General features: G+C 68.8%; 201 protein-coding genes, 1 tRNA gene, 1 other RNA gene, 5 pseudogenes and 1 riboswitch (1 of these 209 only partly in view). Of the genes and pseudogenes, 89 read left to right on the top strand and 119 right to left on the bottom strand.

The window, feature by feature from the left end:
- Nucleotides 1–587: 587 nt before the first annotated feature.
- Together rnpB and rsmI are read right to left on the bottom strand one after the other, a co-directional pair.
- An RNA gene (gene rnpB, locus QE438_RS18350) (RNase P RNA component class A) lies at nt 588–952 on the bottom strand.
- Nucleotides 953–1,066: 114 nt separating this feature from the next.
- The gene (gene rsmI, locus QE438_RS18345) at nt 1,067–1,885 is read right to left on the bottom strand and encodes a 16S rRNA (cytidine(1402)-2'-O)-methyltransferase (protein WP_130561221.1); all 819 of its coding nucleotides are present in this window, start codon (nt 1,883–1,885) and stop codon (nt 1,067–1,069) included.
- Nucleotides 1,886–2,115: 230 nt separating this feature from the next.
- Between rsmI and QE438_RS18340 the strand changes: the two are divergent.
- Both QE438_RS18340 and QE438_RS18335 read left to right on the top strand, forming a co-directional pair.
- Nucleotides 2,116–3,339: pseudogene (locus tag QE438_RS18340) on the top strand (penicillin-binding protein activator); the annotation flags it as partial.
- Nucleotides 3,340–3,349: 10 nt separating this feature from the next.
- Nucleotides 3,350–3,736: a YraN family protein gene (locus QE438_RS18335; RefSeq protein ID WP_306993534.1), complete on the top strand. Its 387-nt coding sequence runs from the start codon at nt 3,350–3,352 to the stop codon at nt 3,734–3,736.
- Between the two features lie 4 nt (nt 3,737–3,740).
- Here the strand turns inward: QE438_RS18335 and QE438_RS18330 are convergent, their stop codons facing one another.
- The 7 genes from QE438_RS18330 to QE438_RS18300 form a co-directional block, all read right to left on the bottom strand.
- Entirely contained in the window at nt 3,741–5,321 is a 1,581-nt protein-coding gene (locus tag QE438_RS18330) for a CocE/NonD family hydrolase (protein WP_306993536.1), read from the bottom strand.
- 396 nt (nt 5,322–5,717) lie between these two features.
- Nucleotides 5,718–6,680: a thiamine-phosphate kinase gene (gene thiL / locus QE438_RS18325; RefSeq protein WP_306993538.1), complete on the bottom strand. Its 963-nt coding sequence runs from the start codon at nt 6,678–6,680 to the stop codon at nt 5,718–5,720.
- Nucleotides 6,677–7,090 (bottom strand): DUF2251 domain-containing protein, encoded by a 414-nt coding sequence (locus tag QE438_RS18320; protein WP_306993540.1) that lies wholly within the window; start codon nt 7,088–7,090, stop codon nt 6,677–6,679. Before QE438_RS18320 ends, thiL begins: the two co-directional genes overlap by 4 nt.
- A gap of 14 nt (nt 7,091–7,104) precedes the next feature.
- A complete protein-coding gene (gene nusB, locus QE438_RS18315; RefSeq protein ID WP_130523177.1) occupies nt 7,105–7,578 on the bottom strand; it encodes a transcription antitermination factor NusB in 474 nt (157 codons plus the stop codon).
- Entirely contained in the window at nt 7,575–8,042 is a 468-nt protein-coding gene (gene ribH, locus QE438_RS18310; RefSeq protein ID WP_130515439.1) for a 6,7-dimethyl-8-ribityllumazine synthase, read from the bottom strand. The genes nusB and ribH overlap by 4 nt, the downstream gene beginning before the upstream one ends.
- A 54-nt stretch (nt 8,043–8,096) precedes the next feature.
- Entirely contained in the window at nt 8,097–9,215 is a 1,119-nt protein-coding gene (gene ribB / locus QE438_RS18305; RefSeq protein WP_130515438.1) for a 3,4-dihydroxy-2-butanone-4-phosphate synthase, read from the bottom strand.
- Nucleotides 9,212–9,817 (bottom strand): riboflavin synthase, encoded by a 606-nt coding sequence (locus QE438_RS18300; protein ID WP_306993543.1) that lies wholly within the window; start codon nt 9,815–9,817, stop codon nt 9,212–9,214. Before QE438_RS18300 ends, ribB begins: the two co-directional genes overlap by 4 nt.
- A 132-nt stretch (nt 9,818–9,949) precedes the next feature.
- Nucleotides 9,950–10,166: riboswitch (FMN riboswitch) on the bottom strand.
- Between the two features lie 149 nt (nt 10,167–10,315).
- Between QE438_RS18300 and QE438_RS18295 the strand changes: the two genes are divergently transcribed.
- Both QE438_RS18295 and QE438_RS18290 read left to right on the top strand, forming a co-directional pair.
- A complete protein-coding gene (locus QE438_RS18295) occupies nt 10,316–11,083 on the top strand; it encodes an AraC family transcriptional regulator (RefSeq protein ID WP_306993545.1) in 768 nt (255 codons plus the stop codon).
- An 84-nt stretch (nt 11,084–11,167) separates the two neighbouring features.
- Nucleotides 11,168–12,649, top strand: coding sequence for a S41 family peptidase (locus QE438_RS18290; RefSeq protein ID WP_306993547.1), 1,482 nt, complete (start codon nt 11,168–11,170; stop codon nt 12,647–12,649).
- A gap of 102 nt (nt 12,650–12,751) precedes the next feature.
- Here QE438_RS18290 and QE438_RS18285 read toward each other — a convergent pair whose 3' ends face one another.
- Nucleotides 12,752–13,660 carry a LysR family transcriptional regulator gene (locus tag QE438_RS18285; RefSeq protein WP_306993549.1) on the bottom strand — a complete coding sequence of 303 codons (909 nt, stop codon included), beginning with the start codon at nt 13,658–13,660 and terminating at the stop codon, nt 12,752–12,754.
- Nucleotides 13,661–13,753: 93 nt separating this feature from the next.
- Between QE438_RS18285 and QE438_RS18280 the strand changes: the two genes are divergently transcribed.
- A complete protein-coding gene (locus tag QE438_RS18280; protein ID WP_306993551.1) occupies nt 13,754–14,770 on the top strand; it encodes an NAD(P)-dependent alcohol dehydrogenase in 1,017 nt (338 codons plus the stop codon).
- A gap of 5 nt (nt 14,771–14,775) precedes the next feature.
- Here the strand turns inward: QE438_RS18280 and ribD are convergent, their stop codons facing one another.
- From ribD to QE438_RS18255, 5 genes are all read right to left on the bottom strand, one after another.
- Nucleotides 14,776–15,870, bottom strand: coding sequence for a bifunctional diaminohydroxyphosphoribosylaminopyrimidine deaminase/5-amino-6-(5-phosphoribosylamino)uracil reductase RibD (ribD, locus tag QE438_RS18275; protein ID WP_306993553.1), 1,095 nt, complete (start codon nt 15,868–15,870; stop codon nt 14,776–14,778).
- On the bottom strand, nt 15,863–16,339 hold the full coding sequence (locus tag QE438_RS18270) for a GNAT family N-acetyltransferase (protein WP_306993555.1): 477 nt from the start codon (nt 16,337–16,339) through the stop codon (nt 15,863–15,865). The genes ribD and QE438_RS18270 overlap by 8 nt, the downstream gene beginning before the upstream one ends.
- Before the next feature lie 11 nt (nt 16,340–16,350).
- Complete coding sequence (gene nrdR, locus QE438_RS18265) at nt 16,351–16,884, bottom strand: transcriptional regulator NrdR (protein WP_130515424.1); 534 nt, start codon at nt 16,882–16,884, stop codon at nt 16,351–16,353.
- A gap of 105 nt (nt 16,885–16,989) precedes the next feature.
- Nucleotides 16,990–18,258, bottom strand: coding sequence for a serine hydroxymethyltransferase (gene glyA, locus QE438_RS18260; RefSeq protein WP_306993557.1), 1,269 nt, complete (start codon nt 18,256–18,258; stop codon nt 16,990–16,992).
- Nucleotides 18,259–18,495: 237 nt separating this feature from the next.
- Nucleotides 18,496–19,035: an RcnB family protein gene (locus QE438_RS18255; RefSeq protein WP_235872958.1), complete on the bottom strand. Its 540-nt coding sequence runs from the start codon at nt 19,033–19,035 to the stop codon at nt 18,496–18,498.
- 237 nt (nt 19,036–19,272) lie between these two features.
- Between QE438_RS18255 and ettA the strand changes: the two genes are divergently transcribed.
- Nucleotides 19,273–20,934: an energy-dependent translational throttle protein EttA gene (gene ettA, locus QE438_RS18250; RefSeq protein WP_130523166.1), complete on the top strand. Its 1,662-nt coding sequence runs from the start codon at nt 19,273–19,275 to the stop codon at nt 20,932–20,934.
- Here ettA and QE438_RS18245 read toward each other — a convergent pair.
- Nucleotides 20,916–21,053, bottom strand: a complete 138-nt coding sequence (locus QE438_RS18245; protein ID WP_306993560.1) for a hypothetical protein — start codon at nt 21,051–21,053, stop codon at nt 20,916–20,918. The genes ettA and QE438_RS18245 overlap by 19 nt on opposite strands.
- Before the next feature lie 303 nt (nt 21,054–21,356).
- On the opposite strand from QE438_RS18245, the gene QE438_RS18240 reads away from it, so the two are divergent.
- The gene (locus tag QE438_RS18240; RefSeq protein WP_306993562.1) at nt 21,357–23,774 is read left to right on the top strand and encodes a membrane-bound PQQ-dependent dehydrogenase, glucose/quinate/shikimate family; all 2,418 of its coding nucleotides are present in this window, start codon (nt 21,357–21,359) and stop codon (nt 23,772–23,774) included.
- 289 nt (nt 23,775–24,063) lie between these two features.
- Here QE438_RS18240 and QE438_RS18235 read toward each other — a convergent pair whose 3' ends face one another.
- The 6 genes from QE438_RS18235 to QE438_RS18210 form a co-directional block, all read right to left on the bottom strand.
- Nucleotides 24,064–24,525: a DUF2501 domain-containing protein gene (locus QE438_RS18235; RefSeq protein WP_286576595.1), complete on the bottom strand. Its 462-nt coding sequence runs from the start codon at nt 24,523–24,525 to the stop codon at nt 24,064–24,066.
- Between the two features lie 89 nt (nt 24,526–24,614).
- Nucleotides 24,615–25,142, bottom strand: coding sequence for a peptide deformylase (def, locus tag QE438_RS18230; RefSeq protein ID WP_130523163.1), 528 nt, complete (start codon nt 25,140–25,142; stop codon nt 24,615–24,617).
- A 78-nt stretch (nt 25,143–25,220) separates the two neighbouring features.
- Nucleotides 25,221–26,681, bottom strand: a complete 1,461-nt coding sequence (locus tag QE438_RS18225) for a DUF1501 domain-containing protein (RefSeq protein ID WP_306993565.1) — start codon at nt 26,679–26,681, stop codon at nt 25,221–25,223.
- Between the two features lie 13 nt (nt 26,682–26,694).
- Nucleotides 26,695–28,422, bottom strand: coding sequence for a DUF1800 domain-containing protein (locus QE438_RS18220; RefSeq protein WP_306993567.1), 1,728 nt, complete (start codon nt 28,420–28,422; stop codon nt 26,695–26,697).
- A 141-nt stretch (nt 28,423–28,563) separates the two neighbouring features.
- Entirely contained in the window at nt 28,564–29,748 is a 1,185-nt protein-coding gene (pncB, locus tag QE438_RS18215) for a nicotinate phosphoribosyltransferase (RefSeq protein WP_306993569.1), read from the bottom strand.
- A gap of 51 nt (nt 29,749–29,799) precedes the next feature.
- Nucleotides 29,800–30,402 carry a recombinase family protein gene (locus QE438_RS18210; RefSeq protein WP_130523682.1) on the bottom strand — a complete coding sequence of 201 codons (603 nt, stop codon included), beginning with the start codon at nt 30,400–30,402 and terminating at the stop codon, nt 29,800–29,802.
- 915 nt (nt 30,403–31,317) lie between these two features.
- Here QE438_RS18210 and QE438_RS18205 point away from each other — a divergent pair.
- The 4 genes from QE438_RS18205 (at nt 31,318) to QE438_RS18190 (ending at nt 35,309) form a co-directional block, all read left to right on the top strand.
- Complete coding sequence (locus tag QE438_RS18205) at nt 31,318–32,502, top strand: EAL domain-containing protein (RefSeq protein WP_306993574.1); 1,185 nt, start codon at nt 31,318–31,320, stop codon at nt 32,500–32,502.
- Between the two features lie 203 nt (nt 32,503–32,705).
- The gene (locus tag QE438_RS18200) at nt 32,706–33,680 is read left to right on the top strand and encodes a helix-turn-helix domain-containing protein (RefSeq protein ID WP_130515401.1); all 975 of its coding nucleotides are present in this window, start codon (nt 32,706–32,708) and stop codon (nt 33,678–33,680) included.
- Complete coding sequence (locus QE438_RS18195; RefSeq protein ID WP_306993576.1) at nt 33,677–34,765, top strand: exopolysaccharide biosynthesis polyprenyl glycosylphosphotransferase; 1,089 nt, start codon at nt 33,677–33,679, stop codon at nt 34,763–34,765. Before QE438_RS18200 ends, QE438_RS18195 begins: the two co-directional genes overlap by 4 nt.
- Nucleotides 34,766–34,799: 34 nt before the next feature.
- Nucleotides 34,800–35,309, top strand: a complete 510-nt coding sequence (locus tag QE438_RS18190; RefSeq protein WP_309735922.1) for a hypothetical protein — start codon at nt 34,800–34,802, stop codon at nt 35,307–35,309.
- A 180-nt stretch (nt 35,310–35,489) separates the two neighbouring features.
- On the opposite strand, the gene QE438_RS18185 is transcribed toward QE438_RS18190, so the two are convergent.
- The 3 genes from QE438_RS18185 to QE438_RS18175 are packed head-to-tail and all read right to left on the bottom strand — an operon-like array spanning nt 35,490 to nt 39,437.
- Nucleotides 35,490–37,739, bottom strand: a complete 2,250-nt coding sequence (locus QE438_RS18185; protein WP_307184053.1) for a polysaccharide biosynthesis tyrosine autokinase — start codon at nt 37,737–37,739, stop codon at nt 35,490–35,492.
- Nucleotides 37,736–38,221, bottom strand: a complete 486-nt coding sequence (locus QE438_RS18180; RefSeq protein WP_306993584.1) for a hypothetical protein — start codon at nt 38,219–38,221, stop codon at nt 37,736–37,738. The genes QE438_RS18185 and QE438_RS18180 overlap by 4 nt, the downstream gene beginning before the upstream one ends.
- Nucleotides 38,222–38,228: 7 nt before the next feature.
- Nucleotides 38,229–39,437, bottom strand: coding sequence for an SLBB domain-containing protein (locus tag QE438_RS18175; RefSeq protein ID WP_306993586.1), 1,209 nt, complete (start codon nt 39,435–39,437; stop codon nt 38,229–38,231).
- Nucleotides 39,438–39,499: 62 nt separating this feature from the next.
- On the opposite strand from QE438_RS18175, the gene QE438_RS18170 reads away from it, so the two are divergent.
- From QE438_RS18170 to QE438_RS18135, 8 genes are all read left to right on the top strand, one after another.
- Nucleotides 39,500–41,074, top strand: a complete 1,575-nt coding sequence (locus tag QE438_RS18170; RefSeq protein ID WP_306993588.1) for a DUF1972 domain-containing protein — start codon at nt 39,500–39,502, stop codon at nt 41,072–41,074.
- A gap of 59 nt (nt 41,075–41,133) precedes the next feature.
- Nucleotides 41,134–43,272: a hypothetical protein gene (locus QE438_RS18165; RefSeq protein WP_306993590.1), complete on the top strand. Its 2,139-nt coding sequence runs from the start codon at nt 41,134–41,136 to the stop codon at nt 43,270–43,272.
- A gap of 26 nt (nt 43,273–43,298) precedes the next feature.
- Nucleotides 43,299–44,630, top strand: coding sequence for an O-antigen ligase family protein (locus QE438_RS18160; protein ID WP_309735912.1), 1,332 nt, complete (start codon nt 43,299–43,301; stop codon nt 44,628–44,630).
- Between the two features lie 235 nt (nt 44,631–44,865).
- Entirely contained in the window at nt 44,866–45,048 is a 183-nt protein-coding gene (locus QE438_RS18155) for a hypothetical protein (RefSeq protein ID WP_306993596.1), read from the top strand.
- The gene (locus tag QE438_RS18150) at nt 45,045–45,824 is read left to right on the top strand and encodes an acyltransferase (protein WP_306993599.1); all 780 of its coding nucleotides are present in this window, start codon (nt 45,045–45,047) and stop codon (nt 45,822–45,824) included. The genes QE438_RS18155 and QE438_RS18150 overlap by 4 nt, the downstream gene beginning before the upstream one ends.
- Nucleotides 45,811–46,635: a glycosyltransferase gene (locus QE438_RS18145; protein WP_306993601.1), complete on the top strand. Its 825-nt coding sequence runs from the start codon at nt 45,811–45,813 to the stop codon at nt 46,633–46,635. The genes QE438_RS18150 and QE438_RS18145 overlap by 14 nt, the downstream gene beginning before the upstream one ends.
- Nucleotides 46,632–47,747 carry a glycosyltransferase gene (locus QE438_RS18140; RefSeq protein ID WP_306993603.1) on the top strand — a complete coding sequence of 372 codons (1,116 nt, stop codon included), beginning with the start codon at nt 46,632–46,634 and terminating at the stop codon, nt 47,745–47,747. The genes QE438_RS18145 and QE438_RS18140 overlap by 4 nt, the downstream gene beginning before the upstream one ends.
- Nucleotides 47,744–49,294, top strand: a complete 1,551-nt coding sequence (locus tag QE438_RS18135) for a flippase (RefSeq protein WP_306993606.1) — start codon at nt 47,744–47,746, stop codon at nt 49,292–49,294. The genes QE438_RS18140 and QE438_RS18135 overlap by 4 nt, the downstream gene beginning before the upstream one ends.
- A gap of 24 nt (nt 49,295–49,318) precedes the next feature.
- On the opposite strand, the gene QE438_RS18130 is transcribed toward QE438_RS18135, so the two are convergent.
- The 20 genes from QE438_RS18130 to QE438_RS18035 all read right to left on the bottom strand — a co-directional run bounded on the left by QE438_RS18130 (nt 49,319) and on the right by QE438_RS18035 (nt 78,033).
- Nucleotides 49,319–49,846, bottom strand: coding sequence for an outer membrane beta-barrel protein (locus QE438_RS18130; protein WP_306993608.1), 528 nt, complete (start codon nt 49,844–49,846; stop codon nt 49,319–49,321).
- A 212-nt stretch (nt 49,847–50,058) separates the two neighbouring features.
- Nucleotides 50,059–50,913: a glycosyltransferase family 2 protein gene (locus tag QE438_RS18125; RefSeq protein ID WP_306993610.1), complete on the bottom strand. Its 855-nt coding sequence runs from the start codon at nt 50,911–50,913 to the stop codon at nt 50,059–50,061.
- Nucleotides 50,897–51,742 (bottom strand): glycosyltransferase, encoded by an 846-nt coding sequence (locus tag QE438_RS18120; protein ID WP_130523144.1) that lies wholly within the window; start codon nt 51,740–51,742, stop codon nt 50,897–50,899. Before QE438_RS18120 ends, QE438_RS18125 begins: the two co-directional genes overlap by 17 nt.
- Nucleotides 51,739–53,961 (bottom strand): type II secretion system secretin GspD, encoded by a 2,223-nt coding sequence (gene gspD / locus QE438_RS18115; RefSeq protein ID WP_306993612.1) that lies wholly within the window; start codon nt 53,959–53,961, stop codon nt 51,739–51,741. Before gspD ends, QE438_RS18120 begins: the two co-directional genes overlap by 4 nt.
- Nucleotides 53,962–54,007: 46 nt before the next feature.
- On the bottom strand, nt 54,008–54,832 hold the full coding sequence (locus tag QE438_RS18110) for a hypothetical protein (RefSeq protein WP_306993615.1): 825 nt from the start codon (nt 54,830–54,832) through the stop codon (nt 54,008–54,010).
- Nucleotides 54,822–55,457: a type II secretion system protein GspM gene (gspM, locus tag QE438_RS18105; protein WP_306993617.1), complete on the bottom strand. Its 636-nt coding sequence runs from the start codon at nt 55,455–55,457 to the stop codon at nt 54,822–54,824. The genes QE438_RS18110 and gspM overlap by 11 nt, the downstream gene beginning before the upstream one ends.
- Entirely contained in the window at nt 55,441–56,580 is a 1,140-nt protein-coding gene (locus QE438_RS18100; protein WP_306993619.1) for a PilN domain-containing protein, read from the bottom strand. The genes gspM and QE438_RS18100 overlap by 17 nt, the downstream gene beginning before the upstream one ends.
- Nucleotides 56,577–57,449: a type II secretion system protein GspK gene (locus QE438_RS18095; protein ID WP_306993621.1), complete on the bottom strand. Its 873-nt coding sequence runs from the start codon at nt 57,447–57,449 to the stop codon at nt 56,577–56,579. The genes QE438_RS18100 and QE438_RS18095 overlap by 4 nt, the downstream gene beginning before the upstream one ends.
- A complete protein-coding gene (locus tag QE438_RS18090) occupies nt 57,446–58,111 on the bottom strand; it encodes a type II secretion system protein J (RefSeq protein WP_306993622.1) in 666 nt (221 codons plus the stop codon). Before QE438_RS18090 ends, QE438_RS18095 begins: the two co-directional genes overlap by 4 nt.
- The gene (locus QE438_RS18085) at nt 58,108–58,521 is read right to left on the bottom strand and encodes a prepilin-type N-terminal cleavage/methylation domain-containing protein (RefSeq protein WP_130530659.1); all 414 of its coding nucleotides are present in this window, start codon (nt 58,519–58,521) and stop codon (nt 58,108–58,110) included. The genes QE438_RS18090 and QE438_RS18085 overlap by 4 nt, the downstream gene beginning before the upstream one ends.
- Nucleotides 58,518–59,009 (bottom strand): GspH/FimT family pseudopilin, encoded by a 492-nt coding sequence (locus QE438_RS18080; protein WP_165424293.1) that lies wholly within the window; start codon nt 59,007–59,009, stop codon nt 58,518–58,520. The genes QE438_RS18085 and QE438_RS18080 overlap by 4 nt, the downstream gene beginning before the upstream one ends.
- 7 nt (nt 59,010–59,016) lie before the next feature.
- Nucleotides 59,017–59,454: a type II secretion system major pseudopilin GspG gene (gspG, locus tag QE438_RS18075; RefSeq protein ID WP_130515354.1), complete on the bottom strand. Its 438-nt coding sequence runs from the start codon at nt 59,452–59,454 to the stop codon at nt 59,017–59,019.
- Nucleotides 59,455–59,505: 51 nt separating this feature from the next.
- The gene (locus tag QE438_RS18070) at nt 59,506–60,723 is read right to left on the bottom strand and encodes a type II secretion system F family protein (protein ID WP_307184054.1); all 1,218 of its coding nucleotides are present in this window, start codon (nt 60,721–60,723) and stop codon (nt 59,506–59,508) included.
- 250 nt (nt 60,724–60,973) lie between these two features.
- Nucleotides 60,974–61,270, bottom strand: coding sequence for a GIY-YIG nuclease family protein (locus QE438_RS18065; RefSeq protein WP_306993624.1), 297 nt, complete (start codon nt 61,268–61,270; stop codon nt 60,974–60,976).
- A 239-nt stretch (nt 61,271–61,509) separates the two neighbouring features.
- Complete coding sequence (gspE, locus tag QE438_RS18060; protein ID WP_306993625.1) at nt 61,510–63,246, bottom strand: type II secretion system ATPase GspE; 1,737 nt, start codon at nt 63,244–63,246, stop codon at nt 61,510–61,512.
- 126 nt (nt 63,247–63,372) lie between these two features.
- Nucleotides 63,373–65,304 (bottom strand): S8 family peptidase, encoded by a 1,932-nt coding sequence (locus QE438_RS18055; protein ID WP_306993626.1) that lies wholly within the window; start codon nt 65,302–65,304, stop codon nt 63,373–63,375.
- Between the two features lie 148 nt (nt 65,305–65,452).
- Nucleotides 65,453–71,014 (bottom strand): ESPR-type extended signal peptide-containing protein, encoded by a 5,562-nt coding sequence (locus tag QE438_RS18050; protein ID WP_306993628.1) that lies wholly within the window; start codon nt 71,012–71,014, stop codon nt 65,453–65,455.
- Between the two features lie 408 nt (nt 71,015–71,422).
- On the bottom strand, nt 71,423–75,472 hold the full coding sequence (purL, locus tag QE438_RS18045; protein ID WP_306993630.1) for a phosphoribosylformylglycinamidine synthase: 4,050 nt from the start codon (nt 75,470–75,472) through the stop codon (nt 71,423–71,425).
- 255 nt (nt 75,473–75,727) lie between these two features.
- Complete coding sequence (locus QE438_RS18040; protein ID WP_306993633.1) at nt 75,728–76,555, bottom strand: DsbC family protein; 828 nt, start codon at nt 76,553–76,555, stop codon at nt 75,728–75,730.
- Nucleotides 76,556–77,010: 455 nt separating this feature from the next.
- Nucleotides 77,011–78,033, bottom strand: coding sequence for a site-specific tyrosine recombinase XerD (locus QE438_RS18035; protein WP_306993635.1), 1,023 nt, complete (start codon nt 78,031–78,033; stop codon nt 77,011–77,013).
- 96 nt (nt 78,034–78,129) lie between these two features.
- On the opposite strand from QE438_RS18035, the gene QE438_RS18030 reads away from it, so the two are divergent.
- Nucleotides 78,130–78,636, top strand: a complete 507-nt coding sequence (locus QE438_RS18030) for an RDD family protein (protein WP_306993637.1) — start codon at nt 78,130–78,132, stop codon at nt 78,634–78,636.
- A 48-nt stretch (nt 78,637–78,684) separates the two neighbouring features.
- Here QE438_RS18030 and lptG read toward each other — a convergent pair whose 3' ends face one another.
- Together lptG and lptF are read right to left on the bottom strand one after the other, a co-directional pair.
- On the bottom strand, nt 78,685–79,788 hold the full coding sequence (gene lptG, locus QE438_RS18025; protein WP_130523127.1) for an LPS export ABC transporter permease LptG: 1,104 nt from the start codon (nt 79,786–79,788) through the stop codon (nt 78,685–78,687).
- Entirely contained in the window at nt 79,785–80,867 is a 1,083-nt protein-coding gene (gene lptF, locus QE438_RS18020; RefSeq protein WP_130515332.1) for an LPS export ABC transporter permease LptF, read from the bottom strand. Before lptF ends, lptG begins: the two co-directional genes overlap by 4 nt.
- A gap of 141 nt (nt 80,868–81,008) precedes the next feature.
- On the opposite strand from lptF, the gene QE438_RS18015 reads away from it, so the two are divergent.
- The 4 genes from QE438_RS18015 (at nt 81,009) to QE438_RS18000 (ending at nt 87,066) form a co-directional block, all read left to right on the top strand.
- Nucleotides 81,009–82,502 carry a leucyl aminopeptidase gene (locus QE438_RS18015; RefSeq protein ID WP_306993639.1) on the top strand — a complete coding sequence of 498 codons (1,494 nt, stop codon included), beginning with the start codon at nt 81,009–81,011 and terminating at the stop codon, nt 82,500–82,502.
- A 117-nt stretch (nt 82,503–82,619) separates the two neighbouring features.
- Complete coding sequence (locus QE438_RS18010; RefSeq protein ID WP_130523125.1) at nt 82,620–83,042, top strand: DNA polymerase III subunit chi; 423 nt, start codon at nt 82,620–82,622, stop codon at nt 83,040–83,042.
- 115 nt (nt 83,043–83,157) lie between these two features.
- Entirely contained in the window at nt 83,158–85,986 is a 2,829-nt protein-coding gene (locus QE438_RS18005; RefSeq protein ID WP_306993643.1) for a valine--tRNA ligase, read from the top strand.
- A 252-nt stretch (nt 85,987–86,238) separates the two neighbouring features.
- Nucleotides 86,239–87,066 carry an EamA family transporter gene (locus QE438_RS18000; protein WP_306993645.1) on the top strand — a complete coding sequence of 276 codons (828 nt, stop codon included), beginning with the start codon at nt 86,239–86,241 and terminating at the stop codon, nt 87,064–87,066.
- Between the two features lie 273 nt (nt 87,067–87,339).
- On the opposite strand, the gene rimI is transcribed toward QE438_RS18000, so the two are convergent.
- Genes rimI through pssA form a run of 3 tightly spaced genes read right to left on the bottom strand, consistent with a single transcriptional unit; the run spans nt 87,340 to nt 89,062 of the window.
- Nucleotides 87,340–87,843: a ribosomal protein S18-alanine N-acetyltransferase gene (gene rimI, locus QE438_RS17995; RefSeq protein WP_306993647.1), complete on the bottom strand. Its 504-nt coding sequence runs from the start codon at nt 87,841–87,843 to the stop codon at nt 87,340–87,342.
- Nucleotides 87,840–88,289, bottom strand: a complete 450-nt coding sequence (locus QE438_RS17990) for an alanine acetyltransferase (RefSeq protein WP_306993650.1) — start codon at nt 88,287–88,289, stop codon at nt 87,840–87,842. The genes rimI and QE438_RS17990 overlap by 4 nt, the downstream gene beginning before the upstream one ends.
- Nucleotides 88,286–89,062: a CDP-diacylglycerol--serine O-phosphatidyltransferase gene (gene pssA / locus QE438_RS17985; protein WP_286576565.1), complete on the bottom strand. Its 777-nt coding sequence runs from the start codon at nt 89,060–89,062 to the stop codon at nt 88,286–88,288. Before pssA ends, QE438_RS17990 begins: the two co-directional genes overlap by 4 nt.
- Before the next feature lie 116 nt (nt 89,063–89,178).
- On the opposite strand from pssA, the gene QE438_RS17980 reads away from it, so the two are divergent.
- From QE438_RS17980 to QE438_RS17965, 4 genes and pseudogenes are all read left to right on the top strand, one after another.
- On the top strand, nt 89,179–89,601 hold the full coding sequence (locus tag QE438_RS17980; protein ID WP_130530627.1) for a DUF4124 domain-containing protein: 423 nt from the start codon (nt 89,179–89,181) through the stop codon (nt 89,599–89,601).
- Between the two features lie 6 nt (nt 89,602–89,607).
- Complete coding sequence (locus tag QE438_RS17975) at nt 89,608–89,838, top strand: DUF4124 domain-containing protein (RefSeq protein ID WP_306993653.1); 231 nt, start codon at nt 89,608–89,610, stop codon at nt 89,836–89,838.
- A gap of 97 nt (nt 89,839–89,935) precedes the next feature.
- The gene (locus QE438_RS17970) at nt 89,936–91,633 is read left to right on the top strand and encodes a proline--tRNA ligase (RefSeq protein ID WP_306993654.1); all 1,698 of its coding nucleotides are present in this window, start codon (nt 89,936–89,938) and stop codon (nt 91,631–91,633) included.
- 168 nt (nt 91,634–91,801) lie between these two features.
- Nucleotides 91,802–92,161, top strand: a pseudogene (locus QE438_RS17965) (H-NS histone family protein); the annotation flags it as partial.
- A gap of 93 nt (nt 92,162–92,254) precedes the next feature.
- Here the strand turns inward: QE438_RS17965 and QE438_RS17960 are convergent.
- Nucleotides 92,255–93,493: a threonine/serine exporter family protein gene (locus QE438_RS17960; RefSeq protein WP_130515310.1), complete on the bottom strand. Its 1,239-nt coding sequence runs from the start codon at nt 93,491–93,493 to the stop codon at nt 92,255–92,257.
- A gap of 237 nt (nt 93,494–93,730) precedes the next feature.
- Here QE438_RS17960 and QE438_RS17955 point away from each other — a divergent pair, with 237 nt between their 5' ends.
- The 5 genes from QE438_RS17955 to QE438_RS17935 all read left to right on the top strand — a co-directional run bounded on the left by QE438_RS17955 (nt 93,731) and on the right by QE438_RS17935 (nt 98,019).
- On the top strand, nt 93,731–94,495 hold the full coding sequence (locus QE438_RS17955; RefSeq protein ID WP_309735852.1) for a DMT family transporter: 765 nt from the start codon (nt 93,731–93,733) through the stop codon (nt 94,493–94,495).
- Nucleotides 94,492–95,610 carry an ABC transporter permease gene (locus QE438_RS17950; protein ID WP_306993658.1) on the top strand — a complete coding sequence of 373 codons (1,119 nt, stop codon included), beginning with the start codon at nt 94,492–94,494 and terminating at the stop codon, nt 95,608–95,610. The genes QE438_RS17955 and QE438_RS17950 overlap by 4 nt, the downstream gene beginning before the upstream one ends.
- Nucleotides 95,611–95,675: 65 nt before the next feature.
- Entirely contained in the window at nt 95,676–96,431 is a 756-nt protein-coding gene (locus QE438_RS17945; protein ID WP_306996220.1) for an ABC transporter ATP-binding protein, read from the top strand.
- 20 nt (nt 96,432–96,451) lie between these two features.
- On the top strand, nt 96,452–97,378 hold the full coding sequence (locus QE438_RS17940) for an MlaD family protein (protein ID WP_130515304.1): 927 nt from the start codon (nt 96,452–96,454) through the stop codon (nt 97,376–97,378).
- The gene (locus QE438_RS17935; protein ID WP_306993660.1) at nt 97,375–98,019 is read left to right on the top strand and encodes an ABC-type transport auxiliary lipoprotein family protein; all 645 of its coding nucleotides are present in this window, start codon (nt 97,375–97,377) and stop codon (nt 98,017–98,019) included. The genes QE438_RS17940 and QE438_RS17935 overlap by 4 nt, the downstream gene beginning before the upstream one ends.
- A 36-nt stretch (nt 98,020–98,055) precedes the next feature.
- Here QE438_RS17935 and QE438_RS17930 read toward each other — a convergent pair whose 3' ends face one another.
- From QE438_RS17930 to QE438_RS17920, 3 genes are read right to left on the bottom strand one after another with little or no spacing between them, the layout of a single operon-like run.
- Complete coding sequence (locus QE438_RS17930) at nt 98,056–98,595, bottom strand: alpha-ketoglutarate-dependent dioxygenase AlkB (RefSeq protein WP_306993662.1); 540 nt, start codon at nt 98,593–98,595, stop codon at nt 98,056–98,058.
- Nucleotides 98,596–98,633: 38 nt separating this feature from the next.
- The gene (locus QE438_RS17925) at nt 98,634–99,269 is read right to left on the bottom strand and encodes a CoA transferase subunit B (protein WP_306993664.1); all 636 of its coding nucleotides are present in this window, start codon (nt 99,267–99,269) and stop codon (nt 98,634–98,636) included.
- A complete protein-coding gene (locus QE438_RS17920) occupies nt 99,269–99,979 on the bottom strand; it encodes a CoA transferase subunit A (protein WP_130530611.1) in 711 nt (236 codons plus the stop codon). The genes QE438_RS17925 and QE438_RS17920 overlap by 1 nt, the downstream gene beginning before the upstream one ends.
- A 173-nt stretch (nt 99,980–100,152) precedes the next feature.
- Here QE438_RS17920 and QE438_RS17915 point away from each other — a divergent pair, with 173 nt between their 5' ends.
- Nucleotides 100,153–101,499, top strand: a complete 1,347-nt coding sequence (locus QE438_RS17915; protein WP_306993667.1) for a phosphomannomutase — start codon at nt 100,153–100,155, stop codon at nt 101,497–101,499.
- A gap of 67 nt (nt 101,500–101,566) precedes the next feature.
- Here QE438_RS17915 and QE438_RS17910 read toward each other — a convergent pair whose 3' ends face one another.
- From QE438_RS17910 to rfbB, 5 genes and pseudogenes are all read right to left on the bottom strand, one after another.
- Nucleotides 101,567–102,733, bottom strand: a complete 1,167-nt coding sequence (locus QE438_RS17910; RefSeq protein WP_306993669.1) for a nucleotide sugar dehydrogenase — start codon at nt 102,731–102,733, stop codon at nt 101,567–101,569.
- Nucleotides 102,734–102,867: 134 nt separating this feature from the next.
- On the bottom strand, nt 102,868–103,761 hold the full coding sequence (rfbD, locus tag QE438_RS17905; protein WP_306993672.1) for a dTDP-4-dehydrorhamnose reductase: 894 nt from the start codon (nt 103,759–103,761) through the stop codon (nt 102,868–102,870).
- A complete protein-coding gene (gene rfbC, locus QE438_RS17900; RefSeq protein ID WP_306993674.1) occupies nt 103,758–104,315 on the bottom strand; it encodes a dTDP-4-dehydrorhamnose 3,5-epimerase in 558 nt (185 codons plus the stop codon). The genes rfbD and rfbC overlap by 4 nt, the downstream gene beginning before the upstream one ends.
- Entirely contained in the window at nt 104,312–105,220 is a 909-nt protein-coding gene (gene rfbA / locus QE438_RS17895) for a glucose-1-phosphate thymidylyltransferase RfbA (protein WP_306993676.1), read from the bottom strand. Before rfbA ends, rfbC begins: the two co-directional genes overlap by 4 nt.
- 23 nt (nt 105,221–105,243) lie before the next feature.
- Nucleotides 105,244–106,336: pseudogene (gene rfbB, locus QE438_RS17890) on the bottom strand (dTDP-glucose 4,6-dehydratase).
- 195 nt (nt 106,337–106,531) lie between these two features.
- On the opposite strand from rfbB, the gene QE438_RS17885 reads away from it, so the two are divergent.
- From QE438_RS17885 to QE438_RS17850, 8 genes are all read left to right on the top strand, one after another.
- Nucleotides 106,532–107,278 (top strand): electron transfer flavoprotein subunit beta/FixA family protein, encoded by a 747-nt coding sequence (locus QE438_RS17885; protein WP_306993680.1) that lies wholly within the window; start codon nt 106,532–106,534, stop codon nt 107,276–107,278.
- Nucleotides 107,279–107,363: 85 nt separating this feature from the next.
- Nucleotides 107,364–108,302, top strand: a complete 939-nt coding sequence (locus QE438_RS17880; RefSeq protein WP_306993683.1) for an electron transfer flavoprotein subunit alpha/FixB family protein — start codon at nt 107,364–107,366, stop codon at nt 108,300–108,302.
- 655 nt (nt 108,303–108,957) lie between these two features.
- A complete protein-coding gene (locus tag QE438_RS17875) occupies nt 108,958–110,355 on the top strand; it encodes a UbiA family prenyltransferase (protein ID WP_306996222.1) in 1,398 nt (465 codons plus the stop codon).
- Nucleotides 110,352–111,668: an FAD-binding oxidoreductase gene (locus tag QE438_RS17870; protein ID WP_306993685.1), complete on the top strand. Its 1,317-nt coding sequence runs from the start codon at nt 110,352–110,354 to the stop codon at nt 111,666–111,668. Before QE438_RS17875 ends, QE438_RS17870 begins: the two co-directional genes overlap by 4 nt.
- Nucleotides 111,653–112,384 (top strand): SDR family oxidoreductase, encoded by a 732-nt coding sequence (locus tag QE438_RS17865; protein ID WP_306993687.1) that lies wholly within the window; start codon nt 111,653–111,655, stop codon nt 112,382–112,384. Before QE438_RS17870 ends, QE438_RS17865 begins: the two co-directional genes overlap by 16 nt.
- Nucleotides 112,381–112,806: a GtrA family protein gene (locus QE438_RS17860; protein ID WP_306993689.1), complete on the top strand. Its 426-nt coding sequence runs from the start codon at nt 112,381–112,383 to the stop codon at nt 112,804–112,806. Before QE438_RS17865 ends, QE438_RS17860 begins: the two co-directional genes overlap by 4 nt.
- A complete protein-coding gene (locus QE438_RS17855; protein WP_306993690.1) occupies nt 112,803–114,401 on the top strand; it encodes a hypothetical protein in 1,599 nt (532 codons plus the stop codon). The genes QE438_RS17860 and QE438_RS17855 overlap by 4 nt, the downstream gene beginning before the upstream one ends.
- The gene (locus QE438_RS17850) at nt 114,398–114,853 is read left to right on the top strand and encodes a hypothetical protein (RefSeq protein ID WP_306993692.1); all 456 of its coding nucleotides are present in this window, start codon (nt 114,398–114,400) and stop codon (nt 114,851–114,853) included. Before QE438_RS17855 ends, QE438_RS17850 begins: the two co-directional genes overlap by 4 nt.
- A gap of 209 nt (nt 114,854–115,062) precedes the next feature.
- Here the strand turns inward: QE438_RS17850 and QE438_RS17845 are convergent, their stop codons facing one another.
- The 14 genes from QE438_RS17845 to QE438_RS17780 form a co-directional block, all read right to left on the bottom strand.
- Nucleotides 115,063–116,652, bottom strand: coding sequence for a hypothetical protein (locus tag QE438_RS17845; protein ID WP_306993693.1), 1,590 nt, complete (start codon nt 116,650–116,652; stop codon nt 115,063–115,065).
- 126 nt (nt 116,653–116,778) lie between these two features.
- Nucleotides 116,779–117,375: an HAD family hydrolase gene (locus tag QE438_RS17840; protein WP_306993695.1), complete on the bottom strand. Its 597-nt coding sequence runs from the start codon at nt 117,373–117,375 to the stop codon at nt 116,779–116,781.
- Nucleotides 117,368–118,093, bottom strand: coding sequence for a nucleotidyltransferase family protein (locus QE438_RS17835; protein WP_306993697.1), 726 nt, complete (start codon nt 118,091–118,093; stop codon nt 117,368–117,370). Before QE438_RS17835 ends, QE438_RS17840 begins: the two co-directional genes overlap by 8 nt.
- Nucleotides 118,094–118,109: 16 nt before the next feature.
- Nucleotides 118,110–118,703 carry a D-sedoheptulose 7-phosphate isomerase gene (locus QE438_RS17830; RefSeq protein WP_306993699.1) on the bottom strand — a complete coding sequence of 198 codons (594 nt, stop codon included), beginning with the start codon at nt 118,701–118,703 and terminating at the stop codon, nt 118,110–118,112.
- Nucleotides 118,700–119,635 (bottom strand): dehydrogenase, encoded by a 936-nt coding sequence (locus QE438_RS17825; RefSeq protein WP_306993701.1) that lies wholly within the window; start codon nt 119,633–119,635, stop codon nt 118,700–118,702. The genes QE438_RS17830 and QE438_RS17825 overlap by 4 nt, the downstream gene beginning before the upstream one ends.
- Before the next feature lie 89 nt (nt 119,636–119,724).
- The gene (locus tag QE438_RS17820) at nt 119,725–120,690 is read right to left on the bottom strand and encodes a GDP-mannose 4,6-dehydratase (RefSeq protein WP_306993703.1); all 966 of its coding nucleotides are present in this window, start codon (nt 120,688–120,690) and stop codon (nt 119,725–119,727) included.
- 8 nt (nt 120,691–120,698) lie between these two features.
- A complete protein-coding gene (locus QE438_RS17815; protein WP_306993705.1) occupies nt 120,699–125,510 on the bottom strand; it encodes a glycosyltransferase in 4,812 nt (1,603 codons plus the stop codon).
- Complete coding sequence (locus tag QE438_RS17810) at nt 125,507–126,856, bottom strand: ABC transporter ATP-binding protein (RefSeq protein ID WP_306993707.1); 1,350 nt, start codon at nt 126,854–126,856, stop codon at nt 125,507–125,509. The genes QE438_RS17815 and QE438_RS17810 overlap by 4 nt, the downstream gene beginning before the upstream one ends.
- Nucleotides 126,846–127,694, bottom strand: coding sequence for an ABC transporter permease (locus tag QE438_RS17805; RefSeq protein ID WP_307184056.1), 849 nt, complete (start codon nt 127,692–127,694; stop codon nt 126,846–126,848). Before QE438_RS17805 ends, QE438_RS17810 begins: the two co-directional genes overlap by 11 nt.
- A complete protein-coding gene (locus QE438_RS17800; RefSeq protein ID WP_306993713.1) occupies nt 127,688–128,875 on the bottom strand; it encodes a cystathionine gamma-synthase in 1,188 nt (395 codons plus the stop codon). Before QE438_RS17800 ends, QE438_RS17805 begins: the two co-directional genes overlap by 7 nt.
- Before the next feature lie 95 nt (nt 128,876–128,970).
- Complete coding sequence (locus tag QE438_RS17795) at nt 128,971–130,341, bottom strand: pyridoxal-phosphate dependent enzyme (protein WP_306993715.1); 1,371 nt, start codon at nt 130,339–130,341, stop codon at nt 128,971–128,973.
- 187 nt (nt 130,342–130,528) lie between these two features.
- Nucleotides 130,529–130,747 (bottom strand): YdcH family protein, encoded by a 219-nt coding sequence (locus tag QE438_RS17790; protein WP_130515246.1) that lies wholly within the window; start codon nt 130,745–130,747, stop codon nt 130,529–130,531.
- A gap of 334 nt (nt 130,748–131,081) precedes the next feature.
- On the bottom strand, nt 131,082–131,972 hold the full coding sequence (locus QE438_RS17785) for a hypothetical protein (RefSeq protein WP_306993717.1): 891 nt from the start codon (nt 131,970–131,972) through the stop codon (nt 131,082–131,084).
- The gene (locus tag QE438_RS17780; RefSeq protein WP_309735808.1) at nt 131,969–132,337 is read right to left on the bottom strand and encodes a DUF4398 domain-containing protein; all 369 of its coding nucleotides are present in this window, start codon (nt 132,335–132,337) and stop codon (nt 131,969–131,971) included. Before QE438_RS17780 ends, QE438_RS17785 begins: the two co-directional genes overlap by 4 nt.
- A 199-nt stretch (nt 132,338–132,536) precedes the next feature.
- On the opposite strand from QE438_RS17780, the gene QE438_RS17775 reads away from it, so the two are divergent.
- Nucleotides 132,537–133,673 carry a PilT/PilU family type 4a pilus ATPase gene (locus QE438_RS17775; protein ID WP_130515239.1) on the top strand — a complete coding sequence of 379 codons (1,137 nt, stop codon included), beginning with the start codon at nt 132,537–132,539 and terminating at the stop codon, nt 133,671–133,673.
- Between the two features lie 192 nt (nt 133,674–133,865).
- On the opposite strand, the gene maiA is transcribed toward QE438_RS17775, so the two are convergent.
- The 6 genes from maiA to rplM form a co-directional block, all read right to left on the bottom strand.
- Complete coding sequence (gene maiA / locus QE438_RS17770) at nt 133,866–134,543, bottom strand: maleylacetoacetate isomerase (protein ID WP_306993722.1); 678 nt, start codon at nt 134,541–134,543, stop codon at nt 133,866–133,868.
- A 99-nt stretch (nt 134,544–134,642) separates the two neighbouring features.
- The gene (locus tag QE438_RS17765; RefSeq protein ID WP_307184058.1) at nt 134,643–135,626 is read right to left on the bottom strand and encodes a fumarylacetoacetate hydrolase family protein; all 984 of its coding nucleotides are present in this window, start codon (nt 135,624–135,626) and stop codon (nt 134,643–134,645) included.
- Between the two features lie 66 nt (nt 135,627–135,692).
- The gene (locus QE438_RS17760; RefSeq protein ID WP_306993724.1) at nt 135,693–136,430 is read right to left on the bottom strand and encodes a 2OG-Fe dioxygenase family protein; all 738 of its coding nucleotides are present in this window, start codon (nt 136,428–136,430) and stop codon (nt 135,693–135,695) included.
- 192 nt (nt 136,431–136,622) lie between these two features.
- Nucleotides 136,623–136,697, bottom strand: a tRNA-Gln gene (locus QE438_RS17755).
- Nucleotides 136,698–136,757: 60 nt separating this feature from the next.
- Nucleotides 136,758–137,150, bottom strand: coding sequence for a 30S ribosomal protein S9 (gene rpsI / locus QE438_RS17750; RefSeq protein ID WP_130515233.1), 393 nt, complete (start codon nt 137,148–137,150; stop codon nt 136,758–136,760).
- A gap of 2 nt (nt 137,151–137,152) precedes the next feature.
- The gene (gene rplM / locus QE438_RS17745; protein ID WP_130515231.1) at nt 137,153–137,581 is read right to left on the bottom strand and encodes a 50S ribosomal protein L13; all 429 of its coding nucleotides are present in this window, start codon (nt 137,579–137,581) and stop codon (nt 137,153–137,155) included.
- Between the two features lie 228 nt (nt 137,582–137,809).
- Here rplM and coq7 point away from each other — a divergent pair, with 228 nt between their 5' ends.
- Nucleotides 137,810–138,454, top strand: a complete 645-nt coding sequence (coq7, locus tag QE438_RS17740; protein ID WP_130523740.1) for a 2-polyprenyl-3-methyl-6-methoxy-1,4-benzoquinone monooxygenase — start codon at nt 137,810–137,812, stop codon at nt 138,452–138,454.
- A gap of 354 nt (nt 138,455–138,808) precedes the next feature.
- Here coq7 and sugE read toward each other — a convergent pair whose 3' ends face one another.
- The gene (gene sugE / locus QE438_RS17735; protein WP_130515227.1) at nt 138,809–139,123 is read right to left on the bottom strand and encodes a quaternary ammonium compound efflux SMR transporter SugE; all 315 of its coding nucleotides are present in this window, start codon (nt 139,121–139,123) and stop codon (nt 138,809–138,811) included.
- Between the two features lie 189 nt (nt 139,124–139,312).
- Entirely contained in the window at nt 139,313–140,107 is a 795-nt protein-coding gene (gene speD / locus QE438_RS17730; protein ID WP_130515225.1) for an adenosylmethionine decarboxylase, read from the bottom strand.
- A 145-nt stretch (nt 140,108–140,252) separates the two neighbouring features.
- Here speD and crp point away from each other — a divergent pair, with 145 nt between their 5' ends.
- Both crp and QE438_RS17720 read left to right on the top strand, forming a co-directional pair.
- A complete protein-coding gene (gene crp / locus QE438_RS17725) occupies nt 140,253–140,936 on the top strand; it encodes a cAMP-activated global transcriptional regulator CRP (protein ID WP_130515220.1) in 684 nt (227 codons plus the stop codon).
- A 276-nt stretch (nt 140,937–141,212) separates the two neighbouring features.
- Complete coding sequence (locus tag QE438_RS17720; protein ID WP_306993727.1) at nt 141,213–142,232, top strand: cellulase family glycosylhydrolase; 1,020 nt, start codon at nt 141,213–141,215, stop codon at nt 142,230–142,232.
- A gap of 55 nt (nt 142,233–142,287) precedes the next feature.
- On the opposite strand, the gene QE438_RS17715 is transcribed toward QE438_RS17720, so the two are convergent.
- From QE438_RS17715 to trpE, 9 genes are all read right to left on the bottom strand, one after another.
- Complete coding sequence (locus QE438_RS17715; RefSeq protein WP_306993729.1) at nt 142,288–143,016, bottom strand: haloacid dehalogenase-like hydrolase; 729 nt, start codon at nt 143,014–143,016, stop codon at nt 142,288–142,290.
- Entirely contained in the window at nt 143,013–143,807 is a 795-nt protein-coding gene (gene trpC, locus QE438_RS17710) for an indole-3-glycerol phosphate synthase TrpC (RefSeq protein WP_130515216.1), read from the bottom strand. Before trpC ends, QE438_RS17715 begins: the two co-directional genes overlap by 4 nt.
- Before the next feature lie 79 nt (nt 143,808–143,886).
- A complete protein-coding gene (locus QE438_RS17705) occupies nt 143,887–144,222 on the bottom strand; it encodes an antibiotic biosynthesis monooxygenase (RefSeq protein ID WP_130530537.1) in 336 nt (111 codons plus the stop codon).
- Nucleotides 144,219–145,247 (bottom strand): anthranilate phosphoribosyltransferase, encoded by a 1,029-nt coding sequence (gene trpD / locus QE438_RS17700; protein WP_131658504.1) that lies wholly within the window; start codon nt 145,245–145,247, stop codon nt 144,219–144,221. The genes QE438_RS17705 and trpD overlap by 4 nt, the downstream gene beginning before the upstream one ends.
- 282 nt (nt 145,248–145,529) lie before the next feature.
- Nucleotides 145,530–148,172: a hypothetical protein gene (locus tag QE438_RS17695; protein ID WP_307184059.1), complete on the bottom strand. Its 2,643-nt coding sequence runs from the start codon at nt 148,170–148,172 to the stop codon at nt 145,530–145,532.
- Nucleotides 148,173–148,269: 97 nt separating this feature from the next.
- Complete coding sequence (locus QE438_RS17690; RefSeq protein WP_306993734.1) at nt 148,270–148,854, bottom strand: aminodeoxychorismate/anthranilate synthase component II; 585 nt, start codon at nt 148,852–148,854, stop codon at nt 148,270–148,272.
- 10 nt (nt 148,855–148,864) lie between these two features.
- Nucleotides 148,865–149,629: an SIMPL domain-containing protein gene (locus QE438_RS17685; RefSeq protein ID WP_306993736.1), complete on the bottom strand. Its 765-nt coding sequence runs from the start codon at nt 149,627–149,629 to the stop codon at nt 148,865–148,867.
- A 61-nt stretch (nt 149,630–149,690) separates the two neighbouring features.
- Nucleotides 149,691–150,728 (bottom strand): aminotransferase class I/II-fold pyridoxal phosphate-dependent enzyme, encoded by a 1,038-nt coding sequence (locus QE438_RS17680; protein ID WP_306993738.1) that lies wholly within the window; start codon nt 150,726–150,728, stop codon nt 149,691–149,693.
- A gap of 14 nt (nt 150,729–150,742) precedes the next feature.
- Nucleotides 150,743–152,215 (bottom strand): anthranilate synthase component I, encoded by a 1,473-nt coding sequence (gene trpE / locus QE438_RS17675; protein WP_130523763.1) that lies wholly within the window; start codon nt 152,213–152,215, stop codon nt 150,743–150,745.
- A gap of 315 nt (nt 152,216–152,530) precedes the next feature.
- On the opposite strand from trpE, the gene QE438_RS17670 reads away from it, so the two are divergent.
- The 5 genes from QE438_RS17670 to QE438_RS17650 all read left to right on the top strand — a co-directional run bounded on the left by QE438_RS17670 (nt 152,531) and on the right by QE438_RS17650 (nt 155,508).
- On the top strand, nt 152,531–152,770 hold the full coding sequence (locus tag QE438_RS17670; protein WP_130515180.1) for a DUF1653 domain-containing protein: 240 nt from the start codon (nt 152,531–152,533) through the stop codon (nt 152,768–152,770).
- Nucleotides 152,767–152,919 carry a hypothetical protein gene (locus QE438_RS17665; RefSeq protein WP_306993741.1) on the top strand — a complete coding sequence of 51 codons (153 nt, stop codon included), beginning with the start codon at nt 152,767–152,769 and terminating at the stop codon, nt 152,917–152,919. The genes QE438_RS17670 and QE438_RS17665 overlap by 4 nt, the downstream gene beginning before the upstream one ends.
- A gap of 252 nt (nt 152,920–153,171) precedes the next feature.
- Complete coding sequence (locus QE438_RS17660; RefSeq protein ID WP_306993743.1) at nt 153,172–153,492, top strand: DUF3649 domain-containing protein; 321 nt, start codon at nt 153,172–153,174, stop codon at nt 153,490–153,492.
- A gap of 67 nt (nt 153,493–153,559) precedes the next feature.
- On the top strand, nt 153,560–155,179 hold the full coding sequence (locus tag QE438_RS17655) for a PepSY-associated TM helix domain-containing protein (RefSeq protein WP_306993745.1): 1,620 nt from the start codon (nt 153,560–153,562) through the stop codon (nt 155,177–155,179).
- Entirely contained in the window at nt 155,176–155,508 is a 333-nt protein-coding gene (locus QE438_RS17650; RefSeq protein ID WP_306993747.1) for a DUF3325 domain-containing protein, read from the top strand. The genes QE438_RS17655 and QE438_RS17650 overlap by 4 nt, the downstream gene beginning before the upstream one ends.
- A gap of 26 nt (nt 155,509–155,534) precedes the next feature.
- On the opposite strand, the gene QE438_RS17645 is transcribed toward QE438_RS17650, so the two are convergent.
- Both QE438_RS17645 and glmS read right to left on the bottom strand, forming a co-directional pair.
- A complete protein-coding gene (locus tag QE438_RS17645; protein ID WP_306993748.1) occupies nt 155,535–157,322 on the bottom strand; it encodes a diguanylate cyclase in 1,788 nt (595 codons plus the stop codon).
- Nucleotides 157,323–157,446: 124 nt separating this feature from the next.
- Nucleotides 157,447–159,276: a glutamine--fructose-6-phosphate transaminase (isomerizing) gene (gene glmS, locus QE438_RS17640; RefSeq protein ID WP_306993751.1), complete on the bottom strand. Its 1,830-nt coding sequence runs from the start codon at nt 159,274–159,276 to the stop codon at nt 157,447–157,449.
- A 557-nt stretch (nt 159,277–159,833) separates the two neighbouring features.
- On the opposite strand from glmS, the gene QE438_RS17635 reads away from it, so the two are divergent.
- The 22 genes and pseudogenes from QE438_RS17635 to QE438_RS18945 all read left to right on the top strand — a co-directional run bounded on the left by QE438_RS17635 (nt 159,834) and on the right by QE438_RS18945 (nt 184,487).
- Nucleotides 159,834–161,126, top strand: coding sequence for an efflux RND transporter periplasmic adaptor subunit (locus QE438_RS17635; protein ID WP_130524198.1), 1,293 nt, complete (start codon nt 159,834–159,836; stop codon nt 161,124–161,126).
- A 176-nt stretch (nt 161,127–161,302) separates the two neighbouring features.
- A complete protein-coding gene (locus tag QE438_RS17630) occupies nt 161,303–162,022 on the top strand; it encodes an ABC transporter ATP-binding protein (RefSeq protein ID WP_130530516.1) in 720 nt (239 codons plus the stop codon).
- Between the two features lie 17 nt (nt 162,023–162,039).
- Nucleotides 162,040–163,362 (top strand): ABC transporter permease, encoded by a 1,323-nt coding sequence (locus QE438_RS17625; protein WP_306993754.1) that lies wholly within the window; start codon nt 162,040–162,042, stop codon nt 163,360–163,362.
- A gap of 10 nt (nt 163,363–163,372) precedes the next feature.
- On the top strand, nt 163,373–164,596 hold the full coding sequence (locus QE438_RS17620) for an FtsX-like permease family protein (protein ID WP_306993757.1): 1,224 nt from the start codon (nt 163,373–163,375) through the stop codon (nt 164,594–164,596).
- A gap of 15 nt (nt 164,597–164,611) precedes the next feature.
- Nucleotides 164,612–165,916 (top strand): ABC transporter permease, encoded by a 1,305-nt coding sequence (locus QE438_RS17615; protein WP_307184060.1) that lies wholly within the window; start codon nt 164,612–164,614, stop codon nt 165,914–165,916.
- A gap of 75 nt (nt 165,917–165,991) precedes the next feature.
- Entirely contained in the window at nt 165,992–167,218 is a 1,227-nt protein-coding gene (locus tag QE438_RS17610) for an FtsX-like permease family protein (protein ID WP_306993759.1), read from the top strand.
- Between the two features lie 15 nt (nt 167,219–167,233).
- Nucleotides 167,234–168,538, top strand: coding sequence for an ABC transporter permease (locus QE438_RS17605; protein WP_306993761.1), 1,305 nt, complete (start codon nt 167,234–167,236; stop codon nt 168,536–168,538).
- Nucleotides 168,539–168,659: 121 nt separating this feature from the next.
- A complete protein-coding gene (locus tag QE438_RS17600; RefSeq protein ID WP_306993763.1) occupies nt 168,660–169,895 on the top strand; it encodes an FtsX-like permease family protein in 1,236 nt (411 codons plus the stop codon).
- 15 nt (nt 169,896–169,910) lie between these two features.
- Nucleotides 169,911–171,215 (top strand): ABC transporter permease, encoded by a 1,305-nt coding sequence (locus QE438_RS17595; protein WP_306993765.1) that lies wholly within the window; start codon nt 169,911–169,913, stop codon nt 171,213–171,215.
- Between the two features lie 15 nt (nt 171,216–171,230).
- Nucleotides 171,231–172,475, top strand: coding sequence for an FtsX-like permease family protein (locus QE438_RS17590; protein WP_306993767.1), 1,245 nt, complete (start codon nt 171,231–171,233; stop codon nt 172,473–172,475).
- Nucleotides 172,476–172,490: 15 nt separating this feature from the next.
- Nucleotides 172,491–173,798 (top strand): ABC transporter permease, encoded by a 1,308-nt coding sequence (locus QE438_RS17585; RefSeq protein WP_306993770.1) that lies wholly within the window; start codon nt 172,491–172,493, stop codon nt 173,796–173,798.
- Nucleotides 173,795–175,042, top strand: a complete 1,248-nt coding sequence (locus tag QE438_RS17580; protein ID WP_306993772.1) for an FtsX-like permease family protein — start codon at nt 173,795–173,797, stop codon at nt 175,040–175,042. The genes QE438_RS17585 and QE438_RS17580 overlap by 4 nt, the downstream gene beginning before the upstream one ends.
- A 15-nt stretch (nt 175,043–175,057) precedes the next feature.
- Nucleotides 175,058–176,374: an ABC transporter permease gene (locus QE438_RS17575; RefSeq protein WP_306993774.1), complete on the top strand. Its 1,317-nt coding sequence runs from the start codon at nt 175,058–175,060 to the stop codon at nt 176,372–176,374.
- Between the two features lie 116 nt (nt 176,375–176,490).
- Complete coding sequence (locus QE438_RS17570; protein ID WP_306993776.1) at nt 176,491–177,708, top strand: FtsX-like permease family protein; 1,218 nt, start codon at nt 176,491–176,493, stop codon at nt 177,706–177,708.
- Nucleotides 177,709–177,742: 34 nt separating this feature from the next.
- Entirely contained in the window at nt 177,743–179,056 is a 1,314-nt protein-coding gene (locus tag QE438_RS17565; protein WP_306993778.1) for an ABC transporter permease, read from the top strand.
- Between the two features lie 2 nt (nt 179,057–179,058).
- Nucleotides 179,059–180,300 (top strand): FtsX-like permease family protein, encoded by a 1,242-nt coding sequence (locus tag QE438_RS17560; RefSeq protein WP_306993779.1) that lies wholly within the window; start codon nt 179,059–179,061, stop codon nt 180,298–180,300.
- Between the two features lie 29 nt (nt 180,301–180,329).
- Complete coding sequence (locus tag QE438_RS17555) at nt 180,330–180,752, top strand: PDZ domain-containing protein (RefSeq protein WP_306993780.1); 423 nt, start codon at nt 180,330–180,332, stop codon at nt 180,750–180,752.
- A gap of 104 nt (nt 180,753–180,856) precedes the next feature.
- Complete coding sequence (locus QE438_RS17550; protein ID WP_306993782.1) at nt 180,857–181,324, top strand: nuclear transport factor 2 family protein; 468 nt, start codon at nt 180,857–180,859, stop codon at nt 181,322–181,324.
- Between the two features lie 46 nt (nt 181,325–181,370).
- Complete coding sequence (locus QE438_RS17545; protein WP_306993784.1) at nt 181,371–181,727, top strand: hypothetical protein; 357 nt, start codon at nt 181,371–181,373, stop codon at nt 181,725–181,727.
- 97 nt (nt 181,728–181,824) lie between these two features.
- Nucleotides 181,825–183,165, top strand: a complete 1,341-nt coding sequence (locus QE438_RS17540) for a sigma-54 dependent transcriptional regulator (protein WP_306993786.1) — start codon at nt 181,825–181,827, stop codon at nt 183,163–183,165.
- Nucleotides 183,087–183,644, top strand: a pseudogene (locus QE438_RS18950) (histidine kinase-response regulator hybrid protein); the annotation flags it as partial. The gene QE438_RS17540 and the pseudogene QE438_RS18950, both read left to right, overlap by 79 nt.
- Complete coding sequence (locus tag QE438_RS18945; protein ID WP_343228804.1) at nt 183,639–184,487, top strand: HAMP domain-containing sensor histidine kinase; 849 nt, start codon at nt 183,639–183,641, stop codon at nt 184,485–184,487. The pseudogene QE438_RS18950 and the gene QE438_RS18945, both read left to right, overlap by 6 nt.
- A 154-nt stretch (nt 184,488–184,641) precedes the next feature.
- On the opposite strand, the gene QE438_RS17530 is transcribed toward QE438_RS18945, so the two are convergent.
- The 3 genes from QE438_RS17530 to glmU form a co-directional block, all read right to left on the bottom strand.
- Nucleotides 184,642–185,094 carry a RidA family protein gene (locus QE438_RS17530; protein ID WP_306993790.1) on the bottom strand — a complete coding sequence of 151 codons (453 nt, stop codon included), beginning with the start codon at nt 185,092–185,094 and terminating at the stop codon, nt 184,642–184,644.
- 216 nt (nt 185,095–185,310) lie between these two features.
- Complete coding sequence (locus QE438_RS17525; protein ID WP_307184061.1) at nt 185,311–185,832, bottom strand: GNAT family N-acetyltransferase; 522 nt, start codon at nt 185,830–185,832, stop codon at nt 185,311–185,313.
- Nucleotides 185,833–185,835: 3 nt separating this feature from the next.
- The gene (glmU, locus tag QE438_RS17520) at nt 185,836–187,203 is read right to left on the bottom strand and encodes a bifunctional UDP-N-acetylglucosamine diphosphorylase/glucosamine-1-phosphate N-acetyltransferase GlmU (protein WP_130530479.1); all 1,368 of its coding nucleotides are present in this window, start codon (nt 187,201–187,203) and stop codon (nt 185,836–185,838) included.
- Nucleotides 187,204–187,293: 90 nt separating this feature from the next.
- Between glmU and QE438_RS17515 the strand changes: the two genes are divergently transcribed.
- The 3 genes from QE438_RS17515 to QE438_RS17505 all read left to right on the top strand — a co-directional run bounded on the left by QE438_RS17515 (nt 187,294) and on the right by QE438_RS17505 (nt 190,772).
- Complete coding sequence (locus tag QE438_RS17515; RefSeq protein WP_307184062.1) at nt 187,294–189,285, top strand: hypothetical protein; 1,992 nt, start codon at nt 187,294–187,296, stop codon at nt 189,283–189,285.
- 42 nt (nt 189,286–189,327) lie between these two features.
- On the top strand, nt 189,328–190,323 hold the full coding sequence (locus QE438_RS17510; RefSeq protein WP_306993799.1) for a glycosyltransferase family 2 protein: 996 nt from the start codon (nt 189,328–189,330) through the stop codon (nt 190,321–190,323).
- A 62-nt stretch (nt 190,324–190,385) separates the two neighbouring features.
- Complete coding sequence (locus tag QE438_RS17505) at nt 190,386–190,772, top strand: GtrA family protein (protein ID WP_306993801.1); 387 nt, start codon at nt 190,386–190,388, stop codon at nt 190,770–190,772.
- A gap of 398 nt (nt 190,773–191,170) precedes the next feature.
- Here the strand turns inward: QE438_RS17505 and QE438_RS17500 are convergent, their stop codons facing one another.
- The 10 genes and pseudogenes from QE438_RS17500 to QE438_RS17455 all read right to left on the bottom strand — a co-directional run bounded on the left by QE438_RS17500 (nt 191,171) and on the right by QE438_RS17455 (nt 198,598).
- Nucleotides 191,171–191,593 carry a F0F1 ATP synthase subunit epsilon gene (locus tag QE438_RS17500; protein WP_130515127.1) on the bottom strand — a complete coding sequence of 141 codons (423 nt, stop codon included), beginning with the start codon at nt 191,591–191,593 and terminating at the stop codon, nt 191,171–191,173.
- 158 nt (nt 191,594–191,751) lie between these two features.
- Nucleotides 191,752–193,158, bottom strand: coding sequence for a F0F1 ATP synthase subunit beta (atpD, locus tag QE438_RS17495; RefSeq protein WP_130515125.1), 1,407 nt, complete (start codon nt 193,156–193,158; stop codon nt 191,752–191,754).
- Between the two features lie 146 nt (nt 193,159–193,304).
- Nucleotides 193,305–194,168: a F0F1 ATP synthase subunit gamma gene (gene atpG / locus QE438_RS17490; protein ID WP_130515123.1), complete on the bottom strand. Its 864-nt coding sequence runs from the start codon at nt 194,166–194,168 to the stop codon at nt 193,305–193,307.
- Between the two features lie 109 nt (nt 194,169–194,277).
- Nucleotides 194,278–195,840: a F0F1 ATP synthase subunit alpha gene (gene atpA, locus QE438_RS17485; RefSeq protein WP_130515121.1), complete on the bottom strand. Its 1,563-nt coding sequence runs from the start codon at nt 195,838–195,840 to the stop codon at nt 194,278–194,280.
- A 98-nt stretch (nt 195,841–195,938) separates the two neighbouring features.
- Nucleotides 195,939–196,466 carry a F0F1 ATP synthase subunit delta gene (locus QE438_RS17480; RefSeq protein WP_306993805.1) on the bottom strand — a complete coding sequence of 176 codons (528 nt, stop codon included), beginning with the start codon at nt 196,464–196,466 and terminating at the stop codon, nt 195,939–195,941.
- Between the two features lie 16 nt (nt 196,467–196,482).
- The gene (locus tag QE438_RS17475; protein ID WP_130523792.1) at nt 196,483–196,953 is read right to left on the bottom strand and encodes a F0F1 ATP synthase subunit B; all 471 of its coding nucleotides are present in this window, start codon (nt 196,951–196,953) and stop codon (nt 196,483–196,485) included.
- A 96-nt stretch (nt 196,954–197,049) separates the two neighbouring features.
- Nucleotides 197,050–197,328 (bottom strand): F0F1 ATP synthase subunit C, encoded by a 279-nt coding sequence (gene atpE / locus QE438_RS17470; RefSeq protein ID WP_130515115.1) that lies wholly within the window; start codon nt 197,326–197,328, stop codon nt 197,050–197,052.
- A 64-nt stretch (nt 197,329–197,392) separates the two neighbouring features.
- Nucleotides 197,393–197,746, bottom strand: a complete 354-nt coding sequence (locus QE438_RS17465) for a F0F1 ATP synthase subunit A (protein WP_309735729.1) — start codon at nt 197,744–197,746, stop codon at nt 197,393–197,395.
- Between the two features lie 40 nt (nt 197,747–197,786).
- Nucleotides 197,787–198,083: pseudogene (locus tag QE438_RS17460) on the bottom strand (F0F1 ATP synthase subunit A); the annotation flags it as partial.
- A 131-nt stretch (nt 198,084–198,214) separates the two neighbouring features.
- The gene (locus QE438_RS17455) at nt 198,215–198,598 is read right to left on the bottom strand and encodes a hypothetical protein (RefSeq protein WP_234852646.1); all 384 of its coding nucleotides are present in this window, start codon (nt 198,596–198,598) and stop codon (nt 198,215–198,217) included.
- A 545-nt stretch (nt 198,599–199,143) separates the two neighbouring features.
- On the opposite strand from QE438_RS17455, the gene QE438_RS17450 reads away from it, so the two are divergent.
- Complete coding sequence (locus QE438_RS17450) at nt 199,144–199,971, top strand: hypothetical protein (protein ID WP_130515111.1); 828 nt, start codon at nt 199,144–199,146, stop codon at nt 199,969–199,971.
- Nucleotides 199,972–200,293: 322 nt separating this feature from the next.
- Here QE438_RS17450 and lpdA read toward each other — a convergent pair whose 3' ends face one another.
- Together lpdA and QE438_RS17440 are read right to left on the bottom strand one after the other, a co-directional pair.
- Nucleotides 200,294–202,429 (bottom strand): dihydrolipoyl dehydrogenase, encoded by a 2,136-nt coding sequence (lpdA, locus tag QE438_RS17445; RefSeq protein WP_306993809.1) that lies wholly within the window; start codon nt 202,427–202,429, stop codon nt 200,294–200,296.
- 15 nt (nt 202,430–202,444) lie between these two features.
- Nucleotides 202,445–203,887, bottom strand: a complete 1,443-nt coding sequence (locus QE438_RS17440; protein ID WP_306993811.1) for a dihydrolipoyllysine-residue acetyltransferase — start codon at nt 203,885–203,887, stop codon at nt 202,445–202,447.
- 234 nt (nt 203,888–204,121) lie between these two features.
- Here QE438_RS17440 and otsB point away from each other — a divergent pair, with 234 nt between their 5' ends.
- From otsB to QE438_RS17400, 8 genes are all read left to right on the top strand, one after another.
- Entirely contained in the window at nt 204,122–204,874 is a 753-nt protein-coding gene (otsB, locus tag QE438_RS17435) for a trehalose-phosphatase (protein WP_306993813.1), read from the top strand.
- An 84-nt stretch (nt 204,875–204,958) separates the two neighbouring features.
- Nucleotides 204,959–206,740: a glycoside hydrolase family 15 protein gene (locus tag QE438_RS17430; protein ID WP_130523797.1), complete on the top strand. Its 1,782-nt coding sequence runs from the start codon at nt 204,959–204,961 to the stop codon at nt 206,738–206,740.
- The gene (otsA, locus tag QE438_RS17425) at nt 206,737–208,104 is read left to right on the top strand and encodes an alpha,alpha-trehalose-phosphate synthase (UDP-forming) (protein WP_306993815.1); all 1,368 of its coding nucleotides are present in this window, start codon (nt 206,737–206,739) and stop codon (nt 208,102–208,104) included. Before QE438_RS17430 ends, otsA begins: the two co-directional genes overlap by 4 nt.
- An 804-nt stretch (nt 208,105–208,908) precedes the next feature.
- The gene (locus QE438_RS17420; RefSeq protein WP_130523799.1) at nt 208,909–209,589 is read left to right on the top strand and encodes an OmpW family outer membrane protein; all 681 of its coding nucleotides are present in this window, start codon (nt 208,909–208,911) and stop codon (nt 209,587–209,589) included.
- A gap of 356 nt (nt 209,590–209,945) precedes the next feature.
- Nucleotides 209,946–210,248: a hypothetical protein gene (locus QE438_RS17415; RefSeq protein ID WP_130515096.1), complete on the top strand. Its 303-nt coding sequence runs from the start codon at nt 209,946–209,948 to the stop codon at nt 210,246–210,248.
- Between the two features lie 68 nt (nt 210,249–210,316).
- Entirely contained in the window at nt 210,317–210,796 is a 480-nt protein-coding gene (locus QE438_RS17410; protein ID WP_306993817.1) for a YajQ family cyclic di-GMP-binding protein, read from the top strand.
- A gap of 10 nt (nt 210,797–210,806) precedes the next feature.
- Complete coding sequence (locus QE438_RS17405) at nt 210,807–211,361, top strand: DUF1415 domain-containing protein (protein WP_130536067.1); 555 nt, start codon at nt 210,807–210,809, stop codon at nt 211,359–211,361.
- A 76-nt stretch (nt 211,362–211,437) separates the two neighbouring features.
- A complete protein-coding gene (locus QE438_RS17400; protein WP_306993820.1) occupies nt 211,438–212,241 on the top strand; it encodes an SDR family oxidoreductase in 804 nt (267 codons plus the stop codon).
- Nucleotides 212,242–212,259: 18 nt separating this feature from the next.
- Here the strand turns inward: QE438_RS17400 and QE438_RS17395 are convergent, their stop codons facing one another.
- The 4 genes from QE438_RS17395 to QE438_RS17380 form a co-directional block, all read right to left on the bottom strand.
- Nucleotides 212,260–213,072, bottom strand: coding sequence for a plasmid replication/partition related protein (locus QE438_RS17395; protein ID WP_306993822.1), 813 nt, complete (start codon nt 213,070–213,072; stop codon nt 212,260–212,262).
- A gap of 100 nt (nt 213,073–213,172) precedes the next feature.
- Nucleotides 213,173–213,859: an HAD family phosphatase gene (locus QE438_RS17390; RefSeq protein ID WP_306993824.1), complete on the bottom strand. Its 687-nt coding sequence runs from the start codon at nt 213,857–213,859 to the stop codon at nt 213,173–213,175.
- Complete coding sequence (locus QE438_RS17385; protein WP_306993826.1) at nt 213,856–214,566, bottom strand: pseudouridine synthase; 711 nt, start codon at nt 214,564–214,566, stop codon at nt 213,856–213,858. The genes QE438_RS17390 and QE438_RS17385 overlap by 4 nt, the downstream gene beginning before the upstream one ends.
- Nucleotides 214,563–215,618 carry a methyltransferase gene (locus QE438_RS17380; protein WP_307184063.1) on the bottom strand — a complete coding sequence of 352 codons (1,056 nt, stop codon included), beginning with the start codon at nt 215,616–215,618 and terminating at the stop codon, nt 214,563–214,565. The genes QE438_RS17385 and QE438_RS17380 overlap by 4 nt, the downstream gene beginning before the upstream one ends.
- Nucleotides 215,619–215,887: 269 nt before the next feature.
- Here QE438_RS17380 and QE438_RS17375 point away from each other — a divergent pair, with 269 nt between their 5' ends.
- Nucleotides 215,888–216,304: an EF-hand domain-containing protein gene (locus QE438_RS17375; protein WP_306993828.1), complete on the top strand. Its 417-nt coding sequence runs from the start codon at nt 215,888–215,890 to the stop codon at nt 216,302–216,304.
- Between the two features lie 72 nt (nt 216,305–216,376).
- Here the strand turns inward: QE438_RS17375 and QE438_RS17370 are convergent, their stop codons facing one another.
- From QE438_RS17370 to QE438_RS17355, 4 genes are all read right to left on the bottom strand, one after another.
- On the bottom strand, nt 216,377–216,775 hold the full coding sequence (locus QE438_RS17370; RefSeq protein ID WP_306993830.1) for a hypothetical protein: 399 nt from the start codon (nt 216,773–216,775) through the stop codon (nt 216,377–216,379).
- A 241-nt stretch (nt 216,776–217,016) separates the two neighbouring features.
- A complete protein-coding gene (locus tag QE438_RS17365) occupies nt 217,017–218,705 on the bottom strand; it encodes an AarF/UbiB family protein (protein WP_130530443.1) in 1,689 nt (562 codons plus the stop codon).
- 212 nt (nt 218,706–218,917) lie between these two features.
- Nucleotides 218,918–221,425, bottom strand: coding sequence for an FtsX-like permease family protein (locus QE438_RS17360; RefSeq protein ID WP_307184064.1), 2,508 nt, complete (start codon nt 221,423–221,425; stop codon nt 218,918–218,920).
- Complete coding sequence (locus QE438_RS17355; RefSeq protein ID WP_205954223.1) at nt 221,422–222,093, bottom strand: ABC transporter ATP-binding protein; 672 nt, start codon at nt 222,091–222,093, stop codon at nt 221,422–221,424. The genes QE438_RS17360 and QE438_RS17355 overlap by 4 nt, the downstream gene beginning before the upstream one ends.
- Nucleotides 222,094–222,178: 85 nt before the next feature.
- On the opposite strand from QE438_RS17355, the gene QE438_RS17350 reads away from it, so the two are divergent.
- Together QE438_RS17350 and QE438_RS17345 are read left to right on the top strand one after the other, a co-directional pair.
- Nucleotides 222,179–222,829, top strand: coding sequence for an arylesterase (locus QE438_RS17350; protein WP_130523812.1), 651 nt, complete (start codon nt 222,179–222,181; stop codon nt 222,827–222,829).
- A gap of 147 nt (nt 222,830–222,976) precedes the next feature.
- A complete protein-coding gene (locus QE438_RS17345) occupies nt 222,977–223,240 on the top strand; it encodes a hypothetical protein (protein ID WP_165394625.1) in 264 nt (87 codons plus the stop codon).
- A gap of 54 nt (nt 223,241–223,294) precedes the next feature.
- On the opposite strand, the gene QE438_RS17340 is transcribed toward QE438_RS17345, so the two are convergent.
- A complete protein-coding gene (locus tag QE438_RS17340; protein ID WP_130515065.1) occupies nt 223,295–223,582 on the bottom strand; it encodes a DUF3247 family protein in 288 nt (95 codons plus the stop codon).
- Nucleotides 223,583–223,762: 180 nt separating this feature from the next.
- Here QE438_RS17340 and QE438_RS17335 point away from each other — a divergent pair, with 180 nt between their 5' ends.
- Nucleotides 223,763–223,975, top strand: coding sequence for a hypothetical protein (locus QE438_RS17335; RefSeq protein ID WP_130515063.1), 213 nt, complete (start codon nt 223,763–223,765; stop codon nt 223,973–223,975).
- Nucleotides 223,976–224,016: 41 nt separating this feature from the next.
- Here the strand turns inward: QE438_RS17335 and QE438_RS17330 are convergent, their stop codons facing one another.
- The 3 genes from QE438_RS17330 to QE438_RS17320 form a co-directional block, all read right to left on the bottom strand.
- On the bottom strand, nt 224,017–224,694 hold the full coding sequence (locus QE438_RS17330; protein WP_286576426.1) for a DsbA family oxidoreductase: 678 nt from the start codon (nt 224,692–224,694) through the stop codon (nt 224,017–224,019).
- Nucleotides 224,695–224,778: 84 nt separating this feature from the next.
- On the bottom strand, nt 224,779–227,235 hold the full coding sequence (gene ligD / locus QE438_RS17325) for a DNA ligase D (protein ID WP_306993836.1): 2,457 nt from the start codon (nt 227,233–227,235) through the stop codon (nt 224,779–224,781).
- Nucleotides 227,236–227,245: 10 nt separating this feature from the next.
- Nucleotides 227,246–228,139, bottom strand: the 3' portion of a protein-coding gene (locus tag QE438_RS17320) for a Ku protein (RefSeq protein ID WP_131658629.1). 66 nt of this gene lie beyond the right edge of the window; the window shows 894 of its 960 coding nt (coding positions 67–960); the start codon falls outside the window, past its right edge — the gene reads right to left on this strand; its stop codon occupies nt 227,246–227,248.

The raw sequence follows: 228,139 nt of genomic DNA, 5'->3' as shown, positions 1-228,139 counted from the left end.
ATTGGGGATTGGGATTGGGATTGGGATTGGGATTGGGATTGGGATTGGGATTGGGATTGGCGTTGGCGTTGGCGTTGGCGTTGGCGTTGGCGTTGGCAGCGTCGTGTCAGACCGCTTGATTGGCCCCCTCCCTTGCGCGCAGCGCAGGGGAGGGCTGGGGAGGGGTCGCTTTTCGCGGGGAACTTGAGAGGCCAAGAGCCAACGGCAACGGCAACGACAACGGCAACGGCAACAGCAACAGCAACAGCAACAGCTAACCCCTCCCCGACCCTCCCCTGCGCTACGCGCAAGGGAGGGGGCCTGAAATTCGACGTTCCTGCGCCTGCGCCTGCGCCTGCGCCTGCGTCAGCGTCAGCGCCTGCGAGAAGGCGAGAAGGCGAGAAGGCGAGAAGGCGAGAAGGCGAGAAGGCGAGAAGGCGAGAAGGCGAGAAGGACGCCAGGCCCTGCTGGCGATCGCAAGCCCCCTGAGTCAGGGGGCGCGCCGACAGGCGCGGGGTGTGGAGGGCAAAGCGCCGGGGCCCGAAACGTCGCGCCGCGTGCAGCGGTGCGAGGTTCTGGGGGCTCCATCTCGCTGCGCGAGATGGAGGTGGCGGAGCCGGCCTGTAAGCCGGGTTCTGTCGTGGACAGTCATTCCTCTAGGCGCATCGTCACCGATACGCTCAAGCAACCTACCCGGACCCGACGCGGGCCGCGTCATGAGGTCCCTATTCGGTCTTGCTCCCGGTGGGGTTTACCGTGCCGGTCCGTTGCCGGACTCGCGGTGCGCTCTTACCGCACCATTTCACCCTTACCTGATCCCTTGCGGGCCATCGGCGGTTTGCTTTCTGTTGCACTGGCCGTCGGCTCGCGCCGCCCAGGCGTTACCTGGCACCGTGCCCTGTGGAGCCCGGACTTTCCTCGGCGCCCGCTTCCATCGAAATGGAGCGGACGACGCGACTGTCCGGCCGGCTCCGCCGTCGCGGATTGTCGCATGCCGGCAGGAGCCAGGGGAAAAAACAAGAAACCGTCGGCGCGAACGGCCTCTACGCCTTCCACGCTTCCCGTTCCGCCGCGCCCGTTCCTCGCCTCAAGCCCCGTACAACGCCTTACGCGGCGCGCCTGTGATCTCGGCGGCGAGCTTGGCGGCGGTCGAGGGCGGCAGGTGGGCCTTGAGCAGGGCGTGGACGCGGTGGCCTTCGGCCAGCTGGGCATCAGCATCGTCGCCGGCGCCCTGCACCATCACCACGAACTCGCCCTTGCGCTGGTTGTCGTCGGCCTGCACCTGCGCCAGCAGCGTGCCGAGGCTGCCGTCGAGCACGGTCTCGAACAGCTTGGTCAGCTCGCGCGCCATGGCGGCGGGGCGTTCCGCGCCGAAGGCCTGCGCCAGGTCGGCCAGCGACTCGGCGATGCGGTGCGAGGACTCGTAGAACACCAGCGTGCGCGGCTCGCCGGCCAGCGCGCGCAGCGCGTCGCGCCGGGCGCTGGCCTTGGCCGGCAGGAAGCCTTCGAACACGAAGCGATCGCTCGGCAGGCCGGCCACGCTCAGCGCGGCGATCGCCGCGCAGGCGCCCGGCACCGGGCTGACCCGCACGCCGGCCGCGCGCGCGGCGCGCACCAGCCGGTAGCCGGGATCGGACACCAGCGGCGTGCCGGCGTCGGAGACCAGCGCCAGCGACTGGCCTTCCAGCAGGCGCGCGACGATGCGCGCGGCGATCGCCTCCTCGTTGTGTTCGTGCAGGGCCAGCAGCGGCGTGGACACGCCGAAATGCGCCAGCAGCTGGCCGGTGCGGCGGGTGTCCTCGGCGCAGATGGCATCGACGCCGCGCAGGGTCTCCAGCGCGCGCGGCGAGAGATCGGCGAGGTTGCCGATCGGTGTGGCGACGACATGGAGGGTGGGCTGGGCCATGGAGAGGCGCTCATCTGGCAAAGGGTAGAATCCTAGCCCGTTCCTCCAGACCCGGCCCCGCACTGCCCATGCATACGCGCACTGCCCTGCTGTTCGCCCCGGCCCTGCTCGGCCTGCTCCTGGTCGGCTGCGCCACCACGCAGGTGGCCCCGAGCGCGGGCACCGCCACGCGCGCCGAACAGAACGCGGCCTTCATCCAGGCCCAGCAGCTGGCCGCCCAGCGTCCCGGCCTCAGCGGCCAGGCCCTGAGCGACAACACCCGGCGCATCCAGGCGCTGCTGGCCGAGCTGGACAACGCCACGCTGACCCGCGAGGCCACCGCGCTGCCGCCAGGCGATCCGCTCTATCCGCTGGCCGGCAACGCCCTGCTGGAGCGCAAGCTGCCGCTGCCGCATCCGTTCGACCACGGCAGCAAGTGGAACTTCGACGCCAACGGCCGCCCGCCGGCCGAGCGCGATGGCTACCGCCCGCCGCAGAAGCTGGCCGTGCTGCTGCCGCTGTCCGGCCCGCTGAGCGCCGCCGCCGCGCCGGTGCGCGACGGCCTGCTGGCCGGCTACTACGGCGAACACCGCCGCCGTCCGGAGATCCGCTTCTACGACACCGCCAGCAGTCCGGCCGATGCCACCAGCGCCTATGCGCGCGCGGTCGCCGACGGCGCCGAGCTGGTGGTCGGCCCGCTGGGGCGCGAACAGGTCGATGCGCTGTTCCGCCAGGGCAACCTGAGCGTGCCGGTGCTGGCGCTCAATCGCGGCGAACTGGAGCCGCCGCAGGGCGCGGCCAGCTTCTCGCTGGCGCCGGAGGCCGAGGGCGTGAGCGTGGCCGATTACCTGCTCAAGCTCGAGCGCAAGCGCGTGCTGATCATCGGCGGCAGCGACGAGAGCAGCCGGCGCGCGGCCGATGCCTTCGGCAAGCGCTTCAGCGAAGGCGGCGGCGTGGTCGCCGACGTGATGACCGTGGGCGATGCGCCCGCCGACCTGTCCGCGCCGCTGGCGGCGGCCGCGGGCAAGAACATCGATGCGATCTTCCTGGCCGTGCGCGGCTCGACCGCGCGCGTGCTGACCCCGCAGCTGGCCCTGGCCGGACTGGGCGGCAAGACCCGGGTGGGTACCTCGCTGCTGGTGCAAGGCACCGGCAAGCCGGAGGAAGACAACGTGCTCGATGGGGTGATCTACCCGACCGAGACCTGGTCGGCCAACGGCGTCACCGGCCTGCCCTCGGCCGCGACCGTGGCGGCCACGCTGCCGACCGCCCGCGGCGGCGCGGCGCGCCTGTTCGCCTTCGGCTACGACGCCTGGCAGCTGGCGGCCTACCTGCCGCGCCTGGTCGGCAACGCCAACGCCGACGTGCGCGGCGCGACCGGCACGCTGACCCTGGATGGCTTCGGCACCGTGCTGCGCGCGCCGGCCTGGGCGACCTTCAGCGGCGGCGTGCCGGTGCCGATCGCCGGCGGCTGAGCCAACGCCCATGGCCGAGCGTCAGGCGCGCGGTGCGGCGGCGGAAGCCGCCGCCCGCGTGCTGCTGGAACGCGACGGCCTGCGCCTGATCGCCGCCAATGTCCGCTTCCGTGGCGGTGAACTGGATCTGGTGATGCACGACGCGGCCGCGCGCGGCGGCGCCTGTCTGGTGTTCGTGGAGGTGCGCTACCGCGGGGCCAGCGCCTTCGGCGGCGGCGCGGCCTCGGTCGATACGGCCAAGCGCCGCAAGCTGGTCCACGCGGCCCAGCTGTATCTGGCCCAGCATCCGCGCTGGGCCAGCCTGCCGTGCCGCTTCGACGTGGTCGAAGCGCACGGCGATCCCGCCAACCCCCAGCTGACCTGGCTGCGCGACGCCTTTCGCGCCGACGAGGCCTAGGGCCTCAGCGCAGCGGCACGCTCAAGCGCGACGGCGCCGCGGTGGGCGAACCGAAGGCCACGCTGCCGCCGACATCGGTGGCGTCGGTGTAGCGCGGGTCGAGCGTGTCGATCGCCAGGACCAGGCGGCTGCCGGCCGGGATTTCGGCGGCGGCCGCTTCCAGGCCGATCTCCAGCGTGCGCGCCTGGCCCGGCACCGCGTCGCGCAGGCTGTAGGGCTTGTAGCTGAGCAGCGTGCCGGTGCCCAGGGCATCCATGCTGTAGAGGTAGGCCATCAGGGTCACGTGCGACTGGCTGGGCGTGACCGTCACGCGCAGGCTCGGCGCCCCGGCCAGCACGCGATTGCGCTCGAGCACCGGCCCGGACCACACCGCGCCGCCGACGCGGCTGACCAGCGGGATCGAGGTCTTCATCGGCTGGCCGAACGCCTGCAGCAAGCCGCTGAGCATGACAACACCCGAATCGGCCAGGGTCGGGATCCCGGTCAGGATGGAGGCGCTCCAGCCGGTGGCATCGCCGCTGGACAGCGTGCCGGTCGGCCGCAGCAGGCCGGTGGGCCGGCCCAGGCCGTAGACCACCGGATCGGCCTGCACCTGCGCCCAGCTGCCGTAGTCCAGGTTGCGCCCGCCGATGCTGGTCAGCCGCACCGAGCCGCGCCCGTCCACGCCGTTGGCCTGGCCCTTGAGGAAGTGGTCGAACCACGCCACCGCCTCGTCGTAGACCGCATTGGGCAGGCCCAGCGCGCCCGGCAGTTCGGCCGTGGCGTGGTCGCCCTGGCTGAAGATCAGGCGCCGCGGGCCGGTCAGCTGGTTGTAGAAGGCCACGTACTGGCTGGGCGGGAACAGGCCATCGTTGAAGGCATTGGCCAGCAGCACCGCGGTGCCGTTGCGGTTGATCTGCGCCACCTCATGCACCGCGCCGCGGCTGGCGGCCTGCGGCAGGAAGCCGTTCACCGCGCCGTCGAAGTCGCCCAGGGCCACCTTCGCGGTGATCGTCTGCAGGTCCGGCCCGGGCCGGCCGGTCAGGCTGCCGGTGGCGGCCAGCATCAGCACCGCCTGCTGGCTCACGGTCTGGTTGGCGTAGAGCGAGGCCTCCAGGTCGGCCCAGCCGCTGAGCGCGGCCACCGCCTTGATGCGCGGATCGCGCGCGGCGGCCAGCAGGCTGGTGCCGGCGCCGTAGGAGATGCCCGAGACGCCGATGCGCGCCGGGTCGGCGGCGGTATGCGCCAGCGCCCAGTCGATCACCGAACTCACGTCCTCCACCGTGGCCGGCCCGGCCACGTCGATCTGCCCGGTCGAGTCCCAGAAGCCGCGCGAGGTGTAGCTCACCACCACATAGCCCTGGCTCGCCATCTGGGTGGCGCGGCCGACGTATTCCAGGTTGGGCAGCGACCAGCTGGCCGGCATCACCACCAGCGGGAACGGCCCGCTGCCCTGCCCGGTCGGCACCAGCACCATTGCGCCCAGTTCGGTGCCGTCGAAACTGGCGATGCGTTCGTAGGTCTTGTTGAAGCCGCCTGCCCACGCCGTCACCGAACAAAGACACAGCACCAGCAACAGCCCAACCCGCCGCGTGAATCCGTGCATGGAACGCCCTCCCAGGCAAGGGCCGGTCGCCGCGAACGCAGGCCGGCCGTGGTGTTCGAATGCCGCCCGCCGCGGGCGGCCAGGACACCGTACTTGCGCGTATGGAGGCAGCCAAGCTGCAGCGCAGCACGGGGCCAGTGTGGGAGCCGGCCCGGTGGGAGCGACTGTCTCCTCAAATCTCGCAACGGCCTGCCTGTAGAGCGGAGCTTGTGGCAATCCCCTTTTGGGGACTCCGCTGCGCTTCATTCGGTTCATGGGGAAGGCCCCAGCGGAGCGAGCTCCGCTCTACAGGGGGAGCCGCCATGGCGGCGATGGGGCTTTACGGGGAAGGCCTTACCGCCGCCATGGCGGCTCCCACCGAGCGAGAAAACGTGCGCCCGACCCCGCCCTCGGGCTTCAACCGAAGTGGTCGTATCCCACGCGCGGCGCCTGCCAGGGCGCGCCGGCGGCGTCGAGGGCCTGCACGCCTTGCCCCGCGACGATGCGGCCGATGCGCGCACCGGTCACGCCGGCGAAATCCAGTACCGCCTGCACCTCGTCGGCGCGCGTCGGCGCGGCGGTGAAACACAGCTCGTAATCGTCGCCGCCGCCGGCCTGCCAGGCCCAGCGCAGCTGCGGGCGGAAGGCCGCCAGCGCGCGCGAGACCGGCAGCTGTTCCAGCTGCACCTGCGCGCCGACGCCGCTGCGCTGGCACAGATGGCCCAGGTCGGCCAGCAGTCCGTCGGAGATGTCGACGCAGGCGCTGGCCAGGCCCAGCAACCCGCGTCCGGCTTCCACGCGCGGCGTGGGCCGGTCCAGGCGCGCGCGCAGGGCCCGCTCGACCGCAGCGCCGGACAGCAGCGACTGCAGCGCCGCCGCCGCATCGCCCGGCGTGCCGGTCACCCAGATCTCGTCACCCACCTGCGCGCCGTCGCGGCGCAGCGCATGGCCGGCCTCGACATGGCCCATCGCCGTGATCGACACCGACAGCGGCCCGCGCGTGGTGTCGCCGCCGACCAGGGCGATGCCGTGGCGCGCGGCCAGGTCGCAGAAACCATCGAGGAAGCCATCGATCCAGGCCGGATCGGCCTGCGGCAGGGACAGCGACAGCGTGCACCACGCGGGTTTGGCGCCCATCGCGGCGAGGTCGGAGAGATTCACCGCCAGCGCCTTCCAGCCCAGGTCGGCGGGCGCCACGTCGGGGAAAAAATGTACGCCGGCATTGAGCGTATCGGCCGTGACCACCAGCGCCATGCCCGGCGGCATCGCCAGCAGCGCGGCATCGTCGCCGATCCCCAGCACCACGTCGTCGCGCGTGCCGGCGCGCGCACGGATGCGCGCGATCAGGTCGAACTCGGATCCGGCCGGCGAGGCGGTCAAGCGAACAACCCCTCGACCTCTTCGCTCCAGGCCGGGCGCCTCCACCCGGACTCGCGCGCAGGTGCCGGGAATTCGCTGCGGCAATAGCCGCACTTCCCCGGGAAATCGAATGCGGCCTGCGCTTGGTCGTTGATGAACAGCACCGCCTTGGCGTCGTCGCGCGACCAGCCGATCTTCACTTCCGCGGGGACCTGGCGATCCACCACGTCCTCGACGTTGTAGACATGCAGCGCATCGACGATCTCCCATAACGCCAGCGCGGAGTTCCAGCGGTGCGCGTAGAAATACCCGGTTTCGCCGTCGTCCTCGAAGACCACCGAGAAGGGCTGCTCCACCGCCGCATCGGACAGGAAGACGCCGCCGCCGACGCTGACCGTTTCCCTGGCCTCCACGAACACGTTGAATGCCACGGAACGGGCCCGGCTTATTTGCCCGCGCGCGGATGCTTGGCCTCGGCCGGGCGCCACTCGAGCGCGGCGCGGTCCAGCACGCCGTTGACGTAGGTGTGGCCGTGTTCGGAGCCGAAGCGCTTGGCCGTCTCGATGGCCTCGTTGATCACCACGCGATACGGCACGTCGATGCGGTGGCGCAGCTCGTAGGCGGCGATGCGCAGCACCGCGCGCTCGATCTGGTCGACCTCGGCCACGTTGCGGTCCAGGTGCGGCAGCAGGGCCTGGTCGAGTTCGGCATGGTGGGCCATGACGCCGCGCACCAGGTCCTCGAAGTACTCCAGGTCGGCCACTTCGTGGGCCTGTTCGTGGGCGAACTGGGCGATCACCGCCTGCGTGGTGCCGCCGGCCAGCTGCCAGGCGTAGATCGCCTGCAGCGCACGCCGGCGCGCACGCGCGCGCAGGACCGGATCGACCCCATCGCCGCGACGCGGACCGGGACGGCTCATGCCAGCTTCTCCAGCAGATTGACCATTTCCACCGCGGCCAGGGCCACTTCCTCGCCCTTGTTGCCGTGGCTGCCGCCGGCGCGCGCCTCGGCGTCCTCGGCCACCTCGACCGCCAGCACGCCGTTGAGCACCGGCAGGCGGTAGTCCAGCTGCACGCGCATCAGGCCTTCGGCGCAGCCGTCGGCCACGTGTTCGTAGTGGCGGGTGTCGCCGCGGATCACGCAGCCCAGCGCCATGATCGCCGCATGCCCGCCGCCGGCCGCCAGGCGCGCGGCCACCACCGGGATCTCCCACGCGCCCGGCACGCGGATCACATCGATCGCGTCCTCGGCCACGCCGTTGCCGGCCAGCTCCTTGCGCGCGCCGGCCACCAGCGCATCGGTGATGCGCGCATTCCAGCGGCTGGCGATGATCGCGTAACGCGCACCGCCGACCGTGCGCAGGTCGCCTTCGTAGTGGGTCATGGGAATCGTGCGGATCGAGGGTCGGACAGTTTATCAGGCGCGGGCAGGCCGGCCTCAGCCACGGGCGGGCGGCGGGACTTCCACCGTCTCCACGATCTCCAGCCCATACCCCGCCAGGCCGACCTGGCGGCGCGGGGTGCCGAGCACGCGCAGCTTGCCCAGCCCCAGATCGGCCAGGATCTGGGCGCCGGCGCCGTTGCGCCGCCACTGGCCCACGTCCTTGTCCTTGCCCGGCGCGCGCGGCGCGGGCTGCTGCAGCAGGCGCGCCAGCAGGGCGTCGGAATCGCGCGGGGCCGACAGCACTACCATCACGCCCTGCCCTTCGGCGGCGATGGCGCGCAGCGCGTCGGTGGCGGCCACGCCGAAGTCCTCGCGTCGCCAGTGCAGCAGGTCGGCCAGCGGGTTTTCCACCTGCACGCGCACCAGCGTCGGCACCTCGGCCCGCGGCGCGCCCTTGACCAGGGCGAAGTGCAGCTCGCGGGCGATGCGGTCGCGGTAGGTGACCAGGCGGAACGGGCCGAACTCGGTGTCGATGTCGCGTTCGTCCACGCGCTCGACGGTGTGTTCGGTCGCCAGGCGGTAGGCGATCAGGTCGGCGATCGAGCCCATCTTCAGCCCGTGCTCGCGTGCGAACACCTCCAGCTGCGGGCGGCGCGCCATGCTGCCGTCGGCATTGAGGATCTCCACCAGCACGCCGGCCGGCTCCAGGCCGGCCAGCATGGCCAGGTCCACGCCGGCCTCGGTGTGGCCGGCGCGCGTGAGCACGCCGCCGGGCTGGGCGATCAGCGGGAAGATGTGGCCCGGCTGGTGCAGGTCGGCCGGCTTGGCGTCGGGCTTGACCGCGGTGCGGATGGTGTGGGCGCGGTCGTAGGCCGAGATGCCGGTGGTGACGCCCTCGGCGGCCTCGATGCTGACGGTGAAGTTGGTCTGGAACTGGGCGGTGTTGGCCTGGACCATCGGCGCCAGGCCCAGCTGCGCGGCGCGCTCGCGGGTCAGCGGCAGGCACACCAGGCCGCGGCCATGGGTGACCATGAAGTTGATGTCCGCGGGCTTGACCAGCTCGGCGGCCATGATCAGGTCGCCTTCGTTCTCGCGGTCCTCGTCGTCGACGATGACGACCATGCGGCCCTGGCGGATGTCTTCCAGGATCTCGGGGATGGGCGCGAAGTTCACAGCGCGGCTCCGCGCTCGCCCAGCAGGCGTTCGACGTAGCGGGCGACCAGGTCGATCTCCAGATTCACCGCATCGCCCACGCCGGTCTGCGCGAAGCGGGTATGCGCCACGGTGTGCGGGATCAGCGCCACTTCGAAGCCTTCCGGATCGACTTCGTTGACGGTCAGGCTGACGCCATCGACGCAGATCGAGCCCTTCCTGGCGATGTACTTGAGCAGTGCGGCCGGCGCCGCAAAGCGCCAGCGCTGCGCGCGCGCGTCCTCGTGCACCGACAGCACCCGGCCCAGGCCATCGACATGGCCGCTGACCAGGTGGCCGCCGAGGCGATCGGTCGGGCGCATCGCGCGCTCCAGGTTCAGCGCCGCGCCGACCGGCAGCTGGCCGAGCGTGGTCAGCGACAGCGTCTCGGTCGAGGCATCGGCCTGGAAGCTGGTCGCATCGAAGGCGATCACGGTCAGGCAGACGCCGTTGACCGCGATGCTCTCGCCCAGCTGCACCGCGTCGAACGGCAGCGTGCCGACCTCGAAGCTGAAGCGGGTATCGCCGCCGATGGGGGTGGCCGCGGCGAGACGGCCGACGCCCTCGATGATGCCGGTGAACATCAGCGCACCTCCTGCGGCAGGAGGGCGGCAATACACGCACTACTCTGATTCATGATCAACGTTTCTCGCAAAGTGGAAAGCGAAAAACGCCACAAGGCCATGACCCGCGCGCAGCCCAAGGGCCGCGATGCGGGTCGTCTTCTTTCATCCGGACTCTCTGGCGCGGCAAGGCTGCGCCAACCGTCGGCTCCGGCATCGGACCGGATCTGCTGACCTGTGGCAGGCGTGAAGTCCGCAAGCGGAGAGACGCGCTCTCGAGAGGGACCCACCAACCCCAGCGCTCGCGGGCTCATGCGCCGATGGCGCATCTACCGCCGGTGGGGAATCTCACCCCGCCCTGAAGACGTTCTTAAGGATGCCGGCGAACCGGCGCGCGCAGTATAGCGCCGCGGCCGCCGGCCCCGGCGGCACGCAGTGTGCCGATGACGCGGTGTACAGTGCGGCTGTGCCGGCGCATGACCGGCGTCTTGCGACCCGCCGAACCGCGCCTGCCTGCCGATGCCGCCTTCTTCCTGGTTCTCGCAGATGCGCCTGATGCGCTACGCCGCCAACGGCGCGATGCAGGCGCACCATCATGATCGCCCCTCACTCTGCCTGGTCGTCGACGGCGGCTACCAGGAGCGCATCCGCGGCCGCGCCGACTGGCACCGCCCCGGCGAGATGATGTTCTGCCCGGCCGACGAGCCGCACGCGCAGACCTTCGCCGACACGGGCGCCGTGAAGATCCTGCTCGATCCGCGTGCGGGCACCCTGGACTATCTGCGTGGGCACCTGCCGCTCACCGAGGCGCCGTTCACCGGCTCGGTCCAGCTGGCGGCGATCGCGCGCCGCCTGCGCGCGGAACTGTGCGCCGACCCGGCGGACAGCGCCGCGCGGCTGGCCGCCGAGGGGCTGGCGATGGAGGCGCTGGCCGAGTTCGCCCGCCACGCCGCGGCGCCCGTGCGCGTCGAGCCGTGGCTGCAGCGCGCACGCGAGTACGTGCATGCGCACGCCTGCTCCGGCTTCGCGCTGGAGGACATGGCGCAGGCGCTGCAGCACCACCCGGTGCATGTCGCGCGCAGCTTCCGCGCGGCGTTCGGCCGCAGTGTGGGCGACATGGTGCGGCAACTGCGTGTGGCCGAAGCGGCGCGGCTGCTGCGCGAGACCAGTCGCCCGCTGGCCACGATCGCCGCCGACTGCGGTTTCGCCGACCAGGCGCACTTCAGCCGCAGCTTCCGCGCCGCCTATGGCGTGCCACCGTCGCGCTTCCGCCGCGAGCGGCGCTAAGCGCAGACAAAAACGCTTCGCCGCTGCAAGACAGGCACGGCGGCAGGCGCCAGGATCGCCGCATCCTTTCGGGAATTGCCGACCATGTTCCGTGTCCGCCGCGTCCTGCCTGCGCTCCTGTTCGCCGCCGTCCCGCTGTGCGCGCTGGCCGCCCCCGACTTCGACCGCGATGCCTGGCGGGCCGACTACGCCACCCTGAAACAGGCCCTGGAGCGCGACTACGCCAATCTGGCCTGGATCGGCTCGACCCAAAGCGGCGTCGACCTGCCCGCACTGGACCGCCAGACCCGGCGCGCGCTGGACAGCGCGGAGAACGACGCCCAGGCAGAACAGGCGATCCGCGCTTTCGTCGCCGGTTTCCACGACGGGCATTTCTCGTTTCTGACCACGTTGCAGACCGGGGCCGCAGCGGCCGAACCGGCCAGCGTGGACCTCACCGCCGCCGACGCGGCATCGGGCTGCGCAGCCCTGGGCGTGGGCGCCGGTGGGCACCCGGGGTTCTCGCTGCCGTTCGAATCCCTGCCCGGGTTCAAGCTGCTGTCCGACGGCATGGATCAGCCGCTGCGCACGGGCCTGTTGACGACGCCGCAAGGCCAGCGCGTCGGCCTGCTGCGCCTGCCGGAGTTCGCCCCCACCGCCTACCTCGGCCTGTGCCGCCAGGTCTGGCAGCAATTGCGGTCCGAGGACTCTGCCGACGACATGCGCGACGCGCTGATGGACGCCCTGGCCGACGCGGTTGCCACCGCCTTGCAGGGTTTCGCCGCCGCCAAGGCGGACCTGGTGCTGGTCGATGTCGGCAACGACCCGGGCGGCAACGACAGCGGCGATGTCCTGACGCGCCTGTTCACGACCAGGCCGGTCCATTCGGCGCCATTGCTGGTCAGCCAATCGCCGGCGGGCACGGCGTATCTGGACGAACAGCTGCATCGACTGACCGGTGCCTTGCAGGAGCATCATCCCGATCCCGCCTCGCGCCGCCTGCTGCGCCAATCCATCGCCGCCTTCCAGCAGTCCAGGCGCAGCGCCGGTGACGCGCCATGCGATCTGTCGTGGACGTGGAGCGAACGACGGGACTGGAACGCGATGCCGTGCCGGCGTCTGGTCGAGGCCGGCAGCTCCGGCGGCCCGCTGGACTACCTGCCGGCCGATGCGATCGCCGACATGACCATCGCGCATCGGCTGAACTGGGCGCAGGACGTGCGCGCCCATTGGGGCGCATGGACCGGCCCGGTGTACGTGTTGACCGATGCCAGGACCTATTCGTCGGCGGAAATGTTCGCCGCGCGCATGCACGACAACGGCATCGCCCGCACCGTCGGCGTGCGCACCGGCGGCGATGGCTGCGGCTTCATGGGCAAGTCCAAACCGGTGGTGCTGCCGCATTCCAGTCTGCGTTTGCGCATGCCGGACTGCGTGCGCCTGCGTGCCGATGGCAGCGACGAAGTCGCCGGCATCGCGCCCGACCTGCCGGTGCTGCCGCAGTCCGGCGAAAGCGACCGCGCCCGCGCCTGGCGCCTGCTGCAGACCGTCGGCACCGACTGGCGCGCGCACCACGGCGGCGGATGACACCGTAGCGACGCCTTCGCGGCATCGTCGAGGGCGCCGCATGCCGTTCGCGGTGAACGTCGCGCCGCCGCATCGTGGCCTGCGCCAGCCCAGGTCGCGCGCTTAGTCGGCCATGGCGGCCACCAGCGCATCGATCAGCAGGCGCAGCGCCGGCTGGCGGTCCGCGCCCGGCAGCCACAGCAGGTGCACCGGCGAGTCGCTCACCGGCCAGTCGGTCAACACCGGTACCAGCCGTCCCTGCGCGACCAGCGCATCGGACATGTAGTCCGCCTGCAGGGCGATGCCCACGCCGGCCAGGGCCGCATCGCGCGCGGCCTGCGCGTCGTTGCAGGTCATCACCGGCGTGATGCGGACCGAGCGGCGTTGACGCTGGCGGTGGAACTGCCACAGCGTACCGGTGCGCAGGCCGTCGAACGCGATGCAGCGATGGGCCCGAAGATCGGATGGCTCGAGCAACGCGGGCGCGTTGGCCAGGTAATCCGGCGAGGCGCACAGGTAGCGGTGCATCGTGCTCACGCGCCGGGCCACCAGCCGCGCGTCGTCCAGGCGACCGACGCGTACGGCCAGATCGACCTTGCCGGCGACCAGATCGACAAAGGCGTCGTCGTAGGCGACGTCGAGCGCGATCCCGGGATGGGCACGCATGAAGTCGGCCAGCAGCGGCGCCAGGCGGTAGCGGCCATAGCTTGCCGGCACCTGCAGGCGCAGATGCCCGCTGGCGCCCCGCGACCGCGGCTGCAGGGCGAGCGCCATGTCGGCCAGTGCCGCCTCCAGGCGTTGGCATTGCGCCAGCAGGCGCACGCCGTGCTCGGTCAACGCCATGCGTCGGGTCGTGCGCAGGAACAGCCTGGTCCCGACGCTGTCCTCCAGCGCGGCGATGCGCCGACTGAGCACCGATGGCGTGCAGCCGACCTCGCGCGCGGCGCGGGAGAAGTTCAGGGTGCGCGCGGCGGCGGCGAAGCTGCGCAGCGCGCGCAGCTGGGCTGGCGCCAGGGTGCTCGATTCGTTCATTGAGTGAACATGATAAATGCCTTTGGCATGGATTCACGCCTTGGGCGCACAGGCATACGGTGCCGTCTCCCTTGCCACCATCGAGTCCCTCGCATGCGCCAGTACCTGCTCACCGCCTTCGGCCTGGACCAGCTGCAGATCGCCCACGCCCACGCCCCCGACCCGCGCCCCGGACCGCACGAAGTGCTGGTCCGGCTCGAAGCCGCTTCGCTCAACTACCGCGACCTGCTGTTGGCCACCGGCCAGCTCTATCGCAACGTGCAGTTGCCGATCGTGCCGATCTCCGATGGCGCCGGGACGGTGCTGGAGGTAGGCCAGGCGGTCACCCGCTTCAAGCCCGGCGACCGGGTGACGACCTTCTACAAGGCGCGCTGGCTGGCCGGACGGATGCGCCCGGAATGGGAGGGCGCCGATCTTGGCGGCCCATGCCCTGGCGTCCTGCGCGAGCTGGCCTGCTTGGATGCCTATTCGCTGGCGCCCGCCCCCGCGGGGCTGTCCAGCGTCCAGGCGGCCACGCTGCCGATCGCCGCGCTCACCGCCTGGCAGACCCTCGAACAGGCGCGCATCACCGCCGGGCAGACCGTGCTGGTGCTGGGCACCGGCGGCGTGTCGCTGTTCGCCCTGCAGATGGCCAAGGCCAGGGGCGCGCGCGTGATCGTGCTCTCCTCCAGCGACGAAAAGCTCGCCCGTGCCGCGCGCCTGGGCGCCGACGCGGGCATCAACTACACCGCGCTTCCGCAATGGGCCGCGCGCGTGCGCGAGCTGACCGGCGGGCATGGCGTCGATGCGGTGGTCGAGACGGTCGGCGCCAGCACGCTGGCGCAGTCGATCCAGGCCACGCGCATGCACGGGTTCGTCGGGGTGATCGGCTTCCTGGGCGGCAGTCAGGCCGGTCTGGCGCTGAGCGAGGTGATCCTGAAGCGGCTACGCGTGCAGGGCATTTCGGTCGCATCGCTGGAAGCGCACGAGCGCATGGTCGCCGCCATCGAAGCCATCGGACTGGAGCCGGTGATCGATGCGGTGTACGGCTTCGACCAGGCGGGCCAGGCCTTGCAGGCCCTGGCCTCGGGCGGTCACTTCGGCAAGCTGGCGATCGACTTCGCCCGCTGACGCGCTCAGGGCGCGTCCGGCCGCAGCAGCAGGCGCAGGTCCGCGCCGACCTGGCGCTGGTCGATCACGCGCAGGCGATGCTGCTGCGCCAGGCTGGCCAGGCCCAGGTGCAGCAGCGGCCGGGCGGCGTCGCCGAGCAGGGTCGGCGCCTGGTAGAGCAGCAGCTCGTCGACCAGGCCGGCGGCCAGCAGCGCGCCGGACAGGGTGGCGCCGGCCTCGACCTGGACCTCGTTGATCCGGTGCTGGGCCAGCACCGTCAGCACCGCGCGCAGATCCAGCCGGCCCTCATGCAGCGGGACTTCCTGGTAGTGCACCTGGCCGTGGTCGGCCACGCGCGGGGCCTGCGGGCCGTGCAGGTAGAGCGTGGGCGCATCGCCTTGCTGCACGCGGGTGTGGGCCAGGCTGGACAGGGTGGCGTCGAGCACCACGCGTAGCGGCGCCACGAAGGGCTGGTCTTCCTCCGGTCGCGCGGTCAGCGCGGGGTCGTCGGCGATGACGGTGCGTGCGCCGGTCAGCAGCGCGCCGGAACGCGCGCGCCAGCGCTGCACGTCCGCGCGCGCGGCCGCGCCGGTGATCCACTTGGACTCGCCGCTGGCCATCGCCGTGCGGCCGTCGATGCTGGCGCCCAGCTTGACCCGCAGCCATGGCCGGCCGCGCACCACCTGCGACAGGAAGCCGCGGTTGAGCTCGCGCGCCTGCGCCTCGAGCAGGCCGACCTGCACGGCGATGCCGGCGGCCTGCAGCCTGCCGAAGCCCGCGCCGTCGACCTGGGCGAAGGGATCGCGCATGGCGGCGACCACGCGCGCCACGCCGGCGGCGATCAGCGCATCGGCGCAGGGCGGCGTGCGGCCGTGGTGGGCGCAGGGCTCCAGGGTGACGTAGGCGGTGGCCCCGCGCGCGCGCTGCCCGGCCGCGCGCAGCGCGAACACCTCGGCATGCGGCTCGCCGGCGCGCTGGTGGAAGCCCTCGCCCACCACCTCGCCGCCGTGCGCGATCACGCAGCCGACCATGGGATTGGGCTTGGTGGTCCACGCGCCGCGCTGGGCCAGGCGCAGGGCGCGGGCCATGTGGGCGTGGTCGATGGCGGAGAACTCAGACATGGGGCGATCCCGGTTCGATGGTCATCACCACCACCTGCAACGCTCCCAGCGGCAGGTGGTCGAGGCGTGTCCAGCCCAGCCGCGCGTAATACGGCACGCGCGCCGGCTCACAGTACAGATGCAGGCGGGCGACGCCCAGCGCGGCGGCGGCGGCCACGCAGTGCCGCACCAGCGCCGCGCCCACGCCCCGCGCACGCGCGGCCGGGCGCACGTACAGCGAGGCCAGCCAGGGCGTGTACGCGGCCAGACGCGGATCGTCTTCGGCCAGCAGGCTCACCGAACCGAGCCAGTCGGCGCCGTCCAGCGCCAGCCAGGTGTTAGCGATGGCGTTGGGCGCGACATGCGTGGCGAGTTCGTCGCGCGCCTGTTCGAAGGTCCACTCCGGCAGCAGTGCGCCGAAGGCCTGCACATGCGTGCGCGCCAGCTCGTCCAGATGCTGCCGGTGATGGCACAGCGGCGCGATCTGCACGGCCGCGCCGGTCAGCGCTTCTTGTTCTTGTCGCCGGCCTTGCCGAAGGGCAGCACCTCGCCACCGAGCAGCGGCAGCTGGCCTTCGCCGGGCAGGTCGCGCTCGAGCCGGTCCAGTTCCTCGCGGAAGTCGGCCACGTCCTCGAAGCTGCGATACACCGAGGCATAGCGCACGAAGGCCACATGATCGAGCTTGCGCAACTCGGCCATCACGAACTCGCCGACCCGGCGCGAGGGCAGCTCGCGCTCGGTGGTACGGCGCAGCTGCTGGATCACCGCGCGCACCGCCGCCTCGACCTGCTCCTCGGACACCGCGCGCTTGTGCAGCGCGCGGTCGAAGCTCTGGCGCAGCTTGCGCGCGTCGAATGGATCGCGCCGACCGTCGGACTTGATGATCGCCGGCAGGCGCAGCTCGATGGTTTCCAGCGTGGAGAACCGCTCGCCGCAGGCCTCGCACTCACGCCGCCGCCGGATGGTCGCCCCATCCTCGGACACGCGCGAATCGATCACGCGGGTGTCGCTGTTCTGGCAGAAGGGGCAGTGCATCAGGTGCCGGGATTGGGGATTGGGGATTCGGGATTGGGAAAAGCAACGGCTTCAGAAAACGAGCTTACGCCCGATCCCGAATCCCCAATCCCGAATCCCCGCTTCTCAGCCATACACCGGAAACTTCCCGCACTGCGCCGTCACCGCCTCGCGCACGCGGGCGATCACGGCCTCGTCGTTCGGCGCGTCCAGCACGTCGGCGATCCAGTTGGCCAGTTCGACCGTGTCGGCCTCCTGGTAGCCGCGCGTGGTGATGGCCGGCGTGCCCAGGCGCAGGCCAGAGGTCACGAACGGCGAGCGCGGGTCGCCCGGCACCGAGTTCTTGTTGACCGTGATGTGGGCCTTGCCCAGCGCGGCCTCCGCATCCTTGCCGGACACGTCCTTGCCGATCATGTCCACCAGCATCAGGTGGTTCTCGGTGCCGCCGGAGACGATCTTGTAGCCGCGCGCGATCAGCGTGCTTGCCATCGCCTGGGCGTTCTTCACCACCTGCTGCTGGTAGGTCTTGAACGCCGGCTCCAGCGCCTCCTTGAAGGCCACCGCCTTGGCCGCGATCACATGCATCAGCGGGCCGCCCTGGATGCCCGGGAACACGATCGACTGCAGCTTCTTGGACAGGTCCTCGAGCTTGTCGCCCGCGCCGGCGGCGCTGGCCAGGATGATGCCGCCGCGCGGGCCGCGCAGGGTCTTGTGCGTGGTCGAGGTGACCACGTGCGCGTGCGGCAGCGGGGTCGGATATACGCCGGCGGCGACCAGCCCGGCCACGTGCGCCATGTCCACGAAGAACCAGGCGCCGACCTTGTCGGCGATGGCGCGGAAGCGCGCCCAGTCCACCACCTGCGAATAGGCCGAGAAGCCGGCCACGACCATCTTCGGCTTGTGCTCCAGCGCCAGGCGCTCGACCTCGTCGTAATCGATCAGGCCGGCCTCGTCCACGCCGTACTGCACGGCGTTGAACAGCTTGCCGGAGGCATTGACCTTGGCCCCGTGGGTCAGGTGGCCGCCGTGGGCCAGCGACATGCCCAGGATGGTGTCGCCCGGCTGCAGCAGGGCGAAATACACCGCCTGGTTGGCCTGCGAGCCGCTGTGCGGCTGCACGTTGGCGTAATCGGCGCCGAAGAGCTGCTTGAGCCGGTCGATGGCCAGCTGCTCGGCGATGTCCACGTATTCGCAGCCACCGTAATAGCGCTTGCCCGGATAGCCTTCGGCGTACTTGTTGGTCAGCTGGCTGCCCTGGGCCTCCATCACCGCCGGGCTGGTGTAGTTCTCGCTGGCGATCAGCTCGACGTGATCCTCCTGACGGCGGACCTCGTGGGCGATGGCCTGGGCCAGCTCGGGATCGTAGCTTTCGATGCGGACGTCACGCGGGAACATCGGGTCTCCAGGGGCAGGCAGGCGGGCGAAGCGGGGCCCGGATTGTAAGCCCCTGAGCCCCCCGAGGCCATGTCGCCCGGGGCTTGCGGCGTGGGCGGCCGCAGGGCGGATGCCGCGCGGGTGGGGCCTTGGCGAGCGCTGGTCGAGCCTCATCGCCGGCATGCCGGCTCCCACAGAAACAAAAAAAGGGCGCGCCGTTGGGGCGCGCCCTCTTGTTGCTTCCCTGCGGCCGACGGCTCAGCGGTTGAGCAGCAGGTCGGTGATGATCCCGGTGGCGATGGCGACCATGATCAGGTTGCCGCGATCGTCGCGGATCCAGTGGTAGCCCGGCGGCGGGCGACGCACGCCGTAGTAATCGTAGTCGTTCACCACGATCGGCCGACCGCTGTAATAGTTCACGTAGCGGTAGCCGCGCTCATAGCCGTATGGGCGGTAGTAGGCGACCGGAGGCGGCGGCGGGCGGTAGTACACCGGGGGCGGCGGCGGCGGGCCAGGACGGTAGTAGCCACCGCTGTAGTAGTTGCGCTCGACCACCACCGGGCGGCTGTAGCGGCCGTCGCGATAGCCATCGCGGTAGGCATCGCGACGATCGTGGCGATCGCGGCGCTCGTCGTGGCGGTCGGCCCAACCGCGCGGACCACCGGGGCCAGGGCCGGGGCCGGCGCCCGGGCCGGGGCCCGGCGGGCCGTGGCGCCAGTCGTCCGCCATCGCCGGCGCGGCCGCCAGCGACATGGCAAGGACGGGAATGCTCAGCAGGGTCAGGATCGTGCGCTTCATGAGGGGTCTCCAGTGCTTCGAGGCACGATGCGATGATGCGCCGGGCCAGTGAACGGAAACTGGCTGGAAACGGCTACAAAAATCGCCGTTCACGACGCCTAGCACCCCCTGTTCAGTTTCGGCCCCAAGGCGCTCGCCGGGCCCGGCCCGCTATACTGTGCGCATCCCTTTCCCGCCAGCGTCGCGCGCCTGAAGTCCCAAGCGTGACGGCGCGGCTGCGTCCTCGTCGGAGACCCCATGTCGCAGTACATCTACACCATGAACCGCGTGTCCAAAGTGGTCCCGCCCAAGCGGCAGATCATCAAGGACATCTCGCTGAGCTTCTTCCCCGGCGCCAAGATCGGCCTGCTCGGCCTGAACGGCGCGGGCAAGTCGACGGTGCTGAAGATCATGGCCGGCGTGGACACCGACTTCGAGGGCGAGGCCCGCCCGCAGCCGGGCATCAAGGTCGGCTATCTGGCCCAGGAGCCCGAGCTCAACCCCGAACACACCGTGCGCCAGGCCGTCGAGGAAGGCGTGGGCGAGGTGCTGCAGGCCCAGGCCGCGCTGGATGCGGTGTACGCCGCCTATGCCGAGGAAGGCGCCGACTTCGATGCGCTGGCCAAGGAACAGGAGCGCCTGGAGGCGATCCTGGCCGCGGGCGACGCCGCCACGCTTGAGCAGCAGCTGGACATCGCCGCCGACGCGCTGCGTCTGCCGCCGTGGGAGGCCATCGTCGGCAAGCTCTCCGGTGGCGAGAAGCGCCGCGTGGCGCTGTGCCGCCTGCTGCTGCAGAAGCCGGACATGCTGCTGCTCGACGAACCGACCAACCACCTGGACGCCGAGTCGGTGGAGTGGCTGGAGCAGTTCCTGGCGCGCTACTCCGGCACCGTGGTGGCCGTCACCCACGATCGCTACTTCCTGGACAACGCCGCCGAGTGGATCCTCGAACTGGACCGCGGCCGCGGCATCCCGTGGAAGGGCAACTACACCGACTGGCTGACCCAGAAGGAAGAGCGCCTGAAGCAGGAAGACAACCAGGAAAAGGCCCGCCAGAAGGCGATCCAGAAGGAGCTGGAATGGTCGCGGCAGAACGCCAAGGGCGGCCGCACCAAGGGCAAGGCGCGCCTGGCGCGACTGGAAGAGCTGCAGTCGGTCGACTACCAGAAGCGCAACGAGACCAACGAGATCTTCATCCCGCCGGGCGAGCGCCTGGGCAATGCGGTGATGGAGTTCAAGCACGTCTCCAAGAAGTTCGGCGACCGCCTGCTGATCGACGATCTCAGCTTCCTGGTGCCGCCGGGCGCCATCGTCGGCATCATCGGCCCCAACGGCGCCGGCAAGTCGACGCTGTTCAAGATGATCACCGGGCAGGTGAAGCCGGACTCCGGCGAGATCGTCGTCGGCCCGACGGTGCAGCTGTCCTACGTGGACCAGAGCCGCGACGCGCTGGAAGGCAACCACAACGTCTTCCAGGAGATCTCCGGCGGCCTGGACATCCTCAACATCAATGGCGTGGAGATCCAGTCGCGCGCCTACATCGGCCGCTTCAACTTCAAGGGCCAGGATCAGCAGAAGCTGGTCGGCTCGCTGTCCGGCGGTGAGCGCGGCCGCCTGCACATGGCCAAGACCCTGCTGCAGGGCGGCAACGTGCTGCTGCTCGACGAACCGTCCAACGACCTGGACATCGAGACCCTGCGCGCGCTGGAAGACGCGCTGCTGGAGTTCCCGGGCAACACCTTCGTGATCAGCCACGATCGCTGGTTCCTGGACCGCATCGCTACCCACATCCTCGCCTTCGAGGGCGACTCGCACGTGGAGTTCTTCCAGGGCAACTACCGCGAGTACGAGGAAGACAAGAAGCGCCGCCTCGGCGACGACGCCGGTCCCAAGCGCCTGCGCTACAAGGCGCTGAAGTAAGGCATCGCCCCATGGCCGCTGGATGCGGCCATGGGCGCATCGGGGCCCTGGATCTGCGCACGCAACGGGGCCGAGAGCAGCGCGCGGCCCACGCCGCCCTGCCGCTGCACACCAGGCATCGGATCTCACCTCAACCGCATCCGCGCCCAGGCCGGGCGCGGCTCTTGGCGTGCGCGCGTGACGCATGCAAGTGGAACTCCGCGTCGCAACTGTCGAAAAATTCACGGCCCGCTCGCATGCGCCCTTCCTAGAATCGCGCCGCACGCCAAGGCGTGTGGTCCTGCGTTCCGTGCGTCGCTGCGTGCGACGGAAGACCGCAGATGCAGCTCGCCGGCGACGCAGCCTGACTCCCCTTCGATCCGCTTGGGGACAGGCGTCAGCGAGTGAAACACCATGGCCCTGGCCATGATCTGGAGTTGTGCATGAACACTGCCGCGCCCCGTCCCGGGCTCCCTCTCTGGCAGAAGATCGTCGCTGTCATCGTCGCCGTCTCCGGCCTGATCCTGGCCGTGGCCGGGGCCTATCTGCTGTCGCTGGGCGGCACCTGGTACTACCTGGTCAACGGCGTGCTGATGCTGATCAGCGGCGTGCTGCTGTTCGCCGGCCGGCTGTGGGGCGCCAAGCTCTACGGCGTGGTGTTCCTGCTCGCGCTGGTGATGACCCTGGTCGAATCGGCCACCCGCCTGTGGGGCTGGGTGCCGCGCATGGGCTACATCACCCTGCTGGGCTTCTTCGTCGCGCTGATGGTGCCGCGCCTGTCGGCCGGCCGGCTGCGCAAGCACGGTTATCTGGCGGCGGCGGGCTGCATCGTGTTCGCGGCGATCGCCTTCGCGCTGGTCTTCCGCACCCAATACGTCGAACACGGCGATGACGCGCCGCAGGCCCCGCTGGCCGCCGGCGACAACGCCAAGGCCCGCGCCGCGCAGGCCGACAGCGAATGGGCCGCTTACGGCCGCGACACCGACGCCACCCGCTATTCGCCGGCCGCGCAGATCACCCCGGAGAACGTGGGCAAGCTCAAGGTCGCCTGGACCTATCACACCGGCGATCTGCCGCCCCCGGGCAAGACCAACAAGTGGGGCGCGCAGAACACGCCGCTGATGATCGGCGACGGGCTGTACGTGTGCTCGGCGACCAACAACGTGTCCAAGCTCGACCCGGCCACCGGCAAGGAGATTTGGAAGTTCGTCTCCGGGGTCAAGTACGAGAACGTGCCCTATACCGCCGCCTGCCGCGGCGTGACCTACTTCGTCTCCAACGCGGTGCCGGAGGGCCAGAGCTGCCATGCGCGCATCATCGTGGCCACGCTGGACATGCGCCTGATCGAACTGGACGCCGCAAGCGGCCAGCCCTGCGCGCAGTTCGGCAGCGAGGGCACGGTCAACCTGCTGACCGGGATGGGCAAGTCGGTGCCGGGCCAGCTGGCGGTGACCTCGCCGCCGGTGGTGGTCAACGGCACCATCTCGCTCAACCACCAGGTGCTGGACAACCAGCGCCGCTGGGCGCCCTCGGGCGTGATCCGCGGCTATGACGCCGAGACCGGCGCGTTCAAGTGGGCCTGGGACGTCAACCATCCCGGCACGGTGTGGCATCAGGAGCCCGGCCCGGGCCAGGAATACAGCCGCGGCACGCCCAACTCCTGGGGCCCGATGGCCGGCGACAACGCGCTCAACCTGATCTACGTCCCCACCGGCAACTCGGCCGCCGACTACTACGACCAGCTGCGCACGCCGGCGGAGAACGCGGTGGCGTCCTCGATCGTGGCGCTGGATGCGACCACCGGCGAGCAGAAGTGGGTGTTCCAGACCGTGCACAAGGACACCTGGGACTACGACATCGGCTCGCAGCCCACGCTGCTGGACTTCCCCGACCACAGCGGCACGCCGGTGCCGGCGATGATCATTCCGACCAAGCGCGGCCAGCTGTTCGTGGTCGACCGCCGCAACGGCAAGCCGCTGCTGCCGGTCGAGGAGCGCCCGGCCGACACCAAGGTGACCGTGCCCGGCGAGAGCCGCGCCAGCACCCAGCCGTGGTCGACCGGGATGCCGCGTCTGGGTATGCCGGACCTGAAGGAATCGACCATGTGGGGCATGACGCCGTTCGACCAGCTGTATTGCCGGGTCAAGTTCCGCCAGGCGCATTACACCGGCGAGTTCACCGCGCCGCAGCTCAAGCAGCCGTGGATCGTCTTCCCCGGCTACAACGGCGGCAGCGACTGGGGCAGCGTGGCCTACGACCCGGCCCGCGGCATCCTGGTGGCCAACTGGAACGTCACCCCGATGTACGAGCACTACATCCCGCGCAAGCAGGCCGACGCGCAGGACCTGTACTCGATCGACGATCCGCGCTACACGCCCGGCAAGGGCGGCGCCGAAGGCCCCGGCGCGATGGAGGACACGCCGTATGCGATCTCGGCGTCGGCCTTCATGGTCCCGGGCCTGAAGACCCTGTGCAACGAGCCGCCCTACGGCATGATCACCGCGATCAACCTGCACGATCAGAAGGTGATCTGGCAGCAGCCGCTGGGCACGGCCCGCGCCAACGGCCCGCTCGGCCTGCCGACCGGCCTGCCGATCCAGATCGGCACGCCCAACAACGGCGGCCCGGCGATCACCGCCGGTGGACTGGTGTTCGTCGCGGCGGCCACCGACAACCTGCTGCGCGCCATCGACCTGAAGACCGGCAAGGTGCTGTGGACCTCGGTGCTGCCCGGCGGCGGCCAAGCCACGCCGATGACCTACACGGTCAACGGCAAGCAGTACGTGGTGCAGATGGCCGGCGGTCACCACTTCATGGAAACCCCGATCAGCGACGCGCTGGTGGCTTACTCCCTGCCGTGACGGAGATTCCCGGCGCCCTCACTCGGGGCGCCGGCGTTCTAAACCGAGCGTTGCAACCATCCAAAGCAAAGGCCGCCCGCAGAGCCTCCGCGGGCGGCCTTTGTTTTGGATGGGAGCGACCATCTCTCCCTGTAGAGCGGAGCTTGCTCCGCTGGGGCTTCCCTGTGATCCGGCCGAAACGCAGCGGAGCAAGCTCCGCTCTACGGGAGTCGCCGGCGGCGATAGGCTCTTCCCGGTAATGTCCCATCGCCGCCATTGGCCGAAAAGGCCACAAGGGCGGCTCCCACCTTCAGATCAGCTTGGTGGCGTTGTTCAGCACGTAGTCGCAGGCCTTGTCCTTGAGCTTGCCCGAGACCGCGTCCAGGTTGAACGACTGCCCGCCCTCGCCCTTGAGCACGCCCATCAGGCCGCGCTGATAGTCCGGCGACTGCTCCGGCTTCTGCGCGCCGCCCAGGCCGTACTTGGACAGCAGCTTGTCCTTGACGCCACTGACCGCATCGGCGCTGAGGTACTTGCGCTGCACGCAGTACTGCAGCACACCGGCCGCATTGCCGGCGGTGTTGCCACCGATCGCCGGCAGCGACAGCCCGCCCAGCGCCCCCAGGCCACCGGCCGCCTCGCCGCCGGCCGGCGCCGCCTGGCCGGTGTGCTGCTTGAGCAACTGCTTGAAATCCTGCGCCTGCACAGCGCCGGCCAAGGCCAGCGCGCCCAGCATCAGCGCGGCCTTCAGGGAACGGGATGTCGTCTTCATGACCTACCTTCGCAAGATCCGTGGACAGATCGCGCAGGCTAGCAGCGTGGCGTTAATGCCGCGCCTTGCCGCATGCGGCGTGCGCCGGCTCACTTGCCCTCGCCGATCTCCGGGAACAGCACGTCGGTGAACCCGAACGTGGAGAAATCCTTGATCCGCGACGGATACAGAATGCCGTCCAGGTGATCGACCTCGTGCTGGATCACGCGCGCATGGAAGCCTTCGGCGACCTGCTCCACGCGCTGGCCGCCGGCGTTCCAGCCGCTGACCCGGATCCGCCGATAGCGCGGAATCACCGCGCGCAGGCCGGGAATGGACAGGCAACCCTCCCAGCCGTCCTCCAGCTCGTCGGTGAGCGGTTCGATGAGCGGATTGAACAGCGCCGTGCGCGGCACCGAGGGCGCGTCGGGGTAGCGCGCGTTGTGCTCGAAGCCGTACACGATCACGCGCTTGCTCACCGCCACCTGCGGCGCGGCCAGGCCGACGCCGCCGGCCTCGTCCATGGTCTGGAACATGTCATCGACCAGGTCGCGCAGCTCGCCGGTGGCGAAGTGCTCGACCGGCTCGGCCCGGGCCAGCAGCACGGGGGCTCCCATGCGGACGATGTTGCGGATCATCGGGGCGACTCCTGCGACTTCGGAAGCCCCGAGCTTAAGCCCGGCCCGGCCGGCCCGCACCTGGCGCGTGGCGCCGGGTCAGGCCAGGAAGCCCAGCGTCGGGCTGGCGAAGTTGCCCAGACCCGGGAAGATCGCCGCCAGGTCCGAGGCGCCCACACCCATCCACTGGGCGAAGGTGGCGCCGAACTGGTTGGTGGAGGTGGTCGGGATCATGCGACCGCGATCGACCGCCTGGTCGCCGTTCAACTCCAGGATCGGATAGCTGCCGAACACGCGGCCGCCGGCCAGTGGACCGCCGGAGGACTGCGGGCCGCCCATCATCAGCTGCACGCCGCCCCAGGCGTGGTCGGTGCCATTGCCGTTGCTGTTGAGCGTGCGGGCAAAGTCGCTGTTGGTGAAGCTGACCACGTCGTTGAGCGCGCCGATTTCCACCAGCGCGTTGCGGAAGGCGAACAGCGCATCGGAGACCTGCCCCAGCAGCCGCGGCTGGCCGTTGGCGACCATCTGCCCGTCGTGGGTGTCGAAGCCGCCCATGCTGGCGAAGTAGATCTGCCGGTTCTGCCCCAGCGCGCTGGTCCGGCTGGCCTTGATCGAGCGGGCGATCATGCGCAGCTGCGAGGCCAACCCGTTGCCGGACGGGAACACGGTGGCGATGTCGCCGCCGTTGTTCGCATCCAGCGCGGTGCGCATGGTGCTGCCGATCAGCATCGCGCTTTCGCCCTGCAGCGCGTACTGGTCCTGCATCAGCGGCGTGTAGCGATGCTTGACCAGCGCGGCCAGCGCCTCGCGGCGGATGCGGTCGGGCGTGGAGTTGACGTTCTCGAAGTTGCGCAGCGCCGCCGGACCGCCGGTGGACATCACATAGGGCGAGATCGAGGTGCCGGTCTGGAACAGGTTGTTGCCGGCCAGCGAGATGGTCGGCGGCAGCGCGGTGAAGCCGCCGCTGTTGGCGCCCTTGATGCGCTCGCCCAGGGTGCCGCCCCAGCCGACGTTGGAACTGCGCAGTTCCGACTCGCCGCGCATCCACAGCGCCTGCTGGTCGTTGTGCGAGAACAGGTTGTAGGGCAGGCGCTTGGCCTTGGCGGTGTACTCGGCCTTGGTGGTCGGCTGCACCAGCGTGCCGACGTTGGCCATGAACGCCAGCTCGCGGTTGTCGAACAGGGTCTTCATGCCGGCGCAGGCCGGGTGCAGGCCCCAGGCCTTGCCCGCCGTGTCGGTGACCTTGAGCAGCGCGTCGCGGGCGATGCCCAGGCCCTGGCTGTTGGCGGCCGCGTCGTACACGCCGCCGCGGCTCTTGAGATAGACGTCGTACTCGGCCTGCACATGCGGGATGAGCATGTTGAACGAGTCGTTGCCGCCGAACAGGAAGATGCACACCAGCGCGCGGTAGTTGCCGGTGCCCACCGCGGTGGAACTCTGCGCCAGCGCGCGGCCGACCAGTTCGAACTGCGGCAGGGTCGCGGCGACGGCGCCGCCGGCCAGCATCAGCTGCAGCGAGCGCAGGAAGGTCCGGCGGTCCTGATTGACCTGTCGAGACATGTTCGTGCGGCTCCTATCGCTGGATCACGAAATCGGGGGAGGCCAGCGCCAGCTGGACCAGGGACTGCACCCGTTCGGCGCTGCTGCGCTTCTCGGTCTGCAGCTTGTTGAGCATGTCGATCATCGTGGCGCGGGTGTCGGCGGACAGGTTGCCGGCGAACAGCAGCGCGGAGATCTCATCGACCATGCCGGCGTGGTTGCCGGCATCGGCCAGCGCCTGCAGGCTGGTGGCGTCGAGCACCGGCGCGTTGGTCCGCGCGGTCGGCGCGGCGGTCTTCAGATTGCCGCAGGCGGCGTTGCACACCTCGTTGAAGGTGCTCACGAAGCTGGAGTCGTTGAGCAGGTCGAACTCCGGCGCATACAGGCCATCGACGCCGTCGGCGGCCTGCAGGCGCGCGTCGGGCGAGAAGAAGTTGAACACCGACGGCGAGCGCAGCGAGTCCTGGCCCAGCGACACGCTGAAGTCGTAGGACGCGCCGAAGGAGAACGCGTACTGGCCGTCGTCGCGCGGCACGTACTTGGCGTCGAAGGCGCGCCACAGCGTGGTCAGCTGGATCAGCGGCTCGCGCAGCTTGCCGTAGCTGGTGTCGGTGGCGGCCGGCGCGGTGCGCGCCTCGGTGTCCATCAGGATCGCCTTGATCACCTTGCCCAGATCCCCGTTGGAGCTGGCCCACACTTTGGTCACGCGGCCCACGTAGGCCGGGCTGGGATTGCTGGTGACGAAGCGCTGGATCAGCTGGCGGCTGATGAAGGGCGCGGTGTTGGCATGGCTGGCCAGCGCGTCGAGCGCCTTGGCCAGCGTCTTGGTGCAGTCGTTGCCTTCGGCGATGACGATGCCGTTGAAGATGGTCTTGGGCTGGTCGTCGTGGTAGTCCGGCACGCAGGTCATCGGCTTGGCGTCGTTGTCCGGCAGGCCCTTGTAGAAGGTGTCCTTGGTCGCGCCATTGATCGACCAGCCGGTGAACACCCGCGCCATCGCACTCACCACCGCCTGGTCGTAGGTGGGGATGGTGTTGCCCGAGGCATCGGTCTTGACGGTGAAGTCGGCGTTGCGCTGGACCAGGCCGATGGAGAACAGCTGCATCACCTCGCGCGCATAGTTCTCGTCGGGGACGATGGTGACCGTCAGTCCCTGGCCATTCCTGTAGCTGACCGCCTTGCGGTTGCGGATGTGGCTGAGGTAGGTGCCCATCGCCGGGTGCAGGGTGACCTTCTCCAGCAGGTCGCGATAGGTGCCGAACGCATTGCTGTCCAGCATGTCCTGGTAGTTGGCGATGCGGCCGAAGTTGGCCGTGTTGTAGTCGCGGTCGGAGACCACGAAGATCTCGCTGAGCGCGAAGCCCATGCGCAGGCGCAGCTGGTCCTTGGCGGTCACCGCCTGCCACAGCCAGTAGTTGCGGCGCTCGGCGTAGCTCAGGCTGGCCACCGGGATGGACAGGATGTGCGGCTCCATCAGCGTCGGCGCGGTCTTAGACGCGTCGATCTGCTCGTCGATCCAGGCGCCGTACCCGATCTGGCGCACGCGGGCGATGTCGGCTTTGGTCGGGCCGAAGCTGGCCTGGGTCAGAAAGCGCGCCGCCTCCGCATCGGTGGTCGGCTTGTCGCTGGGCGTGGTCGGGGTGGTGACCGGCGTGGAGGGCGAGGTCGAGGCCGAAGACGACCCGCCGCCGCCCCCGCCGCCGCCGCAGCCAGCCAGAAGGAGCAGCAGCCACAGCGTGGCAGCCGCGCGTACAAGCGTCATGTCGAGCACCCCGGCGCCACCCCTGATCCGCCCGAAGCGGCGGATGATCGCCGTCGGCTGCGGCGTCAAGACAGAGTGAAAATTACGCCAAAATAGGTGTCAAGTCCGCCAAGTTGTCGGTGATCGAAAGCTTGCCGCAGGTCACAGATCCTGCTCGGGCGGCAGCCCGAAGACCTGCCGCAGATAGCGCACATAGCCCGGGTCGTCGCACATGCTCTTGCCCGGCGAGTCGGACAGCTTGGCCACTGGCTGGCCGTTGCAGCGGGTCATCTTGATGACGATGTTCAGCGCCTTGGGGCCCAGATCGTTGGTCAGGTTGGTGCCGATGCCGAAGGCCAGGCGGCAGCGCCCCTTGAAGTGCGCGTACAGCTCGGCCACCCGGTCCACGTCCAGGCCGTCGCTGAACACCAGCGTCTTGGCGCGCGGGTCGGCGCGGTTGGCGGCCAGGTGCGCCAGCATCCGCTCGCCCCAGCGCAGCGGATCGCCCGAGTCGTGGCGCATGCCGTCGAAGAGCTTGCAGAAGTACATGTCGTAGTCGCGCAGGAACGCATCGGTGCCGACCACGTCGCTCAGCGCGATGCCGAGGTCGCCGCGGTACTCGCGCGCCCAGGCCTCCAGCGCGGCGGCCTGCGAATCGCGCAGGCGCGGGCCCAGCGCCTGAAAGGCCTGCAGCCACTCGTGCGCCATCGTGCCCAGCGGCGTCATGCCGTACCGGTAGGCGAAGTGGACGTTGCTGGTACCGACGAACTGCTCGCCCAGCCCGTCGCGCAGCTGCGGCAGCAGGCGTGCGTGCCAGGCGCGCGAATAGCGCCGGCGCGTGCCGTAGTCGGCGATGGCGCAGCCGGCCGCGTCGGGGATGGCGCGCAGGCGCGCCAGCTTGGCCTGCAGCCGGCGCTCGCCTTCGACCAGATCGCCCTGCCCCAGCGCGTCGAAGTACACCTCGTTGATGATCGCCAGCAGCGGCACCTCGAACAGGATCGTGTGCAGCCACGGCCCCTCGATCTCCAGCGCGATCTCGCCGGGCACCTGGTCCGAGGCGCGCAGGGTGATGTACTTGCGATCGAAGTGGAACAGGCCGAGGAAGTCGACGAAATCCGGCTTGACGAAGCGCAGCCCGCGCAGGTAGTCCAGCTCGTCCGCGGTGAAGCGCAGCGCGCACAGCGCGTCGATCTCCTCGGAGATGCGGTCCAGGTGCGCGGCCAGGTCGATGCCCGGCGTGCGGCACTTGAAGCGGTATTGCACCTGCGCGGCAGGGTGCTGATGCAGCACCGCCTGCATCATCGTGAACTTGTACAGGTCGGTGTCGAGCAGCGATTGGATGATCATGCGGCCATTGTGCACCGCGCGGGCACGGCGATGGCGTCGACGCCCGCGCCGCTAGTCCACCACGCGCCCGCCCTTCATCAACGCCGGTTCCACCTGGTCCTGCTGTTGCGCCATCAGCCTGGCCAGCGTGCGCGGGTGGACGCCGTAGTGCTTGGCCAGCTGCTTCGAATCCCAGCCACGCAGCTGTGCCAGTTCGCTGGCTTCCACGCACTGTTCGACCGTCAGCGATGGCCTTCGGCCCAGCTTCCTGCCCTGCACACGCGCAGCGGCCAGGCCGGCTCGCGTCCGCTCGCTGATCAGCGAGCGCTCGAACTCGGCCAGCGCGGCCATGATGTGGAACACCAGGCGGCCTCCCGATGAGGCCGTGTCGATGCTCTCGGTCAGGGACTGGAAGCAGATGTCGCGCTCGCCCAGCACATCCAGCAGCTGGACCAGGTTGATCAACGAGCGGCCAAGCCGGTCCAACCTCCAGACGACGAGCTTCCCACCCGGCTTGAGTCGCCGCAGCGCCTTGTGCAGGCCAGGGCGGCTGCCGTGCCTGCCCGAGACACCCTGGTCCGTATAGATCTTGGTGCAACCGGCGGCCTTGAGCGCCAGGATCTGCAGGTCGAGATTCTGGTCGCCCGTCGAGACGCGCGCGTAGCCGATGATCATGGTGACGCCCCCCAGTGTTGCCAACCGCGCCGGGTGGGACCACATCTGCGGATCCAGCGGAAAATCCAGAGAAGACAGCGTTCGAACATGGCACTGGTCAAGCATGCGCGGTCGCCTGTGCGAACCTGCGGCCTGCGCTTGCCCAACTCTTGTTCCGTCAATGTCGCATGTCGTGTCTGGTCGCTCTGTCTTGCTCTTAGCATGGTCTTCCAACACTGCCCACCAGGTGGCATCGGGCTCCGCCGGTCGAACGCAGTGCACGCGTAGACCACGCCGTCAGGACCAGGCCTGACGGCGTAATGGGGCACGCGCCTGCCCCCCCCTGATTGACTGTTCCGCCGCCTGGGCCCTGCTTGGGCCAGGCCGCGGAATCCACGAACACCGTGATTATGCGTTGTATGAACAGGATGGGGGACTCCGCGTTCCGATCGGCGACTTCGCGGCCGATACAGCGAAGGCAGTCACCCTCCTGCAGTGACGCAGCTGCCTTGACAAGCAACGCACGCACCGCGCCTGCGCGGTTTGGCCATCGCGTCCTGATCGGCCGGACGCCGAGTCGCTCGGCCTCCCAGGACGTTCCGAGCCCCCGGCCACGAAGTCGGGTGTAGCGCGTCTTCTTCCCTGCCTGCCTGTACGCGATGCGCCTTGGGCATCTTGATCCGGGGTTGCGCTCGGGCTTCGGGGGGTGGCGGTGGCGGATCGACATTTGACAGAAATGGTCCTTTCTGTCCCAGCACTTTTCATGTCGAATTGATCGCCAAGAGTTCAAGCTATCCGCGGTATTCCTTCACGCGCCCCGATCCTTCCAGAAAGGACCGTTTTCGTACGCGCGTCAGCCGGCGTATCGCGGTGGTCTGCCCGCGATCCAGGAGGTGAGCGGGCCGAGGACGCACGCGGCTGCCTGGGGAGCGGCGCATGAGCCGCATCGAGCTTGCGCCGACGGCATCGGGCTGCCATCTGCTGGTCGAACTGCATAACCGCGACCACCTGGCGGCGGCCTACGGCGAGACCTTCGCGCGTGCGGCCCTGGCCGCGCTGCAGTGGCGCATGCATCTGGCCGGCCATTCGATCAAGCAGGCGGGCGATCGCCGTTTCGTCGCGTGGATCGCCGAGGCCGGGTCCTTCGCCGAGCACTGGCAACTCCAGCTCGCGGGCCTGCCGCTGGAGCACCTGGGGCAGCGCGCGCTGCCGGTGGTCACGGTCGGCGAAGTCAGGCTGAGCTCGAGCTCCGGGCCCTATCCGCCGCAGGAGCTGGAGCGCCTGGGCGGCCGCGCGCCGATCCTGGAACCGGTCCAGTGCGGCTGGATCTGGCGCGAGCGCTACGAGAAGGACATGGCCCTGGCCCTGGCCTTTCATGAGGCCTTGCGCAGCGGCGAGGTCGGCCTGTCCTTCCAGCCGATCATGCGACGCAACGCCGGCGATCGACGCGACGCCTCGCTGTATCAGGAGGCCCTGCTGCGACTGGACCAGCCCGGCATCGGCGCCTCCGGCCTGGTCGCCGCCATGGAGCGTCTGGGCCTGGTCAGGCTGCTGGATCGTGTGGTGCTCGACGCGGTGATCGAACGCCTGGAGCGCGAGCCCACCCTGCACGCCGGTTGCAACCTGTCCTCGCACAGTCTCGTCGACGACGCCTGGTGGCATGGGCCGCTCACAAGGCTGCAGGAGCAGCCGACCGTCGCCGCCAGGCTGACGCTGGAGATCACCGAGACGGCGCCGCTGGGCGACTTCGAGTCGGCCAAGACCTTCGTCGGGCGCCTGCGCGCGCTGGGCTGCCAGATCGCCATCGATGACTTCGGCGAGGGCCACACGCGGCTGGACTTCGTCCGCCAGATCCTGCCCCAGGTGGTCAAGATCAGCGGCACGCTCCTGGCCGAAGCGATGCGCAGCATCACCGGGGCGCGCGAGTTCTCGCACCTGGTCGCGCTGGGCGGAAGCATCGCGCCGTACGTGGTCGCCGAAGGCGTCGAACGCGCAAGCGACACCGCCGTGGCCCTGGCCGGCGGCGTCAACTGCCTGCAAGGCCTGGCCATCGCGCGACCCGCGGGAGCCTGGCCGCCGTCGCGCGTCTGCCTGCCGCCGGTCTGTAGAAGCGCGGCCTGATCGGGGGACGAGCAACCGCAGCACAAGCGCTTGGGCGAGCCAGGTCCTTCTGCTCGGCCGCAATGGGCAACGGGGACCGCGCGCTTGCAAAGACCCGCTGGGAGGGCGGGACATCAGCCACGACCACGCCGCGAGCCGGCGGGCCGGGCGCGAACTGCGGGCCGCGCGGGAGGGCGGCTCGTCCAGAGCTTCAAGGGGAAAACATGAGCGTGATCACCGGAATCAAGTCGTCCGTCAGCCGCCTGCCCGCCTTCCCGGCCGAGCGACTGAACCTCTCCCATCGTCTGGGCCTGGTCGTCTTCGACGGCTTCGGGCTGGCCGACGTGGTGGCCCTGATCGACCTGCTGTGTACCGCCAATGCCATCGAGCAGCGCGCCTCGGGCTTCAAACGCCTCTACATGCCCGTGCTGCTGTCCGAATCCGGTGGCACCGTGGCCAGCGCCTCGGGCATGCATGTGGCCACCGAACGTCTGCCTCCCCCGCGCGGGCAGCGTCTGCGCATCGTGTTCGTGGCCGGTGGCGTGGGCGCGGCGACGCTGGAGGCCAGCCCGCGGCTGTGCCAGTGGCTGCGGGACCAGCACGAGCTGGGCGTCATGATCGTGCCGATCGCCGAGGGCCGGCGCTTGATCGAAGCGGCGGGTCTGTTCGTGAAGAGCACCGGCGAACAGCGCACCGCGTTCGCCGCCGCCATGGCGATGATCGCCGCGGACCTGGGCGAGCTGGTCGCCGCGCGCTGCCTGGAGCTGCACGGACCGGCGCAGACCGAGGCACCGGCCGAGCCAGAAGTCCTGCGTCCGGTCGCGCGCACGCGCGTGACCGAGCAGATCCTGGCGTCGGCCCGCTGGCTGGAAACCCACCACGAGCAGCCGGTGAGCATCGCCGATGCCGCGCACGCGGTGGCCATGAGCGAGCGCAACTTTTTGCGTCGCTTCAAGCTGGAACTGGGCATGACGCCCTCGGACTATCTGCTGGGCGTGCGCCTGCGCCGCAGCTGCAAGCTGTTGACCGAGACCGACCTGCCCATCGACAAGATCGCGCGGCGTTGCGGCATCGGCGATGGCGGCAGACTCGCCAAGATCTTCCGCAAGCACCTCGCGCGCAGCCCGGGCGAGTATCGCGCCGGCACCAGGGCCCGGGCCGTGGCACCGCAACGCTTCAATCGGAGTCCGGTCCAATGAATTCGCACGCGCTGCTGTTGACGACGATGGAGGCCGCCGGCGCGCTGTCCCTGGCGCGCCTGGGCCTGAGCGCCGCGCAGTCCTGGCAACGCCAGCTCGGATCCCGCGCGCGCCGGGTGGCGCTGATGGTCAGCGCCGATTCGACGCTGCTGCTGCCGCAGCTGCTGCGCAGGCCAGGGCCCGGCTATCGACCGGCGCTGGTGTACGAGGAAGGCGCGGCCACCGGCGCGCAACGCGAGGGGCTGCCGGTGATCGGCGACTTCGACACCTTCCGCTCGCTGCTGCGCGGCGGCGCCATCCGCGAGCTCTGGCTGCTGGCGCCGCTGGATCAGGCCGCGTCGCTGGAGCGGCTGGTGCAGGAGTTCCGCCAGGATTTCGTCGATATCCGCTTCATTCCGGATCTGCGCGCCTACCCGCTCGCCCGGCTGGACCAGACGCGCACCGGCACGGGCGCCGGCGGGATCCATCTGGTCGGCATGCCCTGGCAGGCGCGCCATCCGCTCGGCAAGCGCGCCTTCGATCTGGCCTTCTCCGCCACGGTGCTGCTGATGCTGGCGCCGCTGCTGGCCCTGATCGCGCTCGCGATCCGGATCGACTCGCCCGGCCCGGCGCTGTTCCTGCAACAGCGCATGGGCGCCGACGGGCGCCGCTTCACGATCTACAAGTTCCGCACCATGCGCGTCCACAGCGAAGGCCCCGGCACGTTGAGCCAGGCGCGCCGCAACGATGCGCGCGTCACCCGACTGGGCCGGCTCCTGCGCCGCACCAGCCTGGACGAGTTGCCGCAGTTCCTGAATGTCCTCAAGGGACAGATGTCGGTGGTGGGACCGCGTCCGCACGCCCTTCCGCACGACAATCAGTACAAGGAACTGGTGCGCGACTACATGTATCGCTACCGGATCAAGCCGGGCATCACCGGCTGGGCCCAGGTCAACGGGCTGCGGGGCGAGATCGACTGCCTGGAGAAGATGAGCGAGCGCGTCGCCCACGACCTGCACTACATCCAGCATCGCACGCTGGCGCTGGACCTGAAGATCGTGGCGATGACCGTGCACAAGGGCCTGGTGCATCGCAATGCCTATTAGGCCCTGCTCGATCGGCGCGGCGACGGCGGCCGCCTTGGCGTTGACGTTCTGTGCGGCCGGGGTCGCACCTGGCCACGCGCAGGAAGCCGCCGCTGCCCTCACCCCGCTGCAGACGCCCGGCCTCGGCCTGGCGCGTGACCCCGCCCTGCTGCCACGGACCGGGCGGCGCACGTCTCCGGACCCCTACATGGCGCTGATCCGCGCCAGTCAGCAGGCCATCGGGCTGACCTCGCCGGAGCAGCAGAAGCAGGCCATCCCGGGCATCGACAGCTCGCTGCCATCCGGGATGGCCCGACGCGCGCCTGGCCGGCGCTCGGGACAGGATCCATCCGCGATCCAGGATCCGGCTGCGATCTCGCTCGGTTGCCACGGCACCGGCCTGGCCAAGCGTGCCACGCAGGGAAGGAATGCGCTGCGCACGGCCGACCTCGGCGCGGAGCTGGCCAACGGGCTGCTGCCCGGTGCGATGAACCTGCAGCGTCTTCCGGGATTGGCCGCACCGACGCTGGAAACGCTGGGCAGCGTCGGCGAAGGCTGTCGCTGACACGCGATCGTCTTGTCCTCCGGGCGCGCCAGCGGCCGGCGAGTGGCGCTGCGCGAGAAGCCAGCGCCCTGACGTGCTCGTTCGCCTCACCGATCCGAGATCTTCCTGCGGGCGCCGCCCCGCAGCGATGCCTGTCCGGGCACGCGCGCAGGGCCGATGCCGCTGCGCGCATGACCGGGCTCAGCGCTTGGGGTCCGCGCCGTAGGTTCCGTACCCATAGCCGTAGCCGTATCCATCGCCGTAGCGGCTGGCGCGCAGGCCGTTGAAGACATGGCCGCAGATCTTCGCCTCGACCTGGGTCAGGCGCTTGAGGGTCTGGACCAGCTGCCGTCCATTGGTGAGCTCGTAGCGGCTGACGATGAAGACCGCGCCGCAGGCGCGCGCCAGGGTCATGGCATCACCGACCGGCAGCACCGGCGGCGAATCGACGATCACATAGTCGTAGCGCTGCTCGGCCTCGCGCAGCACGACGTCCAGGGTCGGACGCGCCAGCAGTTCGCCGGGGTTGGAGACCCGATGGCGCCCGGAGGGCAGCAGGTCCAGCCCCTCCTGGTCGGTGTGCTGGATGGCGGCCTCCAGCGTGTCCTGCCCGGCCAGGACATCGGACAGGCCCGGCGCGGCGACCGAATCGGGGAAGTAGCGCCCGAGTCCGGCGCGCCGCAGGTCGCCGTCGACCAAAAGGACGCGCACGCCGGTCAGCGCCAGCAGATAGGCGAAGTTGGCGGTGACGAAGGTCTTGCCGACGCCCTCGGTGGGCCCGGTGAACACCACCGCGGTACGCCCCGCCTCACGCAGCGCAAGGCGGAAGGTGCTGCGCAGGGTGCGCAAGGCCTCCACCCCGGGATCGGTCGGCGACTGTCGCGACAGCAGCGCATGGTAGAGCGGGTCTTCGCTGCCGCCGCGCACGCGGGTCATGCGCGATTGCACCTTGCTCTCCGGCACCACGGCGTAGACCGGGGCGCCGCTCAGGCGTTCGACCTCCAGCGGGTCGTGCAGCGCGCGGCGCATGCCGGCCAGCACCTGCACGGCCAGGAAACCCATGAGCAGGCCGCCCATCAGGCCGCCGGCAAGCACCGGCAACGTCGTGGGCCAGTGGCGTCGCTCCGGGGAGAGCGCGGGGTCGATGATGGCCGCCGTGCCGGTGGTGCCGGCCTCGGCGACCTCCAGCTGCAGCTTGTTGGCCGCCAGCGCGGTGTAGAGCTGGGTATCGACCGCCACATCCCGCGCCAGGCGCAGGTACTCCTGCTGCGCGGCTGGCAGCGCGCGGATCTGCGCATCGGCCTGGGTCAGCGCCTCGGCCACGGCCGCGTGCTGCGCCTCGAGCATGCGCATGGCAGGATGGGTGGGACGGAACTGCTGCGCGCTGGCCTCGCGGTTGAGTTCCAGCAGGGTCTGCTGGCGGGTCAGCTCGACCACGCGCGCCAGCAGGGCCTCGCTCTGCTGCTCCACGTCGATGGTGCCGCTGCGCATGCGGTAGGCGTTGAGCGCGTCCTCGGCGCGGGTCAGCTCCGCGCGCAGCGCCGGCAGCCTGTGCTCCAGGAACTGCAGGCTCAGATGCGCCTGCTGGGCGCGATGGCGGATGTTCAGCGCGACATACGCGCGCGCCAGGGCGTTGGCGAAGTCGGCGGTGCGCTCGGCGTCGCTGCCGCTCACCGTCAGCTCGATCATCGAGGAATCCTTGGAAGTCTCCGTCGCCTTGACCCGGCGCCCCATCTCCTCGAACGCGGTCTGCAGCGACGAGGCGGTGACGCCGAAGCTCACGCCGCTGCGCGCGCGCAGTTCCTCGACCTGGATCGACCCGCGTCCCGGGCCGAAGCGGGTGGCGACGTTGAAGTCCACCCGCTGTCCCAGCCTGCCGCGCGCGACCTCCTCGCCGTCGGGCGAACTCAGGGCCCAGGCATCGTCCTCGCCGGCCGTCAGGACGAAGGGCTTGCCGTACAGCGCGCGCGGCACTTCGAAATGCGCCAGACGCAGGCGCTCGCCGCCCCAGGGCAGCTCCGACAGGCCCAGCGGAGGATCGGCCAAACCGTTGGGCGGCGTGGCCAGGCGCGCATAGAGGCGCCCCAGGACCGGAATGCGGTGCCTGGGCTCGATGTCCAGCTGCGCCTGGGTGCGGTCGATGGCCTCGCCCATCACGGTGCGCGAGGTGAGGATGTCCAGCTCGCCGTCGATGGACTTGTTGAGATTCAGCGCGCCGGCCACATCGGACAACGCACCGAGCATGGACCCCTGGTCCTCATCGATCTGCAGCAGCGCCTGGGCCCGGTAGGTCGGCTGCGCGGACAGCAGGTACACCAGCGCCAGGGCGAACACGCCGCCAGCCACCAGCAGGAACAACCGGCGATGCGTCGAGACGTTGCGCAACAGCAGGAGCAGATTGACCTCGTCCTCTTCAGGACTTTCGGCGGCTGGTGGGGTGGTGGGTCTCATGGGCGGATCGGGTCGCTCTGGTGAAGAGGGGATTGCAGGTGCGGCAGCCAGCTGCCAACGCAGGTCTCGATCGTTCTCAGGGTGGCGGCCAGTGCTTGCGGCGCCAGCCCGTCAGGGTCGGCCACCTCGGTGGCCTGCCAGTGGCCGAGGCGCCAGACCTTGGCCGCCGCGGCCGGGGCCAGGCGCAGCAGCGTCTGGCGCTGGCTGGCTTCCATCACCAGCACCAGGTCGGCCCACTGCAGCAGCTGCACGTCCAGGCGGCGGCTGAAGGCGCTCGGGGGAGGCGGATAGCCGGCCGCCTCCAGCGCATCCAGCACGCCGCGCGGACGCTCCAGGCCGGTGATCGCCTCGAGCCCGGCCGAGCGCACCTGCACCTCGCCTGTCGCCCCTAGCCGCGCGAGCAGCACCGCCTCGGCCATCGGGCTGCGAACGAGGTTGATGCGGCAGCACACCGCCAGCCTCAGCACGGTTCCGTCGGCCATGCGCGGATCAGCGATTGGCCGCCGCGCTGGTCATGTAGAGCGAGCTGGCCAGCGGCAGGATCTGGGAGACCACACGCGAGAAGCGGGTCAGGTTGGCGGGATCGACGAACACGATGTCGCGCGGACGCAGCACGAAACGATCGCCCAGGACCAGCAGCCCGGGATTCATCGCATCGAGCTGGTAGACCTTGACCTGCTGGGGCTGGTCGCCCGCGCGGAACACATAGATCTGCGCGGCATTGGCCGAGACCGGATTCAGTCCGCCCGCATCGGCCAGCGCTTCGGACAGGCTCATCGGCCCCAGCGGCATGACCTGCGAGCCCGGCTTGGCGACCTCGCCCAGGACGAAGACCTTCTTGTCCCGGCGCGGCGGCAGATTCAGGACATCGCCGCTGCGCAGGCGCGGATTCTGGGTCAGGTCGCCCTGGAAGAAGAAGGCGTACAGGTCCAGCGTGCGGGTCTTGCCGCCGCGATTGAGGCTGACCGACTGCAGGTCGGCGCCTTCCACGTAGCCGCCGGCGGCCGCCAGCGCATCGGCGACCGTGATCGGCACGTCGGTCAGCGGCTGCGCGCCGGGCGTGCGCACCGCGCCGGCCACATACACGCGCTGGCTGCGGAAGCCCACCACCGCCACGTCCAGCTGCGGGGCGGGGATGACCGCGCTCAGGCGACGCGTCAGCAGCGTGCGGATGCGCGGCACGTCGAGTCCTGCGACCTTGACCGTGCCCACGTACGGGAAATACAGCGTGCCGTCGGGTTGGACCAGGCGCGCCTGCGCGTCCAGCGAACTGGCCCCGCCCATGCGCAAGGTCTCCGCACCGGGTACGCCGGCGTTGCCCGTCGCCGAGGTCAGCGCGCCCAGGCCGGGATTGTTCAGTTCGGGATGATCCCAGACGGTGACCCGCAGGGTGTCGCCGGCCTGCACCACATAGTCCTGCGGCGCGCCGTCGGCGTCGGGCGCCTCGGATACCGGCGCGTGCGCAGGCGGTTCTGGCTGTGCCGGCATGCCCGGCTCGATCCGCTGCAGGCTGAAGTGGATGCCGTTCTGGACCAGCTCCGAGGCTTCATCCGCGCGCTCCAGCGGCGCCGGAAAGCGCGACGCCGGCAGCATGGCGCAACCGGACAGCGACACGCCCGCGACGACCAGCAGCAGCAAGAGCAGGCGGAGATTGAACTTACGACGCCGCAGCCGACGAAACAGCAGAGCAAAACGCATGCGCGATTCCTGACCAGATCCAACCCCCTGCGCGGCAAGCACAGCCGGCAGCCATAATCGCCATGACCAGTTCCGCGAAGATCCCCGTGGCGCGCGAGCGGCACGCCGCACGGGAACCGACGCGTCGCCACCTGCGCGAGAAAAAAGCGCTGCGATGCCCCGGTCAGGTCATCGCAGCGCAAGGGGTCTTCTCCACGGCTTGGCACTGGGCATCAGGAACGGCGATCGGAGCCGGTCAGGATGCGCGGACCCTGCATCGGCCCGCTCATGGACGAGCGGACATGCTGGAAGGGTGGCGATGCCGCTTTCGGACATTCCCTGGGCAAGCGCCGCCATCGCGTACGCGGGGCTTGACGGAAATGGCGCCCAATTCGGCCGAATCGGCCAGCCGCGCGCTGCGCATGATGAACGCCGTCGCTGCGATGTGCCTACAGAAGGAACAAGCCATGCCCCATCGTCAGATCTCGATCCTGGGGACGCGTGGCATTCCCGCCATGCACGGCGGTTTCGAGACCTTCGCCGAACGGCTGGCCCTGCACCTGGTGCAGCGCGGCTGGCGCGTCACTGTGTACTGCCAGGCGGGCCCGGAGCAGGAACAGCCAGTGATCGAGGACCAGTGGCAGGGCGTGCACCGGGTCACCATCGGCGTCAAGGCCAGTGGCGCGCGCGGCACCATGGCCTTCGACTGGCGCTCCATCCGCCATGCCGCGCGGACCCGCGCGCCGCTGGTGCTCACGCTGGGTTACAACACGGCCCTGTTCTCGACCTGGCTGCGCTTGTGCGGCGTGACCAACGTGATCAACATGGACGGCCTGGAATGGAAGCGGCGCAAGTGGCGCACGCACGAGCGCCTGTGGCTCTGGGCCAATGAGCGCATCGGCTGCTGGGCCGGCCATCATCTGATCGCCGACCACCCGGAGATCGCCCAGCATCTGGCGACCCGCGTGCGGACCGACAAGATCGCCATGATTCCCTATGGTGCCGACCTGATCGAAGACATCGGCGACGAGGCCCTGGAGCCGTTGGGACTCAAGGGAGCCCGATACGGCGTGGTCATCGCGCGGCCCGAGCCTGAGAACTCGCTGCTGGAGATCGTCACCGCCTTCTCGCGCCGCCGCCGCGACGCGCGCCTGGTGGTCCTGGGGCGCTACGAACCGCAGGGCAATGCCTATCACCGCCAAGTGCTGGACGCCGCCAGTCCGGAGGTTGACTTCCCCGGTGCGATCTACGACCCCGCCACGCTGCGCGCGCTGCGGCGGCACGCGCTGTTCTACGTGCACGGCCACACGGTGGGCGGGACGAACCCTTCCCTGGTGGAAGCGCTGGGCGCAGGCAACGCGGTCATCGCCCACGACAATCCCTTCAACCGCTGGGTCGCCCAGGACGGCGCACGCTACTTCCATTCGGTGATCGACTGCGACATGCATCTGTCGGCGCTGCTGGAAGATCCTGAGGCGGTGGCCGCCATGCGCCGAGCCAGCCGGCAACGCTTCGATCGGGAGTTCCGCTGGTCCTTCGTTCTGGCGCAGTACCAGGCGCTGCTGGAGGGGATGCTGCCGCGCGCCTCCACGTGGCCCGCTGCGCTGCCGACGCCGACGGCGGCCGATATCGGGCCAGGCCGCGGCCCCGCACGCTGAGCGTGTCCGCACGTCCATCCAGGTCCACGCGCCTTGCCGCCTGCGTTGGGGTAGCCGCGATGACGGGCCTGCTGTTGGCCGCAGGCGCCAGCGGAGGTCTTGAAGACACGCAGACGAGCGCCGAGGACTTCTACCGTTTCGAGGCCGCGTCGGCGACACCGGGCAGCCTGGTCGATTTTGCTTACCTCAATCGTCCCCTGACCGCGGGCGACCGGCTGCGGGCCTGCGGCGAGGCGCTCTGCACCCAGGAAGGCGCGACACCGGTGCGCCTGTTCGGCGTCAATGTCGGCTTCGAAGCTGCCCTGCGCGACGCCGACGAGGCCGAGCGCCTGGTGACCGACCTGCGCGCCCTGGGCGTGAATCTGATCCGCCTGCATGCCCTGGATGCGATCGCCGACGGCCAGCGGGTCGATGGTCTGCTCACCGGCGACCCCTTTCCCACGCTGGACCCGGTCGCGATCCAGCGTCTGCGCGGACTGCTCGAACGCTGCAGGCAGGCCGGGATCTACGTCGATCTCAACCTGCACGTGCGCTATGCCTTCCGTCCGTCGATCGACGGAACCCTGGCCGTGGACGATGAAACGGAGTGGCCCAACCAGTCCAAGCCACTGCTGCGCATCGACCCCGCCGCGGCGCGTCTTCAGGCGCGCTACGCACAGGCGCTGCTGATGGCGCTGCAGGGGGCGGGCGAGCCGGCGCTGGCGATCGTGGAGATCGACAACGAAAGCTCGCTGGTCTATGCGTGGATGGACGGCAGTCTCGCCCGCCTGGTGCAAGGCGCCCCGCTGAAGGTGTTCCTCGATGCCTGGCGGCAATGGCTGCAGACCCACCGGACAGGGCCCGACATCGATACCAGCCAGCTGCCACGGCTGGACGACGCCGATGAGACGACCGCCGCCCTGTTCCTGGAATTCCTGGCCGCCCAGGACGCCGGCTACGATACCCGCATCGCCCAAGTCATCGCCGGGGCCGCGCCTGCGGCGCTGACCATCGGGACACAGATGAACTTCAGCGGTCTTGGCGGCATGCGGGCGTTGGCCGGCATGGACCTGCGCGACAGCCATTTCTATGTGGATCACTACCGTTTTCCCGGCACGCAGTGGCAGTGGGACGACTGGCGCATCGGCGACACGTCGAGCCTGGAACAAGGCCTCGCCCCGCTGCTGGGCGCGGCGTTCTATCGGGTCTACGGGGCGCCCTTCCTGATCACCGAATTCAACCAGCCCTGGCCCAATCGCAACGCCGCCGAGATCCTGCCCGAGACCGCCGTGCTGGCCAGCCTGCAGGGCTGGGCCGGACTGGCCTACTACGACTACGCCCATCGTCGCGGCAGCCAGACACCGACGGTCCCCTACGAGTTCAGCCTGTCCGGCGATGGCGGGCGGCGCGCGCAGTTCGGGCAGATGGCCTGGCTGTTCCGGACCGGCGCGATCGGACCGCTGTCCACGGCCTTCGGCTACACGCCCGACGCGGGCCTGCAACTGCGCGCCACCCGTGGACGGATCACGACGCTGCTGGGCGACTTTCTCCATGCGCAGGGCGTCGCTTCCGCGGACTGGGCGCTGGACCGTCGGGTCGGCATCGGCACCTCCACAGCCCAGAACACCGCTTCCGTCCGGGACAGCGAAGTGGCCGTCGATCCGCAGCAAGCGACCCTGCTGGTCGCCGCGCCGCGGGTCGCGGGCATCGTGGGCCGGCTGCAGCCAGGCCAGCGCTATGCCAGCGGTCCGCTGTCGGTGGAGATGGCCCACGCCGGCATGACCGCACTGATGCTCTCGGCCCAGGACGGCAAGGCGATCGCATCGTCGAGCCGCCTCCTGTTGACCCTGCCCGGCTACACCCTGGGCTCGGACGCGCACGGGTCGCCCATTAATCTGGTGCCAGCCACCTTGCTCGGGCAGGCAGGCGCGGCCGTCGGCGCGACCACCGGCGACTACACCCTGCGCGACCCGCAGCATGGAGCTGGCCAGAACCTGCGCGAGATCCGCGCACCGATCTGGATGCGGCGGCAGCCCTGCGTGGTCGGGTTGACCCTGCCGGCGCGACAGCTGACGGTCTACCCGCTGGACGCGCGCGGCAACCGCCTGCCGCCGCTGGCCGGCGACGCGGTGCGCAAGACGTCCACCGGCTTCGAACTGCACCTGCAATCGCCCGACCAGGCCGCCGCGCCCTGGTACGAGCTGCAAGCGAGCCCCTGAGTTCGCGCGCAAGGATCGAGCATCAGATGAACTTTCTTATCGTCCTCTACGGCGGCTGGCTGGCGCTGTCCCGCCTGCGCAGCCTGGTGCTTCTGTTCCCGGTGCTGTGCCTGTTCACGCCCAAGGGGCTGGGCCTGATCGACGTGCCCGCCCTGCCCTATCTTTCCGTCAACCGCGCCCTGGTGCTGGTGATGCTGGGCGCTTACGCCCTTCGGGTGATAGCCAACGGCTGGAGGCTGAAGCGTTCGCCGTTCCCCTTCAGCGGGCCGTTCGGGCTGATGGCCGTGGCCTATCTGGCCGCCTGGGCGATCAACCCTGCGCGCTGGGCCTCCGATACAGTCACCGGCGCGATGGAGTTCATCGAGATCTCCCTGCCCTGCTACCTCGTGTTCCGGTTCTGCGAGAGCCCCGCGGCGGCCAAGCGGGCGTTGCGGTACTTCTATCTGGTGGGGGTCGTCGTCTCGCTCTATGGCACGCTCGCCTACTTCGCGCATGTGAATCCCTATTTCGACTATCTCCAGCACACCACGCCGACCGGGCGCGTACTGGCCAAGGACTACAGCGATTCGGTCCGCGGCATGCGCGCGGTGGGGACGCTGTCGCATCCCATCACCTACGGCGCGTTCCAGGTCTATGCCTTCATCGTCGGGATCTTCCTGAACCGCGACCGCCGCAACACCGGGCGGGTCGCGCTGTTCTTGGCGATGCAGCTGGTGCTGTTCGTCGGGATCGTGGTAACCAATTCGCGCACTCCGTTGATCTTCCTGCTGTTGTCCATCTGCGTCTTCTTCATGCTTGCCAGCAGCAGGGACCGGCTGTTCTTCGCCCAGGTCGGCGCGGTGGCGCTGGCCGTGGTGTGCCTGGCCGGACTGGAATACGTCGAGCGATTCGCCGACTTCGTCGCATCGATCTTCAGCAACGACGCGGCAGCCAGCCGCAATGGCAGTTCGCTGGCCATGCGCCTGGGACAAATGGCGGTAGCCTGGAACTTCTTCATCCAGTCGCCCCTGTTCGGCAACGGCATCACGATGTCCCGCGACATCGTGGCTTCCGGGAAATATCCGGACTTCTACAACGCCGAGAGTGCGCTCTTCCAATGGATGATCGACCTGGGGCTGGTCGGGCTGGCCAGCTTCGTGTGGCTGTTCGGCCGCATCTACACTTGCGCGCGTCAGCGCATCGGCGACCGCACCAGCTACGCGGCGATCAACGCGATGGTCACCGGCTACATCCTGTTCGTGCTGGCCACCGGCGTGCTGGAAACCATGCAGCTCTTCCTGGTCCTCATCGCGCTTCTGCTGATCGCCAGCAAGCCCGCTGGCGCAGGCATCGATCCGGAGCGAACGCAGACGCGCTAGCGCTGGCAATCCGCAGGTCTGCTGACGCCATCGCGCACCGAATGTGCAGCGAGCCGCTCTCCAATATCTGAAGTCGCGCGCAGCGACAGGTCTTGGATCGCAAGCACTCACCGCAGTGCGATCTCGTCGACGAGCAGCAACGTGCCATGGTGCCGCCGGTACATCAGGTTAGGCCCGGCAATCATCCGGTCCCCTGCCGCCATCGGCGGACTCGGTGCGCGGGTAGGCGGCCACAATGTTCCTCTCGCCGCTGCGCGCCATACCGACGCCTGCACCGGCGCAGCGCCCCACCCATCTGTCGCAGTTGGCCTCCTTCATGAACATCACGGTCATAGGCGCGGGCTCCCCCGGCCTGGTCACCGCCGCGTGCCTCGCCCAACTCGGACACGACGCGCGCCGTTTCGACGTCGCCGCATGAGTGCGCAGACACAACCGCCATCGCGCGGGCCGCTGGCCGCGACCGGCAACATGCTCTCCGCGCTGATGCGCCGCCTGCTGGAGCAGGCATTGGCGCGCGTACGACCGGGCAAGCGGATCGCCCCCGGCATCGACGGACGCGACCTGTTCCGGCATGGCCTTGAGCAAGGGATGCATGCCTGCCGTGGCCTGCTGGTGGCGGCGACGCACCGGCGGATCTCTCCGTGCTTCGTCGGGCGCTCGGTGCGCCTGCGCTTCGTGCGCAGGATCGTCATCGGCCGCCATGCGGCCATCGGCGATGGCGTCATCCTCAGCGGACTGGGCAGCGACGGCCTTGTCCTCGGCGAGCGATCGAGCATCGGCGCCTACTCCAGGCTGGTCACGGGCACCGATATCGCGCGCCCTGGCACCCACATCCGGATCGGCCGCCGGTGCGGGATCGGCGAGTACTCGAGCATCGGCGGGTCCGGTGGAGTCTCCATCGGAGAGGACACCATCATCGGGCAGTACTTCAGCGCGCATTCGGAGAACCACAACCACGCCGACCTGTCCGTTCCGATCCGTGTGCAAGGCACGACCCGCGCGCCCATCCAGATCGGCGAAGGCTGCTGGATCGGGGCCAAGGTGACCGTGCTGGCCGGCGTCACGATCGGACCGGGCTGCGTCATCGCCGCCGGCAGTGTGGTGACCCGAGACATCCCCGCCTTCGCTATCGCCGCCGGCGTCCCGGCGCGTGTGCTGCGCCTGCGCCAGGGAGGCCCTCATGATCAGCATTGACGTGTTCGTGGTGCTCTACCGGCGCAAGATCGCCGAATCGGAGACGGTGCAGAGCCTGTTGCGCGCGACGACCGCCTGCACGCAGCTCCAGCTGCGTGTGCAGCTCTGGGACAACTCGCCCGAAGCCGATGCCCAGGCCGTCATCCTGGCGCCCGACTGGCGCTATTCCTGGAACGGTCACAACGCGCCGCTCTCGGTGGCCTACAACGCGATGCTCCTGCACGCCGCTTCGCCGTATGTGCTGGTGTTCGACCAGGACTCGCGCTTCGAACCGGACTTCCTGGACGCGCTGTGCGCCGCCATGCGCGCGGTCCCGGCCGACATGTACGTGCCGCGGATCGCCCATCAGGGTCGCGTGATCAGCCCGTGCCGGCTGCGCTGGATCAAGGGCGCGCCCCTGCCCGGGGTCACACCGGGCACGGTGCTGCCGCGCTGTTTCACCGCGATGATGAGCGGCCTGTGCATCTCGCAACGGTTCCTGTGGTCGCTGGGGCCGGCCCCGTTCGACGAGCGCTTGCGCTTCTACGGCATCGATACCCGCCTGTGCCGCGAGCTGAACCTGCGCGGCGGCCGGGCCTACGTGCACCGTGGGACGCTCGACCACGACTCCGCGCTGCGCGACAGGCGCGACCCCGAGCACTACGTGCAGCGCAAGATCTGGCTCATGCGCTCGTGGCGGCACGTGTTCGACCGCAACCGGCTGGAACGGCTGGGCGTGCACCTCTATATCGCCTGGACGGTCCTGCGCCTGGTCAGCGGACCGGGGCGGCGCCGCGGTGCGCGTTCCATTCTTGCCGAGGTCTATCGATGAGCCGTGCGCTTCGCATCCTGGCGATCCATCAGGGCAGCGAACTGTATGGCTCGGACCGCAGCTTCGCCGCCGCGGTCCAGGCGCTGCGCGAGCGTCATCCGCAGGCGCGCATCGAGGTCGTGCTCCCCGAGCCGGGCCCGCTGCAGTCGCTGCTGGAGCCCTGGGCCGATGCATGCCGCTTCGAACCGCGCGGCATCCTGCGCAAGATCGAGCTCAAGCGGCATCCGTTGAAGAGCCTGTCGGGCATCGTGGCGGCATGGCGGCGCTACCGGGCGTTGGCGGCCGAACACGATCTCTGCTACGTCAACACCACCGTCTGCGTGTCCGCGATCCTGGCGCTGCGCGGCTGCGCCGGCGGCTATGTCCATGTGCGCGAAATCCCTGGCACGGCCGCGCTGGTGCTGTTCCGCACGCTGCTGCGCCTCTCTCGCGCGCAGGTGATCTACAACTCCTATGCCACCGCGCTGGCGTTCGGGCTGCCCGGGCGGGTCATCCACAACGGCGTGGCGCCGATCTCCGACGCGCCGCCCACCGTGCCGGGTGCGCATCGGCGCTGGCGGATCGCCATCATCGGCCGCATCAACACCTGGAAGGGCCAGCAGTTCGCCCTGGAGGCGCTGGCGCGACTGGCGTCGGCGCCGCAGATCGAGCTGCGCATCGTCGGCGACGTCTTCCCGGGCTACGAGCCCTTGCTCACCGCGCTGGATCAGACCGCCGCCGACTGCCGCTTCCCGGTCGAACGGATCGGCTTCGTGCGCCAGCCGGGCCCGCATTTCGAGTGGGCCGACTTCGTCCTGATTCCCTCGCTGCTGCCCGAGCCCTTCGGACGCGTCGCCATCGAGGCGTTCTCGATCGGCCGGCCGGTCATCGCCTCGGCCGGTGGCGGCCTGCAGGAGATCGTCGCCGACGGCGTCAACGGCTTTCTGTTCGCGCCCGGCAACGCCCAGGCGCTGGCCGCGGCGGTCGAACGCGCGCTCGCGCTGGATGCCCAGGCCTACCAGGACATGGCGCTCGCCGCGCGTCGCAGCTACCAGCAGCGTTTCACGGTGGAAGGCTACCGCCAGGCGATCGGCGATGCGGTGCTGCCGTGCGCGCCCGCGGCGGCGTCATGACCGCCTCGACGACGCCGAACCAGGCGCCGGGGCATCGCTTCGCGCGCCACCTGTCCTACAACATCGGCGGCCAGGTGATCCCGCTGGTGCTGGCCGCCGTCGCCGTGCCGATGCTGGTGCACCACATCGGCGTGGACCGCTTCGGCCTGCTGACCATCGCCTGGATGGTGGTGGGGTATTTCAGCCTGTTCGATCTGGGCCTGGGCCGGGCGATGACGCGGCTGGTGGCCGAGCGGCTCGGCCGTGGCCGCGCCGACCAGGTCGCGCAGGTGGTGACCTCCGGACTGTCGCTGATGAGCCTGCTCGGTGTGCTGGGCGGCGTGCTGCTGGCGGTCGCCTCGCCCTGGATGACCGATCTGCTGCGGGTGCCGGAGGCCTTGCGCGGCGAGACGCGCAACGCCTTCCTGCTGCTGGCCGCATCGGTGCCCGCGGTCGTGCTGTCCACCGGCCTGCGCGGCGTGCTGGAAGCGCATCATCGCTTCGGGGTGACCAATGCGATCCGCACGCCGGTCGGGCTGTGGACCTTCGGCGGTCCGCTGTGCGTGCTGCCCTTCACCGATCGTCTGGACTGGGTCGTGGTCACCCTGGTGCTGGGGCGCTACATCGCCCTGCTGGCCTATGCGATCGCCACCGCGCGCGAAGTGGGCCGCCTGGCGCGCGCGCACGATGGCGACGCCTCCTGGCGCGAGTTGCTCCACTTCGGCGGCTGGATGACCGTGTCCAACGTGATCTCGCCGCTGATGGTCTACATGGACCGCTTCTTCATCGGCGCCCTGCTCGGGACCTCGGCCGTGGCCTACTACACCTCGCCCTACGAGGTGGTGTTCAAGCTCAACGTGGTGTCGGAGGGCCTGTTCGGCGTGCTGTTCCCGCTGATGGCCAACCGGTTCGCCGCCAGCCAGGCCGAGCCGGATCGCCTGTTCTCGCTCGGTGCGCGGATGATCGCCGCCGGGCTCCTCGTGCCGGTCGTGCTGATCGTGGCGCTGGCCGAGCCCTTCCTCGGCCTGTGGCTCGGGCCCGACTTCGCCCTGCGCAGCAGCGTGGTGATGCAGGTGCTGGCACTCGGCCTGCTGGTGAACGGCTTCTCCAAGGTCGCCTTCAACGCCATCCAGGCCCACGGCCGTGCCGATGTCACGGCCCGGTTGCACATGGTCGAACTGCCGCTTTACGTCGTGGCGCTGATCGCGCTGACGCGGCAATGGGGCATCGTCGGCGCGGCCCTGGCGTGGAGCCTGCGCATGGTGCTCGATGCGGCGTTGCTCGGGTGGATGAGCCGGCGCATGGCCGGCATCACCGGCCCCTGTCTGCGGCGCTGCGCCGTCCTGGCCCTGGCCACCTTGGCCTTGGCGATGACTCCCTTGCTGCTGCCCGCGGGCCAGCCGCTGCTTCGCGCCGTCGCCGTGCTTGCGCTGATCCCGATCGCCGCAGCTGCCTTCTGGCGCTGGCAGCTCGATGCGCAGGAACGCGGCCGTCTCCTCGGCCAGCTGCACCAGGCCTGCGCGCGGCCGCGCAGGCTGCTGCGCGGCCCGCGCGCCCAGGGCCGCTAGCGCCCTGGGCCACGCACGCCGGGATCAGCGAAACGGCATCACCACGCCGACCGACAGCATCGGGTCGGTCAGACTCGCACGCGAGCCGGAGCTTTCATGGCGCTGGTAGCGCGCTTCGATACGCAACCGGAACCGCTGGCCGAGCGCCGTCTCGATGCCCAGCCCCGCGCGCATCATCACTCCGCCTCGGCTGGCCTCGCGCGGCAGCCCACCCTCATAGGCATAGCCCAGGCCAGCCGTCACATAGGGCGCGATCTTCGCGTCGCGATCGAAGAAGTACAGCGCGTCGGCGGCCACCACCGCCATGTCGTCCTTCGCGTCCAGGTCGGCCAGCTGCACGCTGGCCTCCAGGTTCCAGTGCGCACCCGCGGTGGTGCCGACCAGCGCCTCGCCCGCCACACCGGCGCGATCGGTGCGAAAGGCGTCGTTGTGCACGTAGGCCAACTTGGCGCCGGCATACCAGTCCCGATCGGAGGTTTGCGCCTTGAGCGCCGTCGCCGGCAGCCCGCATCCACACGCCGCCACGACGGCGCAGAGCAGTTTGGTCTTCATCATGTCCCCAGTGAGATGGTCGGCGAGCTCCGCCGGCGCCAGGCGTGCCGAGTCGACGCCAGCCTGGCCGTGGGGAGCCAAGCGCCGACATTAGTCAGGCGCGCGGCCGAGCTCTCGCCGTTTGCAGGGCGCATCCCGCCATTTCGATGACCTGCACGGGCGGGCTCGCGAAGCCGGCACGCACGCGCCGGCGGTGCCCATCGCGCGGCGCGCTAGGAGCGCGGGCGAGCCGCCAGCGCCAGGCGGAGCAGCGCGTGCCCGGCGATCATGGCGCACACCGCCACCCGCACCGGCCACGAGCGCCGCGGGGCCTCGAAACGGCGGAAATAGCGCCACAGCCCGCGATGCTTGTGCCACTCGACGAACAGCGGCCGCGAGCGGCTGGACACGCCGCGCACGTGCAGCACCTGCACATCGTTGGCCACCGCCACCGTGGCGCCGGCCTCGCGCGCGCGCCGGCACAGGTCCAGGTCCTCGGCATGCAGGCGATAGCCCTCGTCCAGGCCGCCCAGCGCGTCGAACAGCGTGCGCGGCATCAGCATCAGCGCGCCGGAGACGGCCTGCACCGGCTGCACCGCCTGTGCGGCGTCCATCGGCACGCCCAGCTGCGCGCCGCGTGCGGGACTGCGCAGCATCTGCGCGAAGTCCGGGTCGCGCCGCCGCGCGGCGGCGTCGCGCACGCCGTCCTCGCCGACCAGGTCGGCGCCGAGCAGCGCATTGCCGAGCGCCTGCGCATGGGCGCGCAGGCGCACCAGCGTGTCGGCCTCGACCATCAGATCGGGATTGACGAAGGCCAGCCAGGGCGCGTCCGAATCGCGCGCGCCCTGATTGCAGCCGACCGAGAAGCCGGGGTTGTCGGGGTTGCCGATGAAGTGCACGCGCGGATCGCGCGCGGCGTGGCGCTGGACGATCTCCAGCGTGCCGTCGTCGGAGGCGTTGTCGGCCACGCGGATCTGCACGACATCGCGCGCCGCGCGCAGCCGCGTCAGGCAGGCCTCGATGGTCGAGGCGCTGCGGTGGGTTACCACGATGGCGGCGATGCCGCCGGCGTCAGCCGAAGAGTTCACGTTGTTCCGTGGATCCCGCCTGCGCGTAGCAGGCCTCCAGGCGCTCGCGCAGGGCGCGCAGCGGATCGTCCATCAGGAAGCGGGCCACGCGCGGATTCCAGTCGGGCCAGCGCCCGGCCAGCGCGTCCATGTCGCCCTCGTCCGGGCCGCCCTCGCCGCCGCGCGCGACGAAGGCCGTCTCGCACAGCACGTTGCGCCAGCCCAGCCCGGACAGGCGCAGCGACAGGTCGATCAGGGCGGCATACCAGCTGCGATAGCTGTCCAGGTCCAGCCCGCCGGCGCGCGCACGCGCGCGGCCGCGCAGGGCCACCGCATGGCTGACCGCGGCCGGCAGCTCCGGATAGGTCGCCGGCAGGGCGGCGCAGGCGCGCGCGGTGCGCTGCGGGTCGACCGGCGGCGGGGCGATCTCGCCCACGCGCGGCCAGGCGGCCGCCTCGCCGGCGTTGCACCACGGCGTGGCGGTGGCGATGGAGGCGTCGCCGGCCAGGCAGGCGGCCAGCTGGTTCAGCCAGCCCGGCAGCGGCTGGGCGTCGGGCGAGAGCACCACCACGTCCAGCCCGGCGCAGGCGCGCAGCATTTCGTCCAGGTGCGCGACCTCGCCGAGCGGATACGGACGTCGCGTGTAATCGGCCTTCAGGCGCGTGCGCGCCAGCCAGCGCTCGATCAGCGCCAGCCCGCGCGGACCGACCTGGGCGTTGTCGGCCAGCCAGACCTGCGTGCCCGCCGGCGTGCCGTCCTCGAGCGCGCCCAGGCAGGCGTCCAGCGCCTGATCGTCCACGCCGACCGGCAGCAGCACGATCGGCAGGGGTGCGGCGTCGTGCGGGCTCACTTGCCCTTCGGCGGGTGCAGCGGTTCCATGGCGCGGAACTTCTGGCTGTATTCGTCGGTGAGGTTCCGCGCTTCGGCCGGGTTGCGCACGATGGTCGGGGTGATCAGGACGATGACTTCGCTGCGGTTGGTGTCCTGGGTCTTCTGCCCAAACAGCGAACCCAACACCGGGATACGACTCAGATACGGCACACCAGAAGAGCCGGCCTTGACAGAATCGGTAATCAGGCCGGCCAACATGATGGTCTGACCGCTCTGCACGGCCGCCTCGGTCTTCACGAAGCGGGTGTTGATCGGCACATTGCAGGCGCTGACGCTGGCATCGCAGTTGGCAGGCGAGGCGCCGGGCGAGCTGACCTCCTGCGCGATCTCCATGAACACCGTGCCGTCCTTGGTCACGCGCGGGCGGACCTTGAGGATCACGCCGGTATCCAGATACTGCACCTGGCTGTAGGTCTGCGAGTTCAGACCGGTGTTGACCGAATAGGAATTGACCGGGATCTGCTCGCCGACCTTCAGCTCGGCCTGGGCGTTGTTGCGCACGAACACGGAAGGAGTCTGCAGCAGGCGCAGGTCGGTGACGGTGTCCAGGGCGCTCAGCACAGCGGCGGCATTGTTGCCGAGGAAAGTCCAGGTCAATCCGGCGCCGGAGGTGATGCTGCGGCCCCAGACGTTGCCGGTCAGGCTAGTGGGATCCGGCTGCAGTCCCTGCTGCTCGAAATACCAGTTCACGCCGTACTTCAGCTGGCCTGTCAGCGCCACCTCGGCCACCTGCGCCTCGATATGCACCTGCATCGGCATCACGTCCAGCTTCTCGATCACGTCCTTGATCGAACGCCAGGCGTTGCCGTTGGCGCGCACCAGCAGCGAGTTGGTCTCCTCCACCGCGGCCACGCCGACCTTGCTGCCCTCCACTTCCAGGGTGACGTTGCCGTTGCCTTCCTGGCGCGCATTGAGCGACACATCACCCGAACCCGAGCCGCTGCGTCCGCTGCTACCGCCCAGCCCCGAGCTGCTGCCCAGGCCGCTTGATCCATCGTCGCTGCGGCTTCCGTCCTGGTTGCCGCCGAACTGCAGCGTGCTGCCGCTGCCGTCCATGCCGCTGGAGGTCAGCGAGGTGCCGATGGCGCCCGGCGCCAGCGAGCTGGTGGAACCGCCGCCGCGCCCGCTGCCGCCGCCGAAGACTTCGGACAGGCGCTGGGCCAGGTCGCGCGCCTTGATGTACTTGAGCTCGTAGGAGAACAGGCGCGGGGTGTCGCCGGCGTTGTCGATGCGTTCGAGCCAGTCGCGGATCTGGTCCAGGTAGGCCGCCTGCGGGGTGATCACCATCACCGCATTGGCGCCCTCCAGCGGCATGAAGCGGAACATGCCGGCGCTGGGCGTCTTGCTGTTCTCGCCGAACACCTTCTCCAGATCGGCCACGACCTTGCTCGCCTGGCCGGTCTCCAGCGGGAACACGCCCACCGACATGCCCGAGAGCCAGTCCACGTCGAAGATCTGCACCGTGCGCAGGTAGTTCTCCAGCTCGGTGCGCGAGCCGCTCAGGGTGATCAGGTTGCGGGTCGGGTCGGTGGCGATGACCGCGTTGGGCCGCGCATACGGCTCCAGGATCTTCTTCATCTCGTTGGCCGCGATGAAGCGCAGCGGCACCACGCGCACCTCGTAGCCGCGCGCGTTGCCCGCATCGCCCGAGCGCGGCGCCACGGTGCCGGCCAGCGCCTGGTCGGCCGGGACGATGTTGTAGCGGCCGTCGCTGTAGACCATGCGCGCGTTGTTCCAGCCCAGCACCTGTTCCAGCAGCGACAGCGCCTGCGCCGGCGACACCGCGCGCGGCGTGGCCAGGGTCACCGTGCCCTGCACGCCGGGCGCGATGACGTAGTTCTGGCCCAGCATGTCGCCCAGGATCGCCTTGACCACCGCCTGCAGCGACTCGCCCTCGAAGTTGAACATCGCCCCGCCGCCGGTGGCCCCGCGCAAGGCCGGCGGCGGCGCGGCCGCGGCGCTGCGGTTGATCACCTGGCCGGTGCCGCGCCGGATCTGCGCCTGCGGGCCGGTCTGCGGCTCCTCGGGCGAGGTCATGGGCGAGGTCTGCGCCGCGCCGGCGGTCGCGCCCGGATTGGCCAGGTTGCCCTGGCGCTGCACGTTCGGCACCGGCGCGGTGGCGCAGCCGGCCAGCAGGCCGAGCAGGAGACTGAGCGGGAGGACGAAGCGTGACGTCATGTCTGCACTCTATGGATCGTTCGATGCGATGGACAGGGGCAAGGCGCTAGTTGCCGGTCGGCGCGCCGGCGCCCTGCTCGCGCAGCTGGCGGCGGCGGGCTTCGATGCGTTCGCGGATGGCCTGCATCTGCTGTTCGGGGGTGACCGGCGTTTCGGCCGGCGCCTGCTGGGCCGGGCTGCCGGCCGCGGCATTGGCGCTGGCGCCGGCCTGGGCGGCGTTGCGGGCCTGGTTCTGCGCCTGCGCCTGCGCGGGCGCAGTCGGCGGCGGCGGCACCGGCAAGCTGCGCGGCGCCTGCCCGGCCTGCATGCCGGCCGGCGGCGGCCGGCCGCCGGAGGACAGCGCCGTCGGCGGCTGCCCGCCCTGGCCGTCGAACACGCGCAGGGCCAGCGTGCGCTGGCCTTCGGGGCCGTCGAACACCGCCTGCCGCGGCGCCAGCTCGGTCAGGTGCCAGGCCGGCGCCTCGGCCGGCGCCTCGCCCACCCGGACCCGCACCGCCGAGGCCGGGCCGCCGTCGCCGGGCTTCTGCAGGATCGCCAGCCGCACCGTCGGGGTGATCAGCACGCTGGTCAGCACGTAGTCGAAGCTGGTCTTGGCGGCGGCCTCGCCCTGCCCCTCGAGGAAGAAGGGATGCGGCTGCCGGTCCGGCGCGAACACCGGGCGCTGACCGATGGCCGCGTACTGGTCGGCCGGCCCCAGGCGCTCGGGCGCCTGCGGCGGCAGCGCGGGCAGGCGCTGCACCAACGCCGGATCGTCGGCCAGCGGCGCGATCGCCCGGCCCATGCCGGCCAGCGCCAGCACCCAGGCCAGCAGCGCCCAGCCGGCGATCACCAGCAGCAGCCAGGTGCGCGCACCCAGGGTGTCACTGCGCACGCACACCTCCCGCCACAGGCGCCGCCGCTTGCGCGGCCGGCTTGAGGTAGCCGTACAGGTCGAAGCTGACGTTGAGCCCGGCGTTCTGATCCTCCGTGCCGGGTGCGCGCAGGTTGAAGGTCTGCGCCAGGATGTTGAGGTTGTCCACGAACAGGCGCGGGCTGCCCGATTCCAGCGCGTGCAGCACCGCGGCGGTCTGGTCCACGCCGCAGCGCAGGGTGACCTGCACGGTGACCCGGGTGAAGCGCTCGGTGCCCTGCTGCGGGACCGGCGAGCGGTTGGTGATCGCGCAGCTGCGGTTGCCCGGGCTGGCCTGGGCCACGACCGTCTCCAGGCGCTGGGTCAGCGCGGCGGTGGCCAGCTCGGCGGTGGGTTCGGCCAGGAAGCCGGGGCGGTTGCCCAGCGCGGCCTGCGCGGCGGCGAGCTGGCGGGCGACCAGCGGGCGCTGAGCCAGCTGGGTGCGCACGCGCAGCTCGCGCTCGCGCGCGGCGTCGATGCGCGCATCGAGCGCGCGCATCGGCACGGTCCACCACGGATGCACCAGCACCAGATAGGCCAGCGTCAGCGCGGCCAGCAGCAGGCCCAGCGCCAGCCAGCGGTCCTGGCGTTCACTCCTGGCGCGCATTGGGCCTCCTGGCGGCGGACGCGGGCGGCGTGGCGCCGGCCAGCTGGGCGGTCATGCTGAAGCGGTCCAGCCGCGTGCGGCGGTCCTGCTGCAGGGCGCCGGTCAGCGCCGGCGAGGTCCACAGCGCCGAGCCTTCCAGCTGCTTGACCAGGCCCGGGGCCTCCGAGCTCAGGCCGATCAGCAGCAGCCGGTCGCCCTCGATGGAGACCTTCTCCAGGTAGGTGTTGTTGGGCAGGCGGCGGGTGAGCTCGTCGAGGATCTCGATGGTGGTCGGGCGCGCGGCGCGCTGGCGCTGCAGGAAGCCCGCGCCTTCAACCAGATCCACCAGCTGCTGGCGCTGGGCGGCCACGCCGCGCGCCTGCGCGGCGCTGCGTTCGACCTGGGCGGTGAAGTCGTCGGCGGCGGCCTGGCGGTTGGACAGCACCTGCCAGCCGGCCAGGACGACGAACACCACCGCGGCCAGCGCGGCGATCAGGTTCCAGCGCCGCGCCGGACTGGCCCGGCGCACGCGCAGCGCCGGCGGCAGCAGGTTCACGCCCAGCGGCTGGCCGGCCTCGTCGGCCACGTCCAGGCCGGCCAGGCCGGTAGCGACCGAGCCCAGTTCCTCCAGCGCGCGGTCCACGGCCTGGCGGCGCACGACCACCAGCTCGGCCTCGATCTGGCCGTCGCCGCGGCGGGCGACGATGCGCGCGTCGTAGTACACCGATTCGGCGGTGAACGGGGTCTGCCGGTCGATCTCGAACCCGACCACCTCGCGCAGCCGCTCGGCCGCCGCGGCCGGCAACAGCAGCGGCCGGCGCAGCACGCGCACGGCCGGCAGCAGGCCCCAGCGCGGCAGCCCGGCCACGCGCGGATGGAGCACGGCATCCAGTTCGGCCGAGGACAGCGGCAGGGGCAGCTCGGCCAGCGCCTCCGACCCGTCCAGCCCGGCGCGCAGCAGCTGCGCCTGGCCATCGCGCGGGACCAGCAGCAGGCGCTCGGCGGCCAGGCCGAACAGGCGACGCCAGCGCGGCGGCAGCCAGCTGGCCAGCGCATCGCGCCACCAGGTGAGGAAGCCGCTGGCGGCGCCGACGGAGCGACCCAGGGCCGGCAGCACCGGGGCGGCTGCGCGTGGTGTCGTCATCGGGGTTCCCAACCTTCCTCCCAGCGCAGCGTGGTGTACAGGGCCCCTGGCGTGGGGCCACCGCCCGTGCGCAGCACCGCCCGCAGGACCGCCTGGCGGCCATCGGGGAGCTGTGCACGACTCTCGATACTATACGTGCCGGTGCCGCGCCCGACCTGCGGCGCGCCCACCTGCTGCGCCGCCTCGCGCTGCTGCTGGATCAGGCCGGGGTCCAGCCCCAGTGCGGTCAGCACCGGGCCCTGGGCATAGGCCGGGTCGGGCTGGGCGCGGCCGTAGAGGGTCAGGTAGGGCTTGATCCGCGCATAGACCTCGGGCGTCCAGCCCAGCACCTGCTCGACCTCGGCCACGGTCTCGAACGGCGCGTCCTTGGCGCCGTAGGGCAGGCCGGCCTCGGCGTAGTCGCCGTCCTCGGCGCCGCCGACCGGCTGGCGCAGCGAATCGGCGTCGCGCCAGTCCACCACCGCGCCGGCCAACTGCTGGGCGCGGGCCTGCTCGACGCCGGTGGCGACGAGCACGCTGGCCAGGGTCTGGGCATCGACCTGGTTGAGATCGACCTTGCCGCTCTCGTCGGTGATGCGCACCAGCACCTGGCTGCCGGCGTAGCGCCAGCGGTAGGGCCGCCCGTCCGGAATCCAGCGGCTGCGCGGGTCCTGGTCGTCCACGCGCTGCATGGCGTACTCCAGGCCGGCGCGGGCGACTTCGCGGGCCACGCTGCCCTCGGCCGTGACGCGTCCCTGCAGCGCCTCCACCCGCGCGGCGAGGGCGAAGGCGCCGATCAACGCGGTCAGCAGCGCGATCAGCCACACCACCAGCAGCAGGGCCACGCCACGCTGGGCGGCGGGCGAACGCGGCGGACGGACGCGGCTCACGGTGTGACCTCGTGGCTGCTGCCGCTGCCCTGGGCCAGGGTGACGACCATGTCCGGCCAGCGCGGTCCGTCGGCCGGCACGATCTCGATGGACACCTGCACCGGCAGCGCCTCGACCTGGGTCCAGCCGTCCTGCCACGGGCCCAGGCCGCCGTTGTCCGGCAGCAGGCCGCGGTAGCGGAAGCGCACCGACTTGAGCCGGTCGGCCAGCAGCTCCGGCGGGCGCGGCGTGCCCGGCTCGTCGATGGTCTGGCCGGCCTGGACCATCTTCAGGTCGACCTGCAGCCGGCTGCCGTCCTCGGTGGCGGATACGTCGTGCAGGTACGGTCCGCCGCGCCCCAGATAGTCGGGCAGGTCGGCGACGAAGCGCATGCGCGTGCCGGTGCCGGCGAAGCGGTAGGCCAGGCCGCGCTCGGGATCGCGCGCGAAGGCGATGGCCTGGGCCGAGGCCAGGTGGCTGCGCAGGAAGCCCTGCACCGCGCGGATGCGTTCGTTGCGCGCCGCGGTGGCCTCGCCGCGATGGACCAGGCCGGTGGCCGCGCGCAGCGTGGCGAAGCCCACCGCCAGGCCAGCGGCCAGCAGCAGCGTGGCCAGCAGGATCTCCAGCAGCGTGAAGCCGGCGGCGCGGCGCGGCGCGACCGGGGCGCGGAGCCTGCGCCTCATGTGCCCGGCGTGCCTTGCGCCGCGGCCAGGCGCAGGCTGCGCCATTGCAGCGCCTCGCTCTCGCCCTCGCCCCAGCGCACGGTCAGGCGCACTTCGAGCAGGCGCGTGGCGGCCGGGTCGATCAGGCCGTCGGCGGGCCGGCCCGGATCGCTCCAGGGCGCGACCTCCAGGCGCCAGTGATAGCGGCCATCGTCCAGCGCGCCGTCCTGTTCGCCCGGCTGCAGCGGCGCGCCCGCGCCGACCTGGGCCAGCAGGCTCTGCGCATGCAGCGCCGCGCGCCCGGCCAGGTTGGCGCGCTGGATCTGCCGCGAGGCGCCGGTCAGCGCGCCCAGCAGCAGGGTCAAGGCCAGCGCCAGCAGGCCGAAGGCGACCACCACCTCGATCAGCGTGAAGCCGCGCTGGCGCCTCATGGCGCGCCTCCTACCTGTCCATCCACGCGCACTTCGCCGGTCAGCCAGGCCACGCTGAGCCGGCGCGTGGCCTGGCCTGCGACCAGTTCGAGCTGGCCGCCGGTGGAGGCGCCGTCGGGATAGAACACGATCGCGCCCTGCCCCGGCTGCGCGGCGGCCTGGCGCGCGCCGTAGAAGCGCACGCCCAGCTGTTCGGGCAGGCGGCCTTCGCGCTTGCCCGGCGCGCTGTAGCGATGCGCGGCCGGATCGATGGTGAAGCGCTGCGGCTGGCCGGTGGCGATGGCCTGGGCGCGGGTGAAGCGCAGCTGCGCGGCCACCTCGCGCGTGGCCCCGCGCAGGCGCAGGCCCTGCAGGCCGCCGCTCATGGCCACGGCGGTCAGCGTGCCGATCAAGGCGATCAGCGCGATCACCACCAGCACTTCGATCAGCGTGAAGCCCGCCGGCCGGCGCCGGACGCGGCCCTTGCCGGGGCGGGCGCGGCCGCGCATGGACCGCTCAGGGCGAGTAGGCGATATCGGCGTTGACGCTGTCGCCGCCGGGCTGGCCATCCTTGCCCAGGCTGACCAGGTCGAACGGGCCCTGCTGGCCCGGCACCGAATACTGGTAGGGGTGGTTCCAGGGATCCTTCAGCTCGCTCTCCTTGGCGTAGGGCCCCAGCCAGCCGGCGGTGCCGGCCGGCGCGCTCACCAGATCCGACAGTGAGCCCGGCAGGTGGCCGGTGTCCATCTCGAACTGCTGCACCTTCTCGGCCACGGTCTGCACCTGCGCCCTGGCCAGGTTGACCTTGGCCCGGTCGGCGTTGCCCAGGATGCGGCTGGCGGCGAAGGCGACGATGCCGCCGATCAGGATCACCACCACGATGATTTCCATCAGGGTGAAGCCGGCCTGGGCGCTGCGGGCGGGCGGAGGCGTCAGGGAGCGTGCGTTGCGCATGAGAGGTCTTCCATTTACGTATTGCGAAGTCAGGGAAAAACAGCGTGCGGGTCAGTTGATCGCACCGGCCAGATCGTACAGCGGCACCAGCACGGCGATGATGACCGCGCCCACCACCGCGGCCAGCACCAGGGTCACCGCCGGCACCAGCGCGGCCAGCATGCGGTCCAGCGCCTGCGCCGTCTGTGCCTCGAAGGTATCGGCGGTCTTGAGCAGCATCGCGTCCAGCGCGCCGGACTCCTCGCCCACCTGCATCATCTGCAGCGCCAGGCGCGGGAAGCGCTTGCCCGCGCCCAGCGCGGTCGACAGCGCGCGGCCGTTCTTGACCGCATCGGCGGCGCCTTCCACGTCGGCGGCCAGCGCGCGGTTGCCCAGCACGTTGCGCGCGATGCCCAGCGCGCCCAGCAGCGGCACGCCGTTGCGCAGCAGCGTGCCCAGCGTGCGCGCCAGGCGCGCGGTTTCCAGCCGCGCGATCAGCGGGCCGATCAGCTTGCGCTGCAGGATCCAGCCATCGAAGCGATCGCGGAAGGCGGTGTCGCGCCGCTTGCGGTCGATCCACAGCAGCGCCAGCGCCGGCAGCACGATGAAGGCCAGCCACCAGCCTGCGACGAACTGCCCCACCGCCAGCACGATGCGCGTGAACCACGGCAGGGTGACGTCCAGGCTCTCGTACATCTGCGAGAACTGCGGCACCACATAGCCCAGCAGGAACAGCATCGCCAGCCCGACCACCACCATCAGGATGGCCGGATAGATCAGCGCGTTGATCACCCGGCCCTTGAGCGCGCGGCTGCGCTCCAGGTAATCGGCCAGGCGCTGCAGCGTGTCGTGCAGCGTGCCGCCGGCCTCGCCGGCGCGCACCATGTTGATGTACAGACGCGAGAACGTGCCGTGCTGGCGCTCCAGCGCGGTGGACAGCGGCGCACCGCCGCGCACCGCCTCGCGGATGTCGGCCACCGTGTGGCGCGCCTTGTCCTCGTCCGGCAGCTCCAGCAGGATCGTCAGCGCCCGGTCCAGCGGCTGCCCGGCGCTCAGCAGCGTCGCCAGCTGCTGGGTGAACAGCACCAGCCGCTGCCCGCCGAAGGCATTGGGCTGCAGCAGCAGCTTGAACGAGCCCAGCCCGCCGCCCTCGGACGCCAGCCGCGCCTCCATCGGCAGATGGCCCTGCTCCTGCAGCCGCGCCACCACCTCGGCCTCGCTGGCCGCCTCCATCTGCGCCTCCAGCACCTCGCCGCGCGCGTTGAGCGCTTTGTAGCGATACACGGGCATCAGGGCAGCCGGGCCTGGGAAGCGGGAACTCGGCGCGTAGAGGCCCGGGGTGCATGCGCACCGTCGCCACACGCGGAATCCCAGAACTCGTCATTCCCGCGAACGCGGGAATCCAGTGCCTTCCGCACTGGCACCGCCCCGCGGGCCGTGGAGCCAAGTCGCTGGATTCCCGCGTTCGCGGGAATGACGGCAAGGACAGTGACCTGAGATGGCGCGTCCATGGGAAGGACACCGGTGGCGGTTTCGACGTTCATTTCACGATCTCGCACCAAAGATCGCGCCAATACGCATTGCCCTGCTCGATTAGATCGACCTTCCAAGCACGGCGCCATTTCTTGAGCCGTTTCTCGCGCAGGATCGCGGATTCCATCGTCTCGTGAAGCTCGTACCAGACCAGGCGCACCACCGCATGACGGTCGGTGAAACCTTCCACGACATGTTCCCGGTGTTGCCAGATCCGGGCGGGCAGATTGCTGGTCACGCCGACATAAAGCGTGCCGTTGCGATCGCTCGCCAACATATAGACGCAGGGTTGTCGTTCGCGCATGGTTCTTCCTTGAACACCGACGCATTTCCGTGACTGCAGGCCTATGCAAGGTCGCCGCCATGTCTACACCGTCATCCCCGCGAACGCGGGGATCCAGCGACTTGCCGTCACAGTGAGATTTCCATGCGTGGCGAGGCAGGCACTGGATTCCCGCGTTCGCGGGAATGACGAGTTCAGAGATGGCGCGCAGCGGCGTTGCTCCGTCACTGCCACCGCGATCTATAAGCACCCGCGCGGCCTTACGCATCCTCGGTCACCCGCAGGACTTCCTCGATGGTGGTCATGCCGGCCAGGGCCTTGGCGATGCCGTCCTCGTACATGCTGCGCATGCCGGCGTTGCGGGCCAGGGTCTCCAGTTCGCCCATGCCGGCGTGGCGCATCACCGCCGCGCGCAGGGCGTCGTCCATCACCAGGAACTCGGTGATGGTGGTGCGGCCCAGGTAGCCGGTCGGGGCGATGGCCGAAGCGCGCGGGCGGTACAGGAAGATCTCGCCATCAGGTTGGTAGCGGCGCAGGTTGAAGCGGGCGATCTCTTCGGGCGTGGCCGGATACGCTTCGGCATGCTGCGGCTCCAGCCGGCGCACCAGGCGCTGGGCCAGGATGCCGTTGACCGTGGAGGTCAGCAGGTAGTCCTCCACTCCCATGTCGAGCATGCGGGTGATGCCGCCGGCGGCGTTGTTGGTGTGCAGCGTGGACAGCACCAGGTGGCCGGTGAGCGCGGACTGGATGGCGATGCGCGCGGTTTCCAGGTCGCGCATTTCGCCGATCATGATGATGTCCGGGTCCTGGCGCACGATGCTGCGCAGCGCGCTGGCGAAGTCCAGGCCGATCTGCGGCTTGGCCTGGATCTGGTTGATGCCTTCGATCTGGTACTCGACCGGGTCCTCGACCGTGATGATCTTGACGTCTTCGGTGTTGAGCTGGCTCAGCGCGGTGTACAGCGTGGTGGTCTTGCCCGAACCGGTCGGGCCGGTCACCAGCAGGATGCCGTGCGGCTGCTGCAGCACGCGCAGGAACTGCGGCAGGAAGTCCTCGGTGAAGCCCAGCCGCTGGAAGTCGAACACCACCGTCTCGCGGTCCAGCAGGCGCATCACCACGCTCTCGCCGTGCGCGGTCGGCACGGTGGACACGCGCAGATCCAGCTCCTTGCCCTGCACGCGCAGCTGGATGCGCCCGTCCTGCGGCAGGCGCCGCTCGGCGATGTTGAGCCGGGCCATGATCTTGATGCGGCTGATCACCGCGGCGGTGAGGTTGGCCGGCGGGCTCTCGCCCTCCTCCAGCACCCCGTCGACGCGGTAGCGCACCTTCAGGCGGTTCTCGAACGGTTCGATATGGATGTCCGAGGCGCGCAGTTCGACCGCGCGCTGGATCACCAGGTTGACCAGGCGGATCACCGGCGCTTCGGAGGCCAGGTCGCGCAGATGTTCGACATCGTCCAGCTCGCCGCTGGCCTCGCCGTCGGCGGTCTCGACGATGGCGCCCATGGCGCTGCGGCCCTGGCCGTGCCAGCGCTCGATGGTGTCGTCGATCTCCGAACGCAGCCCGACCACCGCACGCACCGGTCCGCCGATGGCCATCTGCACCGCATCCACGGCATAGGGGTCGCACGGGTCGGCGACCCACAGCGACAGCGCGCCGTCGGCCTCGCCCAGCGGGCAGACGTGGAACTGCTTGAGGAAGCGCAGCGACAGCGCCACGTCCTCGGGCAGTTCGGGCGGGACGTCCGGCAGCTGCTTGGCCGACAGCAGCGTCAGGCCCAGCACCTCGGCGCTGGTCTCGGCGTGGTCGCGCTCGGACACCAGGCCCAGGCGCAGCAGCAAGGCCAGCACGTGGCCGCCGGTCTCCTCCTGCAGGCGCCGCGCGCGACCCAGGTCGGCCTCCTTCAGCTTGCCCTTGGACAGCAGGGCCGCGACCACGCGTTCGTCGGCCGAGGGGGACAGGCGGGGTTTCAGAGCGGTGACGGGGACAGCGTTCACGTACGACCCTTGCGCAGCGTAGGGCGCAACTCTAACAGCGGCCCGCGACGCGGCGGCAGAGGCGCGGCGCACCGCGCCCCGCAGACGACGCCGCGCCGGGACCGGGCCCCGGCGCGATGCCCTGCCTTACTGCCGCGCCGACAGCGTGGCGCCCGCATAGGCGCCGGTGCCCACCACCTTGAGGTAGTACGTGCCGGCCTTGGGCGCGGTGAAGCGCACGGTCTCGTTGTTGCCGGCGCGGGTGGACTTGGCGTCGAAGTCGCTGCTGGTCGGCGCCTTGTCGAAGCTGGCGTACAGCGACAGGTTGCCGGTTCCCCCCAGGGTGATGAACGACAGCGTCTTGCCGGCCACGGCCTCGAAGCTGTACAGCGTCTCGCTGCCGGCGGTGCCCGAGACGGTGACGCCGACCTTGTTGGTCAGCGGCGTGGCCTGCGGGCCACAGGTCTCGGTCTGCGGATCGCACGGCGTGGCGATGGCCTCCTTCACCGCGGCGGCGGCATCGACGATGCCCGCGCCGATGGGCCGGTTGGCGACCGGGGCCACCGCCGGCGCATGGGCGGTGCGCTGCAGCAGGTCGACCACCTCCGTGGGCGTGAGCAGCGGCAGGCCGGCGTCCAGACGCGCGCCCTGCACCAGCGCCACCACGCCGCTGACGTGCGGGGCGGCCTGCGAGGTGCCGGCGTAGCCGCCGTAGTCGCTGTCGTTGTCCACCGGCGTGGTGGTGCCCGAGTTCAGCGCCTGCCAGACGAAACCGTCGTTGGTCGGCGTGCCGGAGGTGCCGTCGTTGGGATACACGCCGCCGCCGGGCGCGGCGATCTCCACGCTGGTGCCGTAGTTGGAGTAGTAGGCGCGGCGGCTGGTGATGCCGGTGGAGGCCACGGTGATCACGCCCGGGCAGCTGGCCGGCGAATAGCCCGCCGCATCGGCATTGCTGTTGCCGGCCGAGACCACCACGGTGGCGCCCAGCGCGTTGGCCTGGGCCACGGCCTGGCCGGTGACGTCGCTGGCCGTGCACACGCCGCTGCCACCCAGGCTGAGGTTGATGACCTGGGCCGGATGGGTGTTGGCCGGCACGCCGTCCACGCTGCCGCCGGCGGCCCAGATGATCGCGTCGGCGATGTCGCTGTCGTAACCGCCGCAGTGGCCCAGCACGCGCACCGGCAGGATCTTCGCGTTGTAGGCCACACCGGCCATGCCGGCGGCGTTGTTGGTCAGCTCGGCGCCGGCGGTGCCGGCCACGTGGGTGCCGTGCCAGGTGCTGTCCTCGGGCGGGTTGTCGGCGTTGGTGCACGCGCTCAGCCATGGCTCCTCGGTGGTCCAGTCGCCGGTGTCCCAGCCGCCGGGCGCGCGACCGTCGGCGTCGCGGCCGGAGATCAGCTTGTCGGTGATGAAGTCGTAGCCGTCGCCGGCCAGTTCGGTGTTCAGGTCGACGTGGCGGGTGATGCCGGTATCGAGCACGGCGATGACGATGCCGTTGCCGTCGGCCAGGTCCCAGGCGTTGTTGACGTTGGCGCCGCCGTTGTTGGCGTTGCCGCCCTGGGTGGCGGTGCCGTCGGGCGCCTTCAGATGCCACTGGTACTTGGCGTAGTAGGTATCGCTGGGGGTGAAGGTGGCCGGCGCGGCCGCGGCCGGGGCGCGGATGTCGCGCACCGGGCGGCGCAGCAGGTCCGGCTGCACGCGCAGCACGGCCGGGTCGGCGGCGAGCTGGCGCATGAAGGCCTCGGCCTCGACGCGATCGAGCTTGCGCGAGGTCTTGACCAGTTCGGCACCGGTGGCGAGCCGGCGCAGATGGCTGGCGGTGGCGATGCGGCCGGGCGCGCTCAGGCCGGCGCGCGACAGCGCGGTGGTGGCGCGCGCTGCGGCGCCGGTCGCGCTGGACGCGGTGGCGGTGCTGCCGTCGCGGTAGGTGATGATGAAGCGGCCGATCTTCTGCTCGCTCTCCGCGCCCGCCGTGGGCAGGCGCGTGGTCTGCGTCGGCGTGGCCGCGTGGCTGGCCGTGCTGGCGGCGAGCGCGAGCACGAGGGCCGGAAGGAGGATGCCGCGAGGTGTGCTGGTCATTGCTGGTCGTCCCTTTGCGCAAGTGAAAGTGTCAGCCCGGCGCCTGGCGGGCCGGATTCGATGACGCATGTGCGCCGCGTCGGGCTGGGCCGGGCGGCGTTCCATCCCTGCACGGGCCGCCGCGAGGGCGACGGCCCGTGGTGTTGCCTCACCAGCCGAAGCCGGCGCCCACGCCCACCGAGCGTTCGTCGCCGCTGAAGGCGCCGCCGACGGTGATCGTGGCCCGCTCGCTGAGCGCGCGCTGGTAGCCCACCGACAGCGCGTTCTCGCCGCCCTGGAAGCCCACGCCGACGCCGACACGGTTCTCGGTGTGGATGCCGGCGGCGCTGGTGGCCATGTTGAGCATCGCCGCGTTCATCGCGCCCTGGCGGTCGATGCGGCGGTCCTGCTCGGCGAAGCGGCGGTCCACGCCCTGCTTGTAGCCGTCCAGGTCCTGGTTCCAGGCATTGAACTTGGCGTCGGTGTAGCTGTTGGCGCTGCTCAGCGTCTGCGTGGCGGTGTTGTCGGTATAGGCCTTGGCGGTGGCCACCGACTGCGCGTCGCCGGCCTGCACCTGGCCGACGTTGGCCGCATCGTTGGCTTGCGTGCCGGCGGCCACGTTGGTGACCTGACGCTGGTTGCCGGCACTGCCCACCGAGACGGTGTTGGCGCGGTCGTTGGTCGAACCCTGGCCCAGGGCGACGGCGTTCTGCGCACTCACGCTGCTGCCCTGCCCCACGGCCGTGCCGCTGGCCGCAGTCACCGAGGTGCCTTCGCCCACCGCGACCGCGTTGGTCGCCTCGGCGGCGATGGTGGCATTGGCGCCGACCGCGGTGCTGCCGTCGGCGTTGACCCGCGCATTGCTGCCGATGGCCGTATCGCCGGGGCCGGCGGCATAGGCGGCGCCACCGATCGCGGTGCCGCTGTCGGCATTGGCCTGGGCCGCGTCGCCGAGCGTGGTGGAGGCCGGCGTGACCGCTGCGGCGGTCGTGGCGGCGGCAGTGGCGGTGGAGGTAGCGGGCGTGGAGCGCTCGCTCGCGGCGGTGCGCAGCGTCTCGGTGGACGCTTCTTCCGCTGCCGGTTCGACGCTGGCCGGGGCGGCGGCGCTGAGCGTCCTGCGCGCGGAGGTGGCGACCTTGCTGGCGCTGGCCGTGCCGCTGCGCGCGTCGAGCTCGGTCACCTTCGAATCCAGCGCGGCCAGCGCATCGCCCACGCTGTTGTAGCCATCGCCCTGGACGATGAAGGTCGGCGTGGTCAGCCCACCGAGCGGGCCGACCGAGGCGCCGCCGCCGAGGTAGCGCGCATAGGCCTGCAGCGACTGGTAGAGCTGACCGCCGGTGACCGCCTCGGTGCTGCCTTCGGCCAGCAGGCCCTGGCTGAGGTTGACGATGCGGCGCGTGGCCGGGCCGCCGCGGCCGTTGCCGCTGCCCAGCGAGACGGTATCGGCCTCGTAGGTGCGCGAGCCCGCGCCCAGCGCCACCGAGTTGGCGCCGGTCGCACCCGCATTGGCACCCAGCGCCACGCCGTTGCTCGCGCTCTGCCGCACGAAGGCGTTGTAGCCCACGGTCACGCCATTGGCGCCCAGCGTGCTGGACTGCAGGCCGACCGAGGTGGCGTTGATCGCACTGGCCTTGCTCGCCGCGCCCACCGCGATGGCACCGGCACCGCTGGCCGCGCTGCCCGCGCCCAGCGCCACGCTGCGATTGCCAGCGGCGTTCGCCCCCGAACCGGCCGCGGTGGCATCGCTGCCGCCGGCGCTGGCCAGGCCCTTGCCGGAGAACTGGAAGCCCGCGCTGGTGCCTTCGGCCGAGGCCGCCACCGCATCGAGCTGCGACTTGTTCACCGCATCGGTGTCCTGCGTGCCGGCGGCGACGTTGGTGATCTGGCGCTCGGCACCCGCATCGCCGACCGAGACCGTGTTGTTGCGCGTGGCCTTGGAATTGGCGCCCAGCGCCACGCTGTTGTCGCCGAACGCCGTGGCGTAGTAACCGATCGCGGTGCTCGCCTCGCCGCTGGCCCAGGTCTCGGCGCCCAGCGCGGTGGACAGGGCGGAGGGCGCATAGGCGAAGTAACCCACCGCCGTGCTCTCCAGCCCGTCGGCCCCGCTGAGCACGCCGCTGGCCAGGCTGTAGTCGCCCGCGGCGATCGCGCCGGCGCCGAAGGCGCTGGCCGATTCACCGCTGGCCTGCGTCGAAACGAACGCGCCCTGCCCCGGAACCAGATCGACCACACCGCCGACCGCGGTCGAACTGGTGCCCACCGCCGCACTCGAGGTGCCTACCGCGGTGGTGTAGTCGCCGATCGCATTGGCCACCGCGCCCACCGCCGTGGCCTGCGCGCCGGCCGCGTAGGCGCCCACGCCGGTGGCGGTGGCGGCGAAGCCGGAGGCATCCGCGCTGGCGCCCAGCGCGGTGCCGCCCACGCTGGCGCTGGTCGCGCCGGTGCTGACCGGCGCGCCCTCGACGGTGATCAGCGGATCGCCGTTCTCGTCCACCGCCACGCCGCCCACGGCCACGCTCGCAGGTCCGGCGGCCTGCGCGTTGTTGCCGAAGGCCGCCGCGTTCTGGCCCGCGGCCACGGCGTTGAAGCCCACTGCCGTGGCGTTCTGCGCGCTGGCGTTGGCACCCGAGCCGAACGCCGAGGCACCGCTGCCGATCGCATTGCTCGCCTCGCCCGCGGCCACGGCGTTGTCGCCTTCCACATACGCACCGGCATCGCTGTCGGCGCTGCCGCTGGCCTGGAAGTACTTGCTGGTGGTCTGCGCGGTGGCGGCGACCTGGTCCAGCTGCGCCTTGTTCACCGCATCGGTGTCCTCGGTGCCCGCGGCGACGTTGGTGATCTGCCGCTCGGCACCGGCATCGCCGACCGAGACGCTGTTGTCGCGCGCGGCCACCGCGCCGGCGCCCAGCGCCACGGCGTTGTTGCCGGTGGCCTCGCTGCCGGCGCCGAGCGCGATGGCGCTCTCGTTGTCGGCCAGCGCGTTGGTGCCGATGGCGATGCTGTTGATCGTGTTGCCCAGCGCCTGGTAGCCCAGGCCGATGCTGTAGTCGCCATAGCCGAACGCGCCGCGACCGATCGCGGTGGCGCTGGCGCCCGGGGCCCAGCTGTTGAAACCGATCGAGGTCGCGCCGCTGCCGCTGGCCCAGGCACCGGTGCCGAAGGCCGAGGTGTTGAGCCCGGTCGCCCACGCGCCCTGGCCGAAGGCCGAGGCGCCCTCGGCCGTGGCCCAGGCATAGGCGCCGACCGCGGTGGCGTAATCCTGGCTGGCCCAGGCGCTGTCGCCGAAAGCCACCGCATAGCCGCCGACCGCGCGCGCCTTGTAGCCGCCGGCCGTGCTGTGTTCGCCCAGCGCCTGCGCACCGTAGCCGAACGCCGAGGACACCGTGCCGGTGGCCTGCGCGCCGGCGCCGACCGCGGTGGCGTCCTGGGTGGCGTTGGCGCCGACCAGCACCGGCTTGCCGTCCGCATCCTCGATGGGGCTGTTGTACTGATCGAAGGCCTGGCCCATGCCGCCGACGGCGACGCTGCCCTCGCCCACCGCCGCGCTGTTGTGGCCGATGGCCGTGGCCTGGTTGCCCGCCGCGCCGGCGCCCGCGCCGTAGGCCGATGCGCCGGTGCCCAGCGCGTTGGCGGCCTCGCCTGCGGCGACCGCGTCATCGCCTTCCACATAGGCGCCGGCATCGCTGTCGGCGCTGCCGCTGGCCTGGAAGTATTTGCTGGTGGTGTTGGCGGTCGTGGCGACCTCGTCCAGCTGCGCCTTGTTGACCGCGTCGGTGTCCTCGGTGCCGGCGGCGACGTTGGTGACTTGGCGCTCGGCGCCTGCATCGCCCACCGACACCGTCTTGGCGCGCGAGGCCACCGAATCGGCGCCCAGCGCGACGCTGTTCTCCGCCTCGGCGAAGGCGTTGACACCGATCGCCGCGCTGCTGGTGCCGTCGGCATAGCTGTTATGCCCCAGCGCCGTGCTGTATTCGCCGGTGGCCCAGGCGCCGTTGCCGAACGCGGCGCTGCCGGTGCCGCTGGCGCGCGTGCCGATCAGGCCGAAGAAGGTGCTGCCGCCGACGGCGGTCGCCTCCTCGCCCAGCGCCTGGCTGCTCTCGCCCACCGCGGTGGAACTGCCGCCCTGCGCCGCGGCGCCGGCGCCCAGCGCGGTCGCGTTGACGCCCACCGCCTCGCTGCCATAGCCGAAGGCCGAGCCGAAGTCCCCGGCCGCGCTGGCGAAGCCGCCGTTGGCCGTGGCGGCCAGCCCGGCCGCGCTGCTGCTGAAGCCGCTCGCCGTGGCCTGCAGGCCCGTCGCCGTGGCGGCGGCGCCGGTGGCGGTGCTGAACGCGCCACTGGCCTGCGCACCGGCGCCCAGCGCGCTGGCGCCCACCGCGCTGGCGCTGGTGGTCTGGTCCAGCAGCACCTCGCCGGTGTCCGGATCGGCATAGGTCAGCGTGCCGCCCACCGCGGTCGCCGAGTCGGCGCTGGCGGTGGCATTGAAGCCGCTGGCGGTCGCGTTGACGCCGGCCGCCGTGGCGCCGCCGCCGAGCGCCGAAGCGCCGTTGCCGATGGCATTGGCGGCCTCGCCCGCGGCCACGGCGTTGTCGCCTTCGACGTAGGCACCGGCATCGCTGTCGGCGCTGCCGCTGGCCTGGAAATACGTGCTGGTGGTGTTGGCGGTCGCGGCGACTTCATCCAGTTGCGCCTTGTTGACCGCATCGGTGGCTTCGGTGCCGGCGGCCACGTTGACGATCTGGCGCTCGGCGCCGGCATCGCCGACCGACACGCTGTTCTCGCGCTGCGCCACCGAGCGCGCGCCCAGCGCCACGCTGTTGGCCGCGGCGCCGTGCGCGCCGAAGCCCAGCGCGGTGCTGTCGCTGGCCTGCGCCCACGCGCCCGCGCCCAGCGCACTGGCGCCTTGCGCATCGGCCGAGCTCAGATAGCCCAGCGCGGTGCCATAGTCGCCATTGGCCCAGGCGCCGTTGCCGAAGGCCGCGCCGCCTATGCCCAGCGCCTGGGTCTGGTAGATGCCGCCCAGCGCCGAGCCGCCGACCGCGGTGCTTTCCTCGCCGCCGGCGATGGAGAACTCACCCAGCGCCGTGGCGCTGGTGCCGGTGGCCTGCGCGGCCAGGCCCAGGCTGGTGGCGTAGTCGCCGCTGGCCACGGATTCGGCGCCGTGCGCGGTCGCCCCGGCGCCGCTGGCGGTGGACAAAAAACCGCCAGCGGTCGATTCGATGCCGCTGGCCACACTCTCCGCGCCATGCGCGGTGGCACCGTCGGCGGTGGCGGCGCTGTAGTAGCCGCTGGCCGTGGATTCCACGCCGGACGCCTCGCTCAGCGCACCGTGCGCCACGCCGCCATCGCCGCTGGCCAGCGCCGCCGCGCCGCTGGCGGTGGACTGCGCGCCACTGGCCTCGCTCTGGAAGCCCACCGCCGTGGACGCATCGCCCGAGGCATCGGCGCCGCAGCCGATCGCGATGCCGTTCCCGCCGCCGGCGCGCGCCGTGCGCGTGGCCGCATCGGCGCAGTCGGCCGTCTGCGGCGAGATCGCGGTACTCGCCTTGCCGGAGGCAACACCACCGCCCACCGATTGCGCCAGCGCGCTGTGCGCGGCGAACACCACCACCGCGGCGAGCGCGGCCCGCACCATGCGCGCCCCCTTGCCCTTGCCGTGGCGCGAGGCCAGTTCCGAGGCCACCACGACCTGCCCGCGTCGGGCATCCCACAGCTTGCAGAAGATGCGATTCATGCGTTCCTTTCCTTGGCGTTGTGTTGTTGCGGGCAAGAGACCCCCGTCGGCGCGCGAATCGCTTCGCGCACACGGTCACAGCAGTCGGATGTCTCTCTCTCGTTGAACGGCGACGGTCCACCTTGCGGGGGATTTAATGGCGGACCGAACGCATGGACTCGCGTCATGCGTCTGGATCGATAGTCCGCGAGTCAATTTCTTGACGTCAAGTGCCGTTCATGCATTGCAACGCCATGCGAAGACGCGGCAAAACAAGCCATTTCAACGACTTCATGCCGAGATGGCCTGCGCAAATTGCGAGAACGAATATCGCGTAAAGGAACAGAGGTCACATAACGCACGACGCCCATCGCAAGCGATGGGCGTTGATCTGTGCGGCGCAATGTCGCGAACGTCGAAGACCCGGCGCTAGCCGCACCACACGCGTGCATTGCGGAACATGCGCAGCCACGGCGAGTCGTCCGCCCAGCCGGCCGGCGACCAGCTCAGATTGACCGTGCGCGGCGTGCGTTCCGGATGCGGCATCAGGATGGTGGCGCGGCCGTCGCTGGTGGTCAGGCCCGTGATGCCCTCGGGCGAACCGTTGGGGTTGGTCGGGTAGCGCGTGGCCACCTGGCCATCGCCATCGACATAGCGCAGCGACACGCGCGCGGCGGCCAGGTCCACCGCCGAATCGAACTCGGCGCGGCCCTCGCCATGGGCCACGGCCACCGGAATGCGCGAGCCGGCCATGCCGCGGAAGAACACCGACGGCGATTCCACCACCTCCAGCAGCGCGGTGCGCGCCTCGAACTGCTCGCTGCGGTTGCGCAGGAAGCGCGGCCAGTGCTCGGCGCCGGGAATGATGTCCTTGAGCTGGCTCAGCATCTGGCAGCCGTTGCACACGCCCAGCGAGAAGGTCGCCTCGCGCGCGAAGAACGCGGCGAACTGCGCGCGCAATGCCGGACGTTCCAGGATCGAGGTCGCCCAGCCGCGGCCCGCGCCGAGCACGTCGCCATAGCTGAAGCCGCCGCACGCGGCCAGGCCGGTGAAGCGCTCCAGCGTCACGCGGCCCTCGATCAGATCGCTCATGTGCACGTCGAAGGCGTCGAAGCCGGCACGTTCGAAGGCGTTGGCCATCTCGATCTGGCCGTTGACGCCCTGCTCGCGCAGGATCGCGACCTTCGGCCGCGCCCCGGTGGCGATGAACGGCGCGGCCACGTCCTCGGCCGGATCGAACACCAGCTTCGGCTTCAGGCCCGGCTCGGCGAAGGTGCGCGCGGTGTGGCGCTCCTCGTCGGCGCTCTCGGGGTTGTCGCGCAGGCGCTGCATGGCGTGGGTCACCGACCACCACGCGTCGAACAGCTCCTCCCAGCGCCACTCGGCCAGCGGCTGGCCGGCCTGGGTGACGCGCACGCTCGGCGCGGTGGTGGGCCTGGCGATGCGCTGCGCGCATTCGGTCAGCGCATGGCGCTCGACCAGGTCGGCGAAGGCGGCGCGGTCCTCGGCGGCGATCTGCACGATGGCGCCGAGTTCCTCGTTGAACAGCGCGCGAAAGGCGTCCTCGCCCCAGGCATCCAGCGCGATGTCCACGCCCAGACGCGCGGCGAAGGCCATCTCGCACAGCGCGGCGAAGGCACCGCCGTCGCTGCGGTCGTGATAGGCCAGCAGCAGCCCGGCCGCGCGCGCCTCGCGCACCATCTCGAAGAAATTGCGCAGCAGCTCGGGGTTGTCCAGATCCGGCACATCGCCGCCGAAGGCCGGCAGCGCCTCGTCGCCGGCGAACACCTGCGCCAGCACCGAACCGCCCAGGCGCTGCTTGCCGCCGCCCAGCCCGATCAGCCACAGCTCGGTGTCCGGCTCGCGCGACAGCAGCGGGGTGAGCTGCGTGCGCGCGTCGTCGACCGGCGCGAAGGCGGAGATGACCAGGGAGACGGGCGAAACGCTTTTCAGCGTTTCGCCGGGAATGGGGAATGGAGAATGGGGAGTGGGCGAAGCAGAAGCGTCGGCAACCGCGGCGACCGCCGCTTCCCGATTCCCGACTCCCGATTCCCCATTCCCAGCCGTCCAAACCGCCTGCATCGACAGCGAGTCCTTGCCCACCGGGATGCTCAGGCCCAGCTGCGGACACAGCTCCATGCCGACCGCGCGCACGGCGTCGAACAGCAGCGCGTCCTCGCCGGCGTGGTTGGCCGCGGCCATCCAGTTGGCCGACAGCTTGACGTGTTCCAGCGCCGGCACCGGTGCGGCGCACAGGTTGGTGATCGCCTCGCCCACGGCCATGCGCGCCGAGGCGGCGGCATCCAGCAGCGCCAGGGGCGCGCGCTCGCCGATGGACATCGCCTCGCCGGCGAAGGTGTCGAACCCGGCCAGCGTGATCGCGCAGTCGGCCAGCGGCAGCTGCCAGGGACCGATCATCTGATCGCGCGCGGTCAGCCCGCCGACGCTGCGGTCGCCGATCGTGACCAGGAAGCTCTTGGACGCCACCGACGGATGCGCCAGCACGCGCAGCCCCGCCTCGCGCAGCTCCAGCCCCTCGGTCTTCAGCTCGGGCCAGCGCGCCGGCGCCGGATGCGCCGTATCGCGATGCATCTTCGGCGCTTTGCCGAAGAGCACGTCCATCGGCAAGTCGATCGGGTGCGGGGATTGGGGATTGGGGATTGGGGATTGGTCAGAAGCGGAAGCGGCGGGCTTGTCGATCCCGAATCCCGAATCCCGAATCCCGGCGCCCAAGACGCCATATCCCACCACCAGCCGCTCCTCGGCGGTCGCCACACCGACCGCGGCAAACGGACAGCGCTCGCGCTCGCAGATCGCGGCGAACTCGGCCAGGCGCGCCTGCGGCACGCCCAGGACGTAGCGCTCCTGCGATTCGTTGCACCACAGCTCCAGCGGCGAAAGCGAGGGATCGTCGCTGGGCACCTTGTCCAGGTCGATGATGCCGCCCACGCCCGAGTCGTGCAGCAGTTCGGGGATGGCGTTGGACAGGCCGCCGGCGCCGACGTCGTGGAACCAGCGGATCGGATTGTCCGCGCCCAGCGCCACGCAGCGGTCGATCACTTCCTGGCAGCGGCGCTCCATCTCCGGGTTGTCGCGCTGCACGCTGGCGAAATCCAGGTCCTCGGCGCTGTCGCCGGAGGCGACCGAACTGGCCGCGCCGCCGCCCAGCCCGATCAGCATCGCCGGGCCGCCCAGCACGATCACCGCATCGCCCGGCTGCAGGGTCTTCTTCTCGACCTGGCAGCGGTCGATCGCGCCCAGGCCGCCGGCCAGCATGATCGGCTTGTCGTAGGCGCGGGTCAGGCCGGCGCCTTCGGGCAGCTCGAAACTGCGGAAGTAGCCCAGCAGGTTGGGCCGACCGAATTCGTTGTTGAACGCCGCCCCGCCCAGCGGGCCGTCGAGCATGATCTCCAGCGCCGGCGCCATGCGCGGGTTGAGCGAGCGCGGAGCCTCCCACGGCTGCGGCAGCGTGGGGATGCGCAGGTGCGAGACGCTGAAGCCGGTCAGGCCGGCCTTGGGCTTGCCGCCGCGCCCGGTGGCGCCCTCGTCGCGGATCTCGCCGCCGGCGCCGGTCGAGGCGCCGGGGAAGGGCGCGATCGCGGTCGGGTGGTTGTGGGTCTCGACCTTGATCTGGAAGGCGCTGGGCAGCACCGCCTCGCTGCGGTACCGGCCGCTGGCCGGATCGGGCCGGTAGCGCGCCGCCGGCAGGCCCTCGACCACCGCGGCGTTGTCGCTGTAGGCCGACAGCGTGTACTGCGGGGTCTGCTGGTGGGTGTGCTTGATCATCTTGAACAGCGAGCGCTCCTGGGCGCGGCCGTCGATGGTCCAGCTGGCGTTGAAGATCTTGTGCCGGCAGTGCTCGGAATTGGCCTGCGCGAACATCATCAGTTCGACGTCGGACGGGTCGCGCCCCAGCGCCGCGTAGCGCGCGCGCAGGTAGTCGATCTCGTCCTGGGCCAGGGCCAGGCCGAGGCGCGCGTTGGCCGCTTCCAGCGCGTCCAACGGCACCCGCGCCAGCGCGCCGCGCGGCGGCGCCTCGAACAGCGCACCGGCCTGCTCGACGCCGGCCAGCAGCGACTGGGTCATCGGGTCGTGCAGCAGTTTGTCCAGCGCAGCGCGGGCGGCCGCATCGTCCGGCCAGCCGGCCAGGTCCACGCGCGTGCCGCGCTCGACCCGGTGCACGGCGATGCCGGCGCCGCGCAGCAGTTCGGTGGCCTTGCTCGACCAGGGCGAGCGCGTGCCCAGGCGCGGCACGACCAGGCGGCTGGTGGCCCCGTCCTCCTGCGCTGCCGGCGTGTCGCCGGCCTGCAGGATGCGGCGCAGCGCCTCCAGGTCCGGCGCGGTGCCCGGCTGCGGATCGATGAAGTAGACCTGCCAGGTGCCCAGGAGGCGGACCTGGGGGGCGACGGACTGCAGGCGGGATTCGAGCCGCGCGCGGCGGAACTGCGACAAGGCCGGCTGGCCTTCGAGGACGATCATGTCCGGGAACCGTGGGAGCCGTGGAGCGGGGCCGCCCATTGTACCGGCGGCGGGCGCCGTCATGGCGGCGCAGGGCTTTCCCGGAAGACCCTCATCGCCGCCGTGGCGCCCCCACCTGTAGAGCGGAGCTTGCTCCGCTGCTTTTCGGCCGGATCGTGGGAAAGCCCCAGCGGAGTCCCCAAGGGGGGATTGCCACAAGCTCCGCTCTACAGGCAGGTCACTGCTAGATTCGAGGAGGCCGTTGCTCCCACGCCTTTACGGCATCCCGGCGCTCTTGGCCTTGGCGGCGTCGGCGGCCGCCAGCTTGTCCAGCGCCGCACGCATCTCGGCCGGCGGCAGGTAGCCGCCGATCTGGTTGCCGTCCGGGGCGAACACGGCCGGGGTGCCGTTGACCCCCAGGCGCTGACCGACGTTGTATTCCATGTTCACCGGGTTGTTGCAGTCGCGCGCGGTGACCTGGCCGCTGGCCTTGGCCTCGGTCAGGGCCTTGCGGCGATCGGCCGCGCACCAGACCGAGATCATGTCCTTATGGTCCTGGCTGCCCAGGCCCATGCGCGGCCAGGCCAGGTATTCCACCGCGATCCCCTGCTTGTTGTAGTCGGCGATCTGGCTGTGCAGCTTGCGGCAGTAGCCGCACTCGATGTCGGTGAACACGCTGACGGTGTACTTGGGATTGGCCGGCGCGAACACGATGCGGTCGGCCTGCTTGACCGACTTGAGCAGGTTCTGGCGGTACTGGGCCAGCGCGTCGCTGCCCTGCATCAGGTCCTTGCGCTGGGCCACGTCGATCACGTTGCCCTGGACCAGGTACTTGCCGTCGTCGCTGATGTAGACCAGCTGGCCGGCGGCGATCACCTCGCGGAAGCCTGGCAGCGGCGCCTTGCCGATGTAGTCCACGTCGACCTGGGGATTGAGCTGCTTGAGCGCGGCGCGGACCCGGGCTTCGACCTGGTCGTTGCCGGCCGGCGCGGCCGCAGCAGCGGCGGTGGCGGGCTTGGCGGTATCGGCGGCGGACTGCGGCGACTTGGCGCAGGCGGTCAGGCTCAGGCCGGTCAGCAGGACGAGGGGGACAAGACGGCGCATCGTGGGACTTCCTGGTTCGGGGCCGGCGGCCGCGGACGGCGCTCGGCGCGGGGCCCCGCCAGGCGGGGCATCGGACCGGATTCTCGCACAGGCCGGCTGAAGGGCTTGCGCGGCGGCGGCCCGCCCCAGGAGCGGCGTGCCCCGCTGCGCTCGGTGGGAGCCGGCATGCCGGCGAGGGGCTTTCCCGGGAAGGCCGCATCTCCGCCATTGGCCGAAAATGCCACAAGGGCGGCTCCCACCTGTAGAGCGGAGCTTGCTCCGCTGCTCTTCGTTCGGTTCGTGGGGAAGGCCCCAGCGGAGCAAGCTCCGCTCTACAAACGGGCGGCCGCTTGCGTTGAGGAGCCAGTTGCTCCCACAAAAGCGCGCCCATCGCGCCGGCTGCGCCATGCGACCCTGAATGGCGCAGTTGGGTCGCGCGATGACGCCCCCCGGCCGAGCGAGCCCTAGCCGGGCGCTCACCCCCTCGGGTGATGCTTCGCATGCAGCTGCTGCAGATGCTGGCGGGCGACCAGGGTGTAGATCTGGGTGGTGGACAGCGAGCTGTGGCCCAGCATCAGCTGCAGCGAGCGCAGGTCCGCGCCGCGGTTGAGCAGGTGGGTGGCGAAGCTGTGGCGCAGGCCGTGCGGGCTGACCCTGGCGGCGTCGATCCCGGCCAGGACCGCGTAGCGCTTCACCAGCCCCCAGAACGCCTGCCGGCTCAGCGGCTGGCCGGCCGCGTCGATGAACAGCGGCGTGCGGCCGTCGCCCCGCGCCGCGCCGCGCTTGCCCGCCAGCTGCGCGCGCGCGCCGTCGAGATAGCGCTGCAGCCAGTGCTGGGATTCCTCGCCCAGCGGCACCATCCGCTCCTTGCTGCCCTTGCCCAGCACGCGCAGCGCGCCCTGGCGCAGGTTGACGCCGGCGTCGGCCAGGCCCACCAGCTCGCTCACGCGCAGGCCGCAGGCGTACATCAGCTCCAGCATCGCGCGATCGCGCAGGCCCAGCGGGGTGTCCACGTCGGGCGCGGCCAGCAGCGCGTCGATCTGGCTCTCCGACAGCGCCTTGGGCAGCGCGCGCGGCAGCTTGGGCGGATCGAGCAGCGCGGTCGGGTCGTCCGCGCGTGCGCCACGTCGCACCAGCTGGCCGTAGAAGGCCCGCAGGCACGAGAGCAGGCGTGCGTTGCTGCGCGGCGAATAGCCCTGGCGCGTGCGCCAGGCCAGGTAGTCGAAGATCAGGGCACGATCGGCACTCGCCAGCACGTTGTCCGTGGCGGCCATCCCCGGCGGGGCGCTCGCTGGCGCGCGAGCCGGTGGCTCGCCGCCGCGCCAACTCGCCCAGCGGGCGAAGCCCTGCAGATCGCGCCGGTAGCTGTCCAGGGTGGCGCGGGCCAGGCCGCCTTCGGCCCAGATGGCGTCGAGGAAACGGTCGATCTGGCGCTGGTCGGCATCGCCGCAGGGCGGCAGCTCGGCCACGCGCTGGCGGCGTTCGGCGGGGGTACTCATGCCGGCAAGGGTAGCGCCTGCCATCGAGGCGGCGGACTGCGCCGCCAAGGGACACGGCGGTGCGCGCCGGCCCGGGCGCGCTCTATGCTGGCGGCCATGTCCGCCGAACCCGACGCCGCCCCGCTCGCCCTGCCCGCGCCCCGCCGCGCCTACGTCGGCCGGCGGCTGCTGGCGCTGTTCTACGACGCCTGGCCGGCGCTGGCGCTGTGGTTCGCGGTATCCGCGGCCTTCACCGCCGGCTACACCTATCTGGGCCACCACGCCGCACGGCAGAACATCGCCCCGTTCAGCGCCCTGCAGTGGCTGCTGTGGCTGTGCTGCTGGCTGGTGACCGGTCTGTACGCCACGCTGAGCTGGCGCCGCGGCGGCCAGACCCTGGGCATGCGCCCGTGGAAGATCGCGGTGGCCGGCGCCTCCGCCGCGCGTCCGTCCTGGACCGCGCTGTGGCTGCGCTACGGCGTGGGCACCCTGTCGCTGCTGTGCGGCGGCCTGGGCTTCTGGTGGGCCTGGATCGACCGCGAGCGCCTGACCTGGCATGACCGCGCCAGCGGCACACGCGTGGTGAGACTGGGCGTGAGCGGTGAAGCGAGGAGTGAGGAGTGAGCAAGCGCGAGGAAGGCGCGGCGCGCCGCCTTCGCTCACTCCTGCCGTCTAGCTGCTTCTGCGCTTGAACAGCCAGTACGAGATCACCAGCATCAGCACCGGCGTGGCTGTATAGGCCAGGCGGTAATCCAGGCGCAGCGCCGTGCCCATGCGGCCGAACAGCAGCTGCAACAGCCAGAACGCCAGCGCGAACATGATGCCCAGGAACAGGCGCTTGCCCATGCCGCCGCTGCGCAGGCTGCCGAAGGCGAACGGGATCGCCGCCAGGCACAGCGCCAGCACGTTGATCGGATAGAACCAGCGGCCCCAGTAGACCTCTTCGTAGTCGCGCGCATCCAGGCTGTTGCGGGTGCGGTAGTCGATGCTGCGCGACAGGTCGGCGGCGGACATGTAGCGCGGCTGCCCCAGCGTGGCCGCCAGCGCGGCCGGATCGAGCTTGGAGGGCCAGTTCTCCTGCGGCAGCTTCTCCTGCTGCACCGAGCGCGGCGCGAACGTGGTGCGTGTGACGTTCCTCAGCAGCCAGCTATCGGTGACGTGCACCGCGTTGGCCGCGTGGGTGATCGAGGCCAGGCGGCCGTCGGCGTCGAGCTGATACAGGCGCACGTCCTGCAGCTGCAGCTGCGAATTGCCGTCGGCGCCGGCCACCAGATCGCCGGACTGGGCGTTGAGGAAGGTATCGCCCTCGCGCGCCCACAGCCCGGCGTACATGCCGCGCGCCACGTTGCCGAACTTGGCCGCCGCCTTGAGATTGTCGGCCTGGGTCTGGCCCCAGGCGCCGGCGGTCTCCATGCACAGCACCATGCCGGCGGTGAGGATCGCCAGGGTCACCGCCACCGACAGACTCAGCCGGCGCCGCGACAGGCCCAGCGCGCGCAGCGCTGTCAGCTCGGAGCTGGCGGCCAGCTGGCCCAGGCCCATCAGCGCGCCGATCACCGCGGCGGTCGGGAACAGCGTGTAGGCCCGGCGCGGCACCGTGTACAGGGTGAACACGATCGCGTGGGTGAATGTGAAGTTGCCGCGCCCGACGTCGCGCAGCTGGCCGGAGATGCCGTTGGTCACGTCCAGGCCGAGCAGCACCGCCCAGACCAGCAGCACGGTGCCCAGCACCACCTTGCCCACGTACAGGTCGTGGATGCGCGGGGTGAACCTCATGCGCGCGCTCCCTTCGGGCGGGAGAGCCGGCCGTCACGCAGATAGGCCCAGACGCCCAGCGCCAGCAGCGGCAGGCTCAGCCACCACAGGCCCAGCGCGCCGGGCAGCTTGCCGTTGGCCAGCCACTGGCTGCCGTTGATCATCATCAGGAAGGCCACCAGATAGCCGAGGAAGCCCAGCATCACCCGCCCGTAGCGCGACTGGCGCGGCGCGCTGCGCGCCAGCGGCAGGGTCAGCAGGGCGAAGGCCAGGCACAGCAGCGGCGGGGTGATGCGGGTCTGCAGCTGGGCGTTGGCCTCCGGCCGGGCATCGCCGAGCAGCTGGCTGGTCGGCAGCAGCTCGGGATCGTCCTGGGTCTTCTTGTCGCTGCCGTCGGGCAGGGCGACCTCGTTGCTGGCATAGCGCATCATGCGGTAGTCCTTGCCGTCGCCAGCCGGGCCTTCCACGCGGTAGCCGTCCTCCAGCTTCAAAAAGCGCGAGGTCTCGCCCTCGAAGTACATGTGCCCGGTCTTGGCGGTGACCACGTCCAGCCGGTCGCCCTGCTGGCGCTGCATGAACACCTTGGACAGGCGCGTGCCGTCGCTGGACATGCCGTTGACGTAGACCACCCCGCCGTTGCTGAGCACCGTGAACTGGCCCGGCTCCAGCCCGGCCAGGATCAGCGAGCGGTTGGCGTTGTCGATCATCGCCTGGCTGGTGCGCAGCGACAGCGGGCCGGCCCACAGCGAGACCGTGGCCACGATCGCCACGATCGGCACCACCAGCAGCAGCAGCGGGCGCAGCAGGCGCCGCGGGCCCACGCCGATCGAGGTCAGCACCGCCATTTCCGAGTCGCGGTACAGGCGGGCGATGGCCAGCATCAGGCCCAGCATCAGCGCCAGGGACAGGATCAGGGGCAGAAACTGCACCGTGGCCAGCCCCAGCTGGGACAGCAGCAGCCCGGCCGGCAGCTTGCCGTTGGCCACATCGCCCAGCACGTCGACCAGCAGGCCGCCCATGCTCACGATCAGCAGCACCATCAGCGCGGCCAGGAAGCTCTGGGTGAACTCGGAGAACAGGTAGCGGTCCAGCTTCGGCATCGGATGGGGTTGCCTTACAATTGCAGGTTCGAATGCCGGTGCGCGCACGCGCGGACCGAGTCGGCGCCGGGGCATCCAGCATCGCGGCGGCCGGCGATTGTACGTAACTGCTGGTGAAACCGACTCGACGGAAATTGCGCAATGGCCCTGGAATTCACCCTGAACCACGACACGCCCACCACCGCCGCAGTGGATTGCGTGGTCGTGGGTGTCTATGCGGACAAGACCCTGAGCCCGTCGGCGGCCGCCATCGACGCCGCCAGCCAGGGCCGCCTGGCCGCGCTGGCCCAGCGCGGCGACGCCCCGGGCCGCAGCGGCAAGATCACCGCCGTCTACGACCTGCCCGGCGTGAAGGCCCCGCGCGTGCTGCTGGTCGGCCTGGGCGAGCCGGCCAAGTTCAACGTGCCGGCCTACCTGAAGGCGCTCACCGAGGCCGCCCGCGCGCTCAAGGACGGCCCGTCCGCCTCGGCCCTAGTGACCCTGACCGAGCTGGAGGTCCCCGGCCGCGACGCCGCCTGGGCGATCCGCCAGGCCGTGGCCGCCACCGAGCACGCCACCTACCGCTACACCGCCACGCTGGGCAAGAAGAAGCCCGACCCGCAGGCGCTGGCCCAGGTGGCCTTCCTCGGCAGCGACGCCGCCGCGCTGGCCCAGGGCATCGCCATCGCCAACGGCGTGAAGTTCACCCGCGAGCTGGGCAACCTGCCGCCGAACGTCTGCACCCCGGCCTACCTGGCCCAGCAAGCGCAGGACTTCGCCGCCCAGCATGACGGCGCCCAGGCCGAGATCCTGGACGACGCGGCGATGGAGGCCCTGGGCATGGGTTCGCTGCTGGCCGTGGCCCGCGGCTCGGCCAACCGCCCGCGCCTGATCGTGCTCAAGTGGAACGGCGCGGACGATGCGTCGGCCAAGCCCTACGTGCTGGTCGGCAAGGGCATCACCTTCGACACCGGCGGCGTCAACCTGAAGACCCAGGGCGGCATCGAGGAGATGAAGTACGACATGTGCGGCGGCGCCACGGTGCTGGGCACGTTCGTGGCGGCGGTCGGCCTGAAGCTGCCGCTGAACCTGGTGGTGGTGGTGCCGGCGGTGGAGAACGCCATCGACGGCAACGCCTATCGTCCCTCGGACGTCATCACCTCCATGTCCGGGCGCACCATCGAGGTCGGCAACACCGACGCCGAAGGCCGCCTGATCCTGTGCGACGCGCTGACCTACGCCGAGCGCTTCAAGCCCGAGGCCCTGGTCGACGTGGCCACGCTCACCGGCGCCTGCATGGTCGCACTGGGCCGCCATGCCGCTGGCCTGATGAGCAAGCACGACGACCTGAGCGAGGAACTGCTCAGCGCCGGCGAGCACGTCTACGACCGCGCCTGGCGCCTGCCGCTGTGGGACGAGTACCAGTCCCAGCTCGAGTCCACCTTCGCCGACGTCTACAACATCGGCGGCCGCTGGGGCGGTGCGATCACCGCCGGCTGCTTCCTGGCGCGCTTCACCGAAGGCCAGCGCTGGGCGCACCTGGACATCGCCGGCGTGGCCAACGACGAGGGCAAGCGCGGCATGGCCACCGGTCGCCCGGTGAACCTGCTGGCGCAGTGGCTGCTGGACCGCGCCTTTGGCACGGCCGGGAATTGAGAACCGGGAATCGGGAATGGTGAGACGCCCGAGTCCCGATCCGTCGCCGATGCGCGGCCACCTTGCCGCGCACCGCTCCTTCGATTGCCGATTCCCCACTCCCCATTCCCAGCCCCCATGCGCGCCGACTTCTACCTGATCGCCAAGCCGCGCTTCCTCGAGGCGCCGCTGAACCTGGTCTGCGAACTGGCCAAGCGCGCCTACGCCTCCAACCAGCCCACGCTGATCCTGGCGCGCGACGCCGCCCAGGCCGAGGAGCTGGACGAGCTGCTGTGGGCCTTCGAGGACGATGCCTACGTGCCGCACCAGATCGCCGGCACCGACGAGGACGACGACATCACCCCGGTGCTGATCGCCGCGCCGGAGCTGGACGCCGCGCCGCGCCCGCTGGTGATCAACCTGCGCGACGCCGCCTATGCCGGCGCCTGCGAGCGCGTGCTGGAGGTCGTCCCGGCCGACCCGGCCGCGCGCGAGCCGCTGCGCGAACGCTGGCGCCAGTACCAGGCGCGCGGGTTCGCGCTCAACAAGCACGATATGTGATGACGCCGGGAGTCGGGATGGAGCATCGGGGATCCTGATCCCGCTTCACCGATCGCGGCCGACGCCGCCCCCCCGCCTTGTCGATTCCCCATTCCCGATTGCCGATGTCCCGCCTATGACCACCCTCGCCTCCAGCTACGACCCGAAAGCCTTCGAAGCGCGCCTGTACGCGCAGTGGGAAGCCGACGGCGCGTTCAAGCCCTCCGGCACCGGCACGCCGTACACCATCCTGCTGCCGCCGCCCAACGTCACCGGCACGCTGCACATGGGCCACGCGTTCCAGCAGACGCTGATGGATGCGCTGATGCGCTACCACCGCATGCGTGGCTTCGACGCGCTGTGGCAGGTGGGCACCGACCATGCCGGCATCGCCACCGAGATGGTGGTCAGCCGCAACCTGGCGCTGGAGGGCAAGGGCGAAACGCGCGATTCGCTGGGCCGCGAGGGCTTCATCGCCAAGGTCTGGGAATGGAAGCAGCAGTCCGGCGACACCATCGAGCGCCAGATGCGCCGGCTCGGCACCTCGGCCGACTGGTCGCGCAGCACCTTCACCATGGACCCGCAGCCCTCTGCGGCGGTGACCGAGGCCTTCGTGCGCTGGTACGAGCAGGGCCTGATCTACCGCGGCCAGCGCCTGGTCAACTGGGACCCGGTGCTGAAGACGGCGATCTCCGACCTGGAGGTGGAGAACGTCGAGGAAGACGGCTTTTTGTGGTCGATCCGCTATCCGCTGGCCGATGGCGCCACCTATGAGCACGTCGAAGTGGATGCCGACGGCCAGGAGACCCTGCGCGAGTTCCGCGACTACCTGGTGGTGGCTACCACGCGCCCGGAGACCATGCTCGGCGACACGGCGGTGATGATCCATCCGGAGGATCCGCGCTACGCCGGGCTGATCGGCAAGGCGGTGGCGCTGCCGCTGAGCCAGCGCACCATCCCGGTGATCGGCGACGACTATGTGGATCGCGACTTCGGCACCGGCGTGGTCAAGGTGACCCCGGCGCACGACTTCAACGACTACCAGGTCGGCGTGCGCCACGAGCTGCCGATGATCAACCTGTTCACGCCCACCGCCGCGCTCAACGAGAACGCGCCGCACAAGTACCAGGGCCTGGACCGCTACGCCGCGCGCAAGGCGGTGCTGGCCGACCTGGAGGCGCTCGGCCTGCTGGTGGAGACCAAGCCGCACAAGCTGCAGGTGCCGCGCGGCGACCGCACCGGCCAGGTGATCGAGCCCTACCTGACCGACCAGTGGTTCGTGAAGATGGACGGGCTCGCCAAGCGCGGCCTGGAGCTAGTCGAATCCGGCCAGATCCGCTTCGTCCCGCCGAACTGGATCAACACCTACCGCCACTGGATGGAGAACATCCAGGACTGGTGCATCAGCCGCCAGCTGTGGTGGGGCCATCGCATCCCGGCCTGGTTCGACGCGGCCGGCAAGTACTACGTGGGCCGCGACGAGGCGCAGGTGCGCGCCGAGCACGGCCTGGGCGACGAGGTGGTGCTGACTCAGGACAGCGACGTGCTGGAGACCTGGTTCTCCTCGCAGCTGTGGCCGTTCTCCACGCTGGGCTGGCCCGAAGAGCAGGCGATGGAGCAGCGCGGCTTCGATCGCTACCTGCCCTCGGACGTGCTGGTCACGGGCTTTGACATCATCTTCTTCTGGGTGGCGCGCATGGTCATGGCCACCGACAGCTTCACCGGCAAGATCCCGTTCCGCGATGTCTACATGACCGGCCTGATCCGCGACGCGCAGGGCCAGAAGATGTCCAAGTCCAAGGGCAACGTGCTAGACCCGCTGGACATCATCGACGGCATCGCGCTGGAGGATCTGGTCGCCAAGCGCACCAGCGGGCTGATGCAGCCGCGCCTGGCCGAGAAGATCGAGAAGGCCACGCGCAAGGAGTTCCCCGACGGCATCGCCGCCCACGGCGCCGACGCGCTGCGCTTCACCATCGCCGCGCTGGCCACGCACGGGCGCGACATCAAGTTCGACCTGGGCCGCGCCGAGGGCTACAAGAACTTCTGCAACAAGCTGTGGAACGCCACGCGCTTCGTGCTGATGAACACCGAGGGCGCGCAGTTCGCCGGCGCCCCGCAGCCGGTCACCGACGCGGAAAAGTGGATCCTGGCCGGCCTGGCGCGCGTGTCCGGCGAGGCCGCCGAGCACTTCGCCAGCTACCGCTTCGACCTGCTGGCGCAGTGCCTGTACGAGTTCGCCTGGAACCAGTTCTGCGACTGGTTCGTCGAGCTGGCCAAGCCCGCGCTGAGCGGCGCGGCAGACGCGGCCGCCGCCGACAGCACCCGCCACACCCTGCTCTATGTGCTGGAGCAGCTGCTGCGCCTGCTGCATCCGCTGGCGCCGTTCGTCACCGAGGAGCTGTGGCAGCAGGTCGCCCCGCGCGTGGGCGTGACCGGCCGCAGCATCTCGCTGCAGGCCTACCCCACCGCGCAGGCACTGGACGCGACCGGCTACGCCGGCGCCGAGGCCGACGTGGAATGGCTCAAGGCCATCATCAGCGCCCTGCGCCGCGTGCGCAGCGAGCTGCAGGTGTCCCCGGGCAAGAGCGTGCGCCTGCTGCTGCAGGCCGGCGACGCGCAGGACCGTGCGCGCGTGGCGCGCTTCGACTCGCAGCTGCGCTTCCTGCTCAGGCTCGAGGCGATCGACTGGCTGGACGGCGGCGATGCGCCGGCCTCGGCCGCCGCGGTGGTGGGCGAGCTGCGCCTGCTGGTGCCGCTGGAGGGCCTGGTCGACCTGGACGCCGAGCGCGCGCGCCTGGACAAGGAGATCGCCCGGGTCGCCGGCGAGCGCGAGAAGAGCGAAGCCAAGCTGGCCAAGTTCAGCGACAAGGTGCCGGCGGCGGTGGTCGAACAGGAGCGCGCGCGCCTGGCCGACTGGACCGCGCAGCTGACGGCCCTGCGGGAGCAGCGCGCCAAGCTGTGATCCTGCGGTGGCGCCTTGTAGAAGCCGGGTGCGAGCCTGCCGATCGCTTGAAGCGGGCCTGCTAGCTGCTTGAGTTGAGCCTGCTAGCTGCTTGATTCGGGCCTGCTGATTGCTTGATGCAAGGCTGCTGATCGCTCGAGGTGAGCCTGCTGATAGCTCGAGATGAGGCTGGTGGTAGCTTGGTGGGAGCCGGCATGCCGGCTCCCACCCAGCCTCACCCAGCCTTACCCCATCCCCGCTTCAGGCCTGCCCATGCCGCTTAGCGTCTTCTGCCTGGTGCTGTTCGCCGCGCTGATGCACGCGAGCTGGAACGCGCTCGTCAAGGGCGCGCCCGACAAGCTGCTGACCACCGTGCTGGTGTCCGGCTTCGCCGCACTGATCGCGGCCTGCGCCCTGCCCTTCCTGCCCGCACCGGCCTCAGCGAGCTGGCCGTTCCTGGTGGTCTCGCCCCTGCTGCAGGCGCTGTACTTCGCCCTGGTGGCGCGCTGCTACCACGTGGCCGACATGAGCCAGGCCTATCCGCTGATGCGCGGCGCCGCGCCGCTGCTGGTGGCCGTCGTCGGCGTGCTGTGGCTGGGCGAACCCCTCGCACCGCTCGCCTGGCTGGGCATCGCCGTGGTGTGCGCGGGCGTGCTGGCGATGGCGCTGGGCAGCGGTCGCCTGCACCACGCCGCCCTGCCCCTGCTCAATGCCGCGGTGATCGCCGGCTACACGCTGCTGGATGCCGCCGGCGCGCGGCGTTCCGGCCATCCCCTGAGCTATACGCTGTGGCTGTTCGCGCTGACCGCCCTGCCGCTGCTGGCCTGGGCGCTGCTGGCGCGGCGCGCGGCCTTTCTCGCCTACCTGCGCGGCAACGCCGCGCGCGGCCTGGCGGGCGGCGTGGGCACGCTGCTGTCCTACAGCCTGGCGCTGTGGGCGATGACCCGCGCGCCGGTCGCGCTGGTGGCGGCCCTGCGCGAAAGCGCGATCGTGTTCGGCCTGGGCATCTCGGTGCTGCTGCTCAAGGAGCGGCCGCCGCGGGCGCGCTTGCTCGCTGCGGGGGTGATCGCCCTCGGTGTGGCGGTGCTGCGGCTGGCTTGAGCAAGCCGGCATGGCAATAAAGGATTTTGTGGGAGCAACGGTCTCTCAGATCGAGTCGCAGCCTTCTTGTAGAGCGGAGCTTGTGGCAATCCCCTCTTGGGGGCTCCGCTGGTTTCGGCCGGATCGTCGGGAAGCCCCAGCGGAGCAAGCTCCGCTCTACAGGCGGGGCCGCGATGAAGGCGATGGGCTTTACCGGTAGAGCCTCATCGCCGCCATGGCGGCTCCCACGAAGCATTTCTGCTTTCGATCAGCCGCGCGACACGAGGCAGCGCCCTACAGCGGCGGCATGCGGTCGATCTCGCCGTCGATCAGTTCGATCGCCATGACGATGGCGTCTTCGCGCCCGTCCCTGGCCGGGTAGTAGCGCGGGCGGCGGCCGATCTCGTTGAAGCCTTCGCTGTGGTACAGCGCGATGGCATGCGGGTTGGACGGGCGCACCTCGAGGAACACCCGCTCGGCGCGGCGCTCGCGCGCGCCCTGCACCAGCGCGCGCAGCAGCTGGCGGCCCAGGCCGCGGCCCTGGCGCTCGGGCGCCACGCAGACATTGAGGATGTGCGCCTCGTCGGCGGCCAGGCTGATCACGCCGTAGCCGATCGTCAGCCCGTGTTCGACCAGCAGCCAGGCCGGATAGCCGGCCAGCAGACAGTCGCGGAAGATGCCGCGCGTCCACGGAAAGGGGTAGGCGCGCTGCTCGATCGCCATCACCGCGTCCAAGTCCGCCTCGCGCATCGGCCGCAGGCTGGCGGCACCGCCGGCGTCGGACTGCACCGCACTCATGGCAGGCGCTTGCGGCGCAGCGCGCGCAGCTGCGGCCATAGCGCGCGCTTGGCCGCCGCGTTGCCGCGCAGGCTCGCGCTGTCGGGCCAGGCGGCCATGATCGCCGCGGCCTCGGGCGTACTGGGGTTCAGGCCGGAGGCGCGCAGCAGCTCGATCCGCAGGCGGTCCGGCAGCAGCGAGCCGCGCGACGGCGCACGGCGTGGCGCGACCGGCGCGCTGTCGGTGGCTGCGGCAGGCGGGGGACGCCGCGGCGGCACGGAGGACGCAGGCGGCGGAGCCGCCTCGCGCGCGGGCGGCGCCGGCGGCCGGCGCACCGGCATGGCCGGCGCGTCCAAGGCCGGCGCTTCCGCCGCGGCCAGCTGGCCCGGCACCCACACGGTGTGGCCGAGCGCGCGCAGCCAGGCGTGCTGCTCGCCGGTCCACAGCGGGCTGCCGGCTTCGCTCACGCCGCCGGCTCCCGGCGCCCCCGGCGCTGCAGGGCCCACATCACCGGGCCGGACAGCGCGTACAGCACGCCGATCACGCACAGCGTGCGCGGCAGGTCGATCACCAGCACCGCGATCACCACCGGCACCAGCACCACCAGCAGGAACGGGATCCGGTCGGCCTTGGCGCCGCCCTTGCCGCTGCCCTTGAAGCTCCAGAAGCGGATGCGGCTGACCATCAGTAGCGCCGCCACGATGGTCACGCCCAGCGCGACATAGCGCAGCTGCTCGCCGGTCCATTCCAGCTTGCCGTCGGCGAAGGCCCAGACGAAGGACATCATCAGCCCGGCCGCCGCCGGGCTGGCCAGGCCGACGAACCAGCGCTTGTCCACCGTGCCGACCTGGGTGTTGAACCGCGCCAGGCGCAGCGCCGCGCAGGCCGCGTAGAGGAAGGCCACCGCCCAGCCGACCCGGCCGATGATCTCCCCGTCCAGCTTCAGCGCCGACAGCGACCAGTGGTACATCACCAGCGCCGGGGCCATGCCGAAGCTGACCAGATCGGCCAGCGAGTCGTACTGCACGCCGAACTCGCTGCTGGTGCCGGTCAGGCGGGCCACGCGGCCGTCGACGCCGTCCATCAGCGCGGCGACGAAGACCGCGATCGCGGCGGACACGAATTCGCCATTGGACGCGGCGATGATCGCGTAGAAGCCGGAAAACAGCCCGGCGGTGGTGAACAGGTTCGGCAGCAGATACATGCCGCGCGCACGGGTGGGCTGGGGAAGCGGGTCCATTCCCACAGTTTAGCGTTGCCGGCGGCCCTCACGCCGTCATGCCGGCGCTTGCCAGTGCGGGCCCGGGGTGCTGCAATCGCCGCCATTCCGCCCGCTGTGCCATCCCGGAGCCTGCCATGCGCCTGTCCACCTGCCTGATCCTGTCGGCCCTGCTGGCGGCGCCGCTGGCCAACGCCCAGAGCATGTACCAGTGGAAGGACGCCCAGGGCGTGACCCACTACTCCGACGTGCCGCCGCCCAAGAGCAATCTGCAGGGCCGGCAGATCAACCCGGCCGACGCGATGGCGCGCGGCGAGGCCACGGCCAGCGCCAAGGAGGCCCCGGCCGAGAACGCGCAGTGCACGACCGCGCGCCTGAACCAGCGCATCCTGTCCAACAACGCCCCGGTGCGCCAGGCCGGCGCCGACGGCAAGCCGGGCGCGCTGCTGACCGACAGCGAGCGCGCCAGCCAGCGCGAGCTGGCCGAAGCGGCGGTCAAGGCCTACTGCACGCCGAGCGCCGCCAAGGCCGAGGGCAGCACCCGCCCGCCGGGCGCCTGAGCGACGATGCGGGTCGTCTGGGCGGTCCTGGCGCTGCTGCTGCTCGGCGGCGGCCTGGCCTGGTGGTTCGGCCACCCGGCGCGTCACGTCACCAAGGCCGCGCAGGCGCAGGGCGAACCGCGGCCTTCGCTGTACCGCTGGCACGACGCCGACGGCGTGCTGCACATCACCGACCGCCCGCCCCCGGCCGGCACCGCCTACGAGCGCATCCCGCTGGAACGCGATAGCGCCCGCTAGGGCCTGTCCTCCATCCCGGGCCGGTCGCGCCCAGCCGACCGGCGCGCGTGGCGCGCAGCTGGCAAAATGGCGGCTTTCCGCCAGCGATACCTCCACAATGCGCCTGTCGCAGTTCCACCTCCGCACCACCAAGGAAACCCCCAACGACGCCGAGCTGGTCAGCCACCAGCTGATGCTGCGCGCCGGCATGATCCGCAAGCTGGCCTCGGGCCTGTACACCTGGTCGCCGCTGGGCCTGCGCGTGCTGCGCAAGGTCGAGGCGATCGTGCGCGAGGAAATGAACCGCGCCGGCGCGATCGAGCTGCTGATGCCGACCATCCAGCCGCGCGAGCTGTGGGAGGAGTCCGGGCGCTGGGCCAAGTTCGGTCCGCAGCTGCTGAAGATCAAGGACCGCAAGGAGCAGGAGTTCTGCTACGCGCCCACCGCCGAGGAAGTGATCACCGACTTCGCGCGCAACGAGCTGTCCAGCTACAAGCAGCTGCCGGTGAACTTCTACCAGATCCAGACCAAGTTCCGCGACGAGATCCGGCCGCGCTTCGGCGTGATGCGCTCGCGCGAGTTCCTGATGAAGGATGCGTACTCGTTCCATCTGCACGCCGATGATCTGGTGCGCGAGTACCGCAACATGCATGCGGCCTATACGCGCATCTTCACCCGGCTGGGGCTGGAGTTCCGCGCGGTGCTGGCCGATTCCGGCGCCATCGGCGGCGATGCCTCGCAGGAATTCCACGTGCTGGCCGGCTCGGGCGAGGACGCGCTGGCCTTCTCCACTGCCTCCGATTACGCGGCCAACGTGGAGGCCGCCGTCGCGGCCGAGCCCGCGCCGCGCCCGGCGCCCGGCGAGGCCCTGCGCCGCGTCGAGACGCCCACGCAGAAGACCTGCGAGGAGGTGGCCGCGCTGCTGGGCATCGCGCTGCAGCGCACGGTCAAGTCGATCGCCACCATGAGCGAGGACGGCTTCGTGCTGGCGCTGGTGCGCGGCGACCACGAGGTCAACGAGATCAAGCTGGGCAAGGTCGCCGGCATGGCCGGCTACCGCATGGCCACCGAGGCCGAGATCCTCGAACACCTCGGCAGCCAGCCCGGCTTCCTTGGCCCGGTCAAGCCGGCCAAGGCCATCCGCGTGATCGCCGACCGCGAGGTCGCCGCGCTGGCCGACTTCGTCGTCGGCGCCAACGAGGCCGGCTTCCACATCGCCGGGGTCAACTGGGGCCGCGACCTGCCCGAGCCCGACGCGGTGGCCGACATCCGCAACGTGGTCGAAGGCGACCTGGCCGCCGACGGCGGCCAGATCAAGCTCGCGCGCGGCATCGAGGTCGGCCACATCTTCCAGCTCGGCAAGCAGTACGCCCAGGCCCTGGGCGCCACCGTGCTGGACGAGACCGGCAAGGCCGCGGTGATGTCGATGGGCTGCTACGGCATCGGCGTCTCGCGCATCGTGGCCGCGGCGATCGAGCAGAACCACGACGCCAACGGCATCATCTGGCCGAACGCGATGGCGCCGTGGCAGGTGGCCGTGTGCATGATCAACCCGAAGGGCGATGCCGCGGTGACCGAGGCGGCGCAATCGCTGCTGGGCGAGCTGCAGGCGGCCGGCCTGGATGCGGTGCTCGACGACCGCGGCCTGCGCCCGGGCGCGATGTTCGCCGACATCGAGCTGATCGGCATCCCGCATCGGGTGGTGGTGTCCGAACGCGGCGTGGCCGCCGGCACCTTCGAATACCGCGCGCGCCGCGCCGAGGCGGCGGAGAACCTGGACAAGGCCGCCCTGTTCGAGCGCCTGCGCGCGGGCTGATCGGCGCGGGAATCTCCCGCCCTGGAATCGACAAAGCCGGCGCATGCCGGCTTTGTCATATTGGCCAATAATAAAAAACATTTGTCATCGATAACCCGATTGGATTAGGATCGGTCCGCTTTCGCCAAGGATGGGCATGGTTATCCCTTCCCTTTCCGGAGTTATTCGATGTCGATTGATCTGTCCGGCCTGTCGGCCAAAGAACTGGCCTCGCTGATTACCCAGGCCCAGAAACGCCAGACCGTGATCTCCAAGCGCACGCCCATCACCAAGGTCCGTGCCCGCATCCTGAAGTTCGCCAAGGCGGAAGGGTACTCGATCGAGGAACTGTTCGGCGGCGGCAGCGCCGCGCCGACCCGCGGCAAGGCCGCCAAGAAATCCCCGACCGCCGGCCGCAAGCTGGGCAAGGTCGCGCCGAAATACCGGAACCCGGCCAACAGCAAGGAAACCTGGACCGGCCGCGGCAAGCAGCCGCGCTGGCTGGCCGCGCTGGTGGCCAGCGGCAAGAAGGTCGAGGATTTCCTGATCAAGTCCGGCAAGAAATAATCCGGCTCTCCTCGCACAAACAAAAACGCCGGCATTGCCGGCGTTTTTGTTTTCATGCGCAATCAAATCGAAGCGCTAGAGCGCCTTGCGCGCCGAGATCAGCAGATTGCCGAACAGCAGGCCGGCCACCAGCGCCATCAGGATCTGCAGCACCACCAGCAGGGTCGAATCCGGACTATTGGCCCCGCTGGCCAGATTCATCAGCACGCGCAGGCTGGCGCTGCCCGGCACCAGCATGATGATGCCGGGCAGCCGGATCAGCGCTCCGGGCCGGTTGTAATAACGCGCGAACGCATTGCCCAGCGCCGTCATCACCAGCGCCGACAGGAACAGGCCGACCTCACTGCCCCAGGCCTTGCCGGCGTAACGCGAAATCAGATATCCGCAGATCGCCGCGCCCATCGCCCAGGGGTAATCGCGGCGATGCGCCTTGAACAGCACTGCGAAGGCGAAGGCGCTGATCACCAGCGCGCCCCATTCCACCCAGTCCGGCTGCGGCCGCAGCGCGCGCACCTCCGGGTAGAGGCCAAGCAGCTGGGCCAGGGTGACGGCGATGATGCTGCCCACGGCCAGCTTGATCACCGTGGTGACCGCGCCGGCGAAGCGCGCCGTGCCCGACACCCAGTGCTGGCTGGTGAGCTCGTTGAAGGCGTTGGTCAGGCTCATGCCGGGCAGCAGCACGACCAGCGCGGTGATGATCACCGAGTTGAGGTTGAGCGGGCCGACCAGGTTGGAGATCAGGATGGCGACCAGGCCGGCCACCAGCGAGGCGATGGCATCGCTGGCCTCGCGCAGCTGCGGGCGACGGTCGGTCAGCTGCGAGAGCACGCCGATCAGCAGGCCGATCAGCGTGGCGGTGGCGATGTCCAGCCACGGCAGCCGCCACAGCCCGGCCACGCCGCCGGCGGCCAGCCCGTAGGCCAGGATCTGCATCAGGCGGAAACCGCGCGTGGGCAGCTGGTCCAGCGCACGCAACGCGGCATGGCCCTCGGCCAGGCTCATCTGCCCGCCGGCCACCGCGTCGGCGATGCGGTCGGCTTCGCTGAGCTTGTAGAGATCGTTCTCGCCCGGGGCCAGGCGGATCACGCGGGTCGTGTCGCTGGCCCCCAGCGCGCGCTTGGGATCGCTGAAGCTCAGGATCATGCCGGTCGGGTTGGACCAGGGCTCGCAGTCCAGCCCCAGCTGCGCCGACAGGGCCAGGATGCTGCCCTCCAGGCGCTGGGCGGTGGTGCCGTAGCGATGCAGGCGCGCGGCGATCTCGCAGACAAAGGCGATGCGCTGGGCGTAGGTGGCGGGCGCGGGGGGACGGGACATCGACACGGCTTCGGAAGCTGACTCCTAGTGTAGGCGGGGGCGCGCGTTCTCCTACACTGATGGGCTGCTCCTTTCGCGACCGCGTGCCCATGCCGCTCCTGCTCCCCATGAACATCGGCCTGGGCGAAGCCATGGCCCTGGGCAGCGCGGCGACCTGGGCGTTCGGCGTGATTCTGGCCCGCCAGCTGGGCCGCACCCTGCCGCCGCCGACGCTGAACCTGTTCAAGAACGGCCTGGGTGCTGCTGGCGCTGACCCCGCTGGCGCTGGCCTCCACCCATGGCCAGCTGCCCAGCCTGAGCGTCGGCGCGCTGCTGCTGACGTTGGTCAGCGGGATCATGGGCATCGCCGTGGCCGATACGCTGTACTTCCGCGCGCTCAACGAGCTCGGCGCCGGGCGCATGGGCGTGGTCGGCAACCTCTACAGCCCGCTGGTGCTGCTGATGGGCTATGCCTTCCTGGGCGAGCGGCTGGGACCGTGGCAGTGGCTGGGCTTCGCGCTGGTGGCCGGCGGGGTGCTGCTGATCGCGCGGCCAGCGGGCACCTGGCAGACCCAGCCGGCGCATGCGCTGCGCGGGGTGCTGATCGGCGCGACCTCGATCGCGCTGATGGCGGTGTCGATCGTGATGCTCAAGCGCGTGCTGGAGGCGCATGCGCTGCTGTGGATCACCCTGCTGCGCCTGCTCGGCGCGGTAGCCGGCCTGCTGGCGCTGGCGGCGTGGCCGCGCACGCGCGCGCATTTCCGCTTCGACCCCGGACCGGTGCCGTGGGGCCGGCTGGTGCTGGCCGCGCTGTGCGGACAGGGCCTGTCGATGGTGCTGTGGCTGGGCGGCTACAAGTACGCGCCGGCGGCGGTGGCGGCGATCCTCAACGAGTCGGCCTCTGTCTTTCTGGTCATCCTGGGCGCGCTGTGGCTGCGTGAACCGGTGGGCCGCCGGGCCCTGGTCGGCGTGACCCTGACCTTCACCGGCATAGCCTGTATGCTCGCCGCCAGACCACCATGACCACGCCCGCCCCGACACAGCCCGAGGTCCGCATAGACCCGGCCGAGCCCACGCGGGCCCGGTTGCTGGGCAACTGGACGCTGGCCTGCGCCCTGGACGCAGGCCGCCAGCTCAGCGCCATCCCCGCCGAGGCGCAGACGCTGGACGCCACCGGGGTATCGCGGCTGGATTCGGCCGGCGTGCTGGCGCTGCTGCGCTACGCCAGCCGCAACAACCTGCCGCTGGAGAACCTGCTGTTCCGCCAGGACCACCAGGCGCTGGTGTCCAGCATCGAGGACGTGGTCGACGACCGGCCCCGGAAGAAGCGCGACTACGGCTTCCTGGCCGCGCTGGCGCGCCTGGGCTACCAGGTCCAGCAGAACGGCCGGGCGATCATGGCCTTGGTCAGCTTCACCGGCGAGAACCTGGTCAAGCTGATGCGCATCGTGCACGAGCCGCACCGCCTGCGCCTGACCTCCACCGTGCACCACATGGAACAGGTCGGCCTGGACGCGGTGCCGCTGGTGGCGCTGCTGTCCTATCTGGTCGGCGCGGTGATCGCCTTCCTCGGCTCGACGATCCTGCGCGACTTCGGCGCGCAGATCTATGTGGTCGAGCTGGTCTCGATCGCCACCCTGCGCGAGCTGGCGCCGCTGATGACCGCGATCGTGGTGGCCGGCCGCACCGCCAGCTCGTTCACCGCGCAGATCGGCGCGATGAAGAGCCGCGAGGAGGTCGATGCGATCCGCACGCTGGGCCTGGACCCGATCGACCTGCTGGTGATCCCGCGCCTGCTCGCGCTGCTGTTCACCCTGCCGCTGCTGACCTTCGTGGCGATGATGGCCGGCCTGGCCGGCGGCGTGACGGTCGGCGCCTTCGACCTGGGCATCCCGCCGCAGATGTATCTGGCGCGCCTGCACGACACGATCGAACTGCGGCACATGCTGGTCGGCCTGGTGAAGGTGCCGGTGTTCGCCATGGTGATCGGCCTGATCGGCTGCCTGGAAGGCCTGCAGGTGCAGGGCACGGCGCAGTCGGTGGGCGAGCGCACCACCTCCAGCGTGGTGCAGACGATCGCGCTGGTGATCGTGATCGACGCCTTCGCCGCGCTGTGGTTCATGCAGGTGGGCTGGTGAACGCGCTCGCCGCCACGCCCGCGCCTGACGATGCACAGCAGGACGGGCAGGACGAGACCGACGCGGTGATCCGCGTGCGCGGGCTGGTCAACCGCTTCGGCGCCCAGACCGTGCACGACGGGCTGGACCTGACCGTGCGACGCGGCGAGATCATCGGCATCGTCGGCGGCTCGGGCACCGGCAAGTCGGTGCTGATGCGCAGCATCCTGGGGCTGCAGATCCCCGATGCCGGCCAGATCGAGGTGCTGGGCGAGGACGCGCGCCACGGCGGCCGCGCCGCGCGCCAGCGCATCGAGCGCAATACGGGGGTGCTGTTCCAGGACGGCGCGCTGTTCTCCTCGCTGACCGTGGGCGAGAACGTGCAGGTGCCGCTGAAGGAACACCACCCCGAGCTGCCCGAGACCTTCCGCTACGAACTGGCCCTGCTGAAGGTGAAGCTGGCCGGCCTGCCGGCCGACACGGTCAACAAGCTGCCCTCGCAGCTGTCCGGCGGCATGCGCAAGCGCGCCGGCATCGCCCGCGCGCTTGCGCTGGACCCGCCGCTGCTGTTCCTGGACGAGCCCACCGCCGGGCTGGACCCGATCGGTGCGGCCGCGTTCGACACGCTGATCAAGACCCTACAGGAAGCGCTGGGCCTGACCGTCTTCATCATCACCCATGACCTAGACACCCTGTACGCTATCTGCGACCGCGTGGCGGTGCTGGCGGACAAGCAGGTGGTGGTCAACGCACCGCTGTCCGAGGTCGAGCAGTTCGATCACCCGTGGGTGCAGGAATACTTCCACGGGCCACGGGCCCGGGCCGCGCGCGATGCGCGTTAACGACTAGCGGAGCACCGGATTTGGAGACCAAGGCCAATTACGTCCTGATCGGCGCCTTCACCATCATCGTCGGCATCGGCCTGCTGCTGTTCGGGCTGTGGGCGGCCAAGTATTCGTCCGAGCGCAGCTTCCAGGCCTACCAGGTGGTGTTCCGCGAGGCCGTCACCGGCCTGAGCGTGGGCAGCCCGGTGCAGTACAACGGCATCGCGGTCGGTTCGATCACCAAGCTCTCGCTGGCGCCCAACGACCCCAGCCAGGTCATCGCCCAGCTGCGCCTGGATTCGAGCACGCCAGTCAAGACCGACACCACCGCCAAGCTGGCCATCACCAGCCTGACCGGCCCATCGATCATCCAGCTCAGCGGCGGCTCGCCGCAATCGCGCGCGCTGACCGAGGTGGACAAGCGCGACGTGCCGGTGATCCGCACCAGCCCCTCGGCGCTGCAGAACATCACCGACACGGCCAACCGCATCGTCGAGAAACTCGATCAGGTGCTCAGCGACAAGAACGTGGCGGCCATCTCCTCCACGCTGCAGAACCTGCAGTCGATCAGCGGCGACATCGCCAACCGCGAGGCCGGCGTGCAGGCGCTGCTGGTGTCCGCGCGCGACGCGGCGCAGAACCTGGACCGCACCCTGACCACCGCCAACGGCACCCTCAGCGACCTGGACCGCCACGTCGTGCAGCAGCTGCCGGCCACGCTGGCCAAGCTGGATGCCGCCCTGGCCAAGCTCGACTCGGCCGCCGGCAACGCCGATGCGATCCTGGGCGAGAACCGCCAGGCCATCAACAGCTTCGCCAACGACGGCCTGGGCCAGCTCGGGCCCACCCTGGGCGAGCTGCGCGGCCTGATCCGCGACCTGCGCCAGGTCAGCGACCGGCTGGAAGGCAACCCCGCGCGCTACCTGCTTGGCCGCGACGCACCCAAGGAGTTCGAACCCAAATGAAGGCGCCGCTGCTGTTTTTGACGCTGGCCTCGACCCTGGCCCTGGCGGGCTGCTCGTCCCTGCTGGGCGGCGGCGCGCGCACGCCGACCACCATCTACGCACCGCCCGTGCAGGTGACGCCCGACCCGGCCTGGCCGCAGGTGGCGGCCTCGATCGTGGTGACCAAGCCGACCGCGCCGCGCCTGCTCGACAGCGCGCGCATCGCGGTGCGCCCGAGCCCTGACGAGCTGCAGGTCTACAAGGGTGCGTCCTGGGCGCAGAGCGCCACCAGCATGCTGGAGGACGCGGTGCTGCGCACGTTCGAGGACAGCGGCAAGACCGGCGGCGTGGGCAGCGCCGAATCCGGCATCCACGGCACCTACAAACTGCTGCTGGACGTGCGCCGCTTCGAATCGGACTACGCCGGCGGCGCCACGCCGGCGGCCACGCTGGTGGTCAATGCCAAGCTGGTGCGCAACCTCGACCAGAGCGTGCTCGCCTCGCGCACCTTCAGCGTTGCCCAGCCGGCCGCCGGCACGGACATCGCCCAGGTGGTGCCGGCCTTCGACCAGGCGCTGGTGCAGCTGACCGGTCAGATCGTCGGCTGGACGCTGACCACCGCCGCCGCGCAGCCGGCCACACCGCCGCGCGCCTCCCCGTAGATCCGCTGAACGCGCCTGCCGCGTCCGGCCTCGCTTTCAGCGCCGCAGCGGCCGGATGTGGCGGAAGGTGAGGTTGAGGCGCGGCCCCACCGGCTTGGCGGTGCGCGGCAGCGCATGCTGCCAGTCGCGCTGGCAGGGCCCACGCATCACCAGCAGGCTGCCCGGCGCGAGCACCAGGGTCTGCTTGACCGCATGGTCGTCGCGCCGACGCAGCACGAAGCGCCGCGCCGCGCCGAGGCTGAGCGAGGCGATCACCGGCTCGGCCCCCAGCTCCGGCTCGTCATCGCTATGCCAGCCCATCGCGTCGCGCCCGTCGCGGTACAGATTGGCCAGCACACTGTTGAACGGCACGCCCAGCTCCTCGCGCAGGCGACCGCGCAGCGCCGCCAGCGCCTGCGTCCACGGATGCGGCGCGAAGGTCTGCCCCGAATACCGATACACCGCCTGCGGATCGCCGATCCAGCAGCTCAGCCGCGGCGAATCCACCCAGCGCCCGAACAGGCGGATGCGGTGGATGGACCAGGGCAGAGTTTCGGTCAGAGCCACCTCAAGCCCGCTGGCGACATCCCGCTCCATCCATCTAAGTTGAAGCGCGAACGGCTCGAGTAGTCTGCTCAAGCTGTCATGCCAACCGAGACGCCGGTCTTTCCCCCAACTTCCTCGCGGCTCACCCCATCAGCCAGCTCCACCAGCTTCAGCCCCTCGGCGGTGACGTCGAACACGCCCAGGTCGGTGATGATGCGGTCGACCACGGCCACGCCGGTCAGGGGCAGGTCGCAGTCGGGCAGCAGCTTGTGGCTGCCGTCCTTGGCCACGTGCTCCATGAGCACCACCACGCGCTTGACGCCGGCGACCAGGTCCATCGCCCCGCCCATGCCCTTGACCATCTTGCCGGGCACCATCCAGTTGGCCAGGTCGCCCCGCTCGCTGACCTGCATCGCGCCCAGGATCGCAAGATCGATATGGCCGCCGCGGATCATCGCGAACGAGTCGTGGCTGCCGAAGAAGCTGGCGCCAGGCCGCGCGGTCACGGTCTGCTTGCCGGCGTTGATCAGATCGGCGTCCACCTCGTCCTCGCTCGGGAACGGGCCGATGCCCAGCAGGCCGTTCTCCGACTGCAGCCACACGTCCACGCCCTCGGGAATGTAGTTGGCCACCAGCGTCGGCAGGCCGATGCCGAGGTTGACGTACATGCCGTCGGCCAGCTCCTGCGCGGCGCGCGCGGCCATCTGTTCGCGGGTCCAGGCCATCACTTGTCTCCTGCGGCACGCACGGTGCGTTGTTCGATGCGCTTCTCCGGATGCGCGTTGAGGACCAGGCGATCGACATAGATGCCCGGCAGATGCACCTGGTCGGGATCGAAGCTGCCGACCTCGACGATCTCCTCGACCTCGGCCACGCACACCTGTCCGGCCATGGCGCAGGCCGGGTTGAAGTTGCGCGCGGTCTTGCGGAACAGCAGGTTGCCGGCGGTGTCCGCCTTCCACGCCTTGATCAGGGCCACATCGGCGCGCAGCGCGGTCTCCAGCACGTAGTGCTTGCCGTCGAACTCGCGCGTCTCCTTGCCCTGCGCGATCACCGTGCCGTAGCCGGTGGCGGTGAAGAAGGCCGGGATGCCCGCGCCGCCGGCGCGCAGGCGCTCGGCCAGCGTGCCCTGCGGGTTGAACTCCAGCTCCAGCTCGCCGGACAGGAACTGCCGTTCGAACTCCTTGTTCTCGCCCACGTAGGACGAAATCATCTTGCGGATCTGGCGCGTTGCCAGCAGCTGGCCCAGGCCGAAGCCGTCGACGCCGGCGTTGTTGGAGATCACGGTGAGGTTGCGCACGCCGGTGTCGCGCAGCGCGGCGATCAGCGCCTCGGGGATACCGCACAGGCCGAAGCCGCCGACCGCCAGGGTCTGGCCGTCCGCCACCACGCCATCGAGCGCCGCCTGCGCGCTCTCATACACCTTGCCGCGCATCGGGCGCGCTGAAGACGTCGGGATCATCGCGATATCCGCCGGGACAGAGGGCTGAAATTCTAGCGCCGGGCCCCCGGCGGTTCCCGTTGCACTTTGGTCCGATTGCACCACGCGCCCTTTCTCCCCGGCCCGTTACACTCCCCGCCCCCCAATCTCCTTAAGGACTCCCGCCCATGGCGCTACCCGCATTCAAGGCCTACGACATCCGCGGCCGCGTGCCCGACGAGCTGGACGAGGACCTGGCCCGCCGCATCGGCGTGGCGCTGGCCGACATGCTGGACGCCGGGCCGGTGGTGCTGGGCCATGACGTGCGCCTGACCAGCGCCGGGCTGCAGGACGCGCTGTCCGCGGGCCTGCGCGCGAAGGGCCGCGAGGTGATCGACATCGGCCTGTGCGGCACCGAGGAGGTCTATTTCCAGACCGACCACCTCAAGGCCGCCGGCGGCGTGATGGTCACGGCCAGCCACAACCCGATGGACTACAACGGCATGAAGCTGGTGCGCGAGCAGGCCCGCCCGATCAGTTCGGACACCGGCCTGTTCGACGTCCGCGACAAGGCCGAGGCCGACACCGCGCCGGCCACCGCGCCGACCGCCAAGGAGGAACACCGCCCGGACAAGTCGGCCTACATCCAGCACCTGCTGAGCTACATCAAGGCCGACGCGCTCAAGCCGCTCAAGGTGGTGGTGAACGCCGGCAACGGCGGCGCCGGCGCCATCGTCGACCTGCTCGCCCCGCACCTGCCGCTCGAGTTCATCCGCATCCATCACGAGCCCGACGGCCACTTCCCCAACGGCATCCCCAACCCGCTGCTGCCGGAGAACCGCGCCGCCACCGCCGATGCGGTCAAGCAGCATGGCGCCGACTTCGGCATCGCCTGGGACGGCGACTTCGACCGCTGCTTCTTCTTCGACGAACACGGCCAGTTCATCGAGGGCTATTACCTGGTCGGCCTGCTGGCCCAGGCAATCCTGAAGAAGCAGCCCGGCGGCAAGATCGTCCACGACCCGCGCCTGACCTGGAACACCGTCGAGATGGTCGAGGCCGCCGGCGGCGTGCCGGTGCTGTGCAAGAGCGGCCACGCCTTCATCAAGGAGAAGATGCGCGCCGAGAACGCCGTGTACGGCGGCGAGATGAGCGCCCACCACTACTTCCGCGAATTCGCCTATGCCGACTCGGGCATGATCCCTTGGCTGCTGATCGCCGAGCTGGTGTCCACCTCGGGCCGCTCGCTGGGCGACTGGGTCGCCGATCGCGTGGCCAAGTTCCCGTGCAGCGGCGAGATCAACTTCAAGGTCAGCGACGCCAAGGCCGCCGTGCAGCGCGTGATGGACCACTACGCCGACCTCAAGCCGCAGCTGGACTACACCGACGGCACCAGCGCCGACTTCGGCGACTGGCGTGCCAACATCCGCAGCTCCAACACCGAGCCGCTGCTGCGCCTGAACGTGGAAACCCGCGGCGACGCGGCGCTGCTGAAGCGGAAGACCGACGAGATTTCGGCGCTGCTGAAGGGGTGAAAACTCGGGAGTGAGAAGTGAGCGGCATGCGCCACTCACTTCTCACTCTGCTGCGCCGATCGCTGCCCTAGTTGTCGCCGAACAGGTCGCGCGTATAGACCTTGTCGGCGACATCGTCCAGCGCAGGCGCCATGCGGTTGCTGATGATCACGTCGGCCTCGCGCTTGAACGCCTCCAGGTCGTTGACCACCCGCGAGCGGAAGAACTCGCGCTCGCTCAGCGTGGGCTCGTACACGATCACCTCCACGCCCTTGGCCTTGAGCCGCTTCATGACGCCCTGGATGCTGGAGGCGCGGAAGTTGTCCGAGCCGGCCTTCATGATCAGGCGGTAGATGCCGACCACGCGCGGCCTGCGCTTGAGCACGTCGGCGGCGATGAAGTCCTTACGCGTGGTGTTGGAATCGACGATGGCGCGGATCAGGTTCTGCGGCACGCTCTGGTAGTTGGCCAGCAGCTGCTTGGTGTCCTTGGGAAGGCAATAGCCGCCGTAGCCGAAGGACGGGTTGTTGTAGTGCGAGCCGATGCGCGGGTCCAGGCAGATGCCTTCGATGATCTGCCGGCTGTCCAGGCCATGGGTCACCGCATAGGTGTCCAGCTCGTTGAAGTAGGACACGCGCATGGCCAGATAAGTATTGGCGAACAGCTTGATCGCCTCGGCCTCGGTCGGCTCGGTGAACAGCACCGGCACGTCCTGCTTCAGCGCACCTCCCTTGAGCAGGCCGGCGAACACCTCCGCGCGCGGCGAACGCTCGCCGACGATGATGCGCGAGGGATACAGGTTGTCGTACAGCGCCTTGCCCTCGCGCAGGAACTCCGGCGAGAACAGGATGTTGTCCGTCCCGAACTGCTGGCGCACCTTCTCGGTATAGCCTACCGGCACGGTCGACTTGATCACCATGGTCGCGGCCGGGTTGATCTTCAGCACCTGGGCGATCACCGCCTCGATCGAGCGGGTGTTGAAGTAATTGGTGTCCGGATCGTAGTCGGTTGGCGTGGCGATGATGACGAACTGCGCGTCGGCATAGGCCTCGACCGGATCCAGCGTCGCCTTGAAGTTCAGGCCGCCCTGCGCCAGCGCGGCCTCCAGTTCGGCATCGACGATGGGCGAGCGGCCCTGATTGATCAGCTCGACCTTGGACGGCACGATGTCCAGCGCCACCACCTCATGGTGCCGCGCCAGCAACACGCCATTGGACAGGCCAACATAGCCGGTACCGGCCACCGCAATCTTCATGAATCGCAACCTCGTGGGGGATGGAAGCGAGCCTACGATACGGCACGACGCCATAACCGCCGATGGCTTGGCCAGACGAGCACGATCTGCGCGCGAAGGCCGCCGCGCAAAGCGCAACAGCCGTCACGAAAGCCTTAGGCCAGTTCGGCCACCACGCTGTCGAGCGCGGTTTCCCAGGCCGGCAGATCAATGCCGAAGTCGCGTTGCAGGCTCGTCGTGTCCAGACAGGAATAGGCCGGACGCCGCGCCGGGGTCGGATATTCGGACGTCGGGATCGCCATCACCTGCGGCGCGCGCGGCAGCAGGCCGGCCGCCACGGCGCGGGCGAAGATGGCCTCGGCGAACCCATGCCAGCTGGTCTGGCCCGCGGCGGTCAGATGCCAGGTGCCGGAGGCTTTCGTTCCCTGTCGCAAGACCTGCGCGGTGACGTCGGCGATCAGCGCCGCCGAGGTGGGCGTGCCGATCTGATCGGCCACCACCCGCAGCTCGTCGCGCTGCGCGCCGACGCGCAGCATGGTCAACAGGAAGTTCTTGCCATGCGAGGCGTAGACCCATGCCGTGCGGAAGATCAGATGCTGGCCGCCGGCCGCGCGGACCGCCTCTTCTCCCGCCAGCTTGCTGGCGCCATACACGCCCAGCGGCGCGGTCGGCGCGTCGACGGCGTAAGGCGCGGTGCCCCGACCATCGAACACATAGTCGGTCGAGTAGTGCACCAGCGGCACGCCATGCGCGGCGCACCAGCGCGCCAGGGCGCCAGGCGACTCCGCATTGGCGCGAAATGCCGCATCGCGATCCTCCTCGGCCTTGTCCACCGCGGTATAGGCTGCGGCATTGACCACGACGGCAGGCGCGAGGCGATCCAGCAACGCCGGCAGGCTCTCGGGCCGATCGAAATCGGCGACTTCGCATACCGCACCGTCTTCCAGCGTGCCGCTGCGCGTGGTGCAGACCACCTCGCCCAGCGGCGCCAGCGCGCGGCGCAGCTCCCGGCCGACCTGACCGTTGGCGCCCAGCAGCAGGAGCGTCACGGCGTGTAGACCGGCAGGCGCGCCTGCGGCACGGCGGCCAGCAGAGGGGCGGCCGCGTCCTTGTCGGACAGGTTCGGCGATCCGATCGGCCAGTCGATGCCGATGGCCGGATCGTCCCAGCGCACGCCCGCGTCGGCGGCCTTGTCGTAGACGTTGGTGCACATGTAGCTGAAGAGGGCGCGCTCGGACAGCACCGCAAAACCGTGCGCGAAGCCCTCCGGGATCCAGAACTGGCGCTTGTTCTGCGCGCTCAACACCACGGCGGCCCAGCGACCGAAGGTGGGCGAACCGAGGCGGACGTCGACGGCCACATCGTAGACCTCGCCTTCCAGCACGCTGACCAGCTTGCCCTGCGGATTGGGCCACTGGTAATGCAGGCCACGCAGCACGCCCTTGGACGAGGACGAGACATTGCTCTGCACAAAGCGGTCGGGCAGGCCGAGCTCGCCGTAGCGCGCGGCGTTCCAGGTCTCCATGAAGAAGCCGCGCTCGTCGCCGAAGACGGCCGGCTCGATGATGGTGCAGCCTGGAAGGGAGGTCTCGATCAGTTTCAAACCACTTCTCCTCGAACGGCCAGCTCATGCAGATAACGGCCGTAGTCGTTCTTCAGCAACGGCGCTGCCAGGCGCTCCAGCTGCGCGGCGTCGATCCAACCGTTCCCGAACGCGATCTCCTCCGGGCAGCAGACCTGCAGGCCCTGACGTTGCTGGATGGTCTCGATGAAGTTGGAAGCCTCGTGCAAGGACTTGTGCGTGCCGGTGTCCAGCCAGGCGTAGCCGCGGCCCAGCGCTTCCAAATGCAGCTGCCCGGCCTCGAGATAGCGGCGGTTGAGATCGGTGATCTCCAGCTCGCCACGGGGCGAGGGCTTCAGCGACGCCGCATGCTCGGGCGCATGGCCGTCGTAAAAGTAGAGCCCCGTCACCGCGTAATGGGAGCGCGGCTTGGCCGGCTTCTCCTCGATGTCGATCACCTTGCCGCTGGCGTCGAACTCGGCCACGCCGTAGCGCTCCGGGTCGTTGACCCAATAGCCGAACACCGTCGCACCCTCACGGCGCGCATCCGCGCGCTGGAGCGTCTCGGTCAGGCCGTGGCCGTGGAAGATGTTGTCGCCCAGCACCAGGCAGCTCGGCTTGCCATCCACGAAGTCACGGCCGATCGTGTAGGCCTGGGCCAGGCCATCGGGACTGGGCTGAACGGCGTACTGGATCTCCATGCCCCACTGCGACCCATCGCCCAGCAGCTGCTTGAACAGCGCCTGCTCGTGCGGGGTGTTGATGATCAGCACTTCCCGGATGCCCGCCAGCATGAGCACGCTCAGCGGGTAATAGATCATCGGCTTGTCGTACACCGGCAGCAGCTGCTTGCTGACGCCCTTGGTGATCGGATACAGCCGCGTGCCCGAGCCGCCCGCGAGGATGATGCCGCGACGCGCATTCTTCCCAGGGGTGTGCGCATCCATGTGCGGACTTCTCAATGAAGCGGTCACTGCACGCCTCCGATGCGCTCCAGCCGGTAGCTGCCGTCGAGTACGCCATTGACCCAGTCCTGATTGGCCAGGTACCAGTCCACCGTCTGGGTGATGCCCTGCTCGAATGTGTGGCGCGGCTCCCAGCCCAGCTCGTTCTTCAGCTTGGAGGCGTCGATCGCATAGCGGCGATCATGGCCCGGCCGGTCGGTGACGTGGGTGATCTGGCTGCTGCGCGGCTGGCCGTCCTCGCGCGGTCGGCGCTGATCCAGCAGCGCGCAGATCGCCTGGACGACCTCGATGTTCTGCTTTTCCGAGTTGCCGCCGACGTTATAGGTCTCGCCCACGCGCCCCTTGGCCAGGACCGCCCGGATCGCCTCGCAGTGATCGGACACGAACAGCCAGTCACGCACCTGCTTGCCATCGCCGTACACTGGCAGCGGCTCGCCGGCCAGCGCCTTGGCGATCACCAGGGGAATGAGCTTCTCGGGGAAGTGATAAGGCGCCGTAGTTGTTGGAGCAGTTGGTGGTCAGCACCGGCAGCCCGTAGGTGTGGTGAAACGCACGCACCAGGTGATCGGAGGCCGCCTTGGACGCCGAATAGGGTGAGTTGGGCGCGTACGGCGTCTCTTCGGTGAACTTGCCGGTCTCGCCCAGCGTGCCGTAGACCTCGTCGGTTGACACATGCAGGAAGCGGAATGCCTCGGCGCGCTCGGCCGGCAGGCCCTTCCAGTAGTCGCGCACGGCTTCCAGCAGGCCGAGCGTGCCCACCACATTGGTCTGGATGAACGCACCGGGCCCATCGATGGAGCGGTCGACATGGCTCTCGGCCGCGAAGTTCAACACGGCATCGGGCTGATGCTCCACCAGCAGCGCAGACACCAGCGCGCCATCGCCGATGTCACCGCGGACGAATACGTGGCCCGGGTTGCCCTCCAGCGAGGCCAGGGTCCGGAGATTGCCGGCATAGGTCAGCGCGTCGAGGTTGACGACCTTGACCCCCCTGGCGACCGCCTCGAGGACGAAGTTCCCGCCGATGAAACCCGCTCCTCCGGTGACCAACCACGTCTGTCCCACGCATATCTCCTGATCAGGCAATGAGTACCGCATTGGCGGTAGCGCGCAAGGATAAGCTGTGAAGCTCACTTTTCGTGAACAGGGCCGTCATCGAGACCAGACCTCGGCGCCTCACGACCATACCCCGTCGCACGGTCACGCCCGCCCGGCTAGAATCGCGGGCCAAGCCCCGCGCCAGCCGCCGCGGCCGGGCCATCCGCATCCCGTGTCAGAGGACTCGCTTTCACGATGAAGATTCTCGTCGCCTACAAGCGCGTGGTGGACTACAACGTGCGCATCCAGGTCAAGCCGGACAACTCCGGCGTGGTGACCGAGGGTGTCAAGCTCTCCCCCAACCCCTTCGATGAGATCGCCCTGGAGGAGGCCCTGCGCCTGCGCGACAAGGGCGTGGCCACCGAAGTGGTCGTGGCGACCATCGCCCCGGCCGACGCCGCCGCGCACCTGCGCAACGGCCTGGCCATGGGCGCCAACCGCGCCGTGCACGTGGTCGCCGACGGCCCGGTCTCGCCGCTGACCGCCGCGCGCACCCTGCTCAAGCTGATCGAGAAGGAGCAGCCGGACGTGGTGATCCTGGGCAAGCAGGCCATCGACGACGACGCCAGCCAGACCGGCCAGATGCTGGCCACGCTGTGGGGCCGCCCGCAGGCCACCTTCGCCTCCAAGGTCGAGATCGCCGACGGCAAGGCCACGGTGACGCGCGAGGTCGACGCCGGCCTGGAAACGCTGGAAGTCGACCTGCCGGCGGTGATCACCACCGACCTGCGTCTCAACGAGCCGCGCTTCATCAAGCTGCCGGACATCATGAAGGCCAAGTCCAAGCCGCTGGAGACCATCCCCTTCGCCGACCTCGGCGTGGAAGCCGGCGCGGAACTGAAGGTGACCCACTACGCCGCCCCGCCCAAGCGCAGCCGCGGCGTGATGGTCAAGGACGCCGCCGAGCTGGTCGCCGCGCTGAAGCAGAAGGGGCTCTTGTGATCTTCCCTGATCAACAGCCCGGCCATCCATGGCCGGACTTCTCAATGCGCGCAGCCCGCACTGTTTAAATCTGAGGAACCCGCACATGTCCAAAGTCCTCGTCATCGCCGAACACCTGGACGGCGTGCTCAACGCCTCCACCGCCAAGACCGTCAGCGCCGCCGCCGCACTCAAGCCCGAGGCGCTCGACGTGGCCGTGCTGGCCGCCGATCCGACCGCCGTCGCTGAGGCCGCCGCCAGGATCGCCGGCGTCACCAAGGTGCTGACCGTCGCCAATCCGGCCAACGAACACGCCATCGGCCAGGTGCTCGCCCCGCAGATCGCCGCGCTCGCCGCCGGCTACACGCATGTGTTCGGCCCCTCGACCACCTTCGGCAAGGACCTGATGCCGTGCGTGGCCGCGCTGCTGGGCGCGGCCCAGGTCTCGGACCTGATCACCGTCGAAGGCGAACACCGCTTCACCCGTCCGATCTACGCCGGCAACGCAATCATCACCGTCGAGGCCGATCCCGGGCAGACCGTCGTGGCCACCGTGCGCACCGCCTCCTGGCCGGAAGCCGCACAGGGCGGCAACGCCACCATCGAAGCCGCCAGCGTCGAGACGAGCCTGCCGACCCATACCCGCTTCGTCGGCCTGGCGGCCGGCAAGTCCGACCGCCCCGACCTGCAGTCGGCCCGCCGGGTAGTCTCCGGCGGTCGTGGCGTGGGTTCGAAGGAGAACTTCGAGATCATCTACAAGCTGGCCGACAAGCTCGGCGCTGCCGTCGGCGCCTCGCGCGCCGCGGTCGACGCCGGCTACGTCCCCAACGAACTCCAGGTCGGCCAGACCGGCAAGATCATCGCCCCCGAGCTATACGTGGCGGTTGGCATCTCCGGCGCCATCCAGCACCTGACCGGCATCAAGGACGCCGGCACCATCGTGGCGATCAACAAGGACGCCGACGCCCCGATCTTCGAGATCGCGGATATCGGATTGGTGGGGGACTTGTTCGCACTGCTGCCGGATCTGGAGACAGCGCTTTGACTTGCCCAATCTCGCCATCTTTCGCCTTGGCCATGACACTAGGCGTGGTCGGTGGCTACCGCAGATGCGCTACTTCGGAAAAGTAGAATCCGCGCTCCCACGCATGCTTGGCGCGCTCGTCTTATAGCGCATCTACGATTTTCGGGCCATTGCGCCCTACCCCTGTCCGCCTTAGGCACCTTCCCTATTTGCCGTCCGCCTTACTTAGTCCTGCTTGGTTCACGACTACGCTTTGAGCCCCCCAACCGATTAAGCAGCGCAGCAGGTCGCACGGCTGATGGTTCGCAGCGCAGCCATGCGCCACAACTGCGATACTCCGCTCGGCTTCTATCCGCGCGCCAACCGGCAGGGTCTCTCGTCATTACAAGGGGGGGGGGGGGGAGCGCTCGCCTGACCGATTGGCCGCCGCGCTTCACGTTCCAATCTTGCCCCCTTAAAACCTGAGCACCTGGCGGCGGCAGCCGGCATATGCCCGTTCAGTAGACGCTCGCGGTCGAGTTCAGCCTGGTTCCGGACTTGCGCTCGACCGCGCCATACGCCGACATGTCGCATTGCGCATCGTATAATCGGAAGTTCTGCTACGGATGCCAGGTTCAGAATGTCGTTGACGCGCCCAGAACCCGCCCCCAGCCCGGAAAGGCACCAGGGGCACGCGCTGTGCGTCGACCTCGACGGCACGCTGTTAAATTCGGACATCTTGTACGAATCGCTGCTGGCACTGCTTGCGCGGAATCCGCTTTATATCTTCCTGCTTCCGCTGTGGCTTCTGCGCGGCAAAGCTGCTCTCAAGCGCGAACTGGCGCGGAGGGTCACACTCGCCCCGGAACACATGCCCTACAACCAGCATGTGTTGGACATGCTAAGCAACACCCCGCAACGGCCGCGCGTACTGTGTTCGGCGTCTGACCTGCTACTGGTCAAGCCCATCGCCGAGCACTTAGGTTTGTTCGAGGAAGTCATCGCCAGCGAAGGCGCACACAACCTCGCTGGGCACCGCAAGGCGGATGCGCTGGTGGCACGCTTGGGTGAGAGGTGTTTTGACTACGTGGCCAACGACAAGATTGACCTGCAGGTCTGGCGCCATGCTGCCGGTGCCGTAGTGGTCAGTGACGACGCCGCCCTGGCGCACGCCGCCAGCCTCGAAACCGAGGTGCTGGCGGTGCTCCCCTCGCAGCACGGCGGGTTGCGCAGTTGGGTCAAGGCATTGCGCCTCTACCAGTGGCTGAAAAACCTTTTGATCCTTGTGCCGCTGTTGACGGCACACCTGTTTCTGGAGCCAAAGTCAATCGTCGCCGCGCTGGCCGCATTCCTGGCCTTTGGCCTGTGCGCATCCGGCGTGTATCTACTTAACGACCTGCTGGACCTGGCATCGGACCGGCAGCATCCGCGTAAGCGCAATCGCCCGTTCGCTGCGGGCACCCTCCCTTTGTTGCATGGCATGGTTGCGACACCAGTGCTGACCTTGGCTGGCTTTGCGCTCGCACTGTGGGTCAATTCCAGCTTCGCCTTAGTGCTACTGACTTACTTTGTCATCACTCTGGCTTACTCGTTCAAACTCAAACGCACCGCCATCCTCGATGTAGTGGTACTGGCTGCACTTTATACTGTGCGCATTGTCGGCGGCGCGGCGGCAATCGAGAGCGAGTTGTCTTTTTGGCTGCTAGCCTTCTCGATGTTCATCTTCCTCAGTCTGGCCCTGCTCAAGCGTTACACCGAGTTGGAGGCGATGGCCCGCGACGGCAAACACAAGATCGCTGGTCGCGGCTACTCGGCAGAAGACGTGTCGCTGATCCAATCGATGGGGACAGCCGCAGGCTACATCAGCACCATGGTGTTTGCGTTGTACATCAATAGCTCGGAGAGCATGGCGCTTTACACCCATCCCAAGGTGCTATGGCTGCTGTGCCCTGTGTTGCTGTACTGGATCGGCCGGGTTTGGATGGTGGCGCATCGCGGCGAAATGCATGACGACCCGATCGTCTTCGCTGCAACCGACCGTACCAGTCAGATTATCATCGCCCTAGGTGCGCTCATCGTGCTACTGGCCATATGAGCAACCCACGTTACCGTTCCTGGGGACGCTATCCATTCGTCGTGCAGGAGGCCATTGTTCTAAAAAATCGCTCCGCGCCCCTGCCGACGTTGCCTACATCGGCACTCGCATTCGGCAATGGCCGCAGCTATGGCGACGTCTGTCTCAATCCCGGCGGCACTCTGTTGGATGCGCGCGGCCTGGATCGATTCATCTCCTTTTCTCCCGAAACGGGGATCTTGCATTGCGAATCCGGGGTCACACTCTCAGAGATCATCGATTTGGCGCTTCCTCAGGGTTGGTTTCTGCCAGTCACACCGGGCACTCGCTACGTGACTGTCGGCGGCGCAATCGCTAATGACGTGCATGGAAAGAACCATCACCGCGCTGGCAGCTTCGGCCACCATGTACGTTCGCTAGAACTGCTACGCAGCGATGGCGAACGCCGCGTACTTGCCGCGGAGACAGACGATGGCATGTTCACCGCCACCATCGGTGGACTCGGCCTGACCGGGGTAGTGACCCGCGCAGAACTGCAGCTGCGACGCGTACCCGGCCCCTGGCTTGAAACCGAGACGATCCGCTTCAGCGACCTCGACGAATTCTTCGAGTTATCGACACAATCGGCATCGACTCATGAGTACACCGTGGCGTGGATCGACTGCCTGGCGACCGGAAAGCATACTGGCCGCGGCCATTTCATCCGAGGCGATCACGCTGCTGGCGTTGCCGGCGCAGCCACGCCACGCTCCGGCCCACGCTATCCGATGCCGTTCGAGCCTCCACTGTCGCTGGTGAACTCGGTGACGCTGCGCCCCTTTAACACACTGTACTACTGGCGTACCCCACGCCGCGGATTCAATCATTACCAGTCTTACTTCTATCCGCTGGACGGCATCTCCAACTGGAACCGCATCTATGGTCCGCGCGGCTTCCTACAACACCAATGCGTACTACCTCCGGCCACGGCCCGTGATGCGGTGCAAACGCTGCTGGGAGAAATCGCACGCAGCAAGCGCGGCTCGTTCCTGGCAGTGCTTAAGGAGTTCGGCTCGAAGCCCTCACTGGGCATGCTGTCATTCCCGCGGCCAGGCACCACGCTGGCACTGGATTTCCCGCACAGCGACTCCGGGGTGTTTTCGCTGCTGGATCGACTTGATCGCATCGTCGCCGACGCCGGTGGCGCGATTTATCCAGCCAAGGATGCGCGCATGAGCGCGGCACTGTTCCGTCAATCTAATCCCCGTCTGCAGGAGTTTACTGCCTACCGGGATCCAGGCATTTCCTCCGGCCTCTGGCGCCGGCTCACGGAGTCCGCATGCAACGCATTCTGATCATTGGCGCGACGTCTGCCATTGCCGAAGCCACCGCCCGCGTCTACGCCCAGCGCGGCGCAACCTTGTTCCTGGTCGGTCGTAACCGCGACAGGCTCGACGCTATTGCTCAGGACCTGCGTACACGCGGCGCGGCGCAGGTCGAAGTTGCCGAACTGGACGTCAATGCCCTCGATCATCACGCCGCTATGATCGAGGGCGTCTGGGCAACGCTGGGCGGCGTGGACACGACGTTGATTGCCCACGGCACGCTTCCGATACAGTCAGACTGTGATGCGTCGCCGGCGCTGGCCCTGGCCGAGTTTGCCACCAACGGTACCGCTACCATCGCCCTATGCGCGCAAATCGGCCTGCGCCTACGCAAGGGCGACACGCTTGCAGTGATCTCCTCGGTCGCCGGCGACCGTGGCCGTGCCAGCAACTACCTGTATGGCAGCGCAAAAGCCGCTGTTAGTACCTACCTGAGCGGCATGCGTCAGCGCTTACGCCCCCAGGGCGTCAATGTACTGACAATTAAGCCTGGCTTTGTTGATACACCAATGACCGCCGGATTCAAGAAGGGAGTGCTGTGGGCCAAGCCGGACAGCATTGCCAAGGGCATCGTCGCCGCCATTGATCGGCGCCGCTCGGTGGTCTACCTGCCAGGATTCTGGTGGGCAATCATGCAGGTGATCAAGCTGATTCCGGAGCCCATCTTTGTGCGAATCAAGCTATGAACGGGATCCGTCTGGCCACGCTATATCTGACGTTCGCCGCGCTGGCCACTGCTGTCAATATCTCCACTCAGTGGGTTATGGTCCGCGCTTGGCCGTGGTCAGTCACCGCAGTGGCGGCCGGGATCGCCGCCGGCACATTGACCGGGCTACTGGTGAAGTATCTGCTGGACAAGCGCTGGATCTTCCGTTTCGTCACCCGTGACACCCGCCACGACACCCATACGTTCGCCATGTACACCTTGATGGGAGGCGTGACCACAATGATCTTCTGGGGCAGCGAACTTGCGTTCCACCACATATTTGGTAGCGAGACAATGCGCTACATAGGCGCGGTCATCGGCTTGGCGATCGGCTACGTTTCCAAGTATCAGCTCGACAAACGCTTCGTTTTTATCAATCGCCGGACATCCAACAACGCATGAGCAGCCCTTCTCTCCCTGCCTCCCAGTCCGCCCTCCCCGCCAGCGCGATTTGGGGGCGCGTGCTGCCGTGGCTTGTGCTGCTTGCCACCGGCGTATTCTGTGTTCATTACTATCTTGACCTGAAAAAAGGTTTTTTCGACGACGTTTACATTTACCTGGCGGTCGCCCGCAACGCGATCGACTACGGCACTTGGCAGTATTACCCGCACGTAACTGAGCGCGGCGCGTTGCTGGCCTCCTCCCCTGTCCGCATCTTAGTGCTGACTGCAGCGGCCGGCATCTCCGAGTTGGTCGGCCACGGCGCACGCACCCTGCTCGATGCCAAGATCACGCTCATGCTCAGCGGCCTGGTTACCTGGCTGGTGTTCCTGCCGTTCTGGCGGCGCAAGCCAAGTGCATTCGTCTGGTTGGGCGCTCTGCTGCTGTTGCTGTCTACCTGCCTGGATACAATCTTCGAGTTCGAAGGCGGTCTGTTGTTGATGTGGATCGCCACACTGGCGATGCTCGCTCGCGAGCAACAGGCCAACGTGCGCGCTCTGGGTTGGCTGTTGCCGATTGGCCCGCTAATCCGTCCCGATCTGACGCTACCAATTCTGGTCCTGTACTTTGTACATCTAGCCCTACACCGCGGTCGTCTGTGGCCGCAGATCAAGGCTGCGATGCTTCCGGTGGCGGTCTTCGCTGTTGCATGGATCGTGCTTTGCGCGGTGATGAACGTCTGGCCTGTGCCGGTCACCTACTGGGGCAAGTCGGCTATCCCATTCTTGTTTGAGAAGATGACCCTGCTCCGGGCGCTTCCGGAGAGACTCGGTGTATCGATGCTGATGCGTCCGCAGCTGTCTTCGACAGGCAACACCGTCGCCGGTTGGGTCTGCATCCTTGGCGCATTAGGCTCGGTGGCAGTGAACCGCCCACGGATCGGCTGGCCCGCCATTGCCGCTCTGGTCCTGACGTACGTGCTGGTCTTTTACCGCATGCCCGCCAACTTCTGGTGGTACTACCAGAACATCCTCAGCCTGATGGTTGGCATGTTCCTAGGCCGCGCATTCACCGCATCGCGGCACGATCCCCAGCGCCTGTTGGCTGGCGGCCTTGGCCTGCTGCTGATCGCGGCACTGTGTTACGGCCGTCTACCGAATGACGGCCCGGGCCAGTGGCGCACCGCTGAGCAATCGCGCGCCCAAGGCTATCTCTCGATCACGCTTGCGCGGACAGGTCGCGGAACCTTCGAGTTTCCCGGGATAGGTGAATTCATCCTCCGAAACCCAGAGATAGGAATGATGTCGTACTATGCGCAGTCACCAATATTCCAATGGGATTCAGCTGGCCTTGCCCAGCCGCTGGACAACCCGCTTGTCACCCGCAGCCGTATGCGCCACTTCTACCCCAGCACCCTGCGCCGCCCTGCGCAGGATGACGCGCAGGCCATCGTGGATCGTGCAGGCCACCCGATTCCGGTTCTAGACGTATGGGCGATGGAAGATCGCAATTACGATCAAGCACGCAAAAGCTGCCGATGGGTACTGCCCAAGCAGGCATTATGTATCAATCAATACCGAATATTGACACCCACGCAAGCCAAGGAGACACCATGAGTCATCTGACCAAGATCGCGGTTCTTGCGATACTCGCCGCGCTGGCCGGCTGCGAGAAGAAGCCCAGTGACGCCAAGGAGCTACTGACTCAGAACCCTCCACCAGCGGATACCAGCTCCGACGCCGCGCAAGCCGTCACGCTGGCGCCTGGTCAGGCTTCTCTCTTGAAGCTGGACGGTGTCAACAAGCTGATGCATGCCGAGTTGCCGGAGCCGACTTGTGCACAGCGCAGCGAGGCTGTCATTAGCTGGGACGCTGCCGCAACAGGTAACGAGCGCATCGAGCTGTGGGTCGGCCCCGAGGGCGCTCGCCAGATCGTTGCCGCGGGTGGCGGCAAGGACAAGGCCGTGATCCCCGGATGGGCCAGCCCAGGACAGATCTTCACCCTGCGCACCCTGGATGGCAAGCAGGAACTCGACAAGCTTCTACTGCCGGGCGATGCCTGCCCGTAAGCCACGTCATAGCTGGCATGTCGGCGCATCGCCAGCTTTCAGCACAAAGGTTCGGCACAAAGAGAACCCCGGCCATCACGGCCGGGCAAGGGGTATGCGGGCGGTCCGCGCTGGGGCTAGCTGCCGTGTGCTCAGCTGGGCGGTGACGCATCCTGTGCTACATGCAATTGCAAGCCGCTGCTGAGCCAGCTTGACTTGGCATCCTGGCCCTACGGCGGGCAGTCCCTGACATAGAGTCGCCCCCCGTCGGCCAAGATACTCCGCAACTTGAAACGCTCCTGGATAAATTCGAGCAACAGTGGATTGGTGCTGCCGATCCGGAGGTCTGAACGCTGATCGATAGCCGCCTCCGTGTGCACGAGGATCACCTTCACTCTGGCTGCCTGCAGACGCGCGATCTGCTGACGCTGAAATAGCATGTCGCGTGGGTACAGGAAGTAAAGGTCCCACAACGGTGAGGCCCGCCGGACCAGCGGCAGCATGCCAGGGTAATAGGGCATCGCCAGCGCTTGTTCATGACCGACCGCGCATTCGTGCATGGCCTGGGCAAACTGATCTATCAGTCGTGCTTGGTTGACGTCGACTACCAGTCGCGCCCCCCCTAGCTCTTGCTTAACCATACTGCCGGGCACATGCCGATTGGCATTCCAAGCGTTCACGCACGGCACGTTGGGAAGCCACGCGCAGATACACATAAGCGTCCATATAGCCGCAGCACCCCAGGCCAGCCGTGAATGTCTGCCTCCGCGCAACCATGTGGCTAAGTAAATAAATGCCGGCAGGATGCCTTGCGCGATGTGGCCAAAATCGGCCCGATAGAAGCCTTGATGCAAGTACGGAATGCCGACAAACAGCGCTGCTGCACGCAACAGCAGCGCTGGCTCAGAGGTTATGTAGCGGCGTCGCTGGCATAGCAACTCGACGAGCCCGAATGTGTACACCAAGAACGTCGCTAGCGACAACCATGAAGTAGCGACTGTCTGCACATCCGCCACAGACCCCAACATCTGCCGCACACGCCAGGGAAAGGGGATCGGCAACGGTATCTGCCAGTCCGAGGTGAAGCGCACCGAGGCGATCATCGCATTGGCGAAGACGCGGTCGCGAACGAACCACAGCAACATCGGAAAATAGCCTGCGAGCACCCCGGCGCAGAACGCAAGGCCGCCCCGTCGAGAGCTCCTTAATCCGTAGCGCTGCGCGTGCAGCGCAAGGCCCGCGAACGCAGCGAGGCAGCAGTAAAGTCCCGAGTTGCGCCCCAAAATAGCCGCCACCCCCGTAACAAGCCCAAGACAGAACCAGCTCTTTGTCCCCGCGCGCAGCAGGGCGACGAACAGCGCTGCAGTCGCGATGAGCGACCAGGATTGCTCGTAGACTTTGTGCCGCGGATAGGCCAGCGCCATCGCTAGCAATAGGGTGAAAAGGATTCTCGCCGCTAGTGGCAGCCGAGCCCAATGCATGGATCCACATGCGCAGGCTAGCCCTAGGGCACCAAACGCCGCGCCGGCCGCCCGCCACCAGAAGATGCCGTCAGCACCGGCCGCTTTAAACCAAGCGGCTACCCAAAGATAGCGCCCCGGATCGTAGCTGAAATGGTCGCGTACCGGCAATGTTCCATCCAGAACCAACTGCGACAGGTGCCAAGCCCAGCCCTCGTCTCCCATGTTGTAGCCGTAGCGCCAGTTCGCAGCGAACACCAGCGCCGACAGAGCGAACGCAGTAAGTACTGCTTGCAGGAGGACGCGCGGCAGCGGCGGCACATCGACAGGGCGAGTGAAAAGGTCAAGGTTCGATTGCATGTTCCGGGAGTTCGGTGAAGGAGAGCGAAAGCCAATCGCACGGACAACGCTGAGACTGTAGATCAGCAGAGTTCCGACACCGACAAGGGCGCTGGCTGCTGCCGTCTAAAGTTCAGACGGCGCGACCTAGAGCCAACGCATCGCGGCCTGCAGATCGGGCAGTGCAAGGTGCTTGGGCGGGGGCACCTGCTCGCCGATATCGTCTCCAATCAGCAGCAGACGCCCGACTCCGACAGCCTGGCCCGCGAGCATGTCCGTCGCTTTGTCGCCGACCAGGGTTGAAACGGCCAAATCGACCCCGTAGTCTCGCGCCGCTGCCATCAGCATTCCGGGCCCTGGCTTTCGACAGGCGCAAGCAACGCGGTAACGGCCTTGTCCGGCGAGCGGATGGTGTGGGCAGTAATACGTGGCGGCGATTTGCAAGCCGCGCTGAGCGAACTGCGCGTGCATCCACCCCGTGTACGCGACGAACTCCATCTCGTCGTATTTCCCGCGTGCGATCCCGGCCTGGTTGGTCACCACCACCAGCGCATAGCCCTTTGCTTGTGCCAACTCGCACAATTCGAAGATGCCAGGAACCCACTGGGTCTGCATAGGTGTATGCACATATCCGAGATCGACGTTGACGACACCGTCCCGATCCAGCAGCAGCGTCTTTCCGAGCACAACACCTGTATCCGGATGCCGAGCACCAGGAACCAGCCCCGGCCCGGGCTTATCCACACCTGGGCTCCCGGAAAAGCGCCTGTGCACGCCTATAGTCCTCCGGCACCCCGATATCAATGAAATCGGCGGTCTGCGTGCAACCGGCGATCCCATGCGCCATCGCAGCCGGCTGCAACACCTCGATCTCGAACGAGAACGCTCGATCGCTGGGCAGCGCCTCAAGCACCTTCCGCCCTAGAAAATAACTTCCGGCATTGATGTACCCGGGCGCATTGCCGCCCTTTTCTCGGAACGCAGTCACTCGCTCGCCGGCCAACTCAACGGCACCGTAGCGGCCCACATCCTCAACCCTGGCCAGGGCCACTGCCAGCTCCAGTCCCTGCCGCTGCGCGCAGGCCTGCAACTGCGCAGGCGCGTAATGCAGAAAGGTATCGCCGTTGCATAGATGCACGGCATCGCCGCGCAACTGCTGCCGCGCCAGCGCCACCGCGCCGCCCGTGCCCAGCGCCGATGGCTCACGCGAGTAGACGATGTCCATGCCCTGCCAAGTAGCACCGACCGCGCCTTCTATCAGCTCGGCAAGATAGCCGGTCGCGAGTACCACCCGGCGGATCCCGCCGCGGGCGAGGTTGTCAAGGATATAAGCCAGAAACGGCCGACCCGCGACCGGTGCCAGCGGCTTGGGCAGATTCGGAACCTCGGCGCGTAGGCGCGTGCCCAAGCCGCCTACCAAGACGATCGCCTCATCTACCAAATGCATGCGCGCCTTCGTCATGCGCCATTCCTGTACGTCACGGCGCGGACTGCGCCGGAGTGAACATCTCGCTTTCGATCAGCGCGCACAACAAATGGCCAATGAACTCGTGACCTTCCTGGATACGCGGAGTCTCATCGGAAGGCACCCGAAAGCAGATCCGACAGCGGTTGGCCATGTCACCGCCACTCTTGCCGGTGAAGCCTATCACCTGCACGCCCTTGGCATCACATGCATCTAAAGCGCGCAGGATGTTCTTCGAACGGCCCGAGGTAGAGATGCCAACGAATACATCGCCTCTGTTCCCTAACGCTTCGATCTGCCTTGCAAACGTGTAGTCGTAACCGTAGTCGTTGCCGATCGCCGTAAGGATCGAGGTGTCCGTGGTCAGGGCAATCGCCGGTAAGCCAGGGCGGTCGAAGTAGAAGCGCGACACCAGTTCGCCCGCCCAGTGTTGGGCGTCCGCGGCGCTACCGCCGTTACCGGCAAACAGGATTTTGCAACCTGCGCGTAAAGCATCAACGCACAGCTGTACGGCTTGCACGATCTGAGCATGCAACTCCGCATCCGACGACATTAGTTGAAAATTGCGAAGACTCTTGGTGAATTCCGCCCCAATAAACTCGTTCATCCGATTTTCCATGATCTGGCCCCGTGGTCAGTAAAGTGTGCGTCGTAAACAGTTCCGCCGGCAGACGACAGCGCTTTGACCAGGCCGAAGCGGTGCACCGGATCGCAGACGAACATCATGAATCCACCGCCTCCTGCGCCCGAGACTTTGGTGGCGCGAGCACCGTTGGCGAACGCAAGCCGCTCGACTTCATCGATCGTCGTGTTGCTTATGCTGGAAGCGCTCTGCTTCTTCGCCACCCAGCCGGACTGCATAACTTCAGCGAAACGATTCAAATCACCACGCAAGAGTGCTTCCTTCATCTGAGTGGCCTCGACCTTCAGCCGATGCATTGCATCAAGCGAGTCCGAACGCCCTTCGCGTATGTTGCGCGACTGCTCGTCGATGATCTTGGCCGAGGAGCGCGAAACCCCAGTGAAGTACAGCACCAGGCTGGATTCCAGTTCCGCCCAGATCCAGTCTTTGATCCGTAGCGGATTCACGATCACCCGGTCCTCAGCATAAAACTCCATGAAGTTGAAGCCACCGAATGCGGCGGCATACTGGTCCTGTTTGCCGCCGGACAGGCCGAGCTTCTCCCGTTCGATATGGAAGGCTAGGTGCGCGATCTCATATTCGCCTAGTGCTAACGAGAAGTACTCGGCAAAGGCCGTGACAAGGGCAACGACCATCGTCGAGGATGAGCCCAAGCCCGACCCAGGCGGCGCATCGGAATGTGTGCGCATGCGCACCAGCGGACGACGGCCCCCAAGATAAGTGTCGCTCAAATGCAGGTACACGCCCTTCATCAATTGCAACGACCCCGGACTGGCCTGAACATGCTCTGGCTCCGCCGCCTCCTGCACACCGGCGTCCTGAGCGCAAAACTCAACTAGACCCGAGGCCGACGCGTCTACGGTGGCGTAGGCGTACTTATCGATGGTCACGTTCATGACAAAACCGCCGTGCTGGTCGCAGAACGGCGATACATCGGTTCCGCCACCAGCCAAGCCTAGCCGCAGCGGGGCACGCGAACGTACGATCATACCCCCACCCCAGTGCGGCTAAGCATGCTGCGCCAGTAAACCAGCATGTCCTGAAGAGTTTGTCCGATATCGACCCTCTGGGACCAACCTGTGTGTGCGATCAGCTTGCCCGAATCACCGAAAATCACTTTCTCGTCGCTCGGGCGCAACAGCACCGGATCTGTCTCGACCGAAATCGGCATACTCGCTGCGGCGACCACGCGCTCAACGATTTCCCCGATTCTGTAAGTCCTCGCGCCGCTGATGTTGTACACGCCACCGATCTCGCCCTTCTCAGCCAGCAGTTCAAGCGCGCTAGCCAAGTCACGCACATCCGTGATAGCGCGCCAGGTGTCTTGGTTGCCGACTTTGAGTACCGGCGCAATCTGTCCTGCTTCAATACGCGCTACGCGCTGGGTCAGATCAGCGCAAACGTCGCCGCTCTTGCGTGCGCCGGTGGTATTGAAGATGCGCGCGCAGACGCTACGCACACGAAAATTTGTCCAGTACTGCAGCGCGAGCATCTCCGTGGCGACTTTACTGATCCCATAGGGATGCAACGGCCGAAGCGGATGCGATTCCTTGACAGGAATTGCCTCAGCCTGCACCTCACCGTACTGCGCACTGGAGCATGCTACTACCACTACCGGATCGATATCTGCAGCCCGGATTGACTCGTAGACGTTCGCGGTGCCAACCACGTTGGTTTGGAGGGTTTCGATCGGAACCTTCCAAGACAACGCCGGATAACTTTGCGCCGACAGCAGATAGACCACGTCCGGCCTGAAGCCGGCGATCACTTGGTCTGTTTGTTCACGGTAGCGGATATCGCAACGCACCACGCGATCCTGAAACGAGGTCCAATCGCTCGGATCGATTGTTGGATTACAACTTGTGCCGAGCACATCGTGTCCAGCGGCGATGGCGCGTTCCATCATGTAGCTACCGACGAAGCCTGTCGCCCCCAAGACGAGTATCTTCATATTCCTTCTCATTTCCTGTTGTTTTTTATGCGCTCAATCCGCGTGCGACGCGCCTGTACGTCCGGATAGCGGTGCGGGTCCACATCCTCGGCTATGACTTGCCACAGCGCCTCCTCGGAGAAACGCGAACGCGCGAAGTCCTGTGCCGCGCCAGAGGCACGTAGCCATTCGGCGTCGTCGCGCAACAGGCGGACCACCTCGCGCGCGAATCCGTCAGCACTTTCGGCTACGGCGAGAAAGCTTTTCGCATCATCCAGTCCTTGCGCGCCGGCTGGCGAGGTTACGGTGGGCAAGCCGAAACGCATGGCTTCAGCCACTTTCCCCTTCATGCCGCCTCCGTAGCGCAGCGGTGCAACCACCACGCGGCTGCGCGCGTAGTAGCCCATCAGCTCATCGTCCGTCACGAAGCCTGTGACACTTACTGCGGCACCGGCTAGTGCTCGCACATCTGGGGTCGGGTTGGATCCCACCAGATGGATGTGCACATCCGCCACATGCGCCTGAATCAAAGGCAGCACCTCGTTAACGAACCACACCGCAGCGTCGCCGTTGGGCCCGTGACCGAAACCAGCGACGAACAACAGATTACGTCGCTCCGCCAAGTTAGAGGCCGGATCGACCGGGAAGCTATCAAACGCGTATACCGGGATTGTAAAGGCCTTGATCTTCGCCAACGCGTTCGCTTGTAGCCAAGTCACCACATCAGCGATCTCGGTTACCGACGGGTAGTAAATTGTGTCGACTTGCCGCCATACCCGCTCCTCCATAGCACGCATGCGCTCCATCTCCTCGCGCAAGTCCTCGCCGCCGTCGCCGATGGCGATCTGCGCGGCCAAGCGCTTGTGGTGGATGTCATGCCCATAGTAGATCAGCGGCGCGTCGGTATGCCGACGTAACGCATCGATGAAGTTCACCGAGATGTGCGGACGGCTCAGCAGCACATAGTCAATGCAAGCACCGTTGTCGCTAATCCACTGTTCGAAGCCGCCGCCGTACTCGTGGCCGTAGTACACCTCTACACCGGCCTCCTGCAGCCGCGGGGTGTAGACCGGGTCGAACCACAAGTTCTCCGGCCAGAACTTCACCGCCATGTCCTGCTTCAGGAATAGCGACATGAACTGCCACATCGTCCGCGAGCCGGCGTCGCGGTCAGGCTGAGGTACGTAGTGGTCGATGATTAGCACAGTCTTTCGCAGCTGCGACCGGTCGCGCGCCAGAAAAGGCAGCTCAGCGTTAGAGAAGTGCTCGCGTTCCAGCACGTCCTTCCAGCGCTCGCGGAACTTGACCTGATTCGCCACTTGGTAAGCCTTGATCCCTACGCTGGTGTCAGTTCCGTGGGAAATGCCCTCGTGGTGAACCACAACCGCGCGTGGCTGGAGGTAGACCTTCAGCCCCTGCGCTCGTACGCGGAATGCTAAATCGGTATCCTCGCAATAGGCTGGCAGATATAGCGGGTCGAAGCCGCCCAGTTCCTCCAACAACACGCGCGGAGCCATGATTGCCGCGCCTGAGATGTAGTCCGCCTCGTGTACGTAGTTGTAGATCGCCGCCTGAGGATCCTGCAAGCGACCGAAGTTCCACGCGCTGGCGTCGGCCCAGACGATGCCGCCAGCCTCCTGCTGGCGTCCATCCGGATAGATTAATTTCGCGCCAACAAGACCAGCGTCGGCACGACTGCGGAACACATCCAGCAAAGCATCGAGCCAACCCTCACGCACCTCGGTATCGTTGTTTAGAAAGACCACATAGTCGCCGCGCGCTTGGGTTAAGGCGTGATTGCACGACATCAGGAAGCCCAAGTTATGCGGGTTGCGGTAATAGCGCAGTCCTGGAATCTCCGCCAAGCGATCGATGTCTGGGTCGCCGGAAGCATCCTCGGCGACAATCACCTCGAACGGCACCTTCGCCCCCGCAGCGGCCACTGAGCGCACGCAGGCAAGGCTGTACATGAAGTTGCCGTAAGTCGGAACCAGCACGCTGACCACCGGCCGCTCGGTTTCGGGCAAGCACAGCGTACCGATCACCAAGTCCGCGTCGGCCTCCACTTCGGATAGCGATAGATTCTCAACAGGTAGGATCTGCCCGCGAGATCTGCGCATCAACCAATTTTTGACCGGCACCCGCAACTTACCTAGCAGCGGGTTGCGCGCCAATGCAGAGTGGCGCAGAGAGCCGATCACTGCGTCCCAGTCGCCGCGCGCAAGGCGCCCGGCCAAGCGCATCGGCCGGGTCAGGCGCCACGACTGCGAGCCAACGATTTGCTCCAACATCCGCGTGGCCTGCGCCAATTCGCGCTGGTTATGCTCGCGGTCACCAGTCATTGCGCTACGCAATCCAGCCAGTTCGCCTTCACGTGAAACAAGTAACGAAGCCTGCGCGTGCACCTCCGTTTCCAACATCAGACGGTGCCGCGCCGACTCCAGCGCGATGCGCTGCGCCGCCTCAGTCTTGTCAGTTAGTTCCCCTTGTAGTCCAGCGATGACCGCATCGAGTTCGGCAAGCCGATTGTCGCGCTCGCGCAACAGCGCCTGCTGCTCCAGCCCTTGCTGCGAGGCTTGCTGCAGTTGCACCTCCAATTCGGACAGCCGTTGCAGCAGATCTTGGTTTTGTCGCTGAAGCAGGGCCCTGCATTCACGCTCAACGCCAAGGTCATGAAGGCATTCGGCCTGGCTGCGCGCTAGTTGATCGGCCATTGGCACAAGTTGCTCAAGCTGCGCGCGCGCCTGTGCATGGGCTTCGCGCTCCTGCACTAGCTCCTGCTCCATCGGCAGCAAAACCTCGAGCTGAGCGCGCGCCGCTTTCTCCTTTGCTAATTCTTGCTCCAGCGACTTCAGGCCCTCGAGCTCTGCACGAGCATGCGAATGCGCCTCCCTTTCCTGCGCCAGCTGCTGCTCCAGCTGCAGTAAACCCTCGAGCTGCGCGCGCGTCTGAGCGCGCGCTTCGCGCTCCTGCTGCAACTCAAGTGCAAGTGACTGCGCCCACGCACCGACCCGCTCGTGCTCCTCCTCCAGCCGCTCATGCACGACTTGAAGGTGCCGGTAATCTGCTTGCACGGACAAGGCCTGCAACATCGCTGCGCCGCCCCCTCCCTCCACCGCAGCGAACGGAGAAACTGAGAGACGCGCCGCAGCGAATGCCAGCGCATCCACTGGGACAGCATTAGGCACTACCGCCTGCTGAAAATCGAATTCCTGGGCCAGATAGGCGTCTATCCGCGCCTCATCCAGAATCAAAGCTGGATGCAGAAGTGCAAGCAGCTCGGAGATAAACACGCGGTATTGCAACTGCGTCGAGTCGAACGGACGCGCAACCGGCGGGCAAGAGGACAAGGCCTCGAACAGGCCGCGAAAGAGCAGGAATCCCAGCGACAGAGGCTCGGCCTTCCGCCACTCCCGGTCGATGTAGACAAGACTGCCATCGACGGCCTGCACCAGATTGTGCGGCACGATATCGATTTCCCCACCAGGAATGCGTAGCTCGGCCGGCTCCGACGCAGCGGCGAATTGCTCGGGGTCAATCCCAGCATGTGCGCACACCACCCCCGCCCAGGCCGCTATCCACGGCTGCACGTCCTGGAGCCGCCAACCATCCACCGCCAGTTGCCGGTAGAGGAGCATGCTCCAAGTCGGCCCGGGTACGAACTTCTCATCCTCCGGCTGCCAGCGGTAGCTACCGGCCCACGGTGGCGCGGCATCGCATAACAGCCGGCGTCGCCGTACCAACGGCGTTGCGCCAGCGCAAAATACTGCCTGCTTGCAAAACTGCGGGTAGCGATTCACCGAATAGTAGTAGGCAGAAACGTCCCCATTCTCCGCACCGAACGGCGCATCGGTCGGATCGGCATGCGCTACCATCAGGAACGAGTTGGACATGTCCGCGATCAGGCCGTTCTCGGCAAGCACCCACCAAGCACGGTCCAGCGCGAACAGTGGCGCGCCCTGTAGACTTTCATCCTGAGCCATCGTCATTGCTGCCAATGACGCGCCACCGCCGGTGAAACCCGGCATGGCATCCTCTTCCTTGCTGAGCAGAACTGCAGTGGGTAGTTTGTAGTCCGGAAATGGCAGCGCCACGCCAACGCTGGGAAAACCGGCTGTGGCCAGCAAGCGCTTAAGTTCCACGCAGCCATAAGTGCGCGGCCCGTGTTCGGTGTACAGATCCGAGACGCCGATCATCGGCCTTCCCAGATGGTCCTCCGGAGCGCCGGCAAAGTATTTCAGCCCCAGCTTGTTCTCGATCGCCACCAGCAGCACACCGCCTGGCCGCAGCAAGTCGCGAGCCAGGCGCAGCCAGTGCGCTGCCGCGTCGGGGCGCTCGCAAAATCGATGAGCATACTCAAGGACCCCAATTAGGGTGACGGCATCAAAGCGCTCGCCTGTCGCGTGAAAACGCTCCAGTTGCTCGACCACAACCTTCACATTATCTAGACCGCTACAACGCGCCGCGGCAACCTGGGCGCGTCGATGCGAAGGCTCTAGCGCGACCACCTCCGCTGCCGTCTCCCCCAGATAGCGAGTTATCGCGCCGCAACCGGCACCGATCTCCAGAACTCGTCCGCGCAACAGATCGACCATCGGTCGCAACAGGTTGGCACGCTTGGCACTAAAATAATAGCGTGTCGGCCAGTCGCTGATCTTTCCCGCCAACTCGGAAGAGAGAACCGAGCGATCACCACAAGCCTGCAGCAATTGCAGCAAACGCCGCTCCACTGCGTCGCCATCGCTGTAATCCCAGTTTTGTGCCTCTCCGCGTGGCAACCAGCAATGCGTGTCGAGGTGCAACTCGTATTGTTGCATCCAACCGTTGTCGTCAATGGTCATACGATCCTGATCTCTGCGCCGAGGTCAGTGACCCCAAAGAATGGCCGGTCCGCTTCCACACACAGGTGGATAGCATCGTAACGCCGGTCATGCGGCACCACCTCGCCGCTGGTGACCCGGCTGGCGATGCCAAGAGATAGAAAATAGTCGCCGGCAGCGCAATTCAACGGTAGCGTTACCCGCACAACGCCCTCACTTGGCTCGCTGGCAAGCGGCCTCTCCAGGCGCGCCAGTTCGGTGTTTGTTCCATAGACAGTGACACCTTCCTTAGTTTTCAAGGTAATTCCGAAGATCGGCCCAATGATTGACTCCTTGAATCGGTAGCGGACGTAGCAAGTCAGCACTTGGCCGGAACGAATAACCTGGGGATAAACCTGCTCGCCAATGAACAACATAAAGTCGAGCAACTCAGCTCGCCGATCGCCCCAGCGATGTTCGTATGGGTTGTAAAGCGGGCGGGAGTCGAAACGCGGCTCCTTGCGAAGCGCAAAATCCGGATCGCAGAGCTCGACCTGTATCGGCATCGCATGGTGCGCCACATGCTTGGTGTCGTTTACGGCCACAACAGGCTCGTCAACCGGAGCGCGCCCGTACAAGAGGTCCAGATACTTATTGACAATCAAACGCGGCGCACCGTCAGCCAGCTTACGCCCCGCCTCCAGCAAAACCGCGCGGTCACAGTGAGTTACTACCTGCTCCGTAGAATGAGTGACCAGCAGGATCGAGGTCCCAGCTTCGCGCAGCGCCTTGAGCCGGGCAAAGCACTTGGCCTGAAAGCGCGCATCACCCACAGCTAAGGCCTCGTCTACGATGAGGATCTCCGGATCGATCTGCGCCTGCACTGCAAAAGCGAGGCGAACCACCATACCGCTGGAATAGGTGCGCACCGGCTGGTTGACGAACTCGCCGATGTCGGCAAACGCCAGAATGTCGTCGAGCTTTCCCTCGACTTCTTCGCGCTCCATGCCTAGCAGAGAGGCATTGAGGTAAACATTCTCCAGGCCCGTAAATTCCGGATTGAATCCGGACCCCAATTCAAGCAAGGCGGCCACGCGTCCGTTTACCGTAATTTGGCCAGCAGTTGGTGCCACAGTGCCAGTGATCACCTGCAGCAGAGTCGACTTACCTGACCCATTACGCCCTATCAAGGCGACACACTCACCTCGCGCAACCTCCAAAGATATATCGCGCAATGCCCAAAATTCTGCATGGAAGCGCCGCCGCTCCGCCCCAGTCACGCGCGCAAACGCCGTGGCAGCCATTTGTTTAAGACGATCTGACGGCCGGCTGTAGACTTCGTAGCATTTGGCGACGTTTTCGACAAGGATCGCCATATCAGATGACATCGGCAAACCCTCGACGCGTTAGCTGGAACACGCACCAGCCCAGCCACGCCACTACCAAGGAGGCCACAGCGTACCCAAGCGCAGACTGCCAGCTTGGCAGGTTCCCCCACAGTATTACTTCGCGCCCCGACTCCACCACGAAGGTCAATGGATTCAGAGACAACAGCCAGCGATACTGCTCCGGCAGCATGCTGCGCGGATAGAAAATTGGCGCCAGGAAAACTAACGCCGTGGCTACTACCACCATAACCTGCTGCAGGTCGCGGAAGAAAACACCGAGCGCGGCGAGAAACCAGGTGATACCCGCCACCATTGGAACAAAGAGCACAAAGAGCGCCGGCAGAAGCAGGCAGGTGGGTGCTACTGGAGTGCGCGTCAGCAGTAGCGCCAACGCCAACACCACCAAGCTGATCAGCGCATGGAATAGCGCGCTGGCGACCGCGACCCAAGGCAGTACATCCAACGGGAAAACCACCTTCTTCACGTAGTTCGGATTGGACACCACTAAAGAAGAACCGCGGTTGAGGCATTCTGACAAGAAGTTAGCAAATATCAGGCCAATGAAAAGCACGATGGTAAAACTTACGTTCGCGGTCTCGGCCGCGGTCCAGCGCGATTTAAAGATGTAGCCGAAGACGAACGAGTAAATCGCCAGCATCAGTAGCGGAGTGAAGAACGCCCACAGGCTGCCCCCGACCGAGCCGCGATAACGCCCCGACACATCACGACGAGTGAGCTCAAAGATCAGCCTAGCGTTTTGCAACAGCGAAACGTATGGCGCTAGCAGGCCAAGATTGCGTCGGCTGGACGACGCGCGGAGTTGGGGTTGGGTCAGCATCCCAGGGCACGCTCCAGGTCACCCCGTAAATCCCCAACCTCCTCCACCCCCACACTCAACCGCACCAACCCATCGGTGATGCCCAGGCGCGCGCGGCGCTCGGCGGGGATGGAGGCGTGGGTCATCAGGGCGGGGACGTTGACCAGGCTTTCGACGCCGCCGAGGGATTCGGCCAGGGTGAACAGCCGGGTGTGCTCGCAGAAGGACTTGGCTGCGGCCGCGCCACCCTTGAGTTCGAAGGAGATGATGCCGCCGAAGCCGGACATCTGCCTGGCCGCCAGCGCGTGTTGGGGGTGCATGGTCAGGCCGGGGTAGATCACCTGCGCCACGGCGTCCTGGGTCTGCAGCCACTGTGCCAGGGCCAGGGCGTTGTCGCAGTGGGCCTTCATGCGCAGGTGCAGCGTCTTCAGGCCGCGCAGGGCCAGGAAGCTGTCGAACGGGCCCTGCACCGCGCCGGCGGAGTTCTGCAGGAAGGCCAGCTGCTCGGCCAGCTCGGCGTCGTCGCCGACCACGGCCACGCCGCCGACCATGTCCGAGTGGCCGTTGAGGTACTTGGTGGCCGAGTGCACCACCAGGTGCGCACCCAGGCTGAGCGGACGCTGCAGCATCGGCGAGGCGAAGGTGTTGTCGACTACCACCTTCAGCCCGCGCGCGCGGGCGATCTGCGCGATCGCGGCGATGTCCACGATCTTGAGCATCGGGTTGGTGGGCGTCTCGATCCACACCAGCTTGGTCTTCGACGTGATCGCTGCTTCGAACGCCGCCGGGTCGGTCAGGTCGACGAAGCTGAAATCCAGCCCGGCGCTGCGCTTGCGCACGCGCTCGAACAGGCGGTAGCTGCCGCCGTACAGGTCGTCCATGGCGATGACATGGTCGCCGCTGTCCAGCAGCTCCAGCACGGTCGCGGTGGCGGCCATGCCCGAGGCGAAGGCGAAGCCGCGGCTGCCGCCTTCCAGCGCCGCAATGCAGCGCTCATAGGCGAAGCGGGTCGGGTTCTGCGTGCGGCTGTATTCGAAGCCGCTGTGCTGGCCCGGGCTCGGCTGCGCGTAGGTGGACGTGGCGTAGATGGGCGGCATCACCGCCCCGGTGCTGGGGTCGGGCGCCTGCCCGCCGTGGATGGCGAGCGTCGCCAAAGCCAGGCTGCTGTCGCCGTCCTGGCTCCCGCGGGTATGGTCGGACATGGGGGGGTTCTTCAGAGATCGAGGGGAATTCTAGCAGTGCCGTCACGCACCCAGGCGCGACGGATTCATGAACGACAAGCTGAATGCGGCGCGGTTCACTGCACGCGCCGGCGCAGATAGTTGAGCAGGTCGATGCGCGTGATCAACCCCAGGAACTGCTCGCCCTGCATCACGATGGCCACCTGCCCGCGATCGAACACCGGCAGCAGCGCTTCGATCGGCGAGGCCACGTCCAGCCGCTCCAGCTTGCTGACCATCGCGGTGGCGACCTGGTCGCCGAAGCGCGCCTCGTCGCCGTACACATGCAGCAGCACGTCGGACTCGTCGATGATGCCGACCAGTTTCTCGCCCTCCATCACCGGCAGCTGCGAGACGTCGTAGAGCTTCATGCGCTGGTAGGCGGTGGTCAACAGGTCGGTCGGAGCGACCACCACCGTGTCCTTCTGGCTGTACGGGCGCAGGATCAGGTCGCGCAGGTCGCCGTGCTGGGGGCGCTCGATGAAGCCGTTGTCCAGCATCCAGTAGTCGTTGTACATCTTGGACAGGTACTTGTTGCCGGTGTCGCAGACGAACACCAGCACCCGCTTGGGCTTGGTCTGTTCGCGGCAGTAGCGCAGCGCGGCGGCCAGCAGCGTGCCTGTCGAGGAGCCGCCCAGGATCCCTTCCTTGGCCAGCAGCTCGCGCGCGGTCAGGAAGCTCTCCTTGTCCGCGATCGCATAGGCCTTCTTGACCCGGCTGAAATCGGAGATGCCGGGCAGGAAGTCCTCGCCGATGCCTTCCACCAGCCAGCTGCCGGACTTCTCGCTCAGCGTGCCCTCGTTGATGTACTGGGTCAGGATCGAGCCGACCGGGTCGGCCAGCACCAGCTCGGTGTCCGGCGAGGCCTTGGCGAAGGCGCGCGACAGGCCGGTCATCGTGCCCGAGCTGCCGCAGCCGAACACGATCGCATCCAGCCGGCCGTCCATCTGCTCCAGGATTTCCGGGCCGGTGCCGAATTCGTGCGCGGCCGGGTTGTCCGGGTTGCCGAACTGGTTGATGAAGTAGGCGCCCGGGGTCTGGCTGGCGATGCGCGCGGCCAGGTCGTGGTAGTACTCCGGATGGCCCTTGGCCACGTCCGAGCGGGTCAGCACCACCTCGGCGCCCATGGCCTTGAGGTTGAAGATCTTCTCCCGGCTCATCTTGTCCGGCACCACCAGGATCAGGCGGTAGCCCTTCTGCTGGGCCACCAGCGCCAGTCCCAGGCCGGTATTGCCGGCCGTGCCTTCCACCAGGGTCGCGCCGGGCTTGAGCTCGCCACGCGCCTCGGCGGCGCCGATCATCGACAGGCCGATGCGGTCCTTGATCGAGCCGCCGGGGTTGGCGCTCTCAAGCTTCAGGTACAGCTCGCACACACCGGTGTCCAGGTGCTGGGCCTTGACGATGGGGGTGCGGCCGATCAGTTCGAGGACCGAGGAATGGATCGCCATGCGGGCGGGACGCTCGTGATGAGGGGCAGGCGATTATGGCATCGCCACCGCAACGAGCCGTTCAGTTCCACCCGCGCCCAAGGGCGGATGCGAAAGCAGCGGCCACCAGGGCCGCCGCAGGACTACGAATTGCGCGGGTGCCGGCGTCCGACGAGGAAGTCACCGGCACCCGCGACTGTGAACCAGATCAGTGTGGGGTGGATTCGTACTTGCGCTGCAGGCGCTGCTTGGCCAGGAGCTTCTCGCGCTTCATCTGGCCCAGGGTGGCGTCGTCGATGGGCAGGACGCCCAGCTCGGCATCCATCACCTTCTTGTTGAGTTTGCGGTGGCGCTCGTAGAGCTGCTTGAACTCGGGATCGGTCTTGATCAAGGCCTCGATTTCGGACTGCGGCTGCTCTTCAAACATGGGCATTCTCCTTCAGCGGAAATACGAACGCCCCGGCCGGTGAACGGCGCAGGGCGTGGCGTGGGGGAAGCACGGATCGATGAACCAACGCCCGGACGGGGCGTGCACAGCGGTCTGGATTGGGTCGGGCATCGGCTTCATCGGCGCGGCGTCTCCGTCAATCCAGGAGGTCTTCAGCGACCCCCTGGGGATACGACCCTACTCCTGCCCTTCGGGGGCGACAAGCACCGTTCGGCGGACACAGACAGGTCCAGGTTGGCTTGGCGAAGACGGCCCGCCCGGCAACCGGGACGGGCGCCGCAGATTCAGATAAATGACTGATTCTTAATGAAAATCACGGTGCCACGATGGCCGCGGCCGCCTGCGTCTTGCTGGCGCCCTTGCCGCCGCCGTCGGTGACCCGGGCCTTGGCCACGCCGGCGGAAATCAGCGCGGTCCGCAGGGCCGCCGAGCGGCCGGCACCCAACTGTTTGTCGCCGTAGCCCACCACCCGCAGCTTGGTGCCCTTGGTGGCGTCCATGTAGGCCGCAAGCGCCTGCACCGCGGACTTGCCGGCCGCGGTCAGCGTGGCCTTGCCGTCCTGGAACATGGCCGGCGTCAGCACGAAGGTCTCGGCCCCGTCGGCGCCGAAGCTGGACTTGGGCAGCTTGGCGCCGGAGACCAGTTCGGCCTCCTGGCGGGCCAGCGCGGCGTCCTTCTGCCGGGCAGCGTTGAGCTTGGCCTGCTGGGTGGAGGTGGCGGTGGAGATCACCTCCTGCACCTGTTCGGCCTGCGCGGCCGCCTCGGCCTCGGCCTGCTGACGCAGGCGCTCGGCTTCCTCGGCCTGGATCTGCTGCTGCACCCGCAGGCGCTCGGCCTCCTGGCGCGCACGCGCGGTCTCGCGGCGGCTGGCTTCCAGCAGCAGGTCGTTGCGGGTGCGGTCCAGGGTGTCGATCTGGCGGCCGATGGCGCCGTTCTGGGCGGCCACTTCGGCGATCTCGACCCGGCGCTGGGCGACGTACAGCAGGGCATCGCGCTCGCTGCGCTTGGAATCGGCATAGCGGGCGATGGCCTGGACGGCCTGCAGGCGCTCGTAGGCGCCCTGCTCGCGCAGGTCGGGATTGGCGTCCAGCGCGTTCAGGCGGGCGTTGAGCTGGGCCACGACCTCGTCGTCGGCGGCCAGCGCAGGCAGCGCCAGGCCCAGCGCCAGGGCGAGCAGCAGGCCGCGGGACAGGGAACGGTTCATGGCGTGCCTCCCGGGGCGGCGGGGGGAAGCGTGGGCAGCGTGTCCTGGGGCGGCAGCGGCGTCGGGGCAGGTGGCGCCGGCGGCGGGGCGGCCAGGACCTTCTGCAGCCGATCGATCTCGGACTGCTCCTGGGCCAGGCGGGCCTGGGCGGTGGCCTGCGCGCTGCGCGCACGGGCCAGGTCGGCATCGGCCTGTGCCTGCAGGGCCAGCAGCGGGATCTGCTTGCGGCCGCTGCGGCTCTCGCCCAATGCCTGGGCCTGGCTGACCTTGTCGCGCGCGGCCTGGATCAGGTCCGGGGCGTACTGGTCGGCGTCGGCGTCGCTGGCGCGCTGCACGGCGGCCTGGGCCGCGGCGAGTTCGGCCACGCCCGCTTCCTGCGCCTGCGCGGCGGCACTGAGTGCGAGGAAGGCCAAACCGGTGACGCACAGCCGTCTGGAGAATTGTGCGAAGCTACGAATCATCTTGATGGCCGCGGCGTTCTAGGGGGAATCCGCGGCCATTGTCGTCAAGCACATAGCGCACTTGCAATGGACGTGCAGGCGCCAAGCCAGCGGGGACTCATCAATGGACATCGGCTATTTCCTCAAGCTGATGACGGAAAAGAACGCGTCGGACATGTTCCTGACCACCGGCGCGCCCGTCTACATCAAGATCGAAGGCAGGCTCTACCCCCTTGGCAACACCGGCCTGCCGCCGGGTATGGTCAAGAAAATCGCCTATTCGCTGATGGACGAGGGCCAGGTGCCGCAATTCGAGCGCGACCTGGAGCTCAACATGGCCGTGGCCCTGGCCGAGGCCGGGCGCTTCCGCGTCAATGTATTCAAGCAGCGCGGCGAGGTGGGCATGGTCATCCGCGCCATCCGCAGCAAGATCCCCTCGATCGAGGAGCTGCAGCTGCCGGAGGTGCTCAAGGACATCATCATGACCCCGCGTGGGCTGGTGCTGCTGGTCGGCTCGACCGGCTCGGGCAAGTCGACCTCGCTGGCCTCGATGATCGACTACCGCAACTCCAGCACCACCGGGCACATTCTCACCATCGAGGACCCGATCGAGTACCTGCACAAGCACAAGCAGTCCATCGTCAACCAGCGTGAGGTCGGCCTGGACACCCACGCCTTCCACAACGCGCTGAAGAACGCCATGCGCGAGGCGCCGGACGTGATCCTGATCGGCGAGATCCTGGATGCGACCACCATGGAGGCGGCCATCGCCTTCGCCGAGACCGGCCACCTGTGCCTGGCCACGCTGCACTCCAACAACGCCGACCAGACCATCGAGCGCATCCTCAACTTCTTCCCCGAGACCGCGCACAAGAACGTGCTGATGAACCTGGCGCTGAACCTGCGCGCCGTGGTGTCCCAGCGCCTGGTCAAGGGCGTGGACGGGCGCCGGCTGCCGGCCGCCGAGGTCCTGATCAACACCCCGGTGATCCGCGACCTGCTGCGCCGCGGCCAGATCCACGAGATCAAGCAGGCCATGGAGGAATCGCTGGAGGACGGCATGGAGTCCTTCGACCAGTGCCTGTTCCGCATGGCCAAGGAAGGCAGGATCAGCCAGGAGGAGGCGCTGCGCGCGGCCGATTCGCGCGATGGCCTGGCGCTGAAGTTCCGCCTGTCCGAGGGCGCCTCGGGCGAGCACGACCCTTACGCCGATCTGTACGACAGCAGCGCCCCCTCGACGATCACGCACGGCTTCGGCTGAGGCGCGCCACTGCATGCTCGTGGGAGCACCTGTCTTTTCAAATCCCGCAGCGACCTGCCTGTAGAGCGGAGCTTGTGGCAATCCCCTCTTTGGGGCTCCGCTGCTCTTCGTTCGGTTCGTGGGGAAGGCCCCAGCGGAGCAAGCTCCGCTCTACAGGGGAGCCATGGCGACTCCCACAGGAGGAGAGACCTCTCAGGCGTCCAGCGGCGCCGGCCCGGGCGCGTCGGGCTGGCGCTCGGGGCTGGCGTGGATGAAGGCCGGCAGCGCCAGGCAGGCCTGCTCGATCCGGGCGATGGTCGGATAGGGCGACAGGTCCACCTCGAAGCGCCGCGCGTTGTACAGCTGCGGAATCAGGCAGCAATCGGCCAGGCCCGGCGCCTCGCCATGGCAATAGGTGCCGGTGACCAGGTCATTGGCCAGCAGGGTCTCCATCGCCTGCAGCCCCTCGCCCACCCAGTGCCGCACCCAGGCCTCGCGCTCGACCGGCGGCACGCGCCATTCCTCGTCGAAGAAGCGCAGCACGCGCAGATTGCCCAGCGGGTGGATGTCGCAGGCCACCAGCTGCGCCAGCGCGCGCACGCGGGCGCGGTCGCGGGCGCTGGACGGCATCAGCGGCCGCTCCGGCCAGCTCTCGTCCAGATACTCCAGGATCGCCAGCGACTGGCGCAGCACCCGCTTGCCATGCATCAGCGTGGGCACCAGGTGCTGCGGGTTGAGCCGCGCGTAGTCGGGCTGGTGCTGCTGCCCGCCGTCGCGCACCAGGTGCACCGGCTCCAGGTCGTAGGGCAGGCCCTTGAGGTTCAGTCCGATGCGGACCCGGTAAGCGGCGCTGGAACGCCAGTAGGAATACAGCCGCAGACGGTCGGACACGCGCAGAACCTCGAGGAATGTCGCACCGGCCTCCCCCATGGCGGCCGGAACCGGCGATTGTCGCGCACGCGGGCGCCGTGCGCCCGCCTGATGCCTGCCCTAGGCCTGGCGTTCGACGCGCTGCTCGATCGCGCCGAACACCGAGGCGCCGTCGCGTCCGAGCATCTCGATGCGCACCGTGTCGCCGAACGCCAGGAACGGCGTGCTGGCCTGTCCGTCGCGCAGGGTCTCCACCACGCGCTGTTCGGCCAGGCAGGACGCGCCCTTGCCGGTGTCGTGGTTGGCGATGGTGCCCGAGCCGACCAGGGTACCGGCCACCAGCGGCCGGGTCCGCGCGGCGTGCGCGATCAGCTGGGCGAAGTCGAACTGCATGTCCGCCCCGGCCTCCGGCTCGCCGAACCAGGCGCCGTTGAGCTGGGTGCGCATGGCCAGGTGCAGCTTGTGCCCGGCCCAGGCTTCGCCCAGCTCGTCCGGGGTGACCAGCACCGGCGAGAGCGCCGAGCGCGGCTTGGACTGCAGGAAGCCGAAGCCCTTGGCCAGCTCGGCCGGGATCAGATTGCGCAGGGACACGTCGTTGACCAAGCCGACCAGCTGGATGTGCTCGCCGGCACGCGCCGCGTCCACGCCCATCGGCACGTCGTCGGTGACCACCACCACCTCGGCCTCCAGGTCGATGCCGAAGTCCTCGCTGGTCACGCGGATCGACTCGCGCGGGCCCAGGAAGCCGGCGCTGGTGGCCTGGTACATCAGCGGATCGGTGTAGAAGCTCTCCGGCACCTGCGCGCCACGCGCCTGGCGCACGCGCTCGACATGGGCCAGATACGCACTGCCATCGAGGAACTCGTAGGCCCGCGGCAGCGGCGCGGCCAGGGCCGCCATGTCCAGCGCGAACGCGCCGTCGGCCTGGTCCGTCTCCAGCGCCTTCGCCAAGGCCTGCAGGCGCGGGGCGAGGCTGGCCCACTCCTCCAGCGCGCGCTGCAGGGTCGGCGCGATGCCGACCGCGCGCACCGCACGCGACAGGTCGCGCGAGACCACGATCAGCGTGCCGTCGCGGCCGCCTTCCTTCAACGAACCCAGCTTCATTGCCCGCCCTCCACGGCTGCCCCAGCGAAATTGTTGCGATTGTAACCAGTTCGCCGGCAGGCGCGCTCAGTCCTCGCCCTGGAACGCCCCGGCCCTGTAGGTCAGCACCAGCGTGTCGCGGTGCCCGGCCTCGCCGGCCGGCTGGATCGGGGTGGACTCGTGGATCACCCGCGCGTCGTCCAGCAGCAGCGCCGACCATGGCTGGGCCAGGGTGAAGCGCTGGCCGTGGGTGCCTTCGGCCTCGAACACCCGCGTCTCGCCACCCTTGATGTCCACCCGATCCACCAGCAGCACCACCACGAAGTCCACGCCGTCGCGATGCGCGCCCTCGGGCGTGGGCCGGCCGATGCCGTCGGTCGTGTCGATGCGGAACTGGTGCGCCTCGATGAACCAGCGCGCCTGCCCGCGCAGCCGGGCGAACAGCCGGCCGAAGCCGTCGATCAGGCCCGACCACGCCGGCAGCGCCAGCGTCCGCGCCTCGACCGGCTCGAACCAGCGGTGCATGCCGCCGTGCAGGGCGTTGTAGTCCTCCGACTGCCAGTGCGCGCGATGCGGCGCCAGCGTCAGCGCGTCGCCCTCCTGCACGAAGCAGGCGTGGCGGCGACGGCGGTAGCGCCCACCATCGCGCAGGTAGGTGTCCACCGCCAGATCGTCCCAGCCCGGCGCGAGCGCGGCCAGCGCCGCCTCGTCGCAGCCGGCGATGCTGCCCACCGCCGCACGGTCGAGCACGGCGTAGCCGTCCACGCGCATGCGCTCGAGCACCTCGGCGGCCGGGGTCAGGGGAGGATTCGGGGAAACACGCATGAGCAGGCGCCGTATCGGGGAAGCGGCGGCGATGGCGGCCGCGGAACAGCCGGAAATTCTACACGCGGCCCCAGACGCGCCCTTGCCCTTGGCGTTGAACAGACACAGCGGGCGCGGGCCCCGTTCAGCGCATGGCGGCGCCAGAGCGCGGGCAAGAAAAAACCCGCCATGAAGGCGGGTTCTTCTTGGAGATGGCAGCCCCGGAAGGATTCGAACCTCCGAATGCCTGAGTCAGAGTCAGGTGCCTTACCGCTTGGCGACGGGGCTATGGTGCAGCTGGGCGGCGAAGTATACGAACCACGCCGCCCAGGGTAAAGCGTAAAACGATCAGCGCTTGGAGAACTGCGTGGCGCGACGCGCCTTGTGCAGGCCGACCTTCTTGCGCTCGACTTCGCGCGCATCGCGGGTCATGAAACCGGCCTTGCGCAGCTCGGACTTCAGGGTCTCGTCGTACTCGACCAACGCGCGGGCGATGCCCAGGCGGATCGCGCCGGCCTGGCCGGTGGTGCCACCGCCGGCGGCGGTCACGACGATGTCGAAGCTCTCGGTGTTCTTGGTCAGCTCCAGCGGCTGGCGCACGATCATGCGCGCGGTCTCACGGCCGAAGAACTCGTCCAGCGGACGGTCGTTGACGGTGATCTTGCCCGAGCCCTTGCGCAGGAACACGCGGGCGGTGGAGGACTTGCGACGGCCGGTGCCGTAGTTCTGAGTGATAGCCATGATTAGATGTCCAGGACCTGCGGCTGCTGTGCGGCGTGCGGATGGTTGGAACCGGCGTAGACCTTCAGCTTGCGGTACATGGCGCGGCCCAGCGGGCCCTTCGGCAGCATGCCCTTGACGGCGGTCTCGATCACGCGTTCCGGATGACGCTCCAGCGCCTGCTGCAGGGTCTCGGTCTTCAGGTTGCCGATGTAGCCGGTGAAGCGGTGATACTTCTTGTCGGTGAGCTTCTTGCCGGTGACAGTGATCTTCTCGGCGTTGATGACCACCAGGTAGTCACCGGTGTCGACGTGCGGGGTGTAGACCGGCTTGTGCTTGCCACGCAGGCGGCGGGCCAGCTCGGAGGACAGACGGCCCAGCGTTTTGCCGGAGGCGTCGACGAGGTACCAGTCGCGCTGGACGGTCTCGTTCTTTGCGGTGAACGTGCTCATGGAAGAAGCTCTTGTGTTTGGTCGGGCGGATTGCGCGTCCGGCGAACAGCCAGGGCGCGGAACTTTGCCACGCGTTGTGAAGGGTGAAACGGAAGGCGCGGAATTGTACGGATGCCGGCCTGGCATTGCAAGTGGCCGCCTGCGGCGGGTTGGCAGGCGGCCACGGCGCGGGGGAACATGTCCCCATGGCCGCCTGCCGCGGCGCCTTTCGGACCGACCCGCTCCGCCATGACCGTCACCCGCCTGCATTCGCCGCTGGACCGCCTGCTGGACGAAGCCCAGCGCGCACTGGAGACCACCCTGGGCAGCCCCTCGGCGCAGCGTCCCTATCCGGCCGCCGCCACGCCCGAGATCGCCCTGGACCCGGCCGAGCGCCGCCACGCGGCCGGGCTGATGCGCATCAACCATGTCGGCGAGGTCTGCGCGCAGGCCTTGTATTCGGGCCAGGCCGCCGTGGCGCGCGACCCGGCCACCCGCGCCCACCTGCTGCACGCCGCCCAGGAGGAAACCGACCACCTGGCCTGGTGCGCGCGGCGCCTACGCGAACTGGACAGCCGGCCCAGCCTGCTCAATCCCCTGTGGTACTCGGGCAGCTACGCCATCGGCGTGCTGGCCGGCCTGCGCGGCGACGGCTGGAATCTGGGCTTCGTGGTCGAGACCGAGCGCCAGGTGGAGGCCCACCTGGACGAGCACCTGGACATCCTGCCGCCGGCCGACCTGCGCAGCCGCGACGTGCTGCAGGTGATGAAGGCCGACGAGGCCCGCCACGCCGACCAGGCCGAAGACGCCGGCGCCCGCACGCTGCCCTTCCCGATCCCCGGCGTGATGCAGTTCGCCTCGCAGGTGATGAAGACGGTGGCCTACCGGCTCTGAGCGGGTGCGGCTGGGCGGCAGGCGCCCGCTGCCGCTACTGGGGCAAAGCCCTTAGCTTTTGAAGCGAGGGCCGGCAGCCAGCCGATCTCGCCCCTCGCAACGAAGCAGCTCCGTGGGAGCCGCCATGGCGGCGATGAGGCTTTACCGGAAAAGTCCTATCGCCGCCATGGCGGCTCCCCCCTGTAGAGCGGAGCTTGCTCCGCTGCGGCCTTCCCCACGAACCGAACGAAGAGCAGCGGAGCGAGCTCCGCTCTACAGACGGGCGGCTGCTGAGGAGGACAGTTGCTCCCACCCAGCAGCGCCCTGCGCGCGTGATCCAGGTGCAGGGCGATTAGCTCTGCCTCACAGGCCCAGTTACGACACCAGCTTCAGGCCGACGACGCCGGCCACGATCAGCCCGATGCAGGCCAGCCGCGCGGGCGAGGCCGACTCGGCGAACAGCAGCATCCCGGCCACCGCCACGCCGGTGGCGCCGATGCCGGTCCACACCGCATAGGCCGTGCCGACCGGAATGCCCTTCATCGCCTGGGTCATCAGCCACAGGCTGGCGCCGGCGGCCAGCATCGTGCCCACGCTCGGCCACAGCCGGGTGAAGCCTTCGGTGTACTTCAGGCCCATGGCGAAACAGATTTCCAGCAGGCCGGCGGCCAGCAGATAGAGCCAGGACATGGCGAGTTCTCCTTTGCATCCAACAACGTTTTGAAACGCGCAGGGCCGTAAAAAGCGAAACGGCCCGGGCGCGAGCCCGGACCGTCGTCGGTCATCCTGCGGCGCGGCCTTAAGGGCCGCGGGCGGGTCGTCCCGCCTTGATATCAGGACTTTACGTCAGGCCCGTGCAACCGCGCCTGACCCGCGCCCTCACTCGGCCAGGTTGCGGCCGTGGAAGAGCTCCTCGATCTCGCGCTTGAGCAGGCTCTCGATCTTCATGCGCTCCTTGAACGAGAGGTTGCGCGCCTTCTCCTCGAACAGGTACTGGTCCAGGTCGAAGTCGGTCAGGTGCATCTTGGTGTGGAAGATGTTTTCCTGGTAGACGTTGACGTCGATCATCTCGTAGCGCGACTTGATGTTCTTGGCCATGAAGTCCTGGATCGAGTTGATCTTGTGATCGATGTAGTGCTTCTTGCCCTTGATGTCGCGGGTGAAGCCACGGACGCGGTAGTCCATGATCACGATGTCCGACTCGAACGACTCGATCAGGTAGTTCAGCGCCTTCAGCGGCGAGATCACACCGCAGGTGGCCACGTCGATGTCCGCGCGGAAGGTCGCGATGCCCGCCTGCGGATGGGTCTCCGGATAGGTGTGGACGGTGATGTGGCTCTTGTCCAGGTGCGCGACCACCGCATCGGAGATCACCTCCTTGCCGGCCTGCTTCTTGTCGATCACCGGTTCCTCGGAAATGAGGATGGTGACCGACGCCCCCTGCGGGTCGTAGTCCTGGCGCGCGACGTTGAGGATGTTGGCGCCGATGATTTCGGCCACATCCGTCAGGATCTGGGTCAGGCGGTCGGCGTTGTACTCTTCATCGATGTACTCGATGTAGCGCTGGCGCTCGTCCTCGGACACGGCATAGCAGACGTCGTAGATATTGAAGCTCAGCGCCTTGGTGAGGTTGTTGAAGCCCTGCAGCCTCAGACGCGGCAGTGGTTTGACCACGGCAGTGGGACCTGTGAAGGAAACGGGTGAAGGGGAGAATTATGGGGCAAATGCCCTGACGGTGAAATGACACCGCACCGCGCATTGCCGTGAGCGACACATTCAGACTAAGCTCGCTGACATTCGCTTCAGTTCAAGAGCCGACATGAAAGCAGGTCTTCCACCGAGCCTGACCCGTTCGCCGGCCGGCGCGCTGATCCCGGATCTGACGACCATCGAGTCGTTTCTGTCCAACAGCCACCGCCGCCGCTACCCCGCCCGGGCCGATGTCTTCCGCCCCGGCGACCCGGCTGGAACCCTGTACTACGTGGTCAGCGGCTCGGTCAGCATCCTGGCCGAGGAAGACGAGGACCGCGAGCTGGTGCTGGGCTACTTCGGCCCGGGCGAGTTCGTCGGCGAGATGGGCCTGTTCATCGAGTCGGACAAGCGCGAGGTGGTGCTGCGTACCCGCACCCAGTGCGAACTGGCCGAGATCAGCTACGAGCGCCTGCACCAGCTCTTCGGCGGCCAGCTGGCCTCGGATGCGGCCAAACTGCTGTTCGCCATCGGCACCCAGCTCTCGCGCCGCCTGCTGGATACCAGCCGCAAGGCCAGCCGCCTGGCCTTCCTGGATGTGACCGACCGCATCATTCGCACCCTGCACGACCTGGCCCACGAGCCGGAGGCCATGAGCCACCCGCAGGGGACCCAGCTGCGCGTCTCGCGCCAGGAGCTGGCCCGTCTGGTCGGCTGCTCGCGCGAGATGGCCGGCCGGGTGCTGAAGAAGCTGCAGGCCGACGGCCTGCTGCATGCCCGTGGCAAGACGGTGGTGCTGTACGGGACGCGCTGATTGTGGCCCCCTCGGCGCGGGGCGCCGTGGGGCGGGATTCGGGATTCGGGATTCGGGATTCGGGATTCGGGATTCGGGATTCGGGATTCGGGATTCGGGATTCGGGATTCGGGATAGCAGTGTTTGCTACGCGGCGGCGGGTGCGCCGTCGTGGTTGCGGGCGGTAAGGCGGCGTTCGCTTTTCTGGGGGCGGGGCGCGCGATGATCGCGGCCGGGATGCGGTCGCCGAGGGCGTCGCATCTGGTCTGTCCCAGTCCCCTGCCCCGCGAGATCGCGATGCGCCGTGCCTTTTTGATCCTGCTGGCGTTGCTGTGCGTGGCGCTGTCGGCGCTGTCGGCGCCGCCTGCGCAGGCGGACGAGGCCTTCGCCCGGCTCGGGCGCGGGGTCAACATCCTCGGCTACGACCCGATGTGGAGCGACCCGGCCAAGGCGCGCTTCCGCCCGCCGCTGTACCGCACGATCCGCGACGGCGGCTTCCGCACGGTGCGGGTCAATCTGCAGGCCTTCGCCCACATGGACGCGGACAACCGCCTGGACCCGGCCTGGCTACGGACGCTGGACACGGTGGTCGCGCAGGCCACGGCGGCGGGCCTGAACGTCATCCTGGACGAGCACGACTTCCACTCCTGCGCCGCCGACGCGGCCGTGTGCCGGGCCAAACTGCTGGCCTTCTGGAGCCAGATCGCGCCGCGCTACCGCCAGGCGCCGTCCTCGGTGCTGTTCGAGATCCTCAACGAGCCCAACGGCCAGATGACCAGCGAGGCATGGAACGCCCTGCTGCGCGATGCGCTGCGCATCATCCGCCGCGACAACCCGACCCGCACGGTGGTGATCGGCCCGGCCAGCAGCAATGCCTACACGGCGCTGGACCGCCTGAGCCTGCCCGACGACGACCCGCACCTGCTGGTCACCGTGCACTACTACAACCCGTTCCGGTTCACCCACCAGGGCGCGTCGTGGGCGCCGGCGGAGATCCGCGACCACACCGGCGTGCGCTGGGGCAGCGCGGCCGACCGGGCCAAGCTGTACCACGAGTTCGACCGCATCGCGGCCTGGGCGCAGGCGCATCATCGGCAGATCCTGCTGGGCGAATTCGGCACCTACGAACAGGCCCCGGCGGACGACCGGCTGGCGTGGACCGTGGCGGTGGTCAATGCCGCGGAGAAGCGCCATTTCGCCTGGGCATACTGGCAATTCGAAGGCAGCTTCGGCACCTACGACATCGACCGCGGCAAGTGGATCGCCTCGCTGCACCATGCGCTGGTGGACAGCGACAGCGCCTACGCCGGCCGCTGACCGCGGGGAAACCTTGCAGGTTGCGACGTGCGGCGACCTGCCGCGCTTGCGCGGATCAAACGCCGGTGGCGTCGCCGGCGCGGTCGCGGCAGCCCCAGTTGAGGATGGGCGTGCCGGCCGGCAGCACGCGGCGGAACAGCTCCACCGCGCTGTGCTTGGGATTGACCACCACCGCGCGCCGCGCGGCCTTGAGCAGCGGCAGGTCGGCCGTGCTGTCCGAATAGGCCATGGCGATCTCGCCATAGCCCTGCTCGCGCAGCATGCGCATCTTCTCTTCGTGATGGCAGTGGCGGCGCGCGGCCACGGCGCCGAACTTCGGGCCGACCACGGTGCCGATCACCGGCACGTCCTGGTGGGCGACGAAGGACAGGATCGCGCGGGCCAGCTCCGGCGGGGCGCCGGTGGCCACCACCACCCGGTCGCCGGCGGCGCGATGGGCGGCGAAGACCTCCAGCGCGGCGGGCAGCAGCCGGGCCTGCATCTGCGCGCGGTTGGCCTCGACATAGCGATCGATCAGCGCATCCAGGTCGCGGCGGCGGTGCAGGCCGAAGGTGGCGATCCACACATAGCCGGAGATGCCGCGCCGGCGCGTGGGCAGCATCGCCACCAGCGGCCCCAGCAGCGGGGTCAGCGCCAGCGCGGCCGCCGTACGCAGCCAGCTGCGCCGGATCAGCCAGGCGAACAGATGACTGCCCGAGTCGCCGTCGTACAGGGTGTGGTCGAAGTCGAACACCACCACCGGCGCGTCGGCGGCCGGCACCGGGTGCGGCCCGGCCGCGCTCATGCGGCGAAGAACAGCTGGCGCAGCGACTCGCCCGGCTCGGGCGTGCGCATGAAGGTCTCGCCGACCAGGAAGGCGTGCACACCCTGCCCGCGCATCGTGGCCACATCGTCGGCGGTGACGATGCCGCTCTCGGTCACCAGGATGCGGTCGCGCGGCACGGCGTGGCGCATGTCCAGGGTGTTGTTCAGCGACACCTCGAAGGTGCGCAGGTTGCGGTTGTTGATGCCCAGCAGCGGCGCCGGCACCTGCAGCGCGCGTTCGAGCTCGTCGATGTCGTGGACCTCGACCAGCACATCCATGCCCAGCCGCATGGCCAGGTCGGCCAGCGACACCAGCTGGTCGTCGTCCAGGGCCGCGACGATCAGCAGGATGCAGTCGGCGCCCAGCACGCGCGCTTCGTACACCTGATAGGGATCGATGGTGAAATCCTTGCGCAGCACCGGCAGGGTGCAGGCCTCGCGCGCCTGCTGCAGGTAGGCGTCGGCGCCCTGGAAGAAGTCCACATCGGTCAGCACCGACAGGCAGCTGGCGCCGCCGAACTCGTAGCTCACCGCGATCTCGGCCGGATTGAAGTCCGCGCGGATTACGCCCTTGGAAGGGCTTGCCTTCTTGACCTCGGCGATCACGCCCGGCTCGCCGGCGGCGATGGCCCGGCGCAGCGCGTCGGCGAAGCCGCGCACGGGCGAGGCGTCGCCCACGCGCGCGATCAGGTCGTCCAGCGGAACCTGCGCGCTGCGCGCGGCGATTTCCTCGCGCTTGCGGGCCAGGATGGTGTCGAGGATGTCGCTCATGGGGTCTTGTGCATGCCGCGTGCGGCGCGGCTGGAGGGGAATTGTCGCATTGTCGCCCGTCGCGGGCCTGACCCGGCGGTCAGGGGCCGCCGTAGGCGCGCTCGACCCGCGCGATCCGCAGCTCGAAGTGGCTGTACCAGTCGCGGCGGCCGGTGGCGCGGACCGCAGCGTGCTCGGCATGGGCGCGCCAGGCGGCGATGGCGGCTTCGCTGTCCCAGTAGGAGATGGTGATGCCGAAGCCATCGGCGCCGCGCGCCGATTCCACCCCGAGGAAACCGGGCTGCTGGCGCGCCAGCGCGACCATGCGCGCCGCCGCCTCGCCATAGGCGGCGTCATCGCCCGCGCTGCGACGCGAGGAGAAGGCCACCGACCAGTACGGCGGCCTGGGCAGCGTGGCGAAGGCGGCGTCGCTCACGACAGCGCGCGGGTGAAGTCCACGTACTGGCGCAGCTTGTCGGCGGCGCGTCCGTCGGCGATGGCCGCGCGCGCCGCCTCGATGCCGGCGGCGATCGAGTCGCGCACCCCGGCCACATACAGCGCCGCGCCGGCGTTGTAGGCGACGATGTCCAGCGCCGGGCCGGGCTCGCCGGCCAGCACCGCGCGCAGCATCGCGATGGACTGCTCGGGGCCGTCCACCTTGAGATTGCGGCTGGCCGACATGGCGATGCCGAAATCCTCCGGATGCAGTTCGTACTCGCGCACCTTGCCGTCGCGCAATTCGCCCACCAGCGTGCCGGCGCCGAGCGAGAGTTCGTCCATGCCGTCGCGCCCCCACACCACCAGCGCGCGCTCGGCGCCCAGCTGGTGCAGCACCCGGGCCTGGATGCCGACCAGGTCGGGATGGAACACGCCCATCAGGATGTTCGGCGCGCCGGCCGGGTTGGTCAGCGGCCCCAGGATGTTGAAGATGGTGCGCACACCCATCTCGCGGCGCACCGGCGCGACCACCTTCATCGCCGGGTGGTGGATGGGCGCGAACATGAAGCCGATGCCGGTGGCGGCGATGGCCTGGGCGACCTGCTCGGGCTGCAGCTCAATGCGCGCGCCCAGGGCCTCGAGCGCGTCGGCGCTGCCGGACTTGGACGAGACGCTGCGGTTGCCGTGCTTGGCGACCTTGGCCCCGGCCGCGGCGGCGACGAACATCGCGCAGGTGGAGATGTTGAAGGTGTGCGAGCCATCGCCGCCGGTGCCGACGATATCGACCATGTGCGTGCGATCGGCCACCTCGACCGCGCGCGAGAACTCGCGCATCACCGTGGCCGCGCCGGCGATCTCGCCGATGGTCTCCTTCTTCACCCGCAGTCCGGTGATGATGGCGGCGGTCATCAGCGGCGACATCTCGCCGCGCATGACCTGGCGCATCAGGCCGACCATCTCGTCGAAGAAGATCTCGCGATGCTCGATGGTGCGCTGCAGGGCCTCCTGCGCGGTGATCGTCATGCGCGGGGCTCCAGGAAGTTCTTCAGCAGCGCGTCGTGGCACCGGGTGAGGCGGGTAAAGCTGTCGTGGCTGTCGATCATCGGCAACATGCAGGACCTGTCCATGCGTTTCCAAAGGCCTGGCGTCTTCCAAAGGCAATCGAGCCCGCATCGGTACCCCGATCGCCTCGGGGGCCCGCGACTGGAAGGACGCCGTGCCGGGGCCGGGATTCTCTCACGTCCAAGCGCAAGCCGGTCCGGTGCCGCCGCGGGCAGTCCGCCAGTGCCCGAGCGTCACCTGGACTCACTGGAACTGCTTGCGCAGGCTCAACGTGATCGCCCGGCCGATCGGGTCGAGCAACTCCGGCTGGTAGCTCGCAGGCACCGCGCCGGTGCCGTCGAGCACCTTCACGCGCCTGTCGAACAGGTTGGCGACCGTCAAGGTCATGCGCGTGCCCCGTAACCACGGATGATTCTGCGCCAGCGGCGTGCGGCCCGTGTTGGCGAAGGCGCGCAGGTTGAACGTCGTCAGACCCGAAAAATCCAGATTGCCGGTCTCCGCGCCACCGCCCTCCGCACGGGTGCCGCTGCGCGACGTGAAGCTGAGCCGTACGCCATACGCCGCGCGCGTATAGGCGATGCTGCCGTCGATCTGGTTGCGCGCCACGCCGCCGCTGCCGCCGATCGCATCGCCGCCGAGCAGATTCAGCCACGGCAGGCCGTTGCGAATCAGGACGCGGTCGGAAAACACCACGGTGTCGTACAGCGACCACACGATCTGCCCCTGCATCATCGAGGCAGGCATCCCCCCACCGAAGCCACGCCCGCCGCCGCCACCGAAGCCCCGATCGCCTCCGCCCTGCCAACGTCCCTCGCGGGCCCGATCCGGCGGCGGGGCATCGCCTCCCGTGCCTCCCGGGCTTCCAGCGCCGCCATCGGCCGCATTGCCGCCACCGCGTGCGGCGAAGCTGGCACGCGTCATGTCAGGCGGCGGCGACGCGTTGCTGAAGAAGCCGGCGACCGAATGCGCATCGTTGACCCCGAAGCGCAGTTGCCGACGCCGTTCCTCGGCGAAATTGAGCGGGCGGCTGTCCACTTCGACCAGGTTGCCGTCGTCGTCGGTGAGGAAGCGGTCGCTCAGCGCCGCCTGCAGGGCCGCGGTAGCCGGCGGCAGGCTGCCGACCGGATCGCGCGTGTCGGTGTCGCTGTAGTTGAAGACAATGGACAGTCGCCGCTGATCGAACGGCTTGATGTTGATGCCGGCCCGGAAACGGTGCTGGTCGCTGGCCAGCAGATCGGGATTTCCGCCACTGATCGAGGTGACGCTGACGGTTTGCCCGGTGGCGTAATCGAACACGCGCGTGCCGATGCTGGTGATGACCGGGTTGGCCAGCTGAGTCAGGGTGGGCGCGGTCTTGCCGGCGTCGAGGTTGGCGGTGAACGTGAGCCGTGTCAGCGGCGACCAGCGAAGGCCATAGCCCCAGCGCTGCAGGTCCTGGCCGTAGTCGGAAAGACGATCGAGCTGCGCATGCGCGTTGATCGACAGGTCGCCGAACCTGCCGAGCGTCTCCTGGCCGCGATTGATCAACGGCACCTCGATGCTCGCGGTCGCGCTGGCATCGTTGCGCTTGAAGTCGGCGATGCGCTGCCGGCCGCCCATGCGCGCCACATTGTCGATGCGGCTGTCGGTGTCGGCCAGGCCCAGGCTCACGATCGCATCGCCGGCCGGCAGCTTCAGCAGCGTACCGTTCACCAACACTTGCAGGTTCTTCGTGTCGGCCAGCGAAGTGGCGATGTTGGGCGCGTTGCGCGGGAACATCGCCCCGGTCAACAGGCCGTAGGGGTCGAAGTCCGCGTCGCCCGCATCCAGCAGCGCCTGCGCCGCGCTGTTGTCCACGCCGGCATCGGTGACGGTGCGGCTGCCGGCACGGTTCCAGTAGCCCACCACCGAGAGATGCCAGGCACTGTCGAAATCGTGGTTGAGCGTGCCGCCGAAGCGGCTGCTCCAGCCTTTCGAATGCTGGCCCAGCACCACCGGCACATAGCGGTACACACGCTGTCCGTCGGCGGACTGCGCGAAGGGATCATCCGCAGGGACGTCCAATGCGGTGCCGGCATAGCCGCGCTCACCGTCGCTGGTATTGAGGTTGCCGGTGTAGTTCAAGGTCAACGAGGTGCGATCCCCCAGTGCCCTGCTCAGGACCGCGTTGCCATCCACGGCGTGACTGGCGTTGGCGAGGCTGCGCGCGGCGCGTGGGTCCAGCGGATCTTCGGCCTGCGCGTCATAGCCCGGCTGCACCGGCACGGTCGCGATGTCGCGCTCGTCCTCGGTCAGCATCGTGTTGGCCGTGTATTTCAGGTCCAGGTTGAGGCGATCGTCGTCGTGCAGGATGAAGCGGTCCAGGTCGGCGACGCCGGTTTCCATGCCGCCCGCGCTCGGTGCGCTGCCATCCAGCTGCGCGGTATAGCGATTGAAGCGCGGCACCAGCACGACATTCACCACCTTCTGGTCGGGAGGATAGCCGTACAGCAAGGCCTCCTCTTCCGGCAGCACGTCGACGCGGCGGATCGCTTCGGTGGGAATGTCCTTGATTTCCTGCATGCCGGAAATCCGCTTGCCGTTGAGCAGCACGATCGGCGTCGAATCGCCACTGTCGCTGGTGGTCATCGGCGCGATCAGGCCGAGCAACTCCTCCACGGTGGAGGCGCCATAGCTCTGCACCTCCATGCGCCCCAGCTGCAGCTCCGGCCGGAGCGTGCCGAGGGCCGCGCCGGGTTCGCTCGGGAGACGACTCGCGGTGACCTTCACCGCGTCGAGCGTATCGATGGGAGAGGCGACCTCCCCGCCCTCGCCCTGCGCCGGCGACGCCGCGGCGGGCGCGGATTGCTGGGCATGCGCCGTGCCGGCGATCAGGGCGAGCGCGAGTAAGGGTCGAGGTAATCTCATATCGCCTACAACGCGCCAAGTGCGACCGCGTTGACAGGCGGCCGTGATGAAGTGGAGGCCCTGCGGCTAACGCGCCGGACCCATCATGGGGCGCCCTTCAAGCCGTGCGCTCCAGGAAGTTCTTCAGCAGCGCATGGCCGTGCTGGGTCAGGATGGACTCGGGATGGAACTGCACGCCTTCCACCGGGAACTCGCGGTGGCGCAGCCCCATGATCTCCTCGATCGAGCCGTCCTCGTTCTCGGTCCACGCGGTGACCTCCAGCGCCGGCGGCAGCGTGGTCTTGTCGACCACCAGCGAGTGGTAGCGCGTGGCCTCGTAGCGATCCGGCAGACCGGCGAACACCCCGCGCCCCTCGTGCCGGATCGGTGAGACCTTGCCGTGCATGATGCGGCCGGCGCGGATCACATCCCCGCCGTAGGCCTGGCCGATGCTCTGGTGCCCCAGGCACACGCCCAGGATGGGCGTGGTCGCGCCCAGTCGCTCGATCACCTCCAGCGACACCCCCGCCTCGTTAGGCGTGCACGGGCCGGGCGAGATCACGATGCGCTGCGGCGCCATCTCCACGATCCGGTCCACATCCAGCGCGTCGTTGCGCACCACCTCCACCTCAGCACCCAGCGACTGCAGGTACTGCACGAGGTTGTAGGTGAAGCTGTCGTAGTTGTCGATCATCAGCAGCATGGCGGTGTACTCACTGCGCGATCAGGAAGACCGCATAGACGTTTTCGGAAAGGGTGAGGGTGCCGGCTTCGAGCGATTCGCCGTCGGCCGGGCGCAGCGTTGGGTCCACCCGCGCGCCGACGTCGGCCGAAGGCGGCGGTGGTGCCGGCGGGAACGGCGATTCCGGGCTTCGCCATGTCCCGGCCTGGATGCCGTAGCTGAAGGCGGGCGCCACGTCGGAGATGGTGTACAGGCCGGACAATCTGACGCCGTAGGCTTTTGCCAGCGCTTCGGCCGCCTGTCGCGATTGCGCGGCCGCTTCGCCCTTCAAGGTCGCGCGCAGCGCGGCCTCGTCGCGGTAGCCGGGCGTGACGCCCGAGAGCTGCAGGAACTCGCTGGTCTTCAATTCACCCAGGAAGGCGCGGGTGTCTTCCAGCGTGCCGAAGGCCACCGCCAGTCTGCGCGTGACTTCCGTGCCCTTGAACACCTCGCGCCCCTCTTCGTACGCATGCGCTGGCTTGATTTCCATCGTGGCCGCCTGGATCGAGCCGGGCAAGGCATGGTGGCGATGGAAGGCCGCCAGCACGTTGGTCGCATCGGCCTGCACCTTGCTGCGCGCGACCTCAGGCGACGGATCGACCCGATCGAGCGTCACCACCACGCCGAAGCGATCCGGCCGCACCTCCCGGTGCGCCTCGCCCTTGACCAGCAGATGCGGCTGCGCGGGCAGGCTGTTGATCTGCGCGGATGCGACCACGGGGCACAACAGGGCCAGCAGTATCCAGAGACGTTTCATCGCACCGCTCCTGCGTTGGGCAACAGGCCGGCCAACGGCCTGTCGGATGATCCAGGCGTGTTCATCGCACCAGGCGCGCCACTTCGGCGATCAGCGCCTCCACCGCCTCCGGGCGGGTGGCCCAGGAGGTGACGAAGCGGATCACGGCATGGCTGTCGCTGTGCGGCGCCCAGCGCTCGAAGGCGGTCAGGCGGGCCAGCGCCTCGATGTGCGCATGCGCCAGCACGGGGAAGATCTGGTTGGTCGGCGAGTCGATCAGCATCTGGACGCCGGCCGCCTTCAGGCCCGACTGCAGGCGCTGGGCCATGGCGTTGGCGTGCGCGCCGAGTTCGACGAACAGCGCGTCCTCGAACAGCGCCTCGAACTGGCAGCCCACCACCATGCCCTTGGCCAGCATCGCACCACGCTGCTTGATCAGGTAGCGCAGGTCGGCCTGCAGCGCCGGCTCGACCACCACCAGCGCCTCGCCCAGCAGGGCGCCGTTCTTGGTGCCGCCGATGTAGAAGGCGTGGGTGAGCGCGGCGATCTCGGCCAGGCCCAGGTCGTCGCCGGCGGCGGCCAGCGCGCAGCCCAGCCGCGCACCGTCGAGGAACAGCAGCAGGCCGCATTCGTCGCAGAGGTCTCGCAGCGCCTGCAGCTCGGCGCGGGTGTAGAGCGTGCCCAGCTCGGTGGTGTGCGAGACGTACACCAGGCGCGGCTTGACCATGTGCTCGCTGGTGTTGGCGGCCAGCAGGCCGCGCACGGCGTCCACGGTGAGCTTGCCTTCCACGTGCGGGGCGACCAGCACCTTGTGGCCGGTGGCCTCGATCGCGCCGGTCTCGTGCGTGGCCACGTGGCCGGTGTCGACCGCGATCACCGCCTCATGCGGGCGCAGGAAGGCGGAGATCGCCAGCAGGTTGGTCTGCGTGCCGCCGGCCAGGAAATGCACCTGCGCCTGCGGCTGGCCGCAGCGCGCGCGGATCAGTTCGGCCGCGCGCAGGCTGTGGCGATCCAGGCCATAGCCGGTGTTCTGCTCGGCGCTGGCCTGGGTCAGCGCCTGCAGCAGCCGCGGATGCGCGCCTTCGCTGTAGTCGTTGCGGAACGAGGCCAGTCTGGTCATGCCGTTCCCGTCCATCACAGTCCCTTGGCGGCCTGCGCGACCGCGCGGAACAGGGCGCGGCCCTTGTTCATGGTTTCCTTCCATTCCAGATCCGGGTCGGAGTCGTAGACCACGCCGCCGCCGGCCTGCACGTACAGGTGGCCGTCCTGGATGACGGCGGTGCGGATGGCGATGGCCGTGTCGGCATCGCCATGCCAGCCGATGTAGCCGACGGCGCCGGAATAGACGTTGCGCTTGACCGGCTCGAGTTCGGCGATGACCTCCAGCGCGCGGATCTTCGGCGCGCCGCTGACGGTGCCGGCCGGGAAGGTCGCGCGCAGCACGTCGGCGTAGCTCAGTCCCTGCTTCAGCTTGCCGGTGACCTCGCTGACGATGTGCATGACATGGCTGTAGCGCTCGATCACGAACTGCTCGCCCACCTCCACCGTGCCGGGCTCGGCCACGCGGCCGACATCGTTGCGGCCCAGGTCGATCAGCATCACGTGCTCGGCACGCTCCTTCGGATCGGCCAGCAGCTCGGCCTCCATGGCCGCGTCCTCCTCGGGCGTATGGCCGCGGCGGCGCGTGCCGGCGATCGGGCGCACGGTGACGGTATCGCCCTGCAGGCGCGCCAGGATCTCCGGCGACGAGCCGACCACCTGGGTGCCACCGACATCGATGAAATACATGTACGGCGAGGGATTGAGCGCGCGCAGCGCACGATACACATCGACCGGACGCGCGCGGAACGGCACGCGCAGGCGCTGGCTGGGCACGACCTGGAAGATGTCGCCGGCGCGCACGTATTCCTGCGCGGTGCGGACCACGGCGTGGTACTCCTCGCGGGTGAACGAGGAGCGGAAATCGCCCTCGTCGATCGCATCGGACAGCTGCGTCTGTGGATAGCCGGCCCCGGCCTGGCGCAGGCGGTGCGCCAGCTCGTCCAGGCGGCGGTTGGCCTTGGCCCAGGCCTGCGGCTGGGTGGGGTCGGCGTGCACGATCAGGTACAGCCGTCCCTTGAGGTTGTCGAACACCGCCAGCTCTTCGGAGAGCATCAGCAGGATCTCGGGGGTGTTCAGCTCGTCGGGCTTGTCCACCGCCAGGCGCGGTTCGATGTAGCCGATGCACTCGAAGCCGAACCAGCCCACCAGCCCGCCGGTGAAGCCGGGCAGGCCCTCGAACCTGGGCACCGAATGCGCGGCGCGCAGCGCCTCGACCTCGGCCAGCGGATCGGCGACATGGCGGGACTCGACCACTTCGCCGTAGTCGCGCGTTTCCAGGGTGTGGCCGCGCACGGCGTACACGCGCCGGGCGGGCAGGCCGATGATCGAATAGCGGCCGAAGCGCTCGCCGCCCTCGACCGATTCGAACAGATAGGTATAGGGACCGTCGGCGAGCTTGAGATAGACCGAAAGCGGCGTGTCCAGGTCGGACAGCACTTCACGGACGACGGGGATGCGGGTGTGGCCTTCAGCAGCGTGCTGCTGGAACTGCTCTGCGGTGATCAAGAGGACATTCCTTACCGAACGCGGGGGCGGGACGGACGACGGCAACAGGCCACCATCGCCACGCGCGGCGAGCGGAAAGGGAGGAACGCTTGGTCGTCACGGCGGGCACGGGCGGTACTTTACCGCACTGCGGCAGGCGTGCAACGCGGACTGGGCCGGCCGGCGTCAGCCGGTGGCTGCGAGGCGCGGCCGGCAGGTCCTGCAGGCGCGTCATCCGCAGATGCCGCGGGCCGACCCCGGCTTGGCGATCGACGGGAGCGACTGCCCGCCAGGCACCGCCGTATCCTGCCCCTTACTTCCATCACGAACCGCGCCATGTCCGACCTGCCTGCCCTGCCCGCCACGCCCCCGGGGCGCTACGTCCACTACAAGGGCGGCCAGTACGAGGTGATCGGCGCGGTGCGTCATAGCGAGACGCTCGAGCCGCTGGTGCTCTACCGCGCGCTCTACGGCGAAGGCGGCCTGTGGGTGCGGCCGCACGCGATGTTCTTTTCCGAGGTGGAGATCGACGGCGCGCGCCAGCCGCGCTTCCGCCGCCTCGACGGGGTGGCGTGAACGCATCGGCGATCGCGCTGCGCCAGGCGGTCTGGCCCGATGACGGCGCGCTGTTCGCCGCGCCGGGCTCCGTCGACAGCGCGACGTATCGCTTCGACCCGGTAGCCGGGACGCGCTTCATGGAGTGCGTGCTGCCGATCGCGGGCTGAGCGCGGCGGCTGGGGCGCATTGACGGCGCCGGCCCAAAAGAGAACAATTCTCATCAGCCACGCCCGTCGTGCGTTCGCACGCGTCCGCTCGAACCCCAAGGCCAGCCCTCCCCCGCCGCCTGCCGCCCTGTCGCAGGCCGGTTCCTGCTTCTCGATGGGATGTCTGATGTCTTGCCTTGCCTGCGTGTCGTTACCGTCCGGCCCCGCTCCTGCGTGTGCAATCCCTCCATGCGCGCCCGAGGCGACGCGGCCATGAGCGCGGCCTCCATGCGCGGCGGCGCCGTCTCCTCGTCCTGGTTCCGCCGGCCCTGGGTGGGTGTGCTCTCGCGCAGCCTGGCGGCGATCTTCGGCGGCTATGCGCTGGCGGCCAGCACCGGCGCGTTCTTGGCGGTAGCGCTGCCGATCGCGCGCAGCCAGGCGGTGCTGACCGGCATGCTGCTGGCGATCCTGGTGTGCGCCTGCGCGGCGCTTTGGGCCTTCGCCACGGCCAGCGCCTGGAAGGCCTGGGCCGGGATCCTGATCCCGACCGCGCTGCTGGCTCTGACTACCTGGCTGCTCAAGGTGCTGGCATGAACGCAGGGCCGCCGGTTCGCAGCCCTGACCGCGCCCAACGGCCGCGTGGCACGCAGGGAATCACGCCATGAAGCAGGGCTTCCGCCAGTCGATGGCCTGGCTGCACACCTGGACCGGCCTGCTGGTGAGCTGGCTGTTGCTGCTGATCTTCATGGGCGGCACGGCCAGCTACTACCGCGAGGAGATCAGCCGCTGGATGCGCCCGGAGCTTACGCGCACGGTGGTCTCGCCGGAGCGGGCGGCGACCAGCGCGCTGGCCTATCTGCAGCGCGAGGCGCCGAACGCCGACTACTGGAACGTGACCCTGCCCGATGCGCGCAACCCGGCGCTGGACATGTACTGGATGAACCCGGCCGTCGAAGGCGCGGGCAACGACCGCGCCGCACGCCGCGCGCGCTTCGGTCAGGCCACGGTCGATGCGGCCACCGGCGAGGCCTCGGCGGTGCGCGACACGCGCGGCGGCGAGTTCTTCTACCGGCTGCACTTCGACCTGTACGCGATCCCGGTGCTGTGTGCGCGCTACATCGTCGGCTTCTGCGCGATGTTCATGCTGGTGGCGATCATCACCGGAGTGATCACGCACAAGAAGATCTTCAAGGACTTCTTCACCTTCCGCCCGCGCAAGGGCCAGCGCTCGTGGCTGGATTTCCACAACGTCAGCGCGGTGATGGCCCTGCCCTACCACTTGGTAATCACATACACCGGCATCGTCACGCTGATGGCGATGTATCTGCCGATCGGCATCAAGGTGGCCTATCCGGAAGGCGAGCAGGCCTTCTACACCGAGTCCTTCAGCGACCTGCCGGCGGCCGGGCCGGCCGCCGGCAGGCCGGGCGAGCGCAAGCCGGTGGCCGAGCTGCTGGCCGATGCGCGCCTGGCGCTGGGCGGCGCGCCGGTCGCCAGCTTCCGCATCGATCATCCGGGCGATGCGGCGCAGACCTTCAGCGCCTACCAGCGCACCAGCCAGCGGCTGTCCTACGAAGCGCCGTCGGTGCGGCTGGATGCGGCCAGCGGCCGGGTCCTGGCGCGCAGCGCCAGCGCCGGTGGCGCCTCGGAGACGCGCGGGGTGCTGTACGGCCTGCACATCGCGCGCTTCGCCGATGCCGGGCTGCGCCTGCTGCTGTTCTGCTCGGGTCTGCTCGGCTGCCTGATGGTGGCCAGCGGCGCGGTGCTGTGGGGCATCAAGGAGCGGACCAAGCACGCCAAGTCGGGCAAGGTCGGGTTCGGCCTGCGCCTGGTCGATGCGCTCAACATCGGCGCGGTCGGCGGCCTGCCGATCGCGTTCGCCAGCTACTTCTGGGCCAACCGGCTGCTGCCGTTGCAGCTGGAGGCGCGGCCGGACATGGAGGCGAGGGTGTTCTTCATCGCCTGGGCGCTCGCCCTGCTGGCGGGCTTTGTCTGGCCGCGGCGGCAGACCTGGGCGTGGCTGTTGTACGTGGGTGCGGCCCTGTTCGCGCTGATCCCGCTGCTCAACGCGGCCACCACCCACATCCATCTGGGCGTGACCCTGCGCGAGGGCGACTGGGCGCTGGCCGGGGTCGATCTGGTGACCTGCCTGCTCGGCCTGGCGCTGGCGGTCTGCGGCTGGCGCATGCAGCACTGGACGCCGCCGGTCTCGGCCGCGGACAAGCGCCGGCGCCAGGCGCAGGCCACGCAGGCGCCGGCGGCCGAAGGCGGCGCGGCATGAGCCTGCTGTCGATCGCGCTGGCCTTCAGTGGCTTCGTCGCGCTGTGCCTGGGCATGGAGAAGCACCAGCTGGAACTGCACGGCGCCGCCCGCGCGCAGGACCGCGTGCGCCGGCGCTGGGCCTGGCTGGGCTGGGCACTGGTGGCGGCGTCGTTCGTCTGCGCGGTGGCCGCGCGCGGCTGGGGCATCGGCCCGGTGCTGTGGCTGGTGGCGATGACGGTCTCGGGCATCGCCATCACCTTCGGCCTGCTGCCCTACCGCCCACGCTGGGTGAAGCCGGGCGCGGTGCTGCTGCCGCTGCTGGCGCTGGTGGGCTTGCTGGCCGGTTGATTCCGGGGCGCGGCGGCGCGGCGGGGTTACCGGGCCTCTGCCGCCACGCCGGCCGAGCGGCCGCGATGCCGGCGGCGCTGGCGGTACAGGGCCTGATCGGCCAGCTCCAGGGTCTGCTCGAGCGTGGCGCCGGCGGCGCGGATGGCGGCGCCCTTGGAGAAGCCGATCGGCACCTGGTCGCCGGCGGCGCGCAGCTGCGCCATCCAGGCGTCCAGGCTGGCCGGGTCCTGGTCGGGCAGGATCACCGCGAACTCGTCGCCGCCCAGCCGCACCACCACGCCCTCCGCGCCGGCGTGCCGCTGCAGGAACTCGGCGAACGCCACCAGCACCGCATCGCCGCGCCGGTGGCCGTGCGCGTCGTTGACCTGCTTGAAGTGGTCCAGGTCGACCGCCACGCAGCCGACCGACCGGTCCTGCCAGCGGCTCTCCAGCTCGTGCAGGTAGCGCCGGTTGAAGCAGTGCGTCAGCGGGTCGTGGAAGGAATGGTCGCGCAGCACGCGCGCCTGGGCGACCTGGACGGTGACGTCCTGCGCGTAGCCCAGGACGTAGGGCTCGCCCTCGTCGGTGTCGACCACGTTGTGGTAGTCCCAGTAGCGCAGGCTGCCATCGCGCGCGATCAGTTCCAGCGTGCCCGAGGCGCTGCCGTCGCGGAACACCCGCTCCAGGTACTCATGGAACTGCGCATGGCGCTGGGGCCGGATCCGTTCGATCAGGCGATGGCCCAGGACATCGGTCAGTTCGATGTCCAGCGAGCGTGCGCTGGCCGGGTTGGCGCTGAGGATGGTGCCCTGCGCATCGTGGGTGCAGATCAGCCCCAGACTGGATTCGAACAACTTGCGGAAACGGCGCTCGCTGGTCTCCAGCGCCTGCACGGCCCTGTGCCGCAGCGTCACGTCCTGGAAGGCGCCGACCAGCTTGGGCTGGCCGTCGATCGTTTCCCGCCGGCCGACCGAGCGCACCCAGATGCGGCGGCCGGCGCGGGTGGTCTGCGGCAGTTCCAGGTCCCAGGGCTCGCCCTGCTCGATCGCGCGTCGCACGGCGTCGCGGAAGGTGTCGCGCACCTGTTCGTCATAGAACGAGAGCGCCTCCTCGAGACCCGACGGGGCGAAGCCCGGCGGCACATCGTGGATGCGGCAGGTCTGGTCGGACCACTGGATCCGTCCGGTGTCCAGGTTGACCTCGAAGCCGCCCACGCCCGCGGCACGGCCCGTGCGCTCCAGGAAGGCCTCGCTGTCGCGCAGGCGGCGCTCGAGCATGGTGCTGCGCTGCAGGGCGGTGGACAGCTCCAGCGTGCTGCGGGTCAGCCCCTCCTGGCTGCGCAGCAGCTGGGCGCGCAGCTCGATGGCGGCCACCGCCGCGTGCGCCAGCTGCTCCAGCGCGGCTCTTTGGGCCGGCTCAAGCTGGCGCGGCACGGTGTCGAACACGCACAACGTGCCGACCCGATGGCCGCTGGTCAGCGTCAGCGGGGCGCCGGCGTAGAAGCGCACGTAGGGCTCGCCGACCACGGTTTCGAAGCGCGAGAAGCGCACGTCGCGCCGGGCATCGCGCACCTCCAGCAGCTTGTCGCTGCGGATGGCGTAATCGCAGAAGGCGGTCGTGCGCGCGGTCGATTCCAGCCCCGGCAGGCCGTGGTTGGACTTGATCCATTGCCGGTCCTGCTCGATCAGGGTGATCAGCGCCACCGGCGAGGCGGTCAGTTCGGCCGCGGCGCGGGTCAGCGCGTCGAACAGCGGCTCGGGCGAGCTGTCCATCACCCGCAGGTCCATCAGGCGCCGCAGGCGTTCGCTCTCGTAGTCCTGTTCGTGCTCGGCCATGGCGCTTCGATGGAAAGCCAGGGTGGGTGGGCCTGGCGCACCGGATTCTCTCGCATCTTCCGCGGCCGCGCGCGTGACGGCGGCGCAACGGCCCACAGTTTCGACGCGCCGGCCGCGGCCCGGCTCACTCCACGGTCACGGCCTTGGCCAGATTGCGCGGCTTGTCCACGTCGGTGCCGCGGGCCAGGGCGGTGTGATAGGCCAGCAGTTGGACCGGGATGGTGTGCACCACCGGGCTGAGCACGCCGGTGTGGCGCGGGGTGCGGATCACGTGCACCCCGGCGGACTCGCTGAAGTGGCTGTCCTGGTCGGCGAAGACGAACAGCTCGCCGCCGCGGGCGCGCACTTCCTGCATGTTGGACTTGACCTTCTCCAGCAGCCGGTCGTTGGGGGCGATGAACACTACCGGGATGGTGTCGTCCACCAGCGCCAGCGGTCCATGCTTGAGCTCGCCGGCCGGATAGGCCTCGGCGTGGATGTAGGAGATCTCCTTGAGCTTGAGCGCGCCTTCCAGCGCGATCGGGTAGCTCAGGCCGCGGCCGAGGAACAGCGCGTTGTCCCGGCGGGCGAACGCTTCGGCCCAGGCCGCGATCTGCGGCTCCAGGTTGAGCGCGTGCTGCACGCTGCCGGGCAGGTGGCGCAGCTGCTCCAGGTATTCGGCCTCCTGCGCATCGTCGACCTTGCCGTGCAGGCGGCCCAGCACCACGGCCAGCTGGAACAGCGCGGCCAGCTGGGTGGTGAAGGCCTTGGTCGAGGCCACGCCGATCTCGGCGCCGGCGCGGGTGTAGCAGACCAGCTCGCTGGCGCGCGGGATGGCGCTCTCGGGCACGTTGCAGATCGACAGCGTATGGGTGTGGCCCAGCGACTTGGCGTACTTGAGCGCCTCCATCGTGTCCAGGGTCTCGCCGGACTGGGAGATGGTGACCACCAGGTGGCGCGGGTCGGCATAGGCGGCGCGGTAGCGGTACTCGCTGGCGATCTCCACGCTGCACGGCAGCCCGGCGATGGCCTCGATCCAGTAGCGCGCGGTCATGCCAGCGTAGTAGCTGGTGCCACAGGCCAGGATCTGCACGCCGGTGATGCCGGCCAGCACCTCGCCGGCGCGCGCGCCGAACAGGCTGGCCGGGAAGCCGCCGGCATCGATGGCCGCCTCGATGGTGTCGCCCAGCGCGCGCGGCTGCTCGTGGATCTCCTTCTGCATGAAGTGCCGGTACGGGCCCAGCTCCAGCGAGGCCAGCGAGACGTCGGACACATGCACCTGGCGCTGCACGGCCGCGTCGGTCGCGTCGAACACCGTCACGCCCTGGCGGGTCACATCGACCGTGTCGCCTTCCTCCAGGAAGATCACCTGGCGCGTGGCCTGGAGAATGGCCGACACGTCGGAAGCGACGAAGTTCTCGCCCTCCCCCAGGCCGACCAGCAGCGGGCAGCCCATGCGCGCGGCGACCAGGCGGCCGGGCTCGTCGCGCGAGACCACCGCCAGCGCATAGGCGCCGGTGAGCTCCTTGACCGTGGCCTGCAGCGCGGCCAGCAGGTCCAGGCCCTGGCTCTGGTGGTGGTGGATGAGGTGGGCGATGACCTCGGTGTCGGTCTGCGACTCGAAGGCGTAGCCCAGCTCGGTGAGCTTCTCGCGCTGGGCCTCGTGGTTCTCGATGATGCCGTTGTGGACCAGCGCCAGGGCGCCGCGGCTGATGTGCGGATGGGCGTTGGCCTCGGTCACACCGCCGTGGGTGGCCCAGCGGGTGTGGCCGATGCCCAGGGTGGCGCTGAAGTGCTCGGCGCGCGCGGCGGCCTCCATCTCGGCCACCCGCCCGGTACGGCGCACGCGGCGCACCTCCCCCTCGACCACGGCGATCCCGGCCGAGTCGTAGCCGCGGTATTCCAGGCGCTTGAGGCCCTCGATCAGGACAGGGACCACATCGCGATCCGCGATCGCGCCGACGATGCCGCACATGGGTGAATCCTTTGCCGTTCTGCCGTTGAAGAAGCCGCGCCAGTTTACAGGGCGGACCTGAGCGGCTTCTGGCGCAGCATTGCGAAAGCCCCATCTCCGCCATTGCGGCTCCCCCCCGCCCCCTGTAGAGCGGAGCTTGCTCCGCTGGGCCTTCCCGAGGAGCCGGCCGAAACGCAGCGGAGCAAGCTCCGCTCTACAAGGAGACCGCGACCTGATCCAAGAGACAGTGGCTCCCACACCGTGATCGAACCTTCCCTTTCGCGCAGCGAAGGGGGGGAGGCTGGGAGGGGGCTTTTACCTTTGCGTTTCCGACGAAGAGCAACCCCTCCCCCTCAGTCGCTAGTCGCGACTTCGAGCTCCCCTTGGCCTGCGGCCAAAGGGAGGGGGCAACAGCATGCAGCGCCTTCCTGGGCACACCGCGCTGCTGTCCGCCCGGACAACCCAAGTGTCCGGTCGGACACTGTCCGCGGCGCGGACAGCTTGCAGATCAAGCACTTGCAGTTGGCACGCCCCGTGCGTGGTGAAGCGCAGCTTTCCAGCAGGCGTGCCCCGTGTCCATGCAACAGACCGACAACCCCTTCCGTATCCGCGACACCGCCGCCCAGGACGTGGTGGTCGACACCGGCAAGGGCAAGCGCTGGAAACGCTGGAGCCTGATCGGCGGCGGCGTGGCCGTGCTGGCCGCCGCCCTGGTCTGGGTCGTGATGGGCTGGGCCGCGGGCGGGCGCTCGTTCGACGCCAGCCGCGTGCGCATCGCCACGGTCACCCGCGGCGACCTGGTGCGCGACCTGGCCGCCGACGGCCGCGTCATCACCGCCAACAGCCCGACCCTGTACGCCATCGACGGCGGCACCGTCAGCCTGAAGGTCGTCGCCGGCGACGTGGTCAAGAAGGGCGACGCGCTGGCGGTGATCGACAGCCCGGCCCTGCGCAGCAAGCTGGCCCAGGAGGAATCCACCCTGGCCGGCATGGAGGCCGAGGCCAGCCGCGCCACGCTGGACGTGGCCAAGGCGCGCTCGGAGGCGAGCAAGCTGGTCGACCAGGGCAAGATCGACCGCCAGGGCGCCGCGCGCGACGTCGAGCGCTATCAGCGCGCCTATGACGCCGGCGCGTTGCCGCAGGTGGAACTCGCCAAGGCCCAGGACACCCTGACCAAGACCGAGATCGAACTGCAGCACGCCCAGGAAGACGCCTCGCTCAAGCAGCAGGCCGCCCAGCTGGATGCGCGCAACAAGCAGCTGCTGGCCCAGCGCCAGCAGGCGGTGGTGGAGGAACTGCAGCGCCAGGTCGACGCGCTGACCCTGCGCGCGCCCTTCGACGGCCAGGTCGGCCAGGTGCAGATCGCCCAGGGCACCAACGTGGCGATCAACGCGCCGATCCTGTCGGTGGTGGACCTGTCCAAGTTCGAAGTGGAGATCAAGGTGCCGGAGAGCTTCGCCCGCGACCTGGCCATCGGCGTGCCGGCGCAGCTGACCTCCGGCAGCGGCGAACCCTTCCCCGGCAAGATCTCGGCCGTCTCGCCCGAGGTCGTCGCCGGCGAAGTCACCGCGCGCGTGCGCTTCGACGGCCAGCAGCCGCCGGGCCTGCGCCAGAGCCAGCGCATGAGTGCGCGCATCCTGCTGGACACGCGCAAGAACGTGCTCAAGGTCGAGCGCGGTCCGTTCGTCGAACAGTCCGGCGGCCGCTACGCCTACGTCATGGATGGGTCGAGCGCCCAGCGCCAGCCGGTCCAGCTGGGCGTGTCGAGCCTGTCGGAAACCGAAATCCTCTCCGGCCTGAAGGAAGGCGACCGCGTGGTCGTCTCCGGCGCCGACCAGTTCGGCGATGCACCGCGGGTGACGGTGCATTGATTCACGTCACCCGGTAGAGCGGAGCTCGCTCCGCTGAGGCTCCGCCGGTCATGCGGCAGCGGAGCAAGCTCCGCTCTACAAGCTCCGCCGGTCATGCCACAGCGGAGCAAGCTCCGCTCTACAGACATCGCAGTACCCACCGCCCCACGCCATTCATTCCAACGAAGGACTCCGCCATGCTCGAAATGCACGCCGTCTCCAAGGTCTTCCGCACCGAGCAGGTGCAGACCCACGCCCTGCGCTCGCTGGACCTGCACGTGAAGGAAGGCGAGTTCGTCGCCGTCACCGGGCCGTCCGGCTCGGGCAAGACCACCTTCCTCAACATCGCCGGCCTGCTGGAGACCTTCACCTCCGGCACCTACCGCCTGGACGGCGAGGACGTGAGCCATCTCAACGACAACGCGCGCAGCAAGCTGCGCAACCAGAAGATCGGCTTCATCTTCCAGAGCTTCAACCTGATCCCCGATCTGAACCTGTTCGACAACGTCGATGTGCCGCTGCGCTACCGCGGCATGGCCGCGGCCGAACGCAAGCAGCGCATCACCGAGTCGCTGGAGCGCGTGGGCCTGGGCTCGCGCATGAAGCACTACCCGGCCGAACTGTCCGGCGGTCAGCAGCAGCGCGCCGCCATCGCCCGCGCCCTGGCAGGCAGCCCGCGCCTGCTGCTGGCCGACGAACCGACCGGCAACCTGGACTCGCAGATGGCCCGCGGCGTGATGGAGCTGCTGGAGGAGATCAACGCCGCCGGCAGCACCATCGTCATGGTCACCCACGACCCGGAACTGGCCGCGCGCGCCCAGCGCAACGTGCACATCGTCGACGGCCAGGCCACCGACCTGGTGCGCGAGGCGTCGCTGATGTCCGGCGCCGCGCCGGCCGCTTCCGCGCAGGCCTGAGCCACAGGTTCGCGGCGATGTTCGGCTACTACCTGGCCCTGGCCCTGCGCAGCCTGCGCCGCAACCCGGTGCTGACCGGGTTGATGGTGCTGTCCATCGCCGTGGGCATCGGCGCGGCGATGACCACGCTGACGGTCATGCGCCTGCTCTCGGGCGATCCGCTGCCCGGGCGCAGCGGCCAGATCTTCTATCCCCAGGTGGATGCTTCGCCCGGCGAGAAGCCCAAGCGCAGTCCTTACGACATGCTGGACTACACCTCGGCGATGGACCTGTGGCGGGCCAAGCGCGCCGATCGCCAGGCGCTGGTGGTGGAAAGCCAGGTCAAGCTGCAGGCGCCACAGGGCGGTCAGCCGCCGCTGATGACGCAGATGCTGGCCACGCACGCCGACTTCTTCCCCATGTTCGCGGTTCCCTTCGCCCATGGCAGCGGCTGGAGCGCAGAGGACGATGCCAGGCACGCCCGCGTGGCGGTGATCTCCCACGACCTCAACGTCAAGTTGTTCGGCGGCCGCGACAGCGTCGGGCAGATGCTGCGCGTGCGCGACGGCAATGTCCGCATCGTCGGTGTGCTGGCGCCCTGGCGGCCCTCGCCCCTGTTCTATCGGGTGGCCGGTGGCAAGTTCTCCCAAGGCGATACGGCCGACTTCTACGGACGCACGCAGGATGTCTTCCTGCCGTTCGAGACCGGGCTTGAACTCAACGACGGCCACTTCAATCAGTTCACCTGCTGGGGCATGCCCGAGGTCCCCGGCCACCTGCAGAACACGCCCTGCGTCTGGCTGCAGCTGTGGGTGCAGCTGGACACGCCGGCCAAGGTGGCCTCCTACCGTCGCTTCGTGGCCGACTATGCCGCCCAGCAGCAGGCGCTGGGACGCGTGCGCCAGCCACAGCTCGCACGCGTGCTGTCGCTGATGGACTGGCTGGACGAGAACCGCGTGGTGCCGCGCGATGCGCGCCTGCAGACCTGGTTCGCCCTGGCGTTCCTGGCCATCTGCCTGTTCAACACGGTGGGACTGCTGCTGGCCAAGTTCCTGCGGCGTGGCGGCGAGATCGGGGTGCGGCGTGCGCTGGGCGCCTCCAAGGGCGCGATCTTCGCCCAATGCCTGGCAGAAGCCGCGGTCATCGGGCTGGCCGGTGGGATCGGCGGACTGCTGCTGACGCTGATCGGCGTCGGCCTGATCCGAGGCCAGCCGGTGGCCTATGCCGACCTGGTCCACCTGGACGTGCCGATGTTCCTGTTGACCTTCGCCCTGGCCGTGTTCGCCAGCATCGTGGCCGGCCTGCTGCCCGCCCTGCGCGCCAGCCGTATCGCGCCGGCTATGCAGTTGAAGGCGCTTTGAGGAGCCGCCCTTGGACATCAAGCCCATCCTTTCCGCCCTCTCCCGCCACCGCGTCGCTTCGGTGCTGATCGCCATGGAGATCGCACTGGCCTGTGCGGTGCTGTGCAACGCGATCTTCCTGGTCTCCGCGCGGCTGGATCTGATGCGGCTGAATAGCGGGATTCCCGAGCGGGCGCTGGCCACGGTGGCGTTCTCCGGGTGCGACGGCTGCGGCGCCGCCGACGTCAACGGCAGAGCCGTGGCGGCCCTGGCGGCCATCCCGGGTGTCAGCGCCGTCGGTGTCGCCAACACCGTGCCCTTCGGGCCGCGCGCAGGCTATGCGGGGATCAACCTCGACCGAGAAGGCAATCACTTCGGCGGCGTCCTGCACTTCTACAAGTTCGACGCCGGCGCGATCGCCGCGCTCGGCCTCGTTCCCTCCCAGGGTGACAAGTTCGCGCCCGACGACTTTCGGGCCATCGGCCAGGACGAATTCCTGCCCGCCGATGGCCAGGTCTGGATCACGCAATCGCTGGCCGATCATCTCTGGCCCGGCCAGACGGCATTAGGGCGTGAGTTCTGGATGGGCGACTCGCATTTCCGCGTCAAGGGCGTCCTGCCGCACCTGGCGGTGACCGATCCGGGCCGTAGCGAAGAAGGCCTGGCGGGGGCCGAGTGGTCGGTCGTGGTGCCGGTCACGCGCGATGCGCTATCGGGTCGCTACGTGGTGCGCGCCGATCCGCGCGATCTGCCGCGTGTCGCCTTGGCCGCGCGCGATGCGCTGGCGCGCGCGGTGCCCGAGGCGGTGGTCGATCAGGCCGGCAGCGCGCCGGTCTCCTCGCTGCGCGAGCAGTACTTCCAGACCGACCGCGCCATGGCCGGGCTGCTGGTGGCGGTGATCGCCGCGATGCTGCTGGTGACCGCGCTGGGCATCGTGGGGCTGGCCAGCTTCTGGGTGGCCCAGCGCACCAAGCAGATCGGCATCCGCCGCGCGCTGGGCGCTACGCGCAAGGACATCCTGCGCTACTTCCAGACCGAGAACTTCCTGCTGGCCAGCGGCGGCATCGTGCTGGGGATGCTGCTGGCCTACGGCGGCAACCTGCTGCTGATGAAGTACTTCGAACTGGCGCGCCTGCCGCTGCTCTACCTGCCCATCGGCGCGGTGCTGCTGTGGGGCGTGGGCCAGCTGGCCGTGCTGGGGCCGGCGCTGCGCGCCGCCTCGATTCCGCCCGTCGTCGCCACCCGCGCTGTCTGACCCCTAAGGACCGCCATGCTCGCCTACTACTTCAACCTGGCCCTGCGCAGCTTCAGGCGCAACAAGGTGCTGACGGCGCTGATGGTGCTGGCGATCGCCATGGGCATCGGCGCCACCATGACGACGTTGACGGTGTTCCATGTGCTGTCCGGCGATCCGATCCCCGCCAAGAGCGACCGGCTGTTCATCGTCCAGCTCGACCCGGAGCCGGCGGCGAACTACAAGCCCGGCGAAGAACCGGAAGAACAGCTGACCCGCTTCGACGCCGAAGCGCTGCTGCGCCAGGGCAAGGCCAAGCGCCAGGCGCTGATGACCGGCGGCGGCACGGTGGTGCAGACGCCGGGCAGCAGCCTCAAGCCGTTCGTGATCGACACGCGCTGGAATTCCGCGGACTTCTTCCCGATGTTCGAGGTGCCGTTCCTGTACGGCCACGGCTGGAGCGCGGCGGACGACCAGGCCCACGCGCGCGTGGCGGTGATCTCCAAGAAGCTCAACGACAAGCTGTTCGGCGGCGCCGACAGCACCGGCAAGACGATCCGCCTGGGCGATCACGACTTCCGCATCGTCGGGGTCGCCGACGACTGGGCGCCGCAGCCGCACTTCTACGACCTCAACGTCGGCAGCTACGGCAGCGACGAGCAGCTGTTCGCGCCGTACTCGACCGCCATCGAGCTCAAGCTCTGGGGCAACGGCACCACCAACTGCTTCGGCAAGAACCCCACCAACGATCCGCGCGACCTCAACGCCCCCTGCGTCTGGACGCAGTACTGGGTGGAGCTGGAGAGCCCCGCGCAGGCCCGCGACTTCAAGGCCTACCTGGACAACTATTCGCGTGAGCAGAAGGCGGCGGGCCGCTTCGAACGCGATCCGAACACGCGCCTGCGCGACGTGATGCAGTGGCTGGATTACAACCACGTGGTGCCGGGCGATGTGCGGCTGCAGCTCTGGCTGGCGTTCGGCTTCCTGGTGGTGTGCCTGCTCAATACCGTCGGCCTGCTGCTGGCCAAGTTCCTGCGCCGCAGCGGCGAGATCGGCGTGCGCCGCGCGCTGGGCGCGGCGCGCAGCGAGATCTTCAAGCAATGCCTGGTGGAGGCGGGAGCCATCGGCCTGGCGGGCGCGGTGCTGGGCCTCGGCGTGGCGGAGCTGGGCCTGTGGGCGGTGCGCCATCGCCCGACCCAGTACGCGGCGCTGGCCCAACTGGACGGCACGATGCTGCTGCTGACCTTCGTCCTGGCCCTGCTCGCCAGCCTGCTCGCGGGCCTGCTGCCCGCCTGGCGGGCGATGCAGATCACTCCGGCGGTACAGCTCAAGACGCAATGAAACAGGAGTGACGCTGCACCGCCCCGCATCGCCCTTCGCGCCCGACCCACTCACGCCTCGCCGCAAGAGGATCCCATGGAAATCCGCCCCATCTTCTCGGCCCTGCGCCGGCACAAGACCGCCGCCGCGCTGATCGTGCTCGAGATCGCGGTGAGCTGCGCCATCGTATGCAATGCGCTGTTCCTGATTTCCCAGCGCATCGACAACCTGAACCTGCCCAGCGGAATCGCCGAGGACCAGCTGCTGCATCTGCGCCTGAGCGGAATCGGCAAGGACGACAACGCCGATGCGCGCACCGAGGAAGACCTGGCGGCCCTGCGCGCCATCCCCGGCGTCATCGCCGTCACCACCAGCAACCAGCTGCCTTTCCGCAACGGCTCCTCGAACAGTGGGCTCAGCCTCACCCCCGATCAGGCGGACAACACCCTCAACGCGGCGGCATACCGCGTCGGCCGCGACGCCATCAAGACCTTCGGGCTGAAGCTCATCGCGGGACGCGACTTCAATGCCGATGAGTACCTGCTCGGCAGCGAGCTGAACAAGCCGGACATCGATTTCAGCAAGGTGGCCGCCTCCATCATCGTCAGCAGCGCGATGGCCAAGAAGCTGTTCCCCAACGAGCCGGCCGTCGGCAAGACGGTGTACATGTCGCAGACGCCGTTGCACATCGTCGGCGTGGTCGAGACCCTCACCCGCCCGACCTTGAACGGCGGCAACCGCACCTACTCGATGCTGCTGCCGATCCGCGACAACTACAACAGCATGGGCCGCTACATCGTCCGCGTCAGCGACCCATCGCGCCGCAACGAGGTGATGAAGGCCGCCCTGGCGACGCTGGACAGGATCGACAGCAGCCGCCTGGTGCTCAACAACGAGACCTACCAGGACGTGCGCGCCGATTACTTCAGCGACGACCGCGACATGATCGGCCTGCTGGGCGTGGTCTGCGCCGCGCTGCTGCTGGTCACTGCGCTGGGCATCATCGGCCTGGCCAGCTTCTGGGTGGCCCAGCGCACGCGCCAGATCGGCGTACGCCGCGCGCTGGGCGCCACGCGGGCCCAGATCCTGCGCTACTTCCAGGTGGAGAATTTCCTGCTGGTCGGCATCGGCATCGGCCTGGGCATGCTGCTGGCCTATGCGCTCAACCAGCTGCTGATGAGCCGCTACGAGCTGCCGCGCCTGCCACTGGCCTACCTGCCCGCCGGCGCGGTGGTGCTGTGGCTGCTCGGCCAGGTGGCCGTGCTGTGGCCGGCGCGTCGCGCCGCGGCCGTGCCTCCCGCCATCGCCACCCGCAGCGCCTGACCCTCCGGAGCGCCCATGATCGCCTACTACTTCAATCTGGCCCTGCGCAGCTTCAGGCGCAACAAGGTGCTGACGGCGCTGATGGTGCTGGCCATCGCGCTGGGCATCGGCGTGTCGATGACCACGCTGACCGTATTCCATGTGCTGTCGGGCGACCCGATCCCGGGCAAGAGCGACCGGCTGTTCTACGCGCAGCTCGACCCGTTTCCGATCGACGGCTACACGCCGGGCGAGGAACCGCAGCCCGACATGAGCCGCTACGACGCCGAGACGCTGCTGGCGCAGAAGCGCGCCAAGCGCCAGGCCATGATGACCGGCGGCAGCGTCACCGTCCAACCGGAAGGCACGGCGATCAAGCCCTTCGTCCTCAGCGCGCGCTATACCTCGGCCGACTTCTTCGCGATGTTCGAGGTGCCCTTCGTCTACGGCCGCGGCTGGTCCGCGCAGGACGACAGCGGTCAGGCGCGCGTGGTGGTGATCGCGCGGACGTTGAACGACAAGCTGTTCGGCGGTGCCGACAGCACCGGCAAGACGCTGCGCCTTGACGGACACGACTTCCAGATCGTCGGCGTGATCGACACCTGGGATCCGCAGCCGCTGTTCTACGACCTGGCAGTGGGCACCTACGGCACCCACGAGCAGGTCTTCGAGCCGTTCCAGACCGCCCTGGGGCTGCACCAGTCGCGCAGCGGCAACATGAACTGCTACGGCGACAACGTCACCTCCGACGCCACCGCGCGCGAGGCGCCCTGCGCCTTCATCCAGTACTGGGTGGAGCTGGAGCGCGCCTCGCAGGCAGCGGACTTCAAGACCTACCTGAACCAGTACTCGCAGCAGCAGAAGGACGCCGGCCGCTACCAGCGCCCGCCCAACGCGCGGCTGCGTGATGTCATGGACTGGCTGGATTACCAGCAGGCGGTGCCGGGCGATGTGCGCCTGCAGCTGTGGCTGGCGCTGGCGTTCCTGCTGGTCTGCCTGGTCAACACCGTCGGCCTGCTGCTGGCCAAGTTCCTGCGCCGCAGCGGCGAGATCGGCGTGCGCCGCGCGCTGGGCGCCAGCCGCACGGAAGTCTTCAAGCAGTGCCTGGTCGAGGCCGGCAGCATCGGCCTGGTCGGCGGCGTGATCGGCCTGGGCCTGGCGGAACTGGGCCTGTGGGTGGTCCGTCACCGGCCCACGCAGTACGCCGAGCTGGCCCACCTGGACGGATCGATGCTGCTGCTGACCTTCGTACTGGCGCTGCTGTCCAGCCTGCTGGCCGGCGCGCTGCCGGCCTGGCGCGCCATGCAGATCACGCCTGCCGTGCAGTTGAAAACGCAGTGAGGCAGGAGCGAACGCAGAGGCGTGGGAAGTGAGCAAGGCGACGGCCGAACGCTTCCAATCGCCTCCTCCCCCGACTCACTCCTCACTCCTTACCACTCACCTTTCCAGCCGCAGGACTCCCATGGAAATCCGCCCCATCCTGTCCACCCTGCGCCGCCACAAGACCGCCGCCGCGCTGATCGTGGTGGAGATCGCGCTGACCTGCGCGATCATCTGCAACGCGCTGTTCATCGTCGGCCAGCGCTGGGAGGCGCTGCGCGAGACCAGCGGGATCGACGAGCAGCAGCTGGTCACCGTCTCGCTCAGCGGCGTGGGCCCGCAGACCGATGTCGATGCATTGACCCAGCAGGACCTGGGCGCCCTGCGCGCGATCCCCGGCGTGGCCAGCGTGGCGCTGGTCAATCAGCTGCCGTTCCGCCGCGGCTCCAACAACTCCTCGCTGGCCACGCAGCCGGATCAGAAGATCCCCACCCTCAGCGCGGCCTTCTACACAGGCGCCGAAGGCACGCTGAAGACCCTGGGCCTGCGCCTGGCGGCGGGGCGCGACTTCGCGGCGGACGAATACATGGACTGGTCCGAGCTGATGAAGCAGGTGGACGGCAACAAAGGCGTGCCGCTGCGCACGATGCCGCTGATCGTCTCGCACGAGGCGGCCAACAAGCTGTTCCCAGGCGAAAGCGCGGTCGGCCGCAAGGTCTACATGGCCAACGTGCCGATGCTGATCGTCGGCGTGGTCGAGCGGCTGCGCCGGCCCAACACGGTCAATGGCGACACCGGCTACTCGATGCTGATCCCGGTGCGCACCCCCTACGAGAACGGCGGCCTGTACGTGCTGCGGGTGCGCGACCCGGCCCAGCGTGCGCAGGTCCTGCGCCAGGCGGTGGCCGCGCTCGAGCGCGTGGCCAGCAACCGCCTGATCATGGACAGCAAGACCTACGACGAATGGCGCAGCGACTACATGAGCAAGGACCGCGACATGATGGGCCTGCTGCTGGCGCTGTGCGCGCTGCTGTTGCTGGTCACCGCGCTGGGCATTGTCGGCCTGGCCAGCTTCTGGGTCGCGCAGCGCACCCGCCAGATCGGCGTGCGCCGCGCGCTGGGCGCGACCAAGAGCCAGATCCTGCGCTACTTCCAGACCGAGAACTTCCTGCTGGTCACCCTGGGCATCGTCCTGGGCATGGGCCTGGCCTACGCGCTCAACCAGCTGCTGATGCGCCATTACGAGCTGCCGCGCCTGCCGCTGTGGTACCTGCCCGTCGGCGCGCTGCTGCTGTGGGCACTGGGCCAGGTGGCCGTGCTGTGGCCTGCGCGCCGCGCCGCGGCCGTGCCGCCCGCCATCGCCACCCGCAGTGCCTGACCGTCCGGAGCGCCCATGATCGCCTACTACGTCAATCTGGCCCTGCGCAGCTTCAGGCGCAACAAGGTGCTGACGGCGCTGATGGTACTGGCCGTGGCGCTGGGCATCGGCGTATCGATGACCACGCTGACCGTATTCCATGTGCTGTCGGGCGATCCGATCCCGCAGAAGAGCGCGCGGCTGTTTCACGTACAGCTGGATCCGGAAATGCTGGCCGGCTTTACGCCAGGCGATGAACCGCAGGCCGATCTCAGCCGCGACGACAGCGAGGCGTTACTGCGGCAGAAGCAGGCCAAGCGGCAGGCGATGATGACCGGCGGCAGCACCACGGTAGAGCCGGAGGGCGGCGCGCTGGAGCCCTTCATGCTGGACGCACGCTACACCTCGGCCGACTTCTTCGCGATGTTCGACGTGCCGTTCCTGTTCGGCCGGGGATGGTCCGCCGATGACGACGACGGCCAGGCGCGCGTGGTCGTCATCGCGAAGGCGCTCAACGACAAGCTCTTCAATGGCGCCGACAGCACGGGCAAGACGCTGCGCGTGGATGGACACGATTTCCGGATCGTCGGGGTCATCGGCGACTGGCGGCCAAAGCCGATGTTCTACGACCTCAACCTCAACACCTTCAGTACGGAAGAGCAGCTGTTCGAACCCTTCCAGACCGCGATGGCGCTCAAGCAGGACCGCAGCGGCAGCATGAACTGCTATGGGTCGGTCGCGACCACCGATGGCACCGCGCGCGGCGCGCCGTGCTCCTTCGTCCAGTACTGGGTGGAACTGGAAAGCGCCGGCAAGGCGTCCGACTACAAGGCGTATCTGGATCGCTATTCGCAGCAGCAGCACGATGCCGGCCGCTTCCAGCGGCCTCCCAACACGCGTTTGCGCGACGTCATGACCTGGCTGGACTACAACGGCACGGTGCCTGGCGACGTGCGCCTGCAGCTGTGGCTGGCGATGGGCTTTCTGCTGGTGTGCCTGGTCAATACGGTCGGCCTGCTGCTGGCCAAGTTCCTGCGGCGCAGCGGCGAGATCGGCGTGCGCCGTGCCTTGGGTGCCAGCCGCGCTGAAATCTTCAAGCAGTGCCTGGTGGAAGCCGGCAGCATCGGCCTGGTGGGCGGCGCGCTCGGACTGGGGCTGGCCGAACTGGGATTGTGGGCCGTGCGCCATCGCCCGACCGGCTATGCCGCCATGGCCCATCTGGACACGACGATGCTGGTGATGACCTTCGTATTGGCGCTGTTGTCCAGCCTGCTCGCCGGCCTGCTACCGGCGTGGCGCGCCATGCAGATCACACCCGCCGTCCAGCTCAAGACCCAATAACCAAAGGCAGCGCACATGGAGATCCGTCCGATCCTGTCCTCTCTGCGACGCCACAAGACCGCCGCCGCGTTGATCGTGGTGGAGATCGCCCTGGCTTGCGCGATCATCTGCAATGCGCTGTTCATCGTGTCGCAGCGCTGGCAGAACCTGCAGGACACCAGCGGCATTGCCGAGCACGAGTTGGTGACGCTTTACTTGGCCGGCGTGGGCAAGCGGGTCAATGCCGATGTGCTGACGCAGGAAGACCTGGCCGCGCTGCGCGCCGTGCCCGGGGTGAGCAGCGTGGCCATCGTCAACCAGCTGCCGTTCCGCAACGGATCCAACAACTCATCGTTGGCACCCCGGCCCGACCAGGCGATTCCGACCCTGAACGCCGCCATGTACACCGGAGACGAGGGCACGGTGCGCACGTTGGGTCTGAAGGTGATCGCCGGGCGCGACTTCGCTCCCGACGAGTACATGAACTGGTCCGACCTCATGACCCAGCTCGGCACCAGCAACGGGGTGCCGTCCCGGACCCTGCCGCTGATCATCACGCGCGAGGCGGCCGAGAAGCTCTTCCCCGGGCAGCGTGCGGTGGGCCGTCAGGTCTACATGGCCAACATCCCGCTGATGGTCGTCGGCGTGGTCGAGCGCCTGCGTCGGCCGAACGTCAACGGCGCCAGTGGCGGCAACACCAGCTATTCCATGCTGATGCCGCTGCGTCAGAACTACACCACCGGCGGCTACTACGTCCTGCGGGTCAAGGATCCCGCACACCGCGCGCAGGTCCTGCACGACGCGGTCGACGCGGTCAAACGTGTCAACCGCAGTCGCCTGATCATGGATCAGCGGACCTTCGACGACTGGCGCCAGGACTACTTCAGCAAGGACCGCGACATGATGGGCCTGCTGCTGGCGCTGTGCGCGCTGCTGTTGCTGGTCACCGCGCTGGGCATTGTCGGCCTGGCCAGCTTCTGGGTCGCGCAGCGCACCCGCCAGATCGGCGTGCGCCGCGCGCTGGGCGCGACCAAGAGCCAGATCCTGCGCTACTTCCAGACCGAGAACTTCCTGCTGGTCACCCTGGGCATCGTCCTGGGCATGGGCCTGGCCTACGCGCTCAACCAGCTGCTGATGCGCCATTACGAGCTGCCGCGCCTGCCGCTGTGGTACCTGCCCGTCGGCGCGCTGCTGCTGTGGGCACTGGGCCAGCTGGCCGTGCTGTGGCCCGCGCGCCGCGCCGCGGCCGTGCCGCCGGCGATCGCCACCCGAAGCGCCTGAGCCAGGAACGACGCCATGCTTGCCTACTACCTCCAACTGGCCCTGCGCAGCTTCAGGCGCAACAAGGTGCTGACCGCGCTGATGGTGCTGGCCATCGCGCTGGGCATCGGCGCGTCGATGACGATGCTCACGGTGCTGCACAACCTCTCCGGCGATCCGCTGCCCGCGCGCAGCGGCGTGCTCTATCACCCGCAGGTCGACCCACGTCCGGCGCGGCTACCCGGCGCCAACCCGGAGCCGCCGGACGATCTGGCCTGGCAGGATGCGGTCAACCTGTATGCGCTTCCGGGCGCGAGCCGGCGCGTGCTGACCAGCGCCAACTGGCTGCCGACGCGGCTGGATGCGGCCGGCAGCCCGCTGACCATGCGCGACACGCGCGCGGCCACGGCCGACCTGTTCGCCATGTTCGACATGCCCTTCGTCTATGGCTCGAGCTGGTCGCAGGCCGACGACGACCGGCGCGCGCAGGTGGTGGTGATCACCCGTTCGCTCAACGATGCGCTGTTCGGCGGCGCCGACAGCGTCGGGCGCACGCTGGTGATCGCCACGCGCAACTTCCGCGTGGTCGGCGTGATCGAGGACTGGAACCCGCAGCCGCGCTTCTACGATCTCAACTCCAGCGCCTTCGGCAAGGCCGCGCAGCTGTACATGCCGTTCTTCACCTGGCTGGAGCTGCCCCAGGACTACGGCTACGGGCCGATGGCCTGTTGGGGCCAGGGCGGCAACGGGCTGCACGATCCCAAGACGCCGAACTGCACCTGGGCCCAGTTCTGGGTGCAGCTGGACGATGCGGCGCAGGCGGCGGCCTATCGCAGGACGCTGGAGAACTACAGCGCCCAGCAGCGCCAGCTGGGTCGGTTCGAACGCGCGCCCAACGTGCGCCTGCGTGGCCTAGTGGACTGGCTGGACTACAAGCGCGTGGTGCCGCCGACGGTGCGCATGCAGACCTGGATCGCCTTCGGCGTGCTGCTGGTGTGCCTGGTCAACGCGGTGGGCCTGCTGGTCTCCAAGTTCATGCGCAAGGCCGGCGAGGTGGGCGTGCGCCGCGCGCTCGGCGCCAGCCGCAGGGCGGTGTTCGCCCAGTGCATGACCGAGTCGGCGCTGATCGGCGCCCTGGGTGGCGCGGCGGGCCTGCCCTTGGCCTGGCTCGGCCTGTGGCTGGTGCGGCAGCAACCCATGAGCTACGCCGCTTCGGTGCACCTGGACCCGCAGATGCTGGTCGTCGCCCTGCTCATCGCCGTCACCGCGGCGGTGCTGGCCGGCGTGTGGCCGGCCTGGCGTGCGTCGCGCATCGCCCCCGCCCTGCAGGTGAAGTCGCTATGAGTCCCTTCGATACCGTCCGGCCCATCCTCAGCGCGCTGCGCAGCCATCGCGCCGCCGCCCTGCTGCTGGCGCTGGAAATCGCCCTGACCCTGGCGGTCCTGTGCAACCTGGTGTTCATCGTCTCGGGCAATCTGCAGCGCGCCCGCACGCCCACCGGCGTCCCCGAGTCCGATATCGCCGTGATCCAGAGCATCGGGGTGATCGGCGCGGACAACCCCGGTACCGCCGGCAGCAATCTGGCCACGCTGCAGTCGGTGCCGGGCGTGATGTCGGCGGCTTACGGCGGACCGCCGCTCTGGGGTGTGGATCGCATCAGCCTGTTTGACAGCGCCGATGCGCAGCAGCCACTGGCGCAGGCGTATGTGTTCGCCGGCAGCCAGGGGCTCAACCGCACGCTGGGTGTGCGCATCGTCGAAGGCCGGGATATCCAGGACGCCGAACTGCCTGGCGTGGCCGAACTGGCGGGCGATCCGGCCACCACGCCTTCGGCCAGCCGGCAGATGCCTGCCTTGCTGACCGCACCCTTGGCCGGAAAGCTGTTCCCGGGCCAGTCGGCGATCGGCCAGATCCTGCACGCCAATGTCTTCGGAACGCCGGTCAGCCTGCGCGTGGTCGGCGTGGTGGCGCCGGTGCGCGCGGCGATCACCGGCCGCGCCGAGGACGCCGACGCGGTGCTGACCGAGTTCCGCGTGGCCGGCGAGGGCCTGGGCGGCGGCTACATGATCCGCAGCCGGCCCGGGCAGCTGGCCCAGGTCCTGCCGCTGGCGGCCCGCGCCATGCAGCAGGCCAACCCCGGTCATGTGCAGCAGCGCGTGGAACCCATGACCAGCCTGCGCGAGCAGCAGTTCCGCAACGATGCGGCCACCAACCGCATGCTGCTGACGATCATGGGCATCCTGCTGACGGTCACCGCGCTGGGCGTGGGCGGACTGGCCAGCTTCTGGGTGCAGCAGCGCACCAAGCAGATCGGCATCCGCCGCGCGCTGGGCGCCACCCGCGGCGACATCCTGCGCTACTTCCAGCTGGAGAACTTCCTGATCGTCGGCGGCGGCGTGGCGGTCGGCGCGCTGCTGGCCTTCGTCCTCAACCAGTGGCTGATGCAGCACTACGAACTGGACCGCCTCGACGCGAAGACCGTCCTGGCCGGCGTGGTGGCGGTCTGGCTGCTGGGCCAGCTCGCCGTCCTCGGCCCGGCCCTGCGCGCCGCCTCCATCCCGCCCGTTGTCGCCACCCGCAGCGCCTGACCCTCCGGAGAGCCCATGTTCGCCTACTACTTCAACCTCGCCCTGCGCAGCTTCCGGCGCAACAAGGTGCTGACCGCGCTGATGGTGCTGGCCGTGGCGCTGGGCATCGGCGCGTCGATGACCACGCTGACGGTATTCCACGTGCTGTCCGGCAATCCGATTCCCGCCAAGAGCGACAAGCTGTTCTACGTGCAGATGGACCCGCGGCCGATGGCCGGCTACAAGCCCGGTGGCGATCCGCTGGATCAGATGACCCGCTTCGACGCGGAGACGCTGCTGCGCGACAAGCGCGCCGACCGTCAGGCGGTGATGAGCGCGGGCAGCGTGGCGATCGAGCCGGACACGCCCGGGCTGACGCCGTTCGTGCTGGAGGCGCGCTTCACCTCGGCCGACTTCTTCCCGATGTTCGACGTGCCCGTCGTGCAGGGCCGGGCGTGGACGGGCGAGGACGATGCGGCGCGGGCGCGGGTGGTACTGCTGTCCAGCGCGCTGGCGCAGAAGCTGTTCGGCAACGCCGACCCGACCGGACGCACGCTGCAGCTGGGCAAGACCGCCTTCCGCGTGATCGGCGTGGTCGGCGACTGGAATCCCAACCCGCGCTTCTACGACCTCACCAACGGCCGCTACAACGGCGAGTCGGAGGAGATCTACGTGCCGTTCTCCACCTCGCGCGATCTGCACTGGGGCAGCAGCGGCAACATGAACTGCTGGGGCGATGGCGACGACAAGGATCCGGAAGGCGCCACAGGCCCGAACCAGCCGTGCGCCTGGCTGCAGTACTGGGCACAACTGGACACCCCGCAGAAGGTCGCCGACTACCGCGCTTATCTGACCAACTACTCCGACCGCCAGCACGCGGCAGGCCGCTTCCAGCGGCCCACCAACGTGCGCCTGAGCGATGTGATGACCTGGCTGGACTTCAACCAGGTCGTGCCCAGCGACGTGCGTCTGCAGGCCTGGCTGGCGCTGGGCTTCCTGGGCGTGTGCCTGCTCAACACCGTGGGTCTGCTGCTGGCCAAGTTCCTGCGCCGCGGCGGCGAGGTCGGGGTGCGTCGCGCACTGGGCGCCACGCGCAAGGACATCTTCCTGCAGTGCCTGATCGAAGCCGGCACCGTCGGGCTGGCCGGCGGCGTGCTGGGCCTGGGGCTGGCGACGCTGGGCCTGTGGGCGGTACGCCATCAGCCGACCGACTACGCCGACCTGGCCCGCCTCGACCTGCCGATGCTGCTGGCGACCTTCGTCCTGGCGATCGCCAGCAGCCTCATCGCCGGCGTCCTGCCCGCCTGGCGGGCGATGCAGGTCACCCCCGCCATCCAGCTGAAAACGCAGTGAGGCAGGAGTGAGCGCGGAGCAGTGAGACGCGAGCAAGGCAAAGGCCAGACGCTCCGAACTCCTCCTCTACCGCTCACTCCTCACTTCTCTCCACTCACTTCCCGCACAGGCCTCCCATGGACATCCGCCCCATCCTCTCCACGCTGCTGCGCCACAAGACCGCCGCCGCCCTGATCGTGCTGGAGATCGCGCTGAGCTGCGCCATCGTGTGCAACGCGCTGTTCCTGATCGGCAATCGGCTCGACCATATGCAGCGGCCCAGTGGGTTCGACGAGACGCATCTGGTGTTCGTCAAGGCCAACGGCATCACCAAGGACGAGGAGGCCAAGGCCGTCACCCGGGCCGATCTGGACGGCCTGCGGGCCATTCCCGGCGTGGATTCGGCCACCGTGGTCAACCAGATCCCGTTCGGAAGCTCGGTGTGGATGAGCGGCATCAAGCTGCGCCCGGACCAGGAGGATTCGACCCTCAGCACGACCAACTACATGGTGTCCGAAGACGGGCTCAAGACCCTCGGCCTGCGTCTGCTGGAAGGCCGCGATTTCGCCGCGTCGGAGTACGTGGACGACGGCGACGGCTGGATTCCGTCGGTGATCGTCAGCCGGGCGCTGGCCCAGCGCCTGTTCCCCGATCAGGGCGCGGTCGGCCAGTCCATCTACGTCTTCGGCAACAAGCCGCACCGGATCGTCGGCATCGTCGAGCATCTGCCCAGGCCGCGCGACGGCGGCGCGCCGGCGGCCGAGTACGACATGAGCATGCTGTTCCCCTCGCGCGTCACCTATAGCGATGGCGGCACCTATGCCCTGCGCGTGCACGACCCGGCCCAGCGCGCGGCGGTGCTGGCGCAGGCCCAGCGGGTCGTCGCCTCGCATGGCCCCACCCGCATCATCAGCAAGGGCGGCACCGGCACGATGGAAGACAAGCGTGCGCGCTACTACCGCAACGACCGCGCCATGGCCTGGCTGCTGGTGGCGGTGAGCGCCGCGCTGCTGGTGGTCACCGCGCTGGGCATCGTCGGCCTGGCCAGCTTCTGGGTCGCCCAGCGCACCCGCCAGATCGGCGTGCGCCGCGCCCTGGGCGCGACCAAGGGCCAGATCCTGCGCTACTTCCAGACCGAGAACTTCATCCTGGCCACCCTCGGCATCGTGCTCGGCATGGTCCTGGCCTACGCCATCAACCAGCTGCTGATGAGCAAGTACGAACTGCCGCGCCTGCCGCTGATCTACCTGCCGGTGGGCGCGGTGCTGCTGTGGCTGCTCGGACAGATCGCCGTGCTCTGGCCCGCACGCCGCGCCGCGGCGGTGCCGCCGGCCATCGCCACGCGCTCGGCGTGATGGCGGCGCACCGCCTCTGGCAAGGAGTCCGAACGTGATCGCCTACTACCTCCGCCTGGCCCTGCGCAGCCTGCGCCGCACACCGGTGATGACCGCGCTGATGGTTTGTGCCATCGGGCTGGGAATCGGTGCGAGCATGACCATGCTGACGGTCCTGCATGTCATGACGCAGGATCCGATTCCGGCCAAGAGCGGCGTGCTGTTCTATCCCACCTTGGATCCGCTGCCGGCGGACTATCCGAAGAGTACCTGGGGCAATCCGGCCGACAACCTGACCTGGCCCGACGCGATGGCCCTGCTGCGCCAGGGCAAGCCCGCGCGCCAGGCCGTCATGGCCGGCGGCGGGCTGCTGGTCTGGCCGCTGGACGCGGCCGGTCGCCCTACCGAACACGGCGGGCGCTACACCACCTGGCAGTTCTTCGACCTGTTCGGCGTGCCGCTGGAACACGGCGGCAGCTGGACCGCAGCGGACGACGCGCAGCAGGCCCGCGTGGTGGTGCTGGGACGCGACCTGGCGATGAAGCTGTTCGGCAGCACCGACGTGGTGGGCCGCAGCGTGCGCCTGAAGGACACGGCCTTCCGCATCGTGGGGGTCGCGGCGCCCTGGTCGCCGCAGCCGCGCTTCTATGTGGACCTGGGCGGCGGCCGGTCGTTCGGCGAGGCCGACGACTTCTTCCTGCCGCTGTCCACGGCGATGGGGCTGAAGTTCGACGTCTCGGGCAACCGGGCCAGCTGGGCCGAGACCGACATGCAGGACCAGCTGCGCTCGCCCAGCATGACCTGGCTGCAGATGTGGGTGGAACTGGAGACGCCGCAGCAGGTCGCCGACTACCGGCGCTTCCTGCACGACTACGCGGCCCAGGAGCATGCCAGCGGACGCTTCCAGCGCGGTCCGGATACCGCAAGGCTTTATCCGTTGATGGATTGGCTGGGCCACAAGAAGCTGGTGCCGTCCGAGGTGCAGCTGCAGCTGTGGCTGGCGATCGGCTTCCTGATCGTGTGCCTGGTCAACATCGTCGCGCTGCTGCTGGCCAAATTCCTGCGGCGCGGCGGCGAGGTCGGCGTGCGGCGCGCGCTCGGTGCACGTGCGTCCGACATCCTGCTGCAACTGGGCTGCGAGGCGGCACTGATCGGCGTGGCCGGCGGCGTACTGGGAAGCGTTCTGGCTCAGCTCGGCCTGTGGAGCGTGCGCCAGCGCCCGGACGGCTATGCCCGGATCGCGCAGATGGATACCAGCATGCTGGCGGCCTCGGTCGCGCTGGCCATCGTCGCCACGCTGCTGGCCGGCCTGATCCCGGCCTGGCGCGCCAGCCGCATCTCCCCCGCCCTGCAGATCAAGGCAGTCTGACCATGGCCCTGCCGCTCAAGCCCATTCTCTCGGCGCTGCGCCATCACCGCCTGACGGCCATGCTGCTGACGCTGCAGGTCGCCCTGACCTGCGCCATCGTCATCAACGCCGGTTTCCTGCTGGTCGAGCGCATCGAGCGCATCACCACGCCCTCGGGCCTGGTGGAGGATGAACTGTCGGTGGTGACCGCGCGCGGCGTGGACGAATCGACCAACGCCGCCGCGCAGCAACGCACCGACCTGGCGGCGCTGCGCGCCCTCGATGGCGTCAAGGCCGCTGCCGCGATCGACGACGGCAGCCTGCCGCTATCGAGCAACATCGACATGTCGGGCGCCTGCGCTTCGCAGGCGGATCTGGATCGGGCCAAGGCCGCGCGCGGCACCGAGGGCATCGCCGGTTGCATCTCGATATCGATCTACAGCGGATCGGACGGCATGCTGGAGGCGCTGGGGCTGCGCCTGCTGGCCGGCCGCGACTTCACCGCCACCGAGCGCGGGGCCGACAAGATCACCGCCGTGATCGTCTCGCGCACCCTCGCCCAGCGCCTGTGGCCCGGGGAAAGCCCGGTGGGCAAACAGCTCTATGGCTTCCAGGGCCCCGTCCCCGTCGTGGGCATGATCGACGATATCCTGACCCCGGTGCTCGGCATCGGCTTGGACGACCACATGGTGATGTTGACCGCGCGGAGCCGCGCGGGGATCTCCAGCACCTATGTGCTGCGCAGCGCACCGCAGGATCGCCAGCGTGTCCTGCGCGCCGCCGCTGTCGCACTCGACAAGGCAGGACCCGTCAGGCTGATCCCGGAGGACGGGCAGCGGACGTACACCCAGATCCGCCACGATTACTTCCAGCGCGACACCACCATGCTCGGCCTGCTGCTCGCCTCCTCGCTGGCGCTGCTGTTCGTCACCGCGCTGGGCATCGGCGGGTTGGCCAACTTCTGGGTCGGCCAGCGCACGCGACAGATCGGCATCCGCCGGGCCGTGGGCGCCACGCGTCGCGACATCCTGCGCCACTTCCAGGCCGAGAACTTCCTGATCGTCGGCGCCGGCGTCGTGCTGGGCATGCTGCTGGCCTATGGCCTGAACCAGCTGCTGATGCGCCAGTACGAGCTGGACCGTTTGCCGCTGTTCTATCTGCCCATCGGCGCAGCGCTGCTGTGGGCGCTGGGCCAGCTCGCCGTGCTGGGGCCGGCCCTGCGCGCCACGCGTGTGCCGCCGGCCATCGCGACGCGGGGCGGGTGAGCCGTATCCATCTCGAGGAGACCTTGACCATGCCACGCCCTGTCCTGCTCGCCCTGTTGCTGGCCTGCGCCGCGCCCGCGGCGCTCGCCGCCGCTCCGGCGGACCGTTCCAGCCACCACGAAAGTCATCTGCGCGTCGACGACAGCTCGCTCACCTGGGACAGCGATGGCCGGCGCCTGGCCCTGCGCGACGGCGCCGACGGCGTTCGCGTCGTGGAGGCCAATACCCTGCGCCTGCAGCCGGGCGATGTGGTGACCCGGGTCGGAGACACGCCGGTGCGCAGCGTCCGCCAGTGGCTGGCGGCCCTGCGCGCCCGGCCTGGCAAGAGCGTGGTCCTGCAGGTCCGCGGGATCGACGGACGCGTGCGCGTGGTGCAGCTCTCCGGCGGCGAGATCGCCGACCTGGCGCCGCCGCCGCCGCCTCCGCCTCCGCCGCCAGCCCCCATCCGCTGATGCGCTTACTTCACATGCACCGCGTCGTTGCCCCGCACGCCCGGCTGCACCAAGGCCTGCGCGTTAAGCTGCACCCAATTTGGTTCCCGGATAGGAGTCCGACAATGAAGGCCACCATCCTGAGCGCGTTCCTGGCCCTCGCGGCGAGCCAGCCGACCGGCGCGGCGGCCGCGGAAGCGTCCCTGCAGGACACCATCAGCGCGCTCGATACGCAGGTCTTCGATGCGTTCAACCGCTGCCAGGATCCGGCGCAGCTGGCGCGGCACGCGGCGTACTTCGATCCGGCCGTGGAGTTCTACCACGACACCGGCGGGGTGACCTGGACCCGCGATGCGATGCTGGCCAACACCAAGCAATATGCCTGTGGCCGCTACACGCGCCAGCTGGTGCCCGGCAGCCTGAAGGTCTATCCGGTCAAGGACTTCGGCGCCATCGAACAGGGCCAGCATCGCTTCTGCCAGGCCGGATCGCAGCAGTGCGACGGGCTGGCGGACTTCGTCATCATCTGGCGCCAGCACGACGGCCAGTGGACCATCACCCGCGTGCTGAGCTATGGCCACCGCAGCCAGTGAGCCGCATGCCATGATCTGGCTCCGTTCCCGTTCCTGGATGCTCTCCATGCGCCTGCCTGCGCGCTTCCTGCTTGCCGCCGCCATGAGCGCGGCGCCGCTGCATGCCGCGCCACAGACCGCGCCGGACCAGGGCGTGCTGATCTCGCAGGACACGCTGGACGGCTACACCGGCCGCTACGTCACACCCGACAAGCTGGCGCTGCGCGTGTGGCGCGAAGGCAACGTGCTGAAGCTGCAGCCCGAGGGCGGGTCGACCACGACGCTGATCGCCGATTCGGAAACCACGTTCCACACCGACGGCCAGGCCGCGCGCGTGGAGTTCGCCTTCGACGCGGCCGACCGTGTCAGCCACCTGCTGCTGGTCCAGGGCGGCGCCACGGTCAAGGCCTTGAGGCAGCAGTGAGCGGAGCGGGGTGAGGCGTGAGTCAAAACGCTGATCCTCGCGCGCGCCCTCGCTTGTTCCTCACTCCTCGCTCCACCCACTCACTTCTCGCTCCACCATGCCCACTCTGCTGATCATCGACGACAACCCGGCCGTGGCCACGGCGCTGAACGTGCTGTTCTCGCTGCACGACATCGGCACGCTGCACGCGGCCACGCCGGAGGAGGGCCTGGCGCTGCTGGAACGCGAGGCGGTGGACCTGGTGATCCAGGACATGAACTTCTCCGCCGACACCACCAGCGGCGAGGAGGGCCAGGCGCTGTTCGCGCAGATCCGCGCACGCCATCCCGACCTGCCGGTGGTGCTGCTGACCGCGTGGACACACCTGGAAGCGGCGGTGGAGCTGGTCAAGGCCGGCGCGGCCGACTACATGGGCAAGCCCTGGGACGACCGCCGCCTGCTGGCCACGGTCAATACGCTGCTGGAGCTGTCCGAGGCGCGCGCCGAACTGGACCGCCGCCGCGCGCGCGACCGCCTGCAGCGCGCGCAGCTGGAGCAGAAGTACGAGCTGTGCGGCGTGGTGTTCAACGATCCGGCCAGCGAGCGCGTGCTGGCGCTGGCCTGCCAGGTGGCGCGCAGCGACCTGCCGGTGCTGATCACTGGCCCCAACGGCAGCGGCAAGGAGAAGATCGCGCAGATCGTGCAGGCCAACTCCGCGGTACGCCATGGCGCCTTCGTCACGCTCAACTGCGGCGCGCTGCCGAGCGAGCTGATCGAGGCCGAGCTGTTCGGCGCCGATGCTGGCGCCTACACCGGCGCCAACAAGGCGCGCGAAGGCAAGTTCGAGGCGGCCGACGGCGGCACGCTGTTCCTGGACGAGATCGGCAACCTGCCGCTGGCCGGCCAGATGAAGCTGCTACGCGTGCTGGAGACCGGCAAGTTCGAGCGTCTTGGCTCCAACCGCGAGCGCAGCGTGCGCGTGCGCGTGATCAGCGCCACCAACGCCGACCTGCCGGCGATGATCCGCGACGGCGCGTTCCGCGAAGACCTCTATTACCGCCTCAACGCGATCGAGCTGGCGCTACCGCCGCTGGCCGACCGCCCCGGCGACATCCTGCCGCTGGCCGCGCACTTCGCCGACAAGCCCATCGGCGACTCGGCGCGCGCCGCGCTGCTGCGCCACCCCTGGCCCGGCAACGTGCGTGAGCTGCGCAACGTGATCCAGCGCGCCAGCCTGCTCAGCCCCGGCGCCCACATCGAGGCGGCCGACCTGAATCTGCCGGTCGCCACCGCACCCGTTCGCACGCATGCGCCGGTCCACGAACCCGACCGCGCCCAGATCGAAGCGGCCATCGCCCGCGCCGGCGGCGTCATCGCCCAGGCCGCCAGCGAACTGGGCCTGAGCCGCCAGGCCCTGTACCGGCGCATGGAGCGCCACGGCATCAAGAGCCCGACATGAAGCACTCGCTCGCCGGCCGCCTGCTGCTGTGGCTGATCCCGCTGGGCGTGGCGGCCATCGCGTTGCCGCTGACGCTGCGGCAGTGGCTCGAGGACGACTGGCTGGTCGGCGTGATCAGTGCGGCGCTCCTGCTGCCGCTGGCGGCGTGGATGCTGCACCAGGCGCTGGCGCCGGTGCAGTCGCTGTTCCGCGCGCTGTCCGGCTCGGTCAACAGCTATCGCGACGGCGAGTTCAACTTCGGCATCCATTGGCAGGGCCACGACGAACTGGCCGGCCTGGTGACCTCGCACGAGGAACTGGGCCAGGTGCTGCGCAGCCAGCGCCAGGGCCTGGCCCAGCGCGAGCTGCTGCTGGACAGCATGGTCCAGCACTCGCCGGTGGCGATGCTGCTGCTGGCGCCCGGTGGCGATGGCGGCATGCGAGTGGTGTTCGCCAACCTGGCCGCGCGCACGCTGCTCTACGGCGGGCGGCGCATGGAAGGCCAGCCGTTCGACCCGCTGCTGCAGCAGGCCCAGCCCGAACTGGTCGAGGCCCTGCAGCGCGGCGGCGACAGCCTGTTCGCCGTGCCGGCCGATGAGGAAGGCGGCGAAGAGCAGATCTATCACCTGGCGCGGCGCCGCTTCCAGCTCAACGGCCGCCAGCAGGAGCTGCTGCAGCTGTGGCGCCTGACCACCGAACTGCGCCGCCAGGAGGTGCAGACCTGGAAGAAGGTGATCCGCGTGATCAGCCACGAGCTCAACAACTCGCTGGCTCCGGTCGCCTCGCTGGCGCACTCGGGCGGCGAACTGGTGCGACGCGGCCGCCACGACCAGCTCGAGCACGTGTTCGCCACCATCGAGGAACGCGCGCGGCATCTGGAGGAATTCATCCGCGGCTATGCGCGCTTCGCCAAGCTGCCGCAGCCGCAGAAGCAGGCGATCGAATGGGGCGCCTTCCTGCGTGGGCTGCAGCAGCAGATCGGCTTCAATATCGAAGGTCACGCGCAGGGCACGCACAGCCGCATCGACCCGGCGCAGTTCGGTCAGGCCCTGCTCAACCTGGTCAAGAACGCGCACGAATCCGGCGGCGATCCCGCCCAGGTCACCGTGCGCGTGCTGCCGCTGGGCAACCAGGTGCGCGTGGAAGTGCTGGACCGCGGCAGCGGCATGAACGAGGCCGTGCTGCAGAACGCGCTGGTGCCGTTCTATTCGACCAAACGCAACGGCACCGGCCTGGGGCTGGCACTGACCCGCGAGATCATCGAGGCCCACGACGGCCGCATCGCCCTGCACAACCGCGAAGGCGGCGGCCTGTGCGTGACCCTGCACCTGCCCACCAGCTGATCCGTTGCTGACGTGGATTGGAGCGGCTCCTCCCTGCAGAGCGGAGCTTGTGGCAATCCCCCGCTGCTCTTCGTTCGGTGCGTGGGAAAAGCCTCAGCGGAGCAAGCTCCGCTCTACGGAGATCTGAGGAGACAGTTGCTCCCACCTGCTCCCCTCAGCGGCTCCCGGCGTACGCCGTGCAATCCACTTCCAGCAGCGCCTTCATCGGCAGCGCGCTCACCGCCATCGCGCTGCGCGCCGGCAGCCGCTCGGGCTTGAACGCCGCGGTGTAGATGGCATTGAAGGTCGACCAGTTGGCCATGTCGGTGATCATGACCGTACAGCGCGCCACATCGTCCATCGACCGCCCGGCGCGCTGCAGCGCCTTGGCCACATTGGCCATGGTGTTGCGCGCCTGGGCGTCGAATTCGTCCGGCAGCTTGCCCTCCGCATCGACACCCAGCTGGCCGGAGACATACACCGTATCGCCCGCGCGCACCGCCGCCGCATACGGCGCCTTGCTGCCGGCGGGGCTGAAGTATTCAAGATCCGCGGCCGGCGCGACGGCAGCGAACACGGAGAGGGTCAACAGCGCGGTACTGCACAGCAGAAGGCGTGACGGCGTCATGGGTCGGGTTCCAGGGACAAGGAGCGGAAGATGCGCACGCCGGCGCCGCTTCCGGGCACCGGCCTTCGCACCGCGTTGCGCGCAACGCCTCCCATTGAACGCCCAGCGAACTTACCCGTGTTGCTGGCCCAAGACCAGTGCCGCTTCCAGCAGGGAGCGACTGGAAGGATTGAGGAAGGCGACAACGGCAGCGCGCTGGTCCGACGGCTCGGCTGCTCAGTCCGCTGATAGCGCACAGCGCATCGCCACCCGCAGCTGCATCGGGAAGCCGAGCGCGGCCTCCTGCTGCAGCGTCGCGCGCAGCTGCGGTCCGCACTGCGCGAGCGGCAGCTCGACGAAGCCTTCGCTGGCATAGAAGGGCGCATTCCACGGCACATCGCGCAGCGTTGTCAGCAGCATGCAGGGGAAGCCGGCCGCCAACGCGGCCGCGCGCGCATGCCGCAGCAGCGCGCGACCATGGCCGCGCCGCGCGTAACGCGGGTCCACATCCATCTGCTGCACGTGGAAGCCATCGTCCAGCTGTCCACCAAAGAGGTACCCAGCGCAGGCGCCGTCCTCGTCCTGAGCCACCCAGAGCTGACCGCGCGCTAGGCCGTCGCGCAACGCGTCCTGATCCAGCACATGCGCCGCGAACGCGGCCTGCGCCACATGCCCTTCCAGCAACGCGCCAGCACGGCGCTCGATGCCCGGCAGCAGCGCCAGTTCCTGCGCGCGCGCCGCGCGGATGCAACCGGCCACGGCTTACTTGCGTTTGACCGGCCGCGTCCAGCCTTCCAGGGTCTGCTGGCGGGCGCGGGCGAGGGTCAGTTCGCCGGCCGGCGCGTCGCGGGTGATGACCGAGCCGGCGCCCAGGGTGGCGCCATCGCCGATGGAGATCGGCGCCACCAGCGCGCTGTTGCTGCCGACGAACACGTTGTCGCCGATGGTGGTGGTGAACTTGTTCACCCCGTCGTAGTTGCAGGTGATGACGCCCGCGCCGACGTTGGTGCGGCTGCCGATGACCGTGTCGCCCAGGTAGCTGAGGTGATTGGCCTTGGTGCCCACGCCCAGCACGGCGTTCTTGGTTTCCACGAAGTTGCCGACATGCACGCCGTCGGCCAACACCGTGCCCGGCCGCAGCCGCGCGAACGGGCCGATCTGCACCGCGCCCTCGGTGACCACGCCTTCCAGGTCGCAGTGCGCGCGCACCTCGGTGCCCGGGCCCAGCTTGACGTTCTTCAGGCGCACGAAGGGGCCGATCTGCACGCCGTCGCCCAGTTCGACCTCGCCCTCCAGCACCACGTCCACATCGATCTGCACGTCCAGACCGACGCGCACGGTGCCGCGCTGGTCCACGCGCGCCGGATCGATCAGCCGCGCACCGGCCAGGCACAGCGCCTTGGCCTGGCGCATCTGCCAGGTGCGCTCCAGCTGGGCGAGCTGCCACGGGTCGTTGGCGCCCTCGGCCTCCAGCGGGTCGGCGACCAGTACCATCTCGGCCGGGGTGAACTCGGCCGCGGCCATGCCGAAGATGTCGGTGAGGTAGTACTCGCCCTGCGCGTTGTCGTTGGACAGCTGCGCCAGCCAGCGATGCAGCGCCGTCGATTCGGCGGTAACGATGCCGGTGTTGATGGTGCGGATGCGGCGCTGCTCGTCGTCGGCGTCCTTGTGCTCGACGATGGCGCCGACCTTGCCGTTGGCATCGCGCACGATGCGGCCGTAGCCGCTCGGATCGTCCGGCTCGGCCACCAGCACCGCCAGGCGGCCCGGCGCGTGCAGCAGGCGCAGCAGCGTGTCGGCGCGGATCAGCGGCACATCGCCATAGAGCACCAGCACGGTGGCCGCGTCGGGCACCTGCTCCATCGCCTGCTGCACGGCATGGCCGGTGCCCAGGCGCACGGCCTGTTCGGCCCACTGCAGGTCGGGCTGGTCGGCGAAGGCCTCGCGCACCGCCTCGCCGCCATGGCCGTAGACCACGTGGATCGCCTCAGGCTGCAGCGCACGCGCCGTGTCGATCACATGCGCCAGCATCGGCCGGCCCGCGATCGGCTGCAGCACCTTGGGCCGGACCGAGCGCATGCGCTTGCCCTCGCCGGCGGCCAGGATGATCACGTGCAGGGGAAGCGTCATGGGGAAGTCCTTGCGCCCGCGTCGGGGTTTTCGATCAGCCTGTTAGCATAGCCGAGCGCCTCGCGCCTCTCACAAGGACATCTGCGATACGTGAACAGGAAGATCGAAAGCGCCTTGGTCTGGATTGGACCAGCGCTGCTGTTACTAGGCTTCTGCCTGCATCATCTCTGGACGCAATGGCCCTCGGGCCGCTTCGCTGAATTGATCGCCATCGCGCTGGTCGCGCTTGGCCTGGCCAAGCTACTGCAGCGCCTGGCCGGCGCATCATCGGCCACCTGGCTGACCGCGATCTGGTGTGTGGCTCTGCTCGTGTTTGCAGGTCCTACATCCGTCCTGGCAACGGCGCTCTTCTTTCTCTCCCTGGCTGCGCTGGGCGGGCTGCTGTTTCCCTCCCAGCCGCTGCCATTGCAGGTCCTGCTGGGCGCGCTGATGTCAGCGGGATTGATCGGCTGGTTGCTGCCGCTCCCCATCCACTACACCTGGACCTACAGCGTCCTGTGTGCCGGCTTGATCGTGTGGCGCCGCAATCACTTGCGCGCACAGATCCAGACGGCCTTCGCTGGATGGAATGCATCGATAGCGGCCTCTCCCGGGAGCGCGGCCTTTGGAGTGACTGCACTCGGCTTGGCCATGACCCCGATCTGGCTGCCAACGCTGCAGTACGACGATCTTGCCTATCATTTGCGGCTGCCCTGGCAACTGCAGCAGCAAGGCTTCTACGACGCGGCACCTGAGCATCAGGTGTGGGCGTTTGCTCCCTGGGCTTCGGACATCCTGCAGGCGATTCCACAACTGATCGCGCATCAGGAGGCCCGAGGGCCTGTCAATGCCGTCTGGGGCATGCTGCTCGGCAGCGCCATCTGGCAGATCGGTCGCAACATCGGCATGCCGCCCAAGGCGCGCTGGCTGACGGTGGCCCTTGCCGCCAGCCTGCCACTCACCGCCGCACTGGCTGCCAGCATGCAGACGGAGCTGTTGACGGCGGCGGCTTTGGCTTGGATGGCGGCCCTGGTGACCCAACCACGCGGCGCAGACCTCCGCTTCTGGCTCGCGCTTGCCATTCTGGCGGGCGGTCTCGCCGAACTGAAACTGGTCGCTTTGGCGATGGCGTTGATGATGGTGGCTTGGGCGCTCGCCCGACATCGCTGGCCATCACCGATCGGCATCATGCTCGTACTGCTCGTCGGCACCGCGGTCGCCAGCTCCAGCTACACCTACGGTTGGCTACTGGCCGGGAATCCGCTCCTTCCCCTCTTCAACAGCGTATTCAAGTCGCCCTATTTCGCGTATCAGGATTTCAGCGATCCGCGCTGGCAGTCCGGCTTTCAGCCTGATCTGATCTGGAACCTGACCTTTTCCACTCACGATTATCTTGAAGCCTACGATGGCGCGGCAGGTTTCGCCATGGTCGGACTGTGCGGCATATGGCTTCTGGCGCTGATGCGTAGACAGACGCGCGCGCTGGCATGGGTTTCCACGCTTCTACTCCTGCTTCCGCTGATCCCCCTCCAGTATGTTCGCTATGCATATCCGGGCATGGTGCTGCTCTGCGTGCCACTTGTTGCCACGCTTTTCTTGACACTTCGCGAGCGATCGTCGCTCGTATTCGTCATCGCACTGTGCGTGATCAATTTCAGCTTCCAGGCGAATGCAAACTGGATGCTGCGCAACGGTGCGCTCAAGCAAACCATCAAGGCCGCAGGGCGGGATCTGCCCTTGATGAAACGCTACGCACCTCAGCGGGCATTGGCGATGTCGATCCGCGCTTCTGGCGAAGAGGGCGGCAATGTCCTGGTCTTGGGCGGGAATGCGCCCTTCTTTGCCGAGTTCGGCAGCCTTGGCCGCTCGGTAAGTTGGTACGCTCCCTCGCTTCAGACGCTTGCAATCCGTGCAGACCAAGACGATACAGGCCGGGCTTGGCTGGAACTCCTGCGCCAGCAGTGTATCCGTCATGTCATCGTCGATCCCCCATCAGGGCCTGCCTTCTCTCACGCGCTGCTTCTGCTCGGGGCTACCCGCAGGGAAGCGATCGGTGAAACAACCTGGTGGTCGCTCCCGGCTGAGCCGAAGTCCTCGAATTGAAATGACAACGCCAGCAACTGTCGACCTCCACCACTTTCCGATATGAACGCACCCAGCGGTATTGCTGTCGTCATCCCCTGCTATCGCGTCCGCGCACAGATCCTGGACGTGCTCGACTCCATTGGGCCTGAAGCGAGGTTCATTTTTGTCATTGACGATGCGTGCCCTGAAAAGTCCGGCGAGTGGGTCAAACTGCGAACTCAAGATCCGCGCGTCGTTGTCGTCGAACATACGCACAACCGGGGCGTGGGCGCGGCCACCATGACAGGCTACCGGCACGCGTTGGCGGCTGGAGCTGAAGTGGCCATCAAGCTCGATGGTGATGGCCAGATGGATGCGCGACTGATCCGGCGTATCGCCAGCCCCTTGTTGGCCGGCCAGGCCGATTATGCAAAGGGCAACCGCTTTCACCGCCTCAGCTTCGTTAAAGGCATGCCTGCAGTACGCCTGGTCGGCAACGCTGGGCTCTCGTTACTGACCAAGCTCTCAAGCGGATACTGGCAATCGGTGGACCCCACGAACGGCTACACCGCACTGCGCATCGAATTGGTCAAGGAGCTGGACTTAGAGCGCATCTCGCGGCGCTACTTCTTCGAATCCGACCTTCTTTACCATCTCGGTCAGGCTGGCGCCGTCGTCGTCGACGTCCCGATGCCAGCACGCTATCAGGAGGAAACCAGCAGTCTGCGCCCTTGGCGCGTCATCGCTCCGTTTCTTCATGGCCACCTGCGGAACACTGCGCGGAGAATCGGGTACACCTACCTGCTACGCGGCTTCTCGATCGCGAGCGTGGAGCTCGTCCTTGGCATCCTTCTGGTCTCCAGCGGCTCCGTGTTCGGTGCATGGCACTGGATGGACTCAAGCCGAAGCGGTATCCCCGCGACGGCGGGCACCGTCATGGTCGCTGCGTTGCCTATCATTGTCGGCATCCAGATGCTGATGTCCTGGCTGAACTTCGATGTCCACAGCGAGCCTCGCCACCCTGTGCATCCTCTGCTGCGCGATCAGCAATCGACACATGGGACGAACGCCGATTGACGCGACCTCTCGAGGAGGTGCCCCCGGATATGATGGCAACTCTCAATTGACGCTGCAGATCCGTGTCACTTCTCCGCCAGGGTAGTAGCTACATTGTCGTCGGCTTGGCCCAGCTCATGCTGGACTGGAGCGTCTTTGTCGCGCTCAGCGCGCTGGGCCTCGACGCGGTGCCGGCCAACCTCGCCGGGCGCGTGGCGGGGGCGATCCTGGGATTCTGGCTCAACGGGCGCTATACCTTCGCCTCGCGCGAGGACGGGGCGCGGCTGGGGTGGTCGCGGTTCGCGCGGTTCCTGGCGGTGTGGATCCCCGCCACGGTGCTCAGCACCTGGATGATTCTGCTGGTCGAGCAGCGCCTGGGCCTGCAGCTGGCCTGGCTGGCCAAGCCGCTGGTGGAGGGCGTGCTGGCGGTGCTGACCTTCGCCGCCAGCCGGTATGTGATCTATCGCTGAGCGCCACCACGCTTGGTGGGAGCTGGCCTGCTGTCCAAGCCGCTAGTGATGGCGTGCTGGCCTTGCTGACCTTCGCTAGTCGCTCGCCGAAGAGCCCCCTGCTTGGTGGGAGCAACTGTCTCTAAGTTCAAGCCGCGGCCTTTTTGTAGAGCGGAGCTTGCTCCGCTGCGTTTCGACCGGATCATCGGCAAGCCCCAGCGGAGCAAGCTCCGCTCTACAGGTGGGAGCCGCCATGGCGGCGATGGGGCTTTACCCCAGGAAGTTCACAGGTAAGGCCTCATCGCCGCCATGGCGGTTCCCACCGAGCGGGGTATCTGCCGCCCCACAACGCAAAACGCCGGCTTGCGCCGGCGTTTTGCATTTCCGCGTCTGCGGGCCAGGCCGGGCCGCTCGAACGCTCAGTGCTTGAGCGTCTTGCGCAGGCGCTCTAGGGCCTGCAGCTGGACCACGGCTTCCATCAGCTTGCGCTGGGCTTCGGCCAGGTCCTCGGTCTCGCCGCGGTTGGCCAGCACGCGCTCGGCCTCGTCCTTGGCCGCCTTGACCGCGGCCTCGTCGATGTCCTGCGCGCGGATGGCGGTGTCGGCCAGCACGGTCACCACCTGCGGCTGAACCTCCAGGATCCCGCCGGAGATGGCGAAGTCCAGGTGCTCGCCGGAGGGCGTGGTGACCACAACCTTGCCCGCCTTCAGGCGCGTGATCAGCGGCGCGTGCTTGGGCGCGATGCCCAGCTCGCCCAGCTCACCGGTAGCGACCACCAGGGTAGCTTCCCCGTGGTAGATCTCCTGCTCGGCGCTGACGATGTCGCAACGGATGGTGCTCATGGTTACCTCGCTGGTGCGAGGCGGGATTGGGGATTCGGGATTCGGGATTCGGTAAAGCGGTCGCGCCGCTTCGTCCTCACTCCCACGCCCTTCTCCTCGATACCGCCCTGCAAATCCCTAATCCCGAATCCCGAATCCCGAATCCCGAATCCCGGCGCTTACGCCTTCTCAGCCAGCTTCTTGGCCTTTTCCACGGCCTCGTCGATGCCGCCGACCATGTAGAAGGCCTGCTCGGGCAGGTGGTCGTACTCGCCGTCCAGGATGCCCTTGAAGCCGCGGATGGTGTCCTTCAGCGCCACGTACTTGCCCGGGGCGCCGGTGAACACTTCGGCCACGTGGAAGGGCTGGCTGAAGAAGCGCTCGATCTTGCGCGCGCGCGAGACCGACTGCTTGTCTTCCTCGGACAGCTCGTCCATGCCCAGGATGGCGATGATGTCCTTCAGTTCCTTGTACTTCTGCAGCGTGGACTGCACGCGACGGGCGACGTCGTAGTGCTCGGCACCGACCACCAGTGGGTCCAGCTGGCGGCTGGTGGAGTCCAGCGGGTCCACGGCCGGGTAGATGCCCAGCGAGGCGATCTGGCGGCTCAGGGTGACGGTGGAGTCCAGGTGGGCGAAGGTGGTCGCCGGCGAGGGGTCGGTCAGGTCGTCCGCGGGCACGTACACGGCCTGGATCGAGGTGATCGAGCCGGACTTGGTCGAGGTGATGCGCTCCTGCAGCACGCCCATTTCCTCGGCCAGGGTGGGCTGGTAGCCCACCGCCGACGGCATGCGGCCGAGCAGCGCCGACACTTCGGTACCGGCCAGCGTGTAGCGGTAGATGTTGTCGACGAACAGCAGCACGTCCTTGCCCTTGCCCGAGGCGTCCTTCTCGTCGCGGAAGTACTCGGCCATGGTCAGGCCGGTCAGCGCCACGCGCAGACGGTTGCCCGGCGGCTCGTTCATCTGGCCGTAGACCATCGCCACCTTGTCCAGGACGTTGGAGTCCTTCATCTCGTGGTAGAAGTCGTTGCCCTCGCGGGTACGCTCGCCCACGCCGGCGAACACGGACAGACCGCTGTGCGCCTTGGCGATGTTGTTGATCAGCTCCATCATGTTGACGGTCTTGCCGACGCCGGCACCGCCGAACAGGCCGACCTTGCCGCCCTTGGCGAACGGGCACATCAGGTCGATGACCTTGATGCCGGTCTCCAGCAGCTCGGTGGAGGAGGACTGGTCCTCGTAGGACGGCGCGGCGCGGTGGATTTCCCAGCTGTCGCTGCCCTCGACCGGGCCGGCCTCGTCGATCGGGCGGCCCAGCACGTCCATGATGCGGCCCAGCGTGGCGCTGCCGACCGGCACGGAGATCGCCTTGCCGGTGTTGGTCGCCACCAGGTTGCGCTTGAGGCCATCGGTGGAGCCCAGCGCGATGGTGCGGACCACGCCGTCGCCCAGCTGCTGCTGCACTTCCAGCGTGATCTCGGTGTTGTCCACCTTCAGCGCGTCGTACACCTTCGGCACTTCGCCGCGCGGGAATTCGACGTCGACGACCGCGCCGATGATCTGAACGATCTTGCCCTGACTCATTTTGCTGCTCCGGTTAGCTTTATTTCTGTCCGGATGGCCTGCGCCATCCCTTGGATTTCGTGATTGGGGATTCGGGATTCGGGATTGGCTGAAGCGCGCTGCGCTGCTCTTGCCAATCCCGATTCTCCAATCCCGAATCCCGGCACTTACACAGCGGCCGCGCCGCCGACGATCTCGGAAATTTCCTGGGTGATCGCCGCCTGGCGGGCCTTGTTGTAGGACAGCTGCAGGGTGCCGATCAGCTTGCTGGCGTTGTCGCTGGCGGCCTTCATCGCGACCATGCGCGCGGCATGCTCGGAGGCCACGTTCTCCAGCACCGCCTGGTACACCAGCGACTCGACGTAGCGCACCAGCACGTGCTCGAGCACGGTCTTGGCATCGGGTTCGTAGATGTAGTCCCAGTCGTGCTTGGCGACGTCTTCCTCGGCCTGCGGCAGCGGCAGCAGCTGGTCGAAGGAGGCCTTCTGCGACATCGTGTTGACGAAGTGGTTGTAGACCAGGAAGACGCGGTCGACCTTGCCCGACTCGTACGCCTCCAGCATCACCTTGACCACGCCGATCAGCTGTTCCACATGCGGCACATCGCCCAGGTGGCTCAGGCTGCCGACCATGTCGACCTTGAGGCGACGGAAGAACACCGAGGCCTTCTGGCCGATGGTCACCACGTCGATCTGCGCGCCCTTGTCCTGCCACTGGCGCATCTCGCCCAGGGTCTTGCGGAACAGGTTGTTGTTCAGACCACCGGCCAGGCCGCGGTCGGAGGACACGATGATGTAGCCGACGCGCTCGACCTTCTCGCGCTCCACCAGGTAGGGGTGCTGGAAGTCGGTGTTGGCCTGGGCCAGATGGCTGATGACCTGGCGCATCGCCCGCGCGTAGGGGCGCGAGGTCTTCATGCGGTCCTGGGCGCGGCGGATCTTCGCGGCCGAGACCATCTCCAGGGCGCGCGTCACCTTGCGGGTGTTCTGCACGCTCTTGATCTTGTTCTTGATTTCGCGTCCGCCTGCCATCTCTCGCTCCGCTCGTGGGATTCGGGATTCGGGATCCGGGATCGGCCGAAGCCATCCGAATCCCGCTCCTGCGAATCCCTAATGCCTAATCCCCAATCCCGGCTGCTGCTTACCAGCTACCGGTCTGCTTGAACTCCGCGATGCCCTGCTTGAAGGCGCCTTCGATCTCGCCGTCCCAGGCACCGGTGCCGTTGATCTTGTCCAGCAGCGCGCCCTGGGTGTTGGTGAAGTGCGCATGCAGGCCGGCTTCGAAGGCCAGCAGCTTGTTCACCGGCACATCGTCCAGGTAGCCCTCGTTGACCGCGTAGATGGACAGCGCCTGCAGGGCGATGGACATCGGCGCGTACTGCTTCTGCTTCATCAGCTCGGTCACGCGCTGACCGCGCTCGAGCTGCTTGCGGGTGGCTTCGTCCAGGTCCGAGGCGAACTGCGCGAACGCCGCCAGCTCGCGGTACTGCGCCAGCGAGATGCGGATGCCGCCGGAGAGCTTCTTGATGATCTTGGTCTGGGCCGCGCCACCGACGCGCGAGACCGAGATACCGGCGTTCACCGCCGGACGGATGCCGGCGTTGAACAGGTCGGTTTCCAGGAAGATCTGGCCGTCGGTGATCGAGATCACGTTGGTCGGCACGAACGCCGAGACGTCGCCGGCCTGGGTCTCGATGATCGGCAGCGCGGTCAGCGACCCCGTCTTGCCCGTGACCTCACCCTGGGTGAACTTCTCGACGTAGTCCTCGGACACGCGGCAGGCGCGCTCCAGCAGGCGCGAGTGCAGGTAGAACACGTCGCCCGGATAGGCTTCGCGACCCGGCGGGCGCTTGAGCAGCAGCGAGATCTGGCGATAGGCCACGGCCTGCTTGGACAGGTCGTCGTACACGATCAGCGCGTCCTGGCCACGGTCCAGGAAGTACTCGCCCATGGTGCAGCCGGAGTAGGCGCTGATGTACTGCATCGCGGCCGACTCCGAGGCGGTGGCGGCCACCACGATGGTGTGGGCCAGCGCGCCGTTCTCCTCGAGCTTGCGCACGATATTGGCCACCGTCGAGGCCTTCTGGCCGATGGCGACGTACACGCACTTGATGCCCGAGTCCTTCTGGTTGATTACCGCGTCGATGGCCATCGCGGTCTTGCCGGTCTGGCGGTCGCCGATGATCAGCTCGCGCTGGCCGCGGCCGATCGGGATCATAGCGTCGACCGACTTGTAACCGGTCTGCACCGGCTCATCGACCGACTTGCGCCAGATCACGCCCGGCGCCACGCGCTCCACCGGCGCGGTCTGCGCGGTGTTGATCGGACCCTTGCCGTCGATCGGCTCGCCCAGCGCGTTGACCACGCGACCCAGCAGCTCGGGACCGACCGGCACTTCCAGGATGCGGCCGGTGGTCTTGGCCACGTCGCCTTCGCGCAGGTGCTCGTAGTCGCCCAGCACCACGGCGCCGACCGAGTCGCGCTCCAGGTTCAGGGCCAGGGCGAAGGTGGGCGTGCCCTCGCCGGCGGGCGGCAGCTCGATCATTTCGCCCTGCATCACGTCGGCCAGGCCGAAGATGCGCACGATGCCGTCGGACACGCTGGTCACGGTGCCTTCGTTGCGCGATTCGGCGGCCAGCTTGACCTGCTCGATGCGGGTCTTGATGAGGTCGCTGATTTCAGAGGGGTTGAGCGTGGTGGCCATGATGGTTTTCCTTGTGCAGCCGGTGCGCGGCTGCGGATAAATGAAAGCGTGTGCCTGTCGCCAGCCGGTCGCTGCAGCGCGTCCGGCGGCGCCTGGAATCAGCCCGCCAGCGCCGTCTGCAGGCGCGCCAGCTTGCCCTTGAGCGAACCATCGATGACCACGTCGCCGGCATCGATGATGGCGCCGCCGATCAGCGAAGCGTCCACCTCGGTGGTCACCTCGACCTGGCGGCCGAAACGCTTGGCCAGCGCGGCCTTGATCACGTCCAGCTCGCCCGGCGGCAGTTCGGCCGCCGAGGTCACCCGGGCCAGCACGACGTGCTCGGCCTGCGCGCGCAGCTGCTCGTAGAGCGCGGCGATCTCGGGCAGCAGCGCCAGGCGGCCGGCATCGGCCAGCACGCCCAGAAAGCGCGTGAACTCATCGCCTGCGCCTTCGGGCGCCAGCAGCGCCAGGGCCTGCTCGCGGGTCAGCTGCGGATTGGGCAGCAGCGCGGCGATGCGCGGATCGGCCGCGACCTGGGCGGAGAAACCCAGCGCCTGCGACCACGCCGGCAGCTGCTGCGCATCCTGCGCCGCGCCGAAGGCGGCGCGGGCGTAGGGGCGGGCGAGCGTGATGGACTGACTCATGATCGGATCATCCGCCTTAGATCTGCGCAGCCAGTTCGTCCAGCAGCGCCTTGTGGGCGGCCGGATCGATCTCGCGGTGCAGCAGCTTCTCGGCGCCACTCACGGCCAGCACGGAGACCTGCTTGCGCAGCTCCTCGCGGGCGCGGTTGGCGGCGGCGGCGATCTCTTCCTGGGCCAGTTCCTTCTGCCGGTTCGCCTCGGTGATCGCCTCGTTGCGGGCGGCCTCGACGATCTGGTTGGCGCGGGCGTGAGCCTGGTCGATGATCTCGTTGGCCTTGACGCGAGCGTCCTTGAGGGCCTCGTTGGCCTTCTCCTGCGCCTGCGCCAGGTCCTTCTGGCTGCGGTCTGCAGCGGCCAGGCCTTCGGCGATCTTCTTCTGCCGTTCTTCAAGCGCCGCATTCAGCGGCGGCCAGATGAACTTCATCGTGAACACAATCAGGATCACGAAGGAAAGCATCTGGCCGAAGAAGGTCATGTTGACGTTCATGACGTGTCCTCGACGGGTTCGTTCAACCCGCCATGCGATGACCGCATGGCGAGCGTTACCTGGCGATCCGCGGATGCGGATCGCGACGACGGCTGATTAGCCGCCCTGCGCGTTCAGCACAGCGGTGAGCAGCGGGTTGGCGATACCGAAGTACAGCGCGATGGCCAGGCCGATGATGAAGGCGGCGTCGATCAGGCCGGCCAGCAGGAACATGCGGCCCTGCAGCACCGGGATCAGCTCCGGCTGACGGGCGGCCGATTCCAGGAACTTGGAACCCATGATGGCGATGCCCAGGCAGGCACCCAGGGCACCCAGACCGATGATGAGGCCGATGGCGATGGCGGTCATGCCCTGCAGGTGTGCGATGAATTCCATGAAAACTCTCCAGCGATTGGTTGGTTAGTACGAAAGGGTGAAGCGAAAAACGGTCGAAGCGGCTTTAGTGGCCTTCACGCGCACCGGCGATGTAGACGACGGTGAGGATCATGAAGATGAAGGCCTGCAGCAGGATGATCAGGATGTGGAAGATGCCCCAGGCCGCGTTGGCGATCACGCCCGGCAGGAAGGTCACCCAGCCGCTCATCAGGCCGGCGATGAGCATGAACACCAGCTCGCCACCGTACATGTTGCCGAACAACCGCATGGCCAGCGAGATCGGCTTGACCAGCCACTCGATGATGTTCATGGCCAGGTTGACCGGCGCCAGGATGATCGCGCCGATGCCGTGCGCATGGAACGGCGCGGTCAGCAGCTCCTTGCCGAAGCCGAAGCCGCCCCTTGGCCGCCAGCGCATGGCCGATCAGGATGAAGAACACGGTCACCGACAGGGCCAGCGTGGTGTTCAGGTCCGCGGTGGGCACCATGCGGAAATAGGTGTGGTGCGCCGCCTCGGCGCCCGCGGTGTGGGTGATCAGGAACGACGGCAGATCCAGCGGGATCAGGTCCATCGTGTTCATGAAGACCACCCACATGAAGATGGTCAGCGCCAGCGGCGTCACCGAGTTGCGGTTGCCGTGGAAGGTGTCCTTGACCTGGCCGTCGACGAATTCCATCACCAGCTCGACGAAGGCCTGACCCTTGGTCGGCACCCCGGCGGTGGCGCGGCGGGCGAAGAACGCGAACCAGGCCACAAAAATCAGGCCCAGCGTCAGCGCGATTAGCCAGCTGTCGAAATGGAACGTCCCGCCCAGCGCCTGGCCAGCGTTGTGACCCAGGTGATGGGTGATGTATTCGGTCAGACCGCCCGAATTGTTGGCTTCACTCACGTGGCAACACCTTTGCGTTGGATCAGATTGGCCAGCACCATGCCCAGTGCGGCCCCTACAAGACCGGTGATCAGCGCCAGGCCTGGCAACCGAAATCCGGCCAGACCCGCCACCAGCACCAGCAGTACCACCACCCACTTCGCCGCCACCCCCATCAGCAGTCGCGCGAAGGCGACGCCGGCCGGGGCGATCCCGCCGCCCAGCGCCACTTTCGCGGCAGCCCAGGATCCGGCGGTGAAGCCAAGCCCCCCATACAGCGCCCCGAGGGCGTGCTGCGGCGAGTGCGCCAGCCAGGCCAGCGCGACCAACACGGCGGCGGCAGCCTGCCAGGCTATCGCCCGCTGTGCCAGTTGCCGACCCGTGTTTACGGAGTTCAGCACGTCGTTGGCCTTGTGGGGTGCGAGAGACGGTGAGTGCGAGTGGCCCCGTCAAGCCGCCAAAGTATAGCAGCGCGGCGATTTTCGCGACAACCTTCAAAAGTCTGATTTGCCTGAGAAAAGCTGTCCGTTCGCTCATGTGCGTGTGCGGGCTTGGCTGAAAGCGTTTCCGCAGTGCGTCACGCGCATGCCAGGTTGGCTGGGGAACTTTTTCTCATTGGCGCCGGTCAAGGGCATGCGAGGTCTGCGACCCACTTCCTCGTCGATGCTCCGTCGCAGACCTTCCCGAGCCCCGGCGCGCGCGCCGGGGCTCTTTTGTTGCGCACCGTGCGAGCCCATGGCGCCGAAGCGATGCCAGGCCTGCGCACGCGTAGCCGCTGGCACATGGACGCCGCGTCCAGGCCGGCGGCGGGTCGTCACACGCCATCCGCATGAATGAATCTTGGAGTCTCATTTCTTCACCGGACGTGCACCGGGCCGCGTGCAGCGTGTGCGCACCTGAGCCGGGCGTCACCGGCATTACATCCGATCCGTAGAGAGAGCACCCCATGAAAGCCATCCCGTCCCTGGCCCTGGCAGGCCTGTCCCTCGCGCTGCTGGGCGCCGTCGCGGCCCCGGCCAGCGCGCAGGAGAACAACGACACCTTCACCCTGCGCGTGGGCGCCATGAACGCCGACGGCGACGCCACCCTGCGCGGCAGCGCCGAAGGCTTCGGCCAGAGCGTGAGCGGCAAGCGCGATTTCGACTTCGGCAGCGCCGAGGTGTCCCCGCGCGTGGATGGCGTGTGGCACATCAGCAATCGCAACCGTCTGATCTTCGACTACTTCCGCTATCAGAAGGACAACAAGCAGACCCTGTCCGAGGACATCTCCTACCAGGGCAACACCGTGCCGAGCGGCAGCTTCGTCAAGCTGGATTCGCGCTTCCAGCTGGCCAGCCTGATCTACGACTTCTCGGTGGTGGAGACCGACAAGTTCTCGATGGGCCTGGAGCTGGGCGCCGAGTGGGCCAAGCTGGACGCCAAGGCCACCGCCGACGCCGGCACGCTGGGCCGCTACCGCGAAACCTGGAAGGAAGACGGCGTCGCCCCCGTGGTCGGCGTGCGCTTCACCGCCACCCCGGGCGATCGCTGGCTGATCAACGTGCAGGGCCAGTACCTGGACGCGAACTGGGGCAACTTCGACTACGACGGCAAGATCAAGCGCGCCAACGCCACGGTCGAATACAAGTTCACCCAGAACTTCGGCGTGTTCGCCGGCTACGACTGGTTCAAGATCAACTACAGCGAGCCCTACACCTCCGGCGACATCACCGGTCGCGCCGGCCTGGACCTGGAGTTCAAGGGCCCGACGGTGGGTCTGACGTTTGCGTTTTAACGCGCTTCAGCGCGATGCGCGCTGAAGCCCCGAAGTTTGCTGCGCAAACTTCGGGCCCCGGCTTATGAGTCTCCAGATCCCCGCGCCTTGACTCAAGGGGGCTCTCCTTCCGGAGCGTAGGCTGGGGCTTGGTGAAAGGCTTGGTTCGCGACACAAGAAAAGCCCCGGCATGCCGGGGCTTTTCTTTTGGTCAACTTCGCGCGGAGCCTCGAACTGCCGACAAAACTTCTATCGTCATTCCCGCGAACGCGGGAATCCAGGGACTTTCGCGCGAAGCGTCGCAGACCCGCGCTCCCGCGATCGCGGGAGCGACGGACGCCGCTTACTTCTTCTTCGGGATGTACAGGTCGGTGATGGTGCCGTCGTAGACCTCCGCCGCCATGCCGACCGACTCGCTCAAAGTCGGGTGGGCGTGGATGGTGTGGCCGATGTCCTCGGCCTCGGCGCCCATCTCGATCGCCAGACCGATCTCGGCCAGCAGATCGCCGGCATGCACGCCGACGATGCCGCCGCCGACGATGCGGTGCGTCTCCTCGTCGAAGATCAGCTTGGTGAAGCCTTCAGTGCGGCCGATGCCGATGGCGCGGCCGCTGGCCGCCCACGGGAACTTGGCCACGCCGACCTTGAGCCCCTTGGCCTTGGCCTCGGTTTCGGTGACGCCGACCCAGGCGATCTCCGGGTTGGTATAGGCCACCGACGGGATCACGCGGGCCACCCACTCCTTCTTCTCGCCCGAGGCGACTTCGGCCGCCAGCTTGCCCTCGTGCGTGGCCTTGTGGGCCAGCATCGGGTTCCCGACGATGTCGCCGATGGCGAAGATGTGCGGCACGTTGGTGCGCATCTGCGGATCGACCGGGATGAAGCCGCGGTCGGTGACCTGCACGCCGGCCTTGTCCGCGCCGATCTTCTTGCCGTTGGGCGCGCGGCCCACGGCCACCAGCACGCGGTCCCAGGTGCCGGATTCCAGATCGGGCTTGGCTCCCTCGGTGGCCGATTCGAAGGTCACGGTGATGCCCTTCTTCTCGGCCTTGACGCCGGCGGCCTTGGTCTTCAGATGGACCACGACGCCCTGCTTCTTCAGGCGGTCGGCCAGCGGCTTGACCAGGTCCTTGTCGGCGCCTGGCATCAGCTGGTCCATGAACTCGACCACGGTCACCTGGCTGCCCAGCGCGCTGTACACGGTGGCCATTTCCAGGCCGATGATGCCGCCGCCGACCACGAGCAGGGACTTGGGCACTTCGGCCAGCTCCAGCGCGTCGGTGGAATCCATCACGCGCGGGTCGTCCCACGGGAAGTTGGGCAGCTTCACCGCCTGGCTGCCCGCGGCGATGATGCATTGCTCGAAGCGCAGCAGCTGGGCCTTGCCGTCGCTGCCGACGATCTCGATCTCGTTGGCCGACACGAACGTGCCCACGCCCTGGACCACGCGCACCTTGCGCTGCTTGGCCATGCCGGCCAGGCCCTTGGTCAGGGTACCGACGACCTTTTCCTTGTAGCTGCGCAGCTTGTCCAGGTGGATCTTGGGCGCGGCGAACTCGATGCCGCACTCTTCGGCATGGGCGGCCTCGTCGATGACGTTGGCCGAATGCAGCAGCGCCTTGGACGGGATGCAGCCGACGTTGAGGCACACGCCGCCCAGGCTGGCGTAGCGCTCGATCAGCACCGTATCCAGGCCCAGGTCCGCGGCGCGGAACGCGGCGGTGTAGCCGCCGGGGCCGGAGCCCAGCACCACGATGCGGCATTCGATGTCGGCCTTGCGGCCGGTGCCGGCCGCGGCCTTGGGCGCCTGGACGCCCTCGGGCTTGGCGGGCGAGGCACTGACCGGCGCGGCGCGCGGGGCCTGCGAAGGCGCGGCCGCGGCCTCGCCTTCGAGCACCACGACCAGATCGCCCTGGTTGACCTTGTCGCCGACCTTGACCTTGATCTCCTTGACCTTGCCGGCAGCCGAGGACGGCACTTCCAGCGTGGCCTTGTCCGATTCCAGGGTCAGCAGGCCCTGCTCCTTGGCCACCGTGTCGCCGACCGCGACCAGCACCTCGATCACCGGCACGTCGGAGAAGTCGCCGATGTCGGGCACCTTCACTTCGAGGGGGCCGGCGGCCGGCGCGGGTGCGGCGGCTTCGGGCTTGGGCTCGACCTTTTCGGCCTTGGGCGCCTCGGCCTTGGCCGGCGCGGCCGGCTGGGACGCTGCGGGAGCCGGCGCCGCGGCGGCTTCGCCCGCGGCTTCCAGCACCACGACCAGGCTGCCCTGCGAGACCTTGTCGCCGACCTTGATCTTGATCTCCTTCACCACGCCGTCGGCCGAGGACGGCACTTCCAGCGTGGCCTTGTCCGATTCCAGCGTGGCCAGGCCCTGTTCCTTGGTCACGGTGTCGCCGACCGAAACCAGCACCTCGATCACCGGCACATCGGAGAAATCGCCGATGTCCGGCACCTTCACTTCAATGGTGTTCGCCATGCGCGCAGCCTCCGGTTACAGCAGGACCCGGCGCATGTCGCCGAGCACCTTGGCCAGATCAGCGGTGAAGCGCGCGGCCAGCGCGCCGTCGATCACGCGATGGTCGTAGCTCAGCGACAGCGGCAGCATCAGCCGCGGCTGGAACGCCTTGCCATCCCACGCCGGCTGGATCGCCGACTTGGACACGCCCAAGATGGCCACCTCCGGCGCATTGACGATCGGCGTGAACGCCGTGCCGCCGATGCCGCCCAGCGAGGAGATCGAGAAGCAGCCGCCGGTCATGTCGGCCGGGCCGAGCTTGCCCTCGCGCGCCTTCTTGGCCAGCTCGCCGGTCTCGGTGGCGATGTCGTTGACGCCCTTCTTGTCCACGTCGCGGATCACCGGCACGACCAGCCCGTTGGGCGTGTCGGCGGCGAAGCCGATGTGGAAATACTTCTTCAGCGTCAGGTTCTCGCCGGTGGCGTCGAGCGAGGCGTTGAAGGTCGGGTACTTCTTCAGCAGCGCGGCGCTGGCCTTGATCAGGAAGGCCAGCATGGTCAGCTTGACGCCGGACTTGGACTTCTCCGCCTCCTTGTTGAGCGTCACGCGCAGGTCTTCCAGATCGGTGATGTCGGCCGAGTCGAACTGGGTGACGTGCGGGATCATGGCCCAGTTGCGCGCCAGGTTGGCGCCGGAGATCTTCTGGATTCGCGAGAGCGGCTTGACCTCGGTCTCGCCGAACTTGGCGAAGTCCACCTTCGGCCAGGGCAGCAGGCTCAGGCCATTGCCGCCACCGGCGGCCACCGGCGCGGCGGCCGGGGCGCCAGCGCCGGCGCCGGAGAGCGCCTGCTTGACGAAGCCCTGCACGTCCTCGCGGGTGATGCGCCCCTTGCGCGCGCTGCCCTTGACCTGGTTCAGGTCCACGCCCAGCTCGCGGGCGAACAGGCGCACCGCCGGGCTGGCGTGCGGCACCTTGTCGGGCATCACGCGCGAGGCGTCGAAGCTGACCGGCGGGGTGCTGGTCGGCGGCGACGGCGGCTCGGCCTGGCCGGCGGTGGCGCCGGAGGCGGTGCGCGACTGGGCCTGGGCGATCTCGCGCTGGGTCAGCTTGTCCGGCGTCGTGCCGGCGGTGTCGACCGGCTCGACCGGCGCATCGGGCTCGGCCGGCTTGGCTGGCGACGGCGCCGCCTTGGGCGCCTCGGCCGGCTTGGCCTCGGCCTTGGGCGCGTCGCCCTCGCCGGCCGGCTCGATCAGGGCCACGACCGACCCCTCCGAGAGCGTGTCGCCGACCTTGACCTTGAGCTCCTTGACCACGCCGCCGAAGGCGGCCGGCACTTCCAGGGTGGCCTTGTCCGACTCCAGGGTGATCAACCCCTGATCCTTCTGCACGGTGTCCCCGACGGACACCAGCACCTCGATCACGGGCACGTCGCTGTAGTCGCCGATATCGGGGACGCGCGCTTCCTGGGCTTGAGCCATCTTGGGGAACTCCGAAGGATTGGGTGGGACGGGCCGGGCATTGTACGTCTGCGATGCGTCGCGCCAACCTTGGCGGATGGTCGTAGCCGAAATTCTGTCAGGCCTTGACGAAATATCGTCCGATCCGCCCGATTTCGCCCTGACCCGCGCCCAACACCGCCCGTTCACCCCGTGTTGAGAACAATGCCGTCCGACGTTTGCACGCTGAAGACGCCCCGCCGATCGCGCCACCCCATGGCCCCCACTGCCCCCAACCGTTTCCCCACCCCGCCCGCGCTGGGCGATCACTGCGCGCTGTTCCTGGACGTGGATGGCACGCTGCTGGACTTCCAGGACGACCCCGCCTCGGTCCGCCTGCCGGAGGGCGGCCTGGACACCATCACCCGCCTGGCCGCACAGCTGGACGGCGCGCTGGCGGTGGTCAGCGGCCGCCCGCTGAAGGCGCTGGACCTGGTGTTCGCGCCGCTCACGCTGCCGGCGGCCGGCATGCACGGGCAGGAGCTGCGCGGCGCCCCGCAGGTCCCGCGCACCGTCCCGGCCGAAGCCCTGGCGGCGCTGCGCCGCGAGGCCACGGTGCTCTCGCACCGCTACCCCGGCGTGCTGGTGGAGGACAAGGGCAGCAACATCGCCCTGCACTGGCGCGCCGCGCCGCGCGCGGCCGAGCCGCTGCGCGACCTGGCCGCCCGGCACCTGCCGCAGCTGACCGGTTATCGCCTGCAGCCGGGCGACCATGTGCTGGAACTGGTGCCCAGCGATGTGGACAAGGGCCGCGCAGTGCGTAGGCTGCTCGAACAGCCACCGTTCGCCGGGCGCACCCCGGTCTTCGTCGGCGACGATCTGACCGACGAGTACGGTTTCGAGGCCGCCAACAGCGCCGGCGGCTGGAGCGTGCTGGTCGGCCGCCGCGCCAACAGCCATGCGATGTACGCGCTGCCCGATGTGGCCGCCGTGCATGCCTGGCTGCAGGCCAGCCTGCAGGACGCGTGACGGGTCTTCCGGATCGGTCTTGATCGCAAGCCTGCAACACCCGCGCTTTCTCCTCCCACTTCGCAACATCCCCACGGAGCCCGCATGCGACAACCCAACCTGGACATGGGCGTGATCGGCAATGGCAGCTTTGGCGCCTTGATCGACAAGCAGGGCCGCGTGGTCTGGAGCTGCATGCCCGCCTTCGACGGCGACCCGGCGTTCTGCGCGTTGCTGGGCCCCAAGGACCAGGTCGGCGGCGACTTCGCGGTGGAGCTGGAGGACCTGGCCTCCAGCGAGCAGCACTACCTGACCAATACCGCGATCCTGCGCACCGTGCTGCGCGATGCGCACGGCAACGCGCTGGAGATCATCGACTTCGCCCCGCGCTGGCGCGAGAACCAGCGCTTCTACCGGCCAGTCAGCATCATCCGCCAGATCCGCCCGCTCACCGGCAACCCGCGCATCCGCGTGCGTGCGCGGCCGCTGGCCGACTGGGGCGCGCGCAAGCCCGAGTCGACCTGGGGCAGCAACCACGTGCGCTGGCTGCTGCCCGAGTTCACCCTGCGCCTGACCACCGATGTGCCGGTGCGCTTCATCCGCGAGGAGACCGCCTTCGTCCTCAACCACCCGGTGCATCTGGTGCTGGGCGCGGACGAATCGCTGCGCCGCTCGCTGCCCGGCTACGTGCGCGAGGCGCAGGAGAACACCCATCACTACTGGGCCGAGTGGGTGCGCTATCTGTCCATCCCACTGGACTGGCAGGACGCGGTGATCCGCAGCGCCATCACGCTGAAGCTGTGCCAGTACGAGGACAGCGGCGGCATCATCGCGGCGATGACCACCTCCATCCCCGAAGCGCCGGACACGCCGCGCAACTGGGACTACCGCTATTGCTGGCTGCGCGATGCCGGCTTCGTGGTGCGCGCGCTCAACCGATTGGGCGCCACGCGCACGATGGAGCAGTTCCTCGGCTACATCTTCAACATCGCCACCCACGACGGCACGCTGCAGCCGATGTACGGCATCAACTTCGAAGTCGAGCTGCACGAGCACGAAGTGCCCAGCCTGGCCGGCTATCGCGGCATGGGCCCGGTGCGGCGCGGCAACCTGGCCTGGATCCAGAAGCAGCACGACGTGTACGGCTCGGTGGTGCTGGCCTCGACCCAGCTGTTCTTCGATCAGCGTCTGGTCGATCCGGGCGACCGGCATACCTTCGAGCGGCTCGAGCCGCTGGGCGAGCGCGCCTTCGCCCTGTACGACGTGCCCGACGCGGGCCTGTGGGAATTCCGCGGCCGCGCCGAGGTGCATACCTATACCAGCGTGATGTGCTGGGCCGCCTGCGATCGCCTGGCCAAGATCGCCGAACGCCTGGAGCTGCCCGAGCGCGCCGCGCACTGGCGCGCGCGCGCCGACACCATCCGCGCCACCACGCTGGAACGCGCCTGGCGCGAGGACCTGGGCTGGTTCAGCGCCTCGTTCGAAAGCGACTACCTGGACGCCTCGCTGCTGCTGCTGGCCGATGTGGGCTTCATCGCGGCCGACGATCCGAAGTTCGTCGGCACCGTCGAGGCCATCGGCCGCACGCTGAAGAAGGGCGACGCGCTGTTCCGCTATGTGGCGCCGGACGACTTCGGCGAGCCGGAGACCAGCTTCACCATCTGCACCTTCTGGTACATCGACGCGCTGGCGGCGATGGGCCGCAAGGACGAGGCGCGGGCGATGTTCGAGCGCATCCTGGCGCGCCGCAACCACGTCGGCCTGCTGTCGGAGGATCTGACCTTCGACGACGGCGAGGCCTGGGGCAACTTCCCGCAGACCTATTCGCACGTGGGCCTGATCACCGCGGCCATGCGCCTGTCGCGCTCCTGGCAGGAGGCCTCATGAGCCGGCTGGTCGTCGTCTCCAACCGCGTCGCCCTGCCCGGCCAGCCGCAGACCGGCGGCCTGGCCACGGGCCTGCGCGCGGCACTGACCGAGCGCGGCGGCATGTGGTTCGGCTGGAGCGGCAAGGTCACACGCGAGCCCAGCGGCAAGCTGCACGAGCAGCGCGAAGGCGACATCACCTTCGTCACCATGGACCTGGACCGGGCCGACCACGACGCGTACTACACCGGCTTTGCCAACGGTTCGCTGTGGCCGCTGCTGCACTTCCGCCTGGATCTGGTCGACTACGACCGCAGCAAGCGCGAGGGCTATGCGCGCGTCAACGCGCTGTTCGCCGACAAGCTGGCGCCGCTGCTGCAGGACAGCGACACGGTCTGGATCCACGACTACCACCTGATCCCGCTGGCCTCGCTGCTGCGCGAGCGCGGCGTGGGCTGCAGGATCGGCTTCTTCCTGCACACGCCGATGCCCTCGGCCGACCTGATCGTGGCCCTGCCCGATCACCAGCGCATCTTCAGCACGCTCTACGCCTACGACCTGATCGGCTTCCACACCCGGCGCGACGTGGAGCGCTACCAGGCCTATGTGCGCCTGTTCGCCGGCGGCAAGGTGCTGGGCCCGGACCTGATCGAGTCGCCGGACGGGCGCCGCGTACGCACCGGCGACTTCCCGATCAGCATCGACACCGGGCTGATCGCCCAGCAGGCCCGCGCCGCGGCCAACAAGGCGCCGGTGCGCGCGCTGCGCGAGAGCCTGCGCGGGCGCGAGCTGGCCATCGGCGTGGACCGGCTGGATTACTCCAAGGGCCTGCCCGAGCGCTTCAACGGGTTCGAGCGTTACCTGCAGCGGCACAAGGCCCAGCGCGGCAGCCTGACCTTCCTGCAGATCGCGCCGGTCTCGCGCGGCGAGGTCGCCGAGTACCGCCTGCTGCGCGGCCAGCTCGAGCAGATCGCCGGCCACGTCAACGGCACCTATGCCGAGGCTGACTGGACCCCGATCCGCTACGTCAACCAGAACTACACCCACGCCACGCTGACCGGCTTCTACCGCATGGCCCGGGTCGGCCTGGTCACCCCGCTGCGCGACGGCATGAATCTGGTCGCCAAGGAGTACGTGGCCGCCCAGGATCCCGAGGATCCCGGCGTGCTGGTGCTGTCGATCCTGGCCGGCGCGGCCGACGAGCTGAGCCAGGCGCTGATCGTCAACCCGCACGACCTGGACGGCGTGGCCGACGCGATCGCCACGGCCGCGGCGATGCCCAAGGCCGAGCGCATCGAGCGCTGGCGGGCGATGTTCGCGCACCTGCAGAAGCACGATATTTCAGAGTGGCGGCAGCGCTATCTGGAGGCGCTGGAGCAGGGGTGAGGGGCTTCGTGGGGCTGGGTCTGGCGTGGGCGTCGTGTTGCGGCGCCCGTTGCTCAGGGTGGCGCGCCGGCTGTCTGACGGCAGGAAAGGGCGTCGGCGCTTCCGTCTTCAAGCGTTCCCGGTGATCTAAAGCCAGAAGCAAGAGCACCCCTCCCAGCCCTCCCCTTCGCCTTCGGCGAAAGGGAGGGGGCGGACGGACCTCCCGAACTGGGACTTCGGCGCTCGGTGCCAATTTCCCGGCCTGGCCGGCGCGCAGAACGCTCGCGACCACCCGCCTCCTCCCTTGCGCGCGGCGCAGGGGAGGGCTGGGGAGGGGTCGGGGCTTTCCCGATCGAACACCAGCGGCGATGCATTCCTCGTCGTTCCCGCAGAAGCGGGCCACCGATGCACCTCAAGCAAGAGCGCCAAAGTCCCTGGGTTCCCGCTTTCGCGGGAACGACGGTGTGATCGCAACGACAGTTTTAGCGGGCTGTCCCGGCGTCCGCGTTAGCCGCTTAGCAGCCGTCGAGGCGACGATGAACGCGCCCGAGCTTGCGCAAATCGTTGCCAAAACCGTCACCCAGGCTGAACGCCGCCGTTCAAAACGGCATCGGCCGCGCGTGAAGAAAACCGCCGCGATTTAACGCTTTTCTACACCACGCCTAGCGCTGCGCCTGCACGCGCATCCAACAAGATGAAGCGTTGCTGTGCGGGAGCCTGAACCACGCATGCCGTGCAGGGAATCGTTCATTTGGCCGCGCCTACGGTGTGCGCCGTCCCGCCAGTGAGCGGGCCCCACAAGACAAGAACGAAGAGGAAGTCCCCATGAAGTCGATCCGTTTGGTTGGCCTGGCCCTGGTGCCGCTGCTCGCCGCCCCGCCGGTCTTTGCGCAGGAAGCCGTCAACGATTCCACGCCGCATGGCGTGGCCACCAACAGCACCACCGGCGGCGACGCTGACGCAGCGTTCAAGCGCTGGGCGGTGGTCGGCAGCGCCACGATGCTGCAGCCGTCTTCGCGTCCGCTGAAGGGCACCACCCTGGACGTCGATGGCGCCACCGCCCCGACGCTGAGCGCCAGCTTCTACGCCACCCCCAACATCGCCGTCGAGCTGTGGGGCGCCGCGGGCAAGTTCAAGCATGACGTCACCGACGACCAGGGCAAGATCGGCAGCGTCGAGCAGATGCCGCTCGCGCTGAGCGCGCAGTATCACTTCGGCACTCCGGACCAGGTGTTCCGTCCGTTCGTGGGCGTGGGCTACTACGAGTCCAACTTCAGCAACGAGAAGCTGGGCAGCGTCCCGGGCTCGCACGTGGGCATCGAAGACGCCAAGGGCGCCATCGGCACGGTCGGCGTGGACATGAACATCAACCCGACCTGGTTCGCCCGCTTCGACGCGCGTTACCTCGACGGTTCGCCGGACCTCACCGTCAACGGCAAGAGCAGCGGCGCGTCGCTGGATCTGAACCCGTGGACGGTCGGCTTCGGTATCGGCGCCCGCTTCTGATCCAAGGCGTCGGTGACATCGCGACCGACAAGGCGGCGGCCCTCAGGGGCCGCCGCTTTTTTTATGGGTTTAGACAAGGTGTCGTCCCAGTAAACGCGCGTCGCCACCAGCCGCGCCCTTCCGGTCTGAAGCCCCACGACGAATCGATCGGGACTTGATTCGAAACGAAGCCTTGTACCCGACGCGCGAGGCAGCGGCCCGCCGGACCGCAGCGCCTCCAAAGCCAAGAAACCCTCACAGCCCGCAGTCCGTCGCTCGGGAGAAGAACCTCGATGTGCGCGAAGTCCCTGGTACTCACCGCGCCTTCGCGCAAGCGTGGTCAGCATCCTGCGGCAACGAACCATCTGGAGAACCCCATGCCCACCCTGCGCCTGCGCGTGACCGGCGATGACGCGTCCACCCTGCAGCTGACCGATGCGCTCGAGTCGATCGAAGGCATCGAGCATATCGAGGAGATCGAGGACCTGATGCCGCACGGCGACGACGACGACTCCAGCTCGGCCGGCCTGAGCGACGACATGGCAGGTAGCTACTCGGTGATCGAGGTCGAGGCGCCCAACGACGAGGGCGTGCGCCGCGTGCGCGAGGTCGCCGAGCGCGTGGCCTTCGTCACCGGCGCGGTGATCGAGGTCCTCAACGAAGAAGACGAGCCGTACTGAATCCGGCCCTGACGGCGCCGCCGCGCTGCGCTACCCTTTGCGCCTTCATTTTTCGCGCCAGGTGCGCCATGCCCTCCTTCGACGTCGTCTCCGAGGTCAATTCCCACGAACTGACCAATGCGGTGGATCAGGCCAACCGCGAACTGTCCAACCGCTTCGACTTCAAGGGCGTGGACGCCAAGTTCGTGTTGGAAGACAACACGATCAACCAGTCGGCGCCGAGCGATTTCCAGCTCAAGCAGATGGACATCCTGCGCGCGCGCCTGATCGCCCGCGGCATCGACGCGCGCTGCCTGGAGTTCGGCGAGGTGGAGACCAACCTGGCCGGCGCGCGCCAGAAGATCACCGTCAAGCAGGGCATCGAGCAGAAGCTGGCCAAGCAGATCGCGGCCAAGATCAAGGAATCCAAGATCAAGGTCGACACCCAGATCAACGGCGACAAGCTGCGCGTCAACGGCAAGAAGCGCGACGACCTGCAGGAGACCATCGCGCTGCTGAAGCAGCACGAGTTCGAGCAGCCGCTGCAGTTCGACAACTTCCGCGACTAGCCCGCCACGCATGTCCGAGCAGCACGCCGCCCTGCACGACCCGCTCGCCGACACCCGCCGTTGGCTAGAGCGCGCGGTGATCGGGCTGAACCTGTGCCCGTTCGCCAAGGCCGTGTACGTCAAGCAGCAGGTGCGCATGGTGCTCAGCGACGCCACCACGCCCGAGGCGCTGCTGGAGCAGCTGATGGAAGAGCTGGTGCTGCTGCGGGAGACCCCGGCCGAGCTCATCGACACCACGCTGATCGTGCACCCGGACGTGCTGACCGACTTCCTGGACTACAACGACTTCCTCGACAACGCCGACATGGCCGTCGAGCAGCTGGACCTTCAGGGGATCCTGCAGGTGGCCAGCTTCCACCCGGATTACCAGTTCGCCGGCGCCGCGCCGGACGATGTGTCCAACTACACCAACCGCTCCCCCTGGCCAACGCTGCACCTGCTGCGCGAGGACAGCGTCGAGCGCGCCGTGGCGGCCTTCCCCGATCCGGACGTGATCGTGGAGCGCAACATCGCCACCCTCGACGAACTCGGCGTGGAAGGCTGGCGGCGCCTGCTGGACGACTGAGCGCATCGCGGAACGCACACGCCCCGCAGATGCGGGGGCGAGGACACTGTGGCGCCATCGCCACCGGAACACCGCCATGTCGCTGACACCGCCGATCACGCCCTGGAACCCCGCGCCGCTGGCCGGCCGCGTGGTGATGATCTCCGGCGGTGCGCAGGGCATCGGGCGCGGGATCGCGCAGGCCGTGCTGGGCGCCGGCGGGCGCGTGGCGATCGGCGACCTGGATGCCGACGCGGGCAAGGCCTGCCTGGCCGAATGGGCGCGCGGGGAGGACGCCTTCTTCAAGCGCCTGGACGTGGCGAGCGAGCGCAGCGTGGCCGCCTTCGTCGCCGCGGCCCTGAAGCGTTTCGGCCGCCTGGACGGGCTGGTCAACAACGCCGGCCCGCCCGATCCGCACGTGCCGCCGCTGGACACGCTGGACCTGGCGCAATGGAACCGGCGCCTGGCCAGCCTGCACGGCGCCTTCCTGTGCAGCCGGCATGCGCTGCCGGCGCTGCGCGCCCACGGCGAGGGCGCCATCGTCAATATCGCCTCGACCCGCGCGCACCAGTCCGAGCCGCACAGCGAGGCCTACGCCGCCGCCAAGGGCGGGCTGGTCGCCTTCACCCATGCGCTGGCCCTGAGTGAGGGCCCGCGGGTGCGGGTCAACGCGATCAGCCCGGGCTGGATCGCCACCGAGGCCTGGCGCGGCCCCTCACGCCGACGCACGCCCAAGCTTTCCAAGGCCGATCACGTCCAGCACCCGGCCGGGCGCGTCGGCACGCCGGAAGACATCGGCGCGCTGGCCGTGCAGCTGCTGGCGCCGACGCTGTCCGGCTTCGTCACCGGACAGGAGTTCATCGTCGACGGCGGGATGACGCGCAAGATGCAGTACGCCTGAAGCGGCGCGGCGCCTGCGTCAGGCGGCGGCTTCCAGTTCGGCGATCCGCGCTTCCACGGCTGCGATCTCTTCCTGCAGCTGCGCCAGGCGCGTGCGCAGCTGCGGCAGCTCCAGGTCCTCGACCGGCTTGGCCGCGGGCTTGGGACGCTTCTTGGCGTCGCGCACGCGCTTGGCGGCCTCCTTGAGCTCCTGCGCGCCGCCCTGCGCGGCGGCCTGCTGCTCCTGCGCCGGCAAGGTAGCGACCACGGCGGCGGCGTTGATCGACAGCTCGCCCGCGCGTACCGCGGCGATGACCTCGGGCGTGGCCTGCTTCTGGATCTTCTCGATCGCCGCGACCTGTCTGTTGCTGAGCTTGGCGGCGCGGGCCAGTTCCTCGCGCGTGGGCAGCATCGCCGAGGTCACCACCGGCGCGGCGGAGGCCGGCGCGCTGGTGTCCCACGGCGGAGCCCCGGCATCGCCTTCGCCGGCGGGCTCCGGCGCCGCCGGCGCGGGCGCGGCCTGGCGCGAGCGTTCGAGCAGGATGTCGCGCCGGCGCAGCGCCAGCACGCCGCGCTGGAAATCCGACACGCTGCGCCGGCCCAGGTGCTGGTCGATCATCCACAGATGCACGTCTTCCATCGAAGTGAAGCGCGTGTTCTGCACGGTGTTGAACGGCAGCCCGTGCTTCTGGCAGATGCCGTAGCGGTTGTGGCCATCGACCAGTACATCGCCCCACAGCACCAGCGCGTCGCGGCAGCCTTCGGCCAGCAGGCTCTGCTCCAGCGCGGCGTACTCGTCGGGCGTGAGCGGATCGATGTAGGCCTTGAGGTCTTCTCTGACGACGATGTTCATGGACTGCCGGGTGTGCGAGGGGGCGGCATTGTAGGCAGCCGCGGCGCGCACGTCGCCCTTGCATTTGCACGCGTCCTGGCGTGCGTCCTCGCGGGTTGCGTCAGCGGCCGGCCAGACGCGCCTCCAGCAGGCGCTGCGCATCGGTGAGCGAGGCCACGATGCGATGGCCACGCGCGCGCAAGGCCTCGTCCGGCATCACCAGATCGGGCACCTGGATCACCGTCATGCCCGCGGCCAGCGCGGCGGTCACGCCGGCCGGCGAATCCTCCAGCGCCAGGCAGCGCGCGGGATCGGCGCCCAGGCGCTGTGCGGCGAGCAGATAGATGTCCGGGGCCGGCTTGGGCCGGCTGACGTCGTTGCCGGCGGTGACCGCATCGAAGTAGTCCAGCAGCCCGGCGTTCTCCAGCTTGCGCGGCGCCAGCGGCCGGCGTGTGGAGGTCGCCACGCCGCGCGGAATGCCCTGCTGCTGCAGCCACTGCAGCAGCGCCACGATGCCGGGGCGCAGCGGCACGCCGACATCGACTTCCTCGTGGTACAGCACGTTGCAGCGCGCCAGCAGCGCTTCGATCTGGGCGTCGTCCAGGCGCTCGCGCAGGATCGCCTCGCAGGCGGCGGTGCTGTGCCCGACCATGCGCAACCAGTAGTCGTCCTCGATCTCGAAGCCCGCCTCGCACGCCGCGCGGCTCCAGCAGCGCAGCGAGGCGCGCTCGCTGTCGAGCATCAGCCCGTCCATGTCGAAGATCACCGCCTCGGGCAGGAAGGACAGTGCGGCGACGTCGGCCTTCATGCCTGGGCTCCAGTGAACAGGGTGGCGAGGTCGGCCGCGTCCAGCGCGCGCCACTGGCCCTCGGGAAGATCGCCCAGCGCCAGCCCGCCGATGCGGCTGCGGTGCAGCGTCTCGACGTGGTTGCCGACCGCGGCGAACATGCGCCGCACCTGGTGGTAGCGGCCTTCGTGCAGGGTCAGGCGCACCTGGCGCGGGGCGATGACGTCCAATTCGGCCGGCAGCAGCGGCTTGGGGTCGGATTCCAGCAGCAGCGTGCCGCTGGCGAAGGTCTGCGCCTCATCGCCGCGCAGATCCCGCGCCAGCGTGGCCTCGTAGACCTTCGGCAGCTGCGCCTTGGGCGAGATGATCCGGTGCAGCAGGCCGCCGTCGTCGGTGAGCAGCAACAGGCCGCTGGTCTGGCGGTCCAGGCGCCCGACCGTGGACAGCACCGGATCGCGCTGGCGCCAGCGCGCGGGCAACAGGTCGTAGACCAGGCGCCCGGCGTCCTTGGTCGAACAGGTGTAGCCGACCGGCTTGTGCAACAGCACGCACAGGCCCGGCGCGGGATCGAGCGGTTCCCCGTCGATGCGGATCGCGTCGTGGTCGACCGGATCGTCGGTGTAGAGCACCTCGCCGGCCGCATCGGTGACGCGGCCTTCGCGGAACAGGGCCTGCACCTGCTTGCGGCTGCCGTAGCCGAGGTTGGCGATATGGCGCACGATCTTCATGCGCGCGCCCCGGTGGCGGCGATGACCTTGAAGCCCGCGCTCTCGGCGGCCACGCGCACTTGTTCGAAGCGCGCCTCCAGCACGGCTTCGTAAGGCAGATGCCGGTTGGCGACCAGCCAGAGCTGGCCGTCGCGGTTCAGCGAGGACGCCGCGACCTCGATGAAGCGCCGGCCGATGTCCGGCCGCTCGCCGCGCGCCAGCGCATGGAACGGCGGATTGCTGACGATGACGTCGTACTTCTTCGGCAGGCCGGCGGCCACGTCGTGCCAGTGGAAGCCCAGGGCCACGCGCTGGGCGTGCGACACCAGGTTCTGCTCGGCCAGCGCCAGCGCGCGCTGCTCGGCCTCGAACAGATCCAGCGCAGTGATGCCCGCACAGCGCGTCAGCAGCGCATCGGCCAGGAAGCCCCAGCCGGCGCCCAGATCGGCCGCGCTGCCGCGCAGGTTGGCCGGCAGCGCATCGGCCAGCAGCTGCGAGGCCGGATCGATCCGGTCCCAGGCGAACACGCCCGGGCGGCTGCGGAACCGCCCGCCGAGGATCGGCCGGATCCGGTCCAGCGGCTGCCATTCGGCCAGCAGTGCCGCATCGTGCGAGCCATCCAGTGGCGGGCTCCAGAACACGCGGCAATGGTGCTTGGCCAGCGAGCCGCCCAGCCCGGTCAACCGCGCCAGATCCTTCTCCACCGACTTGGCGCCCTCGTCGTTGGCTACGCTCGCCACCACCCGCCCGCCGGGCGCGCAGCGCAGCACCGCCTGCGCCAGCAGCGCGCGCGTTTCTTCCTTCTGGCGCGGGGGCAGGAGCAGCACCAGCGGTGCCGGTACGACGGGCGCGTCTTCGGCCTCGACCTCGAACCCGTCGCGTTGCAGCGCGTCGAACACCGGCTTGAAGGTCTGCGTACACCGCAGCGCCAGCCCAAGGCCGCGCAAGGCCGCGCCGGGGCGCGCGCGCAGGAAGAGGGTCTGGCCGGCTTGGCCGGCGAGGCGGTTCGCGCTCAGGCCGTGCGCGAGGGCCTCGAGAGGAAGATCGGATATCGCCAAGGGGAGAGAACGCATAAGCGCGACGGGAGCCCCATTTTAGATCGAATGCACGCCATGGAGCCCGAGGTGACGGGGTGCCTCAGGGTTGTGCCCGCTAAGCACTCGATGGCGGCGCCGGCTCGGCTGTCCGGATCCATCGCACTCCAGCGCAAGGCGTGCCCTTTATCCCAAGACTCACGCGAGGCGTCGATACAGGGGCGACGAACACGCCAGGGCCGCGCTTGAGCTTGCAACTGGCCCGGTGCTACCTTCCCGGCCACATCGCGAATGTCTAAGGATGGAGCATGAAGATCAAAGCAAGCACGCTGACCTCTGCCGTTGCCCTGCTGTGCGCCATTGCGCCATCGGCCATGGCGCAACAGGTCACCATCTTCGATCTGGCAGATACCAACAAGGATGGTTTTGTCGACAAGGCCGAGGACGAAGCGGCCAATCTGAAGAGCTTCAAACGCTATGACACCGACGGCGACGGCCGGCTGTCCCAGGCGGAGATGGCCGCGAAGTTCCAGGGCCTGCCCGCTTCCGAGGTCGCCCGCGGCGTGAATGCCAACCTATCGCTGATGGATACCGACAAGGACGGCGCCATCTCCTGGGACGAGTTCAATCGCTGGTACTCGGCCAACATGTTCGATGGGCTGGACCAGGACCACGATGGCCGCCTGTCAAAAAGCGAGTTCATTCTCAACGAGAACGCACCCTGAGGCAGCAAGGCCTTGGACCGCTCGCAAAAAGAGCCCCATGCGGGGCTCTTTGTTCTTGAATGGTCGCAAGCGCTAGTGACGCGTGGGCGTATCCTTGGCCTTGCCTTTTCCGTCCCAGTTACCAGGCTGCCTGCCGATGGGACACACGGCCTCGTAGGCTAAGAAGCCTTTCCAATCGTCATTGGTCCAGGGGCGCGGCTGGAACCACCCGAAGCTGACCGGACACTTGGTATTGCCCGGATGTGGAACTGGACACCAAGGCAGGAAGTGGATCAGGAGCGCACCGCCGCCGGTGAAGGGATACGTCGGATTCCAGGCGGTGTTGCCCCAGTTGCCGTTGCGCTTCCAGCCTTCGGTACAGAACACGAACGGATCGTCCTGACGCGAATCCTTGCGGTAACCGATCGAGTTCTGCGCACGCGCCTGGCACGCCAACAGGATCAACAGCAACAGTGTCCAATGCAGCTTCATGCTCCACCTCCATGTCCGGAAACAGCCTCGCAGCCGGCGACCGCAGCCTGAGGGATGTCGGTCCGGGGCTCAGGACGGGATCTTACCAACTGTCCCGACCCTGGCAATGACAGCAATCCGGCGCGCGAGAGGCCCGAGATGGTTCAAATTGAAGCAATGTGACGCTATCGACGTTTGACCAAGCTCACACTTCGCAAAAGGCGGCCTAGGCTCACTGGAGCCTATCTCAGGGAATCGCCGCCTATCTGCTCCTGACCTTCCGATCCCCCAGCAGCGCGCTGATCACGATGCTGGCACCGAGCACGGCGCCGATGAAGAACAGGATCAGGGCGATGGTGGGATAGCCGAACAGCGTGCTGGCGGTGGGGATGCGCATCATCAGCGCCGAGGCCAGGATCAGGGCGGCGGTGACCACGCCGGCGGCCACGCGGTTGGCGATCTTCTGCAGGCTCTCCATCAGGTGCGATTCCTCCAGCCCGGAGATGCGCACCTGCATCTTGTTCTCCGAAAGCAGGCCCAGGATGTCCGACACGCGGCGCGGGCCCTCGCGGGCCAGCGTCTGCAGGTCCATCAGCTCGCTGGCCATGTTGGGCGAGGAGAACGACTGGCGCAGGCGGGCGCGCATGACGTGCTGCAGATGGCCTTCGACCACGGCCTTGGCATCCAGCTCGGGCGACAGCGCGCGGCACACCGTGTCCAGGTTCAGCAGGGCCTTGCCCAGCATCGACAGCTCCGGCGGCGTGCGCAGCCCGCAGGCCATCGCGATGCGCACCAGGTCCAGCACCACGCGGCCTTCGGAGCTGGTGGCGCTGTGCGCGGAGTAGCGGCTGATCAGCTGGCCGATCTCGCGGTTGAAGCGCTCGCCGTCGAAGTCCTCCAGCTGCGTGCCCAGGGCCAGCATTTCGCGCGCGACCTGCTCGCCGCGCCCGTCGACCGCGGCGAACAGCAGCTTGAGCAGGGTCTCGCGCTGGCCCGGCGGCACGTTGGCGACCATGCCCAGGTCGAAGATCGCCAGCCGATTGTCCGGGGTGACGCGCAGGTTGCCCGGATGCGGGTCGGCGTGGATCTCGCCGTAGACGAAGATCTGGTCGATGTAGCCGCGCAGCAGCGCCGCCGACAGCGGCAGCATCGAATGCTCGGTGCGGCGCAGGGGCGAGATCTGGTCCACGCGCACGCCCTGCACCAGTTCCATGGTCAGCACGCGGCGGCGGGTCAGGTCCCATACCGGGCGCGGCACCAGCAGCTCCGGGTGATCCTTCAGGTGGGTGGCGAAGCGCTCCAGGTTCTCCGCTTCGGCCACATAGTCCAGCTCGGCCACCAGGGTGCGGCCGAATTCCTCCAGCCAGTCGGAGAAGCGCAGGTTGCGGCCGACCTTGGTCAGCCGGTCGGCCGCGCCGGCGATCGAGCGCAGCATCGACAGGTCCGACAGCAGGCGCTGGGCCACACCGGGCTTCTGCACCTTCACCGCCACCACCGTGCCGTCGCGCAGCACGGCGCGGTGCACCTGCGCCAGTGAGGCGGTGCCCAGCGGCTCGGGATCGAAGTCCTCGAAGATCTTGCTCAGGCGCACGCCCAGCTCGGCCTCCAGCGCCAGGCGGATCTGCTCGGCCGGCACCGGCGAGACGTCCTCTTGCATGCGCTCCAGCGCCACTGCGTAGGCCGGCGGCACGATGTCCGGGCGCGTGGACAGCATCTGGCCCAACTTGATGAAGGTCGGGCCCAGCGCCTCGAGGTCGCGGCTGAACTCGTCCGGCGTGCCGTCGTCGACGGTGGCGGCCTGCAGCAGCGAGTCCTGCGAGAAGCCGGAGAACACACCGGAACGGCGGTACCGGAACAGGAACTTCATGATCTGCTTGCGCCGCTCCATCGCGCCCTCGCTGTGCGGGGCGGCGGACGGATCGCCGGGAGCGGACGCGGATGGTTCGGTCATGCGGGCCAGGCCTTGAGACAGGTCCGCGATTGTGTGAAGACGGCAGTCGGTGCAGGGTGAACGGGCGGCGGCGCCGCGCTGCGGGAGCATCACCTCGCAGCCTGCCTGTAGAGCGGAGCTTGTGGCAATCCCCTCTTGGGGACTCCGCTGCTCTTGGATCGGCTGGTGGGAAAGCCCCAGCGGAGCAAGCTCCGCTCTACAGGGGAGCGGCCCTACCCCTGCAGCTCGCGCAGCGTCACCGACGGCGGGGCGTCGAGCACCTTGCGCGTAGCGATCAGGCCGGCGATCAGCGCGGCCAGCATGCCCAGCGCGCCGCCGACCACGGCCAGCGTCCAGTTCGGCTGCCACGGCAGGTCGAACACCCGCACCGCGACCACCCCGGACAGCACCGAGGCGGCGATGGCCGCCACCAGGCCGGAGAGCAGGCCGATGGCGGCGAACTCGGAGGCCTGCGCGGCGCGCAGCTGGCGCCGGCTGCCGCCGAGCACACGCATCACCCCGCCCTCGAGCAGGCGCTCGTCCTGGCTGGCGCTGACCGCGGCCATCAGCACCAGCAGGCCGGCCGCCAGCGAGAACCAGAACACCACCTGCACCACCGTGCTGACCTGGTCGGCGGTACTGCGCACCTGGGTCAGCACCTGGTCGATGTCGATCACCGACAGGTTGGGAAAGGCCTGCACCAGCTGCGCGGTGAAGCGCGGGTGGTCGGGCGGCACGCGCACGGCGGTGATGTGGCTGGCCGCGTAGTCCTGCAGCACGCCGGGCGAGACCAGCACGAAGAAGTTGGGCTTGAAGCTCTCCCAGTCCACCTTGCGCAGGCTGGTGATCCTGCCTTGCAACGTCTGACCGGCGATATCGAAGCTGACCGTGTCGCCGAGCTTCCAGCCCAGCTGCTCGGCGAAGCCCTCCTCGACCGACAGCTCGGTGCCCGACGTCGGCGCCGCGCCCCAGAACCGGCCGGCGGTCACCTTGTTGTCCTCGCGCAGCGTGGCCGCGGTGGAGAGATTGAACTCGCGTTCGGCGCGGCGGCGTGCCTCCTCGTCGGCATAGCGGGCGCCGCTGGTCGCCTCGCCGTTATGGGTCATCAGGCGGCCGCGCACCATCGGGAACAGCGTCGGCGCGCCCAGGCCCTGGCGGGCGATGAACTCGGACACCGACGGCACCTGGTCGTCCTGCACGTTGATGATGAAGCGGTTGGGCGCGTCGGCCTGCAGCGCCACCTGCCAGCGGTTGAGCAGGTCGGTGCGCACGAAGGTCAGCAGCAGCAGGGCCATCAGCCCCAGGCCCAGGGCGGCGATCTGCGCGATGCTGGTACCGGCGCGGCGGCTGACGTTGGCCAGGCCGTAGCGCAGTGCGCCGCGCAGGCGGCGACGCAGGCGGCGCACGGCCAGGATCAGCAGCAGCGCCAGCCCGGCCAGCACCGCCAGCGTGGCGGCGATGCCGGCCAGCATGGCCAGGCCCAGCGTGGCCGATCCGGCCTGCCACCACAGCAGCGCGCCCAGGCCGATCAGGCCGGCCAGCCCGACCAGCCAGGCGCTGGGTTCGGTCGGGTCCAGGTCGCGACGCAGCACGCGCAGCGCCGGCACCCGGCGCAGCGCCAGCACCGGCGGCGCGCCGAAGGCCAGCAGCACGACCAGGCCGACGCCGTAGCCGCGCAGCACCGGCAGCCAGCCCGCCGGCGGGATCGCCACCTTCAAGGCCTGCGCCAGCCAGCCGCCGATGGCCCACTGCAGGGCGAAGGCGATGGCCACGCCGACGGTGCAGGCGATCAGCCCCAGCAGGACCAGTTCGCCCACATGGATGCCGACCAGGCGCGACTGCTGCGCGCCCAGGCAGCGCATGACCGCCACACCGGACAGATGCCGCTCGCTGTGCCGGCGCGCGGCCATCGCCACGGCCACCGCCGCCAGGATCACCGAGACCAGCGCGGCCAGGCCGAGGAAGCGGCTGGCGCGATCCAGCGCCGAGCGCACTTCCGGGCGCGCGTCCTGGATGGTCTCCAGGCGCTGGCCGCGGCCCAGCGCCTCACGCGCGGTCGCGGTGAAGCGCTCCACCGCGCCGGCGTCGCCGGCCACCACCAGCCGGTAGCCGATGCGGCTGCCCAGCTGCACCAGCCCGGTGGCGGGCAGGTCGTCGGCATTGAGGAAGACCTTGGGCGCGACGTTGAAGTAATCCAGCGCGGCATCGGGCTCCTGGGTCACCAGCGCGACCAGCGTCAGCGTCGCATCGCCCAGGCTGACGCGATCGCCAAGCTTCGCACCCAGCGTGTCGGCACCGGCGCGGGTCATCCACAGCGTGCCGCGCGCGGGGATGCCGCGGGCCGCGTGTTCGCCGGGCATGGCCGCATCGACCAGGGTGAAGCTGCCGCGCAGCGGAAAGCCCGCGCCCAGCGCGCGCAGATCGCCCAGCCGCAGCTGCGCGTCCTCGCCCTGCCCGACGCGGATCATGGTGTTGAGCTCGGTGGTCTGCGCGCTGCGCAGGCCGCTGGCCTTGGCCGCCTCCAGGATCGTGCCGCCGATGGGCGCATCGCCGCGCACCACCACATCGCCGCCGAGCAGGCGGTTGGCCTCGATCGCCAGCGCGCGCCCGGCGCGGTCGGTGACGAAGCCCACCGAACTCACCGCCACCACCGCCAGCACCAGCGCGGCCAGCAGGATGCGGATCTCGCCCGCGACCAGGTCGCGCCGCAGCTGGCGCCAGGCCAGGCGCAAGGTGTTCATGCGCCGGCCACCAGCACGCCGTTGTCCAGGCGCAGCACGCGCGTGCAGCGCGCGGCCAGCGCCTCATCGTGGGTGACCAGCACCAGCGTGGTGCCGGCCTGGGCGTTGAGCGCGAACAGCAGTTCCTCGATGGCATGACCGGTGCGCTGGTCCAGGTTGCCGGTGGGCTCGTCGGCGAACAGCAGCGCCGGCCGGGTCACGAAGGCGCGCGCCAGCGCCACGCGCTGCTGCTCGCCGCCGGACAACTGGCGCGGGTAGTGGCCCAGGCGGCCGGACAGGCCGACCTCGTCCAGGATGCGTTCGGCCGGGGCCTGCGGATCGGCATCGCCGCGCAGCTCCAGCGGCAGCATCACGTTCTCCAGCGCGGTCAGCGAGGGCAGCAGCTGGAAGTTCTGGAACACGAAGCCCACCTTCTCCCCGCGCACCTTCGCCCGCCCGTCCTCGTCCAGCGCCGAGAGCACCGCCCCGTCCAGCGTGACCGTGCCGCTGCTGGGCACATCCAGCCCGGCCAGCAGCGAGAGCAGCGTGCTCTTGCCCGAGCCCGAGGCACCGACGATGGCCACGGTATCGCCGGGGGCGATCTCGAAGGACACAGCGTCGAGGATGGTCAGCGTGCTGCCGGGCAGTCGAACCTGCTTGCCCAGCGCCTGGACCTGCAGCACCGGCATGCGCCGGGAAGTGAGGGAGGTGTCAGCGTGCGGCAAGGCGGCGTCGGCCATGATGAGAAAGTCTTCGGGAACGGGAAAGATGACGATGCCTTCAGCTTATGCGGCCATCGCGCGCGCCATGCAATGGGCGCTGGCGCTGTGCGTGCTGACATTCATGCCACCTGCGTTGGCCCAAACGCCTGCCGGCGGCAAGACCGTGCTGGTGATGGGCGACTCGCTCTCGGCCGGCTACGGCCTGGGCCCGCGCGAGGGCTGGGTGCCGCTGACCGCGGTCAAGCTCAGCCGCGAGGCGCCCGGCTGGACGCTGGTCAACGCCAGCGTCAGCGGCGAGACCAGCGCCGGCGGCGCGGCGCGCATCGGCGCCCAGCTGCAGCGGGTCAAGCCGGCGGTGGTGGTGATCGAACTGGGCGCCAACGATGGCCTGCGCGGCCTGCCGCTGGCGCAGACCAAGGCCAATCTGGACAAGATGATCCGGGCCTCGCAGGGCGCCGGGGCCAAGGTGCTGGTGCTGGGCATGCGCATGCCGCCCAACCTGGGCCGCGACTACACGCAGGGGTTCGCCGACACGTTCAGTGCGCTGGCTAAACAATACAAGACGGCCTTCGTGCCGTTCTTCCTCGAGCCCATCGCCAGCGATCGGGCCAACTTCCAGCCCGACAACCTGCACCCCACCGCGGCCGCGCAGCCGGCGATCCGCGACCACGTCTGGCCGGCGCTGGCGCCGCTGCTGAAGTAAGGTTCGCCCGTGCCGGATCCCCGCACGGGGCTGCGCCGCTGCAGCGCCCCTGGGACCGTCTTCGCATTTCTCCAATGCCCGCTTCATGCCTGGGAAACATCGCCCCACCCATGATCGGACCGACTTCCCCAGCGGAGCGTTCCCATGTTGCGTGCCCTGTTTGTCGGTGGCGTCGTGGACAACAGCGAAATGGATCTGGACGGCCCACAGCCGCCGGTCCACTACCCCGAGAACGGCCATACCGGCCATCCCCGCTACCGCCTGCACTTGGTCGGCAAGCACGCCCCGGACGACGCGGTGGTCTACGCGGTCTACGGCGCGCCTGACCTGCCCAGCGAGGAAGTCCAGCGGGTCGCCGAGGAGCGCGGCTACGCGAGGCGCTTCGAGGCCTCGCCACAGCCGGTCGAGTAAGCCCGCGTTCCGCGGCGGGCCCTGCCCGCCCGGATTCGCCAGGGCCGGCGCGACTCAGGAGGTGCCCAGCGGCACGACCTTGCGCACCTGGTCCAGCCATACGTATTGCGCATGCGCGGGATGGTCGATGTCGTCCAGGCGCAGCAGCGCGTTGTTGCCCTCGTTGCCGTCATAGTCGCGGAACAGCTGCACGGTGGGCCGCACGGTCACGGTGCCGCGCAGCTCGCGCCCGTCATCCAGGGTCAGCACGACCCTGGCTTCGGAGGGGAGTTCGGTGATCAGGGTTTCCAGACGTGCGATTTCGATCGGATCGGTGTGCACGCGATCGGCGAGCTGGCTCATGCGCGGGGTCTTGTCGAGGGAAAGACCGCGATGCTGGCGAACGGCCCCGTAACGGCGCGTCGAGGCCTGCGGCACGCATCGGACTTTTCCTACACGGCGACGGGGCGCCGCCCGAGTGTGGACAACTCCGTCACGGATCACGCTGGCCTCCGGCATCCCCCGGTGCCATGAGGTGACCCCATGCAGCGTCTCCTGCTCACCGTCGCCGCGCGCGAACAGGGCTGGCAGCTCTACGAAGGCGACCAAGGCCGCCAGTTCTTCGAGGATCGCGAGGAGGCGCTGCACACCGCCGCGCTGATCGCCGCCACCCTGCACCAGCGCCACGGCATCCGCAGTGGGGTGGTGATGGACATGGCCGGCTGCGAGGCGGTGCTGGTGTCGCGGCACGGGTAGGGACGGCGGGTTCCCAGCGCTTGATGCAGAAGGCGTCGGCGCTACCCCACGATCCCCGACAGCTGCCGCAGGGCCTGCTCGAAGGTGTCCACCGGCTGGCCGCCCTGCAGCAGGTGCTGCTGGTTGAACACCAGCGAGGGCACCGCGCTGATGCCGGCCTGGCGCCAGTGCGCCTCGTCCTGGCGCACGGCCTGGGCATAGCGGTCGCTGCCCAGCACCGCGCGGGCCTCGTCGGCCGGCAGTCCGGCCTGCGCGACGATCTCGGCGAGCACCGCGTGATCGGACACGTCCAGGCCCTCGGTGAAGTACGCCGTCAGCAGTGCCTGCTTGAGCCGCAGCTGCGCCTGGGCGTCGTCCCGTTCGCCGGCCCAGTGCAGCAGCCGGTGCGCATCGAAGGTGTTGAAGCTGCGCGTGCGCTTGTCCAGGTCGAAGACGAAGCCCAGCTCGGCCCCGCGCGCACGGATCGCCTCACTGTTGGCCCTGTACTGCTCGGCGCTCATGCCGTACTTGCGCATCAGCCGCTGCTGCAGGTCCTCGCCGCCGGGCGCCAGGTCCGGGTCCAGTTCGAACGGCTGGAAATGCAGGTCCAGCTGCAGCCCCTCGATGCGCTGGGCGGCGGTCAGCAGCGAGGCCAGGCCGATGGCGCACCACGGGCAGACCACGTCGGAAACGAAATCCACGCGCACCGGGCGGCCGATGCTGTCGGGAACCGCGCTCATGCCCTTCTCCTGTGCCAAGTCAGATGCGCATTGCAGCGCGCCGCGGCGTGCGCCTCAACGGCGCCGGTGGGACGGACCGTCGCCTCAGCCCTTGGGCAGGGATTGCCTGATCTTGCCGATGTCCGCCCAGGGATCGGCCTTGAGGCGCGCGGCGCGCTGCAGCGCCTTGTCCAGGGTGAACTGGCCCGGCGAGGTGATCCGACCCAGGTCCTCCCAGCGCAGTGGCACGGCCACCGTGGCGTGCTCGCGGGCGCGCAACGACCAGCTGCACACGCTGGTGTTGCCGCGCCCGTTGCGCAGCCAGTCGATGAAGATCCGCCCCTCGCGCTTGGCCTTGCTCATCGTGGCGATGTACAGCGTCGGCCGGTGCTGGGCCATCGCATTGGCGAAGGCCTCGCAGAAGGCCTTGGCCGTGTCCCAGTCCGGCCCTGGCGTGATCGGCACCACCACGTGCAGCCCCTTGCCGCCGGACAGGCGCACGAAGCTCTCCAGCCCGGCCTGGCGCAGGTTCTCGCGCACCTCGCGCGCGGCGTCCTTGGTCGCCGCCCAGGACACGCCCGGCCCGGGATCGAGGTCGAACACCAGCCGGTCCGGCCGCTCCGGCGCGGCCACGGTCGAGCCCCAGGGATGCAGCTCCAGCGTGTTCATCTGCACCAGCGCCAGCACGCCCTCCACGTCCTCGACGTAGAGGTAGTCCTCCTTGCCGCTCTTCTGCCGCAGCGGAATCGCGTGCACGCCCGGGCCGAGCGCGGCGGCGTGATGCTTCTGGAAGAAGCACTGCCCGCCGGCGCCATCCGGGCAGCGCAGCAGCGACAGGGGCCGGCCCGCCAGTTCGGGCAGCAGCAGCGGTGCGATGCGCCGGTAGTAGTCGGCGACCTGGCCCTTGGTGATGCCGTCGGCCGGGTACACGACGCGCTCGGGATGGGTGATCGTCACCGCCCGCTCCGGCGCGGCGGCGTCCTGCTTGATGTCCACCATCGACTTGTCCTCGCGCAGTCGCAGGAAGGCGGCCTGGCGCAACAGGCCCTCCTTGCCCCAGCCGCGATAGGCCACCTCGGCCACCAGCTGCGGCCTGACCCAGTGCACGGAGCGCGCGTTGAACGGCACGTGCGCCGGCAGCGCCACGGCGGCCTTGTCGGTGTGCAGGGGCTTGAGGGTCTTCAGCAGCGCGGTCAGCGTCGCGTCGTCGAAGCCGGTGCCGACGCGGCCCACGTACTGCAGCGCCCCGTCCTTCAGACGCGCCAGCAGCAGCGAGCCGAAGCCGGTGCGCGCACCCTTGGGCGGGGTGTAGCCGACGATGGCGAACTCGTCGGACTGCTCGTGCTTGGTCTTGATCCAGGTGCCGCTGCGCTGACCCACATACGGCGCATCGGCACGCTTGCTGACGATGCCTTCCAGCCCGGCCTTGCCACTGGCGGCGAAGACCTCCTGGCCATGGCCGATCACATGCTCGCTGTAAGCGATCAGGCCGGGCTTGGGGCCGATCAGCGTCTTGAGCAGCGCCTTGCGCTCGGCCAGCGGCGCGCGGCTGATGTCGACGCCGGCCACGCCGGGCAGGTCGAACACCAGATAGCGCAGCGGCGCCTTGGAAGTGCCCTCGATGCTGCGCTGCAGGGCGGCGAAATCGCTGCGGCCCTGTTCGTCGATCACCACCAGCTCGCCATCCAGGCGCGCGTCGTCCACCGGCAGCGCGCGCACGGCCTCGACCACCTCGGGAAAGGTGGCGTTCCAGTCCAGGCCGTTGCGCGAGCGCAGCCGCACCTGGCCATCGACCAGGTCGGCCAGCAGCCGGTAGCCGTCCCACTTGATCTCGTGCAGCCAGTCCTCGCCGGCCGGCGGCTGCGCGCGCAGCGTGCACAGCTGCGCGGCGAAGCCGGCCGGATACGGCGCATCGCGTGCGCCTTCCAGGGCCAGCGCGCGCCGGCGCACATCGGCGCCGCGCTTGCTCGCGGCACGCGGCGCGGCCTTGCCGGGTCGCGCGGCCTTGGCACGCGCCTTCGATCGCGCTGGAACGTCCGGCTTGGACGCGGCGCCATCGACCAGGTCGTCGGCCTCCGCATCGGCCGCGAACGCGTCGTCGCGCTTGATCAGCAGCCATTGCTTCTGCCGGCCTTTCATCTGCGTGCGCACCAGCTTCCAGGCGCCGCCGAGCTTGTCGCCGCTGAGCACGAAGTCCAGCTTGCCCGCCGCGATCGCCGCCAGCGGATCGCCCTCGCAGGCCCAGTGCCCGTGGTCGAACACGTCCACGTGACCGGCGCCGTAGTGGCCCTTGGGGATATCGCCCTCGAAGGTCGCGTAGTCCAACGGATGGTCTTCCACCTCCACCGCCAGGCGCTTCTCGCCCGGGCGCAGCGAAGGGCCCTTTGGCACGGCCCAGCTCTTGAGCACGCCGTCGGCCTCCAGACGGAAGTCGTAATGGCGCGAGGAGGCGTGATGCAGCTGCACCACGAAGATCGGCCGATGGCGCGCGACCTTGCCGTCGCCGCGCGGCTCGGGCGTCTGGTCGAAGCGGCGCTTGCGCGCGTACTCGTGCAGCGACATGTCAGATCACCTAGCCCGCCTTGCGTAGCGGTGCCTTCTTCGCCGGCTTCTTGGCCGACTTGGCGGGAGCCTTCTTGGCGGTCTTCTTGGCCGCCTTCTTCACCGCCTTGGTGGCCTTGGCCGGGCGCTTGGCGACCTGGTCGGTGGCGGTCTTCTTGGCCGGCGTGCGCTTGTTCTCGCCCAGCGACTTCTGCAGCAGGGCCATGAAGTCGACCACGTTGGTGGCATCGCCCTCGCGCTCGTGCTGCGCCGGCTCATCGACCTTCGCCGTGGCGCCCTTGGCCTGGATGCGCTCGGCGATGATGGCCTGCAGGCGCTCGCGGAACTCGTCGTGGTACTCGTCCGGTTTCCACTCCCCGCTCATGGACTGGATCAGCTTGCGCGCCATCTCCATTTCCTTGGGCGAGACGCGGTAGTCCCCGGCGTTGCCACTGGGCAGCTTGTAATCGTCCGGGGCGACCAGCTCCTGCGGATAGCGCAGCAGCATCAGCACCAGCGCGTCGCCCTGCGGCAGCACCGCGCACAGGTACTGGCGGGTGCGGATCACCACCCGCGCGATGCCGGCCTGGCCGGTGTCGCGCAGGGTCTCGCGCAGCAGCACATAGCCCTTCTCGGCCTTCTTGCCGGGCACCAGGATGTAGGGCTTCTCGTAATAACGCACGTCGATGTCGGCCGCGTCGACGAAGGTCTCCACCTCGACCGACTCATGGCCTTCCGGCGCGGCGGACTTGATGTCCTCCTGCTCGACCACGACGTAGTTGCCCTTGTCGTATTCGAAGGCCTTGACGATGTCCTTCCACGGCACTTCCTCGCCGGTCTCGGCGTTGACGCGCTCGAAGCGGATCGGCGACTTGTCGCGCGAATCGAGCATGCGGAAGTGCAGATCGACCTTGCGCTCGCCGGA

The sequence above is a fragment of the Pseudoxanthomonas sp. SORGH_AS_0997 genome (genome assembly GCF_031453535.1).
Lineage (GTDB): Bacteria > Pseudomonadota > Gammaproteobacteria > Xanthomonadales > Xanthomonadaceae > Pseudoxanthomonas_A > Pseudoxanthomonas_A winnipegensis.
The sequence above is the reverse complement of the archived record's forward strand: the minus strand, read 5'-3'. Positions and strand labels throughout refer to the sequence as shown.

Excerpts from the sequence above, each read along its gene's own strand:
- rsmI (WP_130561221.1), bottom strand. The coding sequence starts at position 1,885 with ATGGCCCAGCCCACCCTCCATGTCGTCGCCACACCGATCGGCAACCTC.
- QE438_RS18335 (WP_306993534.1), top strand. The coding sequence starts at position 3,350 with ATGGCCGAGCGTCAGGCGCGCGGTGCGGCGGCGGAAGCCGCCGCCCGC.
- QE438_RS18330 (WP_306993536.1), bottom strand. The coding sequence starts at position 5,321 with ATGCACGGATTCACGCGGCGGGTTGGGCTGTTGCTGGTGCTGTGTCTT.
- nusB (WP_130523177.1), bottom strand. The coding sequence starts at position 7,578 with ATGAGCCGTCCCGGTCCGCGTCGCGGCGATGGGGTCGATCCGGTCCTG.
- ribH (WP_130515439.1), bottom strand. The coding sequence starts at position 8,042 with ATGACCCACTACGAAGGCGACCTGCGCACGGTCGGCGGTGCGCGTTAC.
- QE438_RS18300 (WP_306993543.1), bottom strand. The coding sequence starts at position 9,817 with ATGTTCACCGGCATCATCGAGGGCGTCGGCCGTCTCGCCGCGGCCACC.
- QE438_RS18295 (WP_306993545.1), top strand. The coding sequence starts at position 10,316 with ATGCCGCCTTCTTCCTGGTTCTCGCAGATGCGCCTGATGCGCTACGCC.
- QE438_RS18290 (WP_306993547.1), top strand. The coding sequence starts at position 11,168 with ATGTTCCGTGTCCGCCGCGTCCTGCCTGCGCTCCTGTTCGCCGCCGTC.
- QE438_RS18285 (WP_306993549.1), bottom strand. The coding sequence starts at position 13,660 with ATGAACGAATCGAGCACCCTGGCGCCAGCCCAGCTGCGCGCGCTGCGC.
- QE438_RS18280 (WP_306993551.1), top strand. The coding sequence starts at position 13,754 with ATGCGCCAGTACCTGCTCACCGCCTTCGGCCTGGACCAGCTGCAGATC.
- ribD (WP_306993553.1), bottom strand. The coding sequence starts at position 15,870 with ATGTCTGAGTTCTCCGCCATCGACCACGCCCACATGGCCCGCGCCCTG.
- nrdR (WP_130515424.1), bottom strand. The coding sequence starts at position 16,884 with ATGCACTGCCCCTTCTGCCAGAACAGCGACACCCGCGTGATCGATTCG.
- glyA (WP_306993557.1), bottom strand. The coding sequence starts at position 18,258 with ATGTTCCCGCGTGACGTCCGCATCGAAAGCTACGATCCCGAGCTGGCC.
- QE438_RS18255 (WP_235872958.1), bottom strand. The coding sequence starts at position 19,035 with ATGAAGCGCACGATCCTGACCCTGCTGAGCATTCCCGTCCTTGCCATG.
- ettA (WP_130523166.1), top strand. The coding sequence starts at position 19,273 with ATGTCGCAGTACATCTACACCATGAACCGCGTGTCCAAAGTGGTCCCG.
- QE438_RS18245 (WP_306993560.1), bottom strand. The coding sequence starts at position 21,053 with ATGCCTGGTGTGCAGCGGCAGGGCGGCGTGGGCCGCGCGCTGCTCTCG.
- QE438_RS18240 (WP_306993562.1), top strand. The coding sequence starts at position 21,357 with ATGAACACTGCCGCGCCCCGTCCCGGGCTCCCTCTCTGGCAGAAGATC.
- QE438_RS18235 (WP_286576595.1), bottom strand. The coding sequence starts at position 24,525 with ATGAAGACGACATCCCGTTCCCTGAAGGCCGCGCTGATGCTGGGCGCG.
- def (WP_130523163.1), bottom strand. The coding sequence starts at position 25,142 with ATGATCCGCAACATCGTCCGCATGGGAGCCCCCGTGCTGCTGGCCCGG.
- QE438_RS18225 (WP_306993565.1), bottom strand. The coding sequence starts at position 26,681 with ATGTCTCGACAGGTCAATCAGGACCGCCGGACCTTCCTGCGCTCGCTG.
- QE438_RS18220 (WP_306993567.1), bottom strand. The coding sequence starts at position 28,422 with ATGACGCTTGTACGCGCGGCTGCCACGCTGTGGCTGCTGCTCCTTCTG.
- pncB (WP_306993569.1), bottom strand. The coding sequence starts at position 29,748 with ATGATCATCCAATCGCTGCTCGACACCGACCTGTACAAGTTCACGATG.
- QE438_RS18210 (WP_130523682.1), bottom strand. The coding sequence starts at position 30,402 with ATGATCATCGGCTACGCGCGCGTCTCGACGGGCGACCAGAATCTCGAC.
- QE438_RS18205 (WP_306993574.1), top strand. The coding sequence starts at position 31,318 with ATGAGCCGCATCGAGCTTGCGCCGACGGCATCGGGCTGCCATCTGCTG.
- QE438_RS18200 (WP_130515401.1), top strand. The coding sequence starts at position 32,706 with ATGAGCGTGATCACCGGAATCAAGTCGTCCGTCAGCCGCCTGCCCGCC.
- QE438_RS18195 (WP_306993576.1), top strand. The coding sequence starts at position 33,677 with ATGAATTCGCACGCGCTGCTGTTGACGACGATGGAGGCCGCCGGCGCG.
- QE438_RS18185 (WP_307184053.1), bottom strand. The coding sequence starts at position 37,739 with ATGAGACCCACCACCCCACCAGCCGCCGAAAGTCCTGAAGAGGACGAG.
- QE438_RS18180 (WP_306993584.1), bottom strand. The coding sequence starts at position 38,221 with ATGGCCGACGGAACCGTGCTGAGGCTGGCGGTGTGCTGCCGCATCAAC.
- QE438_RS18175 (WP_306993586.1), bottom strand. The coding sequence starts at position 39,437 with ATGCGTTTTGCTCTGCTGTTTCGTCGGCTGCGGCGTCGTAAGTTCAAT.
- QE438_RS18170 (WP_306993588.1), top strand. The coding sequence starts at position 39,500 with ATGACCAGTTCCGCGAAGATCCCCGTGGCGCGCGAGCGGCACGCCGCA.
- QE438_RS18165 (WP_306993590.1), top strand. The coding sequence starts at position 41,134 with ATGACGGGCCTGCTGTTGGCCGCAGGCGCCAGCGGAGGTCTTGAAGAC.
- QE438_RS18160 (WP_309735912.1), top strand. The coding sequence starts at position 43,299 with ATGAACTTTCTTATCGTCCTCTACGGCGGCTGGCTGGCGCTGTCCCGC.
- QE438_RS18155 (WP_306993596.1), top strand. The coding sequence starts at position 44,866 with ATGTTCCTCTCGCCGCTGCGCGCCATACCGACGCCTGCACCGGCGCAG.
- QE438_RS18150 (WP_306993599.1), top strand. The coding sequence starts at position 45,045 with ATGAGTGCGCAGACACAACCGCCATCGCGCGGGCCGCTGGCCGCGACC.
- QE438_RS18145 (WP_306993601.1), top strand. The coding sequence starts at position 45,811 with ATGATCAGCATTGACGTGTTCGTGGTGCTCTACCGGCGCAAGATCGCC.
- QE438_RS18140 (WP_306993603.1), top strand. The coding sequence starts at position 46,632 with ATGAGCCGTGCGCTTCGCATCCTGGCGATCCATCAGGGCAGCGAACTG.
- QE438_RS18135 (WP_306993606.1), top strand. The coding sequence starts at position 47,744 with ATGACCGCCTCGACGACGCCGAACCAGGCGCCGGGGCATCGCTTCGCG.
- QE438_RS18130 (WP_306993608.1), bottom strand. The coding sequence starts at position 49,846 with ATGAAGACCAAACTGCTCTGCGCCGTCGTGGCGGCGTGTGGATGCGGG.
- gspD (WP_306993612.1), bottom strand. The coding sequence starts at position 53,961 with ATGACGTCACGCTTCGTCCTCCCGCTCAGTCTCCTGCTCGGCCTGCTG.
- gspM (WP_306993617.1), bottom strand. The coding sequence starts at position 55,457 with ATGCGCGCCAGGAGTGAACGCCAGGACCGCTGGCTGGCGCTGGGCCTG.
- QE438_RS18100 (WP_306993619.1), bottom strand. The coding sequence starts at position 56,580 with ATGACGACACCACGCGCAGCCGCCCCGGTGCTGCCGGCCCTGGGTCGC.
- QE438_RS18090 (WP_306993622.1), bottom strand. The coding sequence starts at position 58,111 with ATGAGGCGCAGGCTCCGCGCCCCGGTCGCGCCGCGCCGCGCCGCCGGC.
- QE438_RS18085 (WP_130530659.1), bottom strand. The coding sequence starts at position 58,521 with ATGAGGCGCCAGCGCGGCTTCACGCTGATCGAGGTGGTGGTCGCCTTC.
- QE438_RS18080 (WP_165424293.1), bottom strand. The coding sequence starts at position 59,009 with ATGCGCGGCCGCGCCCGCCCCGGCAAGGGCCGCGTCCGGCGCCGGCCG.
- gspG (WP_130515354.1), bottom strand. The coding sequence starts at position 59,454 with ATGCGCAACGCACGCTCCCTGACGCCTCCGCCCGCCCGCAGCGCCCAG.
- QE438_RS18070 (WP_307184054.1), bottom strand. The coding sequence starts at position 60,723 with ATGCCCGTGTATCGCTACAAAGCGCTCAACGCGCGCGGCGAGGTGCTG.
- QE438_RS18065 (WP_306993624.1), bottom strand. The coding sequence starts at position 61,270 with ATGCGCGAACGACAACCCTGCGTCTATATGTTGGCGAGCGATCGCAAC.
- QE438_RS18055 (WP_306993626.1), bottom strand. The coding sequence starts at position 65,304 with ATGACCAGCACACCTCGCGGCATCCTCCTTCCGGCCCTCGTGCTCGCG.
- QE438_RS18050 (WP_306993628.1), bottom strand. The coding sequence starts at position 71,014 with ATGAATCGCATCTTCTGCAAGCTGTGGGATGCCCGACGCGGGCAGGTC.
- purL (WP_306993630.1), bottom strand. The coding sequence starts at position 75,472 with ATGATCGTCCTCGAAGGCCAGCCGGCCTTGTCGCAGTTCCGCCGCGCG.
- QE438_RS18040 (WP_306993633.1), bottom strand. The coding sequence starts at position 76,555 with ATGCGCCGTCTTGTCCCCCTCGTCCTGCTGACCGGCCTGAGCCTGACC.
- QE438_RS18035 (WP_306993635.1), bottom strand. The coding sequence starts at position 78,033 with ATGAGTACCCCCGCCGAACGCCGCCAGCGCGTGGCCGAGCTGCCGCCC.
- QE438_RS18030 (WP_306993637.1), top strand. The coding sequence starts at position 78,130 with ATGTCCGCCGAACCCGACGCCGCCCCGCTCGCCCTGCCCGCGCCCCGC.
- lptG (WP_130523127.1), bottom strand. The coding sequence starts at position 79,788 with ATGAGGTTCACCCCGCGCATCCACGACCTGTACGTGGGCAAGGTGGTG.
- lptF (WP_130515332.1), bottom strand. The coding sequence starts at position 80,867 with ATGCCGAAGCTGGACCGCTACCTGTTCTCCGAGTTCACCCAGAGCTTC.
- QE438_RS18015 (WP_306993639.1), top strand. The coding sequence starts at position 81,009 with ATGGCCCTGGAATTCACCCTGAACCACGACACGCCCACCACCGCCGCA.
- QE438_RS18010 (WP_130523125.1), top strand. The coding sequence starts at position 82,620 with ATGCGCGCCGACTTCTACCTGATCGCCAAGCCGCGCTTCCTCGAGGCG.
- QE438_RS18005 (WP_306993643.1), top strand. The coding sequence starts at position 83,158 with ATGACCACCCTCGCCTCCAGCTACGACCCGAAAGCCTTCGAAGCGCGC.
- QE438_RS18000 (WP_306993645.1), top strand. The coding sequence starts at position 86,239 with ATGCCGCTTAGCGTCTTCTGCCTGGTGCTGTTCGCCGCGCTGATGCAC.
- rimI (WP_306993647.1), bottom strand. The coding sequence starts at position 87,843 with ATGAGTGCGGTGCAGTCCGACGCCGGCGGTGCCGCCAGCCTGCGGCCG.
- pssA (WP_286576565.1), bottom strand. The coding sequence starts at position 89,062 with ATGGACCCGCTTCCCCAGCCCACCCGTGCGCGCGGCATGTATCTGCTG.
- QE438_RS17980 (WP_130530627.1), top strand. The coding sequence starts at position 89,179 with ATGCGCCTGTCCACCTGCCTGATCCTGTCGGCCCTGCTGGCGGCGCCG.
- QE438_RS17975 (WP_306993653.1), top strand. The coding sequence starts at position 89,608 with ATGCGGGTCGTCTGGGCGGTCCTGGCGCTGCTGCTGCTCGGCGGCGGC.
- QE438_RS17970 (WP_306993654.1), top strand. The coding sequence starts at position 89,936 with ATGCGCCTGTCGCAGTTCCACCTCCGCACCACCAAGGAAACCCCCAAC.
- QE438_RS17960 (WP_130515310.1), bottom strand. The coding sequence starts at position 93,493 with ATGTCCCGTCCCCCCGCGCCCGCCACCTACGCCCAGCGCATCGCCTTT.
- QE438_RS17950 (WP_306993658.1), top strand. The coding sequence starts at position 94,492 with ATGACCACGCCCGCCCCGACACAGCCCGAGGTCCGCATAGACCCGGCC.
- QE438_RS17935 (WP_306993660.1), top strand. The coding sequence starts at position 97,375 with ATGAAGGCGCCGCTGCTGTTTTTGACGCTGGCCTCGACCCTGGCCCTG.
- QE438_RS17930 (WP_306993662.1), bottom strand. The coding sequence starts at position 98,595 with ATGGAGCGGGATGTCGCCAGCGGGCTTGAGGTGGCTCTGACCGAAACT.
- QE438_RS17925 (WP_306993664.1), bottom strand. The coding sequence starts at position 99,269 with ATGGCCTGGACCCGCGAACAGATGGCCGCGCGCGCCGCGCAGGAGCTG.
- QE438_RS17920 (WP_130530611.1), bottom strand. The coding sequence starts at position 99,979 with ATGCGCGGCAAGGTGTATGAGAGCGCGCAGGCGGCGCTCGATGGCGTG.
- QE438_RS17915 (WP_306993667.1), top strand. The coding sequence starts at position 100,153 with ATGGCGCTACCCGCATTCAAGGCCTACGACATCCGCGGCCGCGTGCCC.
- QE438_RS17910 (WP_306993669.1), bottom strand. The coding sequence starts at position 102,733 with ATGAAGATTGCGGTGGCCGGTACCGGCTATGTTGGCCTGTCCAATGGC.
- rfbA (WP_306993676.1), bottom strand. The coding sequence starts at position 105,220 with ATGGATGCGCACACCCCTGGGAAGAATGCGCGTCGCGGCATCATCCTC.
- QE438_RS17885 (WP_306993680.1), top strand. The coding sequence starts at position 106,532 with ATGAAGATTCTCGTCGCCTACAAGCGCGTGGTGGACTACAACGTGCGC.
- QE438_RS17880 (WP_306993683.1), top strand. The coding sequence starts at position 107,364 with ATGTCCAAAGTCCTCGTCATCGCCGAACACCTGGACGGCGTGCTCAAC.
- QE438_RS17870 (WP_306993685.1), top strand. The coding sequence starts at position 110,352 with ATGAGCAACCCACGTTACCGTTCCTGGGGACGCTATCCATTCGTCGTG.
- QE438_RS17865 (WP_306993687.1), top strand. The coding sequence starts at position 111,653 with ATGCAACGCATTCTGATCATTGGCGCGACGTCTGCCATTGCCGAAGCC.
- QE438_RS17860 (WP_306993689.1), top strand. The coding sequence starts at position 112,381 with ATGAACGGGATCCGTCTGGCCACGCTATATCTGACGTTCGCCGCGCTG.
- QE438_RS17855 (WP_306993690.1), top strand. The coding sequence starts at position 112,803 with ATGAGCAGCCCTTCTCTCCCTGCCTCCCAGTCCGCCCTCCCCGCCAGC.
- QE438_RS17850 (WP_306993692.1), top strand. The coding sequence starts at position 114,398 with ATGAGTCATCTGACCAAGATCGCGGTTCTTGCGATACTCGCCGCGCTG.
- QE438_RS17845 (WP_306993693.1), bottom strand. The coding sequence starts at position 116,652 with ATGCAATCGAACCTTGACCTTTTCACTCGCCCTGTCGATGTGCCGCCG.
- QE438_RS17835 (WP_306993697.1), bottom strand. The coding sequence starts at position 118,093 with ATGACGAAGGCGCGCATGCATTTGGTAGATGAGGCGATCGTCTTGGTA.
- QE438_RS17830 (WP_306993699.1), bottom strand. The coding sequence starts at position 118,703 with ATGAACGAGTTTATTGGGGCGGAATTCACCAAGAGTCTTCGCAATTTT.
- QE438_RS17825 (WP_306993701.1), bottom strand. The coding sequence starts at position 119,635 with ATGAACGTGACCATCGATAAGTACGCCTACGCCACCGTAGACGCGTCG.
- QE438_RS17820 (WP_306993703.1), bottom strand. The coding sequence starts at position 120,690 with ATGAAGATACTCGTCTTGGGGGCGACAGGCTTCGTCGGTAGCTACATG.
- QE438_RS17815 (WP_306993705.1), bottom strand. The coding sequence starts at position 125,510 with ATGACCATTGACGACAACGGTTGGATGCAACAATACGAGTTGCACCTC.
- QE438_RS17810 (WP_306993707.1), bottom strand. The coding sequence starts at position 126,856 with ATGTCATCTGATATGGCGATCCTTGTCGAAAACGTCGCCAAATGCTAC.
- QE438_RS17805 (WP_307184056.1), bottom strand. The coding sequence starts at position 127,694 with ATGCTGACCCAACCCCAACTCCGCGCGTCGTCCAGCCGACGCAATCTT.
- QE438_RS17800 (WP_306993713.1), bottom strand. The coding sequence starts at position 128,875 with ATGTCCGACCATACCCGCGGGAGCCAGGACGGCGACAGCAGCCTGGCT.
- QE438_RS17795 (WP_306993715.1), bottom strand. The coding sequence starts at position 130,341 with ATGGCGATCCATTCCTCGGTCCTCGAACTGATCGGCCGCACCCCCATC.
- QE438_RS17790 (WP_130515246.1), bottom strand. The coding sequence starts at position 130,747 with ATGTTTGAAGAGCAGCCGCAGTCCGAAATCGAGGCCTTGATCAAGACC.
- QE438_RS17785 (WP_306993717.1), bottom strand. The coding sequence starts at position 131,972 with ATGAACCGTTCCCTGTCCCGCGGCCTGCTGCTCGCCCTGGCGCTGGGC.
- QE438_RS17775 (WP_130515239.1), top strand. The coding sequence starts at position 132,537 with ATGGACATCGGCTATTTCCTCAAGCTGATGACGGAAAAGAACGCGTCG.
- QE438_RS17765 (WP_307184058.1), bottom strand. The coding sequence starts at position 135,626 with ATGAAGCTGGGTTCGTTGAAGGAAGGCGGCCGCGACGGCACGCTGATC.
- QE438_RS17760 (WP_306993724.1), bottom strand. The coding sequence starts at position 136,430 with ATGCGTGTTTCCCCGAATCCTCCCCTGACCCCGGCCGCCGAGGTGCTC.
- rpsI (WP_130515233.1), bottom strand. The coding sequence starts at position 137,150 with ATGGCTATCACTCAGAACTACGGCACCGGCCGTCGCAAGTCCTCCACC.
- rplM (WP_130515231.1), bottom strand. The coding sequence starts at position 137,581 with ATGAGCACGTTCACCGCAAAGAACGAGACCGTCCAGCGCGACTGGTAC.
- coq7 (WP_130523740.1), top strand. The coding sequence starts at position 137,810 with ATGACCGTCACCCGCCTGCATTCGCCGCTGGACCGCCTGCTGGACGAA.
- sugE (WP_130515227.1), bottom strand. The coding sequence starts at position 139,123 with ATGTCCTGGCTCTATCTGCTGGCCGCCGGCCTGCTGGAAATCTGTTTC.
- crp (WP_130515220.1), top strand. The coding sequence starts at position 140,253 with ATGAAAGCAGGTCTTCCACCGAGCCTGACCCGTTCGCCGGCCGGCGCG.
- QE438_RS17720 (WP_306993727.1), top strand. The coding sequence starts at position 141,213 with ATGCGCCGTGCCTTTTTGATCCTGCTGGCGTTGCTGTGCGTGGCGCTG.
- QE438_RS17715 (WP_306993729.1), bottom strand. The coding sequence starts at position 143,016 with ATGAGCGCGGCCGGGCCGCACCCGGTGCCGGCCGCCGACGCGCCGGTG.
- trpC (WP_130515216.1), bottom strand. The coding sequence starts at position 143,807 with ATGAGCGACATCCTCGACACCATCCTGGCCCGCAAGCGCGAGGAAATC.
- trpD (WP_131658504.1), bottom strand. The coding sequence starts at position 145,247 with ATGACGATCACCGCGCAGGAGGCCCTGCAGCGCACCATCGAGCATCGC.
- QE438_RS17695 (WP_307184059.1), bottom strand. The coding sequence starts at position 148,172 with ATGAGATTACCTCGACCCTTACTCGCGCTCGCCCTGATCGCCGGCACG.
- QE438_RS17690 (WP_306993734.1), bottom strand. The coding sequence starts at position 148,854 with ATGCTGCTGATGATCGACAACTACGACAGCTTCACCTACAACCTCGTG.
- QE438_RS17685 (WP_306993736.1), bottom strand. The coding sequence starts at position 149,629 with ATGAAACGTCTCTGGATACTGCTGGCCCTGTTGTGCCCCGTGGTCGCA.
- QE438_RS17680 (WP_306993738.1), bottom strand. The coding sequence starts at position 150,728 with ATGACCAGACTGGCCTCGTTCCGCAACGACTACAGCGAAGGCGCGCAT.
- QE438_RS17670 (WP_130515180.1), top strand. The coding sequence starts at position 152,531 with ATGTCCGACCTGCCTGCCCTGCCCGCCACGCCCCCGGGGCGCTACGTC.
- QE438_RS17660 (WP_306993743.1), top strand. The coding sequence starts at position 153,172 with ATGAGCGCGGCCTCCATGCGCGGCGGCGCCGTCTCCTCGTCCTGGTTC.
- QE438_RS17655 (WP_306993745.1), top strand. The coding sequence starts at position 153,560 with ATGAAGCAGGGCTTCCGCCAGTCGATGGCCTGGCTGCACACCTGGACC.
- QE438_RS17650 (WP_306993747.1), top strand. The coding sequence starts at position 155,176 with ATGAGCCTGCTGTCGATCGCGCTGGCCTTCAGTGGCTTCGTCGCGCTG.
- QE438_RS17645 (WP_306993748.1), bottom strand. The coding sequence starts at position 157,322 with ATGGCCGAGCACGAACAGGACTACGAGAGCGAACGCCTGCGGCGCCTG.
- glmS (WP_306993751.1), bottom strand. The coding sequence starts at position 159,276 with ATGTGCGGCATCGTCGGCGCGATCGCGGATCGCGATGTGGTCCCTGTC.
- QE438_RS17635 (WP_130524198.1), top strand. The coding sequence starts at position 159,834 with ATGCAACAGACCGACAACCCCTTCCGTATCCGCGACACCGCCGCCCAG.
- QE438_RS17630 (WP_130530516.1), top strand. The coding sequence starts at position 161,303 with ATGCTCGAAATGCACGCCGTCTCCAAGGTCTTCCGCACCGAGCAGGTG.
- QE438_RS17625 (WP_306993754.1), top strand. The coding sequence starts at position 162,040 with ATGTTCGGCTACTACCTGGCCCTGGCCCTGCGCAGCCTGCGCCGCAAC.
- QE438_RS17615 (WP_307184060.1), top strand. The coding sequence starts at position 164,612 with ATGCTCGCCTACTACTTCAACCTGGCCCTGCGCAGCTTCAGGCGCAAC.
- QE438_RS17610 (WP_306993759.1), top strand. The coding sequence starts at position 165,992 with ATGGAAATCCGCCCCATCTTCTCGGCCCTGCGCCGGCACAAGACCGCC.
- QE438_RS17605 (WP_306993761.1), top strand. The coding sequence starts at position 167,234 with ATGATCGCCTACTACTTCAATCTGGCCCTGCGCAGCTTCAGGCGCAAC.
- QE438_RS17600 (WP_306993763.1), top strand. The coding sequence starts at position 168,660 with ATGGAAATCCGCCCCATCCTGTCCACCCTGCGCCGCCACAAGACCGCC.
- QE438_RS17595 (WP_306993765.1), top strand. The coding sequence starts at position 169,911 with ATGATCGCCTACTACGTCAATCTGGCCCTGCGCAGCTTCAGGCGCAAC.
- QE438_RS17590 (WP_306993767.1), top strand. The coding sequence starts at position 171,231 with ATGGAGATCCGTCCGATCCTGTCCTCTCTGCGACGCCACAAGACCGCC.
- QE438_RS17585 (WP_306993770.1), top strand. The coding sequence starts at position 172,491 with ATGCTTGCCTACTACCTCCAACTGGCCCTGCGCAGCTTCAGGCGCAAC.
- QE438_RS17580 (WP_306993772.1), top strand. The coding sequence starts at position 173,795 with ATGAGTCCCTTCGATACCGTCCGGCCCATCCTCAGCGCGCTGCGCAGC.
- QE438_RS17575 (WP_306993774.1), top strand. The coding sequence starts at position 175,058 with ATGTTCGCCTACTACTTCAACCTCGCCCTGCGCAGCTTCCGGCGCAAC.
- QE438_RS17570 (WP_306993776.1), top strand. The coding sequence starts at position 176,491 with ATGGACATCCGCCCCATCCTCTCCACGCTGCTGCGCCACAAGACCGCC.
- QE438_RS17560 (WP_306993779.1), top strand. The coding sequence starts at position 179,059 with ATGGCCCTGCCGCTCAAGCCCATTCTCTCGGCGCTGCGCCATCACCGC.
- QE438_RS17555 (WP_306993780.1), top strand. The coding sequence starts at position 180,330 with ATGCCACGCCCTGTCCTGCTCGCCCTGTTGCTGGCCTGCGCCGCGCCC.
- QE438_RS17550 (WP_306993782.1), top strand. The coding sequence starts at position 180,857 with ATGAAGGCCACCATCCTGAGCGCGTTCCTGGCCCTCGCGGCGAGCCAG.
- QE438_RS17545 (WP_306993784.1), top strand. The coding sequence starts at position 181,371 with ATGCGCCTGCCTGCGCGCTTCCTGCTTGCCGCCGCCATGAGCGCGGCG.
- QE438_RS17540 (WP_306993786.1), top strand. The coding sequence starts at position 181,825 with ATGCCCACTCTGCTGATCATCGACGACAACCCGGCCGTGGCCACGGCG.
- QE438_RS18945 (WP_343228804.1), top strand. The coding sequence starts at position 183,639 with ATGGAAGGCCAGCCGTTCGACCCGCTGCTGCAGCAGGCCCAGCCCGAA.
- QE438_RS17530 (WP_306993790.1), bottom strand. The coding sequence starts at position 185,094 with ATGACGCCGTCACGCCTTCTGCTGTGCAGTACCGCGCTGTTGACCCTC.
- glmU (WP_130530479.1), bottom strand. The coding sequence starts at position 187,203 with ATGACGCTTCCCCTGCACGTGATCATCCTGGCCGCCGGCGAGGGCAAG.
- QE438_RS17510 (WP_306993799.1), top strand. The coding sequence starts at position 189,328 with ATGAACGCACCCAGCGGTATTGCTGTCGTCATCCCCTGCTATCGCGTC.
- QE438_RS17500 (WP_130515127.1), bottom strand. The coding sequence starts at position 191,593 with ATGAGCACCATCCGTTGCGACATCGTCAGCGCCGAGCAGGAGATCTAC.
- atpD (WP_130515125.1), bottom strand. The coding sequence starts at position 193,158 with ATGAGTCAGGGCAAGATCGTTCAGATCATCGGCGCGGTCGTCGACGTC.
- atpG (WP_130515123.1), bottom strand. The coding sequence starts at position 194,168 with ATGGCAGGCGGACGCGAAATCAAGAACAAGATCAAGAGCGTGCAGAAC.
- atpA (WP_130515121.1), bottom strand. The coding sequence starts at position 195,840 with ATGGCCACCACGCTCAACCCCTCTGAAATCAGCGACCTCATCAAGACC.
- QE438_RS17480 (WP_306993805.1), bottom strand. The coding sequence starts at position 196,466 with ATGAGTCAGTCCATCACGCTCGCCCGCCCCTACGCCCGCGCCGCCTTC.
- QE438_RS17475 (WP_130523792.1), bottom strand. The coding sequence starts at position 196,953 with ATGAACGTCAACATGACCTTCTTCGGCCAGATGCTTTCCTTCGTGATC.
- atpE (WP_130515115.1), bottom strand. The coding sequence starts at position 197,328 with ATGGAATTCATCGCACACCTGCAGGGCATGACCGCCATCGCCATCGGC.
- QE438_RS17465 (WP_309735729.1), bottom strand. The coding sequence starts at position 197,746 with ATGCGCTGGCGGCCAAGGGGCGGCTTCGGCTTCGGCAAGGAGCTGCTG.
- QE438_RS17450 (WP_130515111.1), top strand. The coding sequence starts at position 199,144 with ATGAAAGCCATCCCGTCCCTGGCCCTGGCAGGCCTGTCCCTCGCGCTG.
- lpdA (WP_306993809.1), bottom strand. The coding sequence starts at position 202,429 with ATGGCGAACACCATTGAAGTGAAGGTGCCGGACATCGGCGATTTCTCC.
- QE438_RS17440 (WP_306993811.1), bottom strand. The coding sequence starts at position 203,887 with ATGGCTCAAGCCCAGGAAGCGCGCGTCCCCGATATCGGCGACTACAGC.
- otsB (WP_306993813.1), top strand. The coding sequence starts at position 204,122 with ATGGCCCCCACTGCCCCCAACCGTTTCCCCACCCCGCCCGCGCTGGGC.
- QE438_RS17430 (WP_130523797.1), top strand. The coding sequence starts at position 204,959 with ATGCGACAACCCAACCTGGACATGGGCGTGATCGGCAATGGCAGCTTT.
- otsA (WP_306993815.1), top strand. The coding sequence starts at position 206,737 with ATGAGCCGGCTGGTCGTCGTCTCCAACCGCGTCGCCCTGCCCGGCCAG.
- QE438_RS17420 (WP_130523799.1), top strand. The coding sequence starts at position 208,909 with ATGAAGTCGATCCGTTTGGTTGGCCTGGCCCTGGTGCCGCTGCTCGCC.
- QE438_RS17415 (WP_130515096.1), top strand. The coding sequence starts at position 209,946 with ATGCCCACCCTGCGCCTGCGCGTGACCGGCGATGACGCGTCCACCCTG.
- QE438_RS17410 (WP_306993817.1), top strand. The coding sequence starts at position 210,317 with ATGCCCTCCTTCGACGTCGTCTCCGAGGTCAATTCCCACGAACTGACC.
- QE438_RS17405 (WP_130536067.1), top strand. The coding sequence starts at position 210,807 with ATGTCCGAGCAGCACGCCGCCCTGCACGACCCGCTCGCCGACACCCGC.
- QE438_RS17400 (WP_306993820.1), top strand. The coding sequence starts at position 211,438 with ATGTCGCTGACACCGCCGATCACGCCCTGGAACCCCGCGCCGCTGGCC.
- QE438_RS17395 (WP_306993822.1), bottom strand. The coding sequence starts at position 213,072 with ATGAACATCGTCGTCAGAGAAGACCTCAAGGCCTACATCGATCCGCTC.
- QE438_RS17390 (WP_306993824.1), bottom strand. The coding sequence starts at position 213,859 with ATGAAGGCCGACGTCGCCGCACTGTCCTTCCTGCCCGAGGCGGTGATC.
- QE438_RS17385 (WP_306993826.1), bottom strand. The coding sequence starts at position 214,566 with ATGAAGATCGTGCGCCATATCGCCAACCTCGGCTACGGCAGCCGCAAG.
- QE438_RS17380 (WP_307184063.1), bottom strand. The coding sequence starts at position 215,618 with ATGCGTTCTCTCCCCTTGGCGATATCCGATCTTCCTCTCGAGGCCCTC.
- QE438_RS17375 (WP_306993828.1), top strand. The coding sequence starts at position 215,888 with ATGAAGATCAAAGCAAGCACGCTGACCTCTGCCGTTGCCCTGCTGTGC.
- QE438_RS17370 (WP_306993830.1), bottom strand. The coding sequence starts at position 216,775 with ATGAAGCTGCATTGGACACTGTTGCTGTTGATCCTGTTGGCGTGCCAG.
- QE438_RS17365 (WP_130530443.1), bottom strand. The coding sequence starts at position 218,705 with ATGACCGAACCATCCGCGTCCGCTCCCGGCGATCCGTCCGCCGCCCCG.
- QE438_RS17360 (WP_307184064.1), bottom strand. The coding sequence starts at position 221,425 with ATGAACACCTTGCGCCTGGCCTGGCGCCAGCTGCGGCGCGACCTGGTC.
- QE438_RS17355 (WP_205954223.1), bottom strand. The coding sequence starts at position 222,093 with ATGCCGGTGCTGCAGGTCCAGGCGCTGGGCAAGCAGGTTCGACTGCCC.
- QE438_RS17350 (WP_130523812.1), top strand. The coding sequence starts at position 222,179 with ATGCCTTCAGCTTATGCGGCCATCGCGCGCGCCATGCAATGGGCGCTG.
- QE438_RS17340 (WP_130515065.1), bottom strand. The coding sequence starts at position 223,582 with ATGAGCCAGCTCGCCGATCGCGTGCACACCGATCCGATCGAAATCGCA.
- QE438_RS17335 (WP_130515063.1), top strand. The coding sequence starts at position 223,763 with ATGCAGCGTCTCCTGCTCACCGTCGCCGCGCGCGAACAGGGCTGGCAG.
- QE438_RS17330 (WP_286576426.1), bottom strand. The coding sequence starts at position 224,694 with ATGAGCGCGGTTCCCGACAGCATCGGCCGCCCGGTGCGCGTGGATTTC.
- ligD (WP_306993836.1), bottom strand. The coding sequence starts at position 227,235 with ATGTCGCTGCACGAGTACGCGCGCAAGCGCCGCTTCGACCAGACGCCC.